The sequence below is a fragment of the Pseudoalteromonas sp. CR1 genome, from assembly GCF_019392235.1.
GTDB lineage: Bacteria > Pseudomonadota > Gammaproteobacteria > Enterobacterales > Alteromonadaceae > Pseudoalteromonas.
The window spans coordinates 344955-575640 of sequence record NZ_JAHXRM010000001.1; the positions used below are offsets into that span (position 1 = coordinate 344955).

The 230686-nt window shown below is 39.6% G+C and carries 212 protein-coding genes, 2 tRNA genes, 1 other RNA gene and 1 pseudogene (2 of these 216 only partly in view); 162 read left to right on the plus strand and 54 right to left on the minus strand.

The annotated features are described in order from the left end of the window. The 7 genes from KZZ04_RS01620 to pdxJ all read left to right on the plus strand — a co-directional run. A protein-coding gene (locus KZZ04_RS01620) for a SoxR reducing system RseC family protein (protein ID WP_138528820.1) crosses the window boundary here: on the plus strand, positions 1-360 show its 3' portion. It extends 90 nt beyond the left edge of the window; only the last 360 of its 450 coding nucleotides appear in the window; its start codon lies beyond the left edge, outside the window; the stop codon is at positions 358-360. Positions 361-609: 249 nt separating this feature from the next. Next, a complete protein-coding gene (lepA, locus tag KZZ04_RS01625) occupies positions 610-2400 on the plus strand; it encodes a translation elongation factor 4 (RefSeq protein ID WP_138528818.1) in 1791 nt (596 codons plus the stop codon). Between the two features lie 16 nt (positions 2401-2416). Continuing rightward, on the plus strand, positions 2417-3352 hold the full coding sequence (gene lepB / locus KZZ04_RS01630) for a signal peptidase I (protein WP_058402987.1): 936 nt from the start codon (positions 2417-2419) through the stop codon (positions 3350-3352). A 2-nt stretch (positions 3353-3354) separates the two neighbouring features. Then, positions 3355-4032, plus strand: coding sequence for a ribonuclease III (gene rnc / locus KZZ04_RS01635; protein WP_006794149.1), 678 nt, complete (start codon positions 3355-3357; stop codon positions 4030-4032). Further along, positions 4022-4954: a GTPase Era gene (era, locus tag KZZ04_RS01640; protein ID WP_058402986.1), complete on the plus strand. Its 933-nt coding sequence runs from the start codon at positions 4022-4024 to the stop codon at positions 4952-4954. The genes rnc and era overlap by 11 nt, the downstream gene beginning before the upstream one ends. 20 nt (positions 4955-4974) lie before the next feature. Continuing rightward, the gene (gene recO, locus KZZ04_RS01645) at positions 4975-5667 is read left to right on the plus strand and encodes a DNA repair protein RecO (protein WP_058550913.1); all 693 of its coding nucleotides are present in this window, start codon (positions 4975-4977) and stop codon (positions 5665-5667) included. 22 nt (positions 5668-5689) lie between these two features. Next, entirely contained in the window at positions 5690-6421 is a 732-nt protein-coding gene (gene pdxJ / locus KZZ04_RS01650; protein ID WP_138528814.1) for a pyridoxine 5'-phosphate synthase, read from the plus strand. Between the two features lie 75 nt (positions 6422-6496). Here the strand turns inward: pdxJ and barA are convergent, their stop codons facing one another. Beyond that, positions 6497-9283, minus strand: coding sequence for a two-component sensor histidine kinase BarA (gene barA, locus KZZ04_RS01655; protein WP_219421582.1), 2787 nt, complete (start codon positions 9281-9283; stop codon positions 6497-6499). Between the two features lie 125 nt (positions 9284-9408). On the opposite strand from barA, the gene rlmD reads away from it, so the two are divergent. The 5 genes from rlmD (at position 9409) to eno (ending at position 16900) form a co-directional block, all read left to right on the plus strand. After that, positions 9409-10734 (plus strand): 23S rRNA (uracil(1939)-C(5))-methyltransferase RlmD, encoded by a 1326-nt coding sequence (gene rlmD / locus KZZ04_RS01660; protein WP_219421584.1) that lies wholly within the window; start codon positions 9409-9411, stop codon positions 10732-10734. A gap of 8 nt (positions 10735-10742) precedes the next feature. Continuing rightward, positions 10743-12899 carry a GTP diphosphokinase gene (gene relA, locus KZZ04_RS01665; protein ID WP_219421586.1) on the plus strand — a complete coding sequence of 719 codons (2157 nt, stop codon included), beginning with the start codon at positions 10743-10745 and terminating at the stop codon, positions 12897-12899. A 2-nt stretch (positions 12900-12901) separates the two neighbouring features. Continuing rightward, positions 12902-13699, plus strand: coding sequence for a nucleoside triphosphate pyrophosphohydrolase (gene mazG, locus KZZ04_RS01670; RefSeq protein ID WP_219421587.1), 798 nt, complete (start codon positions 12902-12904; stop codon positions 13697-13699). Positions 13700-13850: 151 nt separating this feature from the next. Next, positions 13851-15485, plus strand: coding sequence for a CTP synthase (locus KZZ04_RS01675; RefSeq protein WP_219421589.1), 1635 nt, complete (start codon positions 13851-13853; stop codon positions 15483-15485). Positions 15486-15601: 116 nt separating this feature from the next. Then, entirely contained in the window at positions 15602-16900 is a 1299-nt protein-coding gene (eno, locus tag KZZ04_RS01680; protein ID WP_138528803.1) for a phosphopyruvate hydratase, read from the plus strand. 665 nt (positions 16901-17565) lie between these two features. Here eno and mutH read toward each other — a convergent pair. Then, a complete protein-coding gene (mutH, locus tag KZZ04_RS01685) occupies positions 17566-18237 on the minus strand; it encodes a DNA mismatch repair endonuclease MutH (RefSeq protein ID WP_058402977.1) in 672 nt (223 codons plus the stop codon). A 529-nt stretch (positions 18238-18766) separates the two neighbouring features. Here mutH and rppH point away from each other — a divergent pair. The 24 genes from rppH (at position 18767) to KZZ04_RS01805 (ending at position 46198) form a co-directional block, all read left to right on the plus strand. Then, positions 18767-19285 (plus strand): RNA pyrophosphohydrolase, encoded by a 519-nt coding sequence (gene rppH, locus KZZ04_RS01690; protein ID WP_058402976.1) that lies wholly within the window; start codon positions 18767-18769, stop codon positions 19283-19285. Between the two features lie 30 nt (positions 19286-19315). Beyond that, a complete protein-coding gene (ptsP, locus tag KZZ04_RS01695; RefSeq protein WP_219421591.1) occupies positions 19316-21580 on the plus strand; it encodes a phosphoenolpyruvate--protein phosphotransferase in 2265 nt (754 codons plus the stop codon). A gap of 91 nt (positions 21581-21671) precedes the next feature. Further along, positions 21672-22481, plus strand: coding sequence for a sulfite exporter TauE/SafE family protein (locus KZZ04_RS01700; RefSeq protein ID WP_219421593.1), 810 nt, complete (start codon positions 21672-21674; stop codon positions 22479-22481). 12 nt (positions 22482-22493) lie between these two features. Further along, positions 22494-23297 carry a prolipoprotein diacylglyceryl transferase gene (gene lgt, locus KZZ04_RS01705; RefSeq protein ID WP_219421595.1) on the plus strand — a complete coding sequence of 268 codons (804 nt, stop codon included), beginning with the start codon at positions 22494-22496 and terminating at the stop codon, positions 23295-23297. Between the two features lie 7 nt (positions 23298-23304). Next, the gene (locus KZZ04_RS01710; protein ID WP_138528794.1) at positions 23305-24156 is read left to right on the plus strand and encodes a thymidylate synthase; all 852 of its coding nucleotides are present in this window, start codon (positions 23305-23307) and stop codon (positions 24154-24156) included. A 21-nt stretch (positions 24157-24177) separates the two neighbouring features. Continuing rightward, entirely contained in the window at positions 24178-25056 is an 879-nt protein-coding gene (galU, locus tag KZZ04_RS01715) for a UTP--glucose-1-phosphate uridylyltransferase GalU (protein WP_219421596.1), read from the plus strand. Between the two features lie 339 nt (positions 25057-25395). Continuing rightward, positions 25396-26085 carry an SPOR domain-containing protein gene (locus tag KZZ04_RS01720; RefSeq protein WP_219421597.1) on the plus strand — a complete coding sequence of 230 codons (690 nt, stop codon included), beginning with the start codon at positions 25396-25398 and terminating at the stop codon, positions 26083-26085. A 77-nt stretch (positions 26086-26162) separates the two neighbouring features. Then, on the plus strand, positions 26163-26762 hold the full coding sequence (locus KZZ04_RS01725) for an SPOR domain-containing protein (RefSeq protein WP_219421599.1): 600 nt from the start codon (positions 26163-26165) through the stop codon (positions 26760-26762). A 48-nt stretch (positions 26763-26810) separates the two neighbouring features. Continuing rightward, positions 26811-27404, plus strand: coding sequence for a FlgO family outer membrane protein (locus KZZ04_RS01730; RefSeq protein WP_219421601.1), 594 nt, complete (start codon positions 26811-26813; stop codon positions 27402-27404). Positions 27405-27417: 13 nt separating this feature from the next. Next, positions 27418-28110: a FlgO family outer membrane protein gene (locus KZZ04_RS01735; protein WP_219421603.1), complete on the plus strand. Its 693-nt coding sequence runs from the start codon at positions 27418-27420 to the stop codon at positions 28108-28110. A 7-nt stretch (positions 28111-28117) separates the two neighbouring features. Further along, the gene (locus tag KZZ04_RS01740; protein ID WP_219421605.1) at positions 28118-28810 is read left to right on the plus strand and encodes a FlgO family outer membrane protein; all 693 of its coding nucleotides are present in this window, start codon (positions 28118-28120) and stop codon (positions 28808-28810) included. 75 nt (positions 28811-28885) lie between these two features. Further along, positions 28886-28960: transfer RNA gene (locus tag KZZ04_RS01745), tRNA-Arg, on the plus strand. A gap of 258 nt (positions 28961-29218) precedes the next feature. After that, positions 29219-30457, plus strand: a complete 1239-nt coding sequence (locus KZZ04_RS01750) for an integrase domain-containing protein (RefSeq protein WP_219421607.1) — start codon at positions 29219-29221, stop codon at positions 30455-30457. A 12-nt stretch (positions 30458-30469) separates the two neighbouring features. Continuing rightward, the gene (locus KZZ04_RS01755) at positions 30470-31528 is read left to right on the plus strand and encodes a hypothetical protein (RefSeq protein ID WP_219421608.1); all 1059 of its coding nucleotides are present in this window, start codon (positions 30470-30472) and stop codon (positions 31526-31528) included. A gap of 111 nt (positions 31529-31639) precedes the next feature. Next, the gene (locus tag KZZ04_RS01760; RefSeq protein WP_219421612.1) at positions 31640-31840 is read left to right on the plus strand and encodes an AlpA family transcriptional regulator; all 201 of its coding nucleotides are present in this window, start codon (positions 31640-31642) and stop codon (positions 31838-31840) included. After that, positions 31840-32220: a hypothetical protein gene (locus tag KZZ04_RS01765; protein WP_219421614.1), complete on the plus strand. Its 381-nt coding sequence runs from the start codon at positions 31840-31842 to the stop codon at positions 32218-32220. Before KZZ04_RS01760 ends, KZZ04_RS01765 begins: the two co-directional genes overlap by 1 nt. An 8-nt stretch (positions 32221-32228) precedes the next feature. Then, complete coding sequence (locus tag KZZ04_RS01770) at positions 32229-33113, plus strand: hypothetical protein (RefSeq protein ID WP_219421615.1); 885 nt, start codon at positions 32229-32231, stop codon at positions 33111-33113. A gap of 364 nt (positions 33114-33477) precedes the next feature. Next, positions 33478-35937, plus strand: coding sequence for an EcoAI/FtnUII family type I restriction enzme subunit R (gene hsdR / locus KZZ04_RS01775; RefSeq protein ID WP_219421617.1), 2460 nt, complete (start codon positions 33478-33480; stop codon positions 35935-35937). Positions 35938-36055: 118 nt separating this feature from the next. Continuing rightward, the gene (locus KZZ04_RS01780; protein WP_219421619.1) at positions 36056-37528 is read left to right on the plus strand and encodes an N-6 DNA methylase; all 1473 of its coding nucleotides are present in this window, start codon (positions 36056-36058) and stop codon (positions 37526-37528) included. Then, on the plus strand, positions 37528-39303 hold the full coding sequence (locus KZZ04_RS01785; RefSeq protein WP_219421621.1) for a restriction endonuclease subunit S: 1776 nt from the start codon (positions 37528-37530) through the stop codon (positions 39301-39303). Before KZZ04_RS01780 ends, KZZ04_RS01785 begins: the two co-directional genes overlap by 1 nt. A 73-nt stretch (positions 39304-39376) precedes the next feature. Further along, entirely contained in the window at positions 39377-41200 is a 1824-nt protein-coding gene (locus KZZ04_RS01790; RefSeq protein ID WP_219421623.1) for a hypothetical protein, read from the plus strand. A gap of 95 nt (positions 41201-41295) precedes the next feature. Next, a complete protein-coding gene (locus KZZ04_RS01795; protein WP_219421625.1) occupies positions 41296-42150 on the plus strand; it encodes a hypothetical protein in 855 nt (284 codons plus the stop codon). 483 nt (positions 42151-42633) lie between these two features. Continuing rightward, positions 42634-43836: an SIR2 family protein gene (locus tag KZZ04_RS01800; RefSeq protein WP_219421627.1), complete on the plus strand. Its 1203-nt coding sequence runs from the start codon at positions 42634-42636 to the stop codon at positions 43834-43836. Continuing rightward, positions 43829-46198, plus strand: coding sequence for a hypothetical protein (locus KZZ04_RS01805; protein WP_219421629.1), 2370 nt, complete (start codon positions 43829-43831; stop codon positions 46196-46198). Before KZZ04_RS01800 ends, KZZ04_RS01805 begins: the two co-directional genes overlap by 8 nt. A 356-nt stretch (positions 46199-46554) precedes the next feature. On the opposite strand, the pseudogene KZZ04_RS01810 reads toward KZZ04_RS01805, so the two are convergent. The 4 genes and pseudogenes from KZZ04_RS01810 to KZZ04_RS01825 form a co-directional block, all read right to left on the minus strand. Continuing rightward, a pseudogene (locus tag KZZ04_RS01810) lies at positions 46555-46740 on the minus strand (exopolyphosphatase); the annotation flags it as partial. Between the two features lie 216 nt (positions 46741-46956). Next, entirely contained in the window at positions 46957-47889 is a 933-nt protein-coding gene (locus KZZ04_RS01815; protein WP_219421630.1) for an exopolyphosphatase, read from the minus strand. Between the two features lie 145 nt (positions 47890-48034). After that, positions 48035-49483 (minus strand): dihydrolipoyl dehydrogenase, encoded by a 1449-nt coding sequence (locus KZZ04_RS01820; protein ID WP_058550955.1) that lies wholly within the window; start codon positions 49481-49483, stop codon positions 48035-48037. Between the two features lie 53 nt (positions 49484-49536). Further along, positions 49537-50265: a glutathione peroxidase gene (locus KZZ04_RS01825; protein WP_010555882.1), complete on the minus strand. Its 729-nt coding sequence runs from the start codon at positions 50263-50265 to the stop codon at positions 49537-49539. A 111-nt stretch (positions 50266-50376) separates the two neighbouring features. Between KZZ04_RS01825 and KZZ04_RS01830 the strand changes: the two genes are divergently transcribed. Beyond that, positions 50377-51276: a LysR substrate-binding domain-containing protein gene (locus KZZ04_RS01830; protein WP_219421632.1), complete on the plus strand. Its 900-nt coding sequence runs from the start codon at positions 50377-50379 to the stop codon at positions 51274-51276. Here the strand turns inward: KZZ04_RS01830 and KZZ04_RS01835 are convergent. Further along, entirely contained in the window at positions 51273-52466 is a 1194-nt protein-coding gene (locus tag KZZ04_RS01835; RefSeq protein WP_219421634.1) for a flagellar assembly protein FlgT, read from the minus strand. The two genes, KZZ04_RS01830 and KZZ04_RS01835, sit on opposite strands and share 4 nt — an antisense overlap. 139 nt (positions 52467-52605) lie before the next feature. On the opposite strand from KZZ04_RS01835, the gene KZZ04_RS01840 reads away from it, so the two are divergent. After that, positions 52606-53064 carry an LPP20 family lipoprotein gene (locus tag KZZ04_RS01840; protein WP_058550958.1) on the plus strand — a complete coding sequence of 153 codons (459 nt, stop codon included), beginning with the start codon at positions 52606-52608 and terminating at the stop codon, positions 53062-53064. A gap of 483 nt (positions 53065-53547) precedes the next feature. Here the strand turns inward: KZZ04_RS01840 and flgN are convergent, their stop codons facing one another. From flgN to flgA, 3 genes are all read right to left on the minus strand, one after another. Further along, positions 53548-53979: a flagellar protein FlgN gene (gene flgN, locus KZZ04_RS01845; protein ID WP_219421636.1), complete on the minus strand. Its 432-nt coding sequence runs from the start codon at positions 53977-53979 to the stop codon at positions 53548-53550. Further along, entirely contained in the window at positions 53972-54292 is a 321-nt protein-coding gene (gene flgM, locus KZZ04_RS01850) for a flagellar biosynthesis anti-sigma factor FlgM (RefSeq protein ID WP_058403541.1), read from the minus strand. The genes flgN and flgM overlap by 8 nt, the downstream gene beginning before the upstream one ends. A 75-nt stretch (positions 54293-54367) precedes the next feature. After that, positions 54368-55075, minus strand: a complete 708-nt coding sequence (gene flgA, locus KZZ04_RS01855) for a flagellar basal body P-ring formation chaperone FlgA (protein WP_219421638.1) — start codon at positions 55073-55075, stop codon at positions 54368-54370. 142 nt (positions 55076-55217) lie between these two features. Between flgA and KZZ04_RS01860 the strand changes: the two genes are divergently transcribed. The 31 genes from KZZ04_RS01860 to KZZ04_RS02010 all read left to right on the plus strand — a co-directional run bounded on the left by KZZ04_RS01860 (position 55218) and on the right by KZZ04_RS02010 (position 85710). Next, on the plus strand, positions 55218-56150 hold the full coding sequence (locus KZZ04_RS01860; RefSeq protein WP_058403539.1) for a chemotaxis protein CheV: 933 nt from the start codon (positions 55218-55220) through the stop codon (positions 56148-56150). A gap of 20 nt (positions 56151-56170) precedes the next feature. After that, on the plus strand, positions 56171-57001 hold the full coding sequence (locus KZZ04_RS01865) for a protein-glutamate O-methyltransferase CheR (RefSeq protein WP_219421640.1): 831 nt from the start codon (positions 56171-56173) through the stop codon (positions 56999-57001). Positions 57002-57142: 141 nt separating this feature from the next. Next, complete coding sequence (gene flgB, locus KZZ04_RS01870) at positions 57143-57550, plus strand: flagellar basal body rod protein FlgB (RefSeq protein ID WP_219421641.1); 408 nt, start codon at positions 57143-57145, stop codon at positions 57548-57550. A 5-nt stretch (positions 57551-57555) separates the two neighbouring features. After that, on the plus strand, positions 57556-57987 hold the full coding sequence (gene flgC, locus KZZ04_RS01875) for a flagellar basal body rod protein FlgC (protein WP_006792699.1): 432 nt from the start codon (positions 57556-57558) through the stop codon (positions 57985-57987). A 13-nt stretch (positions 57988-58000) separates the two neighbouring features. Continuing rightward, positions 58001-58681, plus strand: coding sequence for a flagellar hook assembly protein FlgD (locus KZZ04_RS01880; RefSeq protein ID WP_219421643.1), 681 nt, complete (start codon positions 58001-58003; stop codon positions 58679-58681). Between the two features lie 59 nt (positions 58682-58740). Further along, the gene (gene flgE, locus KZZ04_RS01885; RefSeq protein WP_219421645.1) at positions 58741-60102 is read left to right on the plus strand and encodes a flagellar hook protein FlgE; all 1362 of its coding nucleotides are present in this window, start codon (positions 58741-58743) and stop codon (positions 60100-60102) included. 156 nt (positions 60103-60258) lie between these two features. Continuing rightward, positions 60259-61002 carry a flagellar basal body rod protein FlgF gene (locus tag KZZ04_RS01890; RefSeq protein WP_219421739.1) on the plus strand — a complete coding sequence of 248 codons (744 nt, stop codon included), beginning with the start codon at positions 60259-60261 and terminating at the stop codon, positions 61000-61002. A gap of 20 nt (positions 61003-61022) precedes the next feature. Next, entirely contained in the window at positions 61023-61811 is a 789-nt protein-coding gene (flgG, locus tag KZZ04_RS01895) for a flagellar basal-body rod protein FlgG (protein WP_006792703.1), read from the plus strand. Between the two features lie 15 nt (positions 61812-61826). Continuing rightward, positions 61827-62510, plus strand: a complete 684-nt coding sequence (gene flgH / locus KZZ04_RS01900) for a flagellar basal body L-ring protein FlgH (RefSeq protein ID WP_006792704.1) — start codon at positions 61827-61829, stop codon at positions 62508-62510. 12 nt (positions 62511-62522) lie between these two features. Continuing rightward, a complete protein-coding gene (locus KZZ04_RS01905; RefSeq protein WP_219421646.1) occupies positions 62523-63617 on the plus strand; it encodes a flagellar basal body P-ring protein FlgI in 1095 nt (364 codons plus the stop codon). 122 nt (positions 63618-63739) lie between these two features. Then, positions 63740-64735: a flagellar assembly peptidoglycan hydrolase FlgJ gene (gene flgJ, locus KZZ04_RS01910; RefSeq protein WP_058403532.1), complete on the plus strand. Its 996-nt coding sequence runs from the start codon at positions 63740-63742 to the stop codon at positions 64733-64735. Then, positions 64736-66739, plus strand: coding sequence for a flagellar hook-associated protein FlgK (gene flgK / locus KZZ04_RS01915; protein WP_219421648.1), 2004 nt, complete (start codon positions 64736-64738; stop codon positions 66737-66739). Positions 66740-66741: 2 nt separating this feature from the next. Beyond that, the gene (gene flgL, locus KZZ04_RS01920) at positions 66742-67974 is read left to right on the plus strand and encodes a flagellar hook-associated protein FlgL (protein WP_219421650.1); all 1233 of its coding nucleotides are present in this window, start codon (positions 66742-66744) and stop codon (positions 67972-67974) included. 334 nt (positions 67975-68308) lie between these two features. Beyond that, complete coding sequence (locus KZZ04_RS01925; protein WP_058403529.1) at positions 68309-69283, plus strand: flagellin; 975 nt, start codon at positions 68309-68311, stop codon at positions 69281-69283. A 497-nt stretch (positions 69284-69780) separates the two neighbouring features. Then, positions 69781-70749 (plus strand): flagellin, encoded by a 969-nt coding sequence (locus KZZ04_RS01930; RefSeq protein ID WP_010555890.1) that lies wholly within the window; start codon positions 69781-69783, stop codon positions 70747-70749. Between the two features lie 164 nt (positions 70750-70913). Further along, positions 70914-71888: a flagellin gene (locus KZZ04_RS01935; protein ID WP_058403528.1), complete on the plus strand. Its 975-nt coding sequence runs from the start codon at positions 70914-70916 to the stop codon at positions 71886-71888. An 86-nt stretch (positions 71889-71974) separates the two neighbouring features. Beyond that, on the plus strand, positions 71975-72400 hold the full coding sequence (locus tag KZZ04_RS01940; protein ID WP_219421651.1) for a flagellar protein FlaG: 426 nt from the start codon (positions 71975-71977) through the stop codon (positions 72398-72400). 27 nt (positions 72401-72427) lie between these two features. Further along, positions 72428-73834 carry a flagellar filament capping protein FliD gene (fliD, locus tag KZZ04_RS01945; RefSeq protein ID WP_219421652.1) on the plus strand — a complete coding sequence of 469 codons (1407 nt, stop codon included), beginning with the start codon at positions 72428-72430 and terminating at the stop codon, positions 73832-73834. A gap of 41 nt (positions 73835-73875) precedes the next feature. Beyond that, on the plus strand, positions 73876-74304 hold the full coding sequence (fliS, locus tag KZZ04_RS01950) for a flagellar export chaperone FliS (RefSeq protein ID WP_058403525.1): 429 nt from the start codon (positions 73876-73878) through the stop codon (positions 74302-74304). Next, a complete protein-coding gene (locus KZZ04_RS01955; protein ID WP_058403524.1) occupies positions 74294-74569 on the plus strand; it encodes a hypothetical protein in 276 nt (91 codons plus the stop codon). Before fliS ends, KZZ04_RS01955 begins: the two co-directional genes overlap by 11 nt. Continuing rightward, a complete protein-coding gene (locus tag KZZ04_RS01960; protein ID WP_219421654.1) occupies positions 74562-76682 on the plus strand; it encodes a 6-hydroxymethylpterin diphosphokinase MptE-like protein in 2121 nt (706 codons plus the stop codon). The genes KZZ04_RS01955 and KZZ04_RS01960 overlap by 8 nt, the downstream gene beginning before the upstream one ends. Positions 76683-76687: 5 nt before the next feature. Next, a complete protein-coding gene (locus KZZ04_RS01965) occupies positions 76688-77167 on the plus strand; it encodes a GNAT family N-acetyltransferase (protein WP_219421656.1) in 480 nt (159 codons plus the stop codon). Between the two features lie 118 nt (positions 77168-77285). Next, positions 77286-78611, plus strand: coding sequence for an aminotransferase class III-fold pyridoxal phosphate-dependent enzyme (locus tag KZZ04_RS01970; protein ID WP_058403521.1), 1326 nt, complete (start codon positions 77286-77288; stop codon positions 78609-78611). Beyond that, positions 78611-79363 carry an NTP transferase domain-containing protein gene (locus tag KZZ04_RS01975; RefSeq protein WP_058403520.1) on the plus strand — a complete coding sequence of 251 codons (753 nt, stop codon included), beginning with the start codon at positions 78611-78613 and terminating at the stop codon, positions 79361-79363. The genes KZZ04_RS01970 and KZZ04_RS01975 overlap by 1 nt, the downstream gene beginning before the upstream one ends. Positions 79364-79380: 17 nt before the next feature. Beyond that, positions 79381-80436 carry a pseudaminic acid synthase gene (gene pseI, locus KZZ04_RS01980; protein ID WP_219421658.1) on the plus strand — a complete coding sequence of 352 codons (1056 nt, stop codon included), beginning with the start codon at positions 79381-79383 and terminating at the stop codon, positions 80434-80436. Positions 80437-80438: 2 nt separating this feature from the next. Beyond that, on the plus strand, positions 80439-81809 hold the full coding sequence (locus KZZ04_RS01985) for an FAD-dependent oxidoreductase (protein WP_219421659.1): 1371 nt from the start codon (positions 80439-80441) through the stop codon (positions 81807-81809). A 25-nt stretch (positions 81810-81834) separates the two neighbouring features. Continuing rightward, entirely contained in the window at positions 81835-82764 is a 930-nt protein-coding gene (locus tag KZZ04_RS01990) for a glycosyl transferase (protein ID WP_235591403.1), read from the plus strand. Further along, complete coding sequence (locus tag KZZ04_RS01995) at positions 82757-83425, plus strand: class I SAM-dependent methyltransferase (RefSeq protein ID WP_219421661.1); 669 nt, start codon at positions 82757-82759, stop codon at positions 83423-83425. Before KZZ04_RS01990 ends, KZZ04_RS01995 begins: the two co-directional genes overlap by 8 nt. Continuing rightward, the gene (locus tag KZZ04_RS02000; RefSeq protein ID WP_058403515.1) at positions 83416-84351 is read left to right on the plus strand and encodes a DegT/DnrJ/EryC1/StrS family aminotransferase; all 936 of its coding nucleotides are present in this window, start codon (positions 83416-83418) and stop codon (positions 84349-84351) included. The genes KZZ04_RS01995 and KZZ04_RS02000 overlap by 10 nt, the downstream gene beginning before the upstream one ends. Then, positions 84332-84976, plus strand: a complete 645-nt coding sequence (locus KZZ04_RS02005; protein WP_138528758.1) for a bifunctional 2-polyprenyl-6-hydroxyphenol methylase/3-demethylubiquinol 3-O-methyltransferase UbiG — start codon at positions 84332-84334, stop codon at positions 84974-84976. The genes KZZ04_RS02000 and KZZ04_RS02005 overlap by 20 nt, the downstream gene beginning before the upstream one ends. Next, complete coding sequence (locus tag KZZ04_RS02010) at positions 84967-85710, plus strand: WbqC family protein (protein ID WP_219421663.1); 744 nt, start codon at positions 84967-84969, stop codon at positions 85708-85710. Before KZZ04_RS02005 ends, KZZ04_RS02010 begins: the two co-directional genes overlap by 10 nt. On the opposite strand, the gene KZZ04_RS02015 is transcribed toward KZZ04_RS02010, so the two are convergent. From KZZ04_RS02015 to pseB, 3 genes are read right to left on the minus strand one after another with little or no spacing between them, the layout of a single operon-like run. Then, positions 85702-86559, minus strand: a complete 858-nt coding sequence (locus tag KZZ04_RS02015; RefSeq protein ID WP_219421666.1) for an aldo/keto reductase — start codon at positions 86557-86559, stop codon at positions 85702-85704. The two genes, KZZ04_RS02010 and KZZ04_RS02015, sit on opposite strands and share 9 nt — an antisense overlap. Next, complete coding sequence (gene pseC / locus KZZ04_RS02020; protein ID WP_219421668.1) at positions 86556-87707, minus strand: UDP-4-amino-4,6-dideoxy-N-acetyl-beta-L-altrosamine transaminase; 1152 nt, start codon at positions 87705-87707, stop codon at positions 86556-86558. Before pseC ends, KZZ04_RS02015 begins: the two co-directional genes overlap by 4 nt. 15 nt (positions 87708-87722) lie before the next feature. Continuing rightward, positions 87723-88724: a UDP-N-acetylglucosamine 4,6-dehydratase (inverting) gene (pseB, locus tag KZZ04_RS02025; protein WP_058403511.1), complete on the minus strand. Its 1002-nt coding sequence runs from the start codon at positions 88722-88724 to the stop codon at positions 87723-87725. Positions 88725-88909: 185 nt separating this feature from the next. On the opposite strand from pseB, the gene KZZ04_RS02030 reads away from it, so the two are divergent. Both KZZ04_RS02030 and KZZ04_RS02035 read left to right on the plus strand, forming a co-directional pair. After that, positions 88910-89695 carry a flagellin gene (locus KZZ04_RS02030; protein WP_058403510.1) on the plus strand — a complete coding sequence of 262 codons (786 nt, stop codon included), beginning with the start codon at positions 88910-88912 and terminating at the stop codon, positions 89693-89695. Between the two features lie 161 nt (positions 89696-89856). Beyond that, positions 89857-91293, plus strand: coding sequence for a sigma-54-dependent Fis family transcriptional regulator (locus KZZ04_RS02035; protein ID WP_219421670.1), 1437 nt, complete (start codon positions 89857-89859; stop codon positions 91291-91293). Between the two features lie 291 nt (positions 91294-91584). Here the strand turns inward: KZZ04_RS02035 and KZZ04_RS02040 are convergent, their stop codons facing one another. After that, positions 91585-92178, minus strand: coding sequence for a DNA-3-methyladenine glycosylase I (locus KZZ04_RS02040; protein ID WP_058403508.1), 594 nt, complete (start codon positions 92176-92178; stop codon positions 91585-91587). A 131-nt stretch (positions 92179-92309) separates the two neighbouring features. Between KZZ04_RS02040 and KZZ04_RS02045 the strand changes: the two genes are divergently transcribed. From KZZ04_RS02045 to KZZ04_RS02195, 31 genes are all read left to right on the plus strand, one after another. Beyond that, positions 92310-93422, plus strand: coding sequence for a PAS domain-containing sensor histidine kinase (locus KZZ04_RS02045; protein WP_138528745.1), 1113 nt, complete (start codon positions 92310-92312; stop codon positions 93420-93422). Further along, positions 93419-94885 carry a sigma-54 dependent transcriptional regulator gene (locus KZZ04_RS02050; protein WP_138528743.1) on the plus strand — a complete coding sequence of 489 codons (1467 nt, stop codon included), beginning with the start codon at positions 93419-93421 and terminating at the stop codon, positions 94883-94885. Before KZZ04_RS02045 ends, KZZ04_RS02050 begins: the two co-directional genes overlap by 4 nt. 158 nt (positions 94886-95043) lie before the next feature. Continuing rightward, positions 95044-95376 carry a flagellar hook-basal body complex protein FliE gene (gene fliE, locus KZZ04_RS02055; RefSeq protein ID WP_138528741.1) on the plus strand — a complete coding sequence of 111 codons (333 nt, stop codon included), beginning with the start codon at positions 95044-95046 and terminating at the stop codon, positions 95374-95376. A 20-nt stretch (positions 95377-95396) separates the two neighbouring features. Further along, positions 95397-97112 carry a flagellar basal-body MS-ring/collar protein FliF gene (fliF, locus tag KZZ04_RS02060; protein ID WP_058550989.1) on the plus strand — a complete coding sequence of 572 codons (1716 nt, stop codon included), beginning with the start codon at positions 95397-95399 and terminating at the stop codon, positions 97110-97112. Beyond that, a complete protein-coding gene (gene fliG, locus KZZ04_RS02065) occupies positions 97105-98145 on the plus strand; it encodes a flagellar motor switch protein FliG (protein WP_058403503.1) in 1041 nt (346 codons plus the stop codon). The genes fliF and fliG overlap by 8 nt, the downstream gene beginning before the upstream one ends. Positions 98146-98148: 3 nt before the next feature. After that, positions 98149-98955, plus strand: a complete 807-nt coding sequence (fliH, locus tag KZZ04_RS02070; protein ID WP_138528739.1) for a flagellar assembly protein FliH — start codon at positions 98149-98151, stop codon at positions 98953-98955. An 18-nt stretch (positions 98956-98973) separates the two neighbouring features. Then, complete coding sequence (gene fliI / locus KZZ04_RS02075) at positions 98974-100308, plus strand: flagellar protein export ATPase FliI (protein WP_219421672.1); 1335 nt, start codon at positions 98974-98976, stop codon at positions 100306-100308. After that, the gene (fliJ, locus tag KZZ04_RS02080; protein ID WP_058403500.1) at positions 100308-100754 is read left to right on the plus strand and encodes a flagellar export protein FliJ; all 447 of its coding nucleotides are present in this window, start codon (positions 100308-100310) and stop codon (positions 100752-100754) included. Before fliI ends, fliJ begins: the two co-directional genes overlap by 1 nt. Before the next feature lie 89 nt (positions 100755-100843). Beyond that, the gene (locus tag KZZ04_RS02085; RefSeq protein WP_257903504.1) at positions 100844-103120 is read left to right on the plus strand and encodes a flagellar hook-length control protein FliK; all 2277 of its coding nucleotides are present in this window, start codon (positions 100844-100846) and stop codon (positions 103118-103120) included. Between the two features lie 57 nt (positions 103121-103177). Beyond that, positions 103178-103705, plus strand: a complete 528-nt coding sequence (gene fliL, locus KZZ04_RS02090; protein WP_058403499.1) for a flagellar basal body-associated protein FliL — start codon at positions 103178-103180, stop codon at positions 103703-103705. Between the two features lie 9 nt (positions 103706-103714). Beyond that, positions 103715-104806, plus strand: a complete 1092-nt coding sequence (fliM, locus tag KZZ04_RS02095; protein WP_010555915.1) for a flagellar motor switch protein FliM — start codon at positions 103715-103717, stop codon at positions 104804-104806. Between the two features lie 20 nt (positions 104807-104826). Further along, complete coding sequence (fliN, locus tag KZZ04_RS02100; protein WP_006792745.1) at positions 104827-105225, plus strand: flagellar motor switch protein FliN; 399 nt, start codon at positions 104827-104829, stop codon at positions 105223-105225. Next, positions 105222-105605 carry a flagellar biosynthetic protein FliO gene (fliO, locus tag KZZ04_RS02105; protein ID WP_138528737.1) on the plus strand — a complete coding sequence of 128 codons (384 nt, stop codon included), beginning with the start codon at positions 105222-105224 and terminating at the stop codon, positions 105603-105605. The genes fliN and fliO overlap by 4 nt, the downstream gene beginning before the upstream one ends. A 4-nt stretch (positions 105606-105609) precedes the next feature. Beyond that, positions 105610-106350, plus strand: a complete 741-nt coding sequence (fliP, locus tag KZZ04_RS02110; RefSeq protein ID WP_058550992.1) for a flagellar type III secretion system pore protein FliP — start codon at positions 105610-105612, stop codon at positions 106348-106350. A gap of 40 nt (positions 106351-106390) precedes the next feature. Further along, entirely contained in the window at positions 106391-106660 is a 270-nt protein-coding gene (locus KZZ04_RS02115) for a flagellar biosynthetic protein FliQ (RefSeq protein WP_006792748.1), read from the plus strand. 3 nt (positions 106661-106663) lie between these two features. Further along, on the plus strand, positions 106664-107443 hold the full coding sequence (gene fliR, locus KZZ04_RS02120) for a flagellar biosynthetic protein FliR (protein WP_006792749.1): 780 nt from the start codon (positions 106664-106666) through the stop codon (positions 107441-107443). 9 nt (positions 107444-107452) lie between these two features. Continuing rightward, positions 107453-108583 carry a flagellar biosynthesis protein FlhB gene (gene flhB / locus KZZ04_RS02125; protein ID WP_010555918.1) on the plus strand — a complete coding sequence of 377 codons (1131 nt, stop codon included), beginning with the start codon at positions 107453-107455 and terminating at the stop codon, positions 108581-108583. A 73-nt stretch (positions 108584-108656) separates the two neighbouring features. After that, positions 108657-110765: a flagellar biosynthesis protein FlhA gene (flhA, locus tag KZZ04_RS02130; RefSeq protein ID WP_219421674.1), complete on the plus strand. Its 2109-nt coding sequence runs from the start codon at positions 108657-108659 to the stop codon at positions 110763-110765. Positions 110766-110785: 20 nt separating this feature from the next. Continuing rightward, positions 110786-112261, plus strand: a complete 1476-nt coding sequence (gene flhF, locus KZZ04_RS02135; RefSeq protein ID WP_219421676.1) for a flagellar biosynthesis protein FlhF — start codon at positions 110786-110788, stop codon at positions 112259-112261. Then, on the plus strand, positions 112254-113114 hold the full coding sequence (locus tag KZZ04_RS02140) for a MinD/ParA family protein (protein ID WP_006792753.1): 861 nt from the start codon (positions 112254-112256) through the stop codon (positions 113112-113114). Before flhF ends, KZZ04_RS02140 begins: the two co-directional genes overlap by 8 nt. A gap of 26 nt (positions 113115-113140) precedes the next feature. Next, entirely contained in the window at positions 113141-113851 is a 711-nt protein-coding gene (locus KZZ04_RS02145; protein ID WP_058551057.1) for an RNA polymerase sigma factor FliA, read from the plus strand. A gap of 39 nt (positions 113852-113890) precedes the next feature. Further along, positions 113891-114274: a chemotaxis response regulator CheY gene (gene cheY / locus KZZ04_RS02150; RefSeq protein WP_008132609.1), complete on the plus strand. Its 384-nt coding sequence runs from the start codon at positions 113891-113893 to the stop codon at positions 114272-114274. A gap of 18 nt (positions 114275-114292) precedes the next feature. Beyond that, the gene (locus KZZ04_RS02155; RefSeq protein WP_219421678.1) at positions 114293-115060 is read left to right on the plus strand and encodes a protein phosphatase CheZ; all 768 of its coding nucleotides are present in this window, start codon (positions 114293-114295) and stop codon (positions 115058-115060) included. A 15-nt stretch (positions 115061-115075) separates the two neighbouring features. Beyond that, on the plus strand, positions 115076-117337 hold the full coding sequence (locus tag KZZ04_RS02160; RefSeq protein WP_219421679.1) for a chemotaxis protein CheA: 2262 nt from the start codon (positions 115076-115078) through the stop codon (positions 117335-117337). 58 nt (positions 117338-117395) lie between these two features. Further along, entirely contained in the window at positions 117396-118544 is a 1149-nt protein-coding gene (locus KZZ04_RS02165) for a chemotaxis response regulator protein-glutamate methylesterase (RefSeq protein WP_219421680.1), read from the plus strand. Then, positions 118537-119301, plus strand: a complete 765-nt coding sequence (locus KZZ04_RS02170) for a flagellar motor protein (protein ID WP_058403491.1) — start codon at positions 118537-118539, stop codon at positions 119299-119301. The genes KZZ04_RS02165 and KZZ04_RS02170 overlap by 8 nt, the downstream gene beginning before the upstream one ends. A 1-nt stretch (position 119302) precedes the next feature. Further along, a complete protein-coding gene (locus KZZ04_RS02175) occupies positions 119303-120262 on the plus strand; it encodes a flagellar motor protein MotB (RefSeq protein WP_138528729.1) in 960 nt (319 codons plus the stop codon). A gap of 12 nt (positions 120263-120274) precedes the next feature. Then, positions 120275-121045 (plus strand): ParA family protein, encoded by a 771-nt coding sequence (locus KZZ04_RS02180; protein WP_058403489.1) that lies wholly within the window; start codon positions 120275-120277, stop codon positions 121043-121045. A 3-nt stretch (positions 121046-121048) separates the two neighbouring features. Then, entirely contained in the window at positions 121049-121843 is a 795-nt protein-coding gene (locus KZZ04_RS02185; protein WP_219421681.1) for a chemotaxis protein CheW, read from the plus strand. 24 nt (positions 121844-121867) lie between these two features. Beyond that, complete coding sequence (locus tag KZZ04_RS02190) at positions 121868-122365, plus strand: chemotaxis protein CheW (RefSeq protein ID WP_058403487.1); 498 nt, start codon at positions 121868-121870, stop codon at positions 122363-122365. A 17-nt stretch (positions 122366-122382) separates the two neighbouring features. Continuing rightward, on the plus strand, positions 122383-122784 hold the full coding sequence (locus tag KZZ04_RS02195; protein WP_219421682.1) for a DUF2802 domain-containing protein: 402 nt from the start codon (positions 122383-122385) through the stop codon (positions 122782-122784). 35 nt (positions 122785-122819) lie between these two features. Here the strand turns inward: KZZ04_RS02195 and KZZ04_RS02200 are convergent, their stop codons facing one another. Further along, complete coding sequence (locus tag KZZ04_RS02200; RefSeq protein ID WP_138528725.1) at positions 122820-123473, minus strand: OmpW family protein; 654 nt, start codon at positions 123471-123473, stop codon at positions 122820-122822. 261 nt (positions 123474-123734) lie between these two features. Here KZZ04_RS02200 and dapE point away from each other — a divergent pair, with 261 nt between their 5' ends. Then, the gene (gene dapE / locus KZZ04_RS02205) at positions 123735-124931 is read left to right on the plus strand and encodes a succinyl-diaminopimelate desuccinylase (RefSeq protein ID WP_219421683.1); all 1197 of its coding nucleotides are present in this window, start codon (positions 123735-123737) and stop codon (positions 124929-124931) included. A 50-nt stretch (positions 124932-124981) separates the two neighbouring features. Here dapE and KZZ04_RS02210 read toward each other — a convergent pair whose 3' ends face one another. Beyond that, the gene (locus KZZ04_RS02210) at positions 124982-126688 is read right to left on the minus strand and encodes a lysophospholipid acyltransferase family protein (protein ID WP_219421684.1); all 1707 of its coding nucleotides are present in this window, start codon (positions 126686-126688) and stop codon (positions 124982-124984) included. A 157-nt stretch (positions 126689-126845) separates the two neighbouring features. On the opposite strand from KZZ04_RS02210, the gene KZZ04_RS02215 reads away from it, so the two are divergent. Next, entirely contained in the window at positions 126846-127766 is a 921-nt protein-coding gene (locus KZZ04_RS02215) for a glyoxylate/hydroxypyruvate reductase A (RefSeq protein WP_058403482.1), read from the plus strand. Between the two features lie 205 nt (positions 127767-127971). Here KZZ04_RS02215 and smrA read toward each other — a convergent pair whose 3' ends face one another. The 3 genes from smrA to KZZ04_RS02230 all read right to left on the minus strand — a co-directional run bounded on the left by smrA (position 127972) and on the right by KZZ04_RS02230 (position 129475). After that, positions 127972-128550 (minus strand): DNA endonuclease SmrA, encoded by a 579-nt coding sequence (gene smrA / locus KZZ04_RS02220; RefSeq protein ID WP_138528718.1) that lies wholly within the window; start codon positions 128548-128550, stop codon positions 127972-127974. A gap of 129 nt (positions 128551-128679) precedes the next feature. Then, the gene (locus KZZ04_RS02225; RefSeq protein ID WP_138528716.1) at positions 128680-128925 is read right to left on the minus strand and encodes a hypothetical protein; all 246 of its coding nucleotides are present in this window, start codon (positions 128923-128925) and stop codon (positions 128680-128682) included. 106 nt (positions 128926-129031) lie between these two features. Further along, on the minus strand, positions 129032-129475 hold the full coding sequence (locus KZZ04_RS02230; RefSeq protein WP_138528714.1) for a hypothetical protein: 444 nt from the start codon (positions 129473-129475) through the stop codon (positions 129032-129034). A 113-nt stretch (positions 129476-129588) separates the two neighbouring features. On the opposite strand from KZZ04_RS02230, the gene KZZ04_RS02235 reads away from it, so the two are divergent. Beyond that, the gene (locus tag KZZ04_RS02235; protein ID WP_058403479.1) at positions 129589-129972 is read left to right on the plus strand and encodes a response regulator; all 384 of its coding nucleotides are present in this window, start codon (positions 129589-129591) and stop codon (positions 129970-129972) included. Between the two features lie 65 nt (positions 129973-130037). Here the strand turns inward: KZZ04_RS02235 and rpsT are convergent, their stop codons facing one another. Then, positions 130038-130298, minus strand: coding sequence for a 30S ribosomal protein S20 (gene rpsT / locus KZZ04_RS02240; RefSeq protein ID WP_006792774.1), 261 nt, complete (start codon positions 130296-130298; stop codon positions 130038-130040). Between the two features lie 253 nt (positions 130299-130551). Here rpsT and murJ point away from each other — a divergent pair, with 253 nt between their 5' ends. The 13 genes from murJ to KZZ04_RS02305 all read left to right on the plus strand — a co-directional run bounded on the left by murJ (position 130552) and on the right by KZZ04_RS02305 (position 145432). Beyond that, complete coding sequence (gene murJ, locus KZZ04_RS02245; protein ID WP_283235008.1) at positions 130552-132132, plus strand: murein biosynthesis integral membrane protein MurJ; 1581 nt, start codon at positions 130552-130554, stop codon at positions 132130-132132. Between the two features lie 83 nt (positions 132133-132215). After that, the gene (gene ribF / locus KZZ04_RS02250; protein ID WP_058403477.1) at positions 132216-133166 is read left to right on the plus strand and encodes a bifunctional riboflavin kinase/FAD synthetase; all 951 of its coding nucleotides are present in this window, start codon (positions 132216-132218) and stop codon (positions 133164-133166) included. Positions 133167-133171: 5 nt separating this feature from the next. Beyond that, entirely contained in the window at positions 133172-136000 is a 2829-nt protein-coding gene (gene ileS, locus KZZ04_RS02255; RefSeq protein WP_138528712.1) for an isoleucine--tRNA ligase, read from the plus strand. A gap of 12 nt (positions 136001-136012) precedes the next feature. After that, positions 136013-136513 (plus strand): signal peptidase II, encoded by a 501-nt coding sequence (lspA, locus tag KZZ04_RS02260; protein WP_219421685.1) that lies wholly within the window; start codon positions 136013-136015, stop codon positions 136511-136513. Next, entirely contained in the window at positions 136510-136950 is a 441-nt protein-coding gene (fkpB, locus tag KZZ04_RS02265) for an FKBP-type peptidyl-prolyl cis-trans isomerase (RefSeq protein WP_006792779.1), read from the plus strand. Before lspA ends, fkpB begins: the two co-directional genes overlap by 4 nt. After that, positions 136950-137879 (plus strand): 4-hydroxy-3-methylbut-2-enyl diphosphate reductase, encoded by a 930-nt coding sequence (gene ispH, locus KZZ04_RS02270; RefSeq protein ID WP_058551006.1) that lies wholly within the window; start codon positions 136950-136952, stop codon positions 137877-137879. The genes fkpB and ispH overlap by 1 nt, the downstream gene beginning before the upstream one ends. A gap of 40 nt (positions 137880-137919) precedes the next feature. Then, positions 137920-138954: a sensor histidine kinase gene (locus tag KZZ04_RS02275; RefSeq protein WP_138528710.1), complete on the plus strand. Its 1035-nt coding sequence runs from the start codon at positions 137920-137922 to the stop codon at positions 138952-138954. Then, a complete protein-coding gene (locus tag KZZ04_RS02280) occupies positions 138951-139658 on the plus strand; it encodes a LytTR family DNA-binding domain-containing protein (RefSeq protein WP_138528708.1) in 708 nt (235 codons plus the stop codon). The genes KZZ04_RS02275 and KZZ04_RS02280 overlap by 4 nt, the downstream gene beginning before the upstream one ends. Before the next feature lie 105 nt (positions 139659-139763). After that, positions 139764-140324, plus strand: coding sequence for a type IV pilus modification protein PilV (gene pilV, locus KZZ04_RS02285; RefSeq protein ID WP_219421686.1), 561 nt, complete (start codon positions 139764-139766; stop codon positions 140322-140324). A 2-nt stretch (positions 140325-140326) separates the two neighbouring features. Continuing rightward, on the plus strand, positions 140327-141328 hold the full coding sequence (locus KZZ04_RS02290; protein WP_058403471.1) for a PilW family protein: 1002 nt from the start codon (positions 140327-140329) through the stop codon (positions 141326-141328). After that, the gene (locus KZZ04_RS02295; protein WP_058403470.1) at positions 141316-141819 is read left to right on the plus strand and encodes a hypothetical protein; all 504 of its coding nucleotides are present in this window, start codon (positions 141316-141318) and stop codon (positions 141817-141819) included. Before KZZ04_RS02290 ends, KZZ04_RS02295 begins: the two co-directional genes overlap by 13 nt. Before the next feature lies 1 nt (position 141820). Further along, positions 141821-145006 (plus strand): pilus assembly protein, encoded by a 3186-nt coding sequence (locus KZZ04_RS02300; RefSeq protein ID WP_219421687.1) that lies wholly within the window; start codon positions 141821-141823, stop codon positions 145004-145006. 9 nt (positions 145007-145015) lie between these two features. Continuing rightward, on the plus strand, positions 145016-145432 hold the full coding sequence (locus KZZ04_RS02305) for a type IV pilin protein (RefSeq protein ID WP_058403468.1): 417 nt from the start codon (positions 145016-145018) through the stop codon (positions 145430-145432). 2 nt (positions 145433-145434) lie between these two features. Here KZZ04_RS02305 and KZZ04_RS02310 read toward each other — a convergent pair whose 3' ends face one another. Further along, positions 145435-145962, minus strand: coding sequence for a GspH/FimT family pseudopilin (locus tag KZZ04_RS02310; protein WP_138528702.1), 528 nt, complete (start codon positions 145960-145962; stop codon positions 145435-145437). A gap of 77 nt (positions 145963-146039) precedes the next feature. Further along, complete coding sequence (locus KZZ04_RS02315; RefSeq protein WP_058403466.1) at positions 146040-146591, minus strand: GspH/FimT family pseudopilin; 552 nt, start codon at positions 146589-146591, stop codon at positions 146040-146042. Between the two features lie 159 nt (positions 146592-146750). Between KZZ04_RS02315 and glnB the strand changes: the two genes are divergently transcribed. Beyond that, entirely contained in the window at positions 146751-147089 is a 339-nt protein-coding gene (gene glnB, locus KZZ04_RS02320) for a nitrogen regulatory protein P-II (protein ID WP_006792790.1), read from the plus strand. A 58-nt stretch (positions 147090-147147) separates the two neighbouring features. Here glnB and KZZ04_RS02325 read toward each other — a convergent pair whose 3' ends face one another. Next, positions 147148-147912, minus strand: coding sequence for an outer membrane protein assembly factor BamD (locus KZZ04_RS02325; RefSeq protein WP_006792791.1), 765 nt, complete (start codon positions 147910-147912; stop codon positions 147148-147150). 141 nt (positions 147913-148053) lie between these two features. Here KZZ04_RS02325 and rluD point away from each other — a divergent pair, with 141 nt between their 5' ends. From rluD to clpB, 3 genes are all read left to right on the plus strand, one after another. Further along, positions 148054-149031, plus strand: a complete 978-nt coding sequence (gene rluD, locus KZZ04_RS02330; protein WP_006792792.1) for a 23S rRNA pseudouridine(1911/1915/1917) synthase RluD — start codon at positions 148054-148056, stop codon at positions 149029-149031. Next, positions 149031-149762: a peptidoglycan editing factor PgeF gene (gene pgeF, locus KZZ04_RS02335; RefSeq protein ID WP_219421688.1), complete on the plus strand. Its 732-nt coding sequence runs from the start codon at positions 149031-149033 to the stop codon at positions 149760-149762. The genes rluD and pgeF overlap by 1 nt, the downstream gene beginning before the upstream one ends. A gap of 97 nt (positions 149763-149859) precedes the next feature. After that, positions 149860-152436 (plus strand): ATP-dependent chaperone ClpB, encoded by a 2577-nt coding sequence (clpB, locus tag KZZ04_RS02340; protein ID WP_219421689.1) that lies wholly within the window; start codon positions 149860-149862, stop codon positions 152434-152436. A gap of 64 nt (positions 152437-152500) precedes the next feature. Here the strand turns inward: clpB and KZZ04_RS02345 are convergent, their stop codons facing one another. Further along, positions 152501-154048 carry a PAS domain-containing methyl-accepting chemotaxis protein gene (locus KZZ04_RS02345; RefSeq protein ID WP_138528903.1) on the minus strand — a complete coding sequence of 516 codons (1548 nt, stop codon included), beginning with the start codon at positions 154046-154048 and terminating at the stop codon, positions 152501-152503. Between the two features lie 430 nt (positions 154049-154478). Here KZZ04_RS02345 and gshA point away from each other — a divergent pair, with 430 nt between their 5' ends. Both gshA and KZZ04_RS02355 read left to right on the plus strand, forming a co-directional pair. Beyond that, positions 154479-156056: a glutamate--cysteine ligase gene (gene gshA / locus KZZ04_RS02350; protein ID WP_138528696.1), complete on the plus strand. Its 1578-nt coding sequence runs from the start codon at positions 154479-154481 to the stop codon at positions 156054-156056. Between the two features lie 135 nt (positions 156057-156191). After that, positions 156192-156806: a transglycosylase SLT domain-containing protein gene (locus tag KZZ04_RS02355; RefSeq protein ID WP_138528694.1), complete on the plus strand. Its 615-nt coding sequence runs from the start codon at positions 156192-156194 to the stop codon at positions 156804-156806. Positions 156807-156849: 43 nt separating this feature from the next. On the opposite strand, the gene KZZ04_RS02360 is transcribed toward KZZ04_RS02355, so the two are convergent. Further along, on the minus strand, positions 156850-158121 hold the full coding sequence (locus KZZ04_RS02360) for an HlyC/CorC family transporter (protein WP_138528692.1): 1272 nt from the start codon (positions 158119-158121) through the stop codon (positions 156850-156852). 61 nt (positions 158122-158182) lie between these two features. Then, positions 158183-158989 carry an inner membrane protein YpjD gene (locus KZZ04_RS02365; RefSeq protein WP_219421690.1) on the minus strand — a complete coding sequence of 269 codons (807 nt, stop codon included), beginning with the start codon at positions 158987-158989 and terminating at the stop codon, positions 158183-158185. A gap of 251 nt (positions 158990-159240) precedes the next feature. On the opposite strand from KZZ04_RS02365, the gene ffh reads away from it, so the two are divergent. The 6 genes from ffh to tyrA all read left to right on the plus strand — a co-directional run bounded on the left by ffh (position 159241) and on the right by tyrA (position 164530). Next, the gene (gene ffh, locus KZZ04_RS02370; protein WP_006792800.1) at positions 159241-160620 is read left to right on the plus strand and encodes a signal recognition particle protein; all 1380 of its coding nucleotides are present in this window, start codon (positions 159241-159243) and stop codon (positions 160618-160620) included. Between the two features lie 260 nt (positions 160621-160880). Continuing rightward, positions 160881-161129, plus strand: coding sequence for a 30S ribosomal protein S16 (gene rpsP / locus KZZ04_RS02375; RefSeq protein ID WP_006792801.1), 249 nt, complete (start codon positions 160881-160883; stop codon positions 161127-161129). A gap of 17 nt (positions 161130-161146) precedes the next feature. Continuing rightward, positions 161147-161683: a ribosome maturation factor RimM gene (rimM, locus tag KZZ04_RS02380; RefSeq protein WP_058403461.1), complete on the plus strand. Its 537-nt coding sequence runs from the start codon at positions 161147-161149 to the stop codon at positions 161681-161683. Continuing rightward, positions 161683-162450: a tRNA (guanosine(37)-N1)-methyltransferase TrmD gene (trmD, locus tag KZZ04_RS02385; protein WP_058403460.1), complete on the plus strand. Its 768-nt coding sequence runs from the start codon at positions 161683-161685 to the stop codon at positions 162448-162450. The genes rimM and trmD overlap by 1 nt, the downstream gene beginning before the upstream one ends. Before the next feature lie 33 nt (positions 162451-162483). Continuing rightward, entirely contained in the window at positions 162484-162843 is a 360-nt protein-coding gene (gene rplS, locus KZZ04_RS02390; protein ID WP_008132530.1) for a 50S ribosomal protein L19, read from the plus strand. A 553-nt stretch (positions 162844-163396) separates the two neighbouring features. Continuing rightward, entirely contained in the window at positions 163397-164530 is a 1134-nt protein-coding gene (gene tyrA, locus KZZ04_RS02395; protein ID WP_219421691.1) for a bifunctional chorismate mutase/prephenate dehydrogenase, read from the plus strand. A gap of 61 nt (positions 164531-164591) precedes the next feature. Here the strand turns inward: tyrA and KZZ04_RS02400 are convergent, their stop codons facing one another. Beyond that, positions 164592-165749 carry a chorismate mutase gene (locus tag KZZ04_RS02400; RefSeq protein ID WP_219421692.1) on the minus strand — a complete coding sequence of 386 codons (1158 nt, stop codon included), beginning with the start codon at positions 165747-165749 and terminating at the stop codon, positions 164592-164594. Between the two features lie 358 nt (positions 165750-166107). On the opposite strand from KZZ04_RS02400, the gene KZZ04_RS02405 reads away from it, so the two are divergent. Then, complete coding sequence (locus tag KZZ04_RS02405) at positions 166108-169119, plus strand: EAL domain-containing protein (protein ID WP_219421693.1); 3012 nt, start codon at positions 166108-166110, stop codon at positions 169117-169119. A 14-nt stretch (positions 169120-169133) separates the two neighbouring features. On the opposite strand, the gene KZZ04_RS02410 is transcribed toward KZZ04_RS02405, so the two are convergent. Beyond that, positions 169134-169463, minus strand: coding sequence for a translation initiation factor (locus KZZ04_RS02410; RefSeq protein WP_058403457.1), 330 nt, complete (start codon positions 169461-169463; stop codon positions 169134-169136). Positions 169464-169597: 134 nt separating this feature from the next. Here KZZ04_RS02410 and KZZ04_RS02415 point away from each other — a divergent pair, with 134 nt between their 5' ends. The 4 genes from KZZ04_RS02415 to KZZ04_RS02430 all read left to right on the plus strand — a co-directional run bounded on the left by KZZ04_RS02415 (position 169598) and on the right by KZZ04_RS02430 (position 173542). Continuing rightward, positions 169598-169903 carry an STAS domain-containing protein gene (locus KZZ04_RS02415; RefSeq protein ID WP_058551023.1) on the plus strand — a complete coding sequence of 102 codons (306 nt, stop codon included), beginning with the start codon at positions 169598-169600 and terminating at the stop codon, positions 169901-169903. Further along, positions 169903-171555: a SpoIIE family protein phosphatase gene (locus KZZ04_RS02420; protein ID WP_219421694.1), complete on the plus strand. Its 1653-nt coding sequence runs from the start codon at positions 169903-169905 to the stop codon at positions 171553-171555. The genes KZZ04_RS02415 and KZZ04_RS02420 overlap by 1 nt, the downstream gene beginning before the upstream one ends. Positions 171556-171611: 56 nt before the next feature. Then, positions 171612-172271, plus strand: a complete 660-nt coding sequence (locus tag KZZ04_RS02425; protein ID WP_219421695.1) for a GAF domain-containing protein — start codon at positions 171612-171614, stop codon at positions 172269-172271. Between the two features lie 80 nt (positions 172272-172351). Next, on the plus strand, positions 172352-173542 hold the full coding sequence (locus KZZ04_RS02430; RefSeq protein ID WP_219421696.1) for an amino acid aminotransferase: 1191 nt from the start codon (positions 172352-172354) through the stop codon (positions 173540-173542). 86 nt (positions 173543-173628) lie between these two features. On the opposite strand, the gene KZZ04_RS02435 is transcribed toward KZZ04_RS02430, so the two are convergent. After that, positions 173629-174834: an aromatic amino acid transport family protein gene (locus KZZ04_RS02435; protein ID WP_219421697.1), complete on the minus strand. Its 1206-nt coding sequence runs from the start codon at positions 174832-174834 to the stop codon at positions 173629-173631. Between the two features lie 358 nt (positions 174835-175192). Here KZZ04_RS02435 and KZZ04_RS02440 point away from each other — a divergent pair, with 358 nt between their 5' ends. After that, positions 175193-176074 carry a DMT family transporter gene (locus tag KZZ04_RS02440; protein ID WP_219421698.1) on the plus strand — a complete coding sequence of 294 codons (882 nt, stop codon included), beginning with the start codon at positions 175193-175195 and terminating at the stop codon, positions 176072-176074. A gap of 100 nt (positions 176075-176174) precedes the next feature. Here KZZ04_RS02440 and KZZ04_RS02445 read toward each other — a convergent pair whose 3' ends face one another. Beyond that, positions 176175-177053, minus strand: coding sequence for an OmpA family protein (locus tag KZZ04_RS02445; protein WP_219421699.1), 879 nt, complete (start codon positions 177051-177053; stop codon positions 176175-176177). Positions 177054-177255: 202 nt separating this feature from the next. Between KZZ04_RS02445 and rnt the strand changes: the two genes are divergently transcribed. Continuing rightward, on the plus strand, positions 177256-177939 hold the full coding sequence (gene rnt, locus KZZ04_RS02450) for a ribonuclease T (RefSeq protein WP_058552054.1): 684 nt from the start codon (positions 177256-177258) through the stop codon (positions 177937-177939). On the opposite strand, the gene KZZ04_RS02455 is transcribed toward rnt, so the two are convergent. Further along, entirely contained in the window at positions 177923-179548 is a 1626-nt protein-coding gene (locus tag KZZ04_RS02455) for a DUF342 domain-containing protein (protein ID WP_219421700.1), read from the minus strand. The genes rnt and KZZ04_RS02455 overlap by 17 nt on opposite strands. Before the next feature lie 268 nt (positions 179549-179816). Here KZZ04_RS02455 and ssrA point away from each other — a divergent pair. Further along, positions 179817-180173: a transfer-messenger RNA gene (gene ssrA / locus KZZ04_RS02460) on the plus strand. A gap of 95 nt (positions 180174-180268) precedes the next feature. On the opposite strand, the gene KZZ04_RS02465 is transcribed toward ssrA, so the two are convergent. From KZZ04_RS02465 to mnmC, 4 genes are all read right to left on the minus strand, one after another. Further along, positions 180269-181324, minus strand: coding sequence for a hypothetical protein (locus tag KZZ04_RS02465; RefSeq protein WP_219421701.1), 1056 nt, complete (start codon positions 181322-181324; stop codon positions 180269-180271). Positions 181325-181801: 477 nt separating this feature from the next. Beyond that, positions 181802-182437 carry an SDR family oxidoreductase gene (locus KZZ04_RS02470; RefSeq protein WP_219421702.1) on the minus strand — a complete coding sequence of 212 codons (636 nt, stop codon included), beginning with the start codon at positions 182435-182437 and terminating at the stop codon, positions 181802-181804. 181 nt (positions 182438-182618) lie between these two features. Beyond that, complete coding sequence (locus tag KZZ04_RS02475) at positions 182619-182939, minus strand: hypothetical protein (RefSeq protein WP_058403438.1); 321 nt, start codon at positions 182937-182939, stop codon at positions 182619-182621. Between the two features lie 59 nt (positions 182940-182998). Beyond that, positions 182999-185008, minus strand: coding sequence for a bifunctional tRNA (5-methylaminomethyl-2-thiouridine)(34)-methyltransferase MnmD/FAD-dependent 5-carboxymethylaminomethyl-2-thiouridine(34) oxidoreductase MnmC (mnmC, locus tag KZZ04_RS02480; protein ID WP_219421703.1), 2010 nt, complete (start codon positions 185006-185008; stop codon positions 182999-183001). Between the two features lie 178 nt (positions 185009-185186). Here mnmC and fabB point away from each other — a divergent pair, with 178 nt between their 5' ends. Next, the gene (gene fabB, locus KZZ04_RS02485) at positions 185187-186398 is read left to right on the plus strand and encodes a beta-ketoacyl-ACP synthase I (RefSeq protein WP_058403436.1); all 1212 of its coding nucleotides are present in this window, start codon (positions 185187-185189) and stop codon (positions 186396-186398) included. 73 nt (positions 186399-186471) lie between these two features. On the opposite strand, the gene KZZ04_RS02490 is transcribed toward fabB, so the two are convergent. Then, the gene (locus KZZ04_RS02490; RefSeq protein ID WP_058403435.1) at positions 186472-186837 is read right to left on the minus strand and encodes a hypothetical protein; all 366 of its coding nucleotides are present in this window, start codon (positions 186835-186837) and stop codon (positions 186472-186474) included. A gap of 50 nt (positions 186838-186887) precedes the next feature. Between KZZ04_RS02490 and KZZ04_RS02495 the strand changes: the two genes are divergently transcribed. Together KZZ04_RS02495 and ggt are read left to right on the plus strand one after the other, a co-directional pair. Beyond that, positions 186888-187433, plus strand: a complete 546-nt coding sequence (locus KZZ04_RS02495; RefSeq protein WP_138528662.1) for a GNAT family N-acetyltransferase — start codon at positions 186888-186890, stop codon at positions 187431-187433. 151 nt (positions 187434-187584) lie between these two features. Then, positions 187585-189258 carry a gamma-glutamyltransferase gene (ggt, locus tag KZZ04_RS02500; RefSeq protein WP_219421704.1) on the plus strand — a complete coding sequence of 558 codons (1674 nt, stop codon included), beginning with the start codon at positions 187585-187587 and terminating at the stop codon, positions 189256-189258. Positions 189259-189323: 65 nt separating this feature from the next. On the opposite strand, the gene KZZ04_RS02505 is transcribed toward ggt, so the two are convergent. Genes KZZ04_RS02505 through KZZ04_RS02540 form a run of 8 tightly spaced genes read right to left on the minus strand, consistent with a single transcriptional unit; the run spans position 189324 to position 197585 of the window. Next, on the minus strand, positions 189324-190076 hold the full coding sequence (locus KZZ04_RS02505) for a DUF3379 family protein (RefSeq protein WP_219421705.1): 753 nt from the start codon (positions 190074-190076) through the stop codon (positions 189324-189326). Beyond that, the gene (locus KZZ04_RS02510) at positions 190076-190633 is read right to left on the minus strand and encodes a sigma-70 family RNA polymerase sigma factor (protein ID WP_021032391.1); all 558 of its coding nucleotides are present in this window, start codon (positions 190631-190633) and stop codon (positions 190076-190078) included. Before KZZ04_RS02510 ends, KZZ04_RS02505 begins: the two co-directional genes overlap by 1 nt. A 59-nt stretch (positions 190634-190692) precedes the next feature. Then, a complete protein-coding gene (locus KZZ04_RS02515; protein WP_058403431.1) occupies positions 190693-192360 on the minus strand; it encodes a BatD family protein in 1668 nt (555 codons plus the stop codon). Next, entirely contained in the window at positions 192354-194264 is a 1911-nt protein-coding gene (locus KZZ04_RS02520) for a VWA domain-containing protein (RefSeq protein ID WP_219421706.1), read from the minus strand. Before KZZ04_RS02520 ends, KZZ04_RS02515 begins: the two co-directional genes overlap by 7 nt. Continuing rightward, positions 194264-195250 carry a VWA domain-containing protein gene (locus KZZ04_RS02525; protein ID WP_058403429.1) on the minus strand — a complete coding sequence of 329 codons (987 nt, stop codon included), beginning with the start codon at positions 195248-195250 and terminating at the stop codon, positions 194264-194266. The genes KZZ04_RS02520 and KZZ04_RS02525 overlap by 1 nt, the downstream gene beginning before the upstream one ends. Beyond that, the gene (locus KZZ04_RS02530; protein WP_138528654.1) at positions 195243-195677 is read right to left on the minus strand and encodes a DUF4381 domain-containing protein; all 435 of its coding nucleotides are present in this window, start codon (positions 195675-195677) and stop codon (positions 195243-195245) included. The genes KZZ04_RS02525 and KZZ04_RS02530 overlap by 8 nt, the downstream gene beginning before the upstream one ends. A 3-nt stretch (positions 195678-195680) precedes the next feature. After that, a complete protein-coding gene (locus tag KZZ04_RS02535; RefSeq protein ID WP_058552026.1) occupies positions 195681-196625 on the minus strand; it encodes a DUF58 domain-containing protein in 945 nt (314 codons plus the stop codon). A gap of 3 nt (positions 196626-196628) precedes the next feature. Next, positions 196629-197585, minus strand: a complete 957-nt coding sequence (locus KZZ04_RS02540; protein WP_058403426.1) for a MoxR family ATPase — start codon at positions 197583-197585, stop codon at positions 196629-196631. Positions 197586-197891: 306 nt separating this feature from the next. On the opposite strand from KZZ04_RS02540, the gene fadI reads away from it, so the two are divergent. Next, positions 197892-199202 (plus strand): acetyl-CoA C-acyltransferase FadI, encoded by a 1311-nt coding sequence (fadI, locus tag KZZ04_RS02545; RefSeq protein WP_058403425.1) that lies wholly within the window; start codon positions 197892-197894, stop codon positions 199200-199202. Then, on the plus strand, positions 199202-201421 hold the full coding sequence (gene fadJ, locus KZZ04_RS02550) for a fatty acid oxidation complex subunit alpha FadJ (protein WP_058403424.1): 2220 nt from the start codon (positions 199202-199204) through the stop codon (positions 201419-201421). Before fadI ends, fadJ begins: the two co-directional genes overlap by 1 nt. A gap of 83 nt (positions 201422-201504) precedes the next feature. Here fadJ and KZZ04_RS02555 read toward each other — a convergent pair whose 3' ends face one another. Continuing rightward, on the minus strand, positions 201505-201900 hold the full coding sequence (locus tag KZZ04_RS02555; RefSeq protein ID WP_058403423.1) for an MmcQ/YjbR family DNA-binding protein: 396 nt from the start codon (positions 201898-201900) through the stop codon (positions 201505-201507). Between the two features lie 193 nt (positions 201901-202093). Here KZZ04_RS02555 and yeiP point away from each other — a divergent pair, with 193 nt between their 5' ends. Both yeiP and KZZ04_RS21155 read left to right on the plus strand, forming a co-directional pair. Beyond that, positions 202094-202666 (plus strand): elongation factor P-like protein YeiP, encoded by a 573-nt coding sequence (gene yeiP, locus KZZ04_RS02560; protein WP_058403422.1) that lies wholly within the window; start codon positions 202094-202096, stop codon positions 202664-202666. Positions 202667-203041: 375 nt separating this feature from the next. Continuing rightward, complete coding sequence (locus KZZ04_RS21155) at positions 203042-203236, plus strand: hypothetical protein (RefSeq protein WP_235591404.1); 195 nt, start codon at positions 203042-203044, stop codon at positions 203234-203236. On the opposite strand, the gene KZZ04_RS02565 is transcribed toward KZZ04_RS21155, so the two are convergent. Both KZZ04_RS02565 and KZZ04_RS02570 read right to left on the minus strand, forming a co-directional pair. Then, a complete protein-coding gene (locus KZZ04_RS02565; protein WP_058403420.1) occupies positions 203233-205491 on the minus strand; it encodes a bifunctional diguanylate cyclase/phosphodiesterase in 2259 nt (752 codons plus the stop codon). The genes KZZ04_RS21155 and KZZ04_RS02565 overlap by 4 nt on opposite strands. Before the next feature lie 53 nt (positions 205492-205544). After that, positions 205545-208268: an insulinase family protein gene (locus tag KZZ04_RS02570; protein ID WP_219421707.1), complete on the minus strand. Its 2724-nt coding sequence runs from the start codon at positions 208266-208268 to the stop codon at positions 205545-205547. Positions 208269-208459: 191 nt separating this feature from the next. Between KZZ04_RS02570 and sixA the strand changes: the two genes are divergently transcribed. From sixA to KZZ04_RS02585, 3 genes are read left to right on the plus strand one after another with little or no spacing between them, the layout of a single operon-like run. Then, positions 208460-208930, plus strand: coding sequence for a phosphohistidine phosphatase SixA (sixA, locus tag KZZ04_RS02575; protein ID WP_058403418.1), 471 nt, complete (start codon positions 208460-208462; stop codon positions 208928-208930). A 14-nt stretch (positions 208931-208944) separates the two neighbouring features. Then, a complete protein-coding gene (locus tag KZZ04_RS02580; protein ID WP_058552612.1) occupies positions 208945-209298 on the plus strand; it encodes a RidA family protein in 354 nt (117 codons plus the stop codon). Between the two features lie 6 nt (positions 209299-209304). Further along, positions 209305-210042, plus strand: coding sequence for an SDR family oxidoreductase (locus KZZ04_RS02585; RefSeq protein WP_219421708.1), 738 nt, complete (start codon positions 209305-209307; stop codon positions 210040-210042). A 1-nt stretch (position 210043) separates the two neighbouring features. Here the strand turns inward: KZZ04_RS02585 and KZZ04_RS02590 are convergent, their stop codons facing one another. Both KZZ04_RS02590 and smrB read right to left on the minus strand, forming a co-directional pair. Then, positions 210044-210973, minus strand: coding sequence for an AEC family transporter (locus KZZ04_RS02590; RefSeq protein WP_219421709.1), 930 nt, complete (start codon positions 210971-210973; stop codon positions 210044-210046). 27 nt (positions 210974-211000) lie between these two features. Next, the gene (gene smrB, locus KZZ04_RS02595; protein ID WP_058403414.1) at positions 211001-211558 is read right to left on the minus strand and encodes an endonuclease SmrB; all 558 of its coding nucleotides are present in this window, start codon (positions 211556-211558) and stop codon (positions 211001-211003) included. 152 nt (positions 211559-211710) lie between these two features. Between smrB and prmB the strand changes: the two genes are divergently transcribed. The 8 genes from prmB (at position 211711) to KZZ04_RS02635 (ending at position 218861) form a co-directional block, all read left to right on the plus strand. Next, positions 211711-212646 (plus strand): 50S ribosomal protein L3 N(5)-glutamine methyltransferase, encoded by a 936-nt coding sequence (gene prmB, locus KZZ04_RS02600; RefSeq protein WP_058403413.1) that lies wholly within the window; start codon positions 211711-211713, stop codon positions 212644-212646. Positions 212647-212747: 101 nt separating this feature from the next. Then, complete coding sequence (gene aroC / locus KZZ04_RS02605) at positions 212748-213845, plus strand: chorismate synthase (RefSeq protein WP_219421710.1); 1098 nt, start codon at positions 212748-212750, stop codon at positions 213843-213845. Positions 213846-213964: 119 nt separating this feature from the next. Continuing rightward, entirely contained in the window at positions 213965-214357 is a 393-nt protein-coding gene (locus tag KZZ04_RS02610) for a DUF4112 domain-containing protein (RefSeq protein ID WP_058552615.1), read from the plus strand. Positions 214358-214424: 67 nt separating this feature from the next. Continuing rightward, positions 214425-215078: a glutathione S-transferase family protein gene (locus KZZ04_RS02615; protein ID WP_058403410.1), complete on the plus strand. Its 654-nt coding sequence runs from the start codon at positions 214425-214427 to the stop codon at positions 215076-215078. Positions 215079-215179: 101 nt separating this feature from the next. Further along, the gene (locus KZZ04_RS02620; RefSeq protein WP_219421711.1) at positions 215180-215734 is read left to right on the plus strand and encodes an elongation factor P hydroxylase; all 555 of its coding nucleotides are present in this window, start codon (positions 215180-215182) and stop codon (positions 215732-215734) included. Continuing rightward, the gene (locus KZZ04_RS02625; protein WP_219421712.1) at positions 215724-216887 is read left to right on the plus strand and encodes an ATP-NAD kinase family protein; all 1164 of its coding nucleotides are present in this window, start codon (positions 215724-215726) and stop codon (positions 216885-216887) included. Before KZZ04_RS02620 ends, KZZ04_RS02625 begins: the two co-directional genes overlap by 11 nt. After that, the gene (locus tag KZZ04_RS02630; protein ID WP_006793362.1) at positions 216884-217159 is read left to right on the plus strand and encodes a YfcL family protein; all 276 of its coding nucleotides are present in this window, start codon (positions 216884-216886) and stop codon (positions 217157-217159) included. The genes KZZ04_RS02625 and KZZ04_RS02630 overlap by 4 nt, the downstream gene beginning before the upstream one ends. A gap of 145 nt (positions 217160-217304) precedes the next feature. Then, complete coding sequence (locus tag KZZ04_RS02635) at positions 217305-218861, plus strand: AbgT family transporter (RefSeq protein ID WP_058403407.1); 1557 nt, start codon at positions 217305-217307, stop codon at positions 218859-218861. Between the two features lie 216 nt (positions 218862-219077). Here KZZ04_RS02635 and KZZ04_RS02640 read toward each other — a convergent pair whose 3' ends face one another. The 3 genes from KZZ04_RS02640 to KZZ04_RS02650 form a co-directional block, all read right to left on the minus strand. Next, entirely contained in the window at positions 219078-220880 is a 1803-nt protein-coding gene (locus KZZ04_RS02640; protein ID WP_058403406.1) for a DEAD/DEAH box helicase, read from the minus strand. 159 nt (positions 220881-221039) lie between these two features. Beyond that, entirely contained in the window at positions 221040-221303 is a 264-nt protein-coding gene (locus tag KZZ04_RS02645) for a GrxA family glutaredoxin (protein ID WP_219421713.1), read from the minus strand. Between the two features lie 127 nt (positions 221304-221430). After that, on the minus strand, positions 221431-221925 hold the full coding sequence (locus tag KZZ04_RS02650; RefSeq protein ID WP_219421714.1) for a TlpA disulfide reductase family protein: 495 nt from the start codon (positions 221923-221925) through the stop codon (positions 221431-221433). 301 nt (positions 221926-222226) lie between these two features. Here KZZ04_RS02650 and KZZ04_RS02655 point away from each other — a divergent pair, with 301 nt between their 5' ends. Together KZZ04_RS02655 and KZZ04_RS02660 are read left to right on the plus strand one after the other, a co-directional pair. Further along, positions 222227-222754 carry a redoxin domain-containing protein gene (locus KZZ04_RS02655; RefSeq protein WP_219421715.1) on the plus strand — a complete coding sequence of 176 codons (528 nt, stop codon included), beginning with the start codon at positions 222227-222229 and terminating at the stop codon, positions 222752-222754. 309 nt (positions 222755-223063) lie between these two features. Further along, positions 223064-223510, plus strand: a complete 447-nt coding sequence (locus tag KZZ04_RS02660; RefSeq protein ID WP_010555978.1) for an Hsp20 family protein — start codon at positions 223064-223066, stop codon at positions 223508-223510. A gap of 67 nt (positions 223511-223577) precedes the next feature. Here the strand turns inward: KZZ04_RS02660 and KZZ04_RS02665 are convergent, their stop codons facing one another. After that, the gene (locus KZZ04_RS02665) at positions 223578-225134 is read right to left on the minus strand and encodes a cryptochrome/photolyase family protein (RefSeq protein ID WP_219421716.1); all 1557 of its coding nucleotides are present in this window, start codon (positions 225132-225134) and stop codon (positions 223578-223580) included. Positions 225135-225623: 489 nt separating this feature from the next. After that, a complete protein-coding gene (locus tag KZZ04_RS02670; protein WP_235591400.1) occupies positions 225624-225974 on the minus strand; it encodes a globin in 351 nt (116 codons plus the stop codon). Positions 225975-226477: 503 nt separating this feature from the next. Here KZZ04_RS02670 and KZZ04_RS02675 point away from each other — a divergent pair. The 4 genes from KZZ04_RS02675 to infB all read left to right on the plus strand — a co-directional run. Then, a tRNA-Met gene (locus tag KZZ04_RS02675) sits at positions 226478-226554 on the plus strand. A gap of 282 nt (positions 226555-226836) precedes the next feature. Next, complete coding sequence (gene rimP / locus KZZ04_RS02680; protein WP_006793371.1) at positions 226837-227292, plus strand: ribosome maturation factor RimP; 456 nt, start codon at positions 226837-226839, stop codon at positions 227290-227292. Positions 227293-227331: 39 nt separating this feature from the next. Further along, entirely contained in the window at positions 227332-228831 is a 1500-nt protein-coding gene (nusA, locus tag KZZ04_RS02685) for a transcription termination factor NusA (RefSeq protein ID WP_008128091.1), read from the plus strand. A gap of 25 nt (positions 228832-228856) precedes the next feature. Continuing rightward, positions 228857-230686, plus strand: the 5' portion of a protein-coding gene (infB, locus tag KZZ04_RS02690; protein WP_058403400.1) for a translation initiation factor IF-2. The gene runs 828 nt beyond the window's last position; only the first 1830 of its 2658 coding nucleotides appear in the window; it begins with the start codon at positions 228857-228859; its stop codon lies off the right edge, out of view.

Here is a 230686-nt window from a genome sequence, read left to right on the forward strand (position 1 = left end):
GGTCGTTGTGGCTCTCAGGTATTTAGTAAATTATTTGGTACTGCAAAAAAAACACTTCCTTATAAATTTGAGTCTCCTGTCGAAATAGGGCAGAAGGTCACTTTATCCCTTGATGATAGCCATATGGTAAAACATGCGTTTGCTGTTTATATGTTGCCGCTGTTTTTAAGTCTTATTTTTGCACTTGTAACGTCTGAGTTATTAATAATGGGCGAAGGTTGGCAAATACTAGCAGCTGTTTTGGGGGGGCTTTTGGGGTTTTATATTGCTAAAACACGGGTTAAATCGCTGAAACACGATATAAAAGTAGTAAAAATTCATCCAATTAGTATCCCTTTAACTCAAATAGATGGTGATTGACGCCAATTAAATGTAAAATTGGCGCTTTATACCCAAGTAACTTGGAAATACAGGAAGTCGTGATTTAAAGCAGTGTAATAAAAGTTAACCAGTGCAGTTGTTGTGTTATCAGTTATTGATTGTTTATATCATTTTTCGTCATTATGTATGTTGTTAAATTAATTAACAAAAACATGCTAAAGCAAGTATTTGCAAGTCACTTAGGTATCCATATTTAGTCCTTTAATTAAGAAGTATTGAACTCAGTTTATGAAGCATATCCGTAATTTTTCGATAATCGCCCATATTGACCACGGTAAATCGACCCTTTCAGATCGTTTGATTCAAGTTTGTGGCGGTTTAACCGACCGTGAAATGCAAAAACAAGTTTTAGATTCAATGGATATTGAGCGCGAACGTGGTATTACCATTAAAGCGCAAAGTGTAACGTTGAACTACAAAGCAAATGACGGCGAAACATACCAACTTAATTTCATTGATACACCAGGACACGTTGACTTTACCTATGAAGTATCGCGTTCTTTAGCTGCATGTGAAGGCGCATTATTAGTTGTTGATGCAGGGCAAGGCGTTGAAGCGCAAACTTTAGCAAACTGTTACACCGCGATAGAAATGGACTTGGAAGTAATTCCAGTATTAAACAAAATTGATTTACCGCAAGCAGATCCACTGCGTGTTGCTGAAGAAATTGAAGAAATTATTGGTATTGATGCCCTAGACGCTGTTCAGTGTAGTGCTAAAACCGGGGTTGGTATTGCCGAAGTGCTCGAAATGATCGTTAAGGACATTCCGCCACCAGTCGGCGAAAAAGACGAGCCTCTTCAAGCGCTAATTATTGATTCATGGTTTGACCCATACCAAGGTGTTGTATCGCTTGTGCGCATTAAGCACGGTGAGCTACGTACGGGCGACAAAATTAAAATCATGTCTAACGAGCACATTCATACAGCCGATCAAGTGGGTATATTTACACCTAAGCAAACCAATACAGGGATTTTACGTACCGGTGAAGTAGGCTTTGTTATCGCAGGTATTAAAGAAATTCACGGTGCACCAGTTGGTGATACGATTACGCATCAAAGAAACGCAGCGCCACAGCGTTTACCTGGCTTTCAAAAAATTAAACCGCAAGTTTATGCAGGTATGTTCCCAATAGCGTCTGACGAGTATGAATCATTCCGCGATGCCCTTAACAAGCTAAGCTTGAACGATGCGTCGTTATTCTTTGAGCCAGAAAACTCAACGGCACTTGGTTTTGGTTTTCGTTGTGGCTTTTTGGGTATGCTCCATATGGAAATTATTCAAGAGCGTTTAGAGCGTGAATACGATATTGACTTGATTACAACTGCTCCAACGGTAATTTACGAAATCGTAACAAAAGACGAGCGCACTTTCCAAATCGATAATCCGTCTGATTTACCTGCAGTTAATGACATTGTAGAAATTCGTGAGCCGATTGTTGAGGCAAATATATTAGTGCCGCAAGAATACTTAGGTAATGTCATTACTCTATGTATAGAAAAGCGCGGTAGTCAAACTAAAATGACTTATCATGGTAAGCAAGTTGCAGTAACGTATGAGTTACCAATGGCTGAAGTGGTAATGGATTTCTTTGATAAGCTTAAATCTACTAGCCGTGGTTTTGCATCACTTGATTATAACTTTAAGCACTTTCAAACATCAGACATGGTTCGCGTTGACATTTTAATTAATGGTGAACGTGTTGATGCGCTAGCAATTATTGCACACAGAGACAGTGCGCAATCACGTGGTCGTCAGCTTGCTGATGCGCTTAAAGAGCTTATTCCGCGTCAAATGTTTGATATCGCAATTCAAGCCGCGATTGGTCAGCATGTTATTGCGCGTACAACTGTAAAACAACTACGTAAAAACGTAATTGCTAAATGTTACGGTGGTGATGTGAGTCGTAAGAAAAAGCTACTCAAAAAACAAAAAGATGGTAAAAAACGCATGAAACAAGTAGGTAATGTTGAAGTACCTCAAGAGGCGTTTTTAGCTATTCTGAAAGTTGGCAAATAACAACAAAGGATTATAAATGGCTGGTTACTTTTCAATTTTATTGGTGCTGTTAACCTTAGGCTCAGGCTTAATATGGTTAATAGACCACTTACTGTATGCACCAAAAAGGCAAGAGCGTTTAGAGTTAGCGCAAACGTCTGCTGGCGCAAAGTTAGATGATGAAACAGCAGCATTAATTGCACCAGAGCCAGTATTAACTGAAACTGCAAAATCGATTTTTCCGATGATTGCTGCTATTACTATTTTCAGATCGTTTATATTTGAACCTTTTCAAATTCCGTCAGGTTCGATGATGCCAACACTATTGGTGGGCGATTTTATTTTAGTACAAAAGTATTCATACGGTATAAAAGACCCTGTTTGGCGCACTCAATTAGTTGAGATGGACGAGCCTGAACGTGGTGATATTGTTGTTTTTAAGTTTCCTGGTAATGAAACAATTGACTACATTAAAAGAACAATAGGGCTACCTGGCGATAAGGTTGTATACCGCGATAAACACCTATACATTCAGCCAAAGTGTGCTGAAGGTGAAGTAAGCCGCAGTAACTTACAATGTGGTGAGTACAACAAGATTGACATGGAAGTGAAAGATAGAGGCGAATTTATGCTAAAAGGCATGGAATCGGTTCGAATAAATGAATCGCTCACAGAAGATGGTCACGATATTTTAATTTACCCTGAGGTTCCAGAGAAAAAAGGTCGCTACTTCAGACAAGCTGGTACTCGCACCGATGAGTGGGTTGTACCCGCAGACCACTATTTTATGATGGGTGACAACCGAGATAATAGTGAAGATGGTCGATTTTGGGGATTTGTACCAAAAGAAAACTTGGTGGGGAAAGCTGTCTTTATATGGATGAGTTTTGAATTTGAGAATGGCCCTGATGATGTTTTACCAGGATGGGTTCCAACTGGTGTTCGCTTTGAACGCCTAGGTAATATTCAGTAACAATGAAAAAAAATGTAACAGAGTTATACAACAAAATCGGCTACGAGTTTTCTGATCAAGGTTTACTTGAACAGGCAATGACACACCGTAGCCACAAAGGTCAACATAATGAGCGCTTAGAGTTTTTAGGCGACTCAATTTTGAGTTTTGTTATTGCCAATGCACTTTATGCCAAATTTCCAAAGGCACGAGAAGGCGACTTAAGCCGCATGCGTTCAACACTGGTACGTGGTCAAACACTTGCTGAGTTTGGTGTTGAATTTGGTTTAGGTGATTACTTACGTTTAGGTCCCGGTGAGCTAAAAAGTGGTGGGTTCCGCCGCGAATCAACACTTGCCGATGCAGTAGAAGCCATCATTGGTGCTGCGTTTTTAGATTCAGGTATTGAGCGATGCAGCGAGCTTATTTTATCGTGGTACGAATCACGCTTAGATGCTATTTCACCAGGGCTTAACCAAAAAGATCCGAAGACCCTGCTGCAAGAGCATCTACAAGGTCGCAAACTGCCTTTACCAGGTTACACTGTGGTTGATACAAAAGGCCAAGCGCACAATCAAACATTCACGGTTGAATGTATTGTTGATGGAATGGATAGCATAATTTCTGTTGGTAGCTCACGCCGTAAGGCTGAACAAAAAGCTGCTGAAAAAGCATTGAAGATAATTAAAAATGAATCTTGATACCCTAATACAACCTCATGAAGGCGATGTTGATACATTTTGTGGCATGATTGCCATTGTAGGACGTCCTAACGTAGGTAAATCGACTTTACTCAATGAGATTATTGAGCAAAAAGTAAGTATTACCTCTCGTAAGCCGCAAACAACGCGCCACCGTATTATGGGTATTCATACAGAAGGTAAGTATCAAGCTGTTTATGTTGATACGCCGGGACTTCACATAGAAGAAAAGCGCGCAATTAACCGTTTAATGAACCGTGCTGCATCTAGTTCAATTGGTGACGTAGAACTGATTATTTTTGTGGTTGAAGGAACGCACTGGACTGCTGATGATGAAATGGTACTAAATAAAGTATCGCAAAGCGGTAAACCAGTGATGTTGGTCATTAATAAAATTGACCAAGTAAAAGACCGTGATTTAGTGCTTCCTCATATGAAGTTATTAGGCGATAAGTTTGACTTTGTAAGCATTATGCCGGTTTCGGCAAAGCAAGGTAAAAATATCGACCTTATTAAAGATGAAGTAACAAAGCGTCTTCCGCCATGTGAGTTTTATTTTCCAGATGACTACGTAACCGATCGCTCGATGCGTTTTATGGCTGCCGAAGTGATCCGTGAAAAGCTAATGCGTTTTATGGGTGAAGAACTACCTTACTCGGTCACTGTTGAAATAGAACAGTTTAAATGGCAAGAAAACGGTGTTTGGCATATCAACGGGTTAATTTTAGTTGAACGTGAAACACAAAAGCGCATGGTTATTGGTAACAAAGGCGAAAAGCTAAAAGTGATTGGCCGTGAAGCTCGAAAAGATCTAGAAGAAATGCTTGATAACAAAGTATTTTTAGAGCTTTGGGTAAAGGTTAAATCTGGCTGGGCTGATGATGAACGTGCCCTTAGAAGCCTAGGCTACGGTGAAGACTAAGACAATAAGTAGCCTACTTTATGGATAGTGACTTCTATACCGCATACTTATTACACCGACGTCCTTATAGTGACTCACAAGTAATGCTTGATATGCTAGTAGAAGGAGTCGGTCAGCTTAGAATGATCGCAAGAATTAGTGGCCGCCAGGCCACTAAACATAAAGCGCAATTACAGCCTTTTCAACCTCTACTTGTTCACTACAGTGGTAAGTACGATTTAAAATACATTAATAAATTTGAGCTGCACGGCGCACCGCTTTTTCTATCAGGTGATGAGCTTTATTGTGGTTTTTATTTAAACGAGTTAACAAACAGAATAGTGCCTGTTAATGAGCCAATAGAACAAGCTTATGAGCTTTATAAATCTCATTTAGAAAACTTAAACAGTGGTGCCGATTTGCAATCTGTTTTGCGTTCTTACGAATTTCAATTACTCGAATTATTGGGTTACGGTGTTGATTTTAGTTTTGATACCAATGGTGAGCCAATAGATGAAGCGCTTACGTATAGTTATTTTCCTGAGCTTGGGTTTGTTATTCAAGAAGATACCCGCTCAGGCTTTAGCGGTGAACAGCTCCAAGCAATAGCAAATCATGACTTTAGTCGAAAAGATGTGTTATATATGGCAAAACAGTTAAGTCGCTATTTACTAAAACCTTTACTAGGTAATAAGCCATTAAAAAGTCGTGAATTATTTACGGCCTCTCAATAAACGTAATTTTACAGGTAAAATAATGAAAGATATTCTTTTGGGTGTAAACGTTGATCATATTGCAACGCTTCGCCAAGCACGAGGCACAACTTATCCCGACCCAGCGCATGCAGCGAGCGTTGCTGAGCACGCCGGTGCAGATGGCATTACCATTCATTTACGTGAAGACCGCCGTCACATTCAAGATCGTGACGTATATGTAATGGCAAAAACAATTCAAACGCGTATGAACCTCGAAACAGCAGTAACTGATGAAATGATTGCTATTGCTCTTGAGGTAATGCCTGAGTATGTTTGTTTGGTACCAGAAAAACGTGAGGAATTAACTACAGAAGGCGGTTTAGACGTTGCGGGTAACATAGACAAAATAAAAGCGGCAACTAAAACCCTTACCGATGCAGGCATCAAAGTCTCATTATTCATTGACGCGGATACTGCACAATTAGATGCTGCAAAAGCCTGTGGCGCACCTTATGTAGAAATACACACCGGTGCTTACGCAGATGCTACAAACGATAGTGACTTAAGCAAAGAGCTTGAGCACATTCGTCAAGGTGTACAATACGCAGCAAGTTTAGGTCTAATTGTGAACGCAGGGCATGGTTTAAACTACCATAATGTAAAACCAATAGCCGCAATGCCAGAAATTTATGAGTTAAATATAGGCCACGCTATTATTGCGCGTGCCGCCATTGACGGCTTAGATAAAGCAGTACGAGATATGAAGCGCTTGATGCTTGAAGCGCGTGTTTAATAGCAAACTTTACTTTTAAGACGAAGCTGACACTAGCTGATTTTGAGTCAGTATTCAAAAATAAAAAAGACGCGATTACGATGCGTCTTTTTTATTTTTACCATTCATTTTTGCGTCAACCAATAGGTTTTCAAGCTCATCTTGTAGCTCAAAAAGTTCAGGCTCTATATTTTCGAGCACGCACTCATTTTTAAGTGAAGTTTCAATAGTTTCAGCTAACGATTTTAATTTTGGTACACCAGTGTAGCAGCACGCACCATGGAATTTATGCACAATGCTGAGTACTTGTTCACAATCTTCATCATCAATAGCTTTAGTAAGTAAATTCAGTGTTTCTGGTACGCTTAAAAGCAGCATATTGAGCATCTCAAGCGCCAATTCGTTTTTTCCACCAGCCCGTTGTAATGCGAGCGGCCAATCTATTCGGCTACTCTCAAAAGGCGCTGGGCTTTGGGGTATTTCATTTTTGCTTTTGTCACGGTTTATTGGCGTTTGCGGGCTGTGGTCGCTAATAATTTGTTTAAGCGTATCTTCGTCAATAGGTTTGGTTAAATACCCTTTAAAGCCATCTTTCAGTAGTTGTTCTTTTTCGCTATGCAATGCATGTGCGGTTACCGCAATAATAGGCGTGTCTTCATTAAGCGACGACTCTTGAATAAGTTTACACGCGGTTATGCCGTCCATTATTGGCATTTGAATGTCCATAAAAATAACATCGTACTTATGGCTTTTACTTAAACTATAAGCCTGTGAACCATTATGAGCGGTATCAATGACCTCAACTTGCTCATCAAGCAGTGTACATATCAGTTTTAAATTAGCGTCATTATCATCAACAACTAACACTTTGAGTGGCAATAACTTTTGTTCGCTTTGCTCTATATTATGGACAGGGTGATCGAGCCTATACGGCGCAGCAAGCACCTCGCATAGCTTACGATGATTAAGCGGCTTACTTAAACAGGCATCTGCACCGCTGCCAATAAACGCCTCACGCATATTATGTGAAACGGTATTAAGCATTAAATATAAATAATCGGTCGAGTCTCTTACTGTTTTTACATAGCCTTTTAATAGTTGCATATGATCAACCGATGCCATGTGACCTATTAAACAAATATCAAATTTAGTTTGGGTATTTTCTATGGCTGACAAAAAGCTGGCTTCGTTAAAGCATGGCGTTACGTTTGCTTGCCACTCTGTCAACAACGACAGTACTGCATGATGAGTATGCTCGTGTGGCTCTAAGTATAAAATACGTTTACCAATGAGTGATTTACTTGGCAGATCGTTGGTAAATACGTGATTAGGGAGTCTAAAAACGCTATTAAATGTAAAACATGTTCCGTTACCAGGCGCTGAGTTTAACGATATTCGACCATTCATCGCTTCAACAATATGTTTGGTGATAATCAGGCCGAGGCCGGTACCCCCAAATTTACGCGTAATGCTCGAATCTGCTTGGCCAAAAGGGGTAAACAATGAATCTTGTTTATCCATTGGTATACCCACACCGGTGTCTGTTACCGACACTAAAACAGAGGCACTTTCTTCATCAAGTAAGCGGTAGCTAATATCTACTTTTATAGAACCTTGTTCGGTAAATTTAATTGCGTTACTTAGTAAATTAATAAGTACTTGTTTAAAGCGAGTGGGATCCCCGGTTAAATCGTCAGGGACTTGCGGGTTTATATAAATAGAGAGCTCAAGCTGTTTTTCATGGGCGCTTGGAGCAAGCAGTGTCATGACTTCGTTTACAGCATCGCGCAATTGAAATTGAATAGACTCAAGTTCCATCGCACCAGCTTCTAGTTTAGAAAAATCTAAAATATCGCTGATAATGGTCATTAAGCTATTAGCCGACAACATGATTGTATCGAGGTAATCTTTTTGGTGCTTGTTCAGTGGTGTTTTATAAAGCTGGCGAGTAAACCCCATTACACCATTGAGTGGCGTACGTAACTCGTGACTCATTTTTGCTAAAAAGTCAGACTTAACACGGTTAGCATCCTGCGCTTCTTTTTTTGCCATTGTGAGCTGAATATTCTGCGTTTCATACTGTTCAAGCGTTTCACGGTAATCACTGGTTGCTTGGTCAATATTTTTTTGCATTTCGTCTTTTTGCATCACCATGGTATCGGCTATCGTGTTTAGCCCTTCACGAAGAATATCAAATTCACCTAACATGGTATCCGTAAGGCCTGTACTTCTTTTTCCTTCAACGAGCTTGTCGGTTGCAAGTACTAACTTATTCAAAGGGGTCATAAACATACGGCTAAGTTTAAATGCCATAATTGCCGCCAATACCAAAGATAAAATAATAACAATGCCACTAACAAGTAAGGCGCGTTGTTGACCAATCACGGCTTTATCTTTGTTTAGCTGTAAAATAACCGTGCCCAATGTTGTTTGAAAAGCAGAAGAATCCCACTGAGTGTTAGGGGAAGAGTGCCCAATAATGGGAGTATAAAACGTGATGATATCTTTTGAGGACTCTATTTTAGTGACTTTAAGTGATTCAAGAGACGTTTGATTAATTAATTCATCAAATGAGCGGTGGTAATTACTCGTCATCAACAGCTCGTTGTTAGTGTCAAATATAGCAATTGATTTAATAGACGGTGAGTGGCGATTATGTGTAAAACTGATTAAACGATTAAGTAATACTTTATTTTTATCAAGAAGTGGCTGCTCTAGGGCAATAGCTAAGGGCTCTGAAATAGTTGCACCTTGTTGATATAAAATTTCATCAAGCTCAATGTAACGATTTACTGTAAAATAACCACCAAGCAGCAATCCAATGATCACCGTAGGGATCAGGGTCAAAGTTAAAACAGAATCACGTAAGCCTAATTTGGTCATAGTGGGAGCATTATTATCATTATTAGTATGCTTTGAGTATATACGTTTCGATGCTTATTCTCAAAGCTTCCCCTAGGTGTGATTAGTAACGAGTTTTAACCTAAATAAATGTAAGGTAATGCCACATGGCACAAATTTTTAAAGCGAAAAAAAAACCTCTTCAACAAAAGTCAGTGGTGCTCGATATAACAAATATGGATCACCAAGGCCGTGGCATAGCAAAATATAACAATAAAGTATGCTTTGTTGCAGGTGCATTACCAGGCGAGCAAGTAAAAGCAACGCTTGTTGATGATAAAGCGCGTTACAGTAATGCTGTTACACACAAAGTGATTAAAGAAAGTAAAGCAAGGGTAGCGCCTTTTTGTGAGCATTATAATCACTGTGGTGGCTGTCAATTACAGCACTTAGATGTGAATCAGCAAGTAGTTGAAAAGCAAACCGCGGTTGAGCAGCTTTTCGAAAAATTTGCCAAGCAAGCAAATTTAAACTGGCAAACTCCATTATTAAGTAAACCAACACATTATAGGCGAAGTGCACGAATAGCGGTTATGTTTGATAAAGCGGCTAAAAAAATGCGTATAGGTTATAGAGCGAGCGCTTCTAAAAATGTTGTTAGTATCAATAAGTGTGCAGTTTTGACTGATGCCTATGAAGCTGTTTTTACACTTTTTGATGAATTAATTAATCACAATAAGTCATTACACAGTATAAGCCACCTGCAATTATGCCAAAGTGAAACGCATAACTTTGTGGTTATTCGTCACACTAAAGCAATTAGTAATGAAGTAAAGGCAGTGGTTAAAAAAGCCTGTATGCCTTACAAATACTCAGTTATTTGGCAAAGCGAAAGCGAAGTGATTGACCACGCTAATATTACTATGCCGTATTATTACTTAGATGAATTTAAACTAAAATTTGAGTTCGGTTTAGGTAATTTTATTCAAGTTAATGCGCAAGTTAATCAAGCTATGTTAAAACAATCGGTAGATTGGCTTGGTTTAAGTGGCGATGAAAATATATTAGATTTATTTTGTGGTATTGGTAACTTTTCGCTCGTGCTGGCAAAACAAGCAAAAACGGTAATTGGTATAGAAGGGGTTGCTTCTGCGGTTGCAATGGCCGCGCAAAATGCGCAAACTAACTCTATCAGTAATGCGCAGTTTCATTGCTACGATTTAACGCAAAAAATACAAAATGCGCAATGGTTTAATAAAAACCTAGATGTGTTGGTACTAGATCCTTCACGTACTGGTGCAATGGCTATATTAGAGCAATTACCTTTAAAGCAATTTAAAACAATTTTATACGTCTCTTGTGACCCTGTTACCTTAGCCCGTGACAGCGCTATTATTTTGCAAGCAGGCTTTGGGCTCAACAAAATTGGGCTAATGAATATGTTCCCTCATACTGGGCATATTGAAACTATGGCGTTATTTCAACGGAGGTAAAGCGCATTATGGTAGCGACACGTCAATCACATCAACAAGATGAAACGGGTGATCTTTTTACACGGTTAAAAGCACTCGATCTGTCTACAGAAAAGATTCAGTTGCTTAATAAGGCGCAAGCGCTTTGTGTTAAAAGTGATAACCAAGCTTGGCAAAATACAGCCATCGAAATGGTAGAAATTTTAGTCGAGCTAAACCTTGATGCCGAATCGTTAGCCACGGCCTACTTAACGCCTTATTTTTTAAATGACGTTGTGTCCCTTGAAACCGTTCAAGAGCAGCTAGGTAGTAATATATCGCTGCTGTTAACGGGCGTTTCTCAAATGGCGACTATCAGTACTTTGTCGCATCAAGGCAAAGGCACTGTACAAGTTGATAATATTCGTAAAATGTTATTAACCATGGTTGAAGATGTGCGGGCTGTGGTAATAAAGCTTGCCGAGCAGGTTTGTCATTTACGAAACGTGAAAGACGCCGGTGAAGAGGAGCGGGTTATTGCCGCCAAAGAAACCGCGGATATTTTTGCTCCTTTAGCAAACCGACTTGGAATTGGCCAATTAAAGTGGGAGCTTGAAGATTTATCGTTTAGGTATTTACGCCCAGATACTTACAAAAAAATAGCCAAGCAACTTGATGATAAACGACTTGCCCGCGAAGCCTACATGGAAGACATGGTAGAGCAAGTTAAAAGCCGTTTAAGTGAAGCAGGTATAGAAGCTGATGTATATGGCCGGCCTAAGCATATTTACAGTATTTACAAAAAAATGGCGCAAAAAAACTACGAGTTTGATCAACTTTTTGATATTCGTGCCATGCGTATTGTGGTTGACCGCTTGCAAGATTGCTACGGTGCGCTGGGTATAGTGCATACCAACTGGCGCCATTTAAATAAAGAATTTGATGATTATGTTGCAACGCCTAAGCAAAATGGTTACCAGTCAATTCATACCGTTGTTTTTGGCCCTGAGGGTAAAACCGTAGAAATACAAATTCGTACACAAGACATGCATCAAGATGCAGAACTAGGCGTAGCTGCTCATTGGATGTACAAAGAAGGGGCCTTACCCGGACGTGGTTCGGGTTACGAGCAAAAAATTAGCTGGCTACGTAAATTACTGCAATGGCAAGAAGAAGTAGTTGATGGCGGCGATTTAGCTGAAGAGCTAAAAAACCAAGTTGTTGAAGACCGAGTGTATGTATTCACCCCGCGTGGCGATATTTTTGACCTACCATTAGGGGCCACGCCGCTCGATTTTGCGTACTACATCCATTCTAATGTGGGACACCGTTGTATTGGCGCAAAAGTATTTGGCAAAATAGTGCCGTTTACGCATCAATTAACGACGGGCGATCAGGTCGAAATTCTCACACAAAAGCAGGCTAACCCGAGTAGAGATTGGTTAAATCCGTCATTGGGCTACATTAAATCGTCTCGTGCGCGGGCCAAAATACACCATTGGTTCAAGCAACTTGATCGTGATAAAAATTTAAGTGCGGGTAAAGAAATTCTTGATAATGAGCTACAAAAGCTTGATTTAACATACAAAGATTTAGCTCCAGCAATTAAGCGATTTAACTTTAAAGAGCTTGATGACTTAATGGTTGCGATAGGGGCGGGGGATGTGCGCCTTAACCAAATGCTTAATTTTGTTACTGACCGCACAGAAGACGAACCCGTTATTCGTTTTAAAGCACCAAGCAAAGTAACGGGCGATAAAAACGGCATAGTGGTTGATGGCGTGGGCAGTTTAATGAGTCATGTAGCTAAATGTTGCCGACCAGTGCCCGGCGATGAAATTATTGGTTATATTACGCAAGGCCGTGGTATCGGCGTTCACCGTGATGATTGTGATGCATTTAATAACTTGAAAAAACAGCATCCAGAGCGTGTTGTAGAAGTTAGCTGGTCTGAAGATATAAATGGATCATACGCGCTTAGTATAAAAATTGAAGCAAGCGACAGATCTGGACTCATTCGCGATATAAGTTCTGTACTTGCTAACGAAAAAGTAAACGTAATTAATATGAACGTTAATACTGTGGGTGCTGACCAGTTAGCGGTATTTACCATGCAAATAGAAGTACACGATTTATCGGGTACAAACCGAGTGCTCTCTAAATTGCACCAAATTGAAGGTGTTCACCACGCTAAGCGAGGGCAGTAGCTTTGGCTAACCATTCAGCATTAACAGAACTTTTGAGTATTATGCAAACACTCAGAGATCCCAATGGCGGCTGCCCGTGGGATCTTAAACAAGACTTTAAATCAATTGTGCCGCATACACTTGAAGAAGCCTATGAAGTTGCCGACTGCATCGAATCGGGTAATTTAAATGAGCTTAAAAATGAGCTTGGTGACTTACTGTTTCAAATTGTGTTTTATGCCCAATTAGCGCAAGAACAAAGCTTGTTTGATTTTAACGATGTAATAGAACAATTAAATGCAAAGTTAACACGTCGTCATCCTCATGTTTTTGGCGACAAAAAAGCGCTCAATGATGAGCAATTATCACTGCAGTGGCAAGCTATTAAAGCCCAGGAGCGAAGCGAAAAAGCATTAACCAATACATCATTGTTGTGGCAAGATATTCCAGCAAATATGCCAAGTCTTAGCAAGGCTAAAAAAATTCAACAGCGAGTAGCTTCAATGGGTTTTGACTGGCCGACTTATTATGGTGCGCTTGATAAAGTAAGCGAAGAAGTACTTGAAGTTAAAGAAGCAATAGCGCACGATCCTTTATCGGATCACACAGCAGAAGAACTTGGCGATTTACTATTTGCCACCGTTAATGTGGCTCGCCACGTCAAACGTGACCCAGAGCAGCTCCTCAGAAATGCAAACGATAAGTTTTCTGCCCGATTTGAAAAGGTACAAGCATATTTGCAAGCGCAAGGTAAAAGCCTAGAGACAGCAAGCCTTGAAGAAATGGATAATGCGTGGGAAGCAATTAAAAAACATAAATAAAATAGCGCACGTTTTTTAATCGCCCATTCGCTAATTTTAGCTGGATTGCTAAAGCGTGTTTTGGTACAATTTCGCCCCGTCTTGATGATATGCCCATAGCCACTTTTTTGGGTGTTATATTCCTTTTAATTCCTGATATTCTAGGGTTCGCATGAGTACAAAATTTATCTTCGTTACTGGCGGGGTTGTTTCTTCGTTGGGTAAAGGTATTGCAGCAGCATCGTTGGCGGCTATTTTAGAAGCCCGTGGCTTAAATGTTACTATTTTAAAGCTGGATCCTTACATCAACGTTGACCCAGGCACAATGAGCCCAATTCAACACGGTGAAGTATACGTTACAGAAGACGGCGCAGAGACTGATCTTGATCTAGGTCACTACGAACGTTTTATTCGCACCAAAATGACTAGCCGAAATAACTTCACGCAAGGCCGCGTATATGAAGACGTATTACGTCGCGAGCGTCGTGGTGAATACCTAGGCGCCACTATTCAGGTTATTCCTCATATCACTAACGATATTAAACAGCGTGTTTACGAAGGCGCTGAGGGGCACGATATTGCCATTGTTGAAATTGGTGGCACGGTAGGTGATATTGAATCACAACCGTTTATTGAAGCAATTCGTCAAATGGGCACAGAGATCGGTCGCGAACGCGCACTCTTTATTCACCTAACGTTAGTGCCTTTCTTAGGCCCTGCGGGCGAAGTGAAAACAAAACCAACACAGCACTCAGTTAAAGAGCTTCGTTCTGTTGGTATTCAGCCAGATATTCTTATTTGTCGCTCAGATCGTAAGTTACCTAATAACGAGCGTGCAAAAATTGCATTGTTTACTAATGTTGAAGAAAAAGCGGTAATTTCACTACCCGATGTAGACAGTATTTACAAAATTCCAGCATTGTTAAAATCACAAGAGCTAGACAATTTTGTATGTCGTCGTTTTCACTTAGACGCGCCTGAAGCTGACTTAGTTGAGTGGGAACAAGTACTATACCAAGAGTCTAACCCTACGGGCGAAGTGACCATTGGTATGGTTGGTAAATACATTGAATTACCCGATGCGTATAAGTCGGTTAACGAAGCATTAAAACATGCGGGTCTTAAAAACCGTTTAACAATCAACATCGAATATGTAGATTCACAAGACCTAGAAAGCAAAGGCGTAGAATTACTTTCTCACCTTGATGCTATTTTAGTTCCAGGCGGTTTTGGTGGTCGTGGTGTTGAAGGTAAAATTTTAGCAGCTAAATACGCTCGTGAAAATAAAGTGCCTTACTTAGGCATTTGTTTAGGTATGCAAGTAGCGCTTATTGAGTATGCACGTAATGTAGCAGGCTTAGCTGATGCAAACTCTACTGAGTTTAATGCCAAATCAGCAGCGCCGGTTGTTGGCTTAATCACCGAGTGGTTAGACGCCGAAGGCAAAGTAGAAGTTCGTGACGAAAAATCGGATCTTGGTGGCACAATGCGTTTAGGCGCACAAAAATGTTACTTAACACCAGGCTCTAAAGTGCACGAAGTTTACGGTAGCGACGAAATTGTAGAACGCCACCGCCATCGTTACGAAGTAAATAACAACTTTGTAGAGCAGCTAGAAAAAGCGGGTTTAACATTCTCTGGTTTATCTGAAGATAAAAAACTGGTAGAAATTATTGAAAACAAAGATCACCCTTGGTTTATTGCCGCGCAGTTCCACCCGGAATTCACGTCAACACCACGTGATGGTCATCCGCTATTTGAAGGGTTTGTAGCAGCAGCGCATATCCACCAAAAAGCGTCATCGTAACTTATAAAAAGCCGTGCATGTATTGTACGGCTTTTTTGTTTTTAAGACTGACTAAGCTATATCAAACATAGTAAAGTTAACAAAACTCACCATTTTGGGAATATAGAGGAAACAAGATGTCAAATATCGTAAAAGTAATTGGTCGCGAAATCATGGACTCGCGTGGTAACCCAACTGTTGAAGCAGACGTACATTTAGCTGATGGTTCTTGGGGTCGTGCGGCAGCACCTTCAGGCGCATCTACTGGTACTCGCGAAGCATTAGAGTTACGTGATGGTGACAAAGCACGTTACTTAGGTAAAGGCGTATTGAACGCGGTTGGTTACATCAATAAAGAAATTGCTGATGCGTTAGCTGGCCAAGATGCACTTAACCAAAGTGCAGTTGATAAAGTAATGCTAGATTTAGACGGCACTGAAAACAAAGAAAAATTAGGTGCAAATGCAATCTTAGCAGTATCACTAGCGACAGCTAAAGCCGCAGCTCAGTCTAAAAAAGTAGAACTATACGAGCACATTGCTGATTTAAACGGCACACCGGGTGTTTATTCTATGCCACTGCCAATGATGAACATCATCAATGGTGGTGAACACGCAGATAACTCTGTAGATATTCAAGAGTTTATGATCCAACCTGTTGGCGCTGCAAACTTCCGCGAAGGCCTACGTATGGGCGCAGAGGTTTTCCACAGCCTTGCAAAAGTACTTAAAGCAGACGGCCACTCAACAGCTGTTGGCGATGAAGGTGGCTTTGCGCCAAACCTTGCATCTAACGAAGCGGCACTTGCAGCAATTAAAGTTGCGGTAGCAAACGCAGGTTACGAGCTAGGTAAAGATATTACTTTAGCGATGGATTGTGCAGCCTCTGAGTTTTACGACAAAGAAGCAAACATTTACGACCTTAAGGGTGAAGGCAAAAAATTCACGTCTGAAGAATTTAACTTCTTCTTGCAAGAGCTTACTCAGCAATACCCAATTGTGTCTATTGAAGATGGCTTAGATGAGTCTGATTGGGATGGCTTTGCTCACCAAACTAAATTAATGGGCGATAAAATCCAATTAGTAGGTGATGATTTATTCGTAACTAACACTAAGATTTTAAAGCGTGGTATCGACAACGGTATTGCTAACTCAATCTTAATTAAGTTTAACCAAATCGGTTCACTAACTGAAACGTTAGCGGCTATTAAAATGGCGAAAGACGCTGGTTTTACTGTTGTTATCTCTCACCGTTCAGGTGAAACAGAAGATGCAACAATTGCTGATTTAGCAGTAGGTACTGCTGCAGGTCAGATTAAAACAGGTTCATTAAGTCGTTCTGACCGTGTAGCTAAGTACAACCAATTGCTTCGTATTGAAGAGCAATTAGGCGCTAAAGCACCGTACAATGGTTTAAAAGAAGTTAAAGGTCAGTAATTCTTTTTTAGAAACTGATTTTAAATTTTAAGCTATAAAATCCTCGCCAATGCGGGGATTTTTTATGTTGCTTGTAGTTTTTTTTTGTTAGTATGAGCTTCAATTTACAGGGAATTGTAGTGCTAAAACGTTTCATTTTTTCTGCAGCGCTTTCCTTATCAATGCATATACAACTTAATGGCTATAATTAAAATGGATATTCATGTCAACGATTACAGTTACTTAATAGTAATATTGCCTATAGCGTTAACAATGGCTTATTTATTAAAAAAAGCGACATCAAAAACAAACATTAAGCATGATGTTATGCTTAATTTTATTTTAACGATGTTATTTTTTCCTGCAGGGTTTGTACATTTTATTTGGTGTATTTATACATCAATTAAAAAGCGGGATCGCAACGCTCAATAATTCGAATTGAGGGGGTAACTCCCCTTTTTAGGAGTTTTAAATAATGTATTTTCACTCATCTTTTTATTACATTCTCGTTTTACCATTTTTGCTTATTTTTTCAGGCTTGATTTTTTTTCTAAATAAAAATTCTAATACTAAAAGTAGTATAGGTTTGAGTTTGGTTTTGACATTTGTGAATATTCTTTTAGGTCTATTTCATTTGTTTTACGTTATTAACAAAGTGCTCAACGAAGTCCCTGATAATAAAATGCTCACAAAGTGAATTGCTGCTTTAAAATGTCACCTGTAAAACAGGTTTTTAGATAAAAGCCACGGGGCAGGGTTTTTATTATTTGCCCGTTTGGGCCAATAGCATCGGTCACAATTTTGCTATTCGCGGCTTTTGGACGAATTTGCATTGCATCGCCTAAATGGCCTGATATTTCATCAACCCTACCAAGCGCAATCAACTCCATTTGTTCTTCCCAATCTCGCTGTAGTTTTGCATCTTGCTCGGGCGTGGGTTGCCATAAAAAGCCGCTGCCTATGGTTCTATTAAACGGTGCGATATCACGCTCGCTTAAAACTGGAAGCCATAAAACATGGTTAAGCTTTTTACGAACCGCACTAGTGTGCCATGTCATGCCGGTTACATTTATTAGTGGCGTTACAGATACAAAGGTGGTTTCAAGAGGTTTGCCTTTATAAGAAATAGGCAGCGTTTTAAGTTCAATACCCAAATCTTCAAAGTCGGGGAGGGGTTTAGAACCCGCGGTTGCACCTAATACGTATTCAATTAATTGCCCCGTCCAGCCTTTTTCTCTTAATAAGTCGTCAGGGGTTTTAAAGTTATATTGTTCAGCAAGCTGCCCAAGCGTAAGGCCAGCAATACTGTTTACACGTTGAGTAAGATCATTAATTGAAAGTGGTTTAGTTGGGCGCATAATATTAATTTTAGTTGAATAAATACCACTGCCATGATAGCAAAACAGCTAAGCCGTGGATATCTTTAGGTTTGTGTGTTTTTTGTTCGCTGTTGTGGTGTGTTAATTTTGTACATAGTTAAAATTATGGATAACTCGTTAAGTTACTGACTAACTTGGTTTTTTTTAGTTTGTAAGTTTTGTTCATATTGGTCGTTTTAAAAGTTAATGGGATAAATACAACTATATGAACATGTTTATCCACAGAATCTGTGGAGAACAACACGTTTTAGATCTTATATTGTGGATTTGTTTGCAAAATGAACGTGTTTTTTAAAAGTTATGCACAAACTGTGAGTAACTAGAGTAAAACAATAACTGCAATAGCTTTTGCACATTTTTTAAAATTTATTGCTCTCATCTGTATGTTTTATCTACTGGGTTAAAGCATAAACGTCATTCACCCGTAGGCTTGTCTATAATAGTGTTTGCCGTATTGCGACTAATGTGGAACAATCATTAAAAATCGACTTACAAATGAGGCACTAAGGTGATTGATGCCGAAGGTTTTCGTGCCAATGTCGGAATTGTAATTTGCAATAATCAGGGACAAGTATTTTGGGCCAGACGCTACGGTCAGCACTCTTGGCAATTTCCCCAAGGCGGTGTTGATGATGGTGAAACACCAGAACAAACTATGTACCGTGAATTACACGAAGAGGTCGGACTGCGACCAGAAGATGTAGAAATTGTCGCAAGTTCAAAACATTGGTTACGCTATAAATTACCCAAACGATTAATTCGTCGCGACTCAAGTCCGGTGTGTATTGGGCAAAAACAAAAATGGTTTTTACTGAAACTTCGTTGTAAAGATGAAGATGTAAACTTACTTAAAACTCATCACCCAGAGTTTGATGATTGGCGTTGGGTGAGTTACTGGTACCCTGTTAGGCAGGTTGTGTCGTTTAAACGGGATGTTTACCGACGTGTAATGAAGGAGTTTGCTCCTTTTGCTATGCCCTTTAATAAAAGAGAACACCATAAAGACCATTGGCGAAGTAAAAGGTAATAACTTTATAATAAAATAAAGGAGCAGGACATGCTGGCAACACTAAGATCTATTGCTGAGTCTGTATCGCAACAAGCGAATTTAGACACTGCTTTAGTGTGCTTTGTGCAAATGGTGAAAGACGCCATGAAAACCCAGTGCTGCTCTATTTATTTTGCCGACTACAGCCAAGACAATTTTGTATTAATGGCTACCGAAGGGTTAAACCCTGATGCGGTAGGCAAGTTTAGAATTGGCTTTACAGAAGGTTTAGTGGGGTTAGTTGCCCAACGCGAAGAACCCATTAATATAGCTTTTGCTAAATCGCATCCGCGCTTTAAGCTCTCTCCTGAGGTAAACGAAGAAGGCTATAATGCTTTTTTATCGGTACCTGTGGTTCATCAAAAAAAAGTACTGGGCGTTATTGTTGTTCAACAAAAAATGGCCCGTGTATTTAGCCAAGATGAAGAGTCGTTTTTAATAACGCTTTCTGCTCAACTTGCTTCACAATTGGCTCATGCCGAAATTAAAGAAGTACTTCGTCAAGACGAGTCATCTCATCAAACCTCTGTTTTAAAGGGTGTATCTAGTGCGCCGGGTATAGGTATAGGTACCGCATTTGTACTTTTACCAAAACTTGACTTTAAATCAATTGAGCTCCAAAAAAATAGTGATGTGACTGAGCAGCGTCGCCTGTTTACGCAAGCAGTGGCGGCTACACGTAAAGAGTTTAATACGCTTTCGATGACGTTGAGTGACTCTATTCCTCAAGAGGCATTAGCCGTATTTGATGTGTATCAACAGTTATTAGATGCTAAAAGTTTAGGTCACAATGTAGAGGTTCAGTTACTCGAGGGATGGTGTGCAAAAAGCGCACTTAAAATTGTGATTGAGCGTCTAATTTCGCAATTTAATGCGATGCAAGACCCATACATAAAAGAGCGTGCTGTTGATGTGAAAGACATTGGTTTACGCGTATTACATCACTTAGTTAACACTGAACACGCAGTAAAAGATTACCCAGCAGATACCATATTAATTGCAAATACATTAACCCCCGCGATGCTTGCTGAAGTACCAAAAGGGCATTTAGCAGGGGTTGTTAGTGTTAATGGTTCTGCCAATAGTCATGCATCTATTTTGACTCGCGCAATGGGGATCCCCGCTATTTGGGGGATAGAAGATTTACCATTACTTCAATTTGATGGTAAACCAATGATATTAGATGCGTTTGCAGGGCGTTTGTATATCTCACCCTCGCAAATGTTATTAGACGAGTACGCAGACTTACAACATCAAGATAACCTGTTAAATAATCGTTTTTTAGCAGAGCAAGAGTACGAGTCTATTACCTTAGATGGCGAACACGTCAGTTTATTGTTAAACGCAGGGCTAGAATTAAAAACAGATCAAAACAACGCACATGTGTGCGACGGCGTCGGTTTATACCGTACTGAAGCGTGGTTTATGCAAAAAGGCCAGTTTCCTTCTCAGTTAGAGCAAGAAAATTGGTATCGAGAAGTGCTCACCAGTTATTACCCAAACCCCGTCGTGATGCGTACGCTCGACATTGGCGGCGATAAAGTGCTCGACTACTTTAATATAACCGAAGAAAACCCATTTTTAGGTTGGCGTGGTATACGTATTAGCCTTGATCATCCCGAGTTATTTTTAGACCAGCTCAAAGCAATGCTTAAGGCAAATATCGGTTTAGGCAATTTAAAAATAATGCTGCCGATGATCAGCGGCACAGAAGAAGTAGATGAAGCATTGGGGTTATTTGAACAAGCTTACTTTGAACTAAACGAACACTTTCCTGAGCAGCAAATAGATCGCCCCGATATTGGTATTATGCTTGAGGTGCCTTCCAGTGTGTTTATGTTACCTGAATGGTCTAAAAAGGTAGATTTTTGTTCAGTAGGCAGTAACGATTTAACACAATATTTATTGGCGGTAGATAGAGCCAACGCACGTGTTGCTGAGCTTTTTAATCCTTACCACCCCGGGGTGCTTAGGGTTTTAAGTAAAATAGCCGATGAGTGTGAAAATTATGAATTACCCTTTAGTTTATGTGGTGAACTAGGGGGGGACCCGGAGGGAGCCATATTGCTAATAGCGATGGGATATAGACGACTGAGTATGAACTTATCGTCTTTAAATAAAGTGAAATGGGTGCTTAGGCGTTTAAGCGTTGCCGACATGGAACAGTTATTAAGCGAGAGCTTAGCACAATCAACAGCTAAACAAGTTTTGCGTTTAACGCGTAATTTTATGCTAGAGCACAATTTAGGTGACCTATTTTATACCCCAAAGTAAAAGGTGCTTACTTAATTAATTTTAATACGCAGATGCTATTCGTTTTATAATCCTTTACCATATAAGCCTTCAAAAGGCATTTGAGATAACTATGTATGACTTAGGTTTGTTGGTCGCATGTTGCGCACTACTAGGCTGTATTGTCGGTTTTTTAGCAGGATTATTAGGTATTGGCGGTGGGTTAATAATTGTGCCTGCACTGAGCACATTGCTGATTTTATTTAATGTTACACCTGCAGAACATGTTGTGGTTATTTCGATTGCGACCTCTTTGGCCTCTATTTTATTTACTTCTACGTCTTCAGCATTGGCTCATCATAAAAATGATAATGTGCCTTGGCATGTTGCACCTTGGGTTATGACAGGTGTAGCAATAGGGGCTTTAATTAGTGGGTTTGCAGCAAGCTTAATACCAGAGCAGTTACTACGCAGTGTATTTGCAGTGAGTGTTGTATTTATTGCAGCCAGAATGGCGCTATCATCACGTAATAAACCCTCATCCACTAAGTCGCTCCCACCAGCGCCTATTTTAGGGTGTATTTCCGCTATTATGGGCGGTTTATCAGGGTTGATTGGGATTGGCGGTGGAGCGTTAATTGTACCTATGCTCAATTACTTCTCCATTGATATAAGAAAAGCCATTGGGTGTGCTGCCGTCTCGGGCATTGTAATCGCTTTATTTGGCTCTATTGGCTACATTAGTGCGGGTTGGAAGGTGACCGACTTAGCACATGGTTTTGCAGGGTTTGTATATTTACCTGCGTTATTTGGTATTGTTATTACATCGTGGTTTGTGGCGCCTTACGGGGCTAAAGCAACTCATTATTTACCTGTTAATACAATAAAGAAAGTTTTCGCGGTACTGCTTGTTGTTATCGCAATTAAAATGGTTTTTAGCTAAAGGTTTATTTTTATGGCACTTGAGTTTCCTCAAATCGATCCAATTATTTTTTCGATTGGACCACTGAGCGTACGTTGGTACGGATTGATGTATTTAATTGGTTTTGCATTTGCGATGTGGTTTGCAAATCGTCAAGCGGCAAAGCCTAATTCTGGCTGGACCAAAGAGCAGGTAAGCGATCTATTATTTTATGGCATGCTAGGGGTAATACTTGGTGGTCGTATCGGCTATGTATTGTTTTACCAATTTAGTTATTTTTTAGAAAATCCGCTGTATTTATTCCGCATCGATCAGGGCGGCATGTCGTTTCATGGTGGTACGCTGGGTGTAATTACAGCCGTTGCCATTTTTTCGTGGACACGTAAAAAGTCACTTCTACAAGTTGGCGATTTTGTAGCGCCACTAGTGCCAGTGGGATTATTAGCAGGGCGTATAGGTAACTTTATAAATGGCGAATTATGGGGGCGTGTATCAGACGTTCCTTGGGCTATGGTATTTCCAACCGGTGGGCCGCTTGCTCGTCACCCGTCGCAGTTATACGAAGCCTTTTTTGAAGGGCTTGTTTTATTTTTAATTATGCTATGGTTTATTAAAAAACCACGCCCAGCTGGCAGTGTTGGCGGCGTATTTTTACTAGGTTACGGGGTGTTTAGGTTTGGTATTGAATACTTCCGCCAACCAGACGCGCAACTAGGCTTATTTGCCGACTTTATCTCTATGGGTCAAATACTGTCACTCCCTATGATTATAGGTGGTTTAGGTTTATTAATTTGGGCATATAAAAACCCGCAGCAAGTAACAGTAGCAAAGGCATAATAAAAGCATGAAACAATATTTAAAATTATGTCAGCGTATCGTTGACGAAGGTCAATGGGTAGAAAACAAACGCACAGGCACACGTTGCTTAACCGTTATAAACGCCGATTTAGAGTACGATGTAGCAAACAATCAGTTTCCTATGATCACCACGCGTAAAAGTTACTATAAAGCGGCCATTGCAGAGTTGCTTGGCTATTTACGAGGCTACGATAGTGCAGAGCAGTTTCGTAATATTGGCTGTAAAACCTGGGATGCTAATGCCAACGATAACCAAGCCTGGCTTAATAATCCAAACCGTAAAGGTGAGGATGACATGGGGCGCGTTTACGGTGTTCAAGGGCGAGGTTGGCAACGCCCTGATGGTTCAACACTCGATCAGCTAGCAAAAGTAATTAACAATTTAAAAAATGGCATTGATGATCGCGGTGAAATAATTACGTTTTATAACCCAGGTGAATTTGAACTGGGTTGTCTAAGACCTTGTATGCATACACATACGTTTTCACTATTAGGTGATACGCTTTACTTAACATCTTATCAGCGTAGTTGTGATGTCCCGCTGGGGCTAAACTTTAATCAAATTCAATGCTTTGTGTTGCTTGCTTTGGTCGCTCAAATTACCGGTCATAAACCGGGTAAGGCATATCATAAAATAGCTAATGCTCATATTTACGAAAATCAGCTCGAGTTAATGCGCGATGTACAGCTTAAACGCGAACCATTTGAATCGCCCAAGCTTACAATTAACCCAAAGATTAAGTCACTAGAAGACATAGAAACCTGGGTCACCCGAGACGACTTTGAAGTAACCGGCTATCAATGCCACGACGCAATTCAATATCCATTTTCAGTATAATAACCGATTAAGGAAAACAACATGAAAGCAGTGATCCCAGTAGCGGGCCTTGGTACACGCATGCTACCAGCCACTAAAGCAATTCCTAAAGAGATGCTTCCTGTAGTAGACCGTCCTTTAATACAATACGTAGTTAACGAAGCGGTATGTGCAGGCATAAAAGAAATTGTACTTGTAACGCACTCAAGTAAAAACTCTATCGAAAACCATTTTGATACCAGCTTTGAATTAGAAGCAACGCTTGAAAAGCGTGTTAAGCGGCAATTACTTGCCGAAGTACAAGCCATTTGCCCTAAAGACGTAACAATAATTCACGTACGCCAAGGTGAAGCAAAAGGGCTAGGCCATGCCATTAACTGTGCAGCCCCAATTATTGGTAACGAACCATTTGTGGTTATTTTACCCGATGTGATCATAGACGACGTTGAAAGCGATCTTAAAAAAGACAACCTCGCCGAGATGATCGCTCATTTTGAACAAACAAAACACAGCCAAATAATGGTAGAGCCTGTACCAATGCAGGAAGTTGATAAGTTTGGAGTAGTGGATTTAGGTAGCACCGAAATAGCGCAAGGTGAAAGCTCGCCTATTGTTAACATGGTAGAAAAGCCACCGGTTGACGAGGCACCTTCAAACCTAGCCGTGGTTGGGCGTTATGTGTTAAGTGAAAATATTTGGCCGCTACTCGCAAAAACACCACAGGGTGCTGGCGATGAAATTCAGCTTACCGATGCTATTGCCATGCTTATGCAAAGTGAAAAAGTAGATGCGTACGCAATGAAAGGCCGAAGCCACGATTGTGGTAGTAAAATTGGTTATTTAAAAGCAACCATTGAGTTTGCACTTCGTCGTGATGAATTTGCCGATGAGCTAAAAACGTTTATTAAAACACTCATATAACCGTTTACATTAAATCAGCAAAAGGCGCCTAATTAGGCGCCTTTTTTATTGTTTTTTGCATAATTTGTTTTTTTAATGTAAAAATTAGAATAGTTTTGATTACTTTACAGACATAATGTAATTTATGTTGTAATGTTTATTTTAAGTGGCATTAAAATTGTATTGAAAAGTGTTCTCATGGAGGAGTCAAAAAAACATAAGCCTATTGAATTAAATACGTTTATGTACATAAAGGGCTAGGGTATGGCTCGAAAACTTAAAGTAAGGTTAAACGCTTTCTAAAGAGGATGTTTAACTGAAATGTAAGTGTGATTACACTGCTTTCAGGACAGCGAATAAATGTTAATAAATAATAAAAACATAACAGGATTACTTTTAAGCCTGCTAATACTGCTATTTGGTACAGCATGCTCGATTACACCTGAAGTAAAATCAGTCCCCACACCTGAAAAGCAAACCAATTCGCCCGAGTATGTACCTATTACTGCATTAGAGCTTGCTCAGTTAAAAGATGCAGCATTGCAATGGCAGCAAGCCAGAGCAGGTATAGAGCGTATTTTAAAGCTAGAAAAAGAAATTACCTACCTTGTTAATCACATAGATATTATTAACAGTAAAGCAATAGCTCAGTCTAGTCAGCCTACAAGCAACTCGTACAGCACGCGAACAATTCACAATCAGCAAGCTGCAAGGTCACGTAGCCAAAGTGTTAACCAATACAGAAATAAAAAGCAGACAGTTAAGCTTAATACACCAAGGCATATTTTTGCTTTGCAAGTAGCATCGGTTGATTCAGAAAAAGACATAGCAAAAGCGTGGAAAGAGCTAAACACTAAAGCCGCACCTTTATTCAGAAAAAAAATACTGACCAATGTTGAAACCGCAAAAATAAATAAAAAAACGTTTTATAGGCTTAAATTAGGATCGTACCAAAATTTAAAAAATGCCAAAGCAGACTGTGAAGTATTTAAAGTATACAAGCTCGACTGCATAGTCAGTAACTACACAGATAAACCAGTAAAGCTGTAGTTAAAATAGAAACTTGCTAAAAAATTATTTATCCATAAAATACCTCACCATAGTCAAAAGGGTGGTAGGTAAAAAGTATGGTTATTAAAAAGGAATTTATTAATACATTATTTTGTATTGGGTTTTTGTTGTACCTAACTGCGTGCAGTTCACCAAAAAAAGCACAACCAAATTTAGCGACATCAAATACCGTTCTTATTTCAAATACTGACTTACAAGCACTTAAGCAATCGGCTAAAGAGTGGAAAACAGTTGAGCCCAAAGTTAACGATTTGCTTGAACTAGAAGGCCAGCTTTCAAAGCTGACGACTCGCTTAAAAGCCATTGACGAAACCAATGTGGCCCAGGAAAACACCGCTTTAACACCCCCTGCAACAGAAAGTATTTTAAAAAGTGATCTGGCTTTTTTTGCTATTCAGGTGGCAGCATTTAATAGTGAAGCTAAATTAAATACCGAACTGGCTAATTTAAAACGTAAAATACCTGCGTTTTTTAACACTAATTTAGCGGTCAATATTGAAACTAAAGTAATAAAAACCAATACATTTTATCGTTTAAAGTTAGGCGCATATAAAACAAGTAAACAGGCAACAACCGATTGCGAAGCATTAAAACGGCAAAAAGTGAGTTGTTTTGTCACCTATTACACGCAGCAAAAACCACAACCACCCCTCTAGGCATAATAATTGCTTAGTCTCTTGTATGATCACAAGAGGATGGCAACTATGCGCCTTTTACTACCCTTATTATTAATTAACTTGACTGGGTGCAGTTTAATTCCTGAACCCGAGCCGAGTGTGAGCACGTATGCCCCAAAAGCAGCGATGGCGCCTTTTACAGTAAGTGACTACGTGCACAACTTAACTGTGCAATTAAGTCATTTAAAGGGCCCATTAAGCAACAATACTCGCATAGGGGTTAGTAGCTTTTACTTTGCAGATGCGCTCGATTCTAAGCTAATGACGCAACAAGCGTCGGGCTTAAGCCAACAAATACAAGAAAGTATACTCACTAAAATGACGCAAATGGGTTATCACACGGTCGAATACCGCTTAGCAAATAACCTACACTTATCTCATAACGCCGATAGTGCGTTAACGCGTAATTTAGAACAGCTAAGAGAACGCCAAAATATTGACCTTATAATTACAGGCACCGTCACACGCCAACAGCATGCATACATTGTCAATGCGCGCATGGTTAACATTAGCAACAAACAAGTTTTATCTGCTGGCAGTACCGAGATCCCAATCAATGTAATGTGGGGTAATGAAAAAATTCAGCAGCGCGATGGCTTACTTTATCGCAGTGAATATTAACGAGGAGCACACAATGAGAAACTTATTAATCACGCTATGTTTGCCATTAGGGTTTGGCTGTTCGCATATAACGAACACAACTAGCACCGACTCAGCGGTTGCGCAAAGTAACCAAGCACCGCTGTTGGCTTCAAGCCAACGTAAAGTAAGTGCTCCAGTTAACCACGATAACATGTTTCAGTCGGGATTAGCTCAGCAAACCAACTACACTAAATCGACGCCGCCAATGCATAAAAATATAAACCATTATGTGCGTGGAATAATGCAAGACATGGTAGAAAACTTACAATACGTTAATGACAAAACACCGCTAGCGGTATCAAGCTTTGTATTTTTAGACGACGATTACAGTAATGGCAGTTTATTAGGGAATCAAATTGCAGAAAGCTTTATGCATGAGCTCCATAATTTTGGTGTACCGGTCATTGATTTTAAAACCACCGATTATGTTCGTGTAACGCAAACTGGCGATTTTGTATTTAGCCGCGACTACCTAGAGCTCGACCCAGAGCAAAACTTTCAATACGTATTGGCAGGCACATTAGTAAGCCATCAAGGCGGAGTTTTAGTAAATGCACGAATTGTTGGCTTAACCAGTAAGGCTGTTGTTGGTTCGGCGCAAGGGTTTTTACCGCAATCAGTGATTGATGCGTTAAATGGCAACTACCGTACCGATGGCATTATGCTAAAACAAGCGAGTGAGTGAGGTGAGTATGCGCTTTACATTAAACACCAATTTACACACGCTTTTGCTAGCAGGGGTAGTCGTTGCTCTATCTGGTTGCTCGCTAACACACCACCATGTGCATGATTCAAATACACACACAGCAACGCAAGCAAATAACGACTACATGCTAAATGGTGATTACGATGCACAAACACACAACCAAACTGTGCAGCTAGACAATGATTACGATGCGTCAAAACCTTTTAAGCCACTAAAGCATCATAAAACGCTTGTTAATTACGTAGAGCAAATGGCGTTAGATTTAGTTGACACACTAGAGTACGACGCAGAAGCCGATACACAGGTTAATATTGCTGTTAGCACATTGGTAAACCTTGACTCGTCACTCAATAAAAGTAACCAGTTGGGTAACCAAATATCAGAAACACTAATACATCAGCTACAAAAGTTTGGTTACAGTGTGGTTGATTTTAAAACCACCAATACAATAGACGTAAACAGACGTGGTGACTTTGTGTTTTCTCGAAATATTAAAAAGCTAAGTGAAGAGCACATGGCAAGCCATGTATTAGCAGGCACTTTAATTTACAGACAAAATGGCGTAGTGATAAATACACGCGTTATAAATGTTAACACCAAACAGATTGTGGCCAGCAGCCGAGAGCTTATTCCGCATTATGTGCTAAGCAAAGAAGACATATATTTATCAAGTAATTAACTCAGACTCCCATTGATTTAAACCTTGATATTAAAAATCAGATGCCGTTATAATTTAACCCTAGCACACCGCTGTGGCCTCTTAGTTAAATGGATATAACGGCCCCCTCCTAAGGGGCAGTTGCAAGTTCGATTCTTGCAGGGGCTACCAATTACTCGTTTCATTGTAATTCATCGCAATTCAAAAAACTATCAAATGCCATTTTTAAAGGGTTATAGGCTTCCATCTTGTTTCAAGGGGTATCGCCATAGCTCATTTTTTTAGTTACACTGGATGTTACACCGAACCAATGATGACTTGTTGGTGTAACATAAATATGTAACCAGATGAAATTTAAAGAAAGAAAAGAAATTTTAGGTTTTTCTTACTTTCTAAGCGCTGGTTGCCCGTTCGACAGTGGAGCGTTAAATGCCTAAATTAGTTACCCCATTAAATGATACGCAAATCAAAAAAGCCAAACCAAAAGCTAAAGAATATCTTTTAGCAGATGGCAAAGGTCTTGCTCTACGAGTTAAGCCAAATGGCTCAAAAATGTGGTTATTCACTTACTCTAAACCTTACACTAAAAAAAGAGCTCAAATTAGTTTTGGTATGTACCCAGATGTAACCTTATCTGATGCTCGCACAAGCAGAGCTGAGGCTAGAGCTTTATTGGCGAAGGACATTGATCCCAAAGAGCATAAAGAGGCATTTGCAAACGATAAAGCTGCTGAAGCTAAAAATACGTTTGAGGCAGTAGTTAGAGAATGGATAGCCCTTAAAGAGCCAAAGGTAACTGCGAAGTATGCTTTTAATTTACGCAGAGGTTTTGAGCTTCACTTGTTTCCTGCTTTAGGTAAGGTACCAGTAAGTAAATTATCAGCACAACAAGCAATTGAGACTTTGAAGCCGTTAGCCGCAGCCGATAAGCTCGATATTCTTGGACGTATTTGCCGTAGAGTAAATGAGGTTATGGAGTTTGCTATCAATACAGGCCGTATACAATCCAATAATTTAAGCGGTATAAGTAAAGCGTTTGATTCTGCTAAACATGAAAGCATGGCATGTTTTAAACCCGAGGACTTACCAAAGCTCATTAGCATTGTTAATAATGCCAATATCAAGCTAATGACTCGGTGCTTATTTGAATGGCAGTTACATACCATGGTTCGCCCTGGAGAAGCTGTCGGTACTGCTTGGCATGAAATAGACTTTGAAAATAAACAGTGGAATATACCTGCTAAGCGAATGAAAAAACGCAAAGCCCATTCAGTACCACTAACACCACAGGCATTAGCTTTACTTGAATATTTAAAACCAATAAGCGGCCATCGAGAATTTGTTTTTCCAGCAGATAAAGATCCTCGCAAACACTTTAGCCGTGAAACATTAGGCGCAGCCTTTAGACGCATGGGTTTAAAGGGCAAACAAACAGCCCACGGTTTAAGAGCACTAGCAAGTACTACATTAAATGAGCTTGGGTTTGACGCGGATGTGATTGAAGCAGCATTAGCCCATGTAGATAAAAACAAAGTTCGCGCTGCTTATAATAGAACCGATTACCTAGAGCGCAGGCGAAGAATGATGTGCTGGTGGTCTGAACATATTGAAGTGGCTAGTAAGGGAAATTATTCTGTTACTGGTAATCAGCATTTAAAAGTGGTTTAAGGAGATAGTTTTATGGATGAATTTATAACTTTTAATGAAGCTGTAGAGTTACTAGATAAGCATCAAAAGCACAGCTATAGAAATCAGTCTATTAAGTTGATTGACTTATATTTAAATGATGAAATTGATTTGTTTATAGAGTTCTTTGGTCAATATGGTAAGCGCTGCTATCCGTGCTGTGCTCTTCCACTAAAGTATACAGATTTAAATGGCATTGCGGCTACTTGGGATATGGAAGTTGATAGGCGTGTTGCGAACTTGCAATCTGAAAGTAAATTGTTGATATATAAATATGTAGGGTGGCGAGAAGTTCCATTTGAAGAAGTTATCAAGTTAGCTACTAAAGTTTACGAGGCTAAATATAACAATAAGCCTGGTGAATTAGATGATGCTATTACTTTCTTAAATATTTATTCAGAAGAAATACTAAAAGGCCAGCTCGATTATTTTTATGAAAGTGAATTAGTTGAAATGGTGGGCATATATCGTATTCCCCATAAATTTGGTAGCAGTTATCTAAAAAGCCTTAAACAGATGATTGTTTATGAGAAGAGTGAAGATGAGCTAGCTGAGCTGGGGTTTGATTTAGGGGATAAAGCTATCAGTAAGATTGAATCTTTGAGTGATGAGTTATGGGTACTTTGTATGAGTGATTCTCAGCAACATATCTATGATTCAGGTAAAAAAATTATAACCTCCCTTGAGGCTTTTATAAGGCCTACTATTGACACTTTCAGCTTTAAACGTGATCAAATCGAAACATATATAAAGAGTGCAAATGGAGTAAAAAAGCGGCCTAAAGCTACTGAAAGAAACCAGAATATTCAAAGAGAAATTTTAGAGGCTGGACTGTATGAATTAGCTCATAATTATGAAAACTGCTTAAAGGGAGGGATTGTTCAGGCGTCTAGGCTTGTTGAGGCTATTTTTAATAATGCTGAAATACACTGGCCAAATGGTTGTGGTGTTAATACTAAAACGAAAGAAATAAAACGGATGCCTTACGAAGGAGAGACAATTGAAAGGCTCATCCGTTCTATATTTAAAAAGAAAAATCAAAATAAAGCTTAACAAAAACAAAAGATTAATTTAGCTTCCCGGAAGCTAAAGTTAGCTTCCGAGATTTTTATTTCAGAGTCTCTAACATTCGCCTTGAACTAAAACGAAACAAGGCGAATTTCCATGAACAACAAAATTTTACGAATTCATGAAGTAACTAAGTTGACCGGTTTAAGCCGTGCAACTATATGGCGCAAAGAGCGTGAAGGACTGTTTCCTGCTAGAAAGCAGTTGGGTTTAAACTCGGTTGGTTGGTTTGAATGTGATGTTCAGCAATGGCTAGAAAACCTACCAACTGTTAAACACCATAAAGGGGCAGCATAATGTGTGCTGTGAGCGGTAGCAACGCCGCAAGCCCAGCTCCTAAAAAGCCGCAATCTAAAACAGAGCGCGCTAACCTGTATATTCTAGCTCATCCAGAAGGTGCGACAGAATTAGATATCTTACGTAATGCTGGTTTATCGAGTGGGAGAAACTATTTTACAGATCTTGAGCGCGAGTTCGGATTCAAATTCATGCGCGAAAAAATCCCAAATTCAGATGGTATCGGTGGTCATTTAAAATATAGTTTTAGCTCATTAGATATTGCTGGAACTATCATAACAGCCATAAATAAAAGCCGTATTAAACGCAAATTAGCTGAGTTCACACCAGAGCAAACAGCTGAACTTTTAAAGCCAATAAAGCACCTCCTGGGAAGCTAGGAGGTTATATGGTTAATCTTAATGACTTAATTAACCGTGGTGATGTAATTAGTATTATTAACGGTCAATTAAATATTACTCCAAAAAGTGGAAAGCCGGTTCCTAGTGACTGGCTCCACATCTATCAAAACACTTTACTAAGCCAGCTAAGCTGTGTGATCGCACAGCCTATATACCAATTTAGACAGTTTAAAGTTGGACGGTATTTGAGTAAATACGATGGCCTAACAATGAGCTTTACTGATTTGAGTTTTCACGAAGATTACTACACAATTTTTAACGTATCATTGGATCGTAAAAAAAAGTCAGGGCGCTTAAATGGAAAACTTTTTAATCCACCAGCACAAGGAGCTTTACTCAAATTCTGGAGTTGCTCAAACTTACCAAAACCTAGAAGGCCAAGTGAACTTTATAAAAAAATAAATATTATGAAAAACTACCTGTGGCAAGCTGAAATAAGAAAAGGTAATAAACTGGACTCTAAGACACTTTGCTTAGCAAACATAACATATCAGCAAATTATTAAGGCGGTTAATCGTGGCGTTTTAGCGACAGGCGAAGGGCAAAGCGGTGGCGCTAGTGCGGCACTTAGCCGTGGCAATATAGAAGGGCATGTTTATGGGGCATTAAACAGTGGCAGCGAAAATGCTAATAGCCACATATACCAAGGCATAGAAAATGGTGAGACTACGAGTATGAATAACTACGTATATTGTGAATCACGGACATTAAATAATACGGAGTCTTATAGCCACGGTATAAGTAAACAAGGTAGTGCGGTAAAAGGTAAAGCTATAGCCCCTTCTATAGAGCAAGAAGAGGGAATATATTTAAAACGAAAACCACAAGAGCAAACTGTAGCCGAGTGGCTAGATGATTACGATAATGCTTAGCAGTTGTAGTAAACTTAAATATTGCAAAAATATCACTCGTTTACCTATTCTAAAAACGCTTTTTATAAACGGAACAACGCGGAACAAACGGCGGAACAAATATATTTTTAAGTGCATGATAGAATAATACTTTGTTGTTTTATCGGAACATAAAAAGTGGTAAATAAACGATTTGTCCTCTTCTCTATTTTGTATAGAAGTTACAATTTTATTTTTTAATATCTCATTATTTTGTTTACCTTTTATTTTGCTTATTAACCGTATTTTATATAGCATCACTAAATAGCATGAAACACGTTGAATCAACGAGTTGTACGCAAAGCCTTGTTGGCTTGTAGCGCAGTATTTAGGGATGGTTTAAGTTATGGATAAAAGAAAGCTCAGCGAAACCGATATAATCAGTAAGTTTATTCTGCCCGCAGTTAAAACCGCAGGGTGGGACGACATAACTCAAATACGCCAAGAGGTTAAACTACGTGATGGTAAAGTAATCGTCCGTGGGCAACTTGGTGTACGTAAAACGGTTAAATCGGCTGACATAGTCCTTTACCATAAACCCAGCATGCCGCTTGCTGTTATTGAGGCCAAAGCAAATAAGCATGAAGTAGGCAAAGGGCTACAACAAGGCTTAGATTACGCCAGGCTACTCGATGTACCGTTTATATTCGCCTCTAATGGTGATGGCTTTATTTTCCACGATAAAACCAAGCTAGGCACACCTGATGCGCATAACCTCGAAACCGAAATACGCTTAGAAGACTTTCCATCACCCCAAGAGCTTTGGGCTAAGTATTGCGCTTACAAAGGTTATACACAGTCGCAACTTCCTATAATAAACCAAGCCTATTATGATGATGGTAGTGGTAAGCACCCGCGTTACTATCAGCTCCAAGCCATTAATAAAACAGTAGAGGCCATATCGTCAGGTAAAGACCGTGTACTCCTCGTTATGGCAACAGGAACCGGTAAAACCTATACCGCGTTTCAAATCATTTGGCGCTTATGGAAATCACGCGCTAAAAAACGCATCTTGTTTTTAGCCGACCGCAACATATTGGTTGATCAAACACGTATTAACGACTTTCAGCCGTTTGGTACGTCAATGACCAAAATTACCGGCAGAACAATCGACCCCGCTTACGAAATACACCTAGCACTATACCAAGCGCTAACAGGGCCAGAAGAATCTCAAAAAGCATTTAAGCAGGTTGCCCCAGACTTTTTCGACCTTATTATCATTGACGAGTGCCACCGTGGTAGCGCAAGTGAAGATAGCGCATGGCGCGAAATACTCACCTACTTTAAAGGGGCTGCTCAAGTAGGCTTAACCGCAACACCCAAAGAAACCGACGAAGTATCAAACACCGATTACTTTGGTGACCCTGCTTATACCTACTCCCTTAAAGAAGGGATAGAAGATGGCTTTTTAGCGCCATACAAAGTGGTACGTGTCGATCTTGATGTAGATCTTCAAGGTTGGCGGCCAACAAAAGGGCAAGTAGATAACCAAGGCGAAATAATACAAGACCGTATATACAACCAAAAAGACTTTGACCGCACAATGGTCATAGACGAGCGTACCCAGCTGGTGGCCGAAACCATTACTAATTACTTAAAGCGTACAGACCCTATGGCTAAAACCATCGTGTTTTGTAACGACATAGACCACGCCGAACGTATGCGCCGGGCCATTGCTAATTTAAACCCAGAGCAAATGGCTAAAAACGATAAATACGTGATGAAGATCACCGGCGATGACGAACTAGGTAAAGGCCAGCTCGACAACTTTATAAACCCTAAACGCCCTTACCCAGTAATTGCTACCACCTCAGAGCTTATGACCACAGGGGTAGACGCTAAAACCTGTAAGCTAGTAGTGCTTGATCAAAACATCCAATCAATGACCAAGTTTAAACAAATCATTGGGCGGGGTACCCGTATTGACGACCGTTATGGCAAGTTGTGGTTTACTATACTCGACTTTAAAAAAGCCACCGAGTTATTTGCCGATGAACGTTTTGATGGCACACCAGAAAAAGTAATTAAAGTAACGCCAACCGACATTGAAAACGAAGACGTAGATATTGAATCACAAGACGATACAACGGGCGAAGAGCAGCCTGATAGCGTATTCGACGATCAATCAACCGCTGACGATACAACCGATGCCAATAACGACACCATAAATGACCCCAAAGGCGATGGAGCGCTTGATGGTGAATGGGACGATGAAACTAATAAAATGATTAAGTACCGCGTGTCCGGTGTTACCGTTAATAAAGTGGCAGAGCGAGTACAGTATTACGATACCGACGGTAAACTTGTTACCGAGTCATTTATAGATTACACCCGTAAAACTATGAGCAAGCAGTACAGTTCATTGGATGACTTTGTAAAACGCTGGAACGAATCAGACCGTAAGCAAGCAGTAATAGATGAACTTGCCGAAGAAGGCATTATTTGGTCCGCGCTTGAGGAGGAAGTCGGCAAAGACATGGACCCATTTGATATGATCTGCCATGTAGTTTACGACCAACCGCCCCTTACCCGTAAAGAGCGCGCAGATAACGTACAAAAGCGTAACTATTTCACTAAATATTCGGGTACCGCGCACACCGTACTCGAGAACCTTCTGTTAAAATACGCCGATGTAGGCGTGCAAGAAATAGAATCTATGCAAGCGCTTAAAGTCGCGCCGTTTAACGAAATTGGCAGCCTAAGTGAAATAGTAAAAAAAGGCTTTGGTGGCAAACCACAATACGAGCAAGCACTTAAAGAGCTTGAGGCCGAAATTTACCAAATGCCAGCGCCTAAAACAGCCTAAATTTATGTTTGCTGTTGCTATGTATTAGCGTCAGCAAAGCATTAAACCATTTAAATTAAACAGCTTTCATATTTGCTTTTATCCGCTGTTTATAAAAATAATCAAACAAGAGAAACCTATGTCTATCAGTTCAGCTATTAAATCTATTCAAGATATTATGCGTAAAGATGCCGGTGTCGATGGCGACGCACAACGCCTTGGTCAAATGTCGTGGTTACTATTTTTAAAAGTATTCGACGCACAAGAAGAAGAGCTAGAGCTTGAATTAGACGACTACCGCGAGCCAATCCCCGAGCAGTTTTTATGGCGCAATTGGGCGGCCGACAACGAAGGCATAACGGGCGATGAGCTGTTAGAGTTTGTAAACGACAAGCTATTCCCAGAGCTTAAAAACCTAACCGCACCCATAGATAAAAACCCTCGCGGCTATGTAGTCACCCAAGCCTTTAGCGATGCCTTTAACTACATGAAAAACGGCACGCTACTACGCCAGGTAATCAATAAGCTAAACGAAATAGACTTTACCGACTCAAAAGAGCGCCACTTATTTGGTGACCTGTACGAGCAAATATTAAAAGACTTACAAAGCGCAGGCAACGCAGGCGAGTTTTATACCCCGCGCGCAATCACTAAATTTATAGTGGCAGTAACCGACCCAAAACTAGGCGAGTCTATTATGGACCCTGCCTGTGGTACCGGCGGCTTTTTAGCGTGTGCGTTCGACCACGTAAAAGCAAACTATGTAAAATCGGGCGACGACCACCAAATACTTCAAAAGCAAATACATGGTGTAGAGAAAAAACAACTCCCGCATTTACTGTGTACTACCAACATGATGCTTCACGGCATAGAGGTGCCGGTACAAGTTAAACACGGCAACACCCTAAATAAACCACTTTCAAGCTGGGACGACCAAGTCGATGTCATCATCACCAACCCCCCTTTTGGTGGCACTGAAGAAGACGGAATAGAAAAAAACTTCCCAAGCGACATGCAAACTCGCGAAACAGCCGACTTGTTCTTACAGCTCATTATAGAAGTGCTCAACACTAAAGGGCGCGCCGCAGTGGTACTGCCAGACGGCACCTTGTTTGGTGAAGGCGTAAAAACCAAAATTAAAAAGCTACTGGTAGAGGAATGTAACTTACATACCATAATACGCTTACCCAATGGCGTGTTTAACCCGTACACAAGTATTAAAACTAACATCCTGTTTTTTACTAAAGGCACGCCAACAAAAGACGTGTGGTTTTACGAGCACCCATATCCAGCCGGTGTAAAAAATTACAACAAAACCAAACCAATGAAGTTTGAAGAATTTAAAACGGAGCTCGAATGGTGGGGCAATGAGGCAGACGGCTTTGCCAGCCGGACTGAAACCGAGCAGGCTTGGAAAGTATCAATCGACGATATTATTGCCCGTAACTACAACCTAGACATTAAAAACCCGCATGTAGGCGAGGTAATGAGTCACGACCCAGAAGAGTTACTAGCCGACTACTCAAAACAACAAGCCGACATACAAGCACTGCGCGATCAGCTTAAAGGCATATTGTCAGCAGCCCTTTCAAAAGATACTGAGGACAAGTAATGGCTGACTCAAAAACACCAAGCACAAACGCTGATCAGTTAATCACCGAGCACCTTGATATTTGGACGACAGCCATCGAGCAAAAATCTTCATCAGGTCGCGGCTCATCTAAAAAGTTTTCACTTCACGGCATTAAAAAACTCCGTGAGCTTATTTTAGAGCTCGCAGTGCGCGGCAAGTTAGTGCCACAAGATCCAAAAGATAGTTCACCCCAACAAGCACTTAGAGGTTCAATTGATAAAAAAGAAGCTTTGATTAATGATGGGGTGATAAAAAGAAGTAGGTCAAAGAAAAACATTAAGGATGAGCATTTTTATTCATACCCAAGCAGCTGGTCTACTGCGAGATTAGAAGAGCTATTGAATGTAATTAATGGTCGAGCTTACAAAAAAGCTGAAATGCTTACATCTGGTACACCCATACTTAGAGTTGGAAACCTTTTTACCTCAAATGATTGGTATTATTCTGATCTTCAACTAGAGCCTGAAAAATATATAGATGATGGTGATTTGATATATGCTTGGTCAGCTTCTTTTGGGCCATTTATATGGAACGGAGGCAAAGTAATCTATCATTACCATATTTGGAAGATGGATATTTACTCAGAAATAGCACTAGATAAAAACTTTTCAAAACTATTTCTAGCAGCTATATCAGAAAGAATAAAAGCCAGCGGAAATGGTATAGCAATGATTCATATGACGAAAGAACGTATGGAAAAAGTTATTCACCCATTACCACCGATTGAAGAACAACAACGTATCGTAGCTAAAGTCGATGAGCTAATGAACTTGTGTGATGTGCTTGAAGCGCAAACTGAAAATAGCATTGCGGCACATCAAACATTAGTTGAAGTGCTGTTAGAGGCCTTACTGAAAGCACCAGAGCAAGGAGCAACGCCTGAGCAAGCCACAACACAGTTCCAACAAAACTGGCAACGCTTAAGCGAGCACTTCGACACGCTATTCACCACCACCGCCAGCATCGACACGCTAAAGCAAACCATTTTACAACTCGCAGTAATGGGTAAACTCGTCCCACAAAACCCAAACGACGAACCCGCCGCCAAACTCCTAGAGCGTATAGCAGCAGAAAAAGCCCAACTGATTAAAGATAAAAAAATCAAAAAGCAAAAACCACTGCCTGAAATCACCGACGAAGAAAAGCCGTTTGAATTACCAAAAGGGTGGGAGTGGGTTAATCTAGGTGAGTTAGTTACAATTCGGGGCGGAAAACGTTTACCTAAAGGGCAAGTATTATCTAGGCAAGTAACCCCTTATATCTATATTCGAGTATCTGATATGAGAAATGGCAGCATTAGAGAAGACGATCTTCACTATATTACTGAAGATGTCCAATCTCAAATCAGCAATTATATAATAACTACGGATGATTTATACATGACCATTGTCGGTGCGACCATCGGTAAATGTGGCTTAATACCGATTAGGTTCAACGGCATGAATTTAACTGAAAATGCGGCTAGATTGACCCCATTTATAGGGGTCGATAAATATTATTTGTTTAAATATTTAGATAGTGATTTCGCTCAAGAGCAATTTTTTGATAAGACCAAACAAGTTGGAGTTCAAAAGATGGCTCTTAACAGACTTTCAACTACAAAAGTACCTCTCCCATCAGTAGAAGAGCAACGTCGTATCGTAACCAAAGTCGATGAACTAATGGCACTTTGCGACCAACTCAAAGCCAGTTTAACCGACGCACAAACCACTAAACTTCACCTAACCGACGCCATAGTCGAACAGGCGTTGTAAGTACAATATTGAAAAGTGAGTTTACATAGACTCACTGACATTATTACGCATAAATAATGGAAGTTAAAAAGTAATGAATACAAACGTAATTAAAAAAATAGAAACATTAATGACTGAGCACATGCAAAGTGCGACTCGAAAACAGCTCGAAAACCACGCCGAATTGTATGAGCGTAGTGAAAGCTACTTAAACGATAAAAATCATAAAATAGCGTTTATTGGTAATGTTGGTGCTGGTAAAACAACATCAATTTGTCATTTGCTTGGACTAGTGAGTAATGGCACACCTGTATTAAGTACTGGCTCAGGTAGAACTACATTATGTGAAGTTCACTTAAAGCATAGCCAACAAGCTATGGTTGATGTTGAACCTTATACAAACGATGAAGTACAAAGTTTTTTACTGGATTTTGCTTTATATTTAAAATCAGATAACAGTGATGCTGATCAGGAGGGTTTTAAATTAAGCGCTGAGGTTGAGCGCGCTATACGTAATATGCTTGATCTGAAAATAGAACGTAAAAAAGTTGATGGAAAACGAATTGCCACTGATTTTGCGAAAGTGTTTGCAAGAGACTTTAGCCGTGATGAGTTAATTAATGAGTTTAATAAAATTATTAAGCTAGAAAAACGTACTCAAACGCGTTTTGAAAATGATGGCTCAGAGCCTAACTTAGAATGGTTAAACAATACATTTAAACAAATAAATAGTGCGACTCAACCTAATGTTAGTCTGGCTAAAAAAATCACCCTTTACGTACCTGAGCTCAATATTAATAGCGGTGATTTTATACTTACTTTTGTTGATACAAAGGGAGTTGACCAAACAGTTAACAGAGTTGACTTAGACCAATGTTTAACAGATGACCGAACGCTAAGTGTTTTTTGTACTCGCTTTAATGATGCGCCAGATCAAACCTGTTCACGAATGATAGATAGCGCGATTCAAGCGGGTTTAAAATCACGGATAAATTCAGAATCAGCATTACTTGTTTTAGACCGCGCGGGTGAAGCTGAAGATGTTATGGATTATGAAGAAGCCGTAGGTGATAAAGAAGATGGTCGTGATATTAAAGCTGACCAAATTAGTAGTGAGCTTTCGCAAAAGTTTGCTGTAAATAAACTTGATATTGAATTTTTTGATGCGAAACAGGACGAACCAACTGACTTACTTAAGCTGCTAATTGATAAAGTCTCGGCATTACGTGAGCACCACCAAGTACGTTTAGCCGAAATTAGTAATTCAGTTAATGAAATTGAGCTCGAGTTGAAATCAGAGTCAGCAGAGCTTGCAAAACGACAAGTAAAAATGACTTTGGAGCCTTGGTTAAAAAAGTCTCGAGGCTCTACACCTACGCTAAACGAGTTTTTCTTACCTTTAGTAAAAACAATTAGCGCAAAAGGGACCTATGCTGCCAGTGTTAGGGCTAGTGTGAATAGAAGTGGTGATTGGCATAATCTAGATTATTATCAAGAAATAGCATCGGGAGCACGTGCCCAATGCGTAAATAAAATTTACCCAGTTAAAAGCGATTTAAACACTTTGATCGAGAATATGCTTGCTCAAAATGAATTACAGCCAGCACACTCTTTACTTAAGCAACTCAGAAATACAACAGATATACGTATAGATGAAATAGCACAGCTAGCTTTATCAAAAGGTCGTTCAGCTTACGAAAGCACGATGAAAACAGATAAGGTGCTTTGGAATGTTTTATACAGAGAGTGGGGGCAGGGAGCTGGCTATAAAGATAGAGTATCTCAAAAAACTCATGATTGGTTTAAAGGGAATGATTATTCCCGCTATGAGTTCGAAGTTACGCGCGCCTTAGTAACCAAGTGGGAAAAGTATTTAGAAGAGATTGAACATTTAATAGGTTCTAATTTAGCTAGTTAATGTGATTTAAAACGATAGATAGCTGATAAAGCATTTTAATATAAAAACTCTTCGTAATTGTTACTTAGAGATTGAACTACAAATAAAGGAATATAATGAAACATATAACCGCTTCAATTTTACTATTAGCATTAGCCGGTTGTGGAGGTGGTAGTGAAAGCGAGTCAGGAAATAGCTCAGTACCCGATAACAGCGGTGGTACAGTTGACACAGGAAGTGAATTTAATCTTGGAGGAACGCCAAGTAATCCAGGACAAGTTTCTTTTGTTAAGAAAAATAAAATTAACGTCGATGCTTTCGAGAATTATTTTACTATAAATTTAGAAAAAGACTCGAAGGTTTACATATCAGCATTGCTTGATCTTGGACTTGAAGTACTTAAACAAACGCGATGCGAAAGCTCCGGGACAGAGAGTAAAAGCTTCATAACTGCTGACGGTATAAATGTGGCTTGTGATTTTCGTGCTAGATTTGATTTAAGCGCTGGTGAGCATGAAATTCACTTTAATTACCCTGATGAAAACTACGGCTACTTTACAATAGATACAGTAGCGAATAATGAACGTGAAATTTTAGACGAAAATGGCTTCGGAGGTTTACCCAGTGCTCCTCGTCGTATAAGCCTAACTCAAAACAACGATATTAATGCTGATTTGAATAAAAACTATTATGTTTTTGAAGGTAAAGCTGGTGATAAGTTGTTTATTAACACCTACCTAGAGGAGTTTATACCACAAATAATATTTTCTAGGTGCCAAAGTAGCAATAAGTTAGGGCGTGCCGCAACAGGTATAAGTATAAATGATGGACCATATAGTTGTACTAAGGACCTAGAATATGAGCTACCAGAAGATGGGGTTTACATTCTAAACTTTTCTTATATGGCCTCTTCAGATATAGCTTTTCCTGTTAAAGGGTACTTTAGGGCAGATGTTCAATACGCTCAGTAAAGTAATTTAAAAAACTTTATTTATTTTTAGCCCAGGGTGTTTCAAAAGTTACAAAAAATATTTTTGTTACACCCTATGTTACATATCCTACTTCTGTTGGTAGTAAAATTTATATTTATCAATCAGTTGTTGGTTCTGTTTGGTGGTTGCAGGGGCTACCAATAAAATCAATGAATTAAAGTATTACTGACTCTATTTTTAATTTCTGTGTAGCACATATGTAGCATTGCATGTTGAAATATGAATAATCTAGTGATGCTCTTTTATTAAAATAGCCAAATTGTATTCAGGCTGCTTTGCTGCCAATAGCGGGCGTTATGATTTAAAAGTTTACCGCTTCATTATATGTTAACGTAAATACTCAAAAGCCACTTCAAGATGATACTTTAAGTGTATTAATTACCAATAATCAGCTACTGTAATTTCGAAAAATATTTAATAGACATATATCAATAAACATTTATGAGACTTAAAAGGATTTAGATGGAAGAAATCGAACAACTGGCTGCAAAAATGGATAGAGATACAGTTCTATTCATTGGCTCAGGAGCTTCTTCGCCTGCAGGTCTTCCTAGTTGGTGGGAACTTGTAGATTGGTTAAAAGACTACACGAATTCTTTAGGCGGAGATATTAATGCAGCAAATGAATATCTAAAAACAAGTCAATTGATCAATGCAACAAGTACGTTAACCTCTCAGCTTAATAAGATAGGTAAATCCTTAGCTGATTTTTTTAACGAAGAACCAAAGTGCGAAATATTCACGAGTGCCACTCCCAAAGAGATTCACCAACTTATTGCTCAACTTCCAACTTCCTCCATAATTACTCCCAATTATGATCTATTGCTTGAAAAAACTTTTGATGAGACAGGGAAACCAATGGAGATGGTTTACAAGGGAGATAAAGATCGAATAAATAGTATTTTAAGAAATGCTATTAAAGACTATATATATAAATATCACGGTTGCATAACTAAACCCGATGATATTATTTTCGATTTTAATCAATATAACACGCTAATACACACTCCAAATATAGATAAGGAATGTTTGAGAGCATTAATTCAAACAAAGACAATTGTTTTCATCGGTGCGGGATTGGAAGACCCTGACTTTAACCACATTAGAGATTATTTAAACGAAATTGCTACGCCAAAGAATATGGAACTTTGGGCCTTTATGCGTGACTGTGAGCCTATCAAGGAACACTACAAAGAAGCATTTGGAATAAACCTTATCTCTTATGCTGGTCAAGGAAATGACCATTCCGACCTTCTAACTAAGCTTAAAGACTTGATATTAAGATTAAATGATGAAAATGGTAAAGTTCTTGATGCTTTGGAAATAGCCTCACCTTCGGGAATTGAACAAAAAAAAATAGAGGGCTTATTGAGAAATGCCTTGTTACAAGCAAATGATGAAGTAATGCCTTTAGATGAAGCAATTATAGGATTTATCGCATTTTTTGATACCGTAGAAAAGAACATATGTTTTCGATATTTTCATGATCGAAAAGGACATCAGGTAGGTGAAATTTCTAATAGGGTTGAGTACCTAATTCAAAATAAGCTAATAAAAGCTACCGAGAATTACCTTATGCCTATGAATTGCGGTTTTTCTCAAGAGGCCGCAGAGCAAATGGAAGAAGAAATATTGGATTATTTGATGGAGCAAGAAAATGAATAGCATGAAAATTAAGGCAATAGAACACTTTGCTTCAAAGCCACACGATGATCCAAAATCTATAAGGTACTTTGAGTCAATCTATAAAGATATTGAAAGTGTTCTAAATAACTCAATTTCATTCGACTCTCTATCTTCAAGCTTAGAGATTTTAGAGAAGTTTATAAGCTTTGTTGCTCACAGAGCTATAAAGGACTTAAGTAACTGTTGGGTCAGAATTCAGCAAACTGAAAAATTGGAAGTTAGTGAATCACTTTTGGCTAAATATCAGACTAAACACAAGCTATATTCAAAGATTATCTCGTTGCTTAGTCAATTACGGTATTTAGAACAAAAAGCAGTTATGGTTACTCTGATAAAGTTCTGGAGAGAAGAGCAAACAGTTAGAGAAAATGTTGAAAAGTCTTTTAAAGATATTGCTCAGTTTAATCTTCATGCCGTAGAGAGAATTGGCTTCACCCCTCAAATTAAGTTGTTAGACTTTCTTAAAGAACTGAGTTTATTAGAAAAAATAGAGTTGTTTCCTGTTGTATCTGGGGTGCTAGAAAGTTTTCTAGCTACTGATATTGAAGGGCATCAATGGAATTATAGAACGGTTACTTTACAATCTATGGCGTTACCGGGGGGTGAGCAAACTAATAAAATCAGAAATACAACAATTGAATATTTGTTCGAAATGTATAATAAGGTCGAGTTGCTGCCTCAAAAGAAAGAACTAATTTCGCTAATGAATCGAGCTTGTAGTTATAGGTCTAGCTCCAAATTGAGTGACGAAACGAAGTCGATTATCAATGAAAATACCGTTCAAGTATTGAGCTTTTGGGATTCTGTAATAGAAAATGAAGTTTTAGAAATTGTTCAGGTGATAGAACATGATTCTTATTGGATCTTTTATCGTAGCTCAAGCAAACCAGTGCGAGCAGCAGCCCTAGAAATAGAGAAAACCCTTATTGCTCATTCGGAGTATCAAATTTATAAAGACTTTGTTGGCTTCCAAGGGGTTTTTGGTAGCTGGGAGCTAGAGAAAGAATTAAATTCAAATTACGAAAAACAACGCGAATTACGCAAAGAACGAATTGATAAACATATCAAAAACCTTTCTTTGGAAAATTTAGAAGAATGGTTCAATAGAGTAGAGCTTTACTTTCAAACTGATTCTAAGGATCTGGCGACTTTTCCTGAGCTGTTTAAATTTATGGAGCTAATTTCTTCGACTTTCCCTCAGCAAACTTTGGCTAAATTTCAGCAAGGGTCATCATTGACTAAACCCGCTGTTGCTATTTTTAGAGGTATTTGGAACTCATCAATTCACAAAGAATTCAAGCTTAAAATAAATGACTGGATAATAAATAAAAGCTACTTATGGGAAGTTTCAACTGCATTTATATCACTAAAAGATGTTGATAATGAACAGATTAAAAAACTAATTGAAAGTGCCATTACAGTTGATGATACTATAATCGTTGGTTCGATATTAAGGATTTTTGAAAATAGTGAGAAACAGTTAGAACCCGAATTTCTCAATGAATGCGTAAAAAAAATATTTACCTATCTGAATGACAAAACTGCTACTAGCTGGATAAATTATGTCTGGTTCTCTAGGAAGGAAGAATCTTTTGTTGAAGCACTGTCACAAGAAAATTTGAACTTAATTGTTGATAACTTGGTGTTTGTGAATGACGTTGATCACAGAGTAGAAGGAATCCTTGAGCATTTAGCTAGCTCAGATATTGATGCAATATTTAATTTCTTTGATAAAAGGATTGAATACGCTAAGGCGAAGGACTATGACAGTAAATATGAAGATATACCTTTTAGCCTATATTCAATTTCGAATGTTTTATCATCAAGCCCAATAAAACTTATATCTTTAATCAAAAGAAACTACCAATATGATTACGGTGTTCATAGATATGGCGTGGTGAGTTTATTTAAGAAATGTTTTACACCTTATGACTCATATCTAACTGATATTATTCTTAAGGAGTTAGATCCAAAAGATAAAAGCGAATTACAAGTTATTATTGCTATAATTTCATGTTATGAAGGCCACTCATCGATTCTTCCATTAGTTGAGGCATTATTGACAGAGCTTGATTGTAACGATGAAAATCGTAGTATGATTAGTAACGCATTATTTCAAACAGGCGTAACAAGTGGTGAATATGGAGCTGCCAATGCTTTAAAACAAAAGCTTGAAGATATAAGACCTTGGTTAAGCAGCGGAAATGAGAAGGTTGTTACATTCGCAACTCTCTATAGCGAAAAATTGAAAAATTATATTGAACAAGAAATTAAAAGGGTTGATGAAAGAGTCGCTTTAGAAAAACACAAGTATGGCGTGGATGATGACAGCATTGAATAAAGTTGAAAGCGAAATTTATAGTGTATGGTCATTTATTTAAATAAATGAATAAAACTCTCTCTAACCTATTATTTGACTTTTAGTTTTGATAAGAAAGATTGACTTTCATCTGACAGTGATACTAAGTAGTATGGAGCCGAGTAGGAGCCGAGGGTCAAATCTTGACTTCAGACATCAGAACTTTTGACTGACAGTTTCTCTCAAACCTGCTCTTAAAAACCTAAAATATTAATAACTATTGAGTTGAAGCGTTAGTAAAACAGTTATTTTTATAGCTAAAAATTTATAACTACACATAAAAAAGCGAGTAAATCTAAACTTACTCGCTTTACAATTTAATAGCTGATAATTAGTAATTAACCATCATTGGTAATTTTATCAATTAATTCACTTAGTACTGTTTCAGCTTGGCTGGTTTCTACTTGGCACGTACCTGCATTTAAGTGGCCGCCGCCGCCGTATTTAAGGCATAACTCACCCACGTTTGTATTTGAGCTGCGGTTAGTAATTGACTTACCAATTGCATACACTACGTTTTGCTTTTAAGAGCCGAGGGTCAAATCTTGACTTCAGACATCAGAACTTTTGACTGACAGTTTCTCTCAAACCTGCTCTTAAAAACCTAAAATATTAATAACTATTGAGTTGAAGCGTTAGTAAAACAGTTATTTTTATAGCTAAAAATTTATAACTACACATAAAAAAGCGAGTAAATCTAAACTTACTCGCTTTACAATTTAATAGCTGATAATTAGTAATTAACCATCATTGGTAATTTTATCAATTAATTCACTTAGTACTGTTTCAGCTTGGCTGGTTTCTACTTGGCACGTACCTGCATTTAAGTGGCCGCCGCCGCCGTATTTAAGGCATAACTCACCCACGTTTGTATTTGAGCTGCGGTTAGTAATTGACTTACCAATTGCATACACTACGTTTTGCTTTTTAAGCCCCCACATTTTATGAATTGAAATATTGCAGTCGGGGTACATGGCGTAAATTACAAAGCGGTTGGTGGCGTAAATGATTTCTTCTTGTGTAAGATCTAGCACTACTAGGTTTTTATGTACTGTTGCACATTGTGTTATTTGTGCTTTTGCTTTTTCGTTGTGTTCGTTATACAGCGCTACTCGCTCGGCTACATCTTCCATTTTTAATATGTCGTCAATGCTTTGATCTTTACAGGCATCAATTAGCTTCATCATTAATTGGTAGTTTGAAATTTTAAATTCGCGAAAGCGGCCCAAGCCTGTGCGGGCATCCATTATAAAGTTCATTAACACCCAGTCGGTTGGATTGAGTATTTCGTCTTTTGAAAACTGTGCAGCATCGCCTTTGTCTACAGCGTCCATCATGTCTACTGAAATATTAGGAAATTTTTCAGCGCCACCGTAGTAGTCGTATACTACACGCGCAGCAGAAGGCGCTTTAGGATCAATAACGTGATTTTTAATGTCGCTTGCGTTACGAACGGTTTCACTTAGGTGGTGGTCAAATGCTATGTGACAACCCGCTACATAGGGGAGGTTAGTAGTAATATCGTTAGCGGTAATGTCTATTTTTCCATCTTGCATGTCTTTTGGGTGAACAAACAAAATATCGTCAATTAGATCTAAATCTTTAAGTAGTACGGCACATACAAGGCCATCAAAATCGCTACGGGTGACTAGTCTAAATTTATTATTGGGCATAGCTATTCCATCTTTTTAATTAAATTACGTATTGAGTGTAACAGCTAAACTATTTTTTGAGATACCAGTGCTTAAAAATTATATAAATAAAAAAGCCAAAACAAACGTTTTGGCTTTTTGATAGCAAGTGTTTATTTTTTGTAAGTTATGCGCCTGGGCCACATTCCATACAGTGGTTAATGATATCTGGGCCAAACTTAAGCTTGGCGTTTAAATCGCGAAGTGCGGTGCGTAAACCCTCTTCTATAACCGGGTGGTAATAAGGCATATTAAGCATTTGTGGTACGGTCATTTTGTTTTGTACTGCCCATGCAAGTAGGTGTGCTATGTGCTCTGCTTGTGGGCCAATAAATTCTGCGCCTAAAAATAAGCCGGTGCCTTGCTCTGCGTATACACGCATGTGGCCCTTATTTTTTAGCATTACACGGCTCCTGCCTTGATTTTCAAAGCTTACTTCGCCTACTTCAAAACAGCCACATGAACCTAAACGGTCTGTTATTTGGGTAAAGCTTTCACCTACCATGGCTATTTGTGGGTCGCTGAATACAGCGGCAATTTTGGCTCTGCGTAGGCCAATACGTACATCTGGAAAACGCCCTGCATTTTGCCCTGCAATGGTTCCCTGATCAGACGCCTCGTGAAGTAGCGGGATCATGTTGCTGGCATCGCCGGCTATGAATATGTTTGATTCGCCACATTGCATTGTATGCGGATCGGCATGCGGTACACCGCGCTCGTCAAGCTCTATGCCTGTGTTTTCGAGGCCTAGCTTGTCAACATTGGGAACTCGGCCTGTTGCGGCTAGTACATAGTCAAACTGTTCGGTGTGTTTTTCACCTTGCTTGTCGGTGTATGTAAGCTGTGCTTTGTCGCCCACTTGCATCATGTCTGATACGTTTGAGTCGGTATCAACAAAAAATTCTTTTGCAAAAACAGTATTTGCATAGTCTTTTACTACGGGGTCGGTGAGGGGGCCAATAGCACCACCAACGCCAAATAATTTTACATTAACGCCTAAGCGACTAAGTGCTTGACCTATTTCAAGGCCAATTACGCCCGGGCCAAATACGGCAACAGATTCTGGTAGGTCGTCCCAATCGAATACGTCGTCGTTAATGATTAATTTGTCACCAAAATTATTAAATACACCAGGATATGAAGGGCGAGAGCCTGTGGCTATAACAAAACGCTTGGCTGTAATAATAGTATGGTCATCAATTTGCACACGGTTGGCATCTAAAAATTTAGCGTAACCTTTAATTTTGTCTTCGTCTGGAAGTTCATCTACGGCTTCAACTACGAATCCTGCAAAACGATCGCGTTCACTTTTAACGCGTGACATAACAGCTTTGCCGTCTATTACAGGCTTTGAGCTATGCACACCAAATGCAGGTGCCATTTCGATAGAGTGCGCAGCTTCTGCAGCAGCTATCAATAATTTACTCGGCATGCAGCCAACGCGTGCGCAGGTTGTGCCATAGGGACCTGATTCGATCATAAGTACGTTAGGGGTAAACTGTTTGGCGTTTCGGTATGCACTGAGTCCTGCGGTACCTGCGCCAATAACTACTACGTCGGTTTGCAATTGTTTCATCGTCTTTTTCCTTTAGTAAATAGGGGCGCTTGGCCCCTATTTAAAATTACTTATTAAGCAAAGTATTTTTCTAGGTCGTCTGAGCCACCAATGTGTTTACCACCAATAAATACTTGTGGAACGGTGTCGCGGCCAGAGATTGCTTTAAGGCTTGTTAATGATGCACCTGCACCCATAACAATTTCTTCGTAGGCAAATCCTTTTTCTGTAAGAAGCTCTTTTGCTTTTTTACAGAATGGACAACCAGGTTTAGTGAAAACGCTCACTGGCTCTGGTTTAGCTTGTTTAGGGTTGATGTAATCAAGCATGGTGTCAGCGTCAGACACTTCAAACGGGTCGCCTGGTAGATCTGGCTCGATGAACATTTTTTCAATTACGCCATCTTTTACCAGCATAGAGTATCTCCAGCTGCGCTTACCAAAGCCTAAATCGTTTTTGTCTACTAACATGCCCATGCCGTCTGTAAACTCGCCGTTGCCGTCTGGTAGTAAAGTAATGTTTTGCGCTTCTTGGTGTTCAGCCCATGCATTCATTACAAATGTATCGTTTACTGATAAACACACTATTTCGTCTACGCCATTTTGTTTAAATACGCCAGCTAACTCGTTGTAGCGAGGAAGGTGAGTAGATGAACATGTTGGAGTAAATGCGCCTGGCAGTGAAAATACAGCGACTGTTCTGCCTTTAAAAATTTCGTCTGTTGTTACCGATTTCCATTCGTCGTTTTGACGTGTTGCAAATGTAACGTTAGGGATTGTTTGACCTTCAATATTCTTTAACATGGTTTAGTTCCTCTTGATTTGTTAAGGCCATTATGGCGAAAATTTAAATATAGTTCTAATCGTTTGTTTGTATTAAACTGATAGTCAAAAGCTATCAGGTTGGAGCTGAACATGAACTTAAAAGATTTTGAATACGTTAAAGCTATAGCGCAACATAAACATTTTCGTAAAGCAGCCGATGCATGCTTTGTTAGCCAGCCAACACTGAGTGGGCAGGTTAAAAAGCTTGAGCAAACCTTGGGTGTTTCTTTATTTGACCGCTCAACTAAACAAGTTACCCTAACGGCTAAAGGAGTACGTTTACTAGCGCAAATAGAGGTTATTTTAGAGCAAACCCAAATACTCAAAGAGCTTGCTTCTACCTCTAACGACCCATTACAAGGTAAGTTAACAATTGGTATTATTCCAACTATCGCACCGTATTTATTGCCTACGTTGTTAACTTCGATGAAAGAGGCGTTTGTAGACAGCCAATTTTCGTTTATCGAAATGCAAACAGCGACCATATTAGATGCGCTTAACAATGGTGAGCTTGATTTTGCAATTTTAGCCGACGTACCAGAGCTTAAGCACTACCATACTATCCCACTTTATAAAGAAGACTTTTTAGTTGCTGTTTCACAAGACAACGCATTGGCTAAGCATAAAAAAGTAGCGCTTAGCGATCTTCAAGGATGCAGCCTATTAATGTTAAGTGATGGTCATTGCTTTAAAGATCAAGCCCAAAAGTTTTGTTTTTCAGCAGGGGTTGATGTGTCTAATCAATATAAAGGCAATAGCCTAGAAACGTTACTTGCATTAGTGGCGATGGATGATGGGGTTACTTTTGTGCCAAAGTTAGCTTGCACGCAGCGAACAGGCATTGATTATATGCCTATATTTCCCAACCAACAGCGTAATGTTGTATTTGCATGCAGAAAGCATTATCCGCATTTGGCAGGGGTTGAGCAATTAGGTGAGTGGTTGTCGGCTCACCCTAATTTAAAAACACAGCTTGCTAAAGCGCTTTAAAGATCTTGGCTTATTACTTCAACTACATCGTTGATTTGTACGCCGGGCAAAGGTTGGTCGTCAATGCTAACTGCAACCGCAGTTTGTTGATATAACTGCTCTACGCGTATTTTATTAAGTGTTGTAGTGGTATGAGGCATTACATTACCTGCAGCATCAGTTAGGTAGTTATGGTGTGCAATACTTAGCATTTGTCCTTTTTTTAGGCCATGTGCTTTACCTAAATTAATCACTATTTTGCTGTTTTCCATATGCATTATTTTACCTTGTGTTGGAAAACAGGCTAGCACAGCTTGTAAATCATAACTCAAGGTTTGATTTATATCTTGTATGCTTTGGCCGTAAGGCGATTGCCAAAATCTATCACTGTTTACATCAATAATAGCGGTTTTTTCAAACGGCCAAATACCTTGGCCTTGATAGCTATTAGTCCAAAGTTGCTCGTAGGTTGTGCCATTAAAAAGGCTAAACTCTATTTTGTAATTGCGTTGGTAGCTGTCGTCTTGCCAAAAAGCATAATCGCTATTGAGTTTATCGCTTGTTGATAGGTCGGTAATTTGGCTAAGTAACACGTACTGAGCGTTAGTACGGGATGCTATTTCTTCTAACTGTATTTTTGAATAGTCGTACTGTTGTGAAAAGTAATTATCTACATTTACAGGCATGTTGTAATAAGCAACGGGTAGGGCGCTCATTTTTGATTTTTGTAAGGTGGTGAATATTCGCTTGCTAATTGCTTTGTTTACGTCAAATATTTGACCCATTCTGGCTTGCTCTCGATGAGCTAGCTGACTTTGTGTTACGGCAACAAATTTGTTAAAGCTGCTTTGCGGGCATTGCTCTGTTTGCGCAAATATATCTAAACGCAGGGTAATGGCAAATTTATCGTCGTATTTATTTTCACTTACAAGTTCAATTTTTTGAATTTCGCCATGGCTACTAATTTTTAACTGATCTTGCATTAACACGCCGTCTACCAGGGTTTGTACAGAGCTAACACGTGCCCCAGAAAAAACCAACGCTTGAGTGATGGCATCTTTTATAGCTGCTGATTTGGCCGTGCTTATGTCGTCGTTTTGAATAAGTGCATGCCCGGTAGATTCATACCACTGCGCATTTGAAAAAGCCGAAAACGTAAATAACGCAGTTGCGCTTAGTCCTGCAAATGCCTTTAATAAAAACGATTTCATACTTTTACTCCAAATATACGTTAGCTTTATTATCAAAGCAGCAAGGACTGTACCAATGTTATTTATCAACGAATATAACGCTATTAATGGCATTAAATGTGCATAAATCAAAATAATTAATATATTAGGGCATAAAACTATGCGAGCAATTTCATTACTGATCACATTAGGGTGTTTAACTTTAAGTGGATGCAGCAGCGTGTTTGATAAGCACGTAGAATACAAATACGTTGAACCTAATAATTACCCCGTGTTAAAAGCGGTAGGTTACGCGCCTATTAGTTTACAAAAAGGAGCGAGTGCTTCTCAAAAACAGCTTATGGCTATCAAAGCCTCTAAGCTAGAGGCCTATCGAGAGCTCACTGAACAAGTTTATGGGCAAAAGGTGACCGCAGGTATGAGTGTAGAAAACGCAGTAGCAAAAGACGATTACTTACAAAGCAAAGTGCAAGGCGTAATTAAAGGTGCGCAAATTATTAAAACTTATGCGGTAGACGATACTTATGTTACTGAGCTTGAGCTCAACATGAAGCGTGTGCACGACCTATATATTGGTGAAATAAAACCACGTGAAGTTAAAAAAGTGACTTATTACTAAGACCTGTTGATTTTTGTGGATTAAAACTTTTCAAACTAGAGGTTATTTAATCACTGCACGAGGTATGTAACCCAGTAGGATAACTGCTCCTGCGTTATTCTACTGGCTATACCAATTCGCTTAATTAAGTCATCTATTTTAAAGCTATTAACGCGTTTTGCCCCGCAAAAAGATTAAGTATTATTGCGGATTGGTATTACATCCATGTAGGCAATAAAGAGTAAATAACCTCTAGATATACCTATTCGAGCAGCGACTACTGACCATTAATGTTGCGTTATCGTCAATTTATTGGGAGTGCCACACTATATGGGCTCCGCCTTACATAAAACCCAAACAAGCTGTTGAAAATTAACCCACCAGAGTACAACACGCACTAATGTAGTTGATTTACATTTGCTAAGTAATTTTGAGATTCTATATATTAAACAACAGGTAGGTAATGTTTTAAAGGCGGCGCTATTAAGCTGAATAGTTTCTGATTTAAGCTTTTAAGTTTCGCACCAGTTGGCCATTAGTGTTAACTTCACCGCCAGACTGGTTGTATGTAGTGGATGACGGGGCTCCAATTAAAATACTTTTTAATTGTTTAACACTTAGCTGAGCTTGATGCGCTGCATGTGCGTTTACTTCATTTTGTTTTTGGCATTTCTCTAACTTAGTACGAACTTGGGAAATAAGCTCTGGAAGCTCTTCTGATTGTTCGTCGTTTTTAGCAAGTAACTTATTAAGCTCTTGGTCGAGGGTATTTAGCTTGGTTAATAAAGACATTTTTTGTTGGGTAATTTCTTTTAAACCTTCACCTCTTCTTGAGGCAATAGCTGTTAGCTCGTCGTTTAATAAAACATCGAGAGAGTCTAAACACTTATCTTGCTCGTTTAGCTTAACAATAATTAAGCTATTATGATCAGCCATATACATCAAACTCGAAGTCAGCTAGATTTTTTGCAAGCTTTTCACTGTCAATTTGATACTTACCTTCAGTGATTGCTTTTTTAAGCTCAGCAACTTTGTCACTATCAAACCCAGACGACTGTTGTGCTTTTTCTTGCAAAGTTTTTAACTGCTGTGCTTGTGGTGTTAAGCTCACAGAATCGCTGGCAGCTTTAGGTGTAGCCGATTGAGCAGCTTGTGTATTTGCATTATCTCTTTGCAAATCAACCTTTTGTTGTTTAGCGTTAGCTAAAGCGCTTGGTTGTTGATTACCTGAATTGACTTGATTAACCATAATAAAAATCCATAATTTACCCAACTAATACCAGTATATCGGCATATCTTTAGTAAACTTTAATATTATTTTTAATTAAATATTTACTTGTACAGACTCTACACCATCTACACGCGCATTTAAAACTTTACCTGTTTTTTTGTTCTCTACACGTATTTGATCGCCTAATGTACCATCTTCAAGCGCAACGCCAGTTGTTTTTATTTGTAACCCTTTGGTACTTGCATAAATGTTAATTGCATCACCTTTGCACACCATGCATATTTGGTTCAGTAATATTGGCATACCTTCGCGAATGTTGCGTTTACTTCTGCTTCCAATAAGTACTTTTGGTTCGTCTAGGTATTGTACTCTTACAAAGTGCGTTGGTTTCATTTCAATGGTTAGATGATCGCTGGTTATTACTTCACCCCGCGCAATATTATCAGTAGTAACAACAACTGGCGCCATTTTTTGCACCTTAATATGAACGTATTGCGCCCAGCTTTTCAGATCGTCGCATTTAATTTGTATTGTAATTTGCCTGTTAAACGGGGGTTCACTCGATGAAATAATAGTAGGTGTTGTTGAACAAGCACGATCGGGTATACGGCTGTCTAACGGTAATGCACTAAGTTGTATTTGATTACTATCGTGTTCACCAATTTGTTCAGCAATGTAATTTACAGCCATTTCTTGAAGTAATGCTTTATTAAATACCTGAGCAGATACAGGGAATGCTAAACCTAGGCTAGCAACAAAATAAAAAACACTGTATCTTTTGATTTTTTTTAACAAACTCATAATGTTTCGACTATGCTTATGGTTTCAAACAGGGTATAAATATTTTGCGTCAAAATTAAGACGCACCCACGATGTTGTGTAGCTTTGTATATATAGGAAGCAATTATCGTTCCGTATTATTTGTTTTCTAAAGGAGATTTTAATGGCAGGCATTTTAGACTCAGTAAACCAGCGTACTCAGCTGGTTGGCCAGAACCGCCTAGAATTACTATTATTTAAACTCAGAGGGCGCCAGCGTTTTGGGATCAATGTATTTAAGGTAAGAGAAGTTCTTCAATGTCCTCCGCTTACTAGTATGCCAAAGTCGAATACTTACATTCGTGGTGTTGCACATATTCGTGGTCAAACTATTTCGGTTATTGATTTATCAATGGCTGTAGGTGGACGCCCGATAGACAATATTCAAGACAGCTTTATTATTATTGCCGAATACAATCGCTCTGTGCAGGGCTTTTTAGTTGGTGGTGTAGAGCGTATTGTTAATATGAACTGGGAAAAAATAATGCCGCCGCCATCGGGTGCGGGTCGTTATTCTTACTTGACTGCTGTTACAGAAATTGAAAACGAACTTGTTGAAATACTCGACGTTGAAAAAATCCTAAATGAAATTTGCCCTGTTAACACCGAAGTAAGCGCAGAAGTTGCTGAAAGTGGCGATATTCAGAAAGACTTGGGTGAGCGAATAGTATTTATAGCTGATGATAGTGCGGTTGCACGTAATCAGGTAAAACGTGCGCTAGAGCCGCTTGGTGTGCAAACTGAACTTGCCAAAAATGGTAAAGAAGCACTCGTAAGACTCAAAGAAATTGCCGAGCTTGATTGCCAAACCGATATTACAGAACGTGTGGCGCTGCTTATATCTGATGTTGAAATGCCCGAAATGGATGGCTATACACTAACGGCAGAAATAAAAGCAGACCCTAAACTTGCACCTTTACATGTTATTTTGCATACGTCACTCAGTGGTGTATTTAACCAAGCAATGATTGAAAAGGTAGGGGCAGACGATTTTATTGCTAAATTTAACCCTGATGAATTAGCCACTGCGGTTAAAAAATGGGTTCATTGTGAATAATCAAAACAGGTGCTACTAATTTGAATAACAAAGACTTGCAGCAAAATGAATACGATCAATTTCGTTCATTTTTAGAACAGCAATGTGGTATTGTTCTTGGTGAAAATAAGCAATACTTGGTTAAAAGCAGGCTTGCGCCATTAATGGCTCGTTTTGATGTAGGGTCGTTATCTGAACTTGTTAGCAAAACACTAGGGCCACATGAAAGGCAATTACGAGCGGCTGTTGTTGATGCGATGACCACCAACGAAACTTTGTGGTTTAGAGATCAATACCCGTTTGAGCTTCTTCAAAACCGCTTGTTTCCTGAGTTTAAAGAGTTAAGGCGACCGGTAAAAATTTGGTCTGCGGCCAGCTCGTCTGGGCAAGAGCCTTACTCTATTTCTATGTCGGTTGCGGAGTTTCAGGCTAAACAGCCTGGTGTATTAAAAATGGGTGCTCAAATAATTGGTACTGATATTTCTAATACCATGCTAGATATGTGCAAAAATGGCGAGTACGACGCGCTAGCTTTAGCACGAGGCCTATCGGCTGAGCGCCGTAAAAAGTTTTTTATAGACAGCGGCAATGGCATGGCAAAAGTAAACGATACATTGAAAAAGCAAGTGAGTTTTAGGCACTTAAATTTACTCGATTCGTATGCGTTGATGGGTAAATTCGATATTATTTTTTGCCGTAATGTACTTATTTATTTTTCTCCTGAAGTAAAAGCTAAAATTATTAAACAATTTGCGCAAGCACTTAACCCTAAAGGTTATTTATTTTTAGGGGCTTCGGAGTCAATGGCCGGATTAAGTGACGAATTTGATATGGTTAGATGCAACCCTGGCATTATTTACCAAAAGAAGTAAACCCTCTTTCTTTCCTTTAAAACGACACACTATGTGTCGTTTTTCATTTTAAATCATTCGATTACAAAAAATATAATCACTCAATTATAAATGGCTTATTTATTGCTTTATTCAAACTAAGTCAATTTTTTGGAGATGGTTATGGCTATCAGTTTTGATAAAGCTTTAGGTGTGCATCAGCATACTATGTTGATCCGTTCACAACGAGCAGAAGTGCTAGCGAGTAATATTGCTAATGCTGATACGCCGGGCTACAAAGCAAAAGATATTAATTTTGCCTCAGCATTAAAAGCGGCAAAATCACACCAGCAAAGCGGCAATACAATGGTAACTACTAATGAAAAACACATTGGTGGTGGTACCCGAAGTGTGGGTGGAGTTGAATTATTTCGTACGCCAAATCAAACAGATACAGGTGATGGTAACTCAGTGGATGTGCAAGTGGAACGGAACTTGTATACACAGAATGCGATGGAGTATCAGGCCAGCTTACAATTTTTAAGCGGCAAGTTTAAAGGCCTGAATAAAGCCCTCGGTAGTCAAGGATAATAATTATGAGTTTATATAACGTTTTTGATATTGCTGGTTCTGGTATGAGCGCACAAAATGTGCGTTTGAATACCACTGCAAGTAATATTTCGAATGCCAATACAATTAGTTCTTCTCAAGACAAAACGTACCGAGCGCGACAACCTGTATTTGCTGCAGAGCTTACCAAAGCTTCTGAGTCAGTAAGTAACAATCAGGGCTCTTCTGTTGGTGTTAAAGTGCTGGGCATTGTTGAAAGCAGTGCACCATTACAAATTGAATACAACCCTAATCACCCGAGTGCGGATGAAAATGGTTATATCTATAAACCCAACGTTAATGTTGTAGAGGAGATGGCGAACATGATTTCTGCTTCTCGCTCTTATGAAACAAACGTGCAAGTTGCAGATGCAGCTAAGCAAATGTTAAGTAAAACTCTGCTGCTAGGTCAGCGTTAACCGAGGGTAGGTTATGAGTAACGATATTAGTACATCTTCATCCTATTTAGACTCTTTACGGTGGCAAGATACAACGCCCACTTCAAATGAAGAAAAGAGCGATGCGTTAACTCAAGAAGACTTCTTCTCGTTGTTAACTCAGCAATTATCGTTTCAAGATCCGAGCAAGCCTGCGGATAACGATCAAATGATTGCGCAAATGACCAACTTCACGATGGCTGAAGGTATCTCAAACCTTAATAGTAATTTTGAGTCACTTGCAGCTTCGATGACATCTAACTCCGCTTTACAAGCGTCAACATTAGTTGGAAAGCAAGCATTACTAGAGTCAGATTCTTTAGATTTAAATGCAACGGGTGAAGCCAAAGGGTCAGTGGTTGCAGAAAGCCCAGTAGAGAGTTTAACGCTTCGTATTACGGATGAATCTGGACAACTTGTAAGAAGTATTGAACTAGGATCGCAATCGGCTGGTGCAGTACGTTTTGCTTGGGATGGTAAAAACGAAGCGGGTGAACGTTTACCGGAGGGTGAATACAATATAGTGGCTGAAGGCAGCACTAACGGTGAATTTTCAAGCCTTCCTATAGCTACGTTTAAAAATATTGAAAGTGTAAATATAAATGGTGCTAATGGCATCATTATTAACACTAAAGAAGGTGCGGTTAGGCTGACTGATGTCGCAGAGATCGCGTAATAGAGTTTAATAATATTTCGCCTGTTTGCAGGCTGTATTTTATAGGTTAGAGGTCAATTATGAGCTTCAATATTGCATTAACAGGCATAGCTGCCGCACAAAAAGATTTAGACGTTACCGCAAATAATATTGCGAACGTTAATACAACCGGTTTTAAAGAGTCACGTGCTGAGTTTGCAGATGTATATGCCTCTTCAGTGTTTAGTTCTGGTAGAACTAAAAATGGTGACGGTGTTCAAACTACTATGGTTGCCCAGCAATTTCACCAAGGTTCGCTGCAATTTACTAATAACTCATTGGATTTAGCCATTACAGGTGAAGGCTACTTTGCAATGAGCCAAGACCTGGGTGCGCAAGATTTTACCTTTACAAGAGCAGGGGCTTTTAAGTTAGATAAAGATAACTTTATCGTTGATGCTAAAGGTAACTTTTTACAAGGTTTCCCTGTAGATGAGGCTACCGGCGATACGACCTCTGTTAGTTTAAGTACTTCGTCGGCACTGCAAATCCCTGATTCGTCTGGATCACCTCGTGCAACGGCAACGGTATACAGCTCATTTAATTTAGATTCACGTGCAGATGCGCCTTCGTTGCCATTTGATCCAACAGAAAGTGCTTCGTATAACTCATCAACTTCAACCACTGTCTACGATTCACTGGGTGAGGCACATGTTTTACAATACTTTTTTGTAAAAAATGATCCGACGACAAACCCTAATGAGTGGGATATACATGCAACGCTCGATGGTTTAGTTGTTGATCCAGCAACGGGCGCTGAGCAAACTACTGCGCCATATACACCTTTAACCACCCTAGGTTTTAGTTCAAGCGGTTTACCTGAAACAACAAATGGGGTTGCTAATACAAACCCAAGCAGTTTCGATGAGTTAGTTTTACCTGCGGGTGCTGGGACTGGTTTATCTTCGTTACTGACTAACGGCGCGTCATTTCCTGATACGGGCGTAGAGCTTAATTGGCGAGATGAGGCAGCAACTACAAATAAGCAGCCAACTCAGTACGCAAGTCGATTTGAAGTTAAAGCGCTAGACCAAGATGGCGCTACGGTTGGTCGTTTAGCGGGTATTGATATTGGTACCGACGGAAAAATAGTGGCTTCATACAGTAATGGCGACACATCTTTCTTAGGTCAGGTAGCGATGGTTCGTTTTTCTAATTCACAGGGTTTATCGCAAGTTGGTGATACCTCTTGGAAAAAAAGCTTAACGTCAGGTGAGCCAATTGCAGGTGAACCAGGTTCGGGTACATTAGGTTCAATAAATTCATCAGCACTAGAGCAATCTAATGTAAACTTAACGAATGAGTTGGTTGACCTAATTAGTGCTCAGCGTAACTTCCAGGCTAACTCTCGTGCGCTTGAGGTTAACTCAACACTGCAACAGGCAATTTTACAGATTCGTTAATTTAATACTTAACACCATTTTAAGGGCTGCTTTTTAAAGTGGCCCTTTTTACTTTTACTTCATTTAGTTTGTTTAATAACCATTTCACATCGTTTCTTATTGTGGCATCTATTTTGCATTTCCTGTTTATAGAGATTTTTGAAACGAGTCGATGCTATGGACAAAATGGTCTACATTGCGGCCTCAGGCGCTAAACAAAGCCTACAGGGGCTGGCCCTCAAAGCCAATAATTTGGCGAATGCGAATACCACTGGATTTAAGTCAGACTTTGCACAAGCTCGCTCTATGCAGGCTTTTGGCGAAGGGTTGCCGTCGCGTGTTTTTTCTATGCAAGAGCGTCCGGGTTCTAATATGACCTCTGGCGGCATAGTCGAAACAGGCAGAGATCTAGATATTGCAATGAGCGATAACGCGTGGTTAAGCGTGCAGGATGCATCAGGCAATGAAGCTTACACCAAGGTGGGTACATTAAATATTACCGCTGAAGGTATTTTAATGACCAGCCATGGTCGTCAAGTAATTGGCGAAGGCGGGCCTGTCATTTTACCAGTACCGATCGAAAAAATTGAATTTAGTGAAGACGGCGCAATTCAAGTTCGTCCGCAGGGGGCGCCTGCTACGTTTTTAGAAGAAGTTGACCGTTTGAAGGTGGTTGAAGCTAATAGTTTTCAACTAGAAAAAGGGAACGATGGTTTATTTAGGCCCAAGGCAGGAGAGGTTGTTGATACTTCTGCCAATGTCAAAGTATTAAGCGGAACCTTAGAAATGTCTAATGTGAACCCTGTTCACGAAATGGTCGATATGATCAGCCATCAACGTCAATTTGAGTTACAAGTAAAACTGATGAAAACAGCTGAAGATCTTGATAGATCACAAGATCAGCTGATGCGCATAGTTTAACTTTAAATGAGGACACGATTATGAATCCAGCATTGTGGATCAGTAAAACGGGGCTAGACGCTCAACAAACCGATATTTCGGTTATATCAAACAATTTAGCGAATGCCAGTACGGTCGGTTATAAAAAAAGCCGCGCTATTTTTGAAGATTTACTCTATCAAAATATTAACCAGCCCGGAGGCCGCTCGTCACAAGACACCGAAATGCCATCTGGTTTAATGTTAGGTGCCGGTGCAAAAGTAGTGGCTAACCAAAAAAACTTTTCTCAAGGTAATATGCTAACTACTGAGAATTCATTGGATTGGATGATCTCAGGGCCTGGCTTTTTTGAAGTATTACAACCCGATGGCAATATTGCTTATTCTCGTAATGGGCAGTTTACTACCGATGGCGATGGTCGAATTGTAACGTCTGGTTCTGGCTATGTTGTGCAACCAGAGATGAACGTTCCTGATGATGCGCAATCAATCACTATTTCACAAGATGGTGAAGTATCTGTGCGTATTTCAGGCCAAGCCGACAACGTTGTTATTGGCCAGCTTACAATTAGTGACTTTATCAATCCATCGGGTCTTGAGCCTGTAGGGCAAAACCTTTACACCGAAACGGCTGTAAGTGGCGCGCCTGTGCAAGGTAACCCGGGTGTAGAAGGCTTAGGCACAATTATTCAGGGTTCACTTGAAACATCAAATGTAAATGTAACAGAAGAGTTGGTTAACCTGATTGAAACGCAGCGAATCTATGAAATGAACTCAAAAGTTATTTCGGCTGTTGATGAAATGATGAGTTACATTAATCAGCAATTATAAGATGTAGGGGGAATTATGCGTCATTATATGTTATTTGCGGTAGGTACATTATTTTTAAGTGGCTGTGTCTCAACACAAAATAGTGATGTTGTTCAAGATGACCCCTATTATGCACCAATGTATCCTGAACCAAGTATGGAGCCGGTAGTTGCAACGGGTTCGTTATTTAATACTAATGTATCAAACGACTTATACGCAGACCGAAAAGCACTGCGTACTGGCGATATTATTACTGTTAATCTACAAGAGTCTACTCAAGCAACGAAAGCTGCTAAAACAGAAACTGATAAGCAATCTGATGCAAGCCTAGACCCTGTAATAGGGCTTGGTGGTTTACCCGTTAACATTGGTGGCGATAGTATTCAGTTTGGTATTGGTAGCGATGCCTCTTTTACGGGTGATTCTAAATCAAATCAATCCAACAGCTTATTTGGCAATATTTCGGTCAATGTTATGCGTGTTCTACCTAACGGTAACTTAGTGATTCGCGGCGAAAAGTGGTTAACGTTAAACACTGGCGAAGAATTTATTCGTTTGGAAGGTTTGGTACGCCCGCAAGATGTGAGTTCTGATAATACAGTTGAGTCAAACCGAATAGCCAATGCACGTATTCAGTACTCTGGCAAAGGGCAAACACAAGAAGCGCAAAGTGCAGGTTGGTTAACACGTTTTTTCAGCAGTTCGATTTTTCCTTTTTAGAGGGCATTCATTATGAATGTATTAAAGTTAATTTGTTTAATCTCGCTAATAGGTTGCCATTTTTCGGCAAATGCAGAGCGTATTAAAGATATTTCTATGGTCGAAGGGGTTAGATCGAACCAGTTGGTAGGTTATGGCTTAGTAGTCGGTTTACCGGGTACAGGTGAGCAAAGCCGGTTTACTCAACAAAGCTTTAAAGGCATGTTGAGCAATTTTGGAATTTCGCTACCTGCAAGCTTAAGTCCTAAAATTAAAAACGTTGCTGCCGTTGCTGTACATGCTGAATTACCTGCTTTTAGAAAGCCAGGTCAAACAATTGACGTCACCGTTTCATCTATCGGCAGTGCGGGTAGCTTGCGTGGCGGTACTTTGTTGCAAACGTTTTTAAAAGGGGCTGATGGCAATGTATATGCTGTAGCTCAAGGCAGTTTAATTGTTGGAGGCCTCGGCGCACAAGGTGCTGACGGCAGCCGTGTTGTTATTAATACCCCGACGGTGGGGCGCATTCCAAGTGGCGCAACAGTAGAGCGTGAAGTTAAAAGCCCGTTTATGCAAGGTGACTTTATAACTTTTAATTTAAATCGCCCTGATTTTACAACAGCAAAGCGCCTTGAAAAAACAATTAACGATCTAGTCGGGCCTAACAGTGCAAAAGCAATCGATTCAGTCTCTGTTCGTGTGATTGCTCCTAGAGATGCCTCTCAACGCGTATCTTATTTATCAACACTTGAAAACCTGGAGTTTAAACCTGCAGATATGTCTGCCAAAATTATAGTTAACTCCCGTACTGGTACTATTGTAATAGGCAAAAATGTTAAGTTGCAGCCTGCTGCAATAACGCATGGTGGGTTAACAGTTACTATTACAGAGCAGCAAAACGTGACTCAACCTAATGCGTTGGCTGAGGGGGAAACGGTAGTGACACAGCAATCAATCATTGATGTTAACCAAGATGATTCTCGTGCATTTGTTTTTAACCCGGGTGTTAGCTTAGACGATTTAGTACGCGCTATTAACGAGGTAGGCGCTGCACCAGGCGACTTAATGGCTATTTTAGAAGCCCTAAAAGAAGCTGGAGCTATTAACGGTCAACTTGTTGTTATTTAATATTTATTAAGCTTTAGCAAATGCTTTGCTAAAGCTTCCCTTTTACTCCCTCATTCACATTTCCAATCTGGCTTAAATTTTGCATTTTAATTTATATTATTCACTATTGTGTCAAAAAGCTGATGGAAACTAATCATCTAGACAAACAAAACTTTTTTGATTTAGGCAATTTAGATTCACTTCGTAAAGAAGCCTTAAGCAGTGGTGATGCATCGACTGATGCGTCTAAAGCCGCTCTAAAAAAAGCAGCTGCGCAATTTGAAGCTATTTTCACTCAAATGTTACTTAAAAGTATGCGTAAAGCTAACGAAGCGTTTGAAGATAAAGAAAGTCCGCTTAACTCAAGTAGTGTTAAGTTTTTTGAAGACATGCACGATCAACAGCTATCTACTGAGCTTTCATCAAATGGCTCTTTAGGCCTTGCTGATTTAATTGTTCAGCAGTTATCGCCAGACGGCAAAACTTTTATGCCGGGCTCTGTATTGAGAACCACCAATGACTTTTTAAGTGATATGCGTGCTGGCTCGTCGCTTCCTCATACTCAAAACGAAGAAAATGCAGCGATTAATGTGCATAACAATAAAGCCGATTCTAAAGTGCCTAAAGCATCTTCAGCGCCATTCGAAAGCACAGAAGAGTTTGTTACTACAGTGTGGGAACACGCTAAAACTGCAGCACAAAAAATTGGCTTAAACCCTGCTGTAATGGTTGCACAAGCGGCACTTGAGACTGGTTGGGGTAAGCACATTATTAATAAGAGCGACGGCAATAGTTCAAATAACTTATTTAATATCAAATCAGATAAAAGCTGGGATGGCGAAAAGGCAAGTAAAGTAACCCTAGAATTTGAAGAAGGAACACCTGTTAAAAAGCAGGCTAGTTTCAGAGCTTATGACTCGATAAAAGAGAGTGTTAACGACTTTGTTGATTTTTTAACTCAAAATCCTCGTTATCAAGAAGCATTACAAAATACTGCTAAGCCAAGCGATTTTTTAGATTCTTTACAAAGAGCTGGCTATGCAACGGATCCTAATTACGCGGACAAGATAAAAAAAGTACTTAACAGTGCTCAATTAAAAGATGTTGCAACAAGCGTAATTCGCCAAGGAGTAAAGTAAATGTCGTTTAACTTATTAAATATTGCCAGTTCAGGGGTTAGAGCTAACTCTGAACTACTGCAAACGACAAGTAAAAATATTGCGAATGTAAATACCGAAGGCTACGTGCGAGAGCGCACTGAGCATACAACTATGATCGATAACCAGGTAGGAAAAGGAGAAACCTATCGCTTGTTAAATCAGTTTGCGCAAGAGCAATTAAATAGAGATACCTCTAATAAAACGTTTTTTGATCAGTTTGTTACAGAAGCAAATCGTGTTGATAGTTTGTTTTCAGAAGACTCTAATAGTTTATCTACTAGTATAAACTCATTGTTTAATAATGTTCAAGAGTCGCTAAATCAACCCTCATCTACTGTTGCTCGCTCGCTTGTGATGACCGATGCTGAAAACTTAGTGAATCAAATGGACAGACTCTCAGGCATTGTTTTTGATCAGAAAAATATTGTCAATGAACAGCTAGACGTATTTACAGAAGAGGCGAATGGCTTAATTCAAAAAATTGGCACATTAAATCAGGATATTGCCGCTGTAAACGGCACTAATAACCAAGCAGATGCGAGCTCTACTTATAATGAACGCGATAAGGCTATCCGTGATTTATCTGAGCTAATAGACATAGAAACACTGGATGGTCCAAACGGTGAAAAACTTGTATTTATGGGCACAGGTGAAGCAGTTGTAATGCAAAATGGCTCGTTTAATTTGTTTTCTATGCGTGGCGATCCTGATCCAAATTTTAAAGAGCTTAGGCTAGATGTAAATGGTGGCAAGGCAGTGCCGCTTGAAGTTGATGTATCTAAATTAAAAGGAAAAATCGGCGGATTACTGGCATTTAGAGACGATGTGCTAGTCCCGGCTCAAAATCAAATTGGCCAAATGGGTTTAGCAATAGCTGATTCTTTTAATGAACAAAACAAGCTAGGTATGGACGCTAATGGAGAGCTTGGGGGCAACATTTTTAATATTCCTACGGTTGGTGGCTATGCTTATGCAGCGAATACGGGTAGCTCAAGTATGACTGCAACGCTTGAAGCAGGCAAAGGCGGTGAATTGCCGGCAAGTGATTTTATAGTCACTTATACCAGTGCGACAACGGTAGAGATTCAGCCCATAGATAATAAAGGTGAGCCGCTAGGCACCGCATCAACAGCAAATATAACCGCTGGCGTCATTGATTCATCTACAATCACGAGTGGCGAATCGTTTGGTTTAGAAATTAATGTTGCGGGCGCTGCAAATACAGGTGATCAGTTTCAAATAAAGCTTAACTCTGAGTCGGCGGCAAATATGTCTTTAACAACAAACCGTGGTGAAGATCTAGCCCTTGCAGCACCAATAAGAACAGCAAACGACATTAACAACATAGGTAATGCCACAATTACGGCTGGTGAAGTAAGTGATGTTACTACAGGTAGCTTTACAACATCACCAGCAGGCCTTACAAACGGGCCTATTACTGTTGTTAAAACCGCTAATCTAAATGAATACACAATAAGCGATGGTGTGAATAGCAGTACTTTTACAGCAACTTCGCCAGCAAAAGACATGTTGCAACAGGCTGGTGGTGGCTTTGAATTATATGGTTTTGACTTTGATATTGAAGGCAGCCCTGAAACCGGCGACACATTTACGCTTGAGTTTAACGAAGGTGGTTTTGATGATAATCGTAACGGTCAAAAGTTAGCGGGGTTACAACAAGGTGAACTAGTGCGCCAAAATGTTGTTACCGGTGCAAACTCAGACAACCACAAAACATTTAATCAGGCTTATGCTGGGTTGGTTAGCGATATTGGCGTGGTAACTAATCAAGCAAAAACAAATGGCGACGCGTTTGAAGCGCTTGCTCAGCAATCTGAAGCCTGGTACGAATCGCTTTCTGGTGTAAACCTAGATGAAGAGGCTGCCAATTTATTACGTTTTCAACAGTCTTACGCCGCTTCTGCGCAGGTGCTTGCAACCGCTCGTACTATTTTTGACACTATATTAAGTGCTGCGAGGTAATTATGCGCTTATCAAATAACTTGATGTACCAAAGTAGTTTAAATTCAATTTTGAACAATCAACAAAATGTTAGTAAGGCTCAAGAGCAAGTTAATACTCAAAAGCGTGTATTAACGGCGTCGGATGATCCTGCTGCAGCTTCTCGCGCACTTCAATATACCGATAGAATTCAGAGTAATGAGCAGTACAGTAAAAATATAACCATGCTTAATAGCCGTTTGAATATAGAAGAAGGTGCCCTTGAAAACATAAAAGGCGCCTTAGAGAGAGCGCATACTTTAACCATTCAATCAGGTAACGGTGCTTACAGTGCTGCTGACAGAGAAGGGCTTGCCGAAGAAATCAAAGCGCTTCAAAGTACAGTCCTTGATTTAATGAACTCTAAAACGGAAGACGGAAAATACATTTTTTCTGGTTATCAGGACAATACACAGACTTACTCGCTCGATTCATCTACTGGCTTGTATGTGTATGGTGGCGACCAAGGTCAGCATATGATTAAGATAGCCGAAGGGGTTAATATTAAATCAAGTGATAATGGGTTTGATGCATTTGAAAAAGTGGATGCGCGTTTAGATGTTGTTTCTAGCGATGGAATTGTATCGGGCGGGATTACAAGCTCTAAGGTGTATGTGACCGAGCAAGGTCAATTTGATACGTTTCATAAAACTAATTATAACCCTGATCCGGCAGCTGCAGCGGGTGCCAATACACTAAATGTGATCACAACGGCGGGAACACCCAACACTTATCAAATTGAGCAAGCAGGTACAATACTAGCAACTGGCAATATTAACGACTCTACTATTAAGTTTGCTGGTATGGAGATAAGTGTTACTCCAGTTGCAACAGGCCAAATTGATATTACGCTTGAAGCACCTAAAAAAGAAAATGTGCTCAACTCAATGAGTGAACTTATTGCAGGCCTGACTAACCCTGCGTTAACAGAAGAGGAGTTTGAGCAAGTTATTGCAGACTCGCTTGTTCAAATTATGAACGCTAAAAATAATGTGTCTCTAACACAAGCTGGGCTGGGTGGGAGAATAAATACAGCAGAAAAAGTACTGCAATCAAATACAGATTTAGATATTAATAACAAATCAGCACGATCTGACTTAGTAGATATAGATATAACAGAAGCAATAACTGAGTTAACCAAACAAGAAACTGCACTTCAGGCATCACAGGCAACCTTTGGCCGTTTAGCAAACCTTTCATTGTTTGATTACTTGTAATTAAACTCAGAGTAAGGCAATACTTTGCCTTACTCTTTAAAACTCTTCGCTTTTAATAAATACTTTATTTAAATTAACCGCTTATCTCATAAATAAAAGCACTTTATAAACATTTTTAATGGTGTTTGCATTTATCGATGAATTTAAATTTTGTATATTTTAATTTAATAAATTCAGTAAGTTAAAAAATAAGTCTGATTTTTTAAAAAAAAAGCTAAAGGATTTTTTTTCTAGACCGATAACTTAATTAACCAAGCACAGCGTTGAAATTACAACCACTGCTTAATCTAGTAAGTTTGAGAGTAAATGATAAGTTTACTTTAGGAGAGACATCATGGCTTTATATGTAAATACAAATGTTAGCGCGTTAAACGCACAAAGACAATTAAACAACTCAGGTAATGCACTTGATACATCATTCCAACGTTTATCATCTGGTATGCGTATCAATAGCGCAAAAGATGATGCGGCAGGCCTACAAATTTCTGACCGTCTTACATCACAAGTAAATGGTTTGAATCAAGGTAACCGTAACGCGAATGACGGTATTTCTCTAGCACAAACTGCTGAGGGTGCACTTGACGAAGTAACATCAATGTTCCAACGTATTCGTACACTTGCTCAGCAAGCATCAAATGGTTCAAATACTGATGAAGACCGTTTAGCTATCCAAGAGGAAATTCGCTCGTTATCATCAGAAGTAAACCGTGTTGCTGAAGATACAACATTCGGTGGTCAAAACCTTCTTGATGGTTCTTACAAAGCAAGCTTCCAAGTTGGTGCTGATGCAGTACAAACTATCGGTTTCAGCATGAAAGATGTGGGCAACACGGCAAGTGGTCCAAACTCAATTTCTGCAAACGGCGGTTTTACATTATCAGGAATTGCAGGTGTTGCTAGTAACTTAACGGGTAAAGGTTTGACAACTTTAGCCGCAGGTGTTTCTGATATTTCTGGTGCAGCCGTAGCAGGCACGGATGACTTTGATGCTAAATTTAGAGCTGACACAATCAGTGTATCTACTCAAGGTAATGCACAATTTGTTTTAGCAGGTATGGATTCGTTGATTGCTGTTGTTGATAAAAAACGTGCAGAGCTTGGTGCGGTTCAAAACCGTTTCCAATCAACAATTCGTAATCAGTCAAATATTTCTGAAAACTTATCAGCTGCGCGTTCACGTATCAAAGATACCGATTTCGCATCAGAGACTGCAAACTTAACTAAAATGCAGATTTTACAACAAGCAAGCCAAACAATTTTAGGACAAGCTAATCAGCGTCCACAGGCTGCACTTAGCCTACTAGGTTAATTAAAATTTTAGAAATGATGTTAGTCAATTTATTGACGAAGAAAAAATGAAAGCGCCCTTGCTTAATGGGGTATTAACAAAGGCGCTATAGGATTTTGCCAGCGGAGGCTTTAATCCAAGTTGTTCTAACATTTGTAGAACATATATGTACTAGCATAAACTATGCCATTAGTTTATTTTAGTCACCCACTCTCAAACTTATCAAATAATAAGGCCCTTAACGGGCCTTATTCATTAATTATACTCCTTCAATCTCAAACTGCCCAAACTTAAATCAAGACACACCAGACAACGTATTCTCAATCTTTAACAGTCCTTAAAATAAAGTTGGCCTAATGCTTGCTTTTGTCTTTGTAAGTTTATTATTAACTTACAAAGTGGCAGATAGTTGCCCCTAGGCAGAGTATAACGCCTATATATCTAGCTACTTTGTCAAATTCCCACTTTCTTTGAACGAGATAGTGACCTAACTTTGACAGATAAGAAGAGAGTTTATTATGGCTTTATATGTAAATACCAATGTGAGTGCGATTAATGCACAAAGGCAGCTTGAGAGAAGCGGCGGTGACTTAGATACGTCTTTCAAACGCTTATCCTCTGGCCTTCGTATTAACAGCGCAGCAGATGATGCCGCAGGTTTACAAATTTCAGATCGTCTACAGTCGCAAATATTAGGTCTTAACCAAGGTAACCGAAATGCGAATGATGGTATTTCTTTAGCGCAAACTGCTGAAGGTGCTATGGATGAAATTACCTCTACTTTTCAGCGTATTCGCACGCTTGCACAACAAGCTTCAAACGGCTCAAATACAGATGAAGACAGATTAGCTATCCAAGAAGAAATCCGTCAATTATCTGATGAAGTTAACCGTATAGCTACCGATACTACTTTTGGCGGTCAAAATCTGCTTGATGGTACTTACTCTGCAAGTTTTCAAATTGGTGCTGATGCGGTTCAAACAATCGGGTTTAGCATGCAGGATGTAGGTGGCAGTGCTAATACAATTTCTGCAAACGGTGGTTTTACAATGTCTGGTATAGCAGGGATTGCATCTGCAGTTGCAGGTAAAAGTATGTCTACTTTTGCGGCCGGAATTAGCGAAATTGGTAGTGGTAGTATTACAGCTGCAACTGCTAGCTTCACAAGTATGGTTGCTGCAGAGATCAGTGTATCTACTCAGGCTAATGCACAGCAAGTGTTTGCAGGTATGGATGCAATGATTGCTGTAGTTGATAAAAAGCGTGCTGAATTAGGTGCGGTACAGAACCGTTTCCAATCAACAATTCGAAACCAAGCTAATATTTCTGAAAATTTATCTGCTGCGAAATCGCGTATCAAAGACGCTGACTTTGCAATGGAGACGGCTAACTTAACTAAAAATCAGATATTACAACAAGCAAGTCAAACTATTTTAGGGCAAGCTAACCAGCGTCCACAGGCCGCACTTAGTCTACTTCAAGGTTAATAAAATTAAAGTAAGTAGAAATTAAATACAAATAAAGCTAAAGCTTTCGCTTTATCGGACGATAAATGATTTAGAGGACTAAAAATCCAGGACTCTAAATCACGGATAATAACAGGGTAGGGGTATCCCGTTACTATCTATCGAACTTTGAAGCGGAGGCTATCATGGCTTTATATGTAAATAGTAATGTGAGTTCTTTGAACGCACAAAGACAACTGAGCAAATCAAGTAACGCATTGGATACTTCATTCCAACGTCTATCTTCAGGTATGCGTATCAACAGTGCAAAAGACGATGCTGCAGGTATGCAGATTTCAAACCGTTTATCATCACAAGTTAATGGTTTAAATCAGGGTAACCGAAACGCAAATGATGGTATTTCACTTGCACAAACAGCTGAAGGGGCACTTGATGAAGTAACATCGATGTTCCAACGTATTCGTACACTGGCACAACAAGCATCAAATGGTTCAAACACAGATGAAGATCGCCTAGCGATTCAAGAAGAAATTCGTTCATTGTCTTCAGAAGTAAACCGTGTTGCAGAAGACACTACATTCGGTGGTCAAAATTTATTAGATGGTAGTTATGACGCCAAATTCCAAGTAGGTGCAGATGCTGTGCAAACTATTGGTTTTAGTATGCAAGATGTGGGTACTACGGCAAGTGGTCCTAACTCTATTTCTGCAAATGGTGGATTCACGTTATCAGGAATCGCAGGTGTTGCTAGTAACCTAACAGGTAAAGGTTTAACAACTTTAGCTGCTGGTGTTTCTGATGTTTCTGGCGCAGCAGTTGGTGCAACAGATGACTTTGATACTAAATTTAGAGCAGATACAATTAGTGTATCAACGCAGGGTAATGCTCAGTTTGTTTTAGCTGGTATGGACTCGATGATTGCTGTTGTTGATAAGAAGCGTGCTGAGCTTGGTGCTGTTCAAAACCGTTTTCAATCAACTATTCGAAATCAGTCAAATATCTCAGAAAACTTATCGGCTGCAAAATCACGTATTCAAGATACCGATTTTGCGCAAGAAACAGCTAACCTAACTAAGATGCAGATTTTACAACAGGCTAGCCAAACAATCTTAAGCCAAGCAAATCAACGTCCACAAGCAGCGTTATCGCTTTTAGGCTAATTGATTTGAACTATGAGCCACTTTAGACTAAGCAAATAGTTCAAATGTGGCTTATAGTCTTATTATATGTTTCGAGGATAGCCGAGATGATTGATTTAAATTCTACACAAAAAACAATAGACGGGCTTAGTATTGTAAGTTCATCTATTAGTAAAGATGCGGTAAAAGAGGAAAAGCTTGAAAAGGGCACCTCTTTAACAGCAAGAGAAGCTGTTGATTTGAAGAATGCTCAAAATATTGATGAACAAGAAGGCAAACAAGATAAAGATTTGTTTGTCGAGGTAAAAGATAATCTAGAGAAGTTAAATGAGTATATCCCGGTAACATCAACTAACTTAAAATTTGAGTTTGATGATAGTGGAGATCTTCCTATCATTAAAGTGCTTGATAAAAGTAACGATGAAGTAATTAGAGAGATACCTACCGAAGAGTTTAGGGAAATAGCTAAAGCTTTAGATGAATTTGCCGATAAATTAACTAATAAAGGTTTACTGTTTAACAAAACAGTTTAGGCCATTCCAGCTATTTAGGATTATATTATGCCTCTTATTACATCTGCGGGTATTGGTTCAGGTCTCGATTTGGAAAGTATTATTTCGGCGTCAGTTGATGCTGAAAATGTACCTAAAATGAATGCCTTTGCAGCGAAGGATGAGGCGCTTCAAGTCGAGTTATCAGCGATAGGTGAAGTTAAATCTGCTTTATCGCAGTTACAAGATACAATTGAAAAATTAGCAGACCCAGATAACTTCAATAAACGAGTTGCTAATATAACCCAGCCAACAAGTGATGACGGAGACTTGATCTCTGTTACACCTACCTCTGATATAACTCCAGGTGACTTCAAGATAGAAGTGGTTGCAATTGCTCAAGGGAGTAGAGCTTTATCTGAAGATGGGTTATTTGCTACTAATGAAGACGTTGTGAGTGCTTCAGGTGGCACATTATCGTTTTCTGCAGGCCCTGATAAAACTTTTGATTTAACCTTAGACGCCGGTGCTACTCTCTCTGACTTACGTGATGCTATAAACGACTCTGACAGTAATTTTGGTGTTACGGCAAATATTATTAACACGGGTACTGAAGCGAAGCTTGTTTTGACTTCTACTGTAACAGGGACCGGAAACGATCTTGTTATCACAAACGATAACGCTGAACTTGATAACGTATCTACTGTAGCAAATGCAGGTGGTGCAGGCGGCATTGGAATAGCAGCAGAAAACTCCGCAAAAGATGCAATTATTAAAGTTGATGGTATTACCATAACAAACGATACAAACACCTTTAAAGATGCTGTACAAGATATGACGATAACAGCAAAACGTGAAAGTGTCGACAATGAGACAGCCAAGCTTTCAGTTGATTTTGACCGAGAAAGTGCAACAACGTTAGTTGATGAATTAATCACAAATTATAACAATGTTATAGGTCAACTAGGGTTTCAGTCACGCATCGGTAAGCCTTTAAATGGTGATTCTACTATCCGCTCTCTTAGTTCGCAATTAGTGAATGCTCTATCAACTAGCTTATCAGATGCAGGTCCTTTTGAGAGTATTTTTGATATCGGGCTTGGAGTTAATAAAGAAGGTTACTTAGAAAAATCGACTCTAGTGAGAAGCTTGAATGATGCGTTAGATAATAATTTTGATGATATTGGCAAGGCTTTTGCAGGTGAAAACGGTATAGCTTCAAAGTTTGAAACGTTATTGGATAACTATGTCGATACGAACGGCATTATGAAGCAGCGAGAGGACAGTTTAAATGGACAAATTTCTGATTTAGAAGATGATGTTGAAAATCATCAATTCAGAATGGAGTCTTTGGAAGCTAGACTTCGCGAACAATATGCAGGGTTAGATGTACTGCTTGCACAAATGCAGTCAACGCAAACCTACTTGAGTGCACAATTGGCAAGTCTTCCGGGCTTTACACGTTCAGATGGTTAAGTATAAGTAATTGATTTAGCAATAAAATATATAGGTGAGTTATGTACAACGCTAAAGTAAAAAATTATCAAAAAGAGGCCCTAAAAACGCGAGTTGCAGGGGCCGATAGGTATGAAATTATTCAAATGCTAATGGCGGGCGCAATTGAGAAAATGGTCTTAGCAAAAGTAGCGATTGAAAAAAAACACTTGGAAGCTAAAAGCGAACATATCTCAAGAGCATCAGCGATTATCAATGCATTGCGCGGTTGTTTAGATTTTGACGCTGGTGGTGATGTGTCAACAAATCTTTATTCACTTTATACTTACATGGATGAGCGTCTATTGGATGCGAGTATCAAAAACGACCCTGAAATAATTACTGAAGTGTCGAACCTATTAAAAGAGATAAAATCAGCGTGGGATGCAATCCCTCATGAAGTAAGAGAACAAACGTTATCTGAAAATGGTATCGATGCTCATGTTGGATAAAATTGACTCTTTGATTTCGCAGCTTGAAGCTGCGATTGATGAGCCAAACCTTGAAAAAGCACTCAATTTAGACCGCAAGTTACTTGATGAAATAAAAGCGACCGATGAAATATCCCTACATGAAAATGCTACTTATTTTCTATCAGTCGCCGCAAAGCATCAAAATATAATAAATAAAGTCGACGACTTAAAAAAACAGTCTTTTAAAAATATTACTCAGTTTAATAAAAACCAAAAGAATATTAAGAAATATCAAAATGTCTAAAAATGATCTGCAAAGTGCTCAACAGTCAATAAATGAGATTGAAGAGACCCTTAATTCAATTTCGCAAAAACAAAAAAACGAAGATGCTTTTGTAGATAAAGCGAGCACGACTTTCGACAATAATATCGTAGCGTTTAAAAAGTATTTTCCTGATATTGCCGAGAAATTTAGTTCGCATCAGCCAAGCAGTAAATTTAATTTATTTCTTAACCACAATGGTACAGCTAATTTTGTTGACTACGACACAGGGGTTCCTATTTATAGTGAAGACCCGCATAAGCAGTCTAGTGAGCAAATAAAGAATATGCTTGAAAACCCTATAATGGGTAAAGTTGACCATAGCCAATTGGAATTCTTAAAAAATGAGACGGGTTTTATCCATATTGATTTAATGGCTGAAATTGGCGCTATCTACAATGAAACGCAACAGGATCTTCCTTCGACAAAAAATGTTGCTGAATATGTACCCAGTGCAATTATTTTTGGCGTTGGCTTAGGATATCATTTAGATCATTTTTTTGACTCTTTTAATGCAGCTTATATAAGCATCTTTGAACCCAATGAAGATTATTTTTTTGCAAGTTTATTTACATTTGACTGGGCTAATTTTCTTAGCAAAGTAGATGAAGCTGGAAGTTATTTATATTTCTCGATTGGTGTGCCTGAGCAAGAAATGTATGAAGCTTTGCATTTAAGAGCTGGAGAAATTGGTGCGTTTAGTGTTGCAAGTGCACTATTTTTTCAACATTACCCTTCTGAATCTGTAAATAAATTAATTAATGAGTTTAAAGGCAATTATCATCAGTTTTTTATGGGGTGGGGTTTTTTTGATGATGCGCTCTTAAGCGTTGCTCATTCAGTCGAAAACTCTTTAAAACCTATTAATTTGCTACAGCCTGCGAAAAAGGTTTCCGAAAAGTATAATCATTATCCTATATTTATTGTTGCAAATGGACCTTCATTGGATAACGATATTGAAACAATTAAAAAGTTACAAGACAAGGTCATTGTCGTTGCATGTAACTCTGCTACAACAGCATTATTAAAGCAAGGTATTACACCTGATTTTCATGTTGCACTTGAAAGAACGAAGGCAACAGAAGATTTTTTAACAGCATTTATTCCTGAAAATACCCGCCAAAAAATAAATCTACTTGTGCTAAATGTAATGTACCCAAACGTACTCGATTTGTTTGGCTGGTGTGGCGTTGCACTAAAAAGTAACGAAGCAGGTACATCATTATTTCATATTTCGGAGTTTTTAAATAATGGCAGAATCACATCAACTATAGGGTTCAGCAACCCCTTGGTTGGGAACACAGCACTTAGTTTTTTTGGTAGTATGGAATTTAAAAATATTTATCTTTTCGGTGCTGATAATGGTTATAAAGATCCTAACCATCATCATTCAAAAGGTAGCTATTATTACTCAGGTGAGGGTGAAACGATACATGCGCCTTTAAAAATGGGGGGCGAGCTCATTATACCTGGCAATTTTGGCGGCGATATAATTACCGATCACTTCATGCACACAGGAAAAGTGCAAATGGAACGTTTTTTAGAGTCTAAACTTGATTCAGGGATAAATTGTTTTAATTGCAGTGATGGGGCCGCTGTTAAGGGGAGCATGCCTTTAAGGTCAGATGATATTTTACTAGAAGAATTTATTTTTTCTAAAAATGAAGTTATTGATCATATAAAAACGCAGCCATTCTCTAGTGTAGATGAAAGTGTGTGTTTAACAGATTATTTGGATTTTGATGAGTTTGAGCAGCTATGTAACACAATGGTTGAGATACTTGATGGTCCAATTTTAAATCGAGCTGAAGCGCTCAAGCAGCTACTTGAAAGTTTAAGGTATTTGTTCTCATTTAAAAATCATCCAAGATACACACATCTTTATTTGTTACTTGAAGGTGAGTCGCTTTACGTTACCTCGGTGCTTATCTCGTTACTTTATAACTTTGGTGATGAGACATCGATAGTACCTTATTATGAGAAGGCAAAAACACTTTGGCGAGATTTCATTGCGGATGCTCCACAGCAATACAGAGACCGTTGGAATGAGTTAAGTGATTACAGCTTTGATTACTCAAAACCTTCTGTGAGCTAGTAAATATGCAGATTAAGAGTAAACGATTTGTTCTTACGCTCTTAACTGAGGCCCATGCTTCAAATCGATACCTCAGCTGGTTTGAAGATAATAAAGCTAAAGAGTTTATTAGCTATACATCGTCATCTTTAAACGAATTGAAGGCTTATATTAAAACTAAAAATGAAGACCCCGCAGCTATTTTGCTGGGTATTTTTGCTGATGGTGAGCATATTGGCAATATAAAGTATGAGCCTATCGACTTAGTTAATAAAACCGCGACAATGGGGATTTTGTTGGGTGAGGCTAGATGGCGTGGTAAAGGTGTTGCAGCTGAGGTTATTTCTGCAAGTGCAGATTACTTAGCTAAAAACTTTCATATAGAAACAATTATACTGGGTGTTGATAAGGGTAATATGCCTGCAATATCTGCTTATAATAAATTGGGTTTTGAAATTAGCGAGCAAACTGACCATGGTTTGTTTATGAAAAAATCACTTCTATAAAAATATCTATTCTTCCTAAGCCTTTTCTTAAAATAGCCGATAAGTTATTAGAGCGTAAGCGAAATTTCATTATAATGGTTGATAAATAATTTAAACTTATTATTTCTAAGGAAAAAACATGTCATCAAAAAGCAATTCGGGTGCTGAGCTGTGGCAAAAAGCCAAAAAAATTATTCCAGGTGGGAATCAATTACTTTCAAAGCGTGCCGAAATGTTTTTACCCGATCAATGGCCTGCCTATTATAAAAAGTCTAAAGGCTGTGAAGTTTGGGATTTAGATGATAACCATTACTATGACTTCTCTATTATGGGAATTGGTACTAGTTCTTTAGGTTACGCTAATGATGAAATTAACGATGCGGTGATAAGTTCGATTTCTAACGGAAGTATGAGTAGTTTGAATTGCCATGAAGAAGTTGAATTAGCAGAAAAACTTATTGAAATACACCCTTGGGCGGGAGCTGTCCGCTTTACTCGTACTGGTGGGGAATCGTGTGCGTTAGCAGTGCGAATTGCCCGTGCCTATAGTAAAAAAGATGTTGTTGCCTTTTGCGGCTACCATGGTTGGCATGATTGGTACTTAGCAACAAATATAACTGACGCTGAAAATTTAGACGAGCAATTATTACCTGGTTTAAGGCCTGCTGGTGTACCTAAGCAATTACAAAATACTGTGGTGCCATTTAAAGAAGGTGATATTGATGGCTTTAAGGCAATCATAGATGCTCACGGTGATAACCTTGGCGTTGTTATGATGGAAGTTTTTCGTCATGGGTTGCCGGATGTTGCCTTTCTTCAAGCTGTGAAAGATTTAGCTGTTGAACATAACATTGTTGTAATTTTTGATGAAATATCCTCAGGGTTTAGACTCAACACAGGGGCTTCTCATCTTTTAACATCGATAGAGCCAGATATTTGTGTACTAGGAAAGGCACTGGGTAACGGCCATCCAATAGGGGCTATAATAGGTCGTTCTGAAGTGATGGATGCAGCGCAACAATCTTTCATTAGTAGTTCTTATTGGACCGAACGAGTTGGCTTTACAGCTGCGTTAAAAACATTAGAAGTATTTCAAAGAGATAATATTCCCAAACGCTTAAATGAAACTGGCGCAAGACTAAAATCTCGAATTGAAGAAGTCGTCACTCAAACAGGCTTTAACCTAAAAATTATAGGTATTGATAGTGTCCCTATATTTATATTTCCAGGTGATCATGCTTTGGCATTAAAAACACTATTTACCCAAGAAATGCTTAAAAGAGGATTTTTAGCGAGTAATGTTATTTACCTTTCGATTGCCCATACCGATGAGCTTTGCGATAAATATATTGATGCAATGAGAGATGTTTTTTATTTTCTTCAGCAGTCGCTAGACAGTAATGCAGATATAGAAAGCCTAATCAATGGGCCGGTATGCCACAGTGGCTTTCAAAGGTTAAATTAATGAAATCAGTTGCTGCATTTATTCAAGCAAGAATGGGGTCGTCAAGATTACCAGGCAAGGTGTTAAAAGAATTAAATGGGATCCCCGTTATTTTGCACATTGTAATGCGTTTAAAGCAATCTAGGTACATTGATAATATTGTTCTTCTTACTTCTTTTAACGAAGAAAATGATAAGTTGGTTAAGTTAGCCAAACGCCATAATATCAACGTGTTTAGAGGTTCAGAGGATAATGTTTTAGCGCGTTTCCAGCAAGCAAGCCAAGCATATCCATCAGACCATATTGTGAGAATAACAGGCGATTCACCTTTTGTAGATGTTGGCGTGTGTGATTTATTATTGCAGACGTACTTTGAAAAACAGGTTGATTATGCCTTTTTGAGTGAACAATTTGCCGAAGGCGTTGATTGTGAGGTTTTTAAAACGAGCGTACTGTCTTCTTTAGATACGGCTGCACTCAGAGAGTCTGAACGTGAACACGTGACGTTACATTTTTACGAAAATAAACTAAATCAATTTTCTACCTATGAAATGCAAAACACAACAGATGACAGCAGCTATCGGTTTACATTAGATACACCTGAAGATTGGCAGGTTATTAAAGAATTAGCACGTTTTACTAACGATACTGTTAACATTAATTATCAAAATATAAAAAATATACTTGATGCTTATCCTCACATTAAACAGATTAATAGCCAAGTTATTCGTAACGAAGGGTTAGCTATTTCATTACAAAATGAACAACATTAATTAGCTTTGGACTTATTATGAAAATTAACAATAAAATAATCGATGAAAATAGTCCGTGTTACATTATAGCTGAAATGTCTGCAAACCATGGTGGAGACATAAATAAAGCGAAAAAATTAATCGCTGAGGCTAAGTTAGCTGGGGCAGATGCTGTAAAGCTACAAACTTACACGGCAGATACAATCACACTAAATTGTTCGAAGCCAGATTTTTGTTTGCCTAGCGACAACCCTTGGCAAGAACATGTGTCTTTGCACTCACTTTATCAAAAAGCGTTTACACCTTGGGAATGGCATCAGGCGCTGTTCGAAGAGGCCAAGCGTTGCGAAATTGATATATTCTCTTCCCCATTTGATGAATCTTCCGTTGATTTACTTGAATCATTAAATACACCGGTATATAAAATTGCCTCTCCGGAAATAACAGATATTCCCCTTTTGAAATATGTTGCGGCAACAGGCAAGCCTGTGATTCTTTCAACAGGAATTGCTGAGTTAGCTGACATTGAACTTGCGGTTAGTACATTGCGCAATAACGGGTGTGATAGCATTGCAATTTTAAAGTGTACAACAGCTTATCCAACCCCATTAGAAGAATGCAACTTAGCAACAATTTCCGATATAGCTAAACGATTTAATTGTATTGCTGGTTTATCTGATCATACACAAGGGATTATTTCACCGATAGTAAGTGTTACATTGGGTGCAAAAATAATTGAAAAACATTTTATTATTGATAAATCTGACGATTCAGTAGATGCCTTTTTCTCATTAGATAGAGACGAATTTTCATCACTGGTTAGGTCAGTAAGAGACGCCGAAAAAGCAATAGGTACTGTGAGCTATGACATAACAGATTCAGCGAAAAAAAATATGTTAGCTAGGCGCTCACTCTATTTTGCTAAGGATTTACCTAAGGGCCATGTTATTACAAAACACGATATCAAATCGGTTAGGCCAGGCTTTGGCTTACACACTAAGCATTTTGATGATGTACTAGGACTGTGTTTAACAAGCGATGTAGAGCTGGGTGATAGAGTTAGTTTTGCGTTAACGAATAAGTTAAGAGGCTAGCTATGAAAACATGTGCAGTGGTCGGTGGTGGGATTTGTGGAATAACGGCAAGCATTTTGTTGCGCAAGCATTACGATCGCGTTGTATTAATTGAGCAGTCTGAATCGTTAGGTGGCTTGTTGAATTCAGTCACTGACGATGCTGGTAATTTTTACGACCAAGGTACACACATTCCAGCTAGCACCGGTGTTGCTGAAATAGACGAGATACTATTCAACCACCCTCACTTTTCTAATAATTGGCATACATTTAAACACCTCAAAACAGGAAATTACTTTGCAGGTAAGTGGGATTTAGAAACACAAACAATTGATGCAAGAAAATTAGATACAGCACTTTATAAACAAGGTATTGGTGAGTTTATGTCACTCACATCAGGGTCTGAGGCTAATAACATTGAGCAATATTTATGTGAAACTTTAGGTGTAGTGTTTTATCAGTACCTTGCAAAACCGGTTATTAATAAGCTTTATGGTGACGACGTAGCATTTACTGATTTAGCTAAAAATACCAGCATTAATTATTTTGGCGCTACAAGAATAAAAGCATTCAATGCATCGTTGTCACGAGTCTTAAAGCAACATCCAGAGTTTGATAAAAAGCTTGGCTATCATAGTGCTGCTGAATTTGAAACATTACTTGCAGAGCAAGGTTCATACCTTCCTAATTATTACTACCCAAATAGCGCTAAAGGCGCGCAGACTTGGATCGATCAATTACAGGCAAAAGCTGAATCTTTAGGAGTTGAAATTCGCTGTAGTAGTCAAGTGGTAGATATTGAATATCAAGATGATTTAGTTACTGCGTTTAGCCTTAACGATGGCTCACGTATTAAGTGCGACTTGTTATTTTGGAGTGCGCCGCCTGTATTTGCACTAAAGGCCGCTAATTTACCGATCGCAAATTATAAACCCATATTTAGGACCGCAAATATCTTACATTTTACGTTTGATAAGCAGCCTTTAAATAAAGAATCGCATTACCTTTGGAACTGGGACCCATGTTCGGATATTTTCAGGGTTACACTGTATAACAATTTAAGGCAAAGTGATAAGTATCAAGTATCGGCAGAGGTATTAAGGTACAAAGCAGATCCTACGTACACATTAGAGCAGGGTGTTATTGATCTAAAAAATATGGGAGTTTTAACGCCTGACACCAAAATGAAAAGTGGATGTGTACAAATAATTGATAATACTTTTCCTGTACCTACGCATGATTTTTGTACTACAACACAGATTAATTATGAAACATTAACAAATTCGTTTAAAAATATTATTGTATCGGGTAGGTTTAGTGGTCGTTGCTGGTTGTTATCTGATGTGCTAATTCTTGCTCATAAAGAATTAAAAGAGTATTGCACTGTTGGCTAATTTTATATTCTATTGTAATGGAACTATGAAAACAGGCTTTGGGCATTTATCAAGGTGTTTAAATGTTGCAAGGGCGACCTTTGCATTACAGCCTTTTAGTAATATTGTTTTTTTTGGCGACTTTGATCAATTTTCTACCCAGCGTATTAATAATTTTGGTTTCACCGTAGCAGGCAGTGACTTTACTTTTGAGCCAGATATGACGGTGCTTGCCGATAGCTATCAGTTCACTTTTGAGCAATTATTTGAGTTAAAAAAAATAGGGTTGAAGCTATGCATCATCGACGACTTTGATCAATATAATTACACTTTTATAGATCTTATTGTGAATTTTAGATTTAACGCTGAGGCGTTTTGTCGTTCAACCAATAAACATAGGTTAGGGGTACGTTACTTTTCATTTGCCCAAGAATTATTATCATTAAGGCGAAGCCGCTCACAAGGTCACTTTCAAAATAGTATTAATACTATTTTGGTTTTTATTGGCGGTAATGATCGATTTGATGTGGCTACGCATGTTGTAAATGCCTTAGATAAGCTAGTGGTAGGTAAGAAAATTATTTTATTAGATCAAAAAGCCCCTTCTATTAGTTTAAAAAATAACACTTACCAAGCATTAGAGTTTGTTGATGATATGTCTGCTGTATACAAACAAGCCGATTTAATCATTAATGGCGGGGGATTAACAAAGTATGAAGCAGGTTTTTGCCTTATACCTAACTGCGCCATTTCACAAACGAGAGAACAACATACCGATACTTTAGAACTTGCCAGAGCACATTTAACCTTTGATTTGGGTCTTGCTGAAGATGCAACGATAGAAAGCTTAACATTAAACATTGAGGGGTTTTTACACACTGGTGTTCTGGCGCAAAGAGACGCAATGTTATCATCATATTATCTCGATTCGACCGAGCAATTCGCAAAAGAAATTTTAAAGGTATCAAATGAGTGAGTTTAATTCTAAACAAGCAGAGTGGGATGAAATTGCGCGTATAAACAGTGATTTTAAAGCACAGGTTGGGCGACCCTTTGACGATACACTTTGGCAGGCGCTCATCGATGATGTTGAGCAAAAACTCATGTTCTCAGCGCAAGGTAATAGTATTTTAGATGTAGGGTGTGGTAACGGCTTACTATTATCAAAATTACACAAGTGCTCACAGTATGCAGGTGTTGACTACTCTCAAGCAATGATAGATGAAGCAAAAAAATTACTCCCTCAAGGCGTTTTTTATCAATCACAAGCGAGTGTTCTTAAATTTGACAACAATGAGTTTGAGAGAGTACTCAGTTACAGTATCTTTCATTACTTCCCAAGCTATCAATATGCACTTGATGCGATTAAAGAAATGATACGAGTATGCAAGCCCGGAGGTATAATTTTGATTGGCGATATACTCGATAAACACTTTGAGCACGATATAAAAAGTGCAAGTGATCTGGAATATGAAAAAACGATTCCGTTGATACATCGTTATTCTCAGTGGCGCTTTTTTTCTTTTGAGCAATTGAAAACTGATTTACAGCATTGTGTTAAGAAAGTAGAAATACTGACTCAACCAGAAGGTTTTCCTTTATCTCGTTATCGCAAGGATTTGAGGTTATGGGTTTAACTCGATTACAGAGCCTTATTGCTACTGCATTTGACCGCCAGCATGCATTATTGACTAGCTCTGGAAGCTTTGCGCTTATAACTGCACTCAATGCCTCACAGGCTCCAAAGGGTAGCTCAGTAATAATGCCAGCAAGCTGTTGCCCGATTGTTTTGTTTGCTATTCAAATGGCAGGTTACAACGTTATTTTGGCTGATGTTTCGTTGTGCTCTTTGTCTATGGAGGTCACTAATATAGAAGCTGTTTTTAATGATTCTGTATCAGTAATAGTGGCCGTTCATGGTTACGGACACTATTGTAAAATTGATGAAATAGAAAAGTTTGCAAAACACAATAACATTACACTAATAGAAGATGCATGTTTGGTGTATGGCAGTAAATACAAAGGCAAACCGTTAGGTAGCTTTGGCGACTTCTCTATTTTAAGTTTTGGGTATGATAAACCTATTGATAATCAATACGGCGGAGCTATTTTAACTAACTCTGAGCGGCTATTTGAATGCGCTAAGGAGTTTTTAAACGAGAATAAAATGGCTCAATTTAGTGACGTAAAACCGTTAGAAGTATTAAATGGCCGCTTTTTAAATTTAAATAAGCAAATGCAAGTGCGAAAAGAGAATGTAGATTATCTGCAAAATAATATTACTAATTCGCTTTTTGTAAAAGCAAGTTTTGATGCTGAAGTAACGTATTGGCGCTACCCTTTACTTATAAAAAATAGAAGTCACTTTTTAGCTAAGGCAAAAGAGAGTGGCATTATTTTTACTAAGCATTATAAATCGTTAGGTGAATTACAAACCAATGGACATTATCCAAATGCGTCACTGATTGATGATCAAATTATAAATTTATTTGTCCGTCCCGAAACACCTCAAGAGCAATTAACCAATATGGTAATGTTTATAAATGACTACCAAGACAAGTAATACTTTAAAGTCGTATTATCAGTCTCTGTATAAAGAGTATGGTGACAGCCACAAATCAGTACAGCATGTATCAAAAGAATCACAAAATATAAGATTTGCGATATTTCTGAATATGATTTCATCAAGTAGCCGAGTTATTGATTTAGGCTGTGGGCTGGGTGATATGCTTTCGTATCTAAGAAAAAACGGTTTTACCGGTGAGTATTTAGGTTATGACTTTGTACCAGAGTTTATAGACGCCGCAAATGCCAAGTTTACCTCAGATACAAAAGCTCAATTCAAAGTGTTTGATATCTATGAGGATGAGATAGCACAAGGCTATGACCATGTGCTTATTAGCGGTGTGTTCAATAATAAAATGACTGATAACATGGGCTTTTTAACACTTACCTTACAAAAAAGTATTCAGCAGTGTGAGCAGTCGGTTATTTTTAATGCGTTATCGACATTTGTGGAATTTAAAAATGAGGCTCTTTTTTATGTCTCACCCTTAGAATTATTTGAATTATGCAAAACAACAATGACACCTTTTGTTTCCTTAAAGCATGACTACGTTACTAAGCCAGGTGGTTACCCTTATGAATTTACAATGCAATTAAGTAAAAGCGAAATAACATGTTACTGAGTATAATGCAGCCTACTTACTTACCCTGGTTAGGTTATTTTGGGTTAATTAACAGCGCCGATAAATTCGTATTTTTAGACAACGTAAAGCTTGAAAAAAGTGATTGGCATGTTAGAAATAAAATTAAATCGGGTAAGCAAGAGCTTATGCTGACTTGTCCGGTAAGTACCCCTAAAGGAAGAATGACAGCAACAATTGAAAACACTCAATTTGTCAGTGCAAATCCTTGGCGAAGAAAGCATCTTAAAAGCATTGCTGAAAGCTACGCAAAAGCACCGTTTTTTAGTTCCTTGTTTCCACTATTAGCTCCCATTTATAAAGACGAGAGCATTACTTGCCTGGCTCAAATGAATATTAAAATCATTAGAGTATTGATGGGGTATATGAATATAACCACACCAACATTTACTGCTTCTCAGCTTAAAGGCGTGTCTGGTGTTAAAGATGCTCGGCTAGTATCTATTTGTCATGAGTTAGAATGTAATACTTATTTATCACCAGTAGGCGCGCAGGCTTACATTGAACAAGAGACCCCAGGCGGGGCATTAGTTAAAAATGGTATTGATGTTTTTTATCAAAACTTTATTCATCCTAAATACCCACAAATTAAGGGTGAGTTTATCTCTCATTTAAGTGTGATTGACTGCTTATTTAACGTTGGGCCTGTTGAAACAGCTAAATTAATTAATACATGCTCGAGAGCACATACTCACTATCAATCTCTATCAGTTTAATTGCCAAAGTGCTGGGTTAATAAAACGCTCATCAGGTAGGCTAAACTCAGATAAATCAATATTGGATAAGCTTGAAGTTAAGCAGCTTAAAATTTCATTAAGCTGTTGTTCGTTGTTTACGCCTACAACCACTTTGTCTACTTCATCAATATTAACCACATAATTTAATGCTAGTGATAACGTTGAGACATTTAAGTAATTACTCAGCTTGGTAAGCTTTTCTAGTAAAGGAGCAATAGGTTTAAAATAATCTGGGAAAGTGTCACTTTCCATTAGCAATAACCCCTGAAGAAAGGCTGAACGAGTATGAATTTCTATATCTGCAGCTTTTAGTTGTTTTAATGAATTTGATTGAACGAAGCGTTGATCAAGAATATTAAGAGGTAACTGAATTAGATCTGCAAATGCTAATACATCATTATTAAGCTGCTCGGGGGAATATAAAGATACTCCCACTTTTTTTACTTTATTATCTGCTTTAATTTGCTTTAAGCAATCAAGTGCAACAGGGAATTGACTAAAATCTTCAAAGCGATGAAGTAGTAATCCATATAAAGCGTCACAATTTAAGTCGCAAAGAGACTGTTTAACCGTTTTTGTTATAAAATCATCAACATTGATTAAATTAGATATAGGAGGAACTTTACTTACTATATTGAATGAATTTACTAGGCACTGGCCTAATTCTTTTTCAGCATTACCATAAGCTGATGCAGTATCAATGGTCGTTATATTTTCGCTTTTGGCAAGGTTCAGTATTTTTTTTATTTCTTTCTGATGTGTTTTGCCACGTGTATTACTTATTCCGTAGTCAACACCAAACTGAACAGTACCTAGTGCGAGCTTCACAGTAATTTACCAATTTCATCAATAATATAGCTCTGCTCTTGCTCTGTAAGTTGAGGATGCAAAGGGATAGTGAATGCTGTTTTATAGTATTTCATTGCGTTGGGGAAGTCGCTATCTTTAAAGCCCATTTCTTTATAAAAAGGTTGAGTGTGTATTGGAATATAGTGAAGATGACTAATAATGCCTTTACTCCTCAATTGCTCAATAATATGCCTATGAAGGTGGCAGTGGCCATCAGCAAGTTTAACTACGTATAAATGGTAGCTCGAATAGCATTTTGTAAGTTGTGTTAAATGCGAGAGTGGCATAGTTTCAAACGCATTAGAATATGAAATAGCGAGTGCGTTTCTGGTTGTAACAAATTCATCAAGTTTATCAAGTTGGCTGAGACCAAGTGCTGCTTGTAGTTCTGTCATTCGGTAATTAAAGCCAAGCTCTACTTGCTGGTAATACCAAGGGCCATGGCTTTGCTCAGTCATTTCATTTGGATCATTAGTGATCCCATGACTTCTTAAGCGCTGTAATTTTTTTGCAAGCTGTTGATTATTACTAACTGCCATACCGCCTTCGGCAGAGGTAATTATCTTTACCGGGTGAAAACTAAATACAGTGATATCTGAAAATTCACAGCAACCTACTTTATTGCCATTATATTGTGCGCCAATAGCATGTGATGCATCTTCAATGATTTTAAAACCATACTGCTTTGATAAATCGTAAATAGCTTCCATATCACACGATTGACCTGCCAAGTGAACAGGGATAACGACTTTAGGTAAGCAATTATTTTTTTTTGCGCTAATAAGCTTATCAGCAAGGGCTGGCACTGACATATTGCCAGTTGCCAAGTCAATATCTACAAAGTCCACAGCAGCCCCACAGTAAAGCGCACAATTGGCTGAGGCTACGAACGAAATTGGCGACGTCCAAACAGTATCACCTTCGCTTACATTTAATGCTAAACATGCAATATGTAGAGCAGAAGTCGCGCTATTAACAGCAATACCATATTGAGCGTTACAGTATTTTGCAATAGCAGCCTCAAAAGCGGGTACTTTTGGTCCTTGAGTTAGCCAATCAGACTCTAAAACAGCTACAACGCTATCAATATCTGCTTGGCTTATTAGTTGTTTACCATATGGAATCATTTATTTTATTCAGCTTTAACTTAATGCCTGAGTGTTAAATTCTTTAATCTCATCAATCGTCATGTAATGCGAGTTATGCAGAGAGTTATATTCAAATCCTTGATCTACCTTTTTACCCTTCTCACCAATCGCGTTAACGGTAAAGTCATTACTGCGACTACTGAACTTAATACCAGGCGCAATAACAAAGTGGTCGTTGTACTCGTAGGTTTCAAAACACAAGTCTGCTGGGCACATTACTTCATGAAGTTTCTCACCAGGGCGAATGCCAATTATTTTTAGTGGTAAGTCAGGAGCCATCGCTTTGGCAAGATCGGTAATACGGATTGAAGGAATTTTAGGAACGAAAATTTCACCGCCTAACATACGTTCAAAGTTAGTCAGTACAAAATCGACGCCTTGTTGAAGGTTTATCCAAAAACGAGTCATTTCATCGTGTGTGATTGGAATATGGTCGCGCCCCTCATCAATAAACTTTTGAAAAACAGGCACAACAGAGCCGCGAGAGCAAACCACATTACCGTAGCGTACAACAGAAAAGGTAGTGCGGTTGCCACCTGCAATATTATTAGCGGCTACAAAAAGTTTATCTGATGCCAATTTAGTGGCACCATACAAGTTAATTGGGTTTGCAGCCTTATCAGTAGACAGCGCAATTACTTTTTCGACATCGTTATCAAGAGCTGCATCAATCACGTTTTCAGCGCCATTAATATTTGTTTTAATACATTCCATCGGGTTGTATTCAGCGGCCGGAACCTGCTTCAAAGCAGCTGCGTGAATAACATAGTTTACACCGCGCATGGCACGTATTAATCTGTCTTTGTCTCTTACATCGCCAATAAAATAACGCATACAAGGTTGGTCAAACTCTTGTTGCATTTCAAATTGCTTAAGTTCATCGCGTGAAAAAATAATGATCTTTTTTGGATTGTAACGCTCAAGTAGCGTTTTGACGTATTTTTTCCCGAATGAACCGGTACCACCGGTGATTAAAATTGTTTTGTTATCGAACATAGTGCTACCCAAATTATTTATTATTGGCGTTATATGACACGCAAACGTGATTTTTTAATACGCATCTCAATACTTTAACCACTAAGCAAGCAAAGTGCCAAGTTAATTTAGTCTAACCATGGTACAAAGCACAAAATTTCGCAAATTAAGCTATAATTTAATCAGTCAGCACCACGGAGGCCGTTATGAAAATTCAATCACCATCAGCTAACTTTTTAAACCAAACTCAGCAAACAAATAACAAACTTGCAGAGCAACTAGCAACCGGTAAAAAAGTAAATAGCGCAGCAGATGATGCTGCAGCGTTACAAATTATTGATAGACTTACTTCACAGCAAAATGGCTTCAGTCAGGCTTTAAATAACGCCTATGACGGAATTTCATATACTCAAGTAAGCGAAGCTAGCTTGAGTGGTGTAAATGATGCTGTCACGCGCATTCAAGAGTTATCTGTTCAAGCGGGTAATGGTGCACTGACTGATAATGATCGTGCTGCGCTACAAGAAGAAGTCGTGCAGCTGCAAAGTCAAATTAACGACACGTTCGAAAACGCTAATTTTGCAGGGAAACCGTTGTTTAATGGTGAGCCTGTATCATTTCAGGTAGGCTCTGATGCAAATATCAGTCAAACACTAAACCAATCTGATGGAAGTCTTGCCCCGACGCTATCTACTATTGATATTTCGACTCAGGCTGGAGCACAAGCAGCTATCGATATAACCAAGCAAGCAAATGATGAAATAAATGCGCAACGCGCTGAGTTAGGTGCATTTCAAAATACGTTGGCAAGTACAATTAAAGGATTAGGGGGGCAGCAAGAAAATATTGCAGCTAGTCAAAGCCGAATTCAAGATACCGATTATGCGCAGGCAATTTCGCAACAAGTGTCTAATGACATTTTAGCGCAATCATCAGTTGCACTTCGTGGTCAGGCTAACCAATCTGCTGAGTCTATTTTAGGTTTACTTTAAATTTTAATACTTAATAGTTAATTCTTAAGTATTATTGATCTTACTAGTGCGTCTGTTTTTTGGCGTTTATGTCAAAAAACTGCCGCTATCACTTGCATCCGTGCTTAACTGGCTTACAATTTAGCTAATTATATCAAAGAGTGAAGCACGGCTCGCTAACTATGATCCTGATTTTAGATAATAATAACAATCGCTCTATTGGGTTAAACGCATCACTTGGTTTTATCGGTGAGGTTACTCATCGCTTAGATGAAGATAACTTTGAACAAGAGTGTGCAAAATATAAGCAGCACGAGTGCATGGTTATTTTGGGGGCTTTACAGTCACTCGATCATGAAAGCTTAATCAAGCGCTACCCAACACTTCCATTTTTATTAATTGGTGAAACGTTAAGACCGTTACTTAGCATTGCTAACGTAGTTGGGCTTATTTGCGAGCCATTTAATCACGAAGTTACCACACAGTTACTTCATGATTGCCAGCAGTATCATCGTATGTTGCCGGGGGAGCACAAAAATAGTCAGCCGCATAAGTCTTTTGATGGCCTTGTTGGTGAAACACAAGCAGTTAAAGAGGTCCGCTTTTTAATTGAGCAAGTTGCAAAAACAGATGCAAACGTTTTAATTTTAGGTGAGTCAGGTACAGGTAAAGAAGTGGTTGCGCGTAACGTTCATTTGCTATCTAAGCGAAGTACAGGACCCTTTGTACCAGTAAACTGTGGGGCCATTCCGGCAGAGTTACTAGAAAGTGAGCTTTTTGGTCATGAAAAAGGGGCGTTTACAGGGGCTATCTCTGCTCGTAAAGGTCGTTTTGAGTTAGCGCAAGGCGGTACGCTGTTTTTAGATGAAATTGGTGATATGCCGCTACAAATGCAGGTTAAACTTTTACGCGTATTACAAGAACGAAGCTATGAGCGTGTAGGTGGCACTAAAGCAATTCAAGCCGATGTACGTGTTATTGCTGCGACTCACCGTAACCTTGAAACCATGATAGAAGCCGGTAGCTTTCGTGAAGACTTGTATTATCGGCTAAATGTATTCCCTATAGAGAACCCGTCGCTAAGTGAGCGTGCTGCTGACATTCCTTTATTACTCAAAGAATTAATGCGTCGTGTAAATGAGCAAACGGGTACTACCGCTAAGTTTACTGAGCGTGCAATTGAAAGCTTAAAAGAGCATGCGTGGCCGGGTAATATTCGTGAACTTGCGAATTTGGTTGAGCGCATGGTTATAATGTTCCCCGAAAAGGTAGTAGACATACCTGACCTACCTAATAAATACCGTTATATTGAAGTTGATGCCTATGAGCCTGAGTATCCTGAAGAACTAATGGAGAAAGATGCGTTTAACGATATATTCAGTACTGGGTTTAGTGACTATGAAAACGAACCCGAGGCAGAGTTTAATAGTAACGCCGGTGGCTTACTTCCAGATGATGGCATTGAGCTTAAAGAGTATTTAGCTGAGCTTGAAATAAGCCTAATAACGCAGGCGCTAGAAAGATACGATTATGTGGTGGCCCGTGCAGCTGAAATACTGGGCGTGAGAAGAACAACGCTCGTCGAAAAAATGAAAAAGTATAACCTTTCACGAGATTAGAAGTACGCAAATGGTGAAATAATTTTAGTTATTCATTTGTGATCAATCACTTTACGGGCTTTGCCCGTCACGTAAGCAAGCTTGACGTCTACGAGTAAATTTAGCCTAGGTGTAAATTTTAGCGGTAGACGCTGAGCTTGCTCGCGTGAAAAGCGTAGCTTTTAATTACTTAAACACGCATCTTAAAAACGAAGGCAAATGAGAAACCATAGTTAACTTACACGTTACTTCTTTAAAGCGAAGCGTCTTTTAGCCTCTTTGTGAACAGATCACTTTTATGGTTATAAGTCCTTATTCAGCAAAAGCCTTAATAATTTCTTCTTTTCTAAAACAATCATTACTATGGTCGTTAACCATACCGCAAGCCTGCATGTAGGCATATACTGTTGTAGGGCCTAAAAATTTAAAACCTCGCTTTTTTAAATCTTTTGCAAAAGCTGTTGATGCCTCAGTGATTGCGGGGTAGTCCTCGGTATTATTAAAATTGCTGACTATGGGGGTGTTATTTACAAACTGCCATTGATACGCGCTAAAACTGCCAAACTCTTTTTGAATGTTTAAAAATCGCTGCGCGTTATTTATTGTTGCTGTAATTTTTAAACGGTTGCGAACGATTGTTTTATCAAGCATGAGTCGCTCAACATCATCAGCTGTAAACAAGGCCACTTTGTTTACATTAAAGTTAGCAAATGCGTTTTTATAGCCTTGTCGTTTTTTTAAAATGGTATACCAACTCAATCCCGCCTGAGCTGACTCAAGGGTGATAAATTCAAACAGGGTTTGGTCATCGTAAACAGGCACACCCCATTCTAAATCATGGTACAAAACATAATCGGGCTTAGTGGTATCGAGCCACGGGCAGCGGCACTTATTTTGCTCACTCATCTGTATTCCTTTTTATTCGCGTCATTTTTATGTCGCGTTATTATTATTGTAAGATTATGAAAATATAGCAATTTAATTTTGGTACGTATTGTGCATTAAGCTTTGTATCTATACAAATTCGAGATTTGATTATGGCCCTTGCTAGCGTGCTAAAACCACAGTTTATTTCTGCAAATCAGTATAACCCATGTTTACTTCAAGAGGAGTACATAGGTGAATTAAGCGATCTGCGTCAGCAAGCAAGTTGGCTTTCTCATTTAGTTGATACTATGCCAGCAGGTGTAGTTGTGCTTGATGGTAAAGGAATGATTGCAAAGGCCAATCAAATAGCGATTGATATGTTGGGTGAGCCTTTAGAGGGCGAGAAGTGGTTTAATGTAATTCAGCGCTCTTTTAGACCCCACCAGGACGATGGCCACGAAGTGTCACTAAAAGATGGACGGTTAATAAAGCTTGATATAACAGCGTTAGCTCCCGAGCCGGGGCAACTTATTTTAATGACCGATTTAAGTGAAACACGCCGTTTGCAAAAGCGTGTTGCCCATATGCAGCGCCTTAGTGCGTTGGGTAAAATGGTGGCGTCTCTTGCGCATCAGGTTCGAACGCCGCTTTCAGCGGCTATGCTTTATGCTGCTAATTTAGGCTCTAAGCGCTTACCTGAGGCATCTCGCGATAATTTTCAAACCAAGTTAATGTCTCGCTTAAAAGATTTAGAAACTCAAGTAAACGACATGCTACTTTTTGCCAAAAGCGGCGATCAGCAGGTTGTTGAGCAAGTGTCTATGCAGCAATTACTCAGCGAAGTAAAGGCGGGCGCCGATGCGATGGTGACACTAAACGATAGCCACTTAGCTGTCGGTCTCCCAGAACCAGATATTCAAATAATAGGTAATAAATCCGCCATAGCCAGTGCAATTCAAAACTTGATTCATAACAGTATCCAGATCACTGGTGCTGGCGCAGAAGTGCATTTAAGTGCAGTTACCGATGAGCTAGATTCAGACTATGTGCGCATTAGCGTTGCTGATAATGGGCCCGGTGTTGATTTAAGCTTAGCAGAAAAAATATTTGAACCGTTTTATACCACTAAAAGTCAAGGTACGGGATTAGGGCTTGCTGTTGTGAGTTCAGTTGCAAACGCACATCAAGGACGTGTTGAAGTGACCAATAATAAAGGCGGTGGAGCATGTTTTAGTTTGCTTTTACCTATTCGCACCGCATCTAAATTAGAGGAATCATTATGAGTAACACTATTTTAGTTGTAGAAGATGATGCAGGGCTTCGTGAAGCCTTAATTGATACACTCGAAATGTCGGGGATTGAATGCATTGCGGCTAATTGTGCAGAGCAAGCCATGCTTTTGCTTAAAAAAGAGCAATTTTCGCTGGTGGTGAGTGATGTACAAATGGGGACTATGAGTGGTTTAGATTTACTACGAAGTATTAAGCTTAACCACCCTGAGCTACCTGTTTTAATGATGACGGCGTACGCCACCATAGATGATGCCGTTGAAGCTATGCGCTTAGGTGCGATTGATTACATGGCAAAGCCGTTTGCACCTGAAGTTTTGCTCAATATGGTAAGCCGCTACTTACCTGAAAAAGCCAAAGAGACAGACGGTCCTATTGTTGCCGATCCAAGTAGTATTCAGTTATTAGAATTGGCAAGTAGAGTGGCACGTTCCGATGCAAGTGTAATGGTGCTTGGTCCTAGTGGTTCTGGTAAAGAAGTGTTAGCTCGCTACATACATGATAAATCGAATCGATGCGATGAGCCGTTTGTTGCAATTAACTGTGCAGCAATTCCTGAAAACATGTTAGAAGCAACTTTATTTGGGTATGAGAAAGGCGCGTTTACAGGTGCAATTCAAGCATGCCCTGGTAAGTTTGAGCAAGCGCAAGGCGGAACTATCTTGCTCGACGAAATAACTGAGATGGATCTTGGATTACAAGCTAAATTATTACGCGTTTTGCAAGAGCGCGAAGTGGAGCGCTTGGGTGGACGCAAGACAATTCAGTTAGATGTACGCATACTTGCAACAAGTAACCGTGACCTAAAAGAAGCGGTAAGCGAGAATCAATTTAGAGAAGATTTATATTACAGACTTAACGTGTTTCCATTAATGTGGCGACCGCTCAATCAGCGCCCAGGGGATATTATTGTATTGGCTAAACATTTAATTGAACGCCATTTAAGCAAAAGCAAAGAGCCTATGGCTTACCTCGATAGTGGCGCAGAGAAAAAATTACTTGCTCACTCTTGGCCAGGTAATGTGCGTGAGCTTGATAACGTTATACAACGTGCGCTTATACTTAGGACTGGTAATACTATTAATGAGCATGCTATTTTCATTGAAAACATAGCCGCAACAGATTTTGTAATGACGCCTACATCGATTAGCACACAAAGTGCTAATCAGTCTCAGGCGAACACTTCTGATAAAAGTATTGAGCATGGCCCTACTAGCTCGGCTTATTATGATGAAAAGTCATCATTAGTAGAGCTGCCAAAACAAGACTTATTAGCTGTTGATACGGGCAGTTATAAAGATGAGCTCAAAGATAAAGAACACCGTATCATTTTAGAAACGTTAGCAAGATGCCAAGGTAAACGAAAAGATGTTGCTGAAACCCTCGGTATTAGCCCTCGGACTCTGCGTTATAAACTAGCGCAAATGCGCGACTTAGGTATTTCACTTCCTGCGTAGCCTCACATTTAGCCCTTGATTCAGTTATTGAATTTAAGGGCTGTCAAAACTCTGACTCACAAAATTAAACTTTAAGTTATTGAAAGTTAACACTTATTATTTGGCATGGTTTGTGCTTTATCTATATTAAGAGTTAACTGCACTGTCAGAGAAAAATTATGAAAATTCAAAATAGCGCTGTATTTCAAGAAATGCAATCAATGGCTTTAGAGGCTGGTCTTAGTAATCAAGTTGAACGACTGCCAGTAAAAACACAAGCCTCATCAACGGCTCAATTTGGCGACATGCTGTCAGATGCAATTAATACTGTGCACGGTTTACAGCAAGATGCTAAGCAAAAAGTGGTTGCAGTAGAGACCGGCGACAGAAGCGTCTCTTTGGCTGAAGCGATGATTGCATCTCAAAAATCGTCAGTGGCATTTGAAGCGACAGTACAAGTTCGTAATAAACTTGTTGAAGCTTACAAAGAAATCATGAACATGCCTGTTTAACTAGGTAGTGGAGAATTATTGTGGCGCAATCCAATCAATCAACCGATCTTGCACTTGCTACTGGTGATATTGACCAAAGCGATAGCGACGATCAACAAGAACAAAAATCTGGCTATTTAAGTTCGTTAAACGGTGTTGATTTATTGCGCCAAGTAACGCTTGTTATTGCTTTAGGCATTTGTTTAGCAATTGCTATATTCATCATTATTTGGGCTCGCCAGCCAGATATGCGCCCGCTTGGTAAAATGCAAACAGAAGAGCTAATACAAACGCTCGACTTTTTAGATGCACAAAAAATTGAATATCAAGTTGATGGTAATGTGGTACTTGTCCCTGAAACCGAATATCAAAACATTAAGCTGTTAATGACTCGTGAAGGGTTAGAGCAAGGGCCTACATCGGGTTCAGATATCATCATGCAAGACATGGGCTTTGGTGTAAGTCAACGCTTAGAGCGCGAACGCTTAAAGCATGGTCGTGAGCAACAACTCGCACGTACAATTGAAGAGCTTAACAACATTACTCGCGCACGTGTATTACTTGCCATCCCAAAAGAAAATGTATTTGCGCGCAGAGAGAAAAAACCTTCAGCTACCGTTGTATTGACTCTTAAGCGAGGGCGTTCACTTGACAGCGAAGAAGTAGACTCTGTTGTTGATATGGTTGCATCGGCTGTACAAGGTTTAGAGCCAGCTCGTGTAACGGTAACGGATCAAAATGGTCGCTTATTAAATTCTGGCTCACAAACGTCTCTTGCGGCACGTTCGCGCAAAGAGTACGACATAGAGCGCAAGCGTGAACAAGAGTATCTTGAAAAAATTGATAGCATTCTAATTCCCGTCGTAGGGCTTGCAAACTACACTGCACAAGTTGATTTAAGCATGGATTTTAGTGCCATTGAAGAAACGCAAAAGCGCTACAACCCAGATCTGCCAGCAGTAAGAAGCGAAACAACGTTTGAAGAAAATAATATAGGCGGTTTAGCGGTAGGTATACCTGGTGCGTTGACGAATCAGCCGCCAGTAAACTCAAACATTCCTGAAGTAGCTGGCCAAGGTGGAGCAGGTAGTGCAACTTCACCATCAAGAACACATAAAGAAGCTACGCGTAATTATGAGCTAGATACAACTATTTCACATAAGCGCCAGCAAACAGGTGTAATACGTAGAATAAGCGTGTCGGTGGCTGTTGATTACACTCCAAAAGTAGGTGAAAACGGTGAAACAACCATGACACCGCGCTCAGTGGAAGAACTGTCAAATATTCGCCGTTTATTACAAGGTGGTGTTGGTTTTGATATGCAACGTGGTGATGCACTTGAAGTGGTAACGGTTCCGTTTGTGCGTGAAGCAACTGATTTTGACATTAGTGTGCCGCTTTGGGAACAAGACTGGTTTATGAAAATAATCCGCTTAGTACTGGGTGCCCTCGTTATTATTGTACTGATAATGGCGGTAGTTAAACCGATGCTTAAACGCTTAATTTACCCAGACGATACACTTGAAGAGTATGACGAAGATGCCTTAAGTGCTGGTGTAGATATTGGCGATAGCACGTTAGATATGCTAAACAAAGACTTTGATTCTGCTTCAATTGGTTTCTCAAGCGATGGTACACTTCAGTTACCAGACCTACATGGCGACGAAGACTTACTAAAAGCAATTCGTGCCCTTGTAGCCAATGAACCAGAACTCTCATCACAAGTAGTGAAAGCGTGGTTAACAGAAGATGACTGATCAAGAACAAAAACAATTACCGCCAGCGTTTGATGTTGATAAGCTCGATGGCGTAGATAAAGCCGCAATATTACTGTTGAGCCTATCAGAAGAAGATGCAGCGCAAATACTAAAACACTTAGAGCCTAAGCAGGTGCAAAAAGTGGGTATGGCAATGGCGGCGTTAGATGACCTTTCGCAGGCTAAGATTAGTGCAGTTCATAATTTGTTTATTGAACAGATTCAAAGCTTCAGCACTATCGGATTTCAGTCAGAAGACTTTATTAAAAAGGCGCTTACCGCTGCATTGGGTGAAGATAAAGCCGCTAGCCTTATTGATCAAATTGTTATGGGATCGGGTGCTAAAGGCCTTGATTCGCTTAAGTGGATGGACTCTAAGCAAGTGGCAAACATTATTCGTAATGAGCACCCGCAAATACAAACTATTGTGTTGTCTTATTTAGAGCCTGAGCAGTCTGCAGAGATTATCGCGCAGTTCCCTGAAAAAGTTCGCCTTGATTTGACCATGCGTATAGCCAACCTTGAAGAAGTTCAACCAGCTGCACTACAAGAACTTAATGAAATAATGGAAAAACAATTTGCCGGTCAAGCGGGTGCACAAGCTGCGAAAATGGGTGGCTTAAAAGCAGCGGCAGACATAATGAACTACCTAGATACAAATGTTGAAGGTCAGTTAATGGATTCTATTCGTGAGCATGACGAAGAGATGTCTCAGCAAATTCAAGATCTAATGTTTGTATTTGAAAACTTAATGGATGTGGATGACCGTGGTATTCAAGCTATATTACGAGAAGTACAACAGGACGTGCTAATGAAAGCAATCAAAGGTGCTGACGACGGTCTAAAAGATAAGATACTTGGTAATATGTCTAAACGTGCCGCGGATATGCTTGCCGATGATCTAGAAGCTATGGCGCCTGTGCGTATTAGTGAAGTAGAAGCAGCACAAAAAGAGATTTTATCAACAGCACGACGTTTATCTGATTCGGGTGAAATTCAGTTAGGTGGTGGTGGTGGTGAGGAGTTCTTGTAAGCCATGAGCAAACTCAAAGGGCGTCCACTTCGAGCTGAAGAAGCCGATGAATTATTAAAAAACTGGGCTATCCCAGATGTAGCACCTAACGAAAAAAGCTTTGGTAACCGCTCAACAGCCTATGGTACGCCCCTTAGTGAGCTTTATAAAAAAGAGCTTGCCGAAGAAATGCCCGCTGATGAACCACAAGAACCCGAGATGCCTAAGCTTACTATGGTTGAGCTTGAACGCATTAGGCAAGATGCTTACGAAGAAGGTCTAAAGCAAGGCCATGAACAAGGCTACATTGACGGCTTTGAAAAAGGCGTTAGTGAGGGAAAAGAGGCCGGTTACAAAGAAGGGTTAGAGCTTGGAAAAACTCAAGGGCAAGAAGATATTAAACCGATTGTTGAAGAGCAGCTAATTAGCTTAAAAAGCATTTTAGAGGCGCTTAATTCACCGCTAAAAAAGGTGGACGAACAAGCCGAATTGCAGCTTGTTCAATTGGCTAGCATGCTTGCTGAGGCTGTGATTTACCAAGAGGTACAAACATCGTCAGAGGTTATTTTACATACATTAAAACACAGTATTGATTCGTTAAATGCGCAGCAAGAAACAGTGAAAATTCACCTAAACCCGACCGACCTCGATATAATCAAAGAAAGCTATGGCGAACAAACTATTGCACAAAACAACTGGCAATTGGTTCCCGAACCCACGCTTGATAGAGGTGGATGTGAGGTGAAAACCGCGCAATCCTCTCTTGATATGACTCTAAAAACACGTGTCAAAGAAACGTTGGATAGCTTTTTGCATAATAGCAATATCTAAGTATTTTTTAGGCGTACTATGTCTGCTCAAAGTGCCTCTTTAAGCGAACGCTTATCGCAATATCAACAAAATATTAAGCCCCATACACCTGCTGTAGCGGGGATATTAACGCGTGTAGTTGGCCTTACTCTAGAGGCTAAGGGATTACGAGCACCAGTTGGTAGTCAATGTAAAATAGAAACCATGAATGGTTTTGTTGACGCCGAAATCGTTGGCTTTAACGATCAAACCTTATATTTAATGCCCAACGATCATATTTCTGGTGTGCTACCTGGTGCGCGTGTAATTCCTCAAATAATTAATTTGGGTTTACCTGTAGGCATGAGCTTATTAGGGCGTGTTGTTGATGGGTTAGGCAGACCACTCGACGGTTTGGGCAAAATTAATGCTGAGCATTACTTAAAGTTTGCCCAAAATACAATAAACCCATTAGCAAGACGACCCATCAGCCAACCCATGGATGTAGGTGTACGTGCTATAAACTCAGTGATCACCGTAGGGCAAGGTCAACGAATGGGATTGTTCGCAGGCTCTGGTGTAGGTAAATCTGTATTATTAGGCATGATGACACGGGGCAGTGAAGCCGATGTCATTGTAGTGGGTTTGGTAGGTGAGCGTGGCCGTGAGGTAAAAGAGTTCATTGAAGAAATACTTGGTGTAGAAGGGCGTAAACGTTCGGTTGTTGTTGCTGCACCGGCTGATTCATCACCGCTAATGCGACTAAAAGGCTGTGAAAGCGCAGTTACTATTGCTGAGTATTTTAGAGACCAAGGCTTAAATGTATTACTGCTACTCGATTCAGTAACTCGTTATGCCATGGCTCAGCGAGAAATAGCTTTAGCAGTTGGAGAGCCACCCGCTACAAAAGGTTATCCACCGTCGGTTTTTGCAAAGTTACCCGCCTTGGTTGAGCGAGCGGGTAATGGGGGAGAAGGGCAAGGTGCAATTACGGCCTTTTTTACTGTATTGAGTGAAGGTGACGATATGCAAGACCCAATAGCTGATGCCGCTCGCGCCATACTCGACGGTCATATTGTACTTTCTCGTGAGTTGGCCGATAGCGGACATTACCCCGCAATAGATATCGAAAAATCAATATCTCGAGTTATGCCTCAAGTAGTTTCTGAACCTCATATGCAGCAAGCGCGAGTGCTCAAGCAGGTGTATTCGATGTACCAACAAAATAAAGACATGATCACGTTAGGTGCGTATCAAAAGGGAACCGATCCTATGCTCGATCAAGCAATAAACATGATGCCTAGGGTTAACGGTTTTTTACAGCAAGGTATGCGTGATGTAATAAGTTATGACGATGGGCTACAAGGTCTTGCTCAATTATTAGGCCAAGGATAATGGCTAAAAGTAAATTCGAATTATTACTAAAGCTTGAAAGCGAAAAAGAAGAAAACTTGCGTATGAGTTACCTGCAAGCAAATCAAAACTTGCTCGCAAATCAGCAAAAACTTCAAGGCTTAAACGATTTTCGACTTGAGTACTCCCAGCAATTACATTTAAAAGGGCAGTCGGGTTTATCAAGTGCAGGTTTTGGGCAGTATCATGCGTTTATTGCAAAAATTGAAGAAGCTATTCGCCAACAAGCAAGTACGGTTAATACAGCAAAGCAAGTTGTTTCACAGCGAAAAACGCTGTGGCTAAAACAACAAATAAAAGCGAAAGCGGTTGCTAAGTTGATTGAAAATCAAAAAGTGAAAGCTGCAGCTATAGTTGCTAAAAACGAACAGAAAATGTTAGACGAGTTTACATCTAATCAATTTTTTCAGCGTCGAAAACTCTCTTAAGTTAGGCACGTTTATTGCTTTATTAATGGGTGGTATTTAATTTTGGGCAATGTGCGGTGACATGTTGCCGTAACCGTATTAGGTGATTTATGGCGATGAATGATATGTCTGTTTCAATTGCGGCTGATAAAGAGTCTTTTTTAGCATTTAAAGACAGCGGCTTAGCTACTTCCGGTGATGAATCAGGTGCGGAGTTTTTTACTCAGCTACAAGATGCGCACAATGCATTTGAGCCTATAAAAAAAGAGTTTGAACAGACTCAGGCTGACGGGCAGTTTGCTGCTTCATCAGCTTCAGATGTTGAAAAAAGCTCAGTGAGCCACATTGATGACAAAAATGCTGCCAAATTCGATGCAGAGTCTGGCAATGACATTTTCGAACAAATTAATTCATCCCAATCAATAAATACTGAAGTCACAAAACCAAGCGAAAATGCGGAAGATACACACCTAACAGATACATCTACAATAAAAACTCCGCTCGGTATTGCTGATTTAAACGAGAAGCTGCCTGTTAAAGGTTATGTTGCTGTGCCAGCAAAAGATTTACCTGTTAAAGATGAGGTAGGTAAAATAATTAGACCTCATTCGCCAATTGCTGACAGCAGTAAAAGTGGTGTGGCAAAATTAGTCGATGATGCTGATATTAGTAGCTCGTTAAATTCAGAAAAACAAAATAAAACGTCTATCGCACAGGCTGTTGAAACACAGCTAAATATAAAATCGGATACAGTTAAACACACTGCAGAAACGCAAAGTATAGCTCAGGGAACTGATGCAAAAGACGGCGGGGCAGAGGCTAACAAAGGCACTTTTGCAGATAAACGAGCCGCTTCACAAAGCTCAGTACTTTCTGAAGCGAGTATAAATTCTGATAACACTGTTTTAAAAACGGATGTTGATAAAATTGCGACTACCCAAAGCACACCAGAGAACAGTAATAAAATTAATGCCAATACCGTAGCTCAAAATGCTGTAGCTCAAAATACAGTTACGGAACCAGCAGAAAATACGTCAAGAGCAATTTCAGCTAACTCAAGTATCACTGAAACCGAAAAAGCAGACGCGATAGATGCGCTAACGGTTAAAGATGTGAATGCAATAAAAACAGATAAGGTATTAGCAAGTTTAACGCCTGAACAACTTTCAAAATTAAATGATCAGATTAAAGCAGATTCGCTTTCTTCATCAAATAGCGTTGAAAAGTTGACGGCTTTAAAGCAAATGCTCACTCAATTTATAACGGATAACGAGCAGACACAAAGCACTGAAGTTAAGTCGTCGCCTAGCGGGCAGTTTAATACACTTTCTGGGACTGAAAAGCAGGGACTACTGACTCAATTAAATACTTTTATTAAAACCGAGCAACCAAAAGGTGAACAGTTAGCGGTTATTAAGCAAGCGATAGGTGAGCTAAAAGTCTCGATTGCGGCAGATACTAAATTTACAATATCTCAAAAAGCTGTAAACGATTCACAGAAACTGCCGCAAGCAAATGAATCGCAAATAGACAAAGCAGTTACTTTAGCGGTAAAAGGTGAAGAGACAACAAAGCCAGTTACTTTTATAGCTTCACAAACACCAAATACGGTGAATAAGCCACAAAAAGTGAGTGTGAAATCAGGTTCTGAAAGTAGCGCAGAACCAACCAAATTAGCTGCACAGCCTACTAGTGATGAAGATCTAACAAAAGCGCTTGACCAACTGCAAAAAGAGGGGCTAAAAAATACCACGGCTGAGCAGTCACCGGCTAAAGTTACGCAGTTGTTTAACACTATAACTAATGCATTAAATACAACCCAAACCAGTACCCAAAGCTATTATGATTCGATTGATTATGAAATGGGGATATTGGATCAACAGGTTACGCAAAATCAGCAGTTACAAAGTACAGCACAGACAAAGCAGGTGAGTATTGACCCTGGTATGATGCAGGCGATTAACATAGTTAAAAGTGACGCGGCCAAGTTGTTACAAGAGCGCGTTAGTTCAATGTTAAGCATTAATAACAAAGAGGCTGAAATTCGTCTTGACCCACCTGAAATGGGCAGCATGCAAATACGCGTTCGTAGCGATGCAGAACAAGCACAAATTAACTTTGTGGTACAGAACCAGCAGGCCAAAGAGGCACTTGAACAATCTATGCCTCGTTTACGCGAAATGCTAGCACAGCAAGGTTTGGAGCTGGGTGAGAGCACTATTTCATATGGCCAGTCAGGTGGCGAAAATGCTGAGCAAAATGAATCGGGTTCGGGGGAACAATTGGCCCAAAATGGAGTAGTAAATAGTGAAAGTGATGAGCCAGCAAATAGCCCAGAACAAACTTCTGCGCTACAAACATCATCATCAATAGATTACTATGCCTAACTACTGCTATTATAATAACTAAAACAAGCAAATACCTTTGCGATATAAGGAATGATGATGGCTGAAGAAACAAGTTTAGAAATAGAAGAAGCGCCTAAAAGTAAAAAAAAGCTGATAATTATTATTGCAGCAGCATTGCTAGTTGTAGGTGGTGCTGCGGGTTTCTTTTTAATGTCGGGCTCGGATGAGCCAGTTGAGACGTTAGATGAAGAAACAACTCTTTCAGAAGAAGCGCCAGAGGCTTCTGGTTCATCTGCAGAGATAGGCAGTGCTCTTTACGTTGCGATGCCTAGACCATTTGTATTTAACGTACCGGGCTCTAGCAGAGATAGAATTGTACAAATTAAAGTGCAGCTTTTGGTTCGTGGCGAAGTTAATGAAGAAACCGCTAAAAAGCATATCCCGCTTATCGAAGGTAAGTTACTCAGCGTATTTTCAACGACTACTGCAGATGAGTTAAGTACCAGTGCAGGCAAAGAAACACTGCGTTTTTCTGCACTAGAGACAGTGCAAACCGCCTTAAATGACGTTGAAGGCAGTAAAGTAATTGAGCGGGTATTGTTTACCGGCTTTGTAATGCAATAAGGGGTTAGCGTGAGCGACTTATTATCCCAAGACGAAATTGATGCGCTATTACACGGTGTTGATGACGTTGAAGAGGAAGATATAAACGATGGCGAAGATGGCGGGGGAAGTACGCTACAGTACGATTTTTCTTCGCAAGATCGAATCGTACGTGGTCGCATGCCGACGCTGGAAATTGTTAATGAGCGCTTTGCTCGCCATATGCGAATTAGCCTATTTAATATGATGCGCCGTACAGCGGAAGTATCCATTAATGGCGTTCAAATGATAAAATTTGGTGAGTACGTACATACCTTGTTTGTACCAACCAGCTTAAATATGGTGCGTTTTAGACCGTTAAAAGGAACCGGTTTGATCACCATGGAAGCACGTTTAGTGTTTATTTTGGTGGATAACTTTTTTGGCGGTGATGGTCGCTACCACGCAAAAATTGAAGGCCGTGAATTTACCCCGACAGAGCGCCGAATTGTGCAAATGCTACTAAAAATAATCTTTGAAGATTATAAAGAGGCATGGGCACCGGTCATGGATGTGTCGTTTGAGTACCTCGATTCAGAAGTAAATCCTGCTATGGCTAATATTGTAAGCCCGACTGAAGTTGTGGTTATTAGCTCTTTTCATATTGAACTTGATGGCGGTGGCGGTGATTTTCACATTGCTTTGCCGTACTCAATGCTCGAACCAATAAGGGAACTTTTGGATGCAGGTGTTCAATCAGACACCGAGGATACCGACTTACGTTGGAGTAAAGCATTACGAGATGAAATAATGGATGTTGAAGTTGATATGTCGACTCAGCTTCTAGAGGTCGACTTAACACTTCAACAAATAATGGAGCTTAAAGCAGGTGATATTATTCCTGTTGAAATGCCAGAGCATATTACTGTATTTGTAGAAGAGCTGCCCACATTCAGAGCTAAAATGGGTCGTTCTCGTGATAATGTCGCCCTACAAATTAGTGAAAAAATTAAACGACCTGATTCAGTTAAATCTGAGTTGCATGTATTTACTAAAGGCGGCAAGAAAATTGACTCAGATGCAGAGTTAGCAGAATTAGAAGAAGATTTACACCTTTCAGACGGTGTAGACTTAGACTGGTAATTGATTAAAAGGTTAAACGTATGAGCGATGATCAAGATACAATGGACGAATGGGCAGCCGCACTTGCTGAGGCTGAAGGCGGCGATGATGCTGGCGAAGCGCAAGTTGCCGAACTTGATGAATTAAGTGATGAAAAAAGCGAAATAACGGGCGAAGAAAAGCGCAAGCTCGATACAATTTTAGACATCCCAGTGACAATATCGATGGAAGTTGGGCGCTCAAAAATTAATATTCGTAATTTACTACAACTTAACCAAGGTTCAGTAGTAGAGCTAGATCGTGTTGCTGGTGAGCCATTAGATGTATTGGTTAATGGTACCTTGATTGCCCATGGTGAAGTGGTTGTGGTAAATGACAAGTTTGGTATTCGTTTAACGGATGTTATCAGCCAAGTAGAGCGGATCAAAAAGCTACGATGAGTGCCTTTTTTGCGCTAACAGCTTCTGTATTTACAAAAACAGAGTCGGTTACACCTACGGGCGATTTAATCTCCATGGTGCTTTCGCTTATTGCAGTGCTAGTGCTCATTGTTGTTCTGGCTGTTTTTGTAAAAAAGCTTAATCCTAATTTGGCAAACAGTGATGAATTTAAAGTGGTTCGAAGTCTTCCCTTAGGCTCCCGCGAACGCTTAATGGTGGTAGAGATTGATAATGCGCAGCATTTATTAGGCGTCACGCCGCACAGCATTAACTACCTTCATAAATTAGAATCACCACTGAGTGAAAAAGAAATTCCAGAACTTGCTAAACAATTTAGCAAATTGTTAAATCCCAAATCAAAACAAAATAAAAAGAACTGAACCTATGATTAAGTGGCTGCTAATTATTTTCGCCATTATGTTTGTTCCAAGCGCAAGCGCTGAAGGTATCGATGCGCTTACCATTACTACAAACGCAGATGGCACACAAGATTACTCAGTGACGTTGCAAGTTTTAGCCATTATGACGGCGCTGAGCTTTATACCAGCCGCCATTATAATGATGACGTCTTTTACACGTATTATTGTTGTGTTGGCTATACTACGCCAGGCAATTGGTTTGCAGCAAACGCCATCAAATCAGGTACTGTTGGGCATGTCTTTATTCTTAAGTATTTTTATCATGGCGCCTATTTACCAAAAGGTAAATGACGTAGCCATAGAACCTTATTTGAGTGAGCAAGTGACTTCAGTTCAAGCATTGGAGCTCGCAAAAGAGCCAATGAAAGCATTTATGCTCTCGCAGGTTCGTTTAAAAGACTTAGAAACATTTGCTAAGATAGCTGGTTACGACAAGCTAGAATCACCAGAAGAGACCCCGTTAATTGTACTTATACCCGCATTTGTAACAAGCGAATTACAAACTGCATTTATTATCGGGTTTATGTTTTTTATACCTTTTTTAATTGTTGATCTGGTTGTTGCATCTGTACTCATGGCTATGGGTATGATGATGCTCTCCCCCATGATTGTCTCCTTACCCTTTAAAATAATGCTGTTTGTACTTGTAGACGGTTGGAGCTTAGTGATGGGAACCCTAGCAAAAAGCTTTGGTTTAGGCACATAGTATGTATTGTTTGAATGTAACTAAAAGATAGGATTACAGCATGGAACCGGAAATTTTTGTTGATATTCTTAGCGATGCACTGTTTTTAGTTATTAAATTAGTATCAGCTATTGTTGTTCCAGGTTTAATTATTGGCCTAGTGGTTGCGGTGTTTCAAGCGGCTACGTCTATCAATGAGCAAACGTTGAGTTTTTTGCCTCGCTTATTGATCACTATTAGCGCGTTAATTGTTGGTGGCCACTGGTTCACTCAAGAGCTAATGGATTTTTTTACTCGGTTAGTGCTGCTTATCCCCGAAATTGCAGGTTAACAAGTGGAGTACCCGTTTTCAGTTGTCATTCAATGGTTGAGCGATTTTTTACTCCCTTTGGTAAGAATTAGCTCCATGATTATGATAATGGCGGGTCTTGGCGCTAAAAATGTGCCAACACGTATAAAGCTGGGTTTATCAGTCGTCGTGACTCTGTTGGTTGTTCCAGTGCTTCCTCCTGCTACATTTACTAACCTGTTCTCGTTCGAAATGATTTTAGTAGTGATACAGCAAATGCTTATTGGAATCGCGATTGGCTTTGCATCTACCTTACTCCTCAATACCTTTGTATTGGCAGGTCAAATACTTGCTATGCAAACCGGTTTGGGTTTTGCTTCTGTTATTGACCCCTCAAATGGGGCTAGCGTTCCGGCGGTTGGCCAGTTTTTTCTTATTTTAGCAACACTATTATTTTTTGTATTTAATGGCCATTTAATGATGATACAAATGGTTGTGCATAGTTTTGAAGTGCTGCCAATTGATGGTAATTGGTGGTCGGTAGACCACTATTGGGATATTGTAACTTGGGGCGGCTGGATGTTTACAACAGCTTTAGTGCTCTCACTTGCCCCATTGACAGCAATGCTGGTTATTAATATTTCATTTGGCATTATGACACGTGCGGCGCCGCAGCTAAATATTTTTGCGATTGGTTTTCCATTCACTCTTGTAGCAGGGCTTGTCATTATTTGGGCAACATTAGGCAACTTTATTCTGCAGTTTGAATTTCAGTGGCTTAAAATGATCGAACTAATGTGTACCTTAGTTGGTTGCTCGCCTTAGGAGTGCGTTATGGCTGAAGATTCAGGTCAAGAAAAAACAGAAGAACCCACAGGGAAAAAAATAGAAGAGTCTAAAAAGAAAGGGCAGGTTGCTCGTTCTAAAGAACTAGGTACTATGTTTGTACTTATTTTTTCAGCTATTTCACTGTTAATGTACGGCCCTGAAATTGGTAAGGGTTTATACAATATTATGGGCAGAATGCTTAGCCTTAATCGAAATGAAACCTACGACACTACTAAAATGTTTGCGGTTTGGTCTAGTGTGGCTGATGCGCTTATTTTTCCTATGGCTATGTTTGTATTCATTATTTTATTTGCAGGCATTATAGGCAATACTTTATTGGGTGGCTTTAATTTTAGTTGGCAAGCAGCCGCTCCTAAAGCAAGCAAAATGTCTCCGTTTAAAGGCTTTAAACGTATGTTTGGTCCGCAAGCAGCGGTAGAGCTTACTAAAGCTATTTTAAAGTTCTTAGTCGTTGCAAGCTTTGCTTTTTTTCTAATTAATACTTTTTTCGACGAAATTTTACACTTGAGCATTGAGTCTGCACCTAATAATATTATTCACGCGCTCGAAATACTTTCGTGGATGTTTTTGGCACTATCGTGCACGTTGGTAATTATTGCTGCAATTGATGCGCCGTATCAAAGTCATACTCACCATAAGCAGTTAAAAATGACACTGCAAGAGGTAAAAGACGAGTACAAAAACTCTGAAGGTGATCCTCAAATAAAAGCGCGTATTAGGCAAACTCAAAGGCAAATGTCTCAAAAAAGAATGATGCAAGACGTGCCTGATGCCGATGTTGTGGTTACTAACCCAACGCATTATTCTGTCGCGCTTAAATACGACACCGAGCGAGCAGGTGCTCCTATAGTGCTTGCAAAAGGCGTAGATGAACTTGCTATGCAAATACGAAAGGTGGCAAATGGTAACGATGTACCAATTGTTGAGTCGCCCATGCTTACGAGAGCGCTTTATCATACCGCAGAAGTGGGTGAACAAATTCCTGACCAACTCTTTACTGCCGTTGCACAGGTGTTAGCTTATGTTTTTCAGTTAAAACGCTTCAATAAAGGTCGCGGAAAACGCCCGACAAAGCTCAATAAAAAGCTCCCCATCCCAGATGCTTACAGGTATTAATATTACTCCTTTATTAACTTGGAATAGTTATTGCTAATTCTACGTAGTGTCAATTTTTTGAAATTGTAGAATTATGAGTTTTAAAGCGGTATTACAACAACTTAACGCAGATAAAAAAGAATATGCAAAAGGCGTAGGTACACCTTTGCTTGTGCTTGCAGCTTTGGGAATGGTCATTTTACCGTTACCGCCATTTTTACTTGATATCCTTTTTTCATTCAATATTGCTTTGGCGTTGGTGGTACTACTCGTAACGGTTTACACCATGAAACCGGTTGAGTTTGGTATGTTTCCGGCCGTGTTACTTATCGCCACAATTATGCGTTTAGCACTTAACGTAGCAAGTACACGTGTTGTACTACTTGAAGGACATAATGGTGGAGATGCCGCGGGGAAAGTGATAGAAGCCTTTGGGTCTGTTGTTATTGGCGGTAACTATGCTGTTGGCCTAGTGGTATTTTTAATTCTTATCATTATTAACTTTGTTGTAATTACCAAAGGTGCAGGGCGTATTTCTGAAGTATCAGCACGTTTTACACTTGATGCAATGCCAGGTAAACAAATGGCAATTGACGCCGATTTAAACGCAGGATTCATTAGTGCAGAGCAAGCGCGTGATCGTCGCGAAGAGGTTACTCGCGAAGCTGACTTCTATGGTTCAATGGATGGTGCAAGTAAGTTTGTAAAAGGTGATGCTATTGCTGGTATTGTCATTTTAATTATCAACATTGTTGGTGGTTTATTTGTTGGCATGATCCAGCACGATTTAAGTTTTGGCCAAGCTATGGAAGTTTACACACTGCTTACGATTGGTGATGGCCTAGTAGCTCAGCTTCCCTCACTGTTACTATCGATTGGTACAGCGATTGTAGTAACACGTCAAAACGAGTCACTCAATATGGGCGACCAGTTTAAGAAACAACTTGGCAATGAGAAGTCATTATTTATAGCTTCTGGCATCTTAATTACCATGGGCTTAGTGCCGGGCATGCCTCATTTAGCATTTTTAAGCCTAGGCGCATTATTAGGTTATTTAGCTTATTACACTCAACAAAGTAAACTAAAAGTGGCTGCAGCAGAGGCTGAAGCTGCTGCAAATGGAAGTGCTGGTACGGGCGTTGCCAATAAACAAGAACAAAAAGAACTGGGGTGGGATGATGTTCAGCAAGTCGATGTAATAGGATTAGAGGTAGGCTACAGGTTAATTCCTTTGGTTGATCAATCTCAAGGCGGGGAACTACTAAATCGCATTAAGGGAGTACGTAAAAAGCTTTCTCAAGAGCTGGGCTTTTTAGTCCCACCAGTACACATTCGCGATAACTTAGAGCTTGACCCTAATGCATACAGAATTACGCTTATGGGGGTATCTACAGGTGAAGGTGAACTCAAGCATGGTGATGAACTGGCGATAAACCCTGGTCAAGTGTTTGGGCCAATTAAAGGGGTTGAAACTAAAGACCCTGCTTTTGGACTTGATGCGGTATGGATAAAACCAGATCAAAAAGACGAAGCACAATCGCTTGGTTATACCGTGGTAGATTCAGCCACAGTTGTGGCTACACATATTAGCCAGTTACTCACAAACAGTGCAGCACTGCTGTTAGGCCACGAGGAAGTACAGAACTTATTAGACATGTTAGGTAAAAGTCACCCTCGCTTAGTTGAAGGTTTAGTTCCTGACGTATTACCGTTAACTGTGATTGTAAAAGTACTACAAAACTTACTTAATGAAGGGGTTGCAATTCGCGACATGCGTTCAATTGTACAAACGCTTGTTGAGTATGGCCCGCGTAGTCAAGACCCCGATGTCTTAACGGCTGCAGTGCGTATTTCATTACGCCGATTAATAGTTCAAGATGCTGTAGGTATGTCGTCAGAAATCCCTGTCATAACCTTGGCGCCTGAGTTGGAACAGATGTTGCATCAGTCACTACAAAATGCAGGCGACGAAGGTGCCGGTATAGAACCAGGACTTGCAGAGCGACTTCAAGTGTCACTAAACGAAGCGCATCAAAACCAAGAAATGTCCGGTGAACCTTCAATATTGCTAACGTCGGGAATGTTACGCACTGTGTTATCTCGTTTTGTTAAGTACACCATCCCGGGTTTAAGGGTGATGTCTTATCAAGAGGTACCAGATGAAAGACAGATCAAGATAGTCAGCTCTGTAGGCCAACAATAAGATTTTAAAGGGGTTGAATCATGAAAATAAAACGTTTTTTTGCTAAAGATATGCGCACAGTACTTAAAGAAGTTAAAGACGAATTGGGTGTTGATGCGGTTATTATGTCGAATAAAAAGCTAGCTAACGGTGTCGAAATTGTAGCAGCAGTTGATTATGACAAAGCAGCCCCTAAAAAAAAGCAACCGCAAAGTGCGCCAGCACAAAGTTTTGCAAAGTCACAGCCAGTGCATAATTTTGTAAAACCAGAGCCACTTCGCGCTAAGCCAGAGCCACAAGCGAAAGTAGCTGATAGTCTTCAAGCATTATTAGAGCGTCAAGCTCCTCGTCCTCGCTCTGCAGAACTGGCTTCTATGTTTTCGCAATCAGGTATTGATACTACAGACAACTACCAAGAGCCAGTGCAAGAACAGCGTCCTCGACCTATATTTACCAATGAACGTCAAGCTTCAGCTCGTCCGCAAACACAAGCAGACAGCCTTGGGTTTGATGACCTAGAAAGTGATTTTGATGACCTTGATACCCCAGTGACAAACCGTCAAGAAACTAAACACAATGAAAGTGAGCAAATTTCGTCAATGCGTGATGAAATGAATGCCATTCGTCAGTTGTTAGAGCATCAAGTATCAGGGCTTATGCAACAAGACATGGCAAGACGCGACCCTACTCGTGCATGCATGATTGATCGTTTAGTTGGTATGGGTATAGATAAAGATGTTGCAGAGCAAATGGCGTGCTTTGTACCTGACGATGTGTCTCGTCAGCAAGGTTGGAAAGCACTTTTAACAATGGTTGAAGATCAGATGCAGACAACCAATAACGAAATTTTACGTCAAGGCGGCGTATACGCTTTGGTTGGCCCAACTGGGGTTGGTAAAACAACCACAGTTGCTAAATTAGCTGCACTTGGTGCACAAAAGTACGGTGCAGACAAAGTCGCTTTAATCACAACCGACACATACAGAATTGGTGCTTATGAGCAACTTGCTACGTATGGTCGAATTATAGGCTGTGGCGTTAAGCAAGTTAAAGATGCTAATGAATTAGCTGAAGTTTTATATCATTTACGAAATAAACGACTAGTATTAATTGATACTGCGGGTATGAGCCAACGCGACTTACGTTTAACTGAGCAGCTTAATACTCTTATGCGTAACCAGCGCGTTGATATTCGTAGTTATTTAGTGCTCAGTGCAACATCGCAAATACACGTGTTGCAAGAAACCGTTAGACACTTTAAGAAAGTGCAGTTAAGTGGTTGTATATTCACCAAATTAGACGAATCTTTAAGTTTAGGTGAGATTATTAGTATTGCGATTCAAAATCGCCTTCCAATAGGGTATCTTACTAACGGTCAACGAGTACCAGAAGATATTCGAGTTGCAAATGCTGAAAAACTAGTTAAAAAGGCTGAGCAACTCTATTTAAAAAGAGCAAAAGCACAACATTCAAGGCACCAAGCAGTGGCGCCAAGCACAGTAGGGATGTATGATTAACACAGTATTAGATCAAGCAAGTGGCCTGCGCAAAATGAGTCAAAACAATAACAACGGCGTAAAAGTTATCGCTGTCACTGGCGGTAAAGGTGGAGTAGGAAAAACAAATGTTTCTCTTAATACTGCAATTGCATTAGGCCAGCAAGGTAACAGAGTATTGGTTCTTGATGCCGATTTAGGCTTAGCAAACTGTGACGTTATGCTAGGGCTGCGTGTTGAACGTAACTTATCACATGTTTTATCTGGTGAATGCGAACTTGATGAAATTCTAGTTGAAGGCCCCGCAGGTATTAAAATTGTACCCGCGACGTCGGGTTCTCAAAGTATGGTTGAATTGTCGCCTTCAGAGCATGCGGGACTCATCAGAGCTTTTAGCGAATTAAATACAGAATTTGATATTTTAATTGTAGATACTGCAGCAGGTATTTCTGACATGGTGCTGAGTTTTTCCCGCGCAGCACAAGATGTCATGGTTGTTGTATGCGACGAGCCCACATCAATAACAGATGCCTACGCGCTGATAAAAGTATTGAGCCGTGAGCATGGTGTATATAAATTTAAAATTGTTGCAAATATGGTCCGCAGCATGCGTGAAGGGCAAGAGCTATTTGCTAAACTTTCCAAAGTAACCGATCGTTTTTTAGATGTATCAATGGACTTGGTTGCAACGGTTCCCTACGACGAAAATATGCGTAAGGCAACACGCCGTCAAAAAGTTATTGTAGAACTTTTTCCAAATTCGCCTGCGGCACTGGCGTTTCAAGCGCTAGCAACAAAAGCAGTTAAATGGCCAATACCTAACCAACCATCGGGTCATCTGGAGTTTTTCATAGAGAAACTAGTAAACGGCTAATTATGACAACATTGGTGAATAAAGTTATGGGATATCAATCAGCACAAAATTTAAATGTGATTGTTGAAAAACATGCATCACTCGTCAAAAAAGTGGCATGTCACCTTATAGCGCGTTTACCTGCCAGCGTTCAGCTGGACGATTTAATACAATCAGGCATGATTGGCCTGATTGAAGCATCTAAGAGCTTTGATGCAACCAAAGGCGCCAGCTTTGAAACTTTTGCAGGGATTCGTATTCGTGGCGCAATGCTTGACGAAATGCGACGCGGCGATTGGGCACCCCGTTCGGTGCATCGCAAAAGCCGTTTGGTGGCTGAAACAATTGCTTTTTTAGAAAAAAGCTTAAGCCGTGAGCCTACAGATATAGAAGTTGCTGAAAAACTTGAAATTTCGTTAAATGAGTACCATCATATCTTAAACGATGTAAATGCAAGTAAAGTACTAGGTATAGAAGACCTTGGTGTCGACGAGGATGTCATCAGTCCAGTTGATCAAGATTTAGCGCTAGACAAACCGTTTAATAACGTTAAAAATGAGCGGTTTAATGAGTCTTTATTAGGTGCGATAAAATCTTTGCCAGAGCGAGATGCAATGGTGCTGTCTTTGTACTATAACGATGAAATGAATTTAAAAGAAATAGGGCATATACTCGATGTAAGCGAATCGCGTGTAAGTCAAATACATGGTCAGGCGATGATTAAGCTCAAAGCTAAAATCAATGACTGGATAAATTAGTAGTAAGTAAACAAGGTTAAGACCTCACTGGGGGATGTTTTGGATAAAAACATGAAAATTCTGGTTGTTGACGATTTTTCAACAATGAGACGTATTATTAAAAATCTGTTGCGTGACTTAGGTTTCACTAATGTTCAAGAAGCAGACGATGGGTCAACCGCTTTGCCAATGCTACAAAATCAAGTATTTGATTTTGTTGTTACCGATTGGAATATGCCAGGAATGCAGGGTATAGACCTACTAAGAGCAATACGTGCGGATGATAAGCTTAAACACATTCCGGTATTGATGGTAACGGCTGAAGCTAAAAAAGAACAAATTATAGCGGCAGCACAGGCAGGTGTTAATGGTTATATTGTTAAGCCATTTACTGCTGGAACACTCAAAACTAAATTAGAAAAAGTATTTGAACGTTTAGGCTAATGATAGGGGGAGAGGCTTATGTCAGCACTTGCTGCGCCTCAAATAACTTTAGAACAAGCTCGTCAGCTCGTTGTTTATCTAGAAAACGGTGAGCAAGACAAAGCCAATCAGTTAATTTTAGATACTGCTTCTAAGGAGCAATCTGAAATATTTGCTGAAGTTGGAAAGTTAACCCGTCAATTGCATGAAGCTTTAAAAAGCTTCGAGCTAGACACTCGCTTAACTGACTTAACTACCGATGCGATTCCAGATGCAAAAAAACGGCTTAATTATGTTATAGAAATGACAGAAAATGCCGCAAATAAAACAATGGATGCTGTTGAGGCTAGCCTACCAATTGCTCAGCAGTTGGCGGATGAGATATCTCATATCAAACCGACATGGGATCGCCTAATGAATCGAGAGATTGAGTTAGGAGAGTTTAAATCGTTATGCCACAGCATTGATAAGTTTATGAACAAATCTCATCATAAAACCGATGAGCTGCAAAGTTTGATGACAAATGTACTTATGGCGCAAGACTATCAAGATTTAACCGGGCAAGTTATTCGCCGGGTTATTGAGCTTGTTAGAGAAGTCGAAGAAAGTTTGATCCATCTTTTGACTGCCTTTGCTGATCAAAACGACGGTAAAGCCGAAAAAATAGAACAACAAAAAACAAATGAACCATTAGACGAACAAACTTTAGCAGGTCCAGAAGGCCCTATTATTGATAAAGAATCACGTAATGATGTTGTATCTGATCAAGATGAAGTCGATGATCTTTTATCAAGTTTGGGCTTCTAAGAGGAGAGTAACTGCATGTTTGAAGTCGATGAAGATATTTTACAAGACTTTCTTGTAGAGGCAGGAGAAATCCTAGAGCTTTTATCTGAACAGTTAGTTGAGCTGGAAAACAATCCAGAAGACACCGAATTACTCAATGCCATATTTAGAGGGTTTCACACTGTAAAAGGTGGTGCTGGGTTTTTAGCCATGACGGAGTTAGTTGACGCATGTCATGGTGCAGAAAATGTATTCGATTTACTCAGACAGGGTGTACGAACAGTTAACTCTGAGTTAATGGATGTGATTTTGCAGGCACTCGACACTATTAACGAGATGTTTGCTACCATTCAAAACCGCGATAAACCTGAGCCTGCCGATCCCGAACTACTTGAAGTTCTTCACAAACTGGGCTTGCCTCCAACAGAGGAAGAGCTTGCTGGTGAATCTCCATTTGACACGGCAGATGAGCCTCAACATGAAGCTTTAGAAACGCCTGCGGCAGAAGAAACTTCATCAGCAGATGAAGAAGACCCATTTGCCTTTGATGAGTTATTTAGCGGCGGTTCAGCTGCGCAAAGCGATGAAGAAACTCAGATAGATGAAATAACAGAAGATGAATTCGAAAACCTACTCGACGAGCTACACGGGAAAGGTCAAAGCCCAATAGCTGAAAGTTCGCCAAGTAGCAGTGATGTCAGTGGAGACATTACAGATGATGAGTTTGATAATCTACTTGATGAACTCCATGGCGTTGGAAGTTTTGGCGCTGTTGCCGCTAGTGAGCCTGCAAAAGAGCAACCAGCAAGTAATAATCCAGTAGAAAATACTGCAACGGCATCAACAAATACATCGGCAAGTAATACTAGCGATGATGAAATTAGTGATGATGAATTTGAGGCTTTACTAGATGAACTTCATGGCACCGGCGCCCCTAAATCAATAGAGAGTCCTGCAGCTTCAGAGTCTAAGCCAGCGCCAAAACCCGCGGCTAAGGTAAGTGAGCCTGTTAAAAAGCCTGAACCTGTAAAAGCTGCTGCGCCAAAACCAGTGCAAAAGCCTGCAGAAAAACCGGTAGCAAAAGCAGCGCCTGCTCCAGCGCCTGCAGCTGTGAAAAAACCAGCTCCTCCTCAAGCAGAAACAACAGTCCGAGTTGACACAAAACGCCTAGACCAAATAATGAATATGGTGGGTGAGCTTGTACTTGTTCGTAACAGGTTGGTAAGTTTAGCAACAAACTCAGAAAGTGAAGCAATGGGTAAAGCCATTTCTAACTTAGATGTTGTGACGGCTGATATCCAAGGCGCAGTAATGCAAACGCGAATGCAGCCAATTAAAAAGGTATTTGGCCGCTTCCCTCGCGTTGTTCGTGACTTAGCACGAAGCTTAAATAAAGATATTAGTTTACAGCTTGTTGGTGAAGAAACTGATTTAGATAAAAACTTGGTTGAGGCACTTGCAGATCCACTTGTTCACTTAGTTAGAAACTCAGTTGACCACGGAATAGAGATGCCAGCAGCTCGTGAAGCAGCTGGCAAACCTAGAACGGGTAATGTCACGCTTTCAGCTTCGCAAGAAGGCGACCATATCTTGTTAACTATCAAAGATGATGGTGCGGGTATGGATGCTGAGAAGCTCAAAAAAATTGCAATCAGTAAAGGCGTTTTAGATCACGATCAAGCGAGCCGTTTATCAGATACCGAAGCGTACAATTTAATATTTGCACCAGGATTTTCTACTAAGGAAGAGATCTCTGATATTTCAGGGCGTGGTGTGGGTATGGATGTTGTAAAAACTAAAATCACTCAACTTAATGGCTCAGTGAGTATTCAGTCAGAGCTAGGTGTTGGTACAATTTTAGAAATTAAAGTACCGCTAACACTTGCCATATTACCTACCTTAATGGTTGTAGTTGGTGAACAAACATTTGCACTACCATTGGCTGGTGTTAGTGAAATATTTCACTTAGATTTAACCAAAACAAATGTAGTTGATGGTCAACTAACGATCATTGTACGTAAAAAAGCAATACCGCTGTTTTATCTTGAGCATTGGTTAGTTAAAGGAGCAGATCGTACTCAGCGCAAAGCTCAAGGCCATGTTGTTATTGTTCAAATAGGTACTCAGCAGGTTGGTTTTGTCGTTGACTCCTTAATAGGGCAAGAAGAAGTTGTAATAAAGCCCCTTGATGCACTTCTTCAAGGCACTCCTGGTATGGCAGGTGCAACTATTACGTCAGATGGTGGAATTGCACTTATTTTAGATGTTCCCAATATGTTAAAACACTACGCAGGCTAAATCATAAAGCAGGCACACAATTAAGTGTGCCTGCATAGAAATTTAATAAGAGAGTTAAATGGCCGTAAAAGTTTTAGTTGTTGACGATTCAAGCTTTTTTCGTCGCAGAGTAAGCGAAATTCTTGAGCAAGACAGCGACATACAAGTAATTGGATTTGCCATAAATGGCAGAGAAGCTGTTGAAAAAACGGCCCAACTGCGTCCTGATATGATCACAATGGATGTAGAAATGCCAGTGCTTGATGGTATTAGCGCGGTTAAAGAAATAATGGCCAGCAATCCTACACCAATTTTAATGTTTTCTTCTTTGACCCGTGCTGGCGCAACAGCCACACTCGATGCTCTTGATGCGGGGGCGATGGACTTTCTGCCTAAAAAGTTTGAAGACATAGCACGTAATAATGAAGATGCCATAAAGCTTCTCCAAGCTAAAGTTAAAGAAATTGGCAATAGACGCATTCCCAGAACTTTTAAGCCAGTGTCGTATTCTAAACCCGCAACGCGTGCGGTACCTCAAAGAAGTAGCACATCTTCCATCAGGCAACCGGACAGAAGTTTTCAGCGTTCAACCCCTGAACCATCATTAACCAAAACACAGAGCTCCCTTCCTTCTCGTGCCAGTGGAAAGCAATATAGATTAGTCGCAATTGGTACGTCTACAGGTGGCCCAGTTGCTTTACAAAATGTGCTTACGCAATTACCAGCTAATTTCCCGCATCCTATTTTACTCATTCAGCATATGCCCGCTGCTTTTACACCGGCATTTGCAGCTCGCTTAAATGGTTTGTGCAAAATAAAAGTAAAAGAAGCGCAACAAGGTGACCGGTTAGACCCAGGTACCGCTTATTTGGCGCCTGGCGGTCAACAAATGATGGTTGAAGGACGAGGTGGTTCAAAAACATTGCGTGTTTTTGAAGATAATAGCGAGCGAATTACTTATAAGCCTAGCGTCGATGTAACGTTTGCAAGTGTAGCTAAGGCTTTTCAAGGCGATGTATTAGCAATTATTTTAACTGGCATGGGCGCCGATGGTCGAGATGGTGCGAGAATGTTAAAACAAACAGGGGCTACTATTTGGGCACAAGACGAAAAAAGCTGTGTTGTTTATGGTATGCCACAAGCTGTTGCTAATGCGGGACTTTCAAGTGAGAGTTTAGCGCTGGATGATATTGCAACGCGGATAAAAAGTGAAACCGGTTGTGGATAAGCTCTCCGTACTTGGGTTAATAGTTGCACTAAGTGCTATAGCAATTGGCTATCATCTAGAAGGTGGTGTGATTGCAGCGCTTTTTAATGGTCCGGCACTCATTATTGTACTAGGTGGTACTTTAGGTGCTGTCATGCTTCAAACATCTGCCAGTACTTTTAAAAAAATGCTTAGAATGAGTCACTGGGTATTTGTTACGCCAAGCTATGATATTGATGATGCGATTGAACAGGTTAAACGTTGGTCGCATAAAGCGAGACAAGAGGGCTATTTAGCACTAGAAGATGAGGCATTAACGCATTCAGATGTTTATGCCGCAAAGGGGCTCAGCCTATTAGTTGATGGTGGTTCAGAACAAAAACTCAGAGATACACTTGAGATAGACTTATTGTTAGAACGTGAACGCTTACTTGAAGCGGCTCGGGTTTACGAAGCAATGGGCGGCTATAGTCCTACCATAGGTATTTTAGGGGCCGTGCTTGGACTTATTCAAGCAATGTCTTTTATTACTGACCCCCAATTACTAGGTGCTGGAGTTGCTACTGCTTTTATTGCGACGATATACGGCGTGGGGTTGGCTAATTTATTATTTTTACCCATGGCAAATAAGCTTAAGCAACGTGTAGAAGAAAAGATGCTTTACCACGAAATGCTTGCTGAAGGTATCATTGCAATTAGCGATGGCCAAAGCCCTATGAATATAGAGTTAAAGCTTGAAGCTTACCGTGTTGAGCGGCCAAACCTAGTGGACGCATAAAATGATGCGTCGACGTTTGGGTCGCTCGGCCCAAAAAAGTCAGCACACAGAACGCTGGTTGGTGTCGTATGCTGACTACATGACCATCATGTTTGCTTTTTTTGTTGTAATGTATGCTATTGCAATAAACAAAGAGGAAAACTTTCAAATTCTATCGGATTCTTTAGAGCAAGTGTTTGATAAATCAGCACGTGTTTATTCTCAGCAAGGGACGGGGGTAGAGGGTACCGGAATACTCACCGATAGAGTCACGCCTGAGAAAGAATTACTCTATGGTGAAAGTATAAACAAAGAAGAGCAAGGCCCCGAGTTACTCGATGGCCAAAGTGATACGAGCAATATCCAGCAAAAATATTTAGGAAAACCGCTCGATAGTTTATTAACAAAGCTTCAATCTGCGCTTATTGACGAGATTCGTGATGGTGAGGCTAACCTAGAATTACATCAAGATTGGCTGATTATCGAGCTAAGTTCAGGTATGTTGTTTTCTAGCGGTAGTGCTGTTGCACATTCTCGAGCAAAACAAGTCGTTAAAATTGTTAAAGATATTATTGAACCGGTAGATAACTATATACGGGTTCGCGGTTATACAGATGATGAAACTATTCGAAATGAAATATTTCGCTCTAATTGGGAATTATCTGTAGCTCGGGCGACTTCTGTTTTAGTTGAGCTTGAATCATTAGGAATAAATTCAGCCAGAATGGCCATTGAAGGGTATGGACAATATTCACCTTTTGCTGAAAATAATACAGAAGAGGGGCGCGCTGAAAATCGCAAAGTGGTTATAGCTTTATCTAAATATGGATTGCCTAATGAAGTAAATACACTGGCTGAAGAACAAGCAGCTGAGATTAAAGAGCCAGAGCCAGAAGTAGAGTTGCCGTCAGACGATGACACAATAAAAATTATTCGTTTACCACATGGTGGCATACGTATTACTACACGTAATGAAAAGTAACTGGGATGTAATGTGAAGATTTGGACTGTAGCAAACCAAAAAGGGGGGGTTGGTAAAACAACTACTGCGGTCAGTCTTGCTGGGATTTTAGCACTACAAGGTAAGCGAGTTTTACTCATTGATACTGACCCGCATGCTTCTTTGACCTATTATTTTGGTATTGATTCAGAAGATTTAGAAGTCAGTGTTTACGATATTTTTGCTCGTGGAACCAGTATGCAGAGCGAAGAAATACTTCAAGCATTGTGTCCTTCTACACTTGAAAACTTGGATATTTTGCCGGCTACTATGGCTATTGCTACGCTTGATAGGAGTATGGGCAATAAAACAGGCATGGGGTTAATATTGAAAAAGTCGCTTGCAAAAATAAGCGAACATTACGACTATGCTATTTTAGATTGTCCACCTGTTTTGGGTGTATTGATGGTTAACGCATTAGCTGCCAGTGAGCGAATTTTAGTGCCTGTACAAACAGAGTTTCTTGCACTTAAAGGCCTTGATAGGATGATGCGCACAATGGAATTAATGCAGAGCTCACAGGCGAAAAGTTATGAATATACTATAATACCTACAATGTACGATAAACGTACAAAGGCATCGCTTGAGGCTTATAAAACTTTACAAGAAACGTACGGTGATAAAGTTTGGCCTGGTGTTATTCCCGTTGATACAAAATTAAGAGACGCAAGTTTGGCTCAAAAGGTACCAATAGAGTTTTGCCCTCGTTCTCGTGGTGTATTTGCTTATAAAGCATTATTAGAATATTTAATTGAACAAGGTTAATGAATGAGTAAGCAACTATTTGCTAATGAAAAAGTAATGACTCAGTATTTAGGTGCCTTGCTTTGTGAAGAGGAGCTTGCGAGTGATCTAGAGCCCGTAGCAAAGCTTTTAGAAAATATACCGGATGATTCACATGATGTAACTGCGGACCCTAGACTTAAAAAACCGGATGTTGAAGTAAAAACAGAATTAAGCACTCAATTACCAGTAGTAAAAAATAAGCAAGACGTTACAGAGACAAAAACGGTTGGTGAAGAAAATATAGATTCGCCAAAAGAGGTAACAAGTACAAGTGTTGATTTAGCCGAAGAGGCAAAGCCAAAGCTCTCAAATAACAGTGAATCAGATTACTTTGATGGCGAATTTCAAGCATTATTTTTCGAAGTTGCAGGGCTTACGTTGGCTGTGCCACTCAAAGCTTTAGGCGGTATACACCAATTAGGTGAAGTAAATCACCTGTTTGGTAAGCCAAAATGGTTTAAAGGCGTTATGCTAAACCGAGATGAAAAATTAAATGTTGTTGATACTGCGCGATGGGTAATGCCAGAAAAATACGACGAAAAACTTGAAGCTTCATTAGACTATCAATATTTAATCACCTTGGGTGATAGCCAGTGGGGATTATTAGCAGAAAAGTTAATAAATAACATTACATTGACAAAAGAAGATGTAAAATGGCGTACCGATCAGAGTAAGCGCCCATGGCTTGCTGGGGTTATTAAAGAAAAAATGTGTGCTTTAATTGATGTAGATAATTTAAATACATTATTAGAAGAAGGCTTAGATAGCCGTCAGTAGTAATGACCATTATGGGGTAACAGCATGAACCAAGAGAAATTACTGTCAGCAAATAAAAATGCGGATAATAATGATGAAATATTACAATGGGTTACATTCAAGTTAGAAGAGGAAACCTACGGTGTAAACGTAATGCAGGTGCAAGAAATACTGCGTTACACTGAAATTGCTCCTGTACCCGGTGCACCTTCTTATGTAATAGGCATTATTAACTTGCGTGGTAACGTGGTAACCGTTATTGATACACGCGCTCGATTTGGTTTGTCGGCAGCCGATGCTACTGATAACTCGCGTATTTTAATTATTGAAGCAGAAGAGCAGGTTATTGGTATTTTAGCCGATAGCGTATCTGAAGTTGTTTATCTGCGTAGCTCTGAGATTGACAGTGCACCAAATGTAGGTACGGAAGAAAGTGCTAAATTTATACAAGGTGTGTGTAATCGAGATAACGAGCTTCTTATATTGGTTGATCTAAATAAATTACTTAGTGATGATGAATGGGATGAGTTAAGCGATTTATAAGCTTTACCAGATAAACTATGCTGTTACTTAGTATTGCTATAAGCGCGTTAGCGATAGGATTAATATCGTTAACGTTTATTATGGCACTTAAAAATAAACACACCAGTGATGCAGGTGATTTGCATCAAAAGCTCAAAGAGTGTGCAGAGCAGATTCATATTCTAAGAAGCGAAGCTGCAGAGCTAAGAACAGGTTTACTTAGTATAGGTAAGCGAGTTCTTGAGGTTGAGCAACAAAACCAAGATTTAATACAGCAGCAGTCAGCTCAAAAGTACGATGATCCTGATGCTAAAATTTATTCTCGTGCTGTAAAAATGGTTGAATTGGGAGCTGACTTAGACGAGGTGATACGCGAGTGCGAGTTACCCAGAGCGGAAGCTGAGTTACTGTTTTCATTACACAAAAAAAAAGGCGCTTAGCGCCTTTTTTGCACACATAACACAACACTTTAATATTAAAAGCTATACTTTACTCCAAACATAGCAACCACAGGATCAAGTTCTACAGTTGATGTTAATGCCTTTGAACCATTAGCATATACTGTTGCATCTGTATCGATATCCATCATAGAAACCATAGCGTGTAGTCCCCAATTATCATCAATTTTGTAATTAGCGCCTACTTGTACTAACAAGCCAAAAGAATCATCAAGCTCAACTTCTACATCGTCCGTACCAAGTGTTGCTTTAAGTGCTTGTGAAGGTTGTTCGTCGAAAAAGGTTGTATAGTTTACGCCAACACCTATGAATGGTCTAAGCTGATAGCTTGTATCTAAAAAGTGGTATTGTGCTACCAGTGAAGGTGGAAGATGTTTAATATTGGCAATTTTATTACCAGCTAAGCCACCTGTTCCATTCACATCGTGAGAAAACGGTGTTGCAGCAATCAATTCTAATACCCATGTATCATTAAAAGCATAATCTAAGGTAATACCCAATTGGGTATTTGAATCACCTTTTAGGCCCAATGAAGGAGCTTCGTTAATTGCTGATCCGCTATTGTCTGGGTTTACATTAATAGCACCTACATTAACGCTGAAGTCTGCGTTTGCAGCCGGAGAAAGTGCTAATAAAGAGGTGAATATTGCAATGCTAATTTTAGTTTTCATGTTGTTCTCCAAGAACTACTTTTTGATTGGCGCTATTATTGCGTTTAACAAATATGAAAAACCTGTGCTAGATCAAAGTTTCAGAAATGATTGAACATTGAAAAGTGTTTTATTGATTTAGATTAATTTTAACGCTGTTTTGTAACTGCAATGATTGACAATTTTTGTAATTAATAATCATCAGAATGTATAAATGCTGACATCTCTTAGTCATACTCTCACTATTTAATAATGCCTTACTTAGTAATAAAGGTGTTAAAAATGTCTTTAGTGGTTTCACAACAAGCAGTCATATCTCATAGGTTAAACGCCGAATTAATAAAACAACTACAAACGCTTATCCAATTTAAATCAGTGACGCCAAATCAAGCCGGCGCAATAGATTGGTTAGTTGAGCAGTTATGCGAGCTAGGTTTTGTTTGTGAGAAGTTTACGAGTAATGGTGTCACTAACTTAATTGCGCGTGTTAAATTTAAAGAAGGACCTTGTATCGCTTTTTCAGGGCACATTGATGTGGTGCCCGCAGACAATGATGATTGGCTAAGCCCTCCGTTTGATGGAAAAATAATTAATGGTGTAATTTACGGAAGAGGTGCTGCTGATATGAAAGGAGGCGTGGCAGCAATGCTAGGTGCCACAAAAAAATTAATAAATAACACATCGTCAAAAGCGGGGACTTTTTATTGGCTCATTACCTCTGATGAAGAGGGGGAAGCTGAGTTTGGTTCTGCGCAAATAGCTAATAAGCTTTCTTCAAATGGGATTGTTTTAGATGGGTGTATTGTAGGCGAGCCTACAAGTTCCACACATGTTGGTGATACAATTAAAAATGGCCGTCGTGGTGCGCTTTCGGCTCGTATTTTGGTAAAGGGCAAAGCAGGGCATGTAGCTTATCCTCAAAATACCATTAATGCCGCACATATCAGTGCAAAAATAGTCAGCAAATTGAGTGAGCAAGTGTGGCATTTAGATGATGCAGGCTCAAAAACCACACTGCAAGTCACAGGCATAAATACTAATAATGTGGTCGATAATTTAGTCCCCAGTCACTGCGAAATCACATTTAATATTCGTTATAGCCATCGGTACAACAGTAACGAAATCAAATCGATATTGATTAATTCGTTGGATGAATTTTCACGTTACATAACGATTAACTGGGAACGTCCATGTGAGCCATATTATACCCGCACTGAGAGTACTTGGAGTTTAATTTCTTGTGTGGAACAAGCCATACATAGTCAAACCGGAAACTACCCTCTTCTAAGCACCAGCGGAGGGACATCTGATGGTCGTTTTTTTGCTAACAGTCATACTCAAGTGATTGAGTTTGGGTTAAAAAACAAAACAATTCATCAAATTAATGAGCATGTATCTATTGATGACTTAATTAAAGTTGAGGCTATTTATTATGATTTACTTTCACGTATTTTTATAAATGACACTAATTTTAAATGAGCTCGCTTTTTAACAGCAGGTAGGTAGCACCGAGGGGCACCTCGCCTTGATTAGCTTAAATATCGTTTGGCTTTATTTTCTTTTACACTGTGTAAGTCAACTAAGACTAAACCGTCAATACAATTGTTAAAGTCGGGATCTATGCTAAAACTTAAAAATTTCACTCCGCCAGGTTTGCATAGCTCAGTGTATTGTTTAAAAAGCGTAGGTACTTGCGCGCCCATATTAGCAAGTACATGTTTGAGTTCTACAAAGTCCTCTTTTACATCGTTTTTGCAAAAAATGATGTCACATTGTGCGAGCTGTTGTTCACTGGGTTTAAATTCGTTATTAGGAGTGGCAAGTATCTCATCTGCTTTATAATAATGTTGGTAGTAATGCACTAGCATGGCTTTTGCTGGATCAGCTAGAGTGTTAGGTACGCTAACAGCACCAAATAAATAGCGATATTGAGGGTAGCTTTTAATAAAAGCACCAATACCGTACCACAAATAATCTAGACTTTTACGGCCCCAATACTTTGGCTGAATAAAACTACGGCCAAGCTCGATTCCTTGCTCCAAATAGGGTTCCATGGCATCGGTGTATGTAAACAGGCTATCGGTATATAGCCCTTTACGACCATGCTTATCAATTATTTCTTTAGCACATGCTAATCTATAGGCACCAGCTAACTCTAACTGTGTTGGATCCCAAAGCACGAGGTGTTGATAATCCATATCGTATTTATCTATATCGCGGCGTTTACCGCTGCCTTCACCGACGGCTCTAAATGCTATTTCTCTCAACCTACCCAGTTCTCTAAAAATAGGTGAGCTACCTGTATATTGATATAGATGAATATGCATTCCATCTTGTGTTTTCCCCAGAAGCTGGCACGCCTCTAACGCTTTTTTCAGCTCTTTTCTGCATTCTGGAACAGCAATCGGTGTTTGTGTTTTTAGTGGTAACGGCTTTTTGCTTGTGAGGCGGTACAGTTGTTTTCTAATTAAGTTAACAACCTCTTTGTCTTTCAAGTTTTCTATTAGGTATGACGCAGGAGGGATAGACGCACCAATTTCAAATTCTAACGATTTTTGGCGTTGTTTAAACATTTCTTTTACTAATAATAAGCTAGCTAATGGTTTATAAATTATTGAAGTACCATAAAATAACGGGCTGTTCTTAGCTTTAATATAAATGGGTAATATAGGACAATTCGCTTTTTTTGCCATACGTAAAAATCCGCTGTTCCATTTACAATCTTTGATACCTGTTGGGCTTAATCGTGAAACTTCGCCGGCGGGAAATATCAATAATACCCCCTCATTCTTTAAATGCTGGTGAATATTATAAAGCTCTTGTTTTTTACTTGTGCCTGATAAATTATTTACAGGTAAAAGCAAATCATGCATAGGGGTTACCGACATAAGCATACGGTTTGCGACAACTTTTAAATCTTTTCTTACGCTTGAGATCACTTTAATTAATGCAAGCGCATCTAAAGAGCCTATAGGATGGTTTGCAACAATAATTAATTTACCTTCGCTAGGAATATGCTCTATTTGCTTTGGCTTATAACGTGTATCAAAATTTAGCTCATCGAGTACTTGTTCAACAAATTCTAGCCCTTGTAAATGAGGGTAGGTGTCGGCAAAGGCAACAAACTCTTGTTCATGCAATAAATAGCCTAACCCCTTTTTTACTAGGCTTTTTACTTTTGGTGAGCTTTCTAATTGTGGTAAATTTGCTGCAATTACTTTATCGACACTGATCATACAAACCTCTTTGCAATTTAGCTTGGTTGCCATGTATATAGAGTAAAAAAAGGGTGTGACAGTTATTTTGCAGTTGTGTGACCTTTTAAAGTGTAAAGAAGGCTGCTTAGTGATTGGTCAGCATTGATTTTTATATAAACTTATTTTGGAAGTAACTATGTCGGTATTAGTAGCAATTACAGGGCGAGATAACACAAAGTTAATAGAGCAATTACAAGCCCGATTACCCTCTACACAAATACAGCAATGGCCAGATTGTAATAATCTAGAAAGTATTGATTTTGTATTAGCATGGAAAGCACCACAAGATATGTGGGCAAAGTTACCAAACCTTAAAGCGGTATCGTCATTCGGTGCCGGTGTAGACAGCATTGATTTAAGTTTGCTTGGCGACAATATAGATGTAGTACGTATAGTTGACGAAAAGTTAGCGCAAGACATGGCCGAATATGTCTTAACTCACGTTTTAGCGCAAAAATTACGATTAAAAGAATACTTTATTAAGCAAACACAGCAGCAATGGAAACCTAAACGCGCTTATGAACAAAATAAGGTAGGGATTTTGGGTTTTGGGGAGCTAGGCAAAGCATGTGCGAAACAACTTATTGCCAATAACTTTAGTGTAAATGCTTGGGCTCATACACATAAAACGAGTAATACAGTTAATTTATTTTATGGCGAACAAGGGCTTCAAAAAATGCTTAGCAATATTGATTATCTAATATGTTTGTTGCCATTAACCAAAAAAACGAAAGGTATTATTAATAAAAGTACAATTAGTATGCTTCCTAATCATGCTGTTATTATAAATGTTGCGCGAGGTGAGCATGTTATAGAAGCTGATTTACTTAATGCCTTAGAGGAAAATTCACTTCGAGCTGCAGTTATTGACGTTTTTGAACACGAACCTCTTGGTAAAGAACACCCTTATTGGCAGCATGATAAAATAACCCTTACACCGCATTGTGCTGCATTATCAGATATAAACAGTGTTACAGCACAAATAGCAGAAAACGTTGAACGCTTGCAGCAAGGTATTACTTTAAATAATCGAATAGATAGAACGAAAGGATATTGATAAATATTTAAAGAAACAGCTTGTTAACATATGTAATTTTTATTAATGTTGTATGTGTTCTCAACAATAAAAATATAAAGAGGGTGAAATGAAAACAAATCAGGGCGGTGCTAGGTTAAGCTTAATTATAATTTCAATAATAATATTAGGCGTATCTGCATGGTTTAATCAGCCAACTGTTTTATAAAAAATTGACACAGCAGGTTTACCGCTTGCTGTGAATTTCTCTATTTTCGTGTTTTTTATCGGCACTTTTTTTAAGCAAAACATACGTTGCGCCACTCCCACCATGATGTCTCTGTGCAGTGTGATATGCTAATACTGCGGGCATCTCAGGTAACCATTTATTTACAAAACTTTTGAGTATTCCCGGTTTAGTTTTATTTTTGATTCCTACACCATGCCTAATAAGCACCACACGTACATTTTGCTGCTGACAGTCATTAATAAAATTAAAGAGCGTATTGCGTGCATTGTTAAGTAGCTGGCCATGAAGGTCTAAGGTCGCGTCAACTTGATACTTTGCTAAACGTAAGTTTTTAAATACAGGGCTTTGCACACCGTCTTTTTTAAAGCTTAATATAGCAAATGGCTCAACAAACTCTACAGACTCTGAACTTAAGTAGTTTTCATCTACCGATAAAGTGTTTTCAGCCGCTTGTCGCTTTTGTTGCTGCGCAAGTGAAGAGTGAGGGGTATTTGATAATGGCTTAATGGTATCACTGCTAATAGGGGTCACATCTTCCATAGAAGATAAAAATAAATCAAAATCAGATAAAGTCATACCGAAATCTCAAAATAATGTAATACGAGGTAAATATTATCTCAGTTCACCCAATTTCCCAACCATTTTGATTTATACAATAAAAAAAGCCCAGCAATGCTGGGCTATAAAAAATTCTAAGGGAAGTTGTTAGCTCTGAGTTACATTTAGTTGCCCAAATGTATAAACCTTAAACAGGTAAAATGTATTGATCAATACCAAACTCATATTTGAAATAACACTCGACGACATAAGATCTAAGCTAAATGATAAAAATAGCAGGCCACATGCACTTATCGCAGCTACGCGCAGTAATGTTATGTGGTTAATAAAGAATGCACCTAAACCTAGTGCAAGTAGTATCGTGTTTAAAAGCCAATCTAGCTCGTATAGCATGGTCGTTTCAATAGTTCAGTTGTTGAAAAAAGGAGCGCCATTATGGTGATCTTTTGCGCACCTTTCAACCAAGTAATTTTATATTTTCAGATTAGTTTTATTTATGCTAAAAGTAACTTTTAATCGCTGAAATTAGACCGTCGTCAGCAATAACTTGATACTTTTGACAGCTCTGCGGGTTCTGTAAATCACTGCATAAATAAAGAGATTTGCGCTTATCGTCAAACTTAGGGTGTAAATTAGAGTCTATAAGGGTTGCACCGTATCCAAATACACCAGGCCAATAAATACTTTCGCTAACCATCCCTAATTTTTTATAGGTGAGTAAAGTTGGTTTTGGAAAAGCGACAATTATTACTGCAATAATAGCGAGCGTTATTAACAGTCCTTTTTTGGCTTTAGGTTCTTGGCTATTTAACGCAGCATCAATATTGTGTTGATTTGTTTGAGCCTGCCTTTGAGAAGTTGCCTGAGTTTTGTTTTTTTGTGTTGTTTTTTTTCTTGCTGGTGTTTTACCTAGCAAGGATTGTTTTTTTGGTGTTTTTGACATAAAGCAGATCTGGCCTTTTTTACATAGGTCTTTATAATTCAAATAGTAAATTTATATACTAAGCTAATTATTATAATAACGTAAAGTTAGCTTATAGCCTATGAGGAATGAAGATGGACACGCAGCTATCAATTTTAATTGTGGATGACGTTAGCACGGTGCGTAGTTTTTTGAGTCAAACGCTCATGCATCTAGGGATAGACAATGTAAAGGAAGCATCTACCGCCTCACAGTGTATTAGTGAATGCCAAGCTGCAAAATACAGTATGATTTTTTTAGATATTGAATTGCCAGATGGAGATGGTAAAGAATTAATCGCACAAATTAACGAAATGAGCCCCGAAACAAATGTGGTGATGGTCTCTGCTCATTCAGGTGTTGATAACGTGAAGGATGCTATAGATAAAGGGGCTAAAGGGTTTATTGTAAAACCATTTACGCCAAAGAAAATAGCCGCCATGCTTAAAAAGTTTTATCCTGATTTAGAAATAATGTAAATCACAATATTTAAAGTAAAAAAAAACCGGCAAAAGCCGGTTTTTTATATTCAAGCAAAAACAAATTATAGCGCTTTAATCTTAGCTGCTAAACGGCTCTTATGACGAGCTGCTTTGTTTTTGTGAATTAGACCCTTAGTTGCGTAACGGTCTAGGATAGGTGTAGCAACAGAGAAAGCTTGCTGTGCAGCTTCTTTATCGCCAGCTTCAATAGCAACAACTACTTTTTTGAAGTAAGTGCGCATCATTGAGCGACGGCTTGCGTTGTGCTGACGGTTCTTTTCGCTTGTGATAGCGCGTTTTTTTGCAGACTTGATGTTAGCCAAGGTTTGCTCCTAACAATCTTAAAATAAAGCTTAAATTAAAGGCCGTGGAATATGCCTGTTTCTATCATGAATGTCAATTTAAATTTAACAATCCAAGAAAAACTGCTCCTTATAACGAGCATCAATTTGCCGCTTTAGCAGTTAATGACGCTATTGTAACAAAGCACAGACCCTCAGCCTAGTGCTTTAAAGCGATTTATAAAAAAGACTGTGGCATAATCGTGTGTCTTAGGGATTTTTAAGTAGGTTTAAGGTGTCAAAAGGTTTATTTCGCTCCGGTATGATTGTTAGTTGTATGACTATGATATCGCGCATTTTAGGACTCGTAAGAGATGCTGTTGTTGCTAATTTATTAGGAGCAAGTGCTGCAGCTGATGTTTTTTTATTTGCTAACCGAATTCCTAATTTTTTACGTCGCTTATTTGCAGAAGGCGCTTTTGCACAGGCATTTGTACCCGTTTTAAGTGAAATAAAGGAGCAGGAAGGTGATGATAAAGTAAGGCTCTTTGTTGCCCAAGCAGCAGGTACGCTGGGTACTATTTTACTGTTAGTCACTATTTTTGGTGTGGTGGCTTCGCCAGTTATCGCCGCTTTATTTGGTACAGGGTGGTTTATTGATTGGTGGCAGGGCGGCCCTAATGCAGAAAAGTTTGAACTGGCCAGTTCGTTATTAAAGTTTACTTTTCCATATTTGTTTTTTGTAAGTTTAGTCGCGCTGAGCGGTGCGGTAATGAACGTTTACAATCGTTTTGCCGTTGCAGCATTTACCCCCGTGTTGCTGAATATATCAATTATTACCTGTGCAATCTTTTTACATGATAAATTTAGTGTAGGCGCCTATGCGTTGGCCGTTGGTGTATTTGTCGGTGGTATTGTTCAGTTGTTGTTTCAATTACCTTTTTTATACCGCGCTAAAATGTTGGCTCGTCCGCGTTGGGCTTGGCAAGACGAGAACGTAAAAAAAGTGCGTAAGCTGATGTTGCCTGCATTGTTTGGCGTATCGATAAGCCAAATTAATTTATTACTAGATACCATTATAGCCTCATTACTGATGACAGGCTCTATAGCATGGCTTTATTACTCAGATAGGCTAATAGAGTTTCCGCTTGGCTTATTTGGAATTGGTATAGCAACGGTCATTTTACCCGCACTCTCTAAATTGCACAGCAGTAAAAAACTCAGTGATTTTCAGCATACGTTAGATTGGGGGGTTCGCTTTGTAATATTTTTAGGTATACCAGCAATGGTTGGCTTAATGATAATTAGCCCACTTATAATTACGGTGTTATTCGATCATGGTGCTTTTAAAGAGGACAGTGTTGATCATGTAAAAGCGGTAAGTTTAGGTGTTGTTGCTTACTCTGTAGGGTTAGTTAGCTTTATGTTGATTAAAGTGCTCGCGCCTGGTTTTTATTCCCGTCAAGATACTAAAACCCCGGTACGAATTGGGATTATAACCCTAGTGTTAAATATGGTATTTAACATTATGTTGGCACCCTTTATTGGTTACTTAGGGTTAGCACTCGCGACATCAATGTCAGCCAGTTGTAATGCATTTTTACTTTACAGGCAGCTTAAAAAAGAAAACGTTTATCAGTTTTCTTCTATGAGTTTGCGTTTCACTATAAAGTGTATTGTTGCAAGTATAGTTATGGGGTGTGTTACATGGTATGTAAGTAGTTACTATTACTGGGCCTCGTGGGCGTTCGTACAGCAAGTTATATTATTAATTGCCCTTGTTGCACTAGCAGGAGTTAGCTACTTTACAATGCTCTTTTTAATGGGCGTAAGACTAAATACGATAAAAAGTGTAGCAATTACTGAATCAAACTAAAAAAAAGATTATAATCGGCAGCCTTGTGGCTTTTCCTTGGTATAAGTCGTGATAATACTTGCTGAAAAAAGGCTTTAGGTGGCATGGAGTTAATTAGAGGTATACACAATATTCGCCCACAGCATTTTGGGTGTGTGTTAACTATTGGTAATTTTGACGGCGTTCACTTAGGTCATGCGCAAGTGTTAAAAGGCTTGTTAGCCGACGCTAAAGCACATAACTTACCTAGTACGGTGTTGTTGTTTGAGCCTCAGCCTCAAGAGTTTTTTGCAAAAAACAATGCCCCAGCAAGGCTTACTCGGTTACGTGATAAGCTGCGTTTATTGAGCGATTTAGGCATTGAGCGAGTTATTTGCATTAGCTTTAACCAGCAGTTTGCAAATATGCACGCAGAACAGTTTGTAAACGAGATACTAATAAAAAAACTCGGTGTTAAAGCGCTAACGGTGGGTGACGACTTTAGGTTTGGCCAACAACGTAAAGGTAATTTTAATTTACTTGTTAATATGGGTAAACAAGCGGGCATGGATGTACAAAGCACTGCGAGTTTTCACCAGTTAAATGCTAGAGTAAGCAGCACGTTAATACGTGAAGCATTGGCATGTGGCAACTTAGCTGATGCCAAAGTAATGCTTGGTCATAATTATGCGATTTCTGGGCGTGTTATACATGGTTGGAAACGAGGCCGTGAACTTGGCTTTAGAACCGCAAATATAGCGCTCAAACGCCAAGTTTGCCCCGTAAATGGAGTGTTTGCTGTGCAAGCGACCATTGCAGGGAAACGGGTTTTTGGAGTTGCTAATATAGGCAATAAACCCACATTTAATGGGACACGTGCACTTCTAGAAGTTCATCTTTTTGACTTTGCACAAGACATTTACGGACAATTTATGCACGTTGAGTTGATACAAAAACTCCGCGATGAAAAAAAATTCGAGACATTAACACAATTAACGGCGCAAATAGCAACAGATGTTGCCGCCGCTAAACAGTGTTTTGGTTTAAATCAGGTAGCCGATAGAGACGGAATGTAGGATAAATGAGCGACTATAAACATACTTTGAACTTACCGGAAACACCGTTTCCAATGCGTGGCAATTTGGCACAACGTGAACCAAAAATGCTAAAAGCATGGTATGAAGACGACCTTTACGGTCAAATCCGCAGCGCTAAAAAAGGTAAAAAAACCTTTATTTTGCACGACGGCCCTCCGTATGCAAATGGCGACATCCACTTAGGTCACTCAGTCAATAAAATTTTAAAAGACATTATTGTTAAGTCTAAAACCTTATCAGATTTCGACTCGCCGTATATTCCAGGTTGGGACTGTCACGGTTTACCAATTGAGTTAATGGTTGAGAAAAAAGTAGGTAAGCCTGGCGTTAAAGTAACTGCGAGCGAGTTTCGTGAAAAATGCCGCGCATATGCTAAAAAGCAAGTTGAAGGTCAAAAAGTTGATTTTAAACGTTTAGGTGTGTTTGCCGATTGGGACAAGCCTTATTTAACAATGAACTTTGACTTTGAGGCGAATGCAATTCGTGTGCTTGGTCGTATTATTAAAAATGGTCACCTACACAAAGGCGCAAAACCTGTGCACTGGTGTACAGATTGTGGTTCTGCATTAGCTGAAGCTGAAGTTGAGTATCAAGATAAACAATCGCCAGCAATTGATGTGCGTTTTATTTTTGATGATCAAGACGCTGTAGTTAATGCATTTGATATGGCACAAGGGCATAAAGGTAAAGGTGATGTTGGCACTGTAATATGGACTACAACACCATGGACGCTTCCGGCCAACCGTGCAGTCGCTGTCCATGCTGACCTAGAATATGCATTGGTTCAAGTTGAAGATGAAGGTGCTGAGCAACGTTTGATTTTAGGCTCAGAGCTTGTAAAAGATGCTATGGATCGTTTTGGTTTTAACCATTACCACGTTTTAGGCTATGTAAAAGGTGCTGCACTTGAAAACTTGCAAGTAGCACATCCTTTTTATGATTTTAGTGTACCGGTGATTGTTGCAGAACACGTAACTACGGACTCAGGTACTGGCGTGGTGCATACAGCACCGGGTCATGGTCAAGAAGATTTCGTGGCAGGCTTAAACTACAACCTTGAAGTTGCTAACCCAGTTGGCGCAAACGGTGTGTACTTGCCTGATACAGAATTATTCGCAGGTCAGCATGTATTTAAAGCTAACGCGAGCGTAATTGAAGTATTAAAAGAGCGTGGCGCTTTAGTGCATCACCATGCGCTTACTCACAGTTATCCGCATTGCTGGCGCCATAAAACCCCTATTATTTTCCGTGCTACGCCGCAATGGTTTGTTAGTATGGATCAAGCTAATTTACGTAATGATTCACTTGCTGAAATCAAAAATACACAGTGGCTCCCTGAGTGGGGCGAAAGCCGTATTGCAAACATGGTTGAAGGCCGTCCAGATTGGTGTATTTCTCGCCAGCGTACATGGGGTGTGCCGATTGCTTTATTTGTTGATAAAGACACCGGTGCATTACATCCAAATACCCAAGCGCTTATTGAGCAAGCCGCAGAACTAGTAGAAAAATCAGGCATACAAGCATGGTATGACTTAGAGCCAGAAACACTATTAGGCGAAGAAGACGCTAAACAATACATGAAAGTGCAAGATACACTCGATGTATGGTTTGACTCAGGCGTGTCGCATGCGTGTGTTGTTGATGCGCGTGAAGAATTAGTCGGCCCAGCCGACTTATACCTTGAAGGGTCTGATCAACACCGTGGTTGGTTTATGTCGTCGATGATGACATCGGTCGCAATTAATGGTCATGCTCCTTATAAACAAGTGCTTACGCATGGTTTTACCGTTGATGAAAACGGCAGAAAAATGTCTAAATCGTTAGGTAACGTTATCTCTCCACAAAACGTTATGAATAAGCTAGGTGCAGATATTTTACGTTTATGGGTTGCCTCTACTGATTACACGGCAGAAATGACTGTATCGGACGAAATATTTAAACGCTCAGCAGATCGCTACCGCCGTATTCGTAATACGAGCCGTTACTTATTAGCTAACTTAAATGGTTTTGATCCTAAAACAGATCAAGTGGCTGTTGATGATATGGTTGAGCTTGATAAGTGGATTGTTGGACGTGCAGCTCAGCTGCAGGACGAAATTTTAGCAGCTTACGATAGCTACCAAATGCTATTAGTTACACAAAAGCTGATGAACTTCTGTACGGGTGAGCTTGGTTCGTTCTATTTAGATGTGATTAAAGACCGTCAGTACACTGCAAAGAGCGACAGCCATGCACGACGTTCTTGTCAAACAGCGCTCTATCATATTGCTGAAGCAATGACGCGTTGGATGGCACCAATTATGAGCTTTACAGCGCAAGAAATTTGGGAAGCATTGCCAGGTGAACGCAGTGATTACGTATTCACATCAGTGTGGTATGAAGGTTTACAAGCACCAACAAATACCCAGTTTAGTAATGATGACTGGCAAGCAATTTTAAATGTACGTGACGAAGTGAACCGTTTATTAGAAGCGGCACGTAAAGAAGAAGTTATTGGTGCTGCACTTCAAGCAACGGTTAATTTATTTGCGGGAGAAGAGCTGGCAAATAAATTAACAGCATTGGGTGATGAGCTGCGTTTTGTACTGTTAACATCAGCTGTTAACGTTACTCGCGTTGATAGCCAACCTGCAGATACGCAAGAAACAGAAATTGAAGGTTTGTACATTAGTGTTGCAGCAACAGATGCCGCTAAATGTGAGCGTTGCTGGCATTACAGCGACGATGTAGGTGTTGAACCTACTCACCCTGAAATCTGTGGTCGTTGTGTCAGTAATGTTGATGGCGAAGGCGAAAAGCGTCAATTCGCTTAGGGGATATTGTTAGTGAGCAAACTAGCCCAAAAAAGTGGTTTAGTGTGGTTGTGGTTGAGTCTATTGCTTTTAGCAATAGACTTTGCCAGCAAAACACTTGTTGTAAATACGATGGCTTATAGCGAGTCTATCAATTTACTACCTGTTTTTAGTATTACCTATGTGCATAATTACGGTGCTGCTTATAGTTTTTTAAGTGATGCCGGTGGTTGGCAACGTTGGTTTTTAAGCGCAATTGCAATTGCGATAAGTGCCTTATTAGTGTGGTGGCTAAAAAGATTACCTGCTACTAATAAAGTGTTATGTGGTGCTTACTCGTTAGTGCTTGCTGGCGCTATTGGTAATTTATACGACCGTATTGCTTACGGTTATGTAATTGACTTTATTCACGTATTTTATGAAGACTCATATTTTCCTGTATTTAACTTTGCTGATTGTGCTATTTGCGTTGGCGCGGCATTGTTATTATTTGACGCCTTTACAGGCGAGAGTCCGAAGGAGCACAAAGCATGAGCCAAGCTGTAATTGGTGAGAACTCGCAAGTTATTTTTCATTTTTCTATAAAACTTGAAGATGGCTCTGCCGCTGATTCAACTAAAGTGCATAACAAACCTGCAAAATTAACAATGGGCGATGGTAGCTTAACAGCAAATTTTGAGAAGTGCCTATTGGGTTTAAGTGCAGGCGAAAGTAAAACGTTTGAACTAGAGCCTGAAGATGCATTTGGTCAGCCAAATCCAGATAATATTTATTACGTTGATCGTAGTAAATTTGGCGCAGAGACACCTGCTAAAGTAGGTGCCATTATTGCGTTTACACAACCTGATGGAACAGAACTTCCTGGGTTAGTGCGTGAAGTGCAAGGTGAGTCGGTTACGATTGATTTTAATCACCCGTTATCTGGGCAGCGCTTAACATTTGAAGTGGATATTATTGAGGTAGAGGGCTAATGGATATTTTATTAGCTAACCCACGTGGTTTTTGTGCTGGCGTTGACAGAGCAATTAGTATAGTAGAGCGCGCTTTAGATATTTTTGAAAAGCCAATTTACGTGCGTCATGAAGTTGTTCATAACAAATATGTTGTAGATGGCTTAAAAAATCGTGGTGCTGTGTTTGTCGAAGAATTGCACCAAGTACCAGACGATAGCATTGTTATATTTAGTGCTCATGGCGTTTCGCAAGCCGTTCGTTCTGAAGCCAAGCGCAGAGAACTAAAAGTGTTTGATGCAACATGTCCACTTGTTACCAAAGTACATATGGAAGTAACCCGCGCAAGCCGCAAGGGGACTGAATGTATTCTTATTGGTCATCACGGTCACCCTGAAGTTGAAGGCACCATGGGGCAATACGACAACAATGCTGGCGGTATATATTTAGTTGAAACCGTTGACGATGTTATTGCGCTTAATGTTAAAGATGCAGAAAATTTATTTTATTGTAGTCAAACAACACTCTCTGTTGATGACACCGCAGATGTCATTGACGCATTACGAGAAAAGTTTCCAGCAATTGACGGCCCGCGCAAGGATGATATTTGTTATGCAACACAAAATCGCCAAGATGCTGTGCGTGATTTAGCTGATAAAGTTGATGTGCTTTTAGTTGTCGGTGCAAAAAACAGCTCAAACTCAAATCGATTGCGCGAACTTGCGGATAAAATGGGCACAACCGCTTATTTAATTGATGATGCGACTGACGTACAAGAGCAATGGGTTTCAAGTGCTAATTCAGTGGGAGTGACTGCCGGTGCATCTGCGCCTGAAGTGCTTGTTCAACAAGTAATCAGTCGTTTGAAAGAACTTGGCGGTAAGCAAGTTGTCGAAAATCCAGGCGAAGAAGAAAATATCGTATTTGCTGTTCCTGTGGAGCTGCGTTAATCTATATAAATTAACTATTTAGATTACAAGGAGAGCTGTCATGAGCAAGTCGCTTCAATCGGATGCACTGCTTTTTTCGGCTCTTTTTAATGAGCGAGGTGTACTTGCCTCGCTTGTTGTCACTCAAGTTATAGCGGTCGTTTTAGCATTTGCTCCGCACGCTCAGGGGGATATATGGCTTAGGCTTGGGATAATTAGCTTATTTCTACACTTAATCGTTTTATCAAGTACGTCCTCGTTATATATAGCCAGACCTTTATTGCAAAATCGTTCTCATGTTTTGCAACTTTCACTTTTTTTTGTTTCTTTTTTATTATTTACCAGCTTATTTAGTGTTTTATTTTCGCACTTTGCGTTTGACATAAATACAACTAAACACCTTATTTATTTTGTAATGCAGAATATTATTATTGTCGCTTTTTTGGTTGCGTTGTTTGTGCAGTTTTTACTTATTCATGCTGAAAAAGAGAAGCAAACTAAGGCACTTTCACGTGCAGAATTAGATGCTTTACAGGCACGAATTCGTCCACATTTTTTATATAACAGCTTAAATACCGCAGCAGAATTAACGCATCACGATGCCGCGGCCGCAGAGCAAGCTATCTTAGCATTAGCTGCATTATCTCAAGCAGCAATGCGTTCTGGTAAAAGCGTGCTACTAAACGATGAGGTAACACTGAGTAAGCAATATATTGCTTTAGAAACATGGCGCTTTGGTGAGCGATTAAAAGTTAATTGGCTCATTCCAGAAGAATTACCAGCATTGAATATACCGTGTCTATCACTCCAGCCATTGCTTGAAAACGCAGTATGCCATGGTGTTGAAACAAGTGAAGACGGCGCAACCATTAATGTAGAGCTGCACATAACCACGGGTTATATTACTATGATTGTTTCAAACCCAATCACAGCATCAAAAGTGCAGACTAGGCCTAATAACGGCATGGCGCTTGAAAATATTCGTCAGCGTTTAAATATTTACTATAAAAATAAAGCGCAGCTTACTATTACCAATAGGGACAACGTATACAGAGTAAAAGTCGTTATCCCTAAGCACATGGAGAATAGCTTATGAATGTACTAATTGTTGATGACGAACCATTAGCTAGAATGCGCTTAAAACGGCTCTTAGCAAATGAAAACAGCATAACGATAAAAGCAGAAGCGGCAAATGGTAATGAAGCGTTGAAGCTTGCTAACAAGTATAATCCCGATTTAATTTTCTTAGACGTTGATATGCCCGGTATTAATGGCCTGCAAGTTGCGTATGAGCTTAACAGCTTGGCTTTGCCGCCAGCAATAGTATTTATAACAGCTCACCCTGAACATGCATTGGATGCACTGCAGTTAAGTGCTGCAGGGTATTTAGTTAAACCGGTTACCGAGCAGTCTTTAGCTAAAGTACTAGAACAACTAGGGCGTATAAATAAAGCGCATGTACAAAAGCAGCAATCACCTAAAATTAGTTATCAGGTAGCAGGGGTGATAAAAAGTGTAGATCTTGAAAATATTTTCTATTTTAATGCGCAGGAAAAATACACGAATATGGTTTTTGAAGGTGGAGAAGCCTTTGTTGAACAAAGTTTAAAACAGTTAGAGCTACTTTACCCAGCTCAATTGTTAAGAATTCATAGAAACACCCTAGTAAATAAAAATAAACTGCTGTGTTTAAAAACACAACGTGCTGGTTTACATACTATTGAACTTGCTGGTTGCACAGAGCCGTTGGCCGTAAGTCGACGGGAACTAAAAGCAGTTAAAAATATATTAAAAGTCTAGTTGTTAACCGTTTATCAACAAATCCTACCGCTCATCCTAGTAAGTATTGAATCTAAATTTTAATGTCATAAACTTATAATCAGATAATTTTTATTTGGTTTTGGTATGCAATCGTCTCAAACAAAATTTCAAAAAGGCTTCACACTAATTGAAGTACTCATTGCATTTATTATTTTAAGCTTTGGCTTATTGGGGGCCGTCGCTTTGCAAGCTAAGGCTAAGCAAGCAAGCTTTGATTCTATGCAGCGAGCTGCAGCTGTTGCGCTTGGAAACGACATTATTCAGCGCATTCGTGCAAATGATACACCGCAATTAGCTGGGCTTTATGCTAAAACATTTAACAGTGAAACCTCCACATCAACGTCTCAAACTTGTTTCAGTGCAAGCTGTAGTGCAGCGCAAGTGGCGGCTTTAGATTTAGAACAATGGAAAAGAGCAATCAGAGCGCGAGAGAACACAGGTGCCTTAGATGATGCAACTGTGTGTATTACGCCAACGGCAGTTGGTGGGTCAGGTGGTAAAGCGTTTAACTTAGAAGTGATTATTTCATGGCAAGGTAGGCAAGAGTTTACAGCTAATGATGCAACAGCTGCGATTGAGTGTGGCGAATCAGACAAAAAGCGTCGTTTAGTTGTTTTAACTAGTTACATTTACTTAAGGAGCTAAGCATGAAGCAAAAAGGGTTTACCCTTGTAGAAATGATGATCTCGCTTTTTATAGGTGGTTTAGTTCTTGGTGGCGTTATGTTTACCTACATTGGTATGAAAGTAACCACAAAAGACACCATGACCATCGGTGAGATCCAAGAGTCTGCGCGTCTTGCTATTAATATTATGCAGCGAGATATAGAACAAATTGGGTTTTGGGGCACATACTACGATGACTCATTTGTCGCAGGTAACACCACAAGGGCTTCAGCAACAACCCCTGCACCAGATTGTTTTGAAGGGGCTAATAATGGGAGTTTTCCTGATTTAGCGTCTACCACTAACTTTAGAACTATTTATGCAAAGGTTGCTGAAGAGTCTAAAGAACTTAACTGTGTGAGTAACCCTGTAAAAAGTACAGATATTTTACAGCTTAAGTTTTTACAGGGAAATCGTTTAACAGTAGGAGCTGCAGGAAACGAAACCCAAGCGGGTCAAAATTACTTTGTTGCTGAGCAAGAAAGAGCGCAATTTGTGCGCGGCGTGGTTAATGCTGGTGCGCTAAATATTAATGCAACTGTTTGGCCCTATAGCCACCATGTTTATTATGTTTCTGAGCAAACCTATAAAGTTAATAATAAAAATATTACCGTTCCCGCATTGATGAGAAAACGCTTGGTGGGCGGCAATATTTCTACAGAGACAATCATGGAAGGCGTAGAAAATATGCGTTTTGTTTTTGGTCTCGACACAAATAGTGACAGCCGCATTGATACCTATAAAAGTATCAGCGATATGGAACATTCAGACTGGGAAGACCGAAAGGGTATTTTAACTGTTCAAGTATTCTTATTGATAAGAGCTTTACAAGAAGATCCGGGGCTTAAAATAAAAAACCAAACGTATACCTTGGGCGAAGACGATAATAAGCGTCAATTAACATTTAACGACAGTTACAGACGCACCGTATTTACTACCACTATTCGATTAAACAACGTTGGATCAAACTTATGGCGTATTTAAAAAACTCACCTAACAAGCAGCAGGGTGTTGTGCTTATTACAGCATTGATCATGGTTATAGCCGTTACCGGTATTGCTGTAACACTTATGAGCAGCAGTAGTATTGACGTTAAAATTACAAATGCAGCGCAAGAGCGAGAAGTCGCTGAAAATGAACTGATTGGTGAAGTGCAAAGAATGATTTCTGATGAGGCTAATAAAGGAGCTGCAAACCAGTTTTTTTTAACGCCGGATGAAGTATCACATCACTCAGGTGATAATGGCGAAGGTATGACGATTGCAACACATGGCGATATGCAAAGTAAAATGATTAACCTAAACAAAGGAGCGCTTGATTTAGAGTGCCCAAGGCGTTTTAACTTTACCGCGGGTATATCGTGCAACATGTTACAGGTTGCTACAACTGTTGAATATGGTTCTAAAGCGAAGCACTCACTCACAATTGTGACGGGTGTAGCACAAGAAATGGCTAGTATGAGTAAGGGAATTTAAGATGAGTTTTAAATTAAATAAAGTGCTAGCGGCATTTCTTGGCTTGGCGGTCAGTGCAACAGCAAGTGCAGAAGACATTGAGTTATATGTAAACCATAATGTAGAAACTGATGAAAACCCAAGAGTATTAATGATATTTGATACGTCAGGCAGTATGGCTTGGGATGTGACTGATGGTGGGCAGTGTTATCGTCGCTACCAAAATGGACAATTTTATCAATCAGATTGTTTTAAAAGTCAGCCTTATTTTAATTACACACAGCAGTGCTACAAATCGGTTAACGGATTTGCTCAAGCTATTTGTGAAGATAGCCGACTTTTAGTCGCTAAAAATGCGATCACACAACTAGTTAATGATAACGATGATATTGATTTTGGTTTAATGCGTTTTAACGGAAACTCTGGAGGTTATGTACTTGCAAGGTCTGGTGCTAGCAAATCAAATATATTAAAAGAAATTGATGACTTGCCAGCAAGCGGTTCAACGCCAATAACAGAGACTCTCTGGGAGGCATACCGTTATATAACAGGTGCAAGTCTCGATTTTGCAAATGGTATAAATAATCGGGATAAAAGCGCAGATGCAAGCGGGAACTATAAGTCGCCCTTTAAAAAAAATTCAGGCGATCCTTTAAGGTGTGACAACTCAATAAATTTGATATTAATGACAGATGGCGACCCTACGAATGATAGTGGCCGTGATAATCAAATAAGAAATGTTCACAATGATATATTTGACGACTCAATTCCTTTTGTTGATGGTGACTATTCAAATAGCTATTTAGTGGCTTTATCTAAAATTATTCATGGCACCAACAACACAAAGGTAGATTTATACACAGACACTAGCGATGTTTTAGATACGGGTAGAGTGTATACCATTGGTTTTGGTACAGGTATGAGTGAAGACGGTATTAAGCTACTAGAGGGAGCGGCTTCTGTTGGTGGCGGACAATATTTAGAAGCTCGAACATCTGAAGCTTTGTCTGAAGCACTCAAAAATACAATTTCTCGTATTAGAGAGGTAAACGACAGCTTTTCATCTCCTTCTGTGGCAAGTAATAACGTAGATCAAACCCGAAGCCGCGACGCTATTTACTTTGCAATGTTTTATCCTGAAACCGGTGCACGTTGGCGTGGTAACCTTAAGAAATTAAAAGTATCGGGCAGTCAAATTGTTGACTCAACGGGCAACCAGGCTCTTGATGAAAATGGACTGATTGACGAAAGTGCCAAAACGTTTTGGTTACCTAGCGGTGAAGCTGCCGATGGTAATTTAGTGGCCCAAGGTGGGGTAAATCTTCATTTAACTAATCTTGATTCAGACAGCCGTAACTTATACACAGAGAATCAAGGACAAGTTATTACGTTTAATACAAGTACTGTAACAGATATTCTTGATTTGGTTGACGATAACCCGATTAGCTTATCGAGCAAGGATATTAAATGGGCTATGGGTATAGATGTAGACGATGAAGATGGTGATGGGTCAAGTGTAGATCAGCGTAAAGATATATTTGGCGACCCTTTACATTCAAAACCTGTAGCCATTGATTATGGTAACGATGATATCAGGGTTTTAATTGGCACTAATGCAGGCTTTTTACATATGTTTAAAGATTCTGATACCAGTGTGAGTGAAAGCTGGGCATTTATTCCTTCAGCCTTATACGACATTATTGAGCCGCTTAGGAATAACCAAGCTGATACAAAAGTTTATGGTATGGATGGACCCATTAGTGTTTATTTTAGTAATAAAAACCTAAACAGCGATGGATTAAATGATGGCATTATCGACGCCAGCGGGGACGACAAAGTGTGGGCGTTTGCAGGTATGCGCCGCGGTGGTGAAAATTACTATGCGCTTGATATTACTAATCCAGATGAGCCTAAAAAGCTGTGGGATAACCCAATTGAAGGCGGTAAAGGAGATTTCAAAGAATTAGGTCAGTCGTGGTCTAAGCCACAGATAGCCTATATTAAAGCATTTGGTGATAAACCATTACTTATATTTGGAGCAGGCTACGATATAAATAAAGATGAGGCTATTAGAAGTAATGATGGTATTGGCCGAGGTATATATATTGTTGAGGCTGAAACTGGTAAAAGAGTATGGGCTTTGACACCTAGCATTAATGGGTTTAAGGGCGAGCACAGCATTGCTGCCGATATTACTACATTAGACTCTGACTATGATGGCTACATAGACAGAATATACGCAGCCGATACAGGCGGTGATGTGTGGCGTATAGATATGCCCGGTACAAACACCAATGATTTTAGTCATTTCAAACTGGCAGAACTTGGCAGTAACAAAGCAACAGAAGACAGGCGCTTTTTTTACAAGCCACTGGTTGCGCGTACTATTTACAGCAAAGTATCAGAAACGACGATCAACGGTAAAAAAGTGATTACACGTCTGGATACACCGTATGATGCAATAGTTATAGGTAGTGGTAACCGCTCTAAACCAACCGGTACAAATGAGCAAGACCAACTGTTTATGATAAGAGATGAAAACACTGTCACACAAACGTTTAAATCAAACGCACCAGACACCATTAAACCAGATGATTTAATGCTCATGAATTCAGACCCGTTTGGTAATGCACTTGATGATGTGGACGATTTTGTAGATTTAGAAATAGACTTAGCAAAATTTAATGGCTGGCGTTACGAGTTAGGCACTGGTGAAAAGTCACTTGCCGCTTCAACTGTTGTTGGTGGTGTTGCGTACTTTACTAGCTTTACTCCAGCATCAGAAACATCAACAGAGAATCAATGTTCGCTCAGTGGCGGGGGGGGCTCATTGTATGCTTTCCACCTGCATTACGGGACAAAAGTGTATGACGACCTGAAATTTTCAACCAGTTATGATGTACCTGATACACCGCAACTTTACTTTGGAGAAGGCCCTTCATGTGCCGATGGTAATGGCGATGGTAAGTGCGATGACAACCCAACCCTATCTGTAACACAAGAAAGCCAATTTTATCTCATTGGGCCGGGTATTAAAGGAGAAAATGCACAAAACCCAATGAGGCCAGTTGAGATCACAGGCCCTGGTTTAAATGTAGTTGATGGTAAAGTACAGCTTGTTAACCCTGATAATACATTAGGCTTTGGATTTAGAACGCAACAAACGTATATCTATAAGCGTGAAGAAAATGATGAAGTTGGAAATTAAGGAATAAAAATGAATAAGCAACGAGGATTTACCTTGATTGAGCTGATGATAGCGGTGGCTATTGTTGGCATTATAGCAGCGGTTGCAGTGCCCAATTACACAGAATATGTAAAACGAGCATCAAGAGCGGAAGCTGCTGCAGCACTTTTAGATACGGCAAATAAACAAGAGCAATTCTTTGTAGATAACCGTGAATACACAGAAACATTTGCAGACTTAGGGCTTCAAAATAAAACCGAAAATGGGCATTTTGAATTATCTATTGATGTAGTTGATGGCAATGCATTTACTATAAAAGCAAAGCCAATTGCAGGTGCTGTAAAAGGTGATAACGACTGCAAGGAGTTATCTATTACCGATACAGGTTTAAAGGGCGCTAAAGGTGCCAAAGGTAACTCAGATATTGACTATTGCTGGGGCCGTTGAGTTTAATTTTTTTGGCATTTATCGGTTGATTTAATCCGTATTCTGCCCGTTTGACTTACCGATAAAGCCAACCCTTCTAGGTTGGCTTTTTCATTTGGGCAGTAAATAAACGTCCCATTTTGAAAACCGTTTAATGAACCATCAGGGCGAAAAGTAATTGCAGTGCGAGGGTATTCAAGCGCGTCAGCATCATGAACCTTTTCAAAGGTACTAAGTAATAGCTCATCATCATCTAATGTCGTTGATTTATCTTTGTCGATAAATAAGGACATTTGCCCATCCCACTCATCTTTTGAGCATTCACCCTCGTCTAACGAGCAAAGAGTAACGTAAGTCGCGTTTTCAATAGCATACAAACGACCATAATTTATTGTGCGATGCAGCAGGCTTACATGATTTTCTAGCCTGTTTTTAGCTAGAAAATCAGGATAGTACCACATAGATATTTGACTGATTATGCTTACAACAGCCAGTGTAATCATAAGTTCAAGAAGCGTGATCCCTTTACTTTTCGATATTGATAACCTCATCCCTGAAGTCCTAAATTAATAAGCGTTAATTTAGTTTAGTAAATGAAAAAAATATGACAAGATAAATTGGTTGTTTTTTAACCGCACGTTTTTGTGCTATCACCTAAGTAAAACGCTGTGCCAGATTGAGAAACGCTAAGGGCTTTATTGTTATCTGTTCCATTATTAGGGCAAAAAACAAACTCCCCTGGGTTTGTTGTAATTCGACCGCTCGTATTAAAACGTAACCGCTTTGAGTTGCCTGTAAATTTAACTTTATCTTCTAGGCTAATTTTTTCCATTACCCGTAGTAAAGAGTCTGTAGAGCTGTTGTAGTTACCACTGTTATCTGAGTCGATAAAAACAATAATAATTTTATTTTTGTCCCATTTATTTCGGCATTGCATAGTGTCGTTTTGGTTTTTTACTTCGCCATGTTGCGCTGCACATATTACAACTATTTCATCGGTGCTTGCCGCTTGTGAGCGGGCATAACTAATATTTCTTTTCAGCTCTAGTAAAAAGTTTTCAGCACGGTTTTCTTCTAACATATCGCTACTATTCCAAAAAGCGATAGACGCTATAATGCCAACAATTGCGACGGTTACCATTAATTCTAAAAGTGTGAATCCTGATTGTTTAATTTTCATAACGATCTCATTTACAGCTAATTTTTGTATTACGATTCTTATATGGCCAAAATTATATCATGGCTGATTAATTTATCACCGTAATTCAATTGCTTTGTTTGCTATGAACCTTATGATTGTCTAAAATCGTGGCATCTAAAGCTTTAAAAAGTAATTAACATGAAAAAAATAGAAGCAATTATAAAACCATTCAAACTTGATGACGTACGCGAAGCGTTGTCAGAAGTGGGCATTAACGGTATGACAGTAAGTGAGGTGAAAGGTTTTGGTCGACAAAAAGGCCACACAGAGCTTTATCGTGGTGCTGAGTATATGGTTGATTTTCTACCGAAAGTTAAGCTTGATATCGTATTGGCTGACGAAAGTGTTGACCGCGCCATTGAGGTTATTGTAAAAACCGCGCAAACCGGAAAAATCGGTGATGGTAAAATATTTGTCACTGAGGTTGAGCGTGTAGTTCGTATTCGTACTGCAGAAGAAGATGAAGACGCAATTTAAACTAAGTTTAAAAAAGCTCAGACAGTAAAAAGGCGCTTTAAAAGCGCCTTTTTTGTATTTACTGTGTTCTTTTATTTAGCGCTTGGGCTTTTTTTGCGTTTTGGCTTAATTCGGTTAAACCTAACTTTTCGTAACTTTTTTGCATCATATCAAGCGCTGCATTTAAGTAACTACTTTGCGAGTAGTGTTCAACAACAAACTTACCACGGTTAGCTGCGGCTAAGTATGCTTCGCGCTCGTAGTAGTATGTGGCTACTTTTAGCTCGTAACGTGCCATACGGTTTAATAACCATACTAAACGACGTTTTGCTTCAGGTGCGTAACCGCTTTGTGGAAAACGTTTTACAAGTGTTGATAAATCAGTAAAGGCAACGCGTGTTCTGTTAGCATCTCTGTCTGCTCTATCAATACCAAAGTATTCTTGGAACGCATTTTTGTCTGCTTTAATATTTACCAAACCACGCATGTAATACATGTAATCTAGATCTTTATGATTTGGGTTCAAACGAATAAAGCGGTCAATAGTTGCTAATGCTTGTTCAGTGTTACCCGACTGGTAGTGAGCGTACACTAAATCCATTTGCACTTGCTTTGAGAATGGCCCAAATGGGTAGCGCGAATCAATAGCTGATAAAAGCTCAATTGCACGGGCATATAAGCCTGAATCTAGCGTTTCTTTTGCATCTTCGTATAAAGCTTGTGCTGATCTATTTGGTACGCGTTGAATGTCTTCTTGGTCAGGTGCTGACGAACAGGCACCTAAACTAAGTACCGAAACTGAAAAAACGATGGCAAATGCACGTTTCCCTATTTTATTTATCATTTTATTTGTTACCTTCGATGTCTTCGGCTAGGCCAAGTCGGTAAAACCGAGTAAACTATACGTATTATATTATGCTTTTATTAAAAGCGATTCTAACCCAGTCGAGCAAAGCTTGCACTGGTAAATTGGGTAAAGTTACGAATGACAGAGCAAATTTCTCTTCAAGCCGAGGTTCCAACCGACTTAGGTGGTAAACGTCTAGACCAAGTATTAGCGCAATTGTTCCCTGATTATTCACGTTCACGTATAAAAACGTGGATTTTGGATGATAAAATCACCGTTGATGGCGAAATATTAAACACACCGCGCACAAAATTGTTAGGCGGCGAAGTGTTAAATGTTGAAACAACCATTGAAGCACCGCGTGAATACCTTGCACAAAATATCGACTTAAACATTGTTTATGAAGATGACCATATTTTAGTTATTAATAAACCGATGGGATTAGTGGTTCATCCTGGTGCGGGTAATCCAGATGGCACTGTACTTAATGCATTATTGCACCATTACCCTGACATAATAAATGTGCCTCGTGCGGGTATTGTTCATCGACTAGATAAAGATACAACAGGTTTAATGGTTGTTGCTAAAACAATTCAAGCGCAAACACACCTTGTTAAAGCATTGCAAAAACGCGAAAACTTCACTCGTGAGTATGAAGCGCTTTGTAACGGCACTATGACCGCTGGTGGAATGGTTGAAAAACCAATTGGCCGCCATGCAACACAGCGTACTCACATGGCAGTGCATGAAATGGGTAAGCCTGCTATAACGCATTACCGTGTTGCTGAAAAATTTCGTGCGCATACGCGTTTACGCTTGCGTTTAGAAACGGGCCGTACTCACCAAATTCGTGTACATATGGCTTATTTAAACCATCCGCTAATTGGCGATCAGTCATACAATGGCCGTCCGCGTCCACCAAAGGGTGCAACACCGCAGTTATTTGAGTTACTTCGTAGCTTTAAACGCCAAGCCTTACATGCAGTAAAATTAAGTATTGCGCACCCAATTACGGGCGAAATGATGACATGGCAAGCACCTATCCCAGATGATATGGTAGAAATGACGTTAGCACTTCGTGAAGATACACAGGCTAACCCAGATATCGATAGATAATGCAGTTGCTATCAGCACCATGGCAAAGCCTCCACAATGTAAGTACTTTGAGTACTAAACGTGAAGGCGGTGTGTCAAAGGCCCCATACAATAGTTTAAATTTGGGGCTTCATGTTAATGATAGCCACGCTGATGTATTACAAAATCGCTTAGTACTCAATAATATCCTCCCAAAGCCAGCTATCTGGCTGAATCAAATACACAGTGCAAATGTAATTACAGTTGATAAGAAGTTTGATTTTAATAAATTACATGATGCCGATGCACTCTATACGCGTTTAGTTGACCAACCCTTGGCTATAATGACTGCTGATTGCCTACCTATATTGCTTGCGAGTAATGATGGGACTGAGGTAGCGGCTATTCACGGCGGTTGGCGAGGGTTAGAACAAGGCATTATCCAAAATACACTTAAATGCTTTACTGCTCCTAAAAATAAAATTTACGCATGGCTTGGACCCGCAATCGGAGCGCAACAGTTTGAGGTAGGCGCCGAGGTATTTGAGTTATTTAACAATCAATCCCCGCAGTTTGCTGATGTATTTAATTTACAGCCAAATAATAAGTATCTTGCTGATATTTATGGTATTGCACATATTTTATTAACCCAGCTTGGCGTTAAAAATATTACTGGCGGCGAATATTGCACTGTATCTCAACCTGATTTATTTTTTTCTTATCGTCGCGATGGACAAACAGGGCGTATGGCAAGTTTGATCTGGCGCAAGTAATTAACAATTTAAAGAATATATTTTCTTTAGCATCTTGAACAAATCGTGCAACATACCCATTTATTAATCAATTAGATTTTTTAATAGGTAGCCCCCCATGCGTTTAGATAGATTTACAAGTAAATTTCAATCTGCGCTTTCTGATGCGCAATCGCTGGCCCTTGGTCGCGACCATCAATTTATTGAACCCGTTCATTTAATGTATGCATTGCTCCAGCAAAGCGGCTCAAGCGTTCGTGCACTGTTTGCTCAAACAGGTGTAAGTGCAGACGAGCTTAATACAAAGCTGTCTCAAGAAATAGAAAAGCTTTTTAAAGTAGAAGGTGTTGGGGGCGACGTACAGCTATCAAATAATATGGCTACGCTTATAAATTTATGTGATAAGTACGCTCAAAAGCGCAAAGATAAATTTATTTCGAGCGAACTATTTGTGTTGGCTGCATGCGACGATAAAGGGCCGCTTGGAGATATATTTAGATCACTTAATATCACTGCAACAAAAATAGAAAGCGCCATAAAAGCAATCCGTGGGGGTCAAAAGGTTGACGACCCGAATGCGGAAGAAACGCGTCAAGCTTTAGAAAAGTATACAATTGATTTAACCGAACGCGCAGAGCAAGGCAAGCTTGACCCTGTTATAGGTCGAGACGACGAAATACGCCGTACTATCCAGGTATTACAGCGCAGAACTAAAAACAACCCGGTACTTATTGGCGAGCCTGGGGTTGGTAAAACCGCCATAGCAGAAGGCTTAGCGCAGCGTATTATTAATGGTGAAGTACCAGAGGGATTAAAAAATAAACGCGTACTGTCACTTGATTTAGGAGCCTTGGTTGCTGGTGCTAAATTTAGAGGTGAATTTGAAGAGCGTTTAAAATCGGTTTTAAACGAGTTGGCAAAAGAAGAAGGCCAAGTCATTTTATTTATTGATGAAATTCATACCATTGTGGGTGCAGGTAAAAGCGATGGCGCAATGGATGCAGGCAATATGCTTAAGCCTGCGCTCGCACGTGGCGAGCTGCATTGTGTAGGCGCAACCACACTAGACGAATACCGTAAATACATAGAAAAAGATGCAGCCCTTGAGCGCCGTTTTCAAAAAGTATTAATCGAAGAGCCTTCAGTTGAAGACACTATTGCAATATTGCGTGGTTTAAAAGAACGTTATGAACTGCATCACTCAGTTGAAATCACCGACCCTGCAATTGTTGCTGCCGCGCAGTTATCGCATCGTTATATTAGCGACCGTCAGTTACCTGATAAAGCAATAGATTTAATTGATGAAGCCGGCTCTTCTATTCGTTTGCAAATTGATTCGAAGCCGGAGTCATTAGATAAACTTGAGCGCCGTATTATTCAGTTAAAACTCGAAGATAATGCTCTCGCTAAAGAAAAAGATGAAGCCAGCCAAAAACGCCGTAGTGAAATGCAAGAGCTCATAACCGATCTTGATGGTCAATACCGCGAACTTGATGAAATTTGGAATGCCGAAAAAGCATCACTGCAAGGTACGCAAGTAATTAAAGCGGAGCTTGAACAAGCTCGGCTTGATTTAGATGTAGCTCGAAGAGCAAGTGATTTACAGCGTATGTCTGAGTTGCAATATGGTCGTATTCCAGAGCTTGAACGCAAGTTAGATTTAGCGTCACAAGCTGAAATGCAAGACATGACGTTGCTTAAAAACCAAGTAGGCGAAGATGAAATTGCAGAAATACTCTCTCGTTGGACAGGTATTCCTGTATCTCGAATGCTACAGGGGGAACGTGAAAAACTGTTGCAAATGGAAGATAAACTGCATAGTAAAGTAATAGGGCAAGACGAGGCCGTTGTGGCAGTGTCAAATGCGATTCGTCGCTCTCGAGCAGGACTTGCTGATCCTAACCGACCGATTGGCTCATTTTTGTTTTTAGGGCCAACAGGCGTAGGTAAAACAGAGCTGACTAAAGCCCTTGCTGGGTTTATGTTTGACACAGAAGATGCCATGGTACGCATTGATATGTCTGAATTTATGGAAAAACATTCTGTTGCTCGTTTAGTGGGAGCGCCTCCTGGTTATGTAGGATATGAAGAAGGGGGCTACTTAACAGAAGCTGTTCGCCGTAAGCCATATTCGGTCATATTACTTGATGAAATAGAAAAAGCACATCCCGACGTGTTTAATATTTTATTGCAAGTACTCGACGACGGCAGGTTAACCGACGGACAAGGGCGTACTGTTGATTTTAAAAATACCGTAATCATCATGACCTCAAATTTAGGTTCAGATATTATTCAAGAGCAGGCGGGTAATAATGATTACGCAACACTAAAATCAAAAGTAATGGATGTATTGATCAGTGAATTCAGACCTGAGTTTATAAACCGCATTGACGAAACGGTGGTATTTCATCCGCTAGCGAATCAGCACATTAAAGAGATTGCTGATATTCAGTTAATGAAGTTACGTGAACGTTTAACTGAGATGGGGTACTTATTAGAAATTAGCGACGCAGCTCTCGACACTATTGCTGCAAGTGGATTTGATCCTGTGTATGGTGCACGTCCATTAAAACGAGCCATTCAGCAAACGATTGAAAACCCATTGGCACAAAAGTTACTCAATGGTGATTACATTCCAGGATGTGTCATTGTTATTGATGCTGGCAGTGATGGGTTAGTATTTACTAGCCGGTAAATAATTATAAAAACCGCTTAGTTGCCTACCTCATACAACTAAGCGGTTTTTTAACCTATAATGTTTATACTTTAAAAGTTAATAGCAAGTCATTTACTTTTCGTGAGCCTTCAACCAGTTCTGCTGCACCTTTAGCTACTTCAAAGCTTAAACTCAAATTGTTATCGCCAAAGGCTTTAATATCAGTCACATTGTTGCTGATATCGTTACTCACCATTTGTTGCTCTTCTGCTGCAGACGATATTTGAATGGCTAAATGCGATATTTCACTAATTTGAGAAAAAATACCTTCCAGTTCCACTTGCGTTTTTTCTGTGGTATTTACACAATTATCTGCCTGTTCTTTAGTATCTTGCATCACTTTTGACCAGCTAAATAAGGTATCTTGTATTTCTTTTATTGAGCTGTGAATTTGTGTTGTAGCACTTTGTGTACGAGACGATAAAGTTCTTACTTCATCGGCAACGACAGCAAACCCTCTTCCGTGTTCACCTGCCCTTGCTGCTTCTATTGCTGCGTTAAGTGCAAGTAGGTTTGTTTGATCTGCAATGCCTTCTATTTCACTCATTACTTGACCAATTTTATCAGCTTCTGATGCCAAACTGCTTGCAGTGCTTGCTGCATGCTCAACTTGAACGGCCAGATCTGAGATCATATTACTGTTATCGGCAATGTGTATTTTAATTTCAGAGCAACTGCTGTGTGTTGCATTAACTTTATCTGCGGTTTCAGCTGTGTTTACTGAAATTTCGCCAATGGTCGATCCCATTTGTGTCATCGCAGATGCAATCTGTTCTAAACGCTCTCCCTGAGAGGCAATGCCTTTTTCGGTAAGCGTTGACTGTTTGTCTAAATTAGTCGCAATACTATTAAAGTTATAAGTTGAGTCTTTCATACGGCCAAGCACCGTACGTAATTTTGCATTTAGCAGTTGTTCTTTGAAGTCACTCACGCTGTGGGCTGTGGTGCCGCTGTAAATATAGCGAGAAACAGAATCTGATTTCGCTTTATGCTCACGTAATATTTTTGGGGTTGCAACAAGCTCATCGTAATTTAGGGCGACTACTAATACACAAACAATAACGTTAAGCAAAGTAATGGCTATTGGGCCAAATACCGCAGAGCTTATTAACCAAAGTAACACACACGCGATGGTGATACTTTGCCTTACTCCTGTTTGCTCACGAATACTAAATAACGATTTTTTAGCATTAAGTGTATCGTATAAGCTTTGCGCCTTATCTTTAAGCGCTTGGCTTGGCTTTGTTCTTACTGATTGATAACCAACGAGCTGACCATGTTCAAAAATTGGGGTAACAAAAGCGTCAACCCAATAGTAGCGACCATCTTTACAGCGGTTTTTTACCATACCACGCCAAGAGTGACCTTGTTTTAATGTTTCCCACATTTCTTTGAACGCCGCTTTGGGCATATTTGGGTGACGAACTATATTATGATTTTTGCCAACAAGCTCTTGTATTGAGTAACCAGCAACGGTGCAAAACTCTGTATTGGCGTAGGTAATAACACCTCGTAGATCGGTTGTAGAAACAAGCTCTTGTGACTCATCAAAGAGAACTTCTTCATTAATTAGTGTTTTATTACTGTGCATTGCATTCACTATCATCCTTTTTAATTAATTGAAGTATATTCAGTTATTTATACAAAGCAAAATTACAGCTCGTTTATATTTATATTTAAGGTAAATCTAATGCTTTATTGATCTGTATCAAGTTTTTTTAAGTTAACAATGTTTACCAAATAAAATTTGAATTGTTTATTAGTAATTACAGGTCTTTTGAACAGCTTGGTTTAATACTGCTATATTAGCAAATAGCTACGTAAAGCAATTGTATAAAGTGAATAGCAATGGCAAGATTACAACATCATTGCATGAAGATAGTTATATCAAGCGTATGCTCAAATCATGGATATGAGGACTAATTGAAAAAACTATATTGTTCTTAACAATTTAATCTTGAGTAATCGGTAATTAGCCCCCATAACCGAATGATTACGCCACGTGGCCTGAGGAAATATTTTTGACAACACATGATCTAACAAATGCGCTTAACGCGTTATCAACTGGTGAACACCAAAACGCAATTAAGGGCATTAAGCGTGGCATTGAACGCGAGTCGCTAAGAATTCAAAGTAACGGTGCTATTTCTTCTCAAGGTCATCCAAAAGGGGTGGGGAGTGCATTAACTAACGGGCACATAACGACTGATTTTTCGGAGTCTTTACTCGAGTTTATTACGCCTGTTAGCGAGTCATCAACACAGACCCTGAAGCAGCTGCGCGACCTTCAAAAATTTACGCTTGAAAATATGGGTGATGAACTGCTTTGGCCCATCAGTATGCCTTGTTTTATAAATCATCAAGACGACATTGTACTTGCTCAGTTTGGTAGCTCAAATATAGGTAAAATGAAGACGCTTTACCGTGAAGGGCTAAAAAATCGATACGGCAGTATGATGCAGGCTATTGCTGGTGTGCATTTTAATATCTCTTTTCCAGAGTCACTTTGGAAGTCTCTGCACTCGTTAAAGCAAAGTAATGCGAGCTTGCAAGATTTTATATCTGATGGTTATTTATCCCTGATAAGAAACTTTAAACGTGAGCTGTGGCTTATTAGTTACATGTTTGGCGCATCGCCTGCACTGTGTAACTCATTTTTGCAAGGTCGAAAAACAGATTTACCATTTAAAAAGTTAGGTAAAGGCACCTTATATTTAGAGGTAGGAACTGCTCTGCGTTTAGGTAACTTAGGGTACACAAATAGTGCACAATCGTCGTTGCGTGTTATGTATAACTCGCTTGATGAATACGTTGCCGGTTTGAAAAAAGCTATCAATACGCCATCAGATATTTACAGTGATATTGACGACTACACTAGCGAACAGCCAAAACAGTTAAATAAAAACATTCTTCAAATAGAAAATGAGTTTTACTCGCCAATTCGCCCTAAACGTAATGCAAACAGTGGTGAGACACCAACGGATGCTTTATTAAGGGCAGGTATAGAGTATGTTGAAATTCGTGCACTAGATGTAAATCCGTTTAGTGAAGTGGGTATCGATATAGAGCAAATTCACTTTTTAGATGTATTTTTAACGTATTGCTTATTAAAAGATTCACCACAAATGGATTGGCAAGAACAAGCTCGTAGTACTGAAAACTTAGATGCGGTGGTAAATCAGGGCAGAGAGCAAGGGTTGATGCTCAATGATAATAATACTCCGCGTAGTCTGCAATCTTGGTGTCATCAAATATTCTCTCAATTAACAGATGTTGCAAAGTGGATGGATAAAGCTTACGGCGTTAGTTACTACTCAGAAACAATTGAGCGCATGAGCACATGGGTTAATGATCCTTCGCTTACTTACTCTGGGCGATATGTAGCAAAACTAAAAGAGTCAGGTTTAGACAATGGTCATTTTGCCTTAGACTTAGCAAATAAGTATAAGCAAAGCCACGTAAACACAGACTACAGTGAGTTTTTAAAGCCGTGGCTTGAGCAGCAAGTTGAGCTGTCAAATGAAGCTCAGCGTAGTATAGAAGATGCAGATGCGCAGTCGTTTACAATGTTTTTAGATGAGTACTTTCATAAAAACTGATACCCAATATGCACGCAAAAAAAACGCAGCCTAATATGGCTGCGTAAATACTATTCAGGGATGAAACAATGCTATACAGCTGCATTAATTACTACGACCAACACTTTTTATAAAAGTTCAGTGAGAACACAAAAAATGAACAAAAAAGCACTTATTTTATCTCTCACTCTCGCTTTTACCCTTGCCGGGTGTGCTACAGCGCCCCCTAAACAGCCAAACGATCTGTGTAAAATTTTTGAAGAAAAGCCTGACTGGTACTTTGATGCAAAAGACGCGCAAGATAAATGGGGCTCTCCTAAACATGTACTCATGAGCATGATGTATCAAGAAAGTTCATTTAAACACGATGCAGCGCCACCAATGGAATACTTTTTGTGGATCATACCAACAGGTAGAGCAAGCTCAGCATATGGCTATTCACAAGCCAAAACTCCTACTTGGGCTGATTACGTTCGTGAAACAGGGAACAGTGGAGCTGATAGAGATGACTTTGATGATGCAATCGATTTTATGGCATGGTTTGTTTATAAAACGCATAAAGTAAACGGCATTTCTAAATGGGATGCTTACGCTCAATACCTCAATTATCATGAAGGTTGGGGGGGATATAAACGTGGCACTTACAAGAAAAAAAAGTGGCTCATGAGCGTAGCTAACAAGGTAAAAAACAGAGCGAGCCGTTATGGTGCGCAATTAAAACGATGTGAGGATGAACTTGATAAAGGTTGGTTGGAACGGTTATTTACGTAATCGAAAAACAGCGTGAATAAGGAGCCTATTGGCTCCTTATTTGTTATTGGCGAGTACGCTTTTTAGGCTGTATTTTAACTAACTTAATCATGTTTTCTTTTACTTCGAGTACTTCTAATGGATAACCCGCAATACGTAAACTGATATTTGCGTCGGGGATATCTTCTAAATATTCAACAATTAAGCCACTCAATGTTTTAGGACCATCAAGAGGGAAGTCCCATTCCATTTCTTTGTTTAAGTCACGAACGTTTGCGCCACCATCTACAATAAACGAGCCATCAGATTGCGTAGTTACTTCTTCACTTGGCGTACGCGTTTGAGTGGTAGTAAAGTCGCCCACCACTTCTTCTAAAATGTCTTCAAGTGTTACTAATCCCTGAATATCGCCGTATTCATCGACCACTATACCAATTCGCTCTTTGGATTGTTGAAACTTAAAGAGCTGGGTATTTAGTGACGTCCCTTCAGGGATAAAGTATATTTCGCGAACGGCACGCAACAGCGACGGTTTGTCAAACTGCTCTTTTGTTAAAAGGCGCAGTGCATCACGTGAGTGAATAAAACCAACGGCATCATCAATGTTATCACGGTACAGTAAAACACGCGTATGCTGCGCATGTGTTAGTTGACGGCTAATTACTTTCCAATCGTCGTTTATATCAATTGCCACAATTTCGTTACGTGGGATCATAATGTCTTCAACAGTGACTTGCTCTAAATCTAAAATAGAAGTCAACATACTCTGGTGGCGAGCAGGTAATAAAGCACCTGACTCATTAACTACCGTTTTTAATTCTTCTTTACTCATGCTGTGCTCATCAATTTGAGCCGCACTAATACCAAATAAACGTAATATGCCGTTAGTTAGCCAGTTTACAACTACAACAAACGGGAACATTATTTTAAGTAACCCTTTAAGGATTACTGAGCTTGGGAAGGCTACTTTTTCAGGATAGAGCGCTGCAAGTGTTTTAGGCGTTACTTCGGCAAATATAAGTACAACTAAGGTAAGCACACCTGTTGCTACCGCAATACCTAAATCACCATATAAACGAATACCTATAATAGTGGCTACTTGAGCCGCCGCTATATTTACTAAGTTGTTACCAATTAAAATGAGACCTATAAGCCTATCGGGACGGCTAAGTAACTTACTGACTCGTTTAGCTGCGCGGTGATCTTGCTTTGCAAGATGTCGCAAGCGTATACGATTGATTGACATGATCCCGGTTTCTGAACCAGAAAAATAAGCAGAAAAAAGTACCAATAATCCTAATGAGATAAACAGGGTACTTGTCGATATGTCGTCCAACGATGGATCCTTTTTTTATAAATCAATGCGTATTAAGCTAGAGTGAGCTACTAGAGTCAAGTTAAAACTTGTTTAGCACCACTTCTTGTACAAAACGGCTGCCAAAATAGGCCAATGTGAGGGTAAATGCTGCAACCATGATGGTAATGACCACAGGTTTACCACGCCAGCCTTGTTTAATATGGCCAAGTGCGACAACAACAAAAATTGCCCATGCTACCAACGAAAGTATGGTTTTATGGATAAACTCTTTGGCAAACATGCCATCGAGAAATACAAATCCGCAAACGAGCGCAACTGTAAGCAGTGCAGTGCCAAGATTAAGAAGTTGGTATAGCTGGCGCTCCACTACCATCAGTGGAGGCAAATGACTGTGCACAATAGCGAGGTCTTTGCGCTTAAGGCGTTTATCTATAAAGTAAAATTGTACGCCGTATAAGGTTGCAATAATCAAAATACAATAAGCAAGTAAGGAAAGTGATATATGAGCAACCAAACCAAGCTCAACGTCTATACTTTGCAGTAATATATGATGGGGTATAAACAAGCTCGCAACAGTTAAAAGGGCTGCAAATCCATACACCACAGGCAATAATAAAGTAGCTGGGAACTTAAGCGACACGGCAGTCACAGATACAACTATAACCCAACAAGTCAGCAGTGCTACATTTACGATGCTTAAATCTTGTCCGTCAGATCGAAATACCGAATTTACCAATAACAGCATATGCGCCAATATAGCAACAGTACTTAAAATGACCGTTATTTTTTGGCTAGGGCCTTGTTTATGAAAAAGCCGTGAAAGTACATGTGACGTTGCTAACACATAAAATATACTGGTGATAATAGTTAAACTGATAATCAGCATTTTGCTTGGGCCACTTAATTTGAGTCAAAAAAAATCCTTTCAAGTACAAACGCATTGTATTTTATAGCAACGCAAATGAATAGACCTTAAAAAAGAAACTTAATTCACTGCACTTGAACACTGTATTGTCCGCCACTATTTACGGTATACTGTTTTTAATTCAAATTTAATAATATCAATATCATTAGTCGAGCAGCTAGTTAAATCGGCTGCGTAATTAAATTGGTATAACGTTTTATCGGAACCGATACATGTTTGAGAATCTCCAAGAACGATTAGGTAAAACCTTAAAAAATATCAGTGGCCGTGGCCGCCTAACAGAAGACAATATCAAAGATACTCTTCGCGAAGTGCGCATGGCCTTTTTGGAAGCCGATGTAGCTTTGCCAGTTGTTCGCGATTTTGTAAAGCAAGTTAAAGAACGTGCAGTGGGTGTTGAAGTGACTAAAAGCTTAACGCCTGGACAAGTGTTTGTAAAAATTGTGCGTGAAGAGCTTGAAAAAGCGATGGGCGAAGCAAACGAAGAGCTAAGCCTTAATGCACAACCGCCAGCAGTTGTTATGATGGCCGGCCTGCAAGGTGCGGGTAAAACGACCAGTGTGGGTAAACTTGCTAAGTTTTTAAAAGAGCGCAAGAAAAAATCAGTGCTTGTTGTAAGTGCCGATGTTTATCGTCCTGCAGCAATAAAACAGCTTGAAACGCTAGCGACGGAAGTTGATGTAGATTTCTTCCCAAGTGACATATCACAAAAGCCAGTTGATATTGCTACAGCTGCTATCACTCACGCTAAAAAGAAATTTATCGATGTGGTACTAGTTGATACTGCGGGTCGCTTGCACGTGGATAGCGATATGATGGATGAGATTAAAGATCTTCATTCAGCGATAAATCCAATCGAAACACTATTTGTTGTTGATGCTATGACAGGTCAAGATGCGGCAAATACTGCAAAAGCATTTGACGAAGCTCTACCGCTTACCGGTGTAATACTAACAAAAACAGATGGTGATGCTCGAGGTGGTGCTGCTTTATCTATTCGTCACATAACCGGCAAACCAATTAAGTTTATGGGTGTTGGTGAACGCACCGATGCACTTGAACCATTTCACCCTGATCGTATTGCATCGCGAATTTTAGGCATGGGTGATGTACTTTCATTAATCGAAGAAGTCGAAATGAAAGTGGATAAAGAGCAAGCTGCAAAAGTTGCCGAAAAAGTATTTAAAGGTGCCGGTTTTACACTTGATGACTTTGCTGATCAGTTAAAGCAAATGAAAAATATGGGGGGGATGATGTCGATGCTTGATAAACTCCCTGGCATGTCTAACTTACCAGATGCAGTGAAAGGCCAAATGGGTGATAAAACATTTATCCAAATGGAAGCCATTATTAGTTCTATGACAAAGCAAGAGCGTGCTCGTCCTGAAATAATTAAAGGGTCGCGCAAAAAGCGTATTGCAGCTGGTTCAGGCACACAAGTACAAGAGATAAATAAGCTACTTAAACAGTTCACGCAAATGCAAAAAATGATGAAAAAAATGAAAGGCAAGGGCGGCATGCAAAAAATGATGCGCGGTATGAAAGGGATGTTACCACCTGGCATGATGGGTGGCGGCGGTCCAAAATTCTAGAAATTGAATAAGCATTGTGTTTAATTTGAGCACAATGAATACAAAAAGGGAGCATAACGCTCCTTTTTTGTTGAATAATTTATGCACTCAATACTGCATTAGCTCTAATTTTTAGCCTAGATCACGGTTTAACCTACTAAACTGGCTTTTTGCTTCACTTCTTACTTGCGTTATTGCTAAAAACTCGTACAATTCACCGGCTCCCCATACTGGGGAGTAAATCTTATTAATGAAAACAGTCAATCTATTTAGAGGACGGTATGGTAACTATTCGTTTGCAACGTGGTGGCGCTAAAAAACGCCCTTTCTATCAAATTGTGGTTGCGGATAGCCGTTTCTCGCGTGACGGTCGCTTCATCGAGAAAGTTGGTTTCTTTAACCCAATCGCTTCGGGTCAGGAAGAAAAACTTCGCTTAGATTTATCTCGTGTAGATCACTGGGTAGGTCAGGGCGCAGGTCTTTCAGATCGTGTAGCTAAATTAGTTAAAGACGCTCGTAAAGCGGCTTAATAGGCGTAAGTGTAACCATGAGTCAAGAGAACACCTCATCAATAATTGTCGTAGGAAAGCTCGGCGCCCCTTATGGTATAAAGGGCTGGCTTAAGGTACATTCATTTACTGATGATCCCGCAGGGATCTTCGATTTCAGCCCGTGGTTGATAGGGCAACAAGGTAAATGGCAGTCCTTAGAAGTGGTCGACTGGCGTCGCCACAACAAAGGCTTTATCGCTAAATTTGCGCAAGTAAACGACCGAGACGAAGCAATGGCTTATACCCATGCAGAAATCTCAATGGATGCAACGCAATTACCAGAACTCCCGCAAGGTGAGTTTTATTGGCGAGATCTCATTGGCATGTCGGTTATGACTGATAAAGGTTATAACTTAGGCATTGTTGATGACTTGATGGAGACAGGCTCAAATGACGTACTGGTTGTGAAAGCAAACAGTAAAGATGCATTTGGTCAATCGGAGCGTTTAATTCCTTTTTTAACTGACTCAGTTATAAAAGAGGTTAAATACGACGTAAAAGAAATTACCGTAGACTGGGATCCTGGGTTTTAATGACTCAAACTAGTTCATTATGGGTAGGGGTGATAAGCCTTTTCCCGGACATGTTTGATGCTATTACCCAACAAGGGGTTACTGGTCGCGCAGTAAAAAATGGATTAATCGATTTTAACTGCTGGAATCCTCGAGACTATGCTTTAGATAAGCATAAAACCGTAGATGATCGTCCTTACGGGGGCGGACCGGGTATGTTAATGATGGTTAAACCATTAGAAAAAGCCATCCTTGATGCTAAAAAAGCGGCAGGCGACGGTGCTAAAGTAATTTATATGTCCCCACAAGGGCGCAAACTTGATCAGCAAGGGGCTAGCGAATTAGCTAACTCTGAAAAACTGATTTTGATTGCCGGTCGATATGAAGGTGTAGATGAGAGAATAATAGAGTCATACGTTGACGAAGAATGGTCAATTGGTGATTTTATTTTGAGTGGTGGTGAACTACCAGCCATGACACTAATTGACGCAGTAGCGCGATTGGTGCCAGGCGTGTTAGGACACAATCAATCAGCAGAGCAAGACTCATTTTCGGATGGCTTGCTAGATTGTCCTCACTATACACGACCAGAAACATTGGACGACAAACAGGTTCCTGCTGTATTGCTCAGTGGTAATCACCAAGCGATAGCAAAGTGGCGGCTTAAGCAGTCATTAGGCAGAACTTGGTTACGACGTCCTGACTTGTTGCATAACCTAGCTCTGACTGAGGAGCAAGCGGTATTACTCGCAGAATTTCAGCAAGAGTACCAAAAAGCTTGTGGCTAGAAGACAGTTACACCTAGGAAAGTGAGAAACATAATGGCAAAAGTAAACCAAAATATTATTAAAGCGCTTGAAGAAGAGCAGCTTAAAACAGACGTACCTGCATTTGGCCCTGGTGATACAGTGGTTGTACAGGTAAAAGTAAAAGAAGGTGCTAAAGAGCGTCTACAGGCCTTTGAAGGTGTTGTAATCGCTAAGCGTAATCGTGGTCTTCACTCAGCATTCACAGTTCGTAAAATCTCGAACGGTGAAGGTGTTGAGCGTGTATTCCAAACGCACAGCCCTCTTATCGATAGCGTAACAGTTAAGCGTCGCGGTGCAGTTCGCCGTGCTAAGCTTTACTACCTACGTGAGCGTTCTGGTAAATCTGCACGTATTAGAGAAAAACTTAACTAATACGCGCTGTTTATCAACGCAAAAAAACGGGTTGCAGCCTTCGGATTGCAACCCGTTTTCGTTTTTATAAAGGAACACTTTTTTGAATAAGAGTTCAGGTGTTTTGTAATATTTAACTTGTTTGAGGGAGGAATTACTGACGCTAATCGCGTTAATAATTATGATGCAGAACAACCAATAAGTTTTTGTGCTACCAACAGGGTTTAATAACTACCAAATAGATTATTCGATTAATCAAATAGGTATTAATTACTCTAACAACCTAAACTTCCCCAATTGTTATTGAAAATTTTGTGGTTATAAGCCGTTTTTTGCGATGCGCAAATTTTTTAAAACTTTATTAAGCATACGCTTTGCAATCTAATGTTAAGCTGGTTAACAGCCAGTGAGTTATTTCTCTATTACCTCTGTGCTACAACTTCGGTTTTTACTAATCTATATTTGCTCTGCTCTTTTAACGGTTTACATATCCTGTTAGTATTTATTGTATTGATTAGTTTACCTTTATGTAAATTTATATTTACGATATTTGGTTTTTATGGTGAGGTTGAACGTGGCAGATATAAGTGATTTAGCCCAGCTGAGAAAAGGCATAGATGAATGTGATACGCAGCTGGTTGCCTTACTAGCTAAACGTAATGGTATTACCCAAAAAATCGGTGAAATCAAACAGCAAACAGGTGCGCCTTTACATGCACCAGAACGTGAAGCTGAGTTACTAGCAGTAAGGCGGGAAGAGGCAATTAGCCAAAGTGTAAGCCCTGATTTAGTAGAAGACATTCTCAGACGGATGATGCGTGAAGCATATCAAAATCAGCAGGCTAAGCTAGCTTGTGTAGCGCCATCGCTTTCTCCTATAGTTATTGTGGGTGGGCAGGGGGCAATGGGCCAGTTATTCGCGCAGCAATTTATGCGCTCGGGCTACGAAGTTAAAGTGCTAGATAAAGATCAACAAGATGATGCTCACAAAATTTTGAGTGGCGCAAAACTGGTTATGATCAGTGTACCAATTAATGCTTTAGAATCTGTAGTTGCTAAACTACCGAAACTAGATGAAGAGTGTTTGCTTGTTGATATAACATCAGTAAAGCAATCGCCAATTAAAGCGCTAAAGGCTGCACATAGCGGCCCGGTTGTCGGTTTGCACCCAATGTTTGGCCCAGATATTTCACATTGGGTAAAACAAACCGTGGTGGTTTGTGAAGGCAGGCATCATCAAGCGGCCAAAGGGCTATTAGAGCAGTTACAAGTGTGGGGATGTCAGCTTGTAGAGCTAGATGCTAAAAAACACGATGAAGCTATGCAAATAATTCAGGTAATGCGACATTTAACAACGTTTGTTTATGGGCAGTTTCTAGCAAAACAAAGCCATACTTTGGCAGAGTTACGAAGCTGTTCGTCGCCAATATACCAATTAGAACTAATGATGGTAGGACGCTTGTTTGCACAATCTCCCGAACTTTATTCAGATATTATGTTAGCTCAATTTGACGATGTAGAAAGTCTATTGGCTCAATACCAAGATACGTTTGCACAAACACTCGAAAAATTAAGGAATGGCAACAAAGCGGCGTTAATAGATGCATTTGCCGATGCAAAATCTTATTTTTCAGACTCTACCGCGCATTTTCTAACACAAAGCCGCAGCTTACTTAACAAAGCGAATGACGCTAAAGTACTCGACTAAATTTGTGACATTAATAATGCAATCTCAAAGGGGCCGAATCTGGCCCCTTTTAGTTTTATATTTAAGTATTAACACTGACGGCTTGCAACGTTTCACTTTGGTAGCAGCCTAATATGCGGACATATTGGGTATGTTCTTTAAGTTCTTCTAACGCTTCTTTTACTTGGCCGTCGGCTAGATTTGCCTCTAAATCAACATAAAACACTTCTTCCCACGGATTGCCCGGAGTAGGACGAGATTCCAATTTTACTAAGTTTATTTTGTGTTGCTTAAAAATCATCAGTGCATCAGCAAGTGAACCAGCCTGTTGTTTAGTAGACATAATTAAACTGGTCTTTGTTGGTATTTGATTCGACACATGTAAAGGCTTACGCGCTACGACTATAAAGCGGCTGTGGTTTTCGCTTTGGTTAGCTAAGTTTGATTTAATAACTTCGAGTCCTACATTCTTGCCGGCTTGGGCTGAACCAATGGCAGCACTATTTGGTGTGCTTAGCGCAGATTGAAGCGCCGAGGAGGTTGAATCACAGGTTTCTTGTTGTAAATCACCTAACCCTTGCAAAAAGCGGCTGCATTGTGCAAACGGTTGAGGGTGTGCAAATAATTTTGTAATTTGGGCTAGTTGAGTGTTCGGTGAAGCTAATAAACAATGTTCAACACTGTGTGTTACTTCACCAACAATAGAGACTTGCGCATGCTGAAGCAAATCAAATACTTCATTAATGCTCCCTGAGCTTGTATTTTCAATGGGAAGTAAACCAAAATCGGCTTGTCCGTTTTCTACTTTTGAGGTGATTTCTTCAAACGATGAACAACCTATTTCAACAAGCTTTCCTGGACGACGACTAAAGTATTTATGGCAAGCTAATTGACTATATGAACCTTGCCCACCAAGGTAAGTCACACGATGTGTTTCACTTAAAGCATCAGGATTTAGATTTTTTTGAAGCATTGCTTGTTGATGAAGTACTGAGTCTTCTAGGATTGTTTGAAAAACGTTATTTACATAATACGCATCCAAGCCGAGTGATTTACCGTAACCAATGAGTTTTTCAAGCAATGCTAATTCACGAGCCTCATCACGAATGGGTTTATTATTAGCAATCTTATATTCGACAACGCCGTGACTAATACGACGTCGCTTAGCTAGCAGTACGAGTAAATCAGAATCTATTTCGTTTATATCATGTCTTAAGGTGTTTAAAACATCGTTGGTCATTTTTGGTTTCCTCATTCCAAAATTAATCTGCGTAAACGCAGCATATACAAAAAAGCCTCCCGGTTGGGAGGCTTTACTATTCGATTGATTTATCTCACAAACAGACAAGCCTCTTTATATAAAGAAGCTAAAAAAAGAAAAAATAGTGCGAGAATTAAATATGTTCATGCACTTAATGTATGGAGAGTTAGGAGTAATGTCAATAACATACTTTAATAACATAGTGCTTAAGTATTGATTATTTCAACTTTTGTAATTTTTTTATAAAGTTTACAAAAAATTTATAATAATGAATTTGAATCTGGTATATTTCATTAACAGCTAAATAATAACAATTATTAATAATTAAGGTTGGCTTGTGCTATATAGACGCCCTCCATCGCGTTTTGGAATAAACTCTTTAAGTGTAAAACTGTCGTTACTTATATCTTCAATTTGTTTGATTGCGGGTGTTTGTGCTGCATTTTTTATGCTTAAATCAGAGGAAAAACAGCTGGTTTTTGAAGAGCATGAAGTACTAAAAAGCTCGACCGATTTATTAGTAAGGCAATTTAAAGAACGAATAAAAACTAAAGTAAATATTGCTAAGCAAGCTAACAACATAGTTAATGAGCAGTTATTTCAAAAAAACTCCCCCATTGATCTAACCAGTAAAGCGCAACTACAGTTTAACAGTGATGGTACGATTCGAAGCGCTTCATCTGATGGCTTATCCGCCGCTTTTTTACCACAAGAAAAGTACAGCCCTTTTTACAAACAGCTATTTAATAATTCTGAAGCACTCTGGGATGTTATTTCACCAACATTAGTTTATGACTTCTACAATTTTTACCTTATTACGAATGATGACTTTATTAGGATATCGCCTCCTAATTGGGCGTTAAATGCCCCTGCTGATTTTCGGGTAAGCGCAGGCTCAACTTACAAGTATGTTCGAGAAAGCTTAGGTAACTCAATAGAACCAGAATGGTCAAAGGTTTATTACGATAGGGTATGGCATGATTGGGTGATCAGTTTACTGGTTCCTATTTATTCGAATAATGAATTTATAGGGGTTACAGGCAGTGATATTACGCTTAATAAACTCGTGTCTTTTTTACCTATAGGAGACAAAGAAAAAAACTTACTCGTTTTTGATAGCAAAGGCCAATTATTAGCTCACCCAGATTTAAGTGCTTCATTACTTGCTGAATACGGAAAAAATAACAAAACAGTAGTTATGGACGAGTTTGTAAACCCACAACTTAAGTCAATTATTGGTGAAGCAATTGCGACCAAGCTTCCCGAGTATGCCAGCTCATTTTTACAAAATGATGAGGCACAATTAATCAATATTCAAAAAATTGATGAGCTAGATTGGTATATAGGCGTTTATAAAAAGCGTTCTTCTACATTGTCTGCACTGCAAGATTTAAAGTTTAAGTTTTTTGGCCTCTTTATTCTTTACGCTATTTTAGTTGCCTTGTTATTGCATCAAGCATTGCAGCATCTTGTGTTACGCCGATTGCATTCACTTGTTTATGCTGTGTCGAGTTTTGGACAAGGAAAACTTGATACTAAATTCCCAGAAGAGAACAAAGACGAAATTGGTACGCTTAACGGTTCGTTTAAAGATATGACGATTGAAATTCGTAAATTAATTGACGGACTTAACCAGCGAATTTCAGAAAAAGAAATAGCCGAAAAAGCAGCTAACCGATTATCAAAAGCAGTCGCTTTCTCAGGAACAGGTGTAGTTATAACTGACGAAAACTTTGTTATTGAATACGTTAACCCTAAAATGTTAGAAATGACTGGGTACCCTGAAAGCCACTTTAGCCGAGCACCCCTTTTAAATATTGTTGCTTCAGATATGGCGATTTTGGTTGAAGATATTGATATTGATCTTCGTAGTCGCAACTATTGGCGCGGCGATACCTTAATTGAAAGCAAAGGTAAACAGCCTATATGGGTTTCATTAAGCGTTTCACCAATACGTGAAGAGGGGGGCAATATCACCAGTTATGTTGCTTCTGCACAAGATATTTCGTTTGTTAAAGAAAGCCAACGCAAAATGGAACAGTTGGCTTATTTTGACACGCTAACAGGTTTGGCAAACAGAACCTTCTTTAGAATGCAGCTGCGCAAATCTCTTGCACTTGCAGAACGCGGTCATTACGCGTTTTCACTTTTTTACTTTGATTTGGATGAGTTTAAACGCATAAACGACACCCTTGGCCACGATGCGGGCGATCAACTATTAATACAGGTTGCAAATAGACTTAAAAAACGTCTTCGCTCTGAAGATACTATTGCACGCTTGGGTGGTGATGAGTTTGCAGTACTATTGAGTGGTATCGAAAGCCAAGAACACGCAACCGATGTGGCAAATACAATTCAGCAAACACTTAGTATGCCTATCATGCTGGGCAATAATGAGGTCATTATAAGTGCCAGTATTGGTATTACTATGGCGCCGTACGATAGCCTAGAAGAGGACCAATTATTAAAGCATGCTGATTTAGCGATGTACGAGGCAAAAGAAAAAGGGCGTAATACGTTCCACTTTTATAGCCAAGAACTTAATGCGGCCGCAAATGAGCGCTTATTCATTGAAAACGAACTGCGTATTGCATTAAAAGAAGACCAGTTTGTGGTTTATTATCAGCCACAAATCGATAGCCGTACTCAACAGGTTGTTGGATACGAGGCCTTATTAAGGTGGTTCCACCCAACAGAAGGGTTAATACCGCCGGATAAGTTTATTCCGATTGCTGAGGCGACAGGGCTTATTGTTGAATTAGGTGAGTGGGTATTACAGGAGTCATGTAATTTTGTTGTGAGATTAACAGAGCAAAACCGTGAAAATAATGTATCTATAAACTTATCTGCTCGCCAATTTAAAGATTCGAATCTTGTGCCAACCCTAAGTAAAATGATTATTACATCAGGTGTATCGGCTGAGCGCTTACATTTAGAGTTAACCGAAAGCATGTTAATGGGGAACGTAGAGGCCGCTATTACACAACTTCATCAGTTAAAAGCGTTAGGTATTTCTATTTCAATTGACGATTTTGGAACGGGTTATTCTTCACTGAGTTATTTAAAACGCTTTCCGGTGGATATACTCAAAATAGATCGTTCATTTGTGCAAGATATCCCAGAAGATAGCAATGATATGGAAATTACAGCCGCTATTATAGCAATGGCTCAAAAGCTTAATTTAGATGTCGTTGCCGAAGGGGTAGAAACCATAGAGCAAGTAGAGTTTTTACAAAATAACAACTGCTTTATAGTGCAAGGGTACTATTACAGCCGCCCAATTCCTGAATCTGATTTACCAGACTTATATACTAAGCTGGGTGAAGTACCATTTAAAAAAGTAATGTAGTTTATAATTGCGGGTTAACCACCCGCAATTTTCACTTTAAATTTTAAGCCTTCTAAAATCGCTTTTAATTTATCTCGGTCATCACCTTGAACTTCAATAATACCTTCTTTTACAGCGCCGCCTTGGCCCATTTTACTTTTTATTGTTTTAGCTAACTTTTTTAAGTCATGTTCTTTTGGGTCTATGCCAACTACAAGCATTACGCCTTTTCCTTTACGGCCTTTTGTTTGACGCTCAATACGCACAAAACCATCTTTGAAGAGCTTAATATCAAGCTCTTTTTCTGGTTTTGGCTGGTCAATGCGTCCAGTGCTTGTTGAATATACTAAGTGACTATCTGTCATGGTTTACCTTATTCAGTCAAAATGTATTAAATAATGGCGTAAATGATAGCAAATTTGCTGTTGTGTGTTTTTCTTTTTGCTAAATAGTTTTAACAGGTTATATTTAGTCAAAGATACATTTAACGGAGAAATCAATGAATTTAACTACTCGTACATCAGCCGATGGAAAAGCGCTAACAATACAAATAAAGGGAAAGTTTGACTTTAATTTAGTTCAGTCTTTTCGCCAAGCCTATGCACAAATAGACAACGGCACTAATAAAGTTATTGTTGATTTAAGAGAAACTGACTACATGGATAGTTCTGCCCTGGGTATGCTTTTAAATATGAAAAAAACATTAGAAGATAAAGTGACTGTGTTTGAAATTACTAATTGCCAGCCACAGCTTAAAAAAATACTACAAATATCGCGCTTCGATAAGAAATTTGACATTAGCTAATGGCACCACATGTTCTTATTGTCGATGATCAGGCATTAAACCGTATTTTACTAAGTCAAATGCTTAAAGATGAGGGCTATCAAATATCGATGGCCTATAACGGCCAAGAAGCTATTAAAATCCTCGAACATGAACCCATAGACATTGTGTTACTCGATGTAATTATGCCAGTTATGGACGGTTTTGAGACCGCCAAAATAATAAAAAATAATCACAGTGACGTTTATCTACCTATTATTTTTATTACTTCTTTAGATGACAAAGCAAGTTTTGAAAAATGTTTGGAGGTTGGTGGGGATGACTTTATTCATAAACCATTTGATAAAGTAATTCTTAACGCAAAAATTAAAGCGCATAGAAGAACCCGAGAATTAAGTAAAAAAGCGAATCAGCAAAAGCAACTTCTCGAATATCACCATAATCAAATTGAGCGTGAACACGAAATTGTTGAGCATATTTTTAATAATTCGCTCGAAAATCAAGATGGTTTTAAGCAGCACCTCGACTTTAATTTATCTCCCGCTTCTATGTTTAACGGCGACATGTTTTTAGTTGCGCAAAGTCCAATAGGTAACTTGTATTGTATGCTGGGCGATTTTACCGGGCATGGTCTAGCAGCTGCTATTGGTGCACTTCCTGTATCTCGTGCATTTTATACAATGGTAAATAAAGGCAAGGCAGTTAATGATATTGCTTTTGAATTAAATACGCTTCTATATAACCTGCTACCAGGGCACATGTTTTGTGCGGCGACTATTGTAGAGCTCAGTGCATCTGGAAAAAGTATATCAGCGTGGCTTGGTGGCTTACCTGATGCATATTTGATTGATAGCGAAGGCAATATAAAAAAAACGCTAGAGTCTCAGCATATGGCACTGGGCATATTAGACAAACATGAATTTGAGTACGACTTAATACATTTTGAAGTCAGTAGTGATACGCGTTTAGTGCTTGCTACCGACGGCATAATAGAAACGACAAATAAACAAGATGATTTTTTTGCCGAAGACCGCTTAATAGCGACCCTGCAAAGTAAGCCTATGATCACCTGTGAGGATATAATTGCTCATGTCAGCGATTTTGCACAAGGCTTACAGCAACAAGATGATGTAAGCATTGTGCTTCTAAACTGCTTGCCTTTGCCGATGGAAGAAAAGCCCAGAGAACCTTTCTCAACGCTTGCTTTTAATTTGTCATTGAGCCTAAATTCAAAACAAATTAAACAAACTGACCCCGTCTATGACATTGTAAATATTCTTAGTCGAATTGAAGGATTAAATGATCACCGCTCAAACATATTTTTACTCCTTTCTGAAGCTTACAATAACTCACTTGATCATGGTGTTTTAGGATTAGACTCTGCGATTAAACTTCAGGAAGACGGTTTTTTTAAATTTTATGAAATGCGTGAAAAGGCAATAAGTGAGCTAAAAGATGCCATGATCATCATTGATATACGTTATTGCCCAGATACACTTAGCCTCCATTTTATGATTTGTGACTCGGGTAGGGGGTTTAGTAGTCAGTCAAATGATGTAATGAGTGGTAATAATGAATTTGGTCGGGGCCTGTCATTGCTTGAAGAAATAGCAGAAAAAGTGACTTACAACGCAAGCGGTAACCAAGTTGAAATGTGCTATAAGTTGATCTAGCTCTGCGAAAATATCCATGCTATTATCCTCGAAACTTTAGATGTATGGATGGCCAAATGATTTATTCTTATTTAACGCAAGCGCAGTTAAGCGTCGATGCAAACTTAATTTCAGCCGAGCTTGAAAAGCTCGAGAATTATCTTGCGCATACATCTTTGCCAGAAACTCGTTGGCAGTATCAAATACCTGAATTAGGCGAAGGCGGAGCATGCAGCTTATTTGGTTACTTGCAAGATGAACCTTTCAACCTTGCTGATTTCATAAATAACGATAGCAATACCAATGACAAGCTTGCACAGCTGCAAAGTATTGTTAACTATGTGCACTCGCAAACGGGTGTTGACTGGTATGGTATTTATCAATCAACGGACACTGACGAAGGTAAACAGCTATTAAAGCTTGCTTATCATGGCGTGCCTAGCCGTCCTTTATTTCCGCTTACACAAGCCTTTGCTGCAGGAAGCAATAACGTTCAAGTGGCTTTATCTCAAAAAGGCCGCATTATTAATAATATAGAGCAATACTTGGCACAAGGTGGAGAATATTATACCTGTGACCCTAAAGTTAAATCTGAAGTGTGTTTGCCTTTGTTTAATGCTCAAAATGATTGCGTAGGTATTATTGATGCGGAAGCATTTAATAATGATTTTTTTGATGAAAAAGTACTGGCCATTTTAATTGCATGTTGTATTAAAATTCCTCATTCACTAGTGTAAATAACACTAGTCAACGTGATGTGCTTTTATGTTAAGCTAAGCTTAATTGCTAACCCATAAATATAGATAAGAGATAGCCCATGTTCTCAGTATTAAAACCATTACCAACTGATCCGATCCTTGGCCTTATGGCGGCCTACAAACAAGACACAAACCCTAATAAAATTGATTTAGGTGTGGGTGTTTACAAAGATGAGCACGGCAATACACCTGTACTAAATGCAGTAAAAAAAGCAGAAGCGTTCCGTTTGGAAAATGAAACAAGCAAATCTTATATTGGCTTAGCAGGTAACTTAGATTACTGTCAAAAAATGGAACAGCTATTACTTGGTGAGCACCAAGCATTATTGGCTAATCGTGTTCGTACTGCACAAGCACCAGGTGGTACAGGCGCACTTCGTGTTGCTGCTGAATTTATTAAACGCTGTAATACAGATGCAACCGTATGGGTTACAACGCCGACTTGGGCAAACCACATTAGTTTATTTGAAGCGGCAGGTTTAACCGTCAAAGAATACCCGTACTACGACTACGAAAATAAAGATCTGTTATTTGATGAAATGATCAATACCCTTAAGCAAGTACCAAAGGGTGATGTAGTGCTGTTACATGCATGTTGTCATAACCCAAGTGGTATGGATTTAAACGAAGAGCAGTGGAGAACCGTTGCAGAGCTTGCCAAAGATGTTGGTTTTACACCGTTAGTAGATATTGCTTATCAAGGTTTTGGTTCTTCACTTGAAGAAGACGCACGCGGGCTACGTATTTTAGCCGACGCCGTAGAAGAGTTAATTATTTGCTCTTCGTGCTCTAAAAACTTTGGTCTATACCGTGAGCGTATAGGTGCATGTTCATTAATCGCAAAAGACAGTGCAACAGCTGATGTGTCTAACTCAGTAATGTTAAGTGTGGTACGTAGTATTTACTCAATGCCTCCGGCACATGGCGCTGATATTGTTAACACTATTCTAAGCAGTACAGAGCTTACGCAAATGTGGCATGCTGAACTTGATGAAATGCGTACACGTATTAATGGCCTTCGTAGTTTAATTAAAGAAAGTCTAGCATCAAAAGACATAGCGCAAGACTTTTCGTTTATTGAACGTCAACACGGTATGTTTTCGTTCTTGGGTATTAATAAAGAGCAAATTGAGCGATTACAAAAAGAATACGGTATATACATTGTTGGCTCAAGCCGCGTAAATGTAGCGGGTGTTAGCAAAGCAAACCTTGATTACTTTGCAAATGCAGTGGCTGACGTTTGTAAATAAGCGTAGTTAATATAAAAAAACCGCACTCCATTAATAATGGTATGCGGTTTTTTATTAACTAAATTTTGTTGTTACAAAAGTACGGTTTAACCAATTGCGGGTATAAACCCCGCCATTTGCATAAATTGCGCAGCAATTATTAGCACGCCACATAACCCTGCAATTAATAGCCCAATACTACCACTTTGTACTTTATAACCAGTGACAGTGCTTGCTGAACCTCGTTGCTTATAAACCATAGCAACAGGTAAAAATACAGCTAATATAACTAAAGCTATTGCAGCGTAACCTAGAGCCATAATAAACCCTTGCGGGTAAAAAAGGGCAAACCCCAAAGGCGGTATAAACGTAACAAGCGCAGTTTTAATTCGGCCTACGTTGTTATCGACTTGCTTGAATGTATCGGCAAAAAAGTCAAATAAACCCAAGCTTACACCTAAAAATGAAGTTGCTAGTGCTAAATCGGCAAATAACTTTACCGCTACCGACACGTTTGAATTATGTGCAATGCTTGCAACACTGGCTACAAACCCGCTCAAACCTTCGCTATTAAGTAAATCGCTTTGGCTCATAATACCTTGGCTTAATAATTGCCAAAAAATATAAATTACTAAAGGAAGTGCCGCGCCTGCAATCATCACTTTACGAAGCGTTTTTACGTCAAGGCCTACGTATTTCACGATTGATGGAATAGAGCCATGAAATCCAAAAGAGGTAAAGACGACAGGGATCGCGGATAATATTAATCCTTGTTGTACTGGCATTTCGAGTAAATGCTTGGCTTGTACATAAGGTGTAAGCATATAAAATAAGCTGGCTAAAACAATCACTTTAATTGTAAACAGCACTCTATTGAATTTATCTACTTTGCTTGTTCCCAGTGTAACTACGCTTGCAATAATGACCGCTAATATGACAGACCCAAATTGGGGAGCCATGTCTAAATCAAATCCAAGATTAATTCGTTCTTGAAGCTGTGCACCACCGCCTGCAATATACGCTGCGCATAAAGCATAAAATAAAAACACCATAGAAAAATTGGCAATGTATTGACCGCGCTTCCCAAGCAAGCGTTTAGCAAGTGTATTCAACGTGGCATCACGTGGGGCAAATTGATGTAGCTCTAACATCAGTAAAGCGGTGTAAGTCATTAATACCCAGCTTGCAACAATAAGTGCAAGTGCAGTCATAAAACCTAAACCAGCAGAGGCGATAGGTAAAGCAAGCATGCCAGCACCAATTGTGGTACCAGCTACGATTAACATGCTGCCTATTGTTTTATTTTTGAGCACTTAATTACCTTAATTATTATTAATTTACACGCACGATATAACTACTTCAGTAAAACTCAAATAGTTTTGTTCTAAATGGCATTAAATAAAATGTAACTTACAATTTACAGCTGTATATTTACACGTTTTTTAATCTTTAATATGATTAAACGCCTATTCATAAACCCTTTACAGCGTATAATCGTGTGACCAGTTTTTAGGCGCTTATATTTTAAGATTAAGCTGACAGTTAAGTGCTTTTAGCGAGTTTTAACAAAAGCTATTTAGCTTTGCCTGTAACTCATTTATTCATGCGTTAAGCTGGTTTTTACTTCCTAAGCTCAACTCGCCTTATTTTTAACTTACAAAGGAATGGCACGTGCCAGTTAAAGTTTCTTATTTTTTAATGGTTCTTATATGGTCCACCACACCGCTGGGTATAGTGTGGAGTAGTGAAAGTGTTTCGCCCTCATTAGCGGTGTTAATGCGTATGCTGGTGGGACTATTTATGGGGGCGCTTGTCGTAGCCGTCACTAATGTAAGAGTGCCATGGAATAAGTCGGCGTGTTTACTATATTCTTACTCAAGTATTGGTATTTTTGGTGGCATGCTATTGAGTTATATGGCGGCTAAAACAGTGCCTTCTGGCATTATTTCACTCATGTTTGGGTTGGCTCCTATTTTATCGGGGTTGCTTGCTCAGCAGCTATTAAATGAGCCTAAATTTAGCCCAATAAAGCTCATTGCTTTAGCAAGCGCTTTAGTTGGCCTTTATTTTGTAAGCTACAACCAAGTACAAAATTCACAAACTCAGGGACTCGGGCTTGTATATGTATTTATGGCTGTGTGTTTTTTTAGCTTAAGCGGTGTCATGATAAAGCGGGTGAAAATTGCAATTCACCCTATGGCCACAACATTTGGTGCACTTGTGTTTGTAACGCCACTATTTTTTATTGCATGGTGGTTGCTTGATGGTGAGCTTAATATACAAAACTGGAATGTAAGGTCGCTTTGGGCAATTGGTTATTTAGGAATATTTGGTTCGTTAATAGGGGCATTAGCATATTTTCATGTTTTACAAAATTTAAATGCAAGTACCGTTGCGTTAACCACACTTATTACACCAAGTTTTGCTATTGGACTAGGTGCGTGGCTTAACAACGAGCTACTGAGTATAGAGCTAATAACTGGCGCGGTTATCATTGTTATTAGTTTAGGCTTTTTTCAATTTGGCGATAAATATTTAAAAGCAAAGTGTTAGCACTAGGGCGTGTTGAACTTTGTGGCTAGAAATTTGTTCAATCCAGGAGCGATTAAATTACAGCGTGAGGTTTGTAACCTGGTGGGCTGAGTATACGCTCCTACATTTTAGCTATTTGAATTACCAAACGGCGGTTTTTATCGCGACCTAAAATATTATCGTTGGTGTCTACAAAGCGCTTTTCACCAAACCCCGTTGTTTTGACTTTATTTTCATCTACCCCTAGGCTAACCATGAAGTCTTTTATTGCTTTAGCGCGTTTACGCGATAGGTCTAAATTGTTCCAACGACCGCCGTAGCTGTCGGTATAAGAATCGATACTAATTGATTCGATGGTTGAATCGTTTTTTAAATATTCAGCAATTTTGTTAAGGCGTTGCTGAGATGATTTAGTGAGCTTACTGCTGTTAGATTGATAGTTCATTACTGTAAACGAAATATCTTCAAAGCTGTAAGGCAGTAGTTCGTCACGACATTGTAAAAACGCCCAATAAGCTTGCTTAAAATTAACGCTTGAAATACCAACGGCAATTTTATCGGCACTATTTTGCCAGTCTTGATAGTAAAAAGTGGGGTAAAATCCTTTTTCAAGCTCAGTGAGCATTTCCCAAGCTGTTTGATTGCCTAGCTCGCCATCAAACTTTTTTAGTAGCTTCATATTGGCAATATCTCGGGCTGGTAGCCCAGAACGCCATGAAGGCGGAACTGCTTTAAGTCCAGCAATAGAGTAGTTATCTGGGCGCACAACCATATCTAAATTAAAAGTTAGGTTTTTATTTTTGCTCGCAGTGGCTTTAAAAATAGCTTCCCCGTAGTAAGGAACCTCATGATTTAATTGGCACTGTAAGCGTGTTGTTCTAACGACTTCCCAGCTTGAACTGTCTTGATTCGCAGAGTAATTACGCATGGCTGCAGTTGCACTTGCGCTTAATAGCACAGAGCTAATACTGGCGCTCATCAATAATAATTTAAACTTCATAAAACTCTCCGTAACCCTACACGCCAAAAATTTGGCATTGTTCAGTACTACTTTATTAAAGTGCAACGTAAACTTTGCTAGCGTCATTCTAAAGCAAGTTATATGCCTATTATTATAGGCGTAAATAATAGTTAATGCCTCTAGCCGAAAGCCCTATACTTTTGACATAATAGAAGGCTTATACCTACAAACCAAGAAGACTATGGCAAATACTGAGCAAACTCTTTTCGCAAAACGCTTTCGTGGCTTTTTTCCTGTTGTTATTGATGTTGAAACCGCAGGTTTTAATAAAGAAACAGATGCATTACTTGAAATTGCAGTCTCTGTATTAAAAATGGATGACAATGGCTTGTTGAGCATAGATCAAACAGTGCATTTTCATGTTGAGCCGTTTGAAGGTGCTAATATTGAGCAAGCGGCAATCGAATTTAACGGAATTGATCCATTTTCACCGTTAAGAGGAGCAGTAAAAGAAGAGGATGCCATTAAAGAGATTTGTAAGGTAGTGCGCAAAGCGCAAAAGGCAGCCGGATGTCAGCGTTCTGTTATTGTGGCGCATAACGCGGCCTTTGATCACGGATTTTTAAATGCAGCTATTGAACGCAATAGTATAAAACGCACCCCGTTTCATCCATTTGTAAGCTTTGATACAACAACGTTAGCAGGGCTTGCATTAGGTCAAACAGTATTAGCTAAAGCGTGTCGTGCAGCTGGAATTGAATTTGATAACAGTCAAGCCCACTCAGCACTTTACGACACAGAACGCACCGCTGAATTATACTGTTTAATCGTAAACCGTTGGCAAGAGCTAGGCGGTTGGCCGCTTGCACCACTTGATGATAGTGACGAAGATGAAGCAGCCAATGAACCTAAAACGACTGAGTAATTTTACCCTCAGATAGTTTTACGAAGTGGGGGGGATAAATACGCGAAAACTGTTTTGTTTCTTTTGCTATTTTAACCTCTACACCAGGGTGCATTAATTCGTTCACTTTTACGCGGCTAGAAGCTAATAGCTGGGCTATTTTTCTTTTTACGATTGCTTTTTGCTGCTTAACATTGCGAGAGCGAGCATTCAGTTGCTTTTCGTTAGCACTGATTTTATCTGTAAATTGTTTACGCTGAGCAGGGTTCGTGATTTTTTCTGCTTTAGTTCGCGCATTTTTTAAATCCACTAATTTAGTGCTTAATACTTTTTCAAAGTCGTTAATTTGGCTCTGCTTATCACGCAGTTCAAACCAGTTTTGAGCTAAAAATACACGCGTTTTAGTACCGGCTGGTGCACCTAGTTCGCCAGTTTCAATACGCATAGCATCAAATATATTACCACCTATAATTTTGCCACGAGGCTTATCTGCCTTGCCAACACGAATTAAACGTTTAGCCGTTAAATCACAATGCAATACTTGACGTTCGATAAACAGGTTTTGGTCGGTTTTAATATTACAGTATTGGGCATAACCTATAGAAATTGTGCGCTTAGCTGAAATGCTACATGTAAATGCTTCTTCGTTTTCACGGTTACGGCCTATAGCCCCTAGCACAATTGTAACTGCACTTTGGCTTTCAACAATGGCCGATTCAACAAAGCCTAAAACAGTAATATCACCTTTTGCCTTTACTCGCATACCGTCTTTTATGTCACCGCTGATAATTACACTGCCATCAAAATCAACATGACCGGTGCTCACATCGACATTATCGAAACATAAAACGTCGTCAACGCGCATCCCGCGTGGTAGCGCAACAGGTACGCCTTTGCAGTCTGCTATTAGTAAATTGGGGTTTGTTGGGTCTATTTTTGTCCCTTCAAAAGGTTGCAGCTCAAGCTCTTTACCAGGCGTTGCAGGAATGATATCGCCAAACACGGTATAGCCGTCTTCACCCATTGTGGCAGCAATACGTTGCATAAGAGGTGTGCCTGGTTTAACAGTAATAATGGCACCAAGATCTTTCATATCTACTTTGCCACCGGCAGTAGCTTGAGGGCTTAAAATACGATCTTGTGCTGTTGAACAAAGGCGAACAAATTTAGCATCGCTTCCTTCTTTTGGATTACGACCATGCGCAACAATAGCGCTGTAAGTTGACCCAGAAGCTTGTTCAAATTGTTGACCCAAAAAGCTATCAAGTGCGCGAGGACTAATCCCTTTTTTTACACCCGCTTTGTTCAACGCCTCTTGTGCATCTTCTATTGAAAGCAGTGCACCACCTTTGGCGGTTGTTATTGTTGCTTCTGCAACCATGTTTTTTTCATCAATATTAATTACAATAGATGCATCCACTGCTTTTGCGACAACTAAAGACACTTCTTTGTGGTTATTTGTAGGCGCAAAAAGTTTTCCGATATTGGCTGAAATGATCTCATATTCACCAAACTCAGATTGCTCAAACATTTCAATTAGTTGAGTGCTTGTGACCGGAAAACCACTATCAACAGGATGCTTAGTTAAAGACACACATCCTGTACTTTTATCTAATGAAAAAACCGACATTTTTAATTCCCTACTTCTTATGCCTGTTATTATTCTTAACTTTTACAGTTACAACTAAACCTTTAGCACTAGTTTGCTAATCCCTCATTTGAACACAGGTTAACCATATTGTTAAGTAAATGTTTACTGTATCTAGTACACTATTGTTAATTTGTTCATTAAATGCGCAGTTAGCATAGGTGAATTAAATAAAGCGTCATTAAGCCTTGAGTATCATCACTTTACTCAGTTATACTGCCTGCACGCTCTGAATGAGTTTACTAATTCAGGGGCTGATTAGGATTCGACGGAATTCAAGAAGCCCAAGGTGCATGTCGAGGTGCGGTTTGCCTCGTAAAAAAGCCGCAATCTAAAGTAATCGCAAACGACGATAACTACTCTCTAGCAGCTTAGGCTGGCTAGCGCTCCTTCCATGTATTCTTGTGGACTGGATTCTGGAGTGTCACCCTAACACCTGATCGCGATGGAAACCCTGGCCGGGGTTGAAGCGTTAAAACTAAGCGGCCTCGCCTTTACTTACCGTGTTTGTCCGGGATTTAAAGGTTAATTAAATGACAATACTAAACATGTAGTACCGACGGTCGAGGCTTTTCGGACGGGGGTTCAAATCCCCCCAGCTCCACCAATAATGGTTTTTAAATTCGTTTGTTTAAAAACCCTAAAAAACCCGCAACTTGAGTAATCAGGCTGCGGGTTTTTTTATGTAATGAATAAAAAATACTAGGTTTCTCTAATTGTACGTAGCTTCATTTTTATCACAATGATCATTAATATAAGTAGTGATAAAACACTAATTGATAGCGTTAAATTAAGCATAACGTTGTTAGGTTCATTAACTTTAGGAAGAGAGTTGCTGTTTTGTTGCTGCCTAATATAACGCTGGCTGATCCAGTCTACGGCGTTGATCCATTGAACTTTGTTTGGGTCGGCATTACTAAGTGTGCTCATTACATGCGCGTCGTTATATAAGTTTTTTGCTAAATTAATGAGTTGCAGCCAAAATACATTTTTTTCACCTAATTCGTCTATTTCTTGCAGGCGTAGGTTTAATTTTTCTCCTCCCATTTTTTCCACATTAGGCTGTTTTACATTTTCAGCATAACTATTAATTAATAGGGCAAACCGATTGAATTGCTCACTACCTTGGTTTTGCGATGCATTATTATCGGTATTAATATTGCTTTGTTGATTGTTAATTGCGTTTTGGTCAGTTATGTATTGTTTGTAATCTTGGTAGGTTAAGTTAACTAAAGTGTTACTTTGCGATTCATTCACAATGTTTGAAAGTAAATTACAGCTAATGGTAAGGCCCGTAATTGTCACAACTAACAGGGATACGTAACAAAAATAGAGCAGGCTTTTTAGTGACGCGCGCTGCAGCTTTACTTTGTAGTTTTTGTAACGCGTAATCATATCCCTTACATAAATTGCTTTTTTTTGCAGTAGTATACGTTTTGAATTGGACGTTTTATGTGTTTTTGCATTATCGTAATTTGTTGGTGTTTTTAACGCTAAAGGATACTGTTTTTCAGTTAAAGAGGTAGATTGATGCAGTTCAACTCGTGTTATTAAGCCCATTTTTTTAAGTGACGATTCGGCTTTAACAGCTTCAATACTCGTTAGATCTTTTTTCAATGCGTAGGGTTTACCGTCAAATAATTTGATGGCAATAGCATGGGGAATATTTAAAAACTGACTTAGTTCTTTTTGTACCAATGGAATATTGGCATGCTGGTGTAATTGGCCATTAAAAATAATTTTAAATGTAGCGCTCACATTAATTCCCTTATTAACATCCCAGAAAGAAGCTTTGTTTTTATTTTAGATACATAACATAAATTTAACAGATTGGAGCACGGTTATCTATAATCCTCACTAATGATTTTTCATTAATAATTTACTGTGCTTAAAATTAGTACAGAAAAGTGGGTTCATAAGAAGAAAATTTGCAAAGTAGGGAAGGAAACGTGGATTATTTTACATTTAACTATTAGAGCGGCACTCACTTAGATCTAATCTTGGGGCTGTGTCGTCTAGTTTACTGAATCTCATCGTGACTACTTTGGGTTTACCGTTTTTGCTAAGTAATGAGGTAATTGTTTGTTGCATGCAAATGGGTGCCTTAGTGCCTATTCCTTATTTAGATCCATTAGGCTCAATATTACGCCCTTGTTTTAATGTTGGCTGTTTAATTTACTTGGTAATCGATGAAAGTGCTGCCCCACTAACGCTCAGGTTAATGGAGCGCTTAAATTATTTAACCGCAGATTTTATTGCTGTATCACCATCAAATAACTCAAAAATACGATTTTTTTCAAATGAGTTAGTTGCAATATGCAGTAGCGCATTGGCTACATTTTCTCGACTGATTTTGGCTTTGTCTTGATCATCAGGGCGCTGTTTTGTCACTTCCATTGAGGCTGTTTCATCAGTAAGCGTACCAGGGCGAACAATGGTGTAATTTAAGCTGCTATTGGTTAAGTATTCGTCGGCCATGTGTTTAGCAACTAAGTAAGGTTTTAAATCGCTTTCTATTGCGTCCGGGTTGTCTGCACCGATTGAGCTGACCATAATAAAGTGTTTAACTTTATTATCTTTTGCATAATTTACTGCTTTAACAGCAGCCCATAAGTCAATCAATAATGTTTTATCATCCCCAGTACTACCACCAGAACCCGCTGCAAAAATTACTTGGTCGCAACCTTTTACAGCTTCGCTAAAGTCACCTTCTAAGTCCTGCTCTACAATATTTAAAAACGGGCTTTCTAAATCACTTAGTTTAGTTTTATCACGAACAAGGGCGGTAACATTTTGTTCGTTCTTAAGTAATAACTCCGTTGTCATTTTACCAATTTGACCACTAGCGCCAATAATTAAGGTCTTACTCATAATTAACTCCTTTCACTTGTTAGTAAATGTGTTTGCTTACAAATAGAGCTTGGGCTCAAAAATTGTTTTTAAAGGGTAAAAAGAGATATTAATTGGTTAATTTTAAAGAACGTTTAATTTAAAACGAGCACCTTAACTGAGTATGAAAATGAGTGGCTATATTGGTGTTTTTTTATAACGTTTATTCGATCATTATACTCACTTCGGTCACATAGTTACGGTGGTATAAGCTAATACGCACTTTACGAGTTTGGTAATTGTAATGAAGGGTACGGTAATTTTTATTGCCGGTTACGCTTAATGGCTCACCTAACTGTTGCTGATAAAAGTCTGTAATGGACGAAATAGATTGCGTTAAATACCCTGTTTTTACAAGTGGGTATTCATCTGTTACTTCCATCGTTGTAACAAACTCATCAGGCAGGGCAATGTTAATAACATTTATGCTAAGTGCTTTAAACGAGGTAAACAATATCAGCGATAGTACAATTAATTTTTTCATTGTGGCTCTATAAGTTCCTTTTATTAAGAATAGTTTACCTAAATTAGGGGCTTTGTCATTTATATTTTATTGCGGATTAAATCTCTTACAATAAAACGAGCGGGGTGTATTGCTTGGCTTACTCGCTCGCTGAGTGGGCACGGCTCGTTTGCTAAGCAGCTAATAAAATGTTCGGCACACAGTGGTGCGCTGCATAAAGCGCGAGCTCCAAAACCTGTGAAAATATGCAGTCCTTGTTGAGGGTTAGCCAGAGGCAAGTATTGGTAACGTTTCCCCAGCCTTAGATTTGCAAATGCGTTAGTATAATCGCTTTGTTCACACCATTGCCCAGCCATTGGCAGGTGATCGATGAATGTGCATCGGACAGCGGCTTTTGCTGAGTTTACTTTACCTAACGTTGTGGCAAAGTCGCTATATTCGTAAAAGTTGATGAGTTGATCACGGTTGGTTTGGTTATCTTCATCTGAAACATGACGGCTTTTACTGTTTTTATCAAACGTAGCACCCATACAGTGGTGGTCTAAATAAGCTGGCGTAAAGTAGCCTTTATGGCAAAGCACCGTCTTAAGCTTTTGAGATTCAGGGCTTGCTTGCACATGCGACACTTGCCCGCGTACACCTACAATAGGAAGTGCTTTTGTTTGCTCAAATGCGTCGCTGTGCTCACCAGCGCAAATAATAACATCGCTAAATGGGCCAAACTTTTGGTGATTGCTTGTTAAAAACCAGCCGTTTTCTGTTTTTTTTAGGTTTGTGATATTGCAATTAAAATGGCTGTTGTGAGGCGCTAGTTTATTGGCTGCGGCTAGCATTGCATTAACGAGTTGTGGTGGATTAACCCAACCCCCTTGTTCAAAAAACACACCGGGGTAACCAGTTTGAACGCCGGCTATTTCATCGCCTTGCTCTGCGGTTACGTTTTGCATAAGTTGCTTTGGCCAAAGTTGCTTTTGAGCTAGGTTTTTGTGTTTATCAGCCAGCGGTTTTTTTACTGCATGTTGCAAAACACCACACCATTGATGATCAAAACTAAAGCCTTCATCCAGCAGTTGTTGGTAAACACGCTTTGCGTATAAAAAACTATGAGCAAAAAGTTCACTATGTGGCGAGTTTTTAGCTTGTAAGTGAGGATACACCGCGCCTTGCACATTATGAGACGCGCCCATAGCGGGACGTGGGTCTTGGCAAAATAATTCAGCTGCAATACCACGTTTAGCAAGGCTATATAAAATACAACTACTTGCTATACCGCCACCAATAATAGCAATTTTTTCGAGTTTGCTCGCATTTTGATTAAAGTAAGGCGGCGCAGATTGCGCTGTATTTGCATCATTTATTTGGCCAATTAGCATGTCTCTTTTTTTGCCAAAGCCTTTACTTTTGATTGTATTAAACCCGGCTTCTATTAAGCCACGGCGAACAAAACCTGCGGCGGTAAATGTAGCGAGTGTTGCTTTTGCTTTTGAAATGTTAGCCATGCCATTAAATAAGCTTTGTTGCCACATTTCAGGATTTTTACTTGGGGCAAAGCCATCCAGATACCACGCATCAACAATACCTGTTTGTGGGTAGCTCATTGTATTAATAGACGCCAGCGCATCACCAAAATGTAAATCGAGCACAACACGCCCGCTGTCAAACTCAAGGCGGTGGCATCCTTGTAAGTTGATAGGGTAACTGTTAACGAGTTTTTTGCTTAATTTTTGTAATGTAGGCCATGCTTGAAGTGCTCGGCTTAAATCGTCGACTTTTAACGGATATTTTTCAAACGAAATAAAGTGAAGGCGTTTAACACCTTTATCTAATTGATTTTGTGATTGTTGACGTGCAATATGATCGTTAAAGTGTTGCCATGTATTTAAGAAATTCAGCCCTGTGCCAAACCCTGTTTCTGCTATTACAAAATGGGATTGGTCATGAGTTTGTAATCGAGTGTCTATATTATTTTGCTCATAAAACACATAATGCGATTCAGCAAGGCCGTCGTCATTCGAAAAATAAATATCACCAAAGTCATCAGCAAACGGTGTACCTAAATCGTTAAAGTGTATATGTGCGTTTTTGATCATAATTAACAAATTTATAGAATATATTTTTCATTATTTTACGGGTTTTCTTTGTAATAGTCTGGCGTTATTTATAAGCTAGCAGTTCAGAGTACAAGTGTACGCTAGAAAGCTGACCACTTAAGTGATTAAATTCGCGTAAAATAAAACGCAATTAAGTATTAAGCTAAGGGAATCACCCATGAGAAGAGCCGTAATTACCGGTATCGGTGTTGTATCAAGCATTGGTAACAACAAAGAAGAAGTTTTAGAGTCATTAAAAACAGGTAAAAGTGGTATCGCTTTCAACCAAGAGTTTGCCGACTATAACTTACGCAGTAACGTATCGGGTAAAATTGACATAAATGTTAAAGATCACGTTGACCGTAAAGCAATGCGTTTTATGGGCGATGCAGCTGCGTACTCTTACATTTCTATGACGCAAGCAATTGAAGACTCTGGATTATCAGAAGACCAAGTGTCAAACGAGCGCACGGGTATTATTGTTGGCTCTGGTGGTGGTTCATCTAAATGGCAAGTTGAAGCTGCTGATATTTTACGTGAAAAAGGCGTAAAACGCGTAGGGCCTTATATGGTTCCACGTACTATGGCCAGTACAACATCAGCATGTTTAGCGACCCCTTTTAAAATAAAAGGCGTTAATTATTCAATTAGCTCTGCGTGTGCTACGTCGGCGCATTGTATTGGTAATGCGGTTGAACAAATTCAACTGGGTAAGCAAGACGTTGTGTTTGCTGGTGGCGGTGAAGAACTTCACTGGACGCTTGCAATGGAATTTGACGCAATGGGTGCACTGTCGACTAAATACAACGAAACGCCAGAAAAAGCATCGCGCACCTATGATGCTAACCGCGATGGGTTTGTTATTTCTGGCGGTGGTGGCATTGTGGTTGTGGAAGAGCTTGAGCATGCATTAGCACGTGGCGCACATATTTACGCTGAAATAGTAGGGTATGGTGCTACATCTGATGGTTACGATATGGTTGCACCTTCGGGCGAGGGTGCTGCACGTTGTATGCGCCAAGCAATGCAAAATGTAGACAGCATTGATTACCTTAATACGCATGGTACATCAACACCGGTGGGTGATGTCAAAGAGCTTGGTGCAATTCAAGATGTATTTGGTGGTAACTCGCCAATGATCAGTGCAACAAAAGCAATGACTGGTCATGCATTAGGGGCTGCAGGTGTGCATGAAGCCATTTTCTCTTTGCTAATGCTTGAGCATGGCTTTGTAGCGCCATCTATTAATGTTGATGAATTAGACGAGCAAGCTGAAGGTTTAGATATTGTGACGGAACGCAAAGACGTAGCGCTTAATACAGTAATGTCTAACAGCTTTGGTTTTGGTGGTACAAACGCCACTCTGGTAATGAGCAAATATAAAGCTTAATTACTCACAGTTGTTTTGTACGATACAAAAAAGGTAAGCCGTAATGGCTTACCTTTTTTTATTACAAGGTTTATTATCCCTTATTATGTTCTTCACGAGCTTGCTCAATTTCATCAGCAATTTCTTGCGCTTTTTGCTTCGTTTTTTCTGTTAATTCACCTGCGGCTTCTTTACTTTTTATCCATGCATCAATAGCAATTTCTTTACCATCGTCGTACATGTCTAAGCCCATTGCTTTACTTTCTTGCAGCAGTTCATTTAGTGACTCATCATTTTTAAGATCGTTTGTTGTTTCTTTTACTTCATTCCATGCATCACCCAATTGCTCTTGCATTTGAGCGGTTTTTTCTTTTGTTTCTTCTTTTACTTCTTTTGCATCTTCACAACCCGTTAAAGTTATTAAAGTGCCTAATAATGCTAAACCTGCTAATTTGTTCATGTGTTATCTCCTCAAGAGATTAATAATTGATTTAAAGGAACTATACACTAATGAAAATGAACGCCCCCGTAACAAAACGGTTAAAATTTAAATTAATGGACGAGCATGATTGGCATAAATTGTATGAACTTGATCAAGACCCTGTCGTTATGCAATTTTTAACACGCGGGGTTCCTACCTCAAAAGAGCAAATTAAAGAGGAAGGTATACCGCGTATGCTTGCTTATCGAAATGAGCAAACAGGGTGGGGGCTTTGGTCAATAACAATTAAAGACACGAATATGTTTATTGGCTGGATTCTACTGAGGCCTATGGATTTTTTTAGTGATTCACCAAACTTTAGTGATATTGAAATTGGTTGGCGCTTTAAACAAGCTAGTTGGGGACATGGATACGCTACTGAAGCCGCTAAGGCACTGTGTGGAGAGTTAGCAAAACAACCTAGTGTAAAAAAAATTAGCGCCAGTGCTCTGGCTGATAATGTCGGTTCTATAAAAGTAATGGAAAAGCTTGGACTGTTGTTTATTAAAACCTACACACATACCGATGAACAGGGTGAGCTACCTGCTGTTCTTTATTCTAAGCGTTTAAGGTAAGACTAAAATCTGAATACGCAACGATTGACCTAGCCATTAAAGCTATGCATAAATAAGCGTGAGGTTATGCTGTTAGTTATTTTTAAGATGTTTACTTTTTAATTAATTTTTCAATAACACCAATATTAAAACAATAATTTAAGGATGCTGTATGGGCTTATTTTTCTCGCCAAGCAAGTTAGTGATAACTAGCGTAGTTATGCTGCAATTTAGTGCATTTAATGTAGCGGCTAAGCAGGTTGTGCAAAGTGCTGTCGCTATGCCTGACTCGTTCAGTGCAGATGCGGCTAAAAACATATTAGAGCAAGGTGGTAACGCAGTAGATGCAGCTATAGCAGCACAATTTGTACTAGCTGTGACGCTTCCCGAAGCGGGTAACATTGGTGGTGGCGGTTTTATGCTCATCCAAAAAGATGGCAAAAGTGATTTTATTGATTACCGAGAAACTGCCCCAAGTGCTGCTCATCGTGATATGTATTTAGATGAACAAGGTAATGTGATCCCCAATAAATCAATTTATGGCATCCACGCAAGCGGTGTACCCGGGAGTGTTGCGGGTATGTGGTTAGCACATAAAAAACATGGCACGGTTGACTGGGAAACGCTAGTGCAACCCGCAGTTACTTTGGCTGAGAAGGGGTTTGTTGTGCCACCAAAGCTAGCGCAAGGAGCTAGTAATTATATCAGCTATTTAAACGAGCAAAAAATAAACGTTAACTTCGAAAAGTATTTTGCTGGTTTAAAAGCTAATGAAATATTTAAGCAACCCGACCTAGCAAAAACCTTAATGCGAATTCGTGATAATGGCCAAGCAGGATTTTATGAAGGCGAAACAGCTAATATTATTGAAAAGTTCATGCGCCAGCATGGGGGAATCATAACTAAGGCTGATTTAAAAAATTATACGGCTAAATCACGCACACCATTAAAAGCACGTTGGAACAGCTATGAAGTACTTACTTCGCCGCCGCCTAGTTCTGGTGGCATTGCAATTTTACAATGGCTTAAAATGTATGAGCTAAAAAAACCAGTTAACGACATAGCTCATAACTCAACACCCTACGTACATTTACTTTCTGAAATAGGTAAACGTGTGTTTGCCGACCGAGCGGAGTATTTAGGTGATCCTGACTTTTTTAATGTGCCGGTAAATGCATTAGTTGATGAACCGTATTTACAAACACGTAGCAGCGGTATTTCGTTGGCAGCCATTACTACAACCGAAACAATAAAGCCTGGGTTAAAAGAAAGCGAACAAACCACACATTTTTCTATTATTGATAAAATGGGTAATGCTGTTGCAAATACTACGACCATAAACTTAGGGTTTGGCAGCGGTGTAGTGGTTGACGGCGCTGGCTTTATTTTAAATGATGAAATGGATGACTTTAGTGCTAAACCTGGTGTTATGAATGTGTTTGGTGCTATTGGCGGCAAAGCCAATGAAATACAGCCACACAAACGTATGCTTAGCTCTATGACGCCTACTATTTTATTAAAAGACAACACGGTACAAATGGTTACAGGCTCACCCGGAGGTACAACTATTATTAGCTCGGTTTATCAGTCAATTTTAAATGCTATTGAGTTTGATATGAGTGCAGAGCAAGTCGTTAATTCACCTCGCTTTCATCATCAGCTTTGGCCTAAAAACGTTGTACGTGCTCATGTAGGGTTGAATGATGAAGTAAAACTAAAGCTTCAAAAAATGGGTTACACAATTGACGAGCGCCACTTTGGTGACTTGCATGTAATTATCAATAAAAACGGGCAATTAGACGCTGCGTCTGAAAGTTCAGGAAGAGGTAAATCAATCGTTTTTTAATAGATAAAAGGTAGATACAAAAAACCGCTTAGCATGGACTAAGCGGTTTTTTTATTTACTGGGGTTTAAAGCCAACGAATTGCGTTAGTTACTCGCTCGTTATAAGTATCAAGCGGTGCACCTACACTGGCTACTAAAATAGTATCGGCTTGGGTGCCGCGATTAATTTGCCCTTCAAATCGCTCGTCTTGGAAATGGTCGTTGCCCAAACCAAACGATTTATTTTCAGAAGGAACAATAAATACCGTCATTGGCCCAAAGTCCGATTCAAAAATTAAGTGTAAGCCTCTTTCACCTTTAAAATCACAAAACATAGCGTAAGTTATATCACCTGGTAGCTCGTCTATGTGGCCACCTAATACAGCCAGCTTATCATTCACACTTTGCAGGCTAATAGGAGATTTTTTATCAAGCGCATTTATTTCGTAGTAAACATGTGCGAGTGCATGTTCGCCTGCTTCGTGACCAATATGTTGCTCTGAGCTAAAAAAGAACGCACTTACAGCCACCATAAATGACGCGGCTAAAGCAAGGTGCACACGATCAAACTTAAACCGAGATTTGGCATCAACCACATTGGTACCAGCAGCTTGTTCTTCCTGCAACGCCTTTTCTTTTAACGAGGTATTTAAAATAATACGGTCGGCTAAATTATCAGGTACAGGTATATCGAGTGCATCTTGGATATGCTTATCAAAATCTTTCATTTCATTAATAAAATTCTGTCGTTCAGGATTGCTTTGGGCAAACTCCTGAAGTTCTTTGTCAATATCGTTTGGCTGCGCAATAGTGCGGCGACGAAACTCAAGTTCATCCATTACTTTGATGCCCCTTTAAGTTGTTCATCATCACGGCTTAAAGCCTCTTTAAGTTGGTTTCTGGCACGGTATAGACGCGTCATAACTGTGTTTTTGTTTAAATCGAGAATGTCGGCAATTTCCTCGCCAGTACACCCCATTACAACTTGTAGCAATAGTGGTTCTCTGTATTCATCAGATAATAATCCAATTTGTCGTTGAATAACGGTTTGCTCCATTTCATCATCAAGCGAATGGCTGGTTTCATCAACCAACGTGTCGTTTTCTACATCGCTGTAGTCAAACTGTTTGCGTTCAAATCGGCGCGCATTCTCTCGTCGCAAAATAGTAAGTAACCATGGTTTTGCGGCTTTTTGATCAAGTAATGAGTCAAGTGAGCGCCAAGCACGCAAGAATGTCTCTTGTACTAAATCATCTGCTATGTGCGGGTCACGGCATAACCAATAAGCAAAGCGATAAAGCTCCTTATTGTAAACGTGGACCAAGGCTTCATAACGTTTTTGTTTCTCTGCCATATCGATTAAGACCTGATTGTTTGACTTTTTATTTCCCAACATAAGCACTTTTTACTACTTTATTTTTATTTAATTAAAAAAGATTCATCTTTAACTTCACTTTAGTTATAAAGGTCTTTTAATACAGTTGGTTGTAATTTTAATGACTGAGTTTGCTCGCTCTCTAGTATTTTTATAATAGCACCAAGATCGCTATTTGTAGCCTTATTACCATACAGTTGTGCTTGTAATTGAATAATTGCATTGTTTAGCTGCGGGTTATTTATACTTTGGCATAACTTATCAATTGCCCCTGTCTCTTCGTGTGTGACTTGCATTGCATAATGAGTAAGCTCGTTATAAAACGCTTTAATATCACCAGTTTTATGTACTTTTATCAATTTTTTTAAGCTGGGTTGATTAAGTGAAGTAGGTGAAGGCTGCACATTTTCAACTGTATTAATATTAGAACGGTTAAACCAATAAAACATTACAGTAATGATCCATAAAACATAACCCAGTATTGCAACACCAATAAACCACAACGGAGATTGGTTTATAACCGTTGCTGTTTGTGCCAAAGGTTTACCAGCACTATTACTTTCGGTATTAGCTTCATCCAAAGGTAAGTCGTTCATATTTTGTGGTGTATTAATTGGTGTGTTAACACTGCTGCTACTTGGAATAACAGTAATTGTTCGCTCTGCAATGGTCGCATAACTAATACGGTTTATTTTTGTATTAAACCACGGCAATTTTATTTCGGGTAATGTATATGTTCCAGGTTTTTGTGGAAGTAATGCGTAAGATGCAGTTTGTTGCGATACTACACGCCCATTACGAACAGCGTTGTTGTTTTCTTTTTGATCAGGGTAACTACGAATTCCCTCGATGGTAGGCATTGTTATATCAGGAAGTTGCTCTTTAGTTACCCCTAAAGCCGTGAGTGTAATAGTGCGTGTTATGGGAGTGCCTACTTCTACGGTGCTATCGTTAGGTTGCCATTCTTCATCTAGGTTCACCAGTTCGCTGGGTAGCCAAGCCCCTTTGTAGTCGCTTGGAATAGGTTTAATTTCTATTTCTAGATCGTCGCCAAGAGCAGATACTTCTAACTGACGATAATTTTGTTGAACTCGGCCCTGAAATACCGGAGCTGCAATAGTATAAGCACCACTTTTTTGGGGCTGAATTAAATACTCTCGGGTAATAACCAGGTATCGTTTTCCGTCGACTAATTCATAACTCTCTGTTTGTTTACCTAATTGGGTTAGCTGTGCATCTTCCATGCTGGGTGTACTTAAACTGCCATCAAGTAGCTCTTTAGCTAAGTACAGTTTTAACGTGTAAACGCCTGCTTCTTGGACGTATAGCGAGCTGCTAGAAAGTGATGTTTTTACAAAAATATCGTTATTTTTGTCTGCGTTTACCGCCCGTTTGGCGACAGTTAAATCAATGGGTTCAGAGCTAAGCCCAGCAACACTAAACGAGGGGATTGTATACTGCCCCTCAGTGCGGGTCATTAACTTAACGCTCCAAGTGGTTTGTTTATTAATGCTGCCGTTTATGATGTTTGTGCGGGTACTTAAACTTGTGGGGCCGACTACAAAGTCTTTTAACAATACAGATGTATCGGGTTGTTCACCATTAACGGTATCGTTTACTGAAATGTTAAGCATAAAAAACTCACCCGCTAATACTGGGTTTTTATCTACGCTTGCTTCGAGTTTTGTCGCTGCGAATGACGGCATCGCGCATAGTAGCAATAAACAGCAAAATAATCGCATTACCATGATTTTTCTACTCCTGTAGGGCGGCGTTGATATTGTCTTTTTTGGGCTTCGAGTTGCATTTTATTCCGTAATAAAATGGCCGGATCGTCCGGTACTTTTCTGAGTAATTGATTAAGCTGCTGCGCTTTTTCTTTTTCTTCGTTTGTCAGTTCACTTGCTTGGGCTTGCATAGCCTGTTGTTGCGCTTTTTGCTTTTGCTCATCGCTGACTAGTTGCTCGCTCATTGCCTGCGGTTTTGGCTGGTCAGACTGTTCAGCATTATTACTTTCGCTTTGCTTATTTTGTGGCTGTGCTTGCATATCAGGTTTATTTTGCTCTTGAGATTGCTCACCTGTTTGACCTTGCTGATCTTCAGAGGGTTCAGACTCCTGCTCAGATTTTTCGTTTGCATCGCTTTGGCTTTGTTTGTCACCTTTTTGAGAGTTGTTTTGGTCGTTATTTTGTTGCTCTTGCTCTTGCTCAGATTGATCGTTATTTGGTTGTTGGTTTTGATCGCCTTTTTGCTGATTTTCTTGGTCTTGGGATTCATCACCACTTTGTTCTTGTTGATTCTGTTGATTTTGTTGTTTTAACAACTGCTCAACTAAGGCCTGATTATCTGCGGCTTGGCTAAAATCACTTCGTAGCGTTTGAGCTTGTTTATAGGCGTTTATGGCCTCTTCTAGTTGGCCAGCTTTGGCAAGTGCATTGCCATAGTTGTAATAACCCGTGGCTGACTTATCTTGGCTAAATGCATCCAGTGCAGCATCAAAGTTGCCTTGCTTGTATAACGCTGCGCCTTTTAATTGGTTTGATTGCGCATTAGCGGCTTTGTCGTATTCTTCATTGTTATATGCGGTGAGTGCACGTTGGTCTGTATTTTTTAATATTGCAGGGAGCTCAAATGCATAAGCGTTTTGCTGCGGTAAAAAGGCAAGCAATAAAACTCCCCCTAAAAAGGCAGAGCGCCTAAATAAATACAAACCAAATGGTAATAAAAGTAAAAGCCCGTAAATACCCGCATCAATACGCCATAGCGCATGGCTTTGCGTCTCATCTTTAATTAACTCGCTGTTAGCCATTGGCGAAAACGTATTTATGTCGCTATTACTTGGTTGATAGCGCGCAAATTTACCACCGCTGCGGGTGGCCAAACTTTTCAGTTGTGAAATATTCAGAGTAGGGATGACAATTTGACCGTATCTATCTTTTAAAAAACCGCCTTCAGGTAATTTAATAGGTGCACCTTGCTCAGAACCTACCCCATAAATATTGAGTCTAAATGTTGTGTTACTTATAAAGCGTGTGACATCCGTTTGTTCTTCTTGTTCTATGCCGTCGGTTATTAAAATAATATCGCCATCAATATAGCCTGCTTGAGTTAATAGCTCTTTTGCCATATCAAGGCCTGCTAGTACGTTAGACCCTTTGTCGGGCATTATGTCAGGGCTCAGGCTGGGTATTAAATTACTGAGTGTTGTGGCGTCGTTGGTTAGCGGCGATATAGTATAGGCCGTGCCCGCATATGCGACTAAGGCGGTGTCGCCTTCTTTAAATAGCTCAATCATATCAAGAGATTTATAGCGTGCTTGTGTTAAACGGTTTGGCGAAATATCAGTGCTGTACATTGAATACGACATGTCAATTACAATGACACGTGCACTTTTACTTTGAAAAACAGGCACGTGTTTTTTTTCAAAGCTGGGGCCTGCACTAAATAAAACCCCTAAAGTGCAAAATACAGCTACAAGCCAAAGCGGTTGGCTGGTTTTGGTGTCCGTATCAGTCATAATAAATTGCGCTAAATGAGGGGCAATTAATTGCTCGCTTGTGGTTTTTTTGTGCTTAATTAACGCCACAAAAAACAGTCCAATTGCCGGTATAAGTAGCCATAAAACGGCAGGACGAATAAATTCAAAATCCATCAATTTGGCTCCTTTAATGCGCGCAGTGTATTTAGCATTACATTTAGACTAATTAAAAAAATAGCGATGAGTAATGGGTAATAAAATAATGAGCTTTGCGGGCGAAAGGTTTTTTCATCTGCACTAATGGGTTCAAGTTTATCAAGCTCAGCGTAAATCTGTTTGAGTCCCGCAACATCTTTTGCTCTAAAATAAAGCCCCCCGGTATCGTCGGCGATATTTTTTAGAAGGCGTTCATCCAAATTACTCCCGCCTGAGCCGCCCATATTAAATAGGCTAAATCCACGTGGGTTATCAGAGCCAACACCTATGGTATACACTTTAATACCTTCTTCCCGCGCTAGAAGTAGAGCGTCGTCAGGATTTAGGTTACCTGCAGTATTTTGCCCGTCGGTTAATAGCACGACGATTCGGTTGCTGTCTTCTTTACTTGCAAAACGTTTAACCGATAAACCAAGTGCATCGCCAATAGCTGTAGCGCGGCCCACTAGCCCTATTTGTGCTTCGTTAAGCATTTTGGTTACCGTTTTTAAATCGCGTGTCAGAGGGGTTTGTAAAAAAGCGGTATCGCCAAATAAAATAAGTCCGAGCCTATCGCCAGTCCGCTGTTCTATAAAATCGCTCAGTACGGCTTTTACCATGGTTAAGCGATCAACGTATTGACCATTGTAAGCCATATCTTGTTCGGTCATTGATCCAGATAAATCCACCGCAAGCATGATATCTCGCCCTTCATTTGGTAATAAAATTGGCTCATCTAGCCATGTTGGGTTTGCTGCTGCGCTGACAAGTAATAGCCAAAGTAGCCATTCAAATATAGATAAACGGCGTGATTGAGGTGCTGAATTTGGGTTATTTAAGGCATGCTTAGCAAAGCCCGGAATACGCAGGCGCGTATTGCTATTGCTTGCTATGGGTTTTAGTAATAAAAGCAACAAAGGTAATGGAATTAATAAAAATAGCCACGGCCAACTAAATTCAAACATGTAGTGGTTCCTTTACTTTAAAGCATTTGATTGCTTGGCTAAATTTTTTACTTAATGCTAAATCGCTGTTATCACTGCTGTATAGGCTTAAAATTTCTTGCTCGGTAAAAGTCAGCCCACTGAGTGTGTTTAGCGTTTCACACCATTGCTTTGTAGGCTGCGCGGCAAGGTGTTTACCGTAATATTCAATTACTAGGCGCTTTAAAATAATATGTAACTGCTGAGGGCTCTGCTCATTTTGACTCAATAAAACGGCATAGCGTTTTGCTTTTTTATATTGATACGCTTTATAAATTGCATAAACAGCACTCAATACCGCAATAAAAAGTAGAGCAATGATCACCCACCATGTTGGGGCAAGTGGCCACCAGTCAACGTGGTTTGGTGCTATTACATCGTGCAGGCCATCAAGAGGATTGGTTTGCATGGTTTATTTTCTCACTAGCTGCAGCTCAAGTGGGTCGGCTGCATTGAATGATATTAAATTAAGACCCGATTTAGTTAAGCGAGTAAGGCGTGTATTAAATGCATCTTCTGCATTTTTGGCAAACTGTGCCCTAAATGTATTATCCATGAGCGGTAAGGCAAAGTTTTGTCCGTTCGCATTAACCGTTACTGTGTTTTTAAAAGCGGGTAATTGATGTTCAAATGGGTCGCTAATATGGCACCCTATGAGCTCACAATGACGGCTAAGTATTTCAAGCTGTTTAAAGCTTGCGTCATCTAAGGCGCTAAAGTCAGAGACTAAATAAACTAAACTCCCAGGTTTTGCTAAATGATTAAGGCGCTTTAGGTTATCACTAAAGTTATTGCTGGCTTTAGCATCAATATTTGTAAGGGCTTGCTGATGATTTGCACATAAGTTGTGGCAAAGCTTTAATACTGCTTTTTCTCGCGCACTCGGCTTAAGTTCTAGGTGTGCATGCTGATTGAATACAATACCGCCAATTCTGTCGCCACGCTGGCACGCAGACCAAGCAACTAATGCACTAATGTGCGCAGCTTGTACTGACTTAAGCAGTAGCTTTGAGCCAAATAGCATAGAGTTTGAAAAATCGGTAAATACAAAAACTGGGCGTTCTTTTTCTTCTTGAAAAAGTTTTGTATGGGTTTCGCCTGTACGCGCTGTAACTCGCCAGTCAATTGAGCGTATATCGTCACCTTGCTGGTAATGACGTACTTCGGCAAACTCCATACCACGGCCTTTGTGCGGTGCAAGGTATTGCCCCGCTAAAGTATTTTTAATCTTTACCTTAGGGGCAAGCTCAAGCAGTTGCGCTTTGGCTTTGTAATACATCAGCTCTTTTAGTGCTAAATTAACACCGTGGCTATGGCTTTGTTTAAGCCATGCCTGAGGGTCTAATTGTTTTTGCATAAATTACGGTACAGCTACCAGTTCAACAATTCGGCTAATGACCTGATCTTTAGTAATGCCATCGGCCTGTGCCTCGTAACTCAAAATAATACGGTGACGTAATACATTATGAACAACGGCTTGTATGTCATCAGGGGCTACAAAGTCACGGCCCTGTAACCACGCATGAGCACGTGCACATTTATCTAGCGCAATAGTTGCACGAGGGCTTGCGCCAAATTCAATCCAGCGGCCCAATTGCTCATCTAGTTTAGCGCCTTCTCGCGTTGCAATAATAAGTTGAACTAAATACTGCTCAAGTGGCTCGGCTAAGTACAAACCTAAAATTGCTTGGCGGGCAGCAAATAATTCGCTTTGGCTAATTTTTTGTAAAACAGCTTGCTGCTCTTTTAATGCCTCGCCTCGTGTTAGGCGTAAAATGTCAAGCTCGTGCTCGGCGCCCGGATAACCAATACTCAAATGTAATAAAAAGCGGTCAAGCTGTGCTTCAGGTAGCGGGTAGGTGCCTTCTTGCTCTAGCGGGTTTTGAGTTGCCATAACCATAAATAAGTCGCTAAGTGGGTACGTGTTTTTACCTACCGTCACTTGACGTTCAGCCATGGCTTCAAGTAAAGCTGACTGTACTTTTGCTGGGGCACGGTTAATTTCATCAGCCAAAATAAGGTTATGAAAAAGTGGGCCTTTTTCAAATACAAACTCGCTTGTTTGTTGGCGGTAGATATCAGTACCTGTAACATCCGCAGGTAATAAATCGGGTGTAAACTGTACACGTTGGAACGAACCTTCAATACCTTTTGCAAGCGCATTTACGGCGCGTGTTTTTGCAAGCCCTGGAGGGCCTTCAACTAATAAATGGCCGTCAGCTAAAATAGCAATAAGTAGTGCTTGAGTAAGCTCTGGCTGGCCAATGATTTGTGTATCTAAGTACGTTTTTAATTGTGAAAATGCGTTAGCTGCCATAATAAGTGGACTGTCCTCGTCAGCTGGGTTAGTACCTAAATGGGTTAGGTTGCAAATACTGACCTATTTATAAGGTTTATAATTAGGTAACTCAAGAGTTAGACTGTATTTTTTAAAATAGTTCGTTATTTTTTAACGGTTTTTAGCGTACCACAAATCTTTGTAAATGCGTTTAAAAAAGCCTATTGTGTGATATGTAAACATGACTACTTTGTATAAATTTCAGTTTATCTATTGGCTTTAGCACACGGGTTGTTTAGAATCGAGGAAAACAAACAGGTCAGACCTGTCAGCGGGAGAGCATAAATGTCTGAGCAAAACATACTAAAAACACCAAAGGGTGATCGTATTGCCATAGTAAGTGGCCTTCGTACACCGTTTGCAAAACAAGCAACAGCATTCCACCACGTACCAGCACTTGATATGGGTAAATTAGTGGTTAACGAAATGCTTGAGCGATTAAATTTCGACAAATCAGAAATCGATCAACTTGTATTTGGTCAAGTAGTACAAATGCCAGAAGCGCCGAATATTGCGCGTGAAATTGTACTGGGTACAGGCATGCCAGTTGGTGTTGATGCTTATTCAGTGTCACGTGCATGTGCTACCAGCTTTCAGGCAATTGCTAACGTAGCTGAGTCTATTATGGCGGGCTCAGTAAGTGTAGGTATTGCCGGTGGTGCAGATTCATCGTCTGTATTACCTATTGGCGTAAGTAAAAAATTGGCAGGTAGTTTAGTTGATTTAAACAAGGCGCGTACTTTAGGCCAACGCTTACAAATTTTTTCAAAGCTACGTTTAAAAGACTTAATGCCAGTACCGCCTGCAGTTGCAGAGTATTCAACCGGTCTTTCAATGGGTCAAACGGCTGAGCAAATGGCTAAAACACATAATATTAGCCGTGAAGATCAAGATGCATTAGCACATCGTTCACACACGCTTGCAACGCAAGCCTGGGCTGATGGCAAGCTTAAAGATGAAGTAATGACGGCTCATTTACCACCGTATAAAAGCTTTATTGAAGAAGATAACAATATTCGTAAAAACTCTACTGTTGAAGGTTACGCAAAGCTAAAACCTGTATTTGACCGTCAACATGGCTCGGTTACAGCTGCTAATGCAACACCGCTAACAGATGGTGCAGCTGCGGTATTAATGATGAACGAAAGTAAAGCGCGCGCGCTTGGTTACGAAATTTTAGGTTACGTTCGCAGCTTTGCGTTTTCTGCTATTGGTGTAGAGCAAGACATGCTAATGGGTCCTGCGCATTCAACGCCTATCGCACTTGACAGAGCCGGTATTACGCTTGCTGATTTAGATTTAATTGAAATGCATGAAGCATTTGCATCGCAAGCCCTTGCGAACATGAAAATGTTTGCCTCAGACAAGTTTGCGCAAGAAAAACTAGGTCGTAGCAAAGCAATTGGCGAAATTAACATGGATAAGTTTAACGTGAATGGTGGCTCACTGGCATATGGTCATCCATTTGCAGCAACAGGTGCTCGCTTAATCACACAAAGCTTAAACGAGCTTAAACGTCGTGGTGGCGGTTTAGCATTAACAACAGCGTGTGCTGCTGGTGGTTTAGGTGCAGCCTTTGTATTGGAGAGCGCGTAATGACAGATTCAGTTTTTAATTTAGCGGTAGACGAAAACAAAATTGCCGTTGTAACTATCGATGTGCCGGGTGAAAAAATGAACACCCTGCGCGACTCGTTTGCAGACGATTTAAAAGCGTTATTAGCACAAGCACAAGAGCATGCTGTTAAAGGCATGGTTTTTATTAGCGGCAAGAGTGATAACTTTATTGCAGGCGCTGACGTGAAAATGCTTGATAGCGTAGAAAAACGTGAAGATGCGCTTGCCATTAGTGAGCTGTGTCATCAAGCTTTTTTTGATATGAAAAAACTACCTTATACCACGGTAAGTGCCATTCATGGTGCGGCGCTTGGTGGCGGTTTAGAGTTTGCATTAGCGTGTGATTACCGTGTTGGTACTGATAGCGATTTGACGAAAATTGGCTTGCCTGAAGTTCAACTAGGTTTATTACCTGGTGGCGGTGGTACGCAGCGTTTAACAAAAATCGTGGGCATTCAAAAAGCACTTGAGTGGATGCTAACCGGTAAGCAAATACGTCCTAAACAGGCTAAAAAAGCAGGCGTATTGGATGAGTGTGTACCGCATAGCGTACTTTTAAAAGTGGCAAAAGAATTTGCCGCTAAGAAAAAGCCACAAGCTAAAGAGCCAAAGCTCGATAAAGTAAGCAAGTTATTAGAGTCAAACCCATTTGGCCGTAACTTTATCTTTAAAAAAGCGAAAGAAAACGTCTTGAAAAAGACGGGCGGGCACTATCCAGCGCCATTAGCTATTATTAAAGCGGTACGTGCAAGCGTAGAACTTGATGAGCTAAAAGCTTACAAAACAGAAGCTGAGGGTTTTGCAACACTTGTAATGAGTGAGCAATCTAAAGCGCTTCGTGGCTTATTTTTTGCTACCACTGAAATGAAAAAAGAGTGGCGCAATGACGATGCACCCGCAATTACCAAAACGGCAGTATTAGGTGGTGGCTTGATGGGCGCGGGTATTGCCCACGTCAGTGCTGTAAAAGCGAAGCTGCCTGTTCGTATTAAAGATGTAGCAGAGCAAGGCATTAGCAATGCAATGAACTACACCTACAAAATTCTTGATAAGCGCCTTAAGCGCCGCATTATGTCTAAAGCAGATATGCAGTTAACAATGAACCGTATTACTGGTACAACTGACTACAGTGGCTTTAAACACATTGATTTAGTTATTGAAGCGGTATTTGAAGACTTAGCGTTAAAGCAAGGCATGGTTGCTGATGTAGAACAGCAATGCCAAGAGAATACAATTTTTGCAAGTAATACGTCATCGTTGCCTATTTCACAGATTGCGGCAAACGCTGCACGTCCAGAAAACGTTATTGGCCTGCATTACTTCTCACCAGTAGAAAAAATGCCACTGGTTGAAATTATTCCGCATGAAGGAACGTCTCAAGAGACAATTGCACGTGTTGTTAATTTTGCGCGTAAGCAGGGTAAAACACCCATTGTTGTTAAAGACATGGCGGGTTTTTACGTAAACCGTATACTTGCACCTTACTTAAATGAAGCAGCTAACTTAATGCTTGCAGGTGAGCCAATTGAAAAAATTGATGCAGCCCTTGTAGAGTTCGGTTTCCCGGTAGGACCGCTTGCGTTACTTGATGAAGTAGGTATTGATATTGGCTCTAAGATTGCGCCAATTCTTGAAAAAGAATTAGGTGAACGCTTTAAAGGACCTAATGCCTTTTCACGTATGATTGATTCAAAACGCCTTGGTCGTAAAACGGGTCGTGGTTTTTATGATTACGAGAAAAAAGGCAAAAAGGTTGATGAGTCAGTATACGAGCTACTAGATGTAACACCTAATTCACGTTTAAACAAAAGTGAAATTGCACAGCGTTGTGTAGCGCAAATGCTAAATGAAGCTGCACGTTGTTTAGACGAGGGCATTATTGCAAGCCCACGTGATGGTGACATTGGTGCTATTTTTGGTATTGGGTTCCCACCATTCCTCGGTGGTCCATTTAGCTACATGGACAAACTCGGTGCGAGTAAAGTAAGTTCGGATATGTCTACGCTTGCCAATAGCAACGCTATATTTACACCGTGTGAGTCGCTAGTATCAATGTCTGAGTCAGGTGAAACGTTTTATGGCCAAAAGCCAACACAAAACGAAACCGTTGCTGAAGTAGTAAAGCTAGAAACACTAGAGCCAGAAGCAGACGAGGTATCTGAAGAGCAATCAGACGTTGCTAAAGATGATACTAAATAACGTTTAACACGTATTAAAAAACCGCATTTATATGCGGTTTTTTTGTGCCATACATAGGCTAAATAACAGACTTATAAGCGAACTTAATTCGCATTTAAATGTTGCTCTATCATGTTACGGTCTTTTTCAGGCATGTTTTCCACAACTAAATTAAACGAGTTATCAATCATGCGTTCAATTTCACCTTGGGGAATTGACCCGTCTAAAATAACCGTATTCCATAAACGTTTATTCATGTGGTAACCAGGGATAACCGCGGGGAAAATATCGCGTAATGAAAGTGCTTCATCAGGATCGCACTTTAAATTTAGCCACCAAATTACTTCACCGTTTTCGTTTGTTTCACCATCGTTACCAACAGCAAGGGTGGCGAACATTTTATGATTCACTTTGTAAACATCAACCTCTTGAGCAAATGGCTTTGTAACCAACACAAGCGGCTTTTTGATTAAATACTCATGTACTTTTATTTGATCCATGATCCATTCCTTGAAGTCATACTAGGTAGATACACCATAGCAGTTTTTTAATGAATTGATTATATGTATTTTAGTATAAATAGAGATTTTACAAGTCAATACAAGGTATAAGCCTATTTAGCTCACTTTATTGTTGAACAAAGTTGAGTTCGTGGTATGTTTCTGGCAATCAAAAAAATAATAGGATTTACACATGCCAAAGGCGAGTGATGTTAAAAAAGGCACAGCTATTGAATTTAATGGTCGTGTATTAGTAGTAAAAGATATTGTACGTTCTGTTCCTCAAGGCCGTGCTGGTGGAAGCTTATACCGCATGCGTTTATACGATGTAGTAACCGGCGGTAAAGTTGATGAAACGTTTAAAGACAGCGATATGCTAACGCTTGCTGATTTAATTCGTCGTGAAGCTATGCTGTCGTACATAGACGGTGATGAATACGTATTTATGGATAGCGAAGACTACACGCCGTATAACTTAAACAAAGACGCGATTAGTGAAGAAATTTTGTTTATTAATGAAGAAACCCAAGGTGTGCACGTTATTGTCATTGATGGAGCGCCTGTAGGGCTAGACCTACCTTCAAGCGTTGAACTTGTTGTTGAAGAAACCGATCCTTCTATTAAGGGCGCTTCAGCCAGTGCTCGTTCAAAACCAGCACGTATGTCTACAGGGCTGAATATATCTGTTCCTGAGCATATTTCAACGGGCGATCGCATTCGTATCAATACGGTTGAAAACAAGTTTATGGGGCGCGCTGAAAAGTAGCGCTTATCAAGTTATTAATTAAATTTGAAAGCTGCGCTCTCAATAGGGTCTGTTGATCTTTTAGGGGGGCTATTTACGCTTTGTTGCCTACATGGATGTAGGTAAGCGGCACGAGCAGGATGCGAAAGCTTCACTCAGTTTTTACTTATTCTTATATGGATGTAAGCCAGTAGAGTAATGCAGTAGCCGTTATAGAGCCCACTAGGTTTCACACCTCGCGTCGCGATTAAATCCTCCAAGTTTTAACAAACTTCAATCCGCAAAGGTCAACAGCCACTAAAAACGCGGCTTTTTTGCTAAAGGTGTATTGCTTTAAATTTAATTGAAGAAACGTTAAACTGCGCGCCTTAATTCAATTGGCGAGGGTATGTGGTTTTGTGGTTGGCTTTACTCAGTAGTTTGTTTATTTCACTCATGTACTTAAACACTATAAAAAAAGGCATGCCTGTAAAGCGCTGGCTTGTACTCAGTGCGCTGCTTGGTCCACTGGCTTGGTGTTTGTTTAACGTGCACTACAGGCGAGCCTGGCTGCGTAACGTGGGTGTTAAAGCGTGCATATGGCGCCCTTAATTAAGAGACGCCACATTGCTTGCTTTAGATCTTATTAAGCTTGGTGTTGCTTTACTTTGTTGTTGTTTTAAAAACTCGGTGAATTCGTCTTTAGACAACGGTTTTGAGTAGTAATAGCCTTGCACCGTTTCGCAGTTAAGTGCTTTTAAAGTGTCTATTTGGTATGCTTGTTCAACACCTTCTGCAACCACATGCAGGTCTAGGTTTTGCGCTATTGTCACAATTGAATCGACCATATTGCGCCCGCGCTCATTTTTCATGTCATCAATAAACGCTTTATCTACTTTAAGTGTATTAAGCGGAAACTGCTTTAAATAAGCTAAAGAAGAGTACCCTGTACCAAAGTCATCCATGGCTAAATGTATACCTCGTGCGCTTAGTGAACGCATAATGTTAATGGCTTCATTTGGATCGTCCATTACTGTGCCTTCGGTAATTTCTAACTCTAAAAAGTACGATGGCAATGCATTTTTTTGCAAAATAATATCTATTCGCGACGTTAAATCGGGGAGGCTAAATTGTTTAGCAGACAAGTTAACAGCAACGCGCCCATTAAACAGCCCATCGTCCAGCCATTTTTTTACATCTCGACAGGCTTTGTTTAAAACAACTTCACCAATATCTATTATTTGACCTGTTTCTTCAGCAATAGGAATAAAAACACCTGGGCTTATAATGCCTTTTTTAGGTGTAATAAAGCGTACTAATGCTTCCATACCGGTTAGCTTACCGGTTCGTATATTCATTTTTGGTTGATAATAAACTTCAAAGTGGTCTTCTTTTAAACCAAAACGCATTAGGTTTTCTATTTGTAAACGTTTAACAGCTTGGCGGTTCATGGTGTCGTTGAAAAACAGGTAGCTATTACCTTTCTTTTTCGCGTGATACATAGCGGTATCGGCATTTTTAAGTAATACTTCAGGGGTGTTTCCATCTTCAGGGAATAGCACAATACCAACGCTTGAGGTAATGGCCAGCTCATGTCCTGCCATTTTAAATGGGGTCGAAATAGCGGCTAAAAACTGTTTTGCAGTGCGAGTTATGACATGAATGTCGTTTGTATTTGACATAACAAGCGCAAATTCATCGCCTCCTAAACGATAAAATACATCGTTTTCACGGGTGAGCTTATTTAATCGCATAGCGAGTTTGGCTAATAAGCTATCACCAAGTTGATGGCCTAATGAGTCATTTATTTTTTTAAAATTATCTAAATCAAAAACCAGTAATGCGTGATGGGCGTCTTGTTTTACTAGTTTATGTAAGTTAGTAAAAAATAAATTACGGTTTGGCAGGCTCGTGGTACGGTCGCGGTTTGATAAATTGTGTAATTGCGATTCTGCTTTTTTACGTTCTGTTAAATCTGAATAAACAACCACATAGTTAGTTATCTGATTTTGCTCGTTTTTAATTTCATCAATCGATATTTCTATTGGCAGCAATACACGCTCATTATTGCGCAGTTTAATTTCTTGTTGAATATGCTCAGTTTGGCGCACTACATCGATAATGTTTTCAACGTAACTTGTATCGTATCCAGGCAAATTAAAACCTTTATTTAGGTATTGTTCGCGCATACCCCCAAATAACGTTAAAAAACTGGGATTTATATCGACTAATTTAAAGTTTTTATCGTAAATTGCTAGCGCATCAGTAAACGATTCAACACATTTTGCAAACAAATTTAATCGTTCTTCGGTTGATTTTAACTGTGAGATGTCGCGTACTGTTCCTGTCATTCTTAGTGGGGCTAGGTTTGCATCTTTTTCGATAACCTTGCCGCGGTCCAGTACCCAATGCCATTTACCAAAAGTATCTTTAATTCTGTATGTTGCTTCAAAGAACACGCTTTGCTCGGCAAAATGTTTTTTTAGTAGGTGCTCAACATGTGGAATATCTTGCGGGTGTATAAGGCCTTTATTTGGTGGGAAACCCATAATAGTGGGGGAGTTCATCATATATTTATCGTTAATACGAATAACTTCACCCGTTTTTATGTTCCAATCCCACAGGGTATCACCACTGCCTTCTACAGTACTTTTTAAGCGCTTTTCAGACAATCGAAGCTGGCGGCGAGAACGCCTCAGTTTGTATATCACAAATAACAGGTACGGAAGAACGAGCGCTATAATAGCGCTTGAGAAAAAGAGTATGGTATCTGAATTGTATTTAAATGAAGACTCAAAGGCGAAAAGATCAAATGAGTAAGCAAGTAATACAACTGACAAGCTTAGTTTTATTGTTTTTATTATCATTTTTTATTACTTCTAATTTACAAATGATAATTTAAAACAAGCTAAACCCAGAGTCAAAGAGAATGCGAGTAAACGGGTGTTTTTTGAGGTTTATTAACTTTAGCGTTACTTAATAGCTCATATCTTGGTCTATCTTCAGTAAAAAGTACCAGCGCATAATCTTTAATTTCTTGTAAAGTCAGCATATTTAATGCCGATAGTAATCGTTTTTGCATATCAAAATTATGATCCCTATTACCTATGGCAAGCCACAATCGTTGTGAACGCAAACGTAAGTTTTTATCTTTTTCTGCAATGTGCGTCTTTAAACCATGCTTTTGTTGCTGCCAGCTTTGCTCGTCTAATCCACCAATATTACTCAAGTATTGATTTACAAAGTGACTATGGCGATGCAATAAAGTTTTTGCGTCAAATTTAGGGGACTGTATATAAAAGGCAATTCCTGCTCGGGTGTTAAAAGGTGCGTAACCCGCACCAACTAAATAGCCTAACTGCTGTGTTGTGCGTAATTCGTTAAAGTAGTCTTGGTTCATCAAATGGTTTAATGCCATCATTTTAACTTTTTCGTTTACGTCATCGGTTTGAGCCTGGTAATACACCACCATAGCGTGATCATTACACGGTAACTCAATTTCATAGCGTGTTGCTTTTTTAATTTCAAATAAAGGGCGCCTTAAATCGTCAATTGTTGCAGTGTGACGTAAGTGAACGGCCACCTTTTTTTGAAATTCAATAGCGTGGTTTTCTTGCCAGTTACCGTGTAGGAACGACTCAACATGTAATGCTTTAAAAAAGTCTTGTCTAAATTCATTAAATTGCTGAAAACTAGTTGTTTTTAAAGCTGCGGCAAGTTCGTTAGGCTGAGGATTCCAAGGCATTATTTTAGCACCTAAAATACTAAATAATTCGCTAACAGGCTTATTTTGATTGCTATTACGCCAGTGCCTTACTAATTGTTTTTTGTATTCAGCAAAGCGTCTGGCACATATATCTACATTAAATAACGCGTCGAGCAGCTCATCTACTAACTCCAGTTGGCTCGACGATAATCCAGCGGTGTGAAGTGTTAGCCCGCCTTGATGAGATGTTAAATGATAACTAAGCCCTGCAAGCTCAGCAGGGTAAAACTGCTCGCCAACACTGTCCATAAATAAATCGCTAAATAAGCGAGTTAAGGCCATGTGCTTTACGTCTTTTACAGCAAAGTGAGAGTCCATGGCTAAATAAAAGTGGCCTTTAGCTACTCTAAATGTGTTGTCTTGTTTAAACCAAAAATCAAAACCCGGTTTTTTAACTAAAAGAGTAGGTTGGTTTTGAGGCTTTTCTACATCAAAAAGCTCAACATTTTTAGTTAAGTATGGATTAGCCGTGGGTAACAGCATATTTTTTAGAGGTTTGTTAATGTCGCTAAGTGCGTCAAGCCAGCTAGGCGATACCTTTTCTACTTTGTAAGGTGTGTTGTACCACGCTGTTTTATGTTCAGGCTCGACATCAGGATGTATAAGTACAATGCGCATATTGTTAGGTTTTAACCATTGCATCGCCATTTCGTGCGTTGCCTTTTTAAAGCCTTCCATTAGGTAGTCACCCTGCACATAATTACATTCGTCGTAATGCTGCATATTTATGCTTAAACTACTTACCCAATCAATAAGGCGTGATTTTTCTTGGTTATCAAATGCTATTTGTAATAGGTTTTTTTTATCCTGGTACAGGCGTGGTAATTTTTCTGTGTTGTTATTTATTAAGCAAATGTACTCAAAGAGCATTTCGATAATGTCTTCAAAGTATTCAATGCCCTCATCGGTGAGAGCCATACTTATATTAAAATCTTTAAAGTTACTGCCGTTAATGCCACCACCCGCAGAAAGGGCGTTTATCCAACCTTGTTCTTTTAAAATAGAATAGAGCGAACCTTGCCCTTCATAGCCAAGTAAATGCGCGATAAAGCTCACTGTTTTGTGGCGGTAAAAGTCATCAATATTGGGCATTGCAAAACTTACTATTAGCTTTTGCATGTGCTTATGTGGCTCTATATGTAAAATTTTCCCTAGGTCTTGCTCTCTGTAAAGGGGTTCGTTGATCTCAGGTTTTACAGCCTTTTTATTGCCAATAATGTCGTTAAAGTATTTGTTTGCCCAGGTTTGAAGTGTGTCTAACTCTTCATTTGCACATATAACCAGTGTCATCCACTGGGCTTGATAGTGATCATTAAAAAAGTCGCGAAGTTCGTCGCTAATACAGCGTTCTCTGTCTGCTAATGTTTGCAGGTTACCAACAGAGAATTTAGCGAAAGGGTGCGCTGGGTTAACGGTTTCTTTATGGGCCTGATAAATACGGCGTGCATCGTCTTTAATTTTTAGTTTAAATTCAGCTTCTATGGCATTGCGTTCTTTTTCTGTTTCTGTGGCGCTTAACAAGGGGGCAATAAAAAAACGGCTAAATTGTAATAAAGCATGTTTAAATTCTTGATTGTTTATATCAAAAAAATAGCAACTGTGTTCTGTACCCGTCCATGCATTGGTATTACCGCCAGCTTGAGATACAAAATTATTAAAACTGCCTGAGTCTGGAAATTGATCTGTGCCTAAAAAAAGCATGTGTTCTAAAAAGTGAGCAAGGCCTTGCCTGTCAGAGGGATCGTCAAAATGGCCCGCGTTTACAGCCATTGATGCTGCGGCCTTAGTCGAATCTTTATCTTGCACAAGCAGCACTTTTAGACCATTGTCCAGTGTAAGGGCGTGGTATGCTCTATTATCATTGCGGCTGATATTCAAATGATGCTCCTGAAACTAAATACTTACTTGATAACAATAGAGGATAACTTCAGGGTAGCGAGAATATGCTAAAAGATTTACCTGAATGTCTTGAAAGAACTATTTTTAGAAAAAATAACTTTATGTTGTTAATATAGCTGACAAGTGAGCAAACTGGCTACTGTTTATATTCTTAAATCGGTTGATTTTTTATGAAAACAATCTTAATAATGCGTCACGGCGAAGCGGCCCCTATGCAGGCTGACGATGCGGCAAGAAATTTAACCCAAGTGGGTCATTTAGAAGCAAAAAAAATGGGGCTATGGCTTGCCAAAAACTTTTCTCCAGACGCGCTGTTAGTTAGCCCTTACACACGCGCTCAGCAAACTGCAAATGGAGTGGCTGAAACTATAACGTTTAAATACAGTGAAACGTGTAACGATGTCATCCCAGAAGGCAAACCCCATGTTGCTGCCGATTACCTTGAAACATTAATACAAATGCACCCAGAGTGTAATTGCTGGTTAGTTGTGGCTCACATGCCAATAGTGAGTTATTTGGTTGATCAGCTTTGTCCTGGAAACATGCCTATATTTAACACGGGTGCTGTGGCTGTCATACATTACAATGATGATACCCACCGCAGCGAATATATAAGTATAAACGCCCCTGCTGATTTATAAATAATGAGAAAAATATGACGATTGAACGCCTTCAAACCGGTGCCCGAATGAGCCGTATAGTAAAACACAATGGCACTGTTTATTTGTGTGGGCAAGTGTGTGCTGATGCTGAAAAAGACATAACAGAGCAAACGCAAACCATGCTTGATAAAGTAGAAGCGTTATTAGACGAAGCGGGTAGTTCAAAACAGCATATGTTAAGCGCAACAATTTATTTGAAAAGCATGCAGCACTTTGCACAAATGAATGCCGTATGGGATGCGTGGGTTCCGCAAGGACACGCACCAGCACGTGCATGTGTACAAGCTAAAATGGCGCGCGATGCGCTATTGGTCGAAATTTCGGTTGTGGCAGCACTCAAGGACTAATTTTGTATGAACAAAGCGCGGGTGGTACTCATAACAGGTTCTAGCCGAGGGATTGGTGCAGCCACCGCTTTTTATTTTGCGCGCCATGGATATGATGTATGTATTAACTATAAGACTGATTTAGTTAAAGCAGAACAGGTTGCCGATAAAATAAGACGTTTTGGCGTAAGGGCCGAACTAGTAAAAGCCGATGTGTCTCAAGAGAGTGATGTTAGCGCTTTATTTTCACGTATAGATGAAGTATTTGGTCGGCTCGACGTGCTTGTAAATAATGCCGGTGTGCTTAAACCTCAAATGCCGCTGCTAAACATGGACGCTGAGCGAATTAACCAATTACTCACTACAAATATTACCAGTGCATTTATATGCAGCCGAGAAGCTATTAAGCGAATGTTACCCGGCAGTAGTATCGTCAATGTGTCATCGGTAGCGGCTAAAACTGGGTCACCAAATGAATACATTGATTATGCAGCCACAAAAGGTGCGATTGATACGTTGACTATGGGTCTTGCTAAAGAGCTTGGTTGCAAAGGGATACGTGTTAATTGTGTTAGGCCTGGCCTTATTTATACTGATATGCACACAGATGGCGGAGAAGAGGGGCGAGTAGAGCGGCTTAAAAGTAATCTTCCTCTGCGCAGGGGTGGTCAACCTGAAGAAGTGGCTGCTGCAATCTATTTTTTAGCCTCAGACTCTGCCTCATTTACTACTGGCGCTTTTATTGATGTAGCTGGTGGCTTATAAATTAAAGTAAAACCGCCAACCAAAACGATAAACTAACTACACTTAAAATAGTTGATAGCACCACCGCTCCAGCAAGCGTTGCTTCATGCTGTTTAATTTGGCTGGCTATTAAATAAGCATTCACGCCAACAGGTGAGGCACTTAATAAAACAAGTACGGTAAGTATTTGAGGGTCGAGCTTAAACAAATACGACCCAGTTATTAATACGCCTGCGGGGAGTATTATAATTTTTAGAATAGATGCAAGTAAGGCAGGTTGCCAGTTTGCTGCTATTTTATAAAACGCTAAGTTTGCACCCAATACAAATAGCGCACAGGCAATGGCGGGGGTCGCTAATAATGCCAAACTATCCGTTAAGTTTTTAAATAGTTCAACCCCAGATATATTAATAATTAAGCCACAACCAATACTCAAAACAATAGGGTTTAGCACCATGCTTTTACCAAATTGTAGCCACGAGAACGAACTGCTATTGCCTTTTGCCCCAATTAAATAGGTCAGTGCAAATAATAAAGTACTATGAAACGTGATGATCATAAAAGCAATTGCAATCATCTCTTTGCCTAAGGACGCAATTATAATTGGGATACCTACCAACACCATATTGGAATAACTAGCAGCAAGGCCAAATACGCCATGCTTTTGGTAGTTTTTTGGATGTTTTTTATTTAAATAATACCGATCAACTAAAATACCTAACCCAAAAACACACAGCACTGGAATATAAAAGCTTAAAAACGCAGAAAGACTAATGCTTTGTTTTAAGTCTATTTGCGACATATTCAATAACAAAAAAGCCGGTAAACTTATATAAAATGTGAATTTACTTAGGCCTGCAATGTGCTGTTTGTCAAAAAACGAGAGTCGGCAACAGCAATAACCCAATGCGACAATGAATATTAGTGGAAAAATAATAGATACAATATGCACGTAGTTACTTCCTAGTAATATGTTGGGTTAGCGTCTGAATTCATCGCTTTGTGGTAAGTTTATTAAAATAAGTACTGCGCCTTTACCACCGTATTCAAGTGGCGCCTGATGCATTGCAATAACGTCTGGATGCTGAACTAGGTACTGAGGAATTTTATGTTTAAGTATCCCTCCACCAATTCCATGCACTACGCATGCACAGTAATAATGTTGCTTTTTACATTCATGAATAAGCCCTGCTAATTCATCTTTAGCAATTTCTTTGTTTAAGCCATGCAAATCAAGTGTTAAATCAGGTGCAAAGTCGCCTCGGCGTAATTGTTTGGGTAAATAAGTGTCGTGCCCTTCTTTTACGTAATTGACAGTGCCATGGGTGTCTATATCGGGAATATATTCATCTGAGAAATAAAATTCAGATTGAGCCTGCTTTTTTTGCTGGGCAAATTGCTTTGCTTGTGACACCTTAGGCTTTGTATCAAAACGATGAGTATCTTGTTTAAATACTTTAGCGCCTGTGATCGTTTGACGAAATAAGTCTATGTCGTCATTGCTTAGGGACGATTGTGATGGAGAGTCTTTTTTCATAACTATTACCTAAACAAAAAAACGTAAAAACGCAGCGCAAAAGGCGGTACAATACTTAAATGATGGGCAATTGTAATTTGCCTAGCGCATATAGGCAATGCAATCGTCTTAAAGACTCAAAACAGTCAGTAAGCTAATACAGGTAAACATATATGAGCGATTTACAAATAGAAGAAGCAACACTCGAAGAAGCTGTTGCAGAACTGTCAACTTTACATGACTGGTTACGTTGGACTACAAGCCAATTTGCAAGTAGTAGTATATTTTTTGGACACGGCACTGATAACGCGTGGGACGAGGCGGTAAGCCTGCTTTTGCCAGCGCTTAGCTTACCCGTTGATGCACCAAAAGAATTAATGCATGCACGTTTAACAAGTACAGAAAAAAACCGTCTAGCGGGTCTTATCGCAGAGCGTATAAACGACTGCACACCAGTACCTTATTTAACTAACATTGCATGGTTTGCAGGCATGCCGTTTTACGTAGATGAACGTGTACTAATTCCCCGCTCACCATTTGCAGAGCTTATTAGCAATCGCTTTACGCCTTGGCTTTTGGAGCCAAGCTCGGTAAATCGCATTTTAGATTTATGTACAGGGTCGGGTTGTATAGCCATCGCACTTGCACAAGCATTTGAACAAGCGCAAGTAGATGCTGTTGATATTTCGTATGAAGCGCTTGAAGTGACTGATATCAACATTAACGACTATATGTTAAGTGATCGCGTGCTACCTATCCAGTCAGATGTATTTAGTGGTGTAGAAGGTCAAAAGTACGACTTGATTGTTGCCAATCCACCTTATGTTGACGCTGAAGACATGGCAGACTTGCCGCGCGAATTTCACCATGAGCCAGAGCTAGGCCTTGCATCAGGTCACGACGGGCTTGACGTAACGCGTACTATTTTAAGTGAAGCCAGTAATCATCTAACTGATAACGGTTTGTTATTTGTAGAGGTGGGGAACTCTATGGTACATATGGATGCACTTTATCCAAATGCACCGTTTGAGTGGATTGAGTTTGAGCAAGGTGGCTTAGGTGTGTTTGTAATTAGCAAAAAGCAGTTAGATGAGTATTTTGCAAAATAGCACTCTTTTGTTTTTGGATTTGTATTAACTAAAACGAGTGTAAATATATAGCTGGGCATGTTAGCCCGGCTATTAGTCGTCATTAGGAATGAGGAAAGTTAATGGCAGGTAATAGCATTGGGCAGTTATTTAAAGTGTCCACCTTTGGAGAGAGCCACGGCGTTGCTTTAGGCGGCGTTGTTGACGGCACTCCAGCAGGTCTTGAATTAACAGAGGCCGACTTACAAATAGATTTAGATCGCCGTAAGCCAGGGCAAAGCCGTTATACAACGCAGCGCCGTGAGAACGATCAAATAAAAATATTAGCAGGCGTTTTTGAAGGTAAAACAACCGGTACAAGTATTGGTTTATTAATCGAAAATACCGACCAACGTTCACAAGATTACGGCAAAATCAAAGATGTGTTTCGCCCAGGTCATGGCGATTACAGCTACTGGCACAAATATGGTCTTCGTGATTATCGCGGAGGAGGCCGCTCTTCAGCACGCGAAACAGCAATTCGCGTTGCGGCAGGGGCCATTGCTAAAAAGTACTTAAAACAATTTCATGGTATTGAAGTAAAAGCATGCTTGAGCCAGCTAGGACCAATAAAAGCCGAAAGTTACGATTGGGATGAAGTTGAAAACAACTTGTTCTTTTTCCCTGATGCTAGCAAGCTAGAAGCACTTGACGAATATATGCGAGACCTTAAAAAACAAGGTGACTCAGTCGGCGCTAAAGTGAAAGTCGTGGCGACCAACGTACCTGTAGGGCTAGGCGAACCTGTGTTTGACCGATTAGATGCTGAAATTGCACATTCACTAATGAGCATCAACGCCGTTAAAGGCGTTGAAATTGGTGATGGCTTTGATGTAGTAGAGCAAAAAGGTTCAGAGCATCGTGATGAACTAACGCCTGAAGGTTTTACATCAAACCATGCTGGTGGTGTTTTAGCTGGCATTTCTACAGGACAAGATATTATTGCCTCTATTGCGCTTAAACCTACATCAAGTATTACTATTCCAGGTAAGAGTATTAATACTAGCAACGAACCGGTAGAGATGATCACCAAAGGTCGTCACGACCCGTGTGTGGGCATTCGTGCCATACCCATTGCTGAGGCAATGATGGCCATTACGCTAATGGACCATTTATTGCGTCAACGCGGTCAAAACCCGCATGTGAACCACGAGCACGGGCCAATTAACGGCTCTGTTTAACGTTTGAAGTTAGTCATATAAAAGCGCGTTTTTCGCGCTTTTTGTTTATGTAAAAGAGTTAAAGTGGTTTAAGGCGCAGTTCAACTTTACCGTTATATAATTTTCTATAGAGGTAAATTATGCAAGATTCAATTCAAACACACAGTAAATACGCTAAACAAAAAGCAACATTAAAACGCTTAGAAAGGTTTAGTCAACTAACCGACAGTAGTATTCGTTTTCCTTTTACAAACTTTAGGTTTGGCATTGAGGCAGTTATTGGTTTTGTGCCAGTTGTAGGGGATGTGATAGGGCTTATTTTATCTAGTTACGTATTATTTGAAGCTCAAAAGCTAGGTATAAGCTGGCATATTAAATTACGGATAATTATTAATATGCTGATAGACTTTTTTGTCGGATCAATTCCCCTTTTTGGCGATATATTTGATGCGTTTTTTAAAGCGAATACCCGTAATACACACATTTTAAAAAAGCATATTACTAAGCAATTAAATAAAGACAATATTGAGTAATTTTTGGTATTAACTTCGTGGTTGATTAATGTACAGTTGGGGAGTCCGTTTTAACAAGGAATAGGTCATGGAACTATTTATTGGCAATAAAAACTACTCAAGCTGGTCGTTACGCGCATGGTATTTAATGAGTAAATTTGAATTGGAGTTTGATGAAAGCCAGCTTGTACTCGATACTCCACACTTTTACAGCGAGCTAAAAAAGCATTTTACAGTTCTTAAAGTGCCAGCATTAATTGATGGTGATTTACAAGTCTGGGATTCACTTGCCATTTGTGAATATATTAATGATGCGTACCTCTCACAAGCTGCATGGCCAAAATATGTTACACAACGTGCAACAGCACGTGCTTTAAGCGCTGAAATGCACTCAGGCTTTATAGCGCTTAGAAGAGAAATGCCAATGAATATTCGTGCAAAGCGTAAAATCATACTCTCTGATGATGCTATAAAAGACATAGCCCGCATTGACGACATTTTTAGTAAACAACAGGTAATTTACCCAAATCAGTGGATGTTTGGTGATTTCAGTATTGTTGATGCTATGTATGCACCCATTGTACTGCGGTTAAAAACGTATCAGATAACCTTGTCTAAAGCAGCCAACAGTTACTGCCAACATGTATTAGCATGCCCTGTATTACAGAGCTGGATAACTCAAGCTCTACAAGAAACCGATATAGTAGATGCTGATGAAGCCGGCGTTGATTTAAAAATATAGCAAGTAAGCGACTTTTACTTTAGCTGTAAAAGCCCGTACAATTCGTTTCGTTTTTAATGTGCCGCTGGGCGCTGTAACCGAGACGAATTTAGCCATATTTTATGCATCAAATAGCTGATCTTATTTCTATTTTTGAAGGCACTTTTTATCAAAGCCACAATACACGGCTGATCAAAGGTGATTGCGAGCCCGTATACCTTCCCGCAACACACAACACCCCTTATCACCAAATTGTGTTTGCGCATGGTTTTTATGCTAGTGCCTTACATGAAATAGCCCATTGGCTAGTGGCGGGCATTGATCGTCGACAACAAGAAGATTATGGCTATTGGTATTGCCCTGATGGCCGTGATAAACACCAGCAGGCTGAATTTGAAAGTGTAGAAGTTAAGCCGCAAGCCATAGAATGGTTATTAAGCGCTGCTGCAGGTTTTTCTTTTAATGTATCGGTTGATAATTTAAATGGTGAGCAAACATGCCGGTTTGATTTTCAACAGCGAGTGCACCAGCGTGTAATTAACTTGATAGAAAACGGATTTAACCCACGAACAGAATCACTATTAATTGCCCTTACCAATTTTTACAATACACCATGGCCAATGACCGCAAAGCAGTTTAATTGGCAACATCCTCAGGAGTTTTGTGATGCAGTTTAAATTAGGTTTAATTATAAACCCTGTAGCAGGATTAGGCGGAAGCGTTGCCCTTAAAGGAAGCGATGGAGCGCAAACCGCTGCAAAAGCTATTGAGCTAGGTGCACAGCCTAAAGCAAATAGCCGCACTAAAGCCGCACTCGAAGTACTACTTCCGTATAAAGAATGCCTTACAATTTATACTGTAAATGGCGATATGGGCGAACACACTGCAAAAGCTCTAGGCTTTAACGTAGAAATTGTTTACAACACCGACACGATAACTACACCAGATGACACGGAGCAGGCTGCAAAGCTATTAAAAAATGCCGGTGTTGACCTATTGTTGTTTGCAGGAGGCGATGGCACCGCACGTAATGTGTGTCATGCTATTGAAGACACCGCTCCTGTACTAGGAATTCCCGCAGGCTGTAAAATCCATTCTGGCGTCTATGCTATTACGCCTAAAGCCGCAGGGCGTGTTGTTGAAATGCTGGTAAATGGCGAGTTAGTCACTTTGGCTGATGCCGATGTAATGGATATTGATGAAGATGCCTTTAGACAAGGCACGGTAAAAGCCAAACGTTTTGGCGAGATGCAAATACCCAGCGAAGTACGTTATGTGCAAGCCGTTAAAAATGGCGGTAAAGAAACTGACGAATTAGTACTTTCAGATATAGCGGCCCACGTAGTGAGCGAAATGGACGAAGACACACTTTACATTATGGGTAGTGGCTCAACCGTTGAAGCTATAATGGAAGAAATGGGTCTTGAGAACACTTTGCTAGGTGTTGATTTAATAAAAGACCAAACACTTATAGCCCAAGATTTAACAGCCGCTGAGTTACTAGAACTTACCCATGAGCAAAATACAAAACTTGTGATCACTTTAATCGGTGGACAAGGGCATATTTTTGGTCGTGGGAATCAGCAATTAAGCCCTGCTCTGATCCGTGCTATTGGCAAAGAAAATATTATTGTTGTTGCAACAAAAACTAAATTACAAGCGCTGAATGGTCGCCCATTAATTTGTGACACAGGCGACAGTGAATTAGACGATGAATTAACAGGTTACATGAAAGTAACCACCGGATTTAACGACCATATTATGTATGCAGTAGGGCACCAATACCAAGATGAAGCGGGTGCTATACAAAATCAGGAGATGAACAAGTGACCTTAGTAAACTATATTGACGCGGCCCAACAGTATTATGACGATTTAGTGATCAAAGCAACGGATGACGAATTATTTGCAGGCGGCTACTTACGGGGTCATTTTGATCTAGCTGTAGGTTATGCTGAAGTTGAGCAACTTACTATTAGTATTGAGCAGTTAAACGAAACAGTAGAGCAAAGCTTGGTAAAAGCTTACCGTAACGGTGAACTTAACGAAGAAGACAAAGCATTAGTTGTTCGCTTATGGGAAGAAGTGAAAGCGCTCGCTTAATAGCCCAATGAATAAAAAAAGCACGATTATCTTAGGTAATCGTGCTTTTTTTGTTTAACGTTCCTAAAATAGCTTTTTACGTTAATTTACTGTTGCGTATTAATGCGATATTGTTACTTAAATAAATTTTAATGAGCGAAATACAATGAATAATAATCAAGATGCTTTACCTTCAGGAGTTGTTGCGCGCTTCTTGAATGTAGTTGAGCGGGTTGGTAATAAATTACCCGATCCAGCAATTATATTTTTATTTGCCATGTTATTGATATGGGGTTTGTCGTGGTGGTTCTCTGGCGTAAGTTTTGATGCAATCGATCCGCGCACTGGCGAAGCGATTATCATCAATAATATGCTTGCCAGCGATTCGTTGGCCACGTTTTTATCTTCTATGGTTAAAACGTTTACAGGCTTTGCTCCTTTGGGCGTGGTACTTGTAGCTATGTTAGGTGTGGGTGTAGCTGAGCACTCAGGTTTTATTAATACTGGCCTTAAGCTGATGTTAAAAGTAACACCTAAAAAGCTGTTAACACCGTCTATTATTTTAGTTGCTATTGTAAGTCACACAGCGACTGATGCAGGTTATGTGTTGGTGATACCGTTAGCTGGCGTAATCTTTTATGCAGCAGGAAGGCACCCTTTAGCCGGGATTGCAGCGGCATTTGCCGGTGTAAGTGGTGGCTTTGGCGCCAACTTTATTCCATCAGGAATAGACCCACTACTGCAAAGCTTTACGCAAAGTGCTGCCCATATTATTAACCCTGATATGTCGATAAACCCATTAAATAACTGGGCGTTTGCGTCTGCTTCAAGTATGTTTATTGTATTACTTGGTTGGTATATTACCGATAAAATTATTGAGCCTCGTTTACAAAATACGCCGCTTGATGGAAACAGTGAAGATTTACCTGTTTTTGAAGATGCTCGTAGCGATGAAAAACGTGCATTTTTTATAGCAAGCAGCGTGATGATTGCTGGTATTGCTCTTCTTGCTTATGTCTCTGCTCCTGCTGACTCTGCAATGCGCAGTAGCGATGGCTCATTAACTAATTTCCGTTCACCTTTAATGCAATCTATTGTGCCGTTGATCTTTTTATTATTTTGGATCCCAGGCGCTGTATATGGCTTCACAGTTGGCACATTTAAAAGCTCTAAAGACATGATTGATGCTATGAGCAAAGCGATGGGCGGTATGGCTTATTATATTGTAATGGCCTTTTTCTGTGCATTATTTATTGCCGCATTTAGTAAATCAAATTTAGGGGCTTTACTTGCTATCGAAGGGGCGCAGTTATTAAAAGCCATGGCACTACCAAGTTCGGTAACGGTGGTAGGCATTATATTTTTAACCGCATTTGTAAATTTATTTGTTGGCTCTAGTTCGGCCAAGTGGGCCTTACTAGGTCCGGTGTTTGTGCCTATGTTAATGCAACTGGGTATTTCCCCCGATTTAACGCAAGCGGCTTATCGTGTTGGTGACTCTAGCTCTAATATTATTACACCACTAATGCCTTACTTTCCGTTGGTTGTAGTTTACTGTCAAAAATACGTTAAAAGTACCGGCATTGGTACGCTAATAGCGATGATGCTGCCATACTCGGTCGCATTTTTAATTGGTTGGAGTTTATTTTTACTTGGTTATTGGGCATTGGGTATTCCGCTAGGCTTAGATGCAAGTTACGTGTATCCAGCTGTAGCGCCGTAAAAAACAATCACCATAATAAAGTAAAGGCCTCACCATTCATTGGTTAGGCCTTTTTATTTTAAGTGAATTATTTATTGAGAGATTTAGAGTCGCTGCGTTTAGAAGATAAAAGTGGCTTGCTTTTGCAGCGATTGGGCTTACCTGATACTTAAACTCAAGACATAAAAAAACCTTGCTCACTGTCGTGGCAAGGTTTTTTTAATAAAGACGTGTTGCTTACTTAGCGGTAAAACTAACTGGGCGACGTTCTTTACGAGGTCCGCTACGCTTATCACCGCGTGGGCCATCGTTACGTTTTCTATCACCAGATGGGCGTTCGCCACGTGGCTCAGATGGGCCTTGATCTTGTGTAATTGTCATACCCATTGGACGTTTACAAATAAACACTTTTTGGAAATGATCTAGTACATCTTTAGGCATGTTTTGCGGTAATTGAACCGTACTATGCTGATCGTGAAGACGAATATCACCAATAAACTTGCTTGATATATCAGCTTCATTAGCGATTGCGCCAACGATGTTCTTAACCTGAACACCATGCTCACGACCCACTTCGATACGGTAAGTATCCATAGGGCCTGCATCACGGCTGTTACGCTCGCGAGGTTTACGCTCAGCGCGTTCACCACCACGTTCGTTACGACGTCCGCGATCACCCCGGTCATTACGTGGGCTGCGTTCGTTACGCTCACGTGGTTGAATTTTAACTTCTTCAACTTTGATTGGCGACTGTTGCTGCGCTAAACACAGTAAAGCACCCGCTAAGCTTTCAAGAGGAAGGTCAAGTTTTTCAGCCATGTTAGTAGCAACGTCGTTAAAGAACGTAATGTCTTTGTTTTCAAGCGCAATACTTAATTTTGCTTGTAACGCAGCGATACGTTTTTCTTCAACAATTTTAGCTGTAGGTAATTCAACCTGTGCAATTTCAGACTTAGTATGACGAATGATATTTTTAAGTAAGTAACGTTCGTTATGCTTAACAAATAAAATTGCTTTACCAGTACGACCAGCACGACCTGTACGGCCAATACGGTGAACGTAGGCTTCAGAATCTTGTGGAATATCGTAGTTGATAACTAAGCTTAAACGGTCAACATCAAGACCACGTGCTGCTACATCTGTTGCAATAACAACATTTAGCATACCACTTTTTAAGCGATCAACCGTGCGTTCACGTGCTTGCTGGTTCATGTCACCGTTAAGTGGAGCAGCAGAGAAACCTTCGCGCTCTAACAACTCAGCAAGTTGAACTGTGTCATTACGTGTACGAACGAAAACAATAGCACCTTCATATTGCTCAGCTTCTAAAAAGCGAACAATCGCTTTGTTTTTATGTACGCTTGCATTCCAAAACACTTGCTCAACAGACGATACTGTCGAGTTACGCGCAGAGATATGAACCTGTTCAGGGTTATTCATATACTTGCTGCTGATGTTTTGAATTTGCTTAGGCATAGTCGCAGAGAAAAGACATGTTTGCTTTTCGCGCGGTGTTTTTTCCATGATGCTTTCTACATCATCGATAAAGCCCATACGTAACATTTCATCGGCTTCATCAAGCACAAGTGCCTGAAGAGCGTCAAACTTGATAGTGCCACGGTTTATGTGATCGATTAGTCGACCCGGTGTAGCAACAATGATTTGAGCGCCACGACGAAGTGCGCTTAATTGAATGCTGTAACTTTGGCCACCGTATAGTGCTAATACTTCAACACCACGAGTACCTTTTGCATATTGTTCAAATGCCTCAGCAACTTGGATCGCAAGCTCACGTGTAGGTGTGAGTACAAGGATCTGTGGCTGTTTCACAGACGGGTCAATATTGTTTAGTAACGGCAGTGCAAATGCTGCGGTTTTACCTGTACCCGTTTGTGCTAGTCCCAGTACGTCCTTTCTTTCTAGCAATAACGGTATACATTGAGCTTGGATTTCAGATGGTGTCTTGTAACCCAACTCTTCAACTGCCTTCAAAATTGCAGGAGAAAGATTTAGAGATTCAAACGTGACTGGTTCTGACATTAATACGCCTCAACGAATTTAAAGAGGCGCGCATTATATAGGATTAGCGAGGCAAATGCTTGTATAAATTGAAACTAATTTGTATGTGCTTGATGTTGGTTGAAATTTAACCAGTCGAATAATTGGATTATTAAACTGGTTAACAAATTTGATACAAGATTACTTATACAAGCCTAGATTTTCTTTTGCGTAAGCTTCAAATTCGGTAAAACCGCCTATGTGGTTTTGATCAACAAAAATTTGTGGGACAGTAGGGCAAGGTTTACCGGCTGACTTTTCTAAATCTGCTTTGCTTATACTTTCTTTTATAATGTCGATGTAACGATATTTAAAATCATCGCGCTCGTTAGCAAGTTGCTCTGCAACATCTTTGGCACGAACACAAAATGGGCAGCCTTCACGGCCAAAAATTACTGTAAGCATGGTGCTCTCCTTTATTTAATTGACTTAAGTTTAAATGATTAAAAAATATAATAAAGCGCAAAAAAGTGATTGTTCCATTCTATTATTACAATGGACATTAAGCTGAGCGAGTTATGAACGGCTTAATTCACCACGTTCTTGCTGCTATTCCTAATTGGGTTGAGTAGCCCATTGCGTGTGCCGTTATCTGTAAATTTGCATCTATTACGTAATAAGTTGGAAAAGCGCTTACTTTATAATTTGATCGGGTGTATTGATTACCCAGTAGTATAGGGATATTAAGGTTTAGGTCATCTATAAATTGAATAACCTGCTGCTCATTTTTATAATCAAGGGCAATACCAATTACATTAATGTCAGAGCCTATTAAAGTGCTTTGTAAGTTGGGCATGCTATAACGGCATACCGAGCACCAAGGAGCAAAAAAATACACAATAGTTGTATTTCCCTGAAGCTCTGCAATGCTAAACCGCTCGCCGCTTTCATTTAAAACAGGCAAGTTAAAATAAGGGGCAGGAGTGTGGTTTGTTTCAAGTAAATTACGCGTTTGGTAGGCACTTGCTAAGTAAAACACGAGTATTGCTAAACTTAAATTTATTAACGTGCTGCGTATTAATGCCATTGATTTTATCTGACCTATTTATAATTAAAAGCCAACCCTAACATAAATGCTAAGCAGCCACTTTTATTTGATAGGCAGAGCTTTAGCGTTTGCTTGTGTATCAAGCCCAGTTGCCAATAAAGCATCTATTTTAAACTTACTCTTTTACACAAAATATGCTTCTAGTGAAAAGGTTCAGCAGAAAACAGTAATGACTTTCTGGTTACATTTTAACAGTTGAATTTATAAATTTAACCCTAAGTTCTATATTTGAGATGCAGATATAGAGTATGTTTTTTAACTGGCAAAGGAGACCTAGATCATGAGCAATTATTTACAACCAGCAATGAAAATGCCTTCACTTAATGTTAAAGACAATGAGAATAACCTTGCTGACGTTTCGGCTCGACAGACAGATTTACCCTGGAAAATGATAGTAATTTATCGCGGAAAGCACTGCCCACTATGTACTAAACAACTTAATGCACTTGCTAAAATGAAAGATAAATTTAAAGATGCAGGGGTAGAGATTGCAGCCGTTAGTGGCGACAGCCATGCACAATTAACCGAGCATCTAAATGATTTACAGGTTAACTTTCCTCTTTACAGTGGCTTATCTTTATCGCAAATGACGGATTTAGGTTTGTATATTAGTGAACCACGCAGTGAAAAAGAAACTGATCACCCATTTGCTGAACCTGCTATTTTTGTAATTAACGAGCATGATCAAATTCAGATACTAGATAAATCAAATGCACCTTTTTCACGCCCTGATTTAAATGATTTGTTGGCTGGTATTGAGTTTATTCGCGAAAACGATTATCCAATTCGTGGCACATTAACACACTAATTAGCGATGAATACTTAGCGCTAATCTACAATACTGAACAACCATTTTGAGGAATTAAAAGCATTTGACTTTTTAATGCCTCAAAATGGGTTACTAATTTCACTAGTTTATAAAATGAGGAATTTTTTTAAATATTTTAATTTATTTACTTGAAAATATTTTTACCGTCCATATATAGTTTAGTAGGACGCCTGATGGGTCCTAAACTAAACTTAAATAATTGAAATTTATATTATTAATTTATATTTGTTAGCGCTTGTTCAAATGAAAAGTGCAAACAAAATATCGCTTAAATACGAGGATATTATTATGCGTACAGTAGACTTATCACCACTTTATCGTTCATTCATTGGATTTGATCATTTAGCGTCTTTAATGGATGCTGCGGCGAATACAGACAAACAGCCGAGCTTTCCTCCTTACAATATTGAAGCACTCGATCAAGACAGATACCAAATCACTATGGCTGTTGCCGGATTTAGCGACAACGAGCTAAGCATTGAGTCAGAAAATAACACATTAAAAGTAGCGGGTATAAAAGCTAATAAAGATGAAAACAAAGAACGTAAGTTTATTCATCAAGGAATTGCAGAACGCAACTTTGAGAGAAAGTTTCAGCTAGGAGACCATGTTAAAGTACTTGGCGCCGACTTAGCAAACGGCTTGCTAACAATAGAGCTAAAGCGCGAGATACCAGAAGCTTTAAAGCCGCGTAAAATTGAGATTGGCCAAGGTCGACTACTAGAAGACAGCTAACCTCGTTATTAACAACATTATTTTCCCCTGATTATTTGGCCGCCTCTTTTGAGGCGGCTTTTTTGTGTCATAAAGACTCAATGTTATTTATGTAGTGTGTAGCTTGATTAAGTGTCTCTTCGCGTAATTCATCGTCTTGCTTATCCCAATTTCTATAAACCATGCCTATGCGTGGGTTTTTCTCTAGTTTTTCGCGGTGTGTTTGCATAAAACGCCAATATAAACTGTTCAGTGGGCAAGCTTTATCCCCCATTTTTTGTCTCACGTCGTATTGACAATTTTTGCAGTAGTCGCTCATTTTATTGACGTAATTACCACTTGCAGCATAAGGTTTGGTAGCAATAATTCCATCGTCTGCAAATTGGCTCATTCCACGTGTGTTGGGCATTTCAACCCACTCAATGGCATCTATGTAGACACCTAAGTACCAGTTATCAACATCATCAGGGTTTATCCCGCTGAGTAAACAAAAGTTACCAATAATCATTAAGCGCTGAATATGATGAGCGTAGGCGGTGTCTAAGCTCTGCTTTAACGAGTGGCTCAAACAGTTCATTTTTGTATTACCATCCCAAAAATATTTAGGTAGCTTATTATTGGCTTTTAGTTGATTTTTAGTCGCGTAGTCGGGCATGTTTACCCAATAAACAGCACGAACGTATTCTCGCCAACCGAGTATTTGCCTGGTAAACCCTTCAACTTGTGAAAGTGATATTTCGTCAGGCCGTTGCTTGAATTCAGATATTACACGTTTGATTACATACAAGGGGTGAAGAAGTTTAGTGTTTAGGGCAAAAGAGAGCCTGCTATGGTAAAGACTGGTATTGTCTTTACTTTGATCTGTCATTGCATCCTGAAATTTACCAAAATTGACAAGTAAATATTTACAAAAGTATTCAAGAGATTCTTTGGCTTGCTTACGAGAGGTCGACCATTCGAGTTTCTCTACATTTATTTCACCGAAATAAGCTACATCATGCTTTTTTAAACGAGCGAGGATTTGACTGACATCGTTTTTAAATAATTTAGGCTCTGGGATAGATTTTAAGTCTTGCTTAGAAAATTTATTGCGATTATTGCTGTCGTAGTTCCATTTACCGCCAGCTGGTTTATCGCCTTCCATCAACAGATCATATTGCTTACGCATAGCACGGTAAAAGTGCTCCATAGTTACGTGCTTATCTTTTTTGAATCGATCTTTAATATCGCCAAAAGGCAGTAAAAAATGTTCAGAGTCATATGCTGACACATTTATTGCGTTTGATTTTTCAAAATCAGCCAATTGCTTTTTTAACCTAAATTCGTCCGGGTATAAGTATTCTATAGAAGTGCAGTTATATTCTTTTGCAATACGATTCAGCAGTGCAGGTAGGTTTTCATCCTGATGTGTGTCGTCAAGTGTTAAGTGTAAGACATTAAAACCTGCTGATTTCAACGCAGTTGCAAAGTTTTCCATTGCATTAAAAAAAGCACACAGCTTTTGTATGTGGTGTTTAACGTAGTCGGTTTCTTGTTTTAATTCTGCAATAAGGTAAACGACGTCATCGTCTTTATTTTTAAACCAAGAATGAGAAGGGTTGAGTTGGTCGCCTAAAATGAGTCTTAGCGTTTTATAAGCCGCCATAATAAAGCCAAAAATGAAAATTAATACGTAGGTATTTGCCTAACCGATCGCTGTTTTTTAACAACTTAATTTACAATTTACGTTCTATTTATATTATTAAATCAATTTTAGAGGGTTTAATTAGGGGTTGATGATCTTTTAGGGTTGAGATTTGTTCATACTAGGGGGGTAATCGCTGCGCGAGGTGTTTAACCTAGTGGGCAGTCGATAACTGCTCCTGCTTTATTCTACTGGCTTTCATTCATGTAAGTATAAGTACAGACCGAGCAAAGCTTCTGCGTCCTGCTCACGCCCCTACTTGCGTCCATGTAGGCAACAAAGCGTGAATAGCCCTTAGGAAGACCCCTCGGGCAGCGCCTGTTTGGCATTAATGCTTCGTTATCGCCAATTTACGGGGAATAACAGCACTACACAAGCTCTGCCTTGCCTGAATACCAAACAGACTGCTTCAAATTCAATCTTAAAAGGTCAACAGACCCTAAAACGACTTTAATTATTACTTCGCTTTTGTTGCATAAGTTCGCTTAAGCAAACCACATTAGAGACATTAAACAGTGTGTCATTCGTAAAGCGTTCAAAATAGGTCAGAACATTACGCCATGCTAAATGGGTATCTTCCTTAAATAGTCGACCCAAGTGCTCTACTAAAGTTATATAAAATATATCTGTAAGGGGCTTTATATCACTTTGCTGAATATTTAATTTTTTTAAAAACTGTAAATGATGACTCAAAAATGGCGCAACAGATGATGGGTTATCTATATTTTTGATTATGCGCTCTAAGGTACAATATAAAATGTAACTTTTTTCGTTAAATTGCTCAGCGCTCGGTATCTTCATTGATACATTAGATTGCTCGAGCTTTTTGTGGAATCGTGCAGTAAATGCGTGAAAGTTTGGTTTTATGATACCAAGACTTTTTAACAAAACGGATTTATGTGAATTCATCATAGCCTCACAGAAAGGAAAAACTTATTTTTATAATTCTTTTTTATTATTATAGTTTGCGTAACAAAAATCACACGTTTTTTTGATGAAAAAGTATTAATTATGAAATAACTTTTTGAGTTTTATACATTTAAAAATAAAAATGAGAGTGGTTATTGATTCGTTTTTACTGTATTTGCTCTGTTTAAACTGTAAATCATACATCAACGAGAATAGCTCTATACCTTTAATAGGTATAATGAGTATTTTGTTTAGCGTCTTTGGGCACAATATTTAAAAAGTTATTCGTTATTATGGTTGCTAATCATCCCCAACATCCCTATAATAGCGGCCATTGTTTAGTCTGTTTTAAAACAACTAACAGCGATATTAAATCAAGGTTTGATATCTATTGGCGCGGGATGGAGCAGCCTGGTAGCTCGTCGGGCTCATAACCCGAAGGTCGTCGGTTCAAATCCGGCTCCCGCAACCAATTCTACTAATAAGTGTAAACTTATTATTTTATATCGCGCATTCTACGTAATGCGCGTTTTGCGTTTAAGCTAATGCAGTTTAATTTGGTCATTTACTGACTCGCAACCAAGCTCGGCCCTAGGCCACACAGTTTTATGCTTTATTGGTGTGACGCCCCGCTTGGTTCGGGGCGTTGTTGTATCTGCACCTTTCTTAATTTATGGCGTTTGTCATTAAATTAAAATTTAAACTCAGTATTTTAGGGCTATAAGCCCTTTTTTTGTTTGTATGGAGGATTTTCGTGACAAAACTTGAACAAGATTTAGTAACCATGTTAACGCCTGCGGTAGAAATGTTAGGCTTTGAGTTACATGGTCTTGAATTTGTACAAGCGGGTCGCCATTCTACCTTAAGAGTATATATTGCTCATGAGGATGGGATCTCAGTTGATAACTGTGCGGACGCTAGTCGCCAAATTAGTGCGATATTAGATGTCGAAGACCCAATTACAAATGAATATGATTTGGAAGTGTCGTCTCCTGGTGTTGATCGTCCATTATTCAAACAAGATCACTACGAGCAGGCGCAAGGAGAGGAAGTACGCGTGCGTACTAAGCTTCCACAAGACGGTCGTCGAAATTTTAAAGGCGACTTAATAGCAGTTAGCAGCGATATGATCACACTATCAAGCGATGGTGTAGAGCATTTGATCATGCTTAGTAATATAGAACGTGCGAATTTAATCGCAAAGTTTTAAATTCGAGTGCGAAGGAATAGGGCAAGCGAGGCATTACCCATGGCAAAAGAGATATTATTGGTTGCTGAAGCCGTTTCCAATGAGAAAGCGGTTCCAAAAGAAAAGATTTTTGAAGCATTAGAGTTCGCACTAGCGACGGCGACAAAGAAAAAACACGATGGTGAAATTGAAGTACGTGTATCAATTGACCGTAAAACAGGTGATTACGACACGTTCCGCCGCTGGCAGATTGCTGAAGTTTTAGAAGATGGGTCATTAGAAAACCCGTACAGCGAAATAACTTTGGAAGCTGCGCAGGTTGAAGAGCCTGATTTACAGCTTGGTGATTTTGTTGAAGAGCAAATTGATTCAATCAAATTTGACCGCATCACCACACAAATGGCTAAACAAGTAATCGTACAAAAAGTACGTGAAGCTGAGCGTGCTTTAGTGGTTGACGCATATAAAGACCAAGTTGGTGAGTTAGTAACAGGTGTTGTTAAAAAAGCAACGCGTGATTCAATCGTACTTGACTTAGGCAACAACGCAGAAGCCGTTATTTACCGTGACGACATGTTACCACGCGAAAACTTCCGCCCAGGCGACCGTATTCGTGGTCTTTTATATGAAGTTAAGCCAGAAGCTCGCGGCGCACAATTATTTGTAACGCGTTCTAAACCGGAAATGCTGATGGAGTTATTCCGCATTGAGGTGCCAGAAATTGGCGAAGAAATGATCGAGCTTCGTGCTGCTGCGCGTGATCCTGGTTCACGCGCTAAAATCGCGGTTAAATCTAATGACAAGCGTATTGATCCAATTGGCGCATGTGTAGGTATGCGTGGTGCCCGTGTTCAGGCTGTTTCGTCTGAGCTTGGTGGTGAGCGTGTTGATATTGTACTTTACGATGACAACCCAGCTCAATTTGTTATCAATGCAATGTCGCCGGCTGAAGTTGCTTCAATCGTAGTAGATGAAGATACTCACTCAATGGATATCGCAGTTGAAGCCGATAACCTAGCACAAGCCATTGGACGTAATGGTCAAAACGTTCGTTTAGCAAGCCAGTTAACTGGTTGGGAACTAAACGTAATGACAGTTGACGAGATGCGTACCAAAAATGAAGCAGAATCAGATAAGTTACTTAACTTATTCACTGAAAATTTAGATATCGATGATGAGTTTGCAACACTACTTATCAACGAAGGTTTCTCAACGCTTGAAGAAGTTGCCTATGTGCCAGCCTCTGAGTTTTTAGAAATCGACGGTCTTGACGAAGAGACAGTGGACGTTTTACGTTCACGTGCTAAAGATGCATTAACAACAAAAGCGCTTAAAACAGAAGAAAGCTTAGAGGGCGCAGAGCCAGCTGAAGACTTACTTGCGCTTGAAGGGTTAGAGCGTCACCTAGCATTTGTAATGGCAAGCAAAGGTGTTGTAACACTTGAAGACTTGGCAGAACAAGGTATTGACGAATTAGTTGATATCACAGAGCTTTCATCTGAACAAGCAGGTGAGCTTATAATGGCTGCACGAAATATTTGTTGGTTTGCAGACGAGTAATTTATTAACGGAGGTATTACACACTATGGCAGAAGTAAATGTTGAAAAACTAGCCGGCGATATAGGTACAACTGTTGATAAATTGCTACAGCAATTTTCGCAAGCGGGTATCACTAAGCAGGCAACTGATAATGTAACTGAAGCAGAAAAAGCAACGTTACTTGATCATTTAAGCAAGTCACATGGTGGCACGGGCTCTGAAGGCCCTGCACGCATGACTTTACAACGTAAGAGCAAAAGCACACTAAATGTGACTGGCTCTACAGGTAAAGCGAAAGCAGTTCAAGTTGAAGTTCGCAAAACACGTACCTACGTGAAGAAAAGCGCAATGGAACAAGAGCAAGAGCAGCAACGCTTAGCCGCTGAAGAAAAAGCGCGTCTTGAAGAGCAGCAAAAAGCTGAACAAGCAGCCGCTGAGTTAAAGGCAAAACAAGAGGCAGAACGTAAAGCGAAAGAAGACGCTGATCGTAAAGCCAAAGAAGAAGCTAAACGTAAAGCTGATGCTGAGCGTAAAGCGAAACAAAAGCAGATGACCCCAGAGCAAAGTGCTAAGTCTGAGAAAGATCGCATCGAAGCTGAGCGTCTGCAAAAAGAAGCAGAAGAGGCCGCATTGAAGAAAGCTGAAGAAGAAGCGAAACGTCAGGCAGAAGAAGCAAGAAAACTAGCTGAAGAAAATTCAGCTCGTTGGAAGAAAGAAGAAGAAGAGCGTAAGAAGCGTGAAGAAACAGCAGATCACCACCTTACGACTTCAACTTACGCACGTGAAGCAGAAGATGTAGCTGATGCTCGCGAAGAGCAAGGCTCACGCCGTGCGAAGAAGAAGAAAAAAGCGCCAGCAAAAGATAAGTTTGCAGCGTCTAAAGGTAAAAAAGGTAAGCTAAAAGCACCTGCTTCATTACAGCATGGTTTCCAAAAACCAACGGCTGATGTTAAAAATGAAGTGCGTATTAGCGAAACAATTACAGTTGCTGAGCTTGCATCACGTATGGCTGTTAAAGGCGCTGAAGTTGTAAAAACAATGATGAAAATGGGTGACATGGTTACGATTAACCAAGTTATTGACCAAGAAACTGCACAACTAGTAGCAGAAGAAATGGGTCATAAAGTTATCATTGTTAAAGAAAACGAATTAGAGCAAACAGTACTAAATGACCGCCACGAAGATGGCAAGTCTGAGCCGCGTGCTCCAGTAGTTACTGTTATGGGTCACGTTGACCATGGTAAAACATCGACGCTTGATTACATTCGTTCAGCTAAAGTTGCTTCAGGCGAAGCCGGTGGTATTACGCAGCACATTGGTGCATACCACGTTGAAACTAACGGCAACATGATCACATTCTTAGATACACCGGGTCACGCCGCGTTTACATCAATGCGTGCTCGTGGTGCTAAAGCGACTGATATTGTAATCCTAGTTGTTGCAGCTGATGATGGTGTAATGCCACAAACTAAAGAAGCGGTACAGCATGCTCGTGCAGCGGGTGTTCCTTTAATCATTGCTGTTAACAAAATGGATAAAGAAGGCGCAGATCCAGATCGCGTTAAAAACGAACTAGCACAGCTAGACGTTATTCCAGAAGAATGGGGCGGCGACACGCAGTACGTTCATATCTCAGCTAAAACTGGCTTAGGTATTGATGAACTACTTGAAGCTGTACTTATGCAATCTGAGCTATTAGAACTTACTGCACCAAGCCAAGGTATGGCTGCAGGTGTTGTAATTGAATCGCGTCTTGATAAAGGCCGTGGTCCAGTAGCGTCTATTCTTGTTCAGTCAGGTACGCTAAACCAAGGTGACATTGTATTGTGTGGTCTTGAGTATGGCCGTGTTCGTGCAATGCGCGATGAGAACGGT

Excerpts from the sequence above, each read along its gene's own strand:
- lepA (WP_138528818.1), top strand. The coding sequence starts at position 610 with ATGAAGCATATCCGTAATTTTTCGATAATCGCCCATATTGACCACGGT.
- lepB (WP_058402987.1), top strand. The coding sequence starts at position 2,417 with ATGGCTGGTTACTTTTCAATTTTATTGGTGCTGTTAACCTTAGGCTCA.
- rnc (WP_006794149.1), top strand. The coding sequence starts at position 3,355 with ATGAAAAAAAATGTAACAGAGTTATACAACAAAATCGGCTACGAGTTT.
- era (WP_058402986.1), top strand. The coding sequence starts at position 4,022 with ATGAATCTTGATACCCTAATACAACCTCATGAAGGCGATGTTGATACA.
- recO (WP_058550913.1), top strand. The coding sequence starts at position 4,975 with ATGGATAGTGACTTCTATACCGCATACTTATTACACCGACGTCCTTAT.
- pdxJ (WP_138528814.1), top strand. The coding sequence starts at position 5,690 with ATGAAAGATATTCTTTTGGGTGTAAACGTTGATCATATTGCAACGCTT.
- barA (WP_219421582.1), bottom strand. The coding sequence starts at position 9,283 with ATGACCAAATTAGGCTTACGTGATTCTGTTTTAACTTTGACCCTGATC.
- rlmD (WP_219421584.1), top strand. The coding sequence starts at position 9,409 with ATGGCACAAATTTTTAAAGCGAAAAAAAAACCTCTTCAACAAAAGTCA.
- relA (WP_219421586.1), top strand. The coding sequence starts at position 10,743 with ATGGTAGCGACACGTCAATCACATCAACAAGATGAAACGGGTGATCTT.
- KZZ04_RS01675 (WP_219421589.1), top strand. The coding sequence starts at position 13,851 with ATGAGTACAAAATTTATCTTCGTTACTGGCGGGGTTGTTTCTTCGTTG.
- eno (WP_138528803.1), top strand. The coding sequence starts at position 15,602 with ATGTCAAATATCGTAAAAGTAATTGGTCGCGAAATCATGGACTCGCGT.
- mutH (WP_058402977.1), bottom strand. The coding sequence starts at position 18,237 with ATGCGCCCAACTAAACCACTTTCAATTAATGATCTTACTCAACGTGTA.
- ptsP (WP_219421591.1), top strand. The coding sequence starts at position 19,316 with ATGCTGGCAACACTAAGATCTATTGCTGAGTCTGTATCGCAACAAGCG.
- KZZ04_RS01700 (WP_219421593.1), top strand. The coding sequence starts at position 21,672 with ATGTATGACTTAGGTTTGTTGGTCGCATGTTGCGCACTACTAGGCTGT.
- lgt (WP_219421595.1), top strand. The coding sequence starts at position 22,494 with ATGGCACTTGAGTTTCCTCAAATCGATCCAATTATTTTTTCGATTGGA.
- KZZ04_RS01710 (WP_138528794.1), top strand. The coding sequence starts at position 23,305 with ATGAAACAATATTTAAAATTATGTCAGCGTATCGTTGACGAAGGTCAA.
- galU (WP_219421596.1), top strand. The coding sequence starts at position 24,178 with ATGAAAGCAGTGATCCCAGTAGCGGGCCTTGGTACACGCATGCTACCA.
- KZZ04_RS01720 (WP_219421597.1), top strand. The coding sequence starts at position 25,396 with ATGTTAATAAATAATAAAAACATAACAGGATTACTTTTAAGCCTGCTA.
- KZZ04_RS01725 (WP_219421599.1), top strand. The coding sequence starts at position 26,163 with ATGGTTATTAAAAAGGAATTTATTAATACATTATTTTGTATTGGGTTT.
- KZZ04_RS01730 (WP_219421601.1), top strand. The coding sequence starts at position 26,811 with ATGCGCCTTTTACTACCCTTATTATTAATTAACTTGACTGGGTGCAGT.
- KZZ04_RS01735 (WP_219421603.1), top strand. The coding sequence starts at position 27,418 with ATGAGAAACTTATTAATCACGCTATGTTTGCCATTAGGGTTTGGCTGT.
- KZZ04_RS01740 (WP_219421605.1), top strand. The coding sequence starts at position 28,118 with ATGCGCTTTACATTAAACACCAATTTACACACGCTTTTGCTAGCAGGG.
- KZZ04_RS01750 (WP_219421607.1), top strand. The coding sequence starts at position 29,219 with ATGCCTAAATTAGTTACCCCATTAAATGATACGCAAATCAAAAAAGCC.
- KZZ04_RS01755 (WP_219421608.1), top strand. The coding sequence starts at position 30,470 with ATGGATGAATTTATAACTTTTAATGAAGCTGTAGAGTTACTAGATAAG.
- KZZ04_RS01760 (WP_219421612.1), top strand. The coding sequence starts at position 31,640 with ATGAACAACAAAATTTTACGAATTCATGAAGTAACTAAGTTGACCGGT.
- KZZ04_RS01765 (WP_219421614.1), top strand. The coding sequence starts at position 31,840 with ATGTGTGCTGTGAGCGGTAGCAACGCCGCAAGCCCAGCTCCTAAAAAG.
- KZZ04_RS01770 (WP_219421615.1), top strand. The coding sequence starts at position 32,229 with ATGGTTAATCTTAATGACTTAATTAACCGTGGTGATGTAATTAGTATT.
- hsdR (WP_219421617.1), top strand. The coding sequence starts at position 33,478 with ATGGATAAAAGAAAGCTCAGCGAAACCGATATAATCAGTAAGTTTATT.
- KZZ04_RS01780 (WP_219421619.1), top strand. The coding sequence starts at position 36,056 with ATGTCTATCAGTTCAGCTATTAAATCTATTCAAGATATTATGCGTAAA.
- KZZ04_RS01785 (WP_219421621.1), top strand. The coding sequence starts at position 37,528 with ATGGCTGACTCAAAAACACCAAGCACAAACGCTGATCAGTTAATCACC.
- KZZ04_RS01790 (WP_219421623.1), top strand. The coding sequence starts at position 39,377 with ATGAATACAAACGTAATTAAAAAAATAGAAACATTAATGACTGAGCAC.
- KZZ04_RS01795 (WP_219421625.1), top strand. The coding sequence starts at position 41,296 with ATGAAACATATAACCGCTTCAATTTTACTATTAGCATTAGCCGGTTGT.
- KZZ04_RS01800 (WP_219421627.1), top strand. The coding sequence starts at position 42,634 with ATGGAAGAAATCGAACAACTGGCTGCAAAAATGGATAGAGATACAGTT.
- KZZ04_RS01805 (WP_219421629.1), top strand. The coding sequence starts at position 43,829 with ATGAATAGCATGAAAATTAAGGCAATAGAACACTTTGCTTCAAAGCCA.
- KZZ04_RS01815 (WP_219421630.1), bottom strand. The coding sequence starts at position 47,889 with ATGCCCAATAATAAATTTAGACTAGTCACCCGTAGCGATTTTGATGGC.
- KZZ04_RS01820 (WP_058550955.1), bottom strand. The coding sequence starts at position 49,483 with ATGAAACAATTGCAAACCGACGTAGTAGTTATTGGCGCAGGTACCGCA.
- KZZ04_RS01825 (WP_010555882.1), bottom strand. The coding sequence starts at position 50,265 with ATGTTAAAGAATATTGAAGGTCAAACAATCCCTAACGTTACATTTGCA.
- KZZ04_RS01830 (WP_219421632.1), top strand. The coding sequence starts at position 50,377 with ATGAACTTAAAAGATTTTGAATACGTTAAAGCTATAGCGCAACATAAA.
- KZZ04_RS01835 (WP_219421634.1), bottom strand. The coding sequence starts at position 52,466 with ATGAAATCGTTTTTATTAAAGGCATTTGCAGGACTAAGCGCAACTGCG.
- KZZ04_RS01840 (WP_058550958.1), top strand. The coding sequence starts at position 52,606 with ATGCGAGCAATTTCATTACTGATCACATTAGGGTGTTTAACTTTAAGT.
- flgN (WP_219421636.1), bottom strand. The coding sequence starts at position 53,979 with ATGGCTGATCATAATAGCTTAATTATTGTTAAGCTAAACGAGCAAGAT.
- flgM (WP_058403541.1), bottom strand. The coding sequence starts at position 54,292 with ATGGTTAATCAAGTCAATTCAGGTAATCAACAACCAAGCGCTTTAGCT.
- flgA (WP_219421638.1), bottom strand. The coding sequence starts at position 55,075 with ATGAGTTTGTTAAAAAAAATCAAAAGATACAGTGTTTTTTATTTTGTT.
- KZZ04_RS01860 (WP_058403539.1), top strand. The coding sequence starts at position 55,218 with ATGGCAGGCATTTTAGACTCAGTAAACCAGCGTACTCAGCTGGTTGGC.
- flgB (WP_219421641.1), top strand. The coding sequence starts at position 57,143 with ATGGCTATCAGTTTTGATAAAGCTTTAGGTGTGCATCAGCATACTATG.
- flgC (WP_006792699.1), top strand. The coding sequence starts at position 57,556 with ATGAGTTTATATAACGTTTTTGATATTGCTGGTTCTGGTATGAGCGCA.
- KZZ04_RS01880 (WP_219421643.1), top strand. The coding sequence starts at position 58,001 with ATGAGTAACGATATTAGTACATCTTCATCCTATTTAGACTCTTTACGG.
- flgE (WP_219421645.1), top strand. The coding sequence starts at position 58,741 with ATGAGCTTCAATATTGCATTAACAGGCATAGCTGCCGCACAAAAAGAT.
- KZZ04_RS01890 (WP_219421739.1), top strand. The coding sequence starts at position 60,259 with ATGGACAAAATGGTCTACATTGCGGCCTCAGGCGCTAAACAAAGCCTA.
- flgG (WP_006792703.1), top strand. The coding sequence starts at position 61,023 with ATGAATCCAGCATTGTGGATCAGTAAAACGGGGCTAGACGCTCAACAA.
- flgH (WP_006792704.1), top strand. The coding sequence starts at position 61,827 with ATGCGTCATTATATGTTATTTGCGGTAGGTACATTATTTTTAAGTGGC.
- KZZ04_RS01905 (WP_219421646.1), top strand. The coding sequence starts at position 62,523 with ATGAATGTATTAAAGTTAATTTGTTTAATCTCGCTAATAGGTTGCCAT.
- flgJ (WP_058403532.1), top strand. The coding sequence starts at position 63,740 with ATGGAAACTAATCATCTAGACAAACAAAACTTTTTTGATTTAGGCAAT.
- flgK (WP_219421648.1), top strand. The coding sequence starts at position 64,736 with ATGTCGTTTAACTTATTAAATATTGCCAGTTCAGGGGTTAGAGCTAAC.
- flgL (WP_219421650.1), top strand. The coding sequence starts at position 66,742 with ATGCGCTTATCAAATAACTTGATGTACCAAAGTAGTTTAAATTCAATT.
- KZZ04_RS01925 (WP_058403529.1), top strand. The coding sequence starts at position 68,309 with ATGGCTTTATATGTAAATACAAATGTTAGCGCGTTAAACGCACAAAGA.
- KZZ04_RS01930 (WP_010555890.1), top strand. The coding sequence starts at position 69,781 with ATGGCTTTATATGTAAATACCAATGTGAGTGCGATTAATGCACAAAGG.
- KZZ04_RS01935 (WP_058403528.1), top strand. The coding sequence starts at position 70,914 with ATGGCTTTATATGTAAATAGTAATGTGAGTTCTTTGAACGCACAAAGA.
- KZZ04_RS01940 (WP_219421651.1), top strand. The coding sequence starts at position 71,975 with ATGATTGATTTAAATTCTACACAAAAAACAATAGACGGGCTTAGTATT.
- fliD (WP_219421652.1), top strand. The coding sequence starts at position 72,428 with ATGCCTCTTATTACATCTGCGGGTATTGGTTCAGGTCTCGATTTGGAA.
- fliS (WP_058403525.1), top strand. The coding sequence starts at position 73,876 with ATGTACAACGCTAAAGTAAAAAATTATCAAAAAGAGGCCCTAAAAACG.
- KZZ04_RS01955 (WP_058403524.1), top strand. The coding sequence starts at position 74,294 with ATGTTGGATAAAATTGACTCTTTGATTTCGCAGCTTGAAGCTGCGATT.
- KZZ04_RS01960 (WP_219421654.1), top strand. The coding sequence starts at position 74,562 with ATGTCTAAAAATGATCTGCAAAGTGCTCAACAGTCAATAAATGAGATT.
- KZZ04_RS01965 (WP_219421656.1), top strand. The coding sequence starts at position 76,688 with ATGCAGATTAAGAGTAAACGATTTGTTCTTACGCTCTTAACTGAGGCC.
- KZZ04_RS01970 (WP_058403521.1), top strand. The coding sequence starts at position 77,286 with ATGTCATCAAAAAGCAATTCGGGTGCTGAGCTGTGGCAAAAAGCCAAA.
- KZZ04_RS01975 (WP_058403520.1), top strand. The coding sequence starts at position 78,611 with ATGAAATCAGTTGCTGCATTTATTCAAGCAAGAATGGGGTCGTCAAGA.
- pseI (WP_219421658.1), top strand. The coding sequence starts at position 79,381 with ATGAAAATTAACAATAAAATAATCGATGAAAATAGTCCGTGTTACATT.
- KZZ04_RS01985 (WP_219421659.1), top strand. The coding sequence starts at position 80,439 with ATGAAAACATGTGCAGTGGTCGGTGGTGGGATTTGTGGAATAACGGCA.
- KZZ04_RS01990 (WP_235591403.1), top strand. The coding sequence starts at position 81,835 with ATGAAAACAGGCTTTGGGCATTTATCAAGGTGTTTAAATGTTGCAAGG.
- KZZ04_RS01995 (WP_219421661.1), top strand. The coding sequence starts at position 82,757 with ATGAGTGAGTTTAATTCTAAACAAGCAGAGTGGGATGAAATTGCGCGT.
- KZZ04_RS02000 (WP_058403515.1), top strand. The coding sequence starts at position 83,416 with ATGGGTTTAACTCGATTACAGAGCCTTATTGCTACTGCATTTGACCGC.
- KZZ04_RS02005 (WP_138528758.1), top strand. The coding sequence starts at position 84,332 with ATGACTACCAAGACAAGTAATACTTTAAAGTCGTATTATCAGTCTCTG.
- KZZ04_RS02010 (WP_219421663.1), top strand. The coding sequence starts at position 84,967 with ATGTTACTGAGTATAATGCAGCCTACTTACTTACCCTGGTTAGGTTAT.
- pseC (WP_219421668.1), bottom strand. The coding sequence starts at position 87,707 with ATGATTCCATATGGTAAACAACTAATAAGCCAAGCAGATATTGATAGC.
- pseB (WP_058403511.1), bottom strand. The coding sequence starts at position 88,724 with ATGTTCGATAACAAAACAATTTTAATCACCGGTGGTACCGGTTCATTC.
- KZZ04_RS02030 (WP_058403510.1), top strand. The coding sequence starts at position 88,910 with ATGAAAATTCAATCACCATCAGCTAACTTTTTAAACCAAACTCAGCAA.
- KZZ04_RS02035 (WP_219421670.1), top strand. The coding sequence starts at position 89,857 with ATGATCCTGATTTTAGATAATAATAACAATCGCTCTATTGGGTTAAAC.
- KZZ04_RS02040 (WP_058403508.1), bottom strand. The coding sequence starts at position 92,178 with ATGAGTGAGCAAAATAAGTGCCGCTGCCCGTGGCTCGATACCACTAAG.
- KZZ04_RS02045 (WP_138528745.1), top strand. The coding sequence starts at position 92,310 with ATGGCCCTTGCTAGCGTGCTAAAACCACAGTTTATTTCTGCAAATCAG.
- KZZ04_RS02050 (WP_138528743.1), top strand. The coding sequence starts at position 93,419 with ATGAGTAACACTATTTTAGTTGTAGAAGATGATGCAGGGCTTCGTGAA.
- fliE (WP_138528741.1), top strand. The coding sequence starts at position 95,044 with ATGAAAATTCAAAATAGCGCTGTATTTCAAGAAATGCAATCAATGGCT.
- fliG (WP_058403503.1), top strand. The coding sequence starts at position 97,105 with ATGACTGATCAAGAACAAAAACAATTACCGCCAGCGTTTGATGTTGAT.
- fliH (WP_138528739.1), top strand. The coding sequence starts at position 98,149 with ATGAGCAAACTCAAAGGGCGTCCACTTCGAGCTGAAGAAGCCGATGAA.
- fliI (WP_219421672.1), top strand. The coding sequence starts at position 98,974 with ATGTCTGCTCAAAGTGCCTCTTTAAGCGAACGCTTATCGCAATATCAA.
- fliJ (WP_058403500.1), top strand. The coding sequence starts at position 100,308 with ATGGCTAAAAGTAAATTCGAATTATTACTAAAGCTTGAAAGCGAAAAA.
- KZZ04_RS02085 (WP_257903504.1), top strand. The coding sequence starts at position 100,844 with ATGGCGATGAATGATATGTCTGTTTCAATTGCGGCTGATAAAGAGTCT.
- fliL (WP_058403499.1), top strand. The coding sequence starts at position 103,178 with ATGGCTGAAGAAACAAGTTTAGAAATAGAAGAAGCGCCTAAAAGTAAA.
- fliN (WP_006792745.1), top strand. The coding sequence starts at position 104,827 with ATGAGCGATGATCAAGATACAATGGACGAATGGGCAGCCGCACTTGCT.
- fliO (WP_138528737.1), top strand. The coding sequence starts at position 105,222 with ATGAGTGCCTTTTTTGCGCTAACAGCTTCTGTATTTACAAAAACAGAG.
- fliP (WP_058550992.1), top strand. The coding sequence starts at position 105,610 with ATGATTAAGTGGCTGCTAATTATTTTCGCCATTATGTTTGTTCCAAGC.
- KZZ04_RS02115 (WP_006792748.1), top strand. The coding sequence starts at position 106,391 with ATGGAACCGGAAATTTTTGTTGATATTCTTAGCGATGCACTGTTTTTA.
- flhB (WP_010555918.1), top strand. The coding sequence starts at position 107,453 with ATGGCTGAAGATTCAGGTCAAGAAAAAACAGAAGAACCCACAGGGAAA.
- flhA (WP_219421674.1), top strand. The coding sequence starts at position 108,657 with ATGAGTTTTAAAGCGGTATTACAACAACTTAACGCAGATAAAAAAGAA.
- flhF (WP_219421676.1), top strand. The coding sequence starts at position 110,786 with ATGAAAATAAAACGTTTTTTTGCTAAAGATATGCGCACAGTACTTAAA.
- KZZ04_RS02140 (WP_006792753.1), top strand. The coding sequence starts at position 112,254 with ATGATTAACACAGTATTAGATCAAGCAAGTGGCCTGCGCAAAATGAGT.
- KZZ04_RS02145 (WP_058551057.1), top strand. The coding sequence starts at position 113,141 with ATGGGATATCAATCAGCACAAAATTTAAATGTGATTGTTGAAAAACAT.
- KZZ04_RS02155 (WP_219421678.1), top strand. The coding sequence starts at position 114,293 with ATGTCAGCACTTGCTGCGCCTCAAATAACTTTAGAACAAGCTCGTCAG.
- KZZ04_RS02160 (WP_219421679.1), top strand. The coding sequence starts at position 115,076 with ATGTTTGAAGTCGATGAAGATATTTTACAAGACTTTCTTGTAGAGGCA.
- KZZ04_RS02165 (WP_219421680.1), top strand. The coding sequence starts at position 117,396 with ATGGCCGTAAAAGTTTTAGTTGTTGACGATTCAAGCTTTTTTCGTCGC.
- KZZ04_RS02175 (WP_138528729.1), top strand. The coding sequence starts at position 119,303 with ATGATGCGTCGACGTTTGGGTCGCTCGGCCCAAAAAAGTCAGCACACA.
- KZZ04_RS02185 (WP_219421681.1), top strand. The coding sequence starts at position 121,049 with ATGAGTAAGCAACTATTTGCTAATGAAAAAGTAATGACTCAGTATTTA.
- KZZ04_RS02190 (WP_058403487.1), top strand. The coding sequence starts at position 121,868 with ATGAACCAAGAGAAATTACTGTCAGCAAATAAAAATGCGGATAATAAT.
- KZZ04_RS02195 (WP_219421682.1), top strand. The coding sequence starts at position 122,383 with ATGCTGTTACTTAGTATTGCTATAAGCGCGTTAGCGATAGGATTAATA.
- KZZ04_RS02200 (WP_138528725.1), bottom strand. The coding sequence starts at position 123,473 with ATGAAAACTAAAATTAGCATTGCAATATTCACCTCTTTATTAGCACTT.
- dapE (WP_219421683.1), top strand. The coding sequence starts at position 123,735 with ATGTCTTTAGTGGTTTCACAACAAGCAGTCATATCTCATAGGTTAAAC.
- KZZ04_RS02210 (WP_219421684.1), bottom strand. The coding sequence starts at position 126,688 with ATGATCAGTGTCGATAAAGTAATTGCAGCAAATTTACCACAATTAGAA.
- KZZ04_RS02215 (WP_058403482.1), top strand. The coding sequence starts at position 126,846 with ATGTCGGTATTAGTAGCAATTACAGGGCGAGATAACACAAAGTTAATA.
- smrA (WP_138528718.1), bottom strand. The coding sequence starts at position 128,550 with ATGACTTTATCTGATTTTGATTTATTTTTATCTTCTATGGAAGATGTG.
- KZZ04_RS02225 (WP_138528716.1), bottom strand. The coding sequence starts at position 128,925 with ATGCTATACGAGCTAGATTGGCTTTTAAACACGATACTACTTGCACTA.
- KZZ04_RS02230 (WP_138528714.1), bottom strand. The coding sequence starts at position 129,475 with ATGTCAAAAACACCAAAAAAACAATCCTTGCTAGGTAAAACACCAGCA.
- KZZ04_RS02235 (WP_058403479.1), top strand. The coding sequence starts at position 129,589 with ATGGACACGCAGCTATCAATTTTAATTGTGGATGACGTTAGCACGGTG.
- ribF (WP_058403477.1), top strand. The coding sequence starts at position 132,216 with ATGGAGTTAATTAGAGGTATACACAATATTCGCCCACAGCATTTTGGG.
- ileS (WP_138528712.1), top strand. The coding sequence starts at position 133,172 with ATGAGCGACTATAAACATACTTTGAACTTACCGGAAACACCGTTTCCA.
- fkpB (WP_006792779.1), top strand. The coding sequence starts at position 136,510 with ATGAGCCAAGCTGTAATTGGTGAGAACTCGCAAGTTATTTTTCATTTT.
- ispH (WP_058551006.1), top strand. The coding sequence starts at position 136,950 with ATGGATATTTTATTAGCTAACCCACGTGGTTTTTGTGCTGGCGTTGAC.
- KZZ04_RS02275 (WP_138528710.1), top strand. The coding sequence starts at position 137,920 with ATGAGCAAGTCGCTTCAATCGGATGCACTGCTTTTTTCGGCTCTTTTT.
- KZZ04_RS02280 (WP_138528708.1), top strand. The coding sequence starts at position 138,951 with ATGAATGTACTAATTGTTGATGACGAACCATTAGCTAGAATGCGCTTA.
- pilV (WP_219421686.1), top strand. The coding sequence starts at position 139,764 with ATGCAATCGTCTCAAACAAAATTTCAAAAAGGCTTCACACTAATTGAA.
- KZZ04_RS02290 (WP_058403471.1), top strand. The coding sequence starts at position 140,327 with ATGAAGCAAAAAGGGTTTACCCTTGTAGAAATGATGATCTCGCTTTTT.
- KZZ04_RS02295 (WP_058403470.1), top strand. The coding sequence starts at position 141,316 with ATGGCGTATTTAAAAAACTCACCTAACAAGCAGCAGGGTGTTGTGCTT.
- KZZ04_RS02300 (WP_219421687.1), top strand. The coding sequence starts at position 141,821 with ATGAGTTTTAAATTAAATAAAGTGCTAGCGGCATTTCTTGGCTTGGCG.
- KZZ04_RS02305 (WP_058403468.1), top strand. The coding sequence starts at position 145,016 with ATGAATAAGCAACGAGGATTTACCTTGATTGAGCTGATGATAGCGGTG.
- KZZ04_RS02310 (WP_138528702.1), bottom strand. The coding sequence starts at position 145,962 with ATGAGGTTATCAATATCGAAAAGTAAAGGGATCACGCTTCTTGAACTT.
- KZZ04_RS02315 (WP_058403466.1), bottom strand. The coding sequence starts at position 146,591 with ATGAAAATTAAACAATCAGGATTCACACTTTTAGAATTAATGGTAACC.
- glnB (WP_006792790.1), top strand. The coding sequence starts at position 146,751 with ATGAAAAAAATAGAAGCAATTATAAAACCATTCAAACTTGATGACGTA.
- KZZ04_RS02325 (WP_006792791.1), bottom strand. The coding sequence starts at position 147,912 with ATGATAAATAAAATAGGGAAACGTGCATTTGCCATCGTTTTTTCAGTT.
- rluD (WP_006792792.1), top strand. The coding sequence starts at position 148,054 with ATGACAGAGCAAATTTCTCTTCAAGCCGAGGTTCCAACCGACTTAGGT.
- pgeF (WP_219421688.1), top strand. The coding sequence starts at position 149,031 with ATGCAGTTGCTATCAGCACCATGGCAAAGCCTCCACAATGTAAGTACT.
- clpB (WP_219421689.1), top strand. The coding sequence starts at position 149,860 with ATGCGTTTAGATAGATTTACAAGTAAATTTCAATCTGCGCTTTCTGAT.
- KZZ04_RS02345 (WP_138528903.1), bottom strand. The coding sequence starts at position 154,048 with ATGCACAGTAATAAAACACTAATTAATGAAGAAGTTCTCTTTGATGAG.
- KZZ04_RS02355 (WP_138528694.1), top strand. The coding sequence starts at position 156,192 with ATGAACAAAAAAGCACTTATTTTATCTCTCACTCTCGCTTTTACCCTT.
- KZZ04_RS02365 (WP_219421690.1), bottom strand. The coding sequence starts at position 158,989 with ATGCTGATTATCAGTTTAACTATTATCACCAGTATATTTTATGTGTTA.
- ffh (WP_006792800.1), top strand. The coding sequence starts at position 159,241 with ATGTTTGAGAATCTCCAAGAACGATTAGGTAAAACCTTAAAAAATATC.
- rpsP (WP_006792801.1), top strand. The coding sequence starts at position 160,881 with ATGGTAACTATTCGTTTGCAACGTGGTGGCGCTAAAAAACGCCCTTTC.
- rimM (WP_058403461.1), top strand. The coding sequence starts at position 161,147 with ATGAGTCAAGAGAACACCTCATCAATAATTGTCGTAGGAAAGCTCGGC.
- trmD (WP_058403460.1), top strand. The coding sequence starts at position 161,683 with ATGACTCAAACTAGTTCATTATGGGTAGGGGTGATAAGCCTTTTCCCG.
- rplS (WP_008132530.1), top strand. The coding sequence starts at position 162,484 with ATGGCAAAAGTAAACCAAAATATTATTAAAGCGCTTGAAGAAGAGCAG.
- KZZ04_RS02400 (WP_219421692.1), bottom strand. The coding sequence starts at position 165,749 with ATGACCAACGATGTTTTAAACACCTTAAGACATGATATAAACGAAATA.
- KZZ04_RS02410 (WP_058403457.1), bottom strand. The coding sequence starts at position 169,463 with ATGACAGATAGTCACTTAGTATATTCAACAAGCACTGGACGCATTGAC.
- KZZ04_RS02415 (WP_058551023.1), top strand. The coding sequence starts at position 169,598 with ATGAATTTAACTACTCGTACATCAGCCGATGGAAAAGCGCTAACAATA.
- KZZ04_RS02420 (WP_219421694.1), top strand. The coding sequence starts at position 169,903 with ATGGCACCACATGTTCTTATTGTCGATGATCAGGCATTAAACCGTATT.
- KZZ04_RS02425 (WP_219421695.1), top strand. The coding sequence starts at position 171,612 with ATGATTTATTCTTATTTAACGCAAGCGCAGTTAAGCGTCGATGCAAAC.
- KZZ04_RS02430 (WP_219421696.1), top strand. The coding sequence starts at position 172,352 with ATGTTCTCAGTATTAAAACCATTACCAACTGATCCGATCCTTGGCCTT.
- KZZ04_RS02445 (WP_219421699.1), bottom strand. The coding sequence starts at position 177,053 with ATGAAGTTTAAATTATTATTGATGAGCGCCAGTATTAGCTCTGTGCTA.
- rnt (WP_058552054.1), top strand. The coding sequence starts at position 177,256 with ATGGCAAATACTGAGCAAACTCTTTTCGCAAAACGCTTTCGTGGCTTT.
- KZZ04_RS02455 (WP_219421700.1), bottom strand. The coding sequence starts at position 179,548 with ATGTCGGTTTTTTCATTAGATAAAAGTACAGGATGTGTGTCTTTAACT.
- KZZ04_RS02470 (WP_219421702.1), bottom strand. The coding sequence starts at position 182,437 with ATGAGTAAGACCTTAATTATTGGCGCTAGTGGTCAAATTGGTAAAATG.
- KZZ04_RS02475 (WP_058403438.1), bottom strand. The coding sequence starts at position 182,939 with ATGAAAAAATTAATTGTACTATCGCTGATATTGTTTACCTCGTTTAAA.
- mnmC (WP_219421703.1), bottom strand. The coding sequence starts at position 185,008 with ATGATCAAAAACGCACATATACACTTTAACGATTTAGGTACACCGTTT.
- fabB (WP_058403436.1), top strand. The coding sequence starts at position 185,187 with ATGAGAAGAGCCGTAATTACCGGTATCGGTGTTGTATCAAGCATTGGT.
- KZZ04_RS02490 (WP_058403435.1), bottom strand. The coding sequence starts at position 186,837 with ATGAACAAATTAGCAGGTTTAGCATTATTAGGCACTTTAATAACTTTA.
- KZZ04_RS02495 (WP_138528662.1), top strand. The coding sequence starts at position 186,888 with ATGAAAATGAACGCCCCCGTAACAAAACGGTTAAAATTTAAATTAATG.
- ggt (WP_219421704.1), top strand. The coding sequence starts at position 187,585 with ATGGGCTTATTTTTCTCGCCAAGCAAGTTAGTGATAACTAGCGTAGTT.
- KZZ04_RS02505 (WP_219421705.1), bottom strand. The coding sequence starts at position 190,076 with ATGGATGAACTTGAGTTTCGTCGCCGCACTATTGCGCAGCCAAACGAT.
- KZZ04_RS02510 (WP_021032391.1), bottom strand. The coding sequence starts at position 190,633 with ATGTTGGGAAATAAAAAGTCAAACAATCAGGTCTTAATCGATATGGCA.
- KZZ04_RS02515 (WP_058403431.1), bottom strand. The coding sequence starts at position 192,360 with ATGGTAATGCGATTATTTTGCTGTTTATTGCTACTATGCGCGATGCCG.
- KZZ04_RS02520 (WP_219421706.1), bottom strand. The coding sequence starts at position 194,264 with ATGGATTTTGAATTTATTCGTCCTGCCGTTTTATGGCTACTTATACCG.
- KZZ04_RS02525 (WP_058403429.1), bottom strand. The coding sequence starts at position 195,250 with ATGTTTGAATTTAGTTGGCCGTGGCTATTTTTATTAATTCCATTACCT.
- KZZ04_RS02530 (WP_138528654.1), bottom strand. The coding sequence starts at position 195,677 with ATGCAAACCAATCCTCTTGATGGCCTGCACGATGTAATAGCACCAAAC.
- KZZ04_RS02535 (WP_058552026.1), bottom strand. The coding sequence starts at position 196,625 with ATGCAAAAACAATTAGACCCTCAGGCATGGCTTAAACAAAGCCATAGC.
- KZZ04_RS02540 (WP_058403426.1), bottom strand. The coding sequence starts at position 197,585 with ATGGCAGCTAACGCATTTTCACAATTAAAAACGTACTTAGATACACAA.
- fadI (WP_058403425.1), top strand. The coding sequence starts at position 197,892 with ATGTCTGAGCAAAACATACTAAAAACACCAAAGGGTGATCGTATTGCC.
- fadJ (WP_058403424.1), top strand. The coding sequence starts at position 199,202 with ATGACAGATTCAGTTTTTAATTTAGCGGTAGACGAAAACAAAATTGCC.
- KZZ04_RS02555 (WP_058403423.1), bottom strand. The coding sequence starts at position 201,900 with ATGGATCAAATAAAAGTACATGAGTATTTAATCAAAAAGCCGCTTGTG.
- yeiP (WP_058403422.1), top strand. The coding sequence starts at position 202,094 with ATGCCAAAGGCGAGTGATGTTAAAAAAGGCACAGCTATTGAATTTAAT.
- KZZ04_RS02565 (WP_058403420.1), bottom strand. The coding sequence starts at position 205,491 with ATGATAATAAAAACAATAAAACTAAGCTTGTCAGTTGTATTACTTGCT.
- sixA (WP_058403418.1), top strand. The coding sequence starts at position 208,460 with ATGAAAACAATCTTAATAATGCGTCACGGCGAAGCGGCCCCTATGCAG.
- KZZ04_RS02580 (WP_058552612.1), top strand. The coding sequence starts at position 208,945 with ATGACGATTGAACGCCTTCAAACCGGTGCCCGAATGAGCCGTATAGTA.
- KZZ04_RS02585 (WP_219421708.1), top strand. The coding sequence starts at position 209,305 with ATGAACAAAGCGCGGGTGGTACTCATAACAGGTTCTAGCCGAGGGATT.
- smrB (WP_058403414.1), bottom strand. The coding sequence starts at position 211,558 with ATGAAAAAAGACTCTCCATCACAATCGTCCCTAAGCAATGACGACATA.
- prmB (WP_058403413.1), top strand. The coding sequence starts at position 211,711 with ATGAGCGATTTACAAATAGAAGAAGCAACACTCGAAGAAGCTGTTGCA.
- aroC (WP_219421710.1), top strand. The coding sequence starts at position 212,748 with ATGGCAGGTAATAGCATTGGGCAGTTATTTAAAGTGTCCACCTTTGGA.
- KZZ04_RS02610 (WP_058552615.1), top strand. The coding sequence starts at position 213,965 with ATGCAAGATTCAATTCAAACACACAGTAAATACGCTAAACAAAAAGCA.
- KZZ04_RS02615 (WP_058403410.1), top strand. The coding sequence starts at position 214,425 with ATGGAACTATTTATTGGCAATAAAAACTACTCAAGCTGGTCGTTACGC.
- KZZ04_RS02620 (WP_219421711.1), top strand. The coding sequence starts at position 215,180 with ATGCATCAAATAGCTGATCTTATTTCTATTTTTGAAGGCACTTTTTAT.
- KZZ04_RS02625 (WP_219421712.1), top strand. The coding sequence starts at position 215,724 with ATGCAGTTTAAATTAGGTTTAATTATAAACCCTGTAGCAGGATTAGGC.
- KZZ04_RS02635 (WP_058403407.1), top strand. The coding sequence starts at position 217,305 with ATGAATAATAATCAAGATGCTTTACCTTCAGGAGTTGTTGCGCGCTTC.
- KZZ04_RS02640 (WP_058403406.1), bottom strand. The coding sequence starts at position 220,880 with ATGTCAGAACCAGTCACGTTTGAATCTCTAAATCTTTCTCCTGCAATT.
- KZZ04_RS02645 (WP_219421713.1), bottom strand. The coding sequence starts at position 221,303 with ATGCTTACAGTAATTTTTGGCCGTGAAGGCTGCCCATTTTGTGTTCGT.
- KZZ04_RS02650 (WP_219421714.1), bottom strand. The coding sequence starts at position 221,925 with ATGGCATTAATACGCAGCACGTTAATAAATTTAAGTTTAGCAATACTC.
- KZZ04_RS02655 (WP_219421715.1), top strand. The coding sequence starts at position 222,227 with ATGAGCAATTATTTACAACCAGCAATGAAAATGCCTTCACTTAATGTT.
- KZZ04_RS02660 (WP_010555978.1), top strand. The coding sequence starts at position 223,064 with ATGCGTACAGTAGACTTATCACCACTTTATCGTTCATTCATTGGATTT.
- KZZ04_RS02665 (WP_219421716.1), bottom strand. The coding sequence starts at position 225,134 with ATGGCGGCTTATAAAACGCTAAGACTCATTTTAGGCGACCAACTCAAC.
- KZZ04_RS02670 (WP_235591400.1), bottom strand. The coding sequence starts at position 225,974 with ATGAAGATACCGAGCGCTGAGCAATTTAACGAAAAAAGTTACATTTTA.
- nusA (WP_008128091.1), top strand. The coding sequence starts at position 227,332 with ATGGCAAAAGAGATATTATTGGTTGCTGAAGCCGTTTCCAATGAGAAA.